At 39.7% G+C, this 230,686-nt stretch carries 162 protein-coding genes and 2 tRNA genes (1 of these 164 cut by a window edge); 93 read left to right on the forward strand and 71 right to left on the reverse strand.

Translation table 11 applies throughout. The features are described 5' to 3' along the window. Positions 1-15, reverse strand: the 5' portion of a protein-coding gene (locus tag IV512_RS08265) for a diphosphomevalonate/mevalonate 3,5-bisphosphate decarboxylase family protein (RefSeq protein WP_209402304.1). It extends 1,068 nt beyond the left edge of the window; 15 of the gene's 1,083 nt are visible here — the first part of the coding sequence; it begins with the start codon at positions 13-15; the stop codon falls past the left edge of the window. Between the two features lie 91 nt (positions 16-106). On the opposite strand from IV512_RS08265, the gene IV512_RS08270 reads away from it, so the two are divergent. Continuing rightward, complete coding sequence (locus IV512_RS08270; protein WP_209402305.1) at positions 107-580, forward strand: TspO/MBR family protein; 474 nt, start codon at positions 107-109, stop codon at positions 578-580. An 18-nt stretch (positions 581-598) separates the two neighbouring features. Here the strand turns inward: IV512_RS08270 and IV512_RS08275 are convergent, their stop codons facing one another. The 7 genes from IV512_RS08275 to IV512_RS08305 form a co-directional block, all read right to left on the reverse strand. Further along, positions 599-1,138 (reverse strand): DUF1697 domain-containing protein, encoded by a 540-nt coding sequence (locus IV512_RS08275; protein ID WP_209402306.1) that lies wholly within the window; start codon positions 1,136-1,138, stop codon positions 599-601. 3 nt (positions 1,139-1,141) lie between these two features. Continuing rightward, positions 1,142-2,425, reverse strand: coding sequence for an NAD(P)/FAD-dependent oxidoreductase (locus tag IV512_RS08280; protein ID WP_209402307.1), 1,284 nt, complete (start codon positions 2,423-2,425; stop codon positions 1,142-1,144). Continuing rightward, the gene (locus IV512_RS08285; RefSeq protein ID WP_209402309.1) at positions 2,425-3,120 is read right to left on the reverse strand and encodes a glycerophosphodiester phosphodiesterase family protein; all 696 of its coding nucleotides are present in this window, start codon (positions 3,118-3,120) and stop codon (positions 2,425-2,427) included. The genes IV512_RS08280 and IV512_RS08285 overlap by 1 nt, the downstream gene beginning before the upstream one ends. 59 nt (positions 3,121-3,179) lie before the next feature. Next, positions 3,180-4,958 carry an alpha-amylase family protein gene (locus IV512_RS08290; RefSeq protein WP_209402311.1) on the reverse strand — a complete coding sequence of 593 codons (1,779 nt, stop codon included), beginning with the start codon at positions 4,956-4,958 and terminating at the stop codon, positions 3,180-3,182. 17 nt (positions 4,959-4,975) lie between these two features. After that, positions 4,976-7,285, reverse strand: a complete 2,310-nt coding sequence (locus IV512_RS08295) for a glycoside hydrolase family 65 protein (RefSeq protein ID WP_209402312.1) — start codon at positions 7,283-7,285, stop codon at positions 4,976-4,978. Positions 7,286-7,367: 82 nt separating this feature from the next. Next, entirely contained in the window at positions 7,368-8,024 is a 657-nt protein-coding gene (gene pgmB, locus IV512_RS08300) for a beta-phosphoglucomutase (RefSeq protein WP_209402313.1), read from the reverse strand. Positions 8,025-8,078: 54 nt separating this feature from the next. Continuing rightward, positions 8,079-9,107: a LacI family DNA-binding transcriptional regulator gene (locus IV512_RS08305; protein ID WP_209402314.1), complete on the reverse strand. Its 1,029-nt coding sequence runs from the start codon at positions 9,105-9,107 to the stop codon at positions 8,079-8,081. Between the two features lie 345 nt (positions 9,108-9,452). Here IV512_RS08305 and IV512_RS08310 point away from each other — a divergent pair, with 345 nt between their 5' ends. The 8 genes from IV512_RS08310 (at position 9,453) to xylA (ending at position 27,612) form a co-directional block, all read left to right on the forward strand. Then, positions 9,453-12,470, forward strand: a complete 3,018-nt coding sequence (locus tag IV512_RS08310; protein WP_209402315.1) for a TonB-dependent receptor domain-containing protein — start codon at positions 9,453-9,455, stop codon at positions 12,468-12,470. 9 nt (positions 12,471-12,479) lie between these two features. Next, positions 12,480-14,072: a RagB/SusD family nutrient uptake outer membrane protein gene (locus IV512_RS08315; protein ID WP_209402316.1), complete on the forward strand. Its 1,593-nt coding sequence runs from the start codon at positions 12,480-12,482 to the stop codon at positions 14,070-14,072. Positions 14,073-14,140: 68 nt separating this feature from the next. After that, the gene (locus IV512_RS08320; RefSeq protein ID WP_209402317.1) at positions 14,141-17,395 is read left to right on the forward strand and encodes a VCBS repeat-containing protein; all 3,255 of its coding nucleotides are present in this window, start codon (positions 14,141-14,143) and stop codon (positions 17,393-17,395) included. Beyond that, positions 17,358-17,966: a hypothetical protein gene (locus IV512_RS08325; RefSeq protein ID WP_209402319.1), complete on the forward strand. Its 609-nt coding sequence runs from the start codon at positions 17,358-17,360 to the stop codon at positions 17,964-17,966. Before IV512_RS08320 ends, IV512_RS08325 begins: the two co-directional genes overlap by 38 nt. Before the next feature lie 74 nt (positions 17,967-18,040). Then, the gene (locus tag IV512_RS08330; protein WP_245224701.1) at positions 18,041-21,244 is read left to right on the forward strand and encodes a VCBS repeat-containing protein; all 3,204 of its coding nucleotides are present in this window, start codon (positions 18,041-18,043) and stop codon (positions 21,242-21,244) included. Between the two features lie 2 nt (positions 21,245-21,246). Further along, positions 21,247-24,489 (forward strand): VCBS repeat-containing protein, encoded by a 3,243-nt coding sequence (locus tag IV512_RS08335; protein ID WP_209402322.1) that lies wholly within the window; start codon positions 21,247-21,249, stop codon positions 24,487-24,489. Positions 24,490-24,716: 227 nt separating this feature from the next. Then, on the forward strand, positions 24,717-26,201 hold the full coding sequence (locus IV512_RS08340) for a xylulokinase (protein ID WP_209402323.1): 1,485 nt from the start codon (positions 24,717-24,719) through the stop codon (positions 26,199-26,201). 85 nt (positions 26,202-26,286) lie between these two features. Then, complete coding sequence (gene xylA / locus IV512_RS08345; protein WP_209402324.1) at positions 26,287-27,612, forward strand: xylose isomerase; 1,326 nt, start codon at positions 26,287-26,289, stop codon at positions 27,610-27,612. A gap of 83 nt (positions 27,613-27,695) precedes the next feature. Here the strand turns inward: xylA and IV512_RS08350 are convergent, their stop codons facing one another. After that, positions 27,696-29,348 carry a solute:sodium symporter family transporter gene (locus IV512_RS08350; RefSeq protein ID WP_209402325.1) on the reverse strand — a complete coding sequence of 551 codons (1,653 nt, stop codon included), beginning with the start codon at positions 29,346-29,348 and terminating at the stop codon, positions 27,696-27,698. 376 nt (positions 29,349-29,724) lie between these two features. Here IV512_RS08350 and IV512_RS08355 point away from each other — a divergent pair, with 376 nt between their 5' ends. Both IV512_RS08355 and IV512_RS08360 read left to right on the forward strand, forming a co-directional pair. Then, entirely contained in the window at positions 29,725-31,086 is a 1,362-nt protein-coding gene (locus tag IV512_RS08355; protein WP_209402326.1) for a vanadium-dependent haloperoxidase, read from the forward strand. Positions 31,087-31,159: 73 nt separating this feature from the next. Beyond that, the gene (locus IV512_RS08360; RefSeq protein ID WP_209402327.1) at positions 31,160-32,014 is read left to right on the forward strand and encodes a hypothetical protein; all 855 of its coding nucleotides are present in this window, start codon (positions 31,160-31,162) and stop codon (positions 32,012-32,014) included. A 12-nt stretch (positions 32,015-32,026) separates the two neighbouring features. Here the strand turns inward: IV512_RS08360 and IV512_RS08365 are convergent, their stop codons facing one another. After that, positions 32,027-35,737, reverse strand: coding sequence for a metallophosphoesterase (locus IV512_RS08365; RefSeq protein WP_209402329.1), 3,711 nt, complete (start codon positions 35,735-35,737; stop codon positions 32,027-32,029). A gap of 52 nt (positions 35,738-35,789) precedes the next feature. Between IV512_RS08365 and IV512_RS08370 the strand changes: the two genes are divergently transcribed. Continuing rightward, positions 35,790-36,992, forward strand: coding sequence for a Pycsar system effector family protein (locus IV512_RS08370; RefSeq protein ID WP_209402330.1), 1,203 nt, complete (start codon positions 35,790-35,792; stop codon positions 36,990-36,992). Positions 36,993-37,069: 77 nt separating this feature from the next. Here the strand turns inward: IV512_RS08370 and trxA are convergent, their stop codons facing one another. Both trxA and dnaE read right to left on the reverse strand, forming a co-directional pair. Further along, the gene (gene trxA, locus IV512_RS08375) at positions 37,070-37,387 is read right to left on the reverse strand and encodes a thioredoxin (RefSeq protein ID WP_100870807.1); all 318 of its coding nucleotides are present in this window, start codon (positions 37,385-37,387) and stop codon (positions 37,070-37,072) included. 139 nt (positions 37,388-37,526) lie between these two features. Continuing rightward, complete coding sequence (gene dnaE, locus IV512_RS08380) at positions 37,527-41,912, reverse strand: DNA polymerase III subunit alpha (RefSeq protein WP_209402331.1); 4,386 nt, start codon at positions 41,910-41,912, stop codon at positions 37,527-37,529. Between the two features lie 197 nt (positions 41,913-42,109). Here dnaE and IV512_RS08385 point away from each other — a divergent pair, with 197 nt between their 5' ends. The 4 genes from IV512_RS08385 (at position 42,110) to IV512_RS08400 (ending at position 47,141) form a co-directional block, all read left to right on the forward strand. Next, on the forward strand, positions 42,110-43,528 hold the full coding sequence (locus tag IV512_RS08385; RefSeq protein ID WP_209402332.1) for a sulfatase: 1,419 nt from the start codon (positions 42,110-42,112) through the stop codon (positions 43,526-43,528). 110 nt (positions 43,529-43,638) lie between these two features. Further along, the gene (locus IV512_RS08390; protein ID WP_209402333.1) at positions 43,639-44,301 is read left to right on the forward strand and encodes a 30S ribosomal protein S16; all 663 of its coding nucleotides are present in this window, start codon (positions 43,639-43,641) and stop codon (positions 44,299-44,301) included. Positions 44,302-44,317: 16 nt separating this feature from the next. Next, positions 44,318-44,848, forward strand: a complete 531-nt coding sequence (gene rimM / locus IV512_RS08395) for a ribosome maturation factor RimM (protein ID WP_209402334.1) — start codon at positions 44,318-44,320, stop codon at positions 44,846-44,848. 79 nt (positions 44,849-44,927) lie between these two features. Continuing rightward, positions 44,928-47,141, forward strand: coding sequence for an FUSC family membrane protein (locus tag IV512_RS08400; RefSeq protein WP_209402335.1), 2,214 nt, complete (start codon positions 44,928-44,930; stop codon positions 47,139-47,141). A gap of 14 nt (positions 47,142-47,155) precedes the next feature. Here the strand turns inward: IV512_RS08400 and IV512_RS08405 are convergent, their stop codons facing one another. Next, positions 47,156-48,193: a sugar phosphate isomerase/epimerase gene (locus tag IV512_RS08405; RefSeq protein WP_209402337.1), complete on the reverse strand. Its 1,038-nt coding sequence runs from the start codon at positions 48,191-48,193 to the stop codon at positions 47,156-47,158. Positions 48,194-48,297: 104 nt separating this feature from the next. Between IV512_RS08405 and IV512_RS08410 the strand changes: the two genes are divergently transcribed. Next, positions 48,298-49,734, forward strand: coding sequence for a sulfatase (locus IV512_RS08410; RefSeq protein WP_209402339.1), 1,437 nt, complete (start codon positions 48,298-48,300; stop codon positions 49,732-49,734). 47 nt (positions 49,735-49,781) lie between these two features. Here IV512_RS08410 and IV512_RS19860 read toward each other — a convergent pair whose 3' ends face one another. After that, complete coding sequence (locus IV512_RS19860) at positions 49,782-51,383, reverse strand: hypothetical protein (protein WP_245224702.1); 1,602 nt, start codon at positions 51,381-51,383, stop codon at positions 49,782-49,784. 119 nt (positions 51,384-51,502) lie between these two features. Here IV512_RS19860 and IV512_RS08420 point away from each other — a divergent pair, with 119 nt between their 5' ends. Both IV512_RS08420 and IV512_RS08425 read left to right on the forward strand, forming a co-directional pair. Next, on the forward strand, positions 51,503-52,216 hold the full coding sequence (locus tag IV512_RS08420) for a tRNA1(Val) (adenine(37)-N6)-methyltransferase (protein ID WP_371743279.1): 714 nt from the start codon (positions 51,503-51,505) through the stop codon (positions 52,214-52,216). A 56-nt stretch (positions 52,217-52,272) separates the two neighbouring features. Further along, positions 52,273-53,451, forward strand: a complete 1,179-nt coding sequence (locus IV512_RS08425; RefSeq protein WP_209402341.1) for an acyl-CoA dehydrogenase family protein — start codon at positions 52,273-52,275, stop codon at positions 53,449-53,451. A gap of 350 nt (positions 53,452-53,801) precedes the next feature. Here the strand turns inward: IV512_RS08425 and IV512_RS08430 are convergent, their stop codons facing one another. Continuing rightward, a complete protein-coding gene (locus tag IV512_RS08430; RefSeq protein ID WP_209402343.1) occupies positions 53,802-55,982 on the reverse strand; it encodes a molybdopterin cofactor-binding domain-containing protein in 2,181 nt (726 codons plus the stop codon). A 3-nt stretch (positions 55,983-55,985) separates the two neighbouring features. After that, on the reverse strand, positions 55,986-56,453 hold the full coding sequence (locus IV512_RS08435) for a (2Fe-2S)-binding protein (protein WP_209402345.1): 468 nt from the start codon (positions 56,451-56,453) through the stop codon (positions 55,986-55,988). A gap of 327 nt (positions 56,454-56,780) precedes the next feature. Here IV512_RS08435 and IV512_RS08440 point away from each other — a divergent pair, with 327 nt between their 5' ends. After that, positions 56,781-57,608 (forward strand): DUF1080 domain-containing protein, encoded by an 828-nt coding sequence (locus tag IV512_RS08440; protein WP_209402347.1) that lies wholly within the window; start codon positions 56,781-56,783, stop codon positions 57,606-57,608. A 219-nt stretch (positions 57,609-57,827) separates the two neighbouring features. On the opposite strand, the gene IV512_RS08445 is transcribed toward IV512_RS08440, so the two are convergent. Continuing rightward, entirely contained in the window at positions 57,828-58,178 is a 351-nt protein-coding gene (locus IV512_RS08445) for a DUF2200 domain-containing protein (RefSeq protein ID WP_209402349.1), read from the reverse strand. Between the two features lie 529 nt (positions 58,179-58,707). Between IV512_RS08445 and IV512_RS08450 the strand changes: the two genes are divergently transcribed. From IV512_RS08450 to IV512_RS08485, 8 genes are all read left to right on the forward strand, one after another. Beyond that, complete coding sequence (locus IV512_RS08450; RefSeq protein WP_209402351.1) at positions 58,708-62,832, forward strand: hybrid sensor histidine kinase/response regulator transcription factor; 4,125 nt, start codon at positions 58,708-58,710, stop codon at positions 62,830-62,832. Between the two features lie 627 nt (positions 62,833-63,459). After that, complete coding sequence (locus IV512_RS08455) at positions 63,460-66,618, forward strand: TonB-dependent receptor (protein ID WP_209402353.1); 3,159 nt, start codon at positions 63,460-63,462, stop codon at positions 66,616-66,618. A gap of 11 nt (positions 66,619-66,629) precedes the next feature. Continuing rightward, positions 66,630-68,438 carry a RagB/SusD family nutrient uptake outer membrane protein gene (locus IV512_RS08460; RefSeq protein WP_209402355.1) on the forward strand — a complete coding sequence of 603 codons (1,809 nt, stop codon included), beginning with the start codon at positions 66,630-66,632 and terminating at the stop codon, positions 68,436-68,438. Positions 68,439-68,476: 38 nt separating this feature from the next. Further along, positions 68,477-71,326: a SusC/RagA family TonB-linked outer membrane protein gene (locus IV512_RS08465; protein ID WP_209402357.1), complete on the forward strand. Its 2,850-nt coding sequence runs from the start codon at positions 68,477-68,479 to the stop codon at positions 71,324-71,326. 19 nt (positions 71,327-71,345) lie between these two features. After that, positions 71,346-73,070, forward strand: a complete 1,725-nt coding sequence (locus IV512_RS08470) for a RagB/SusD family nutrient uptake outer membrane protein (RefSeq protein WP_209402359.1) — start codon at positions 71,346-71,348, stop codon at positions 73,068-73,070. Positions 73,071-73,132: 62 nt separating this feature from the next. Beyond that, complete coding sequence (locus IV512_RS08475) at positions 73,133-74,158, forward strand: DUF5627 domain-containing protein (RefSeq protein ID WP_209402361.1); 1,026 nt, start codon at positions 73,133-73,135, stop codon at positions 74,156-74,158. A gap of 9 nt (positions 74,159-74,167) precedes the next feature. Then, complete coding sequence (locus IV512_RS08480; protein ID WP_209402362.1) at positions 74,168-75,757, forward strand: carbohydrate binding domain-containing protein; 1,590 nt, start codon at positions 74,168-74,170, stop codon at positions 75,755-75,757. A gap of 172 nt (positions 75,758-75,929) precedes the next feature. After that, complete coding sequence (locus IV512_RS08485) at positions 75,930-77,105, forward strand: glycoside hydrolase family 5 protein (protein ID WP_209402363.1); 1,176 nt, start codon at positions 75,930-75,932, stop codon at positions 77,103-77,105. Between the two features lie 45 nt (positions 77,106-77,150). On the opposite strand, the gene IV512_RS08490 is transcribed toward IV512_RS08485, so the two are convergent. Together IV512_RS08490 and dinB are read right to left on the reverse strand one after the other, a co-directional pair. Further along, a complete protein-coding gene (locus IV512_RS08490; protein WP_209402364.1) occupies positions 77,151-80,147 on the reverse strand; it encodes a DNA polymerase III subunit alpha in 2,997 nt (998 codons plus the stop codon). 116 nt (positions 80,148-80,263) lie between these two features. Next, complete coding sequence (dinB, locus tag IV512_RS08495) at positions 80,264-81,478, reverse strand: DNA polymerase IV (protein WP_209402365.1); 1,215 nt, start codon at positions 81,476-81,478, stop codon at positions 80,264-80,266. A 621-nt stretch (positions 81,479-82,099) separates the two neighbouring features. On the opposite strand from dinB, the gene IV512_RS08500 reads away from it, so the two are divergent. From IV512_RS08500 to IV512_RS08510, 3 genes are all read left to right on the forward strand, one after another. Continuing rightward, on the forward strand, positions 82,100-85,153 hold the full coding sequence (locus IV512_RS08500; protein ID WP_209402366.1) for a TonB-dependent receptor: 3,054 nt from the start codon (positions 82,100-82,102) through the stop codon (positions 85,151-85,153). 12 nt (positions 85,154-85,165) lie between these two features. Next, a complete protein-coding gene (locus IV512_RS08505; protein WP_209402368.1) occupies positions 85,166-86,812 on the forward strand; it encodes a RagB/SusD family nutrient uptake outer membrane protein in 1,647 nt (548 codons plus the stop codon). Positions 86,813-86,941: 129 nt separating this feature from the next. Then, positions 86,942-90,316 (forward strand): VCBS repeat-containing protein, encoded by a 3,375-nt coding sequence (locus tag IV512_RS08510; protein WP_209402370.1) that lies wholly within the window; start codon positions 86,942-86,944, stop codon positions 90,314-90,316. A 199-nt stretch (positions 90,317-90,515) separates the two neighbouring features. Here IV512_RS08510 and IV512_RS08515 read toward each other — a convergent pair whose 3' ends face one another. Beyond that, the gene (locus tag IV512_RS08515) at positions 90,516-92,414 is read right to left on the reverse strand and encodes a monovalent cation:proton antiporter-2 (CPA2) family protein (RefSeq protein ID WP_209402372.1); all 1,899 of its coding nucleotides are present in this window, start codon (positions 92,412-92,414) and stop codon (positions 90,516-90,518) included. Between the two features lie 7 nt (positions 92,415-92,421). Then, entirely contained in the window at positions 92,422-93,012 is a 591-nt protein-coding gene (locus IV512_RS08520; RefSeq protein ID WP_209402374.1) for an NAD(P)H-dependent oxidoreductase, read from the reverse strand. A 230-nt stretch (positions 93,013-93,242) separates the two neighbouring features. On the opposite strand from IV512_RS08520, the gene IV512_RS08525 reads away from it, so the two are divergent. Next, entirely contained in the window at positions 93,243-94,598 is a 1,356-nt protein-coding gene (locus IV512_RS08525; protein ID WP_209402376.1) for an undecaprenyl-phosphate glucose phosphotransferase, read from the forward strand. A gap of 76 nt (positions 94,599-94,674) precedes the next feature. On the opposite strand, the gene IV512_RS08530 is transcribed toward IV512_RS08525, so the two are convergent. The 15 genes from IV512_RS08530 to IV512_RS08600 form a co-directional block, all read right to left on the reverse strand. Beyond that, entirely contained in the window at positions 94,675-97,149 is a 2,475-nt protein-coding gene (locus tag IV512_RS08530; RefSeq protein WP_209402377.1) for a polysaccharide biosynthesis tyrosine autokinase, read from the reverse strand. 422 nt (positions 97,150-97,571) lie between these two features. Then, complete coding sequence (locus IV512_RS08535; protein WP_209402379.1) at positions 97,572-98,669, reverse strand: glycosyltransferase family 4 protein; 1,098 nt, start codon at positions 98,667-98,669, stop codon at positions 97,572-97,574. Positions 98,670-98,684: 15 nt separating this feature from the next. Next, the gene (locus tag IV512_RS08540; RefSeq protein WP_209402381.1) at positions 98,685-99,584 is read right to left on the reverse strand and encodes a glycosyltransferase; all 900 of its coding nucleotides are present in this window, start codon (positions 99,582-99,584) and stop codon (positions 98,685-98,687) included. Between the two features lie 14 nt (positions 99,585-99,598). Further along, positions 99,599-100,453 (reverse strand): hypothetical protein, encoded by an 855-nt coding sequence (locus IV512_RS08545; RefSeq protein ID WP_209402383.1) that lies wholly within the window; start codon positions 100,451-100,453, stop codon positions 99,599-99,601. Further along, on the reverse strand, positions 100,444-101,268 hold the full coding sequence (locus IV512_RS08550) for a glycosyltransferase family 2 protein (RefSeq protein ID WP_209402385.1): 825 nt from the start codon (positions 101,266-101,268) through the stop codon (positions 100,444-100,446). Before IV512_RS08550 ends, IV512_RS08545 begins: the two co-directional genes overlap by 10 nt. Beyond that, positions 101,269-101,874, reverse strand: coding sequence for an acyltransferase (locus IV512_RS08555; RefSeq protein ID WP_209402387.1), 606 nt, complete (start codon positions 101,872-101,874; stop codon positions 101,269-101,271). It lies immediately after the preceding gene. Positions 101,875-101,885: 11 nt separating this feature from the next. Further along, positions 101,886-103,127 (reverse strand): hypothetical protein, encoded by a 1,242-nt coding sequence (locus IV512_RS08560; RefSeq protein ID WP_209402389.1) that lies wholly within the window; start codon positions 103,125-103,127, stop codon positions 101,886-101,888. A 30-nt stretch (positions 103,128-103,157) separates the two neighbouring features. Beyond that, positions 103,158-103,847, reverse strand: coding sequence for a CatB-related O-acetyltransferase (locus tag IV512_RS19865; RefSeq protein ID WP_245224703.1), 690 nt, complete (start codon positions 103,845-103,847; stop codon positions 103,158-103,160). Between the two features lie 5 nt (positions 103,848-103,852). Beyond that, positions 103,853-104,827, reverse strand: a complete 975-nt coding sequence (locus IV512_RS08570) for a hypothetical protein (protein WP_209402391.1) — start codon at positions 104,825-104,827, stop codon at positions 103,853-103,855. 84 nt (positions 104,828-104,911) lie between these two features. After that, positions 104,912-105,865 (reverse strand): glycosyltransferase family 2 protein, encoded by a 954-nt coding sequence (locus tag IV512_RS08575; protein ID WP_209402393.1) that lies wholly within the window; start codon positions 105,863-105,865, stop codon positions 104,912-104,914. A 3-nt stretch (positions 105,866-105,868) separates the two neighbouring features. Further along, positions 105,869-106,969, reverse strand: a complete 1,101-nt coding sequence (locus IV512_RS08580) for a polysaccharide pyruvyl transferase family protein (protein ID WP_209402395.1) — start codon at positions 106,967-106,969, stop codon at positions 105,869-105,871. Positions 106,970-107,175: 206 nt separating this feature from the next. Then, positions 107,176-108,711 carry a hypothetical protein gene (locus IV512_RS08585; protein ID WP_209402397.1) on the reverse strand — a complete coding sequence of 512 codons (1,536 nt, stop codon included), beginning with the start codon at positions 108,709-108,711 and terminating at the stop codon, positions 107,176-107,178. Between the two features lie 48 nt (positions 108,712-108,759). Continuing rightward, positions 108,760-109,509: a WecB/TagA/CpsF family glycosyltransferase gene (locus IV512_RS08590; protein WP_209402399.1), complete on the reverse strand. Its 750-nt coding sequence runs from the start codon at positions 109,507-109,509 to the stop codon at positions 108,760-108,762. 247 nt (positions 109,510-109,756) lie between these two features. Beyond that, positions 109,757-110,236, reverse strand: coding sequence for a UpxY family transcription antiterminator (locus IV512_RS08595; RefSeq protein ID WP_245224704.1), 480 nt, complete (start codon positions 110,234-110,236; stop codon positions 109,757-109,759). Further along, positions 110,236-111,585, reverse strand: a complete 1,350-nt coding sequence (locus tag IV512_RS08600) for an exopolysaccharide biosynthesis polyprenyl glycosylphosphotransferase (RefSeq protein WP_209402401.1) — start codon at positions 111,583-111,585, stop codon at positions 110,236-110,238. Before IV512_RS08600 ends, IV512_RS08595 begins: the two co-directional genes overlap by 1 nt. An 811-nt stretch (positions 111,586-112,396) precedes the next feature. Here IV512_RS08600 and IV512_RS08605 point away from each other — a divergent pair. The 6 genes from IV512_RS08605 to IV512_RS20020 all read left to right on the forward strand — a co-directional run bounded on the left by IV512_RS08605 (position 112,397) and on the right by IV512_RS20020 (position 118,458). Beyond that, positions 112,397-113,404 carry an NAD(P)-dependent oxidoreductase gene (locus IV512_RS08605; RefSeq protein ID WP_209402403.1) on the forward strand — a complete coding sequence of 336 codons (1,008 nt, stop codon included), beginning with the start codon at positions 112,397-112,399 and terminating at the stop codon, positions 113,402-113,404. Further along, positions 113,401-114,738 carry an NAD(P)/FAD-dependent oxidoreductase gene (locus IV512_RS08610; protein ID WP_209402405.1) on the forward strand — a complete coding sequence of 446 codons (1,338 nt, stop codon included), beginning with the start codon at positions 113,401-113,403 and terminating at the stop codon, positions 114,736-114,738. The genes IV512_RS08605 and IV512_RS08610 overlap by 4 nt, the downstream gene beginning before the upstream one ends. Next, on the forward strand, positions 114,735-115,694 hold the full coding sequence (locus tag IV512_RS08615) for a polysaccharide deacetylase family protein (RefSeq protein WP_209402407.1): 960 nt from the start codon (positions 114,735-114,737) through the stop codon (positions 115,692-115,694). The genes IV512_RS08610 and IV512_RS08615 overlap by 4 nt, the downstream gene beginning before the upstream one ends. A 78-nt stretch (positions 115,695-115,772) precedes the next feature. Next, complete coding sequence (locus IV512_RS08620; protein WP_209402409.1) at positions 115,773-116,777, forward strand: sulfotransferase; 1,005 nt, start codon at positions 115,773-115,775, stop codon at positions 116,775-116,777. 21 nt (positions 116,778-116,798) lie between these two features. Further along, positions 116,799-118,046: a hypothetical protein gene (locus IV512_RS08625; RefSeq protein WP_209402411.1), complete on the forward strand. Its 1,248-nt coding sequence runs from the start codon at positions 116,799-116,801 to the stop codon at positions 118,044-118,046. A gap of 61 nt (positions 118,047-118,107) precedes the next feature. After that, on the forward strand, positions 118,108-118,458 hold the full coding sequence (locus tag IV512_RS20020) for a GtrA family protein (protein ID WP_371743284.1): 351 nt from the start codon (positions 118,108-118,110) through the stop codon (positions 118,456-118,458). A gap of 44 nt (positions 118,459-118,502) precedes the next feature. On the opposite strand, the gene cysC is transcribed toward IV512_RS20020, so the two are convergent. Then, complete coding sequence (gene cysC / locus IV512_RS08635; protein ID WP_209402415.1) at positions 118,503-119,096, reverse strand: adenylyl-sulfate kinase; 594 nt, start codon at positions 119,094-119,096, stop codon at positions 118,503-118,505. A gap of 564 nt (positions 119,097-119,660) precedes the next feature. On the opposite strand from cysC, the gene IV512_RS08640 reads away from it, so the two are divergent. Then, positions 119,661-120,725 (forward strand): glycosyltransferase family 2 protein, encoded by a 1,065-nt coding sequence (locus IV512_RS08640; RefSeq protein ID WP_209402417.1) that lies wholly within the window; start codon positions 119,661-119,663, stop codon positions 120,723-120,725. Further along, positions 120,709-122,028, forward strand: a complete 1,320-nt coding sequence (locus IV512_RS08645; RefSeq protein ID WP_209402419.1) for a hypothetical protein — start codon at positions 120,709-120,711, stop codon at positions 122,026-122,028. The genes IV512_RS08640 and IV512_RS08645 overlap by 17 nt, the downstream gene beginning before the upstream one ends. 90 nt (positions 122,029-122,118) lie before the next feature. Here the strand turns inward: IV512_RS08645 and IV512_RS08650 are convergent, their stop codons facing one another. From IV512_RS08650 to IV512_RS08725, 16 genes are all read right to left on the reverse strand, one after another. Next, positions 122,119-122,733: a serine acetyltransferase gene (locus IV512_RS08650; RefSeq protein WP_209402421.1), complete on the reverse strand. Its 615-nt coding sequence runs from the start codon at positions 122,731-122,733 to the stop codon at positions 122,119-122,121. A gap of 76 nt (positions 122,734-122,809) precedes the next feature. After that, positions 122,810-126,088: a PKD domain-containing protein gene (locus tag IV512_RS19995; RefSeq protein ID WP_209402423.1), complete on the reverse strand. Its 3,279-nt coding sequence runs from the start codon at positions 126,086-126,088 to the stop codon at positions 122,810-122,812. Between the two features lie 174 nt (positions 126,089-126,262). Next, entirely contained in the window at positions 126,263-127,072 is an 810-nt protein-coding gene (locus IV512_RS08660; protein WP_209402426.1) for a hypothetical protein, read from the reverse strand. Beyond that, complete coding sequence (locus IV512_RS08665) at positions 127,069-128,490, reverse strand: MBOAT family protein (protein ID WP_209402428.1); 1,422 nt, start codon at positions 128,488-128,490, stop codon at positions 127,069-127,071. Before IV512_RS08665 ends, IV512_RS08660 begins: the two co-directional genes overlap by 4 nt. Positions 128,491-128,739: 249 nt before the next feature. Beyond that, a complete protein-coding gene (locus IV512_RS08670) occupies positions 128,740-129,861 on the reverse strand; it encodes a heparin lyase I family protein (RefSeq protein ID WP_209402430.1) in 1,122 nt (373 codons plus the stop codon). Between the two features lie 299 nt (positions 129,862-130,160). Next, complete coding sequence (locus tag IV512_RS08675) at positions 130,161-131,153, reverse strand: heparin lyase I family protein (RefSeq protein WP_209402433.1); 993 nt, start codon at positions 131,151-131,153, stop codon at positions 130,161-130,163. Between the two features lie 42 nt (positions 131,154-131,195). Beyond that, on the reverse strand, positions 131,196-132,314 hold the full coding sequence (locus IV512_RS08680; RefSeq protein WP_209402435.1) for a glycosyltransferase family 4 protein: 1,119 nt from the start codon (positions 132,312-132,314) through the stop codon (positions 131,196-131,198). A 73-nt stretch (positions 132,315-132,387) separates the two neighbouring features. Further along, positions 132,388-133,485 (reverse strand): glycosyltransferase, encoded by a 1,098-nt coding sequence (locus IV512_RS08685; RefSeq protein WP_209402437.1) that lies wholly within the window; start codon positions 133,483-133,485, stop codon positions 132,388-132,390. Between the two features lie 36 nt (positions 133,486-133,521). Continuing rightward, complete coding sequence (locus IV512_RS08690; protein ID WP_209402439.1) at positions 133,522-134,652, reverse strand: glycosyltransferase family 4 protein; 1,131 nt, start codon at positions 134,650-134,652, stop codon at positions 133,522-133,524. A gap of 53 nt (positions 134,653-134,705) precedes the next feature. After that, positions 134,706-135,908, reverse strand: a complete 1,203-nt coding sequence (locus IV512_RS08695; protein WP_209402441.1) for a glycosyltransferase — start codon at positions 135,906-135,908, stop codon at positions 134,706-134,708. Between the two features lie 41 nt (positions 135,909-135,949). Continuing rightward, positions 135,950-137,215, reverse strand: coding sequence for a glycosyltransferase (locus IV512_RS08700; protein ID WP_209402443.1), 1,266 nt, complete (start codon positions 137,213-137,215; stop codon positions 135,950-135,952). Between the two features lie 12 nt (positions 137,216-137,227). Next, the gene (locus tag IV512_RS08705) at positions 137,228-138,601 is read right to left on the reverse strand and encodes a lipopolysaccharide biosynthesis protein (protein WP_209402445.1); all 1,374 of its coding nucleotides are present in this window, start codon (positions 138,599-138,601) and stop codon (positions 137,228-137,230) included. 28 nt (positions 138,602-138,629) lie between these two features. Further along, positions 138,630-139,877, reverse strand: coding sequence for a hypothetical protein (locus IV512_RS08710; RefSeq protein ID WP_209402447.1), 1,248 nt, complete (start codon positions 139,875-139,877; stop codon positions 138,630-138,632). Between the two features lie 124 nt (positions 139,878-140,001). Further along, the gene (locus IV512_RS08715) at positions 140,002-142,458 is read right to left on the reverse strand and encodes a polysaccharide biosynthesis tyrosine autokinase (protein ID WP_209402449.1); all 2,457 of its coding nucleotides are present in this window, start codon (positions 142,456-142,458) and stop codon (positions 140,002-140,004) included. A gap of 65 nt (positions 142,459-142,523) precedes the next feature. After that, on the reverse strand, positions 142,524-143,309 hold the full coding sequence (locus IV512_RS08720; RefSeq protein ID WP_209402451.1) for a polysaccharide biosynthesis/export family protein: 786 nt from the start codon (positions 143,307-143,309) through the stop codon (positions 142,524-142,526). Positions 143,310-143,405: 96 nt separating this feature from the next. After that, positions 143,406-144,797, reverse strand: a complete 1,392-nt coding sequence (locus IV512_RS08725; protein WP_209402454.1) for an exopolysaccharide biosynthesis polyprenyl glycosylphosphotransferase — start codon at positions 144,795-144,797, stop codon at positions 143,406-143,408. 584 nt (positions 144,798-145,381) lie between these two features. Here IV512_RS08725 and IV512_RS08730 point away from each other — a divergent pair. From IV512_RS08730 to IV512_RS08750, 5 genes are all read left to right on the forward strand, one after another. Continuing rightward, positions 145,382-146,767 carry a methylmalonyl-CoA mutase subunit beta gene (locus tag IV512_RS08730; protein WP_209402456.1) on the forward strand — a complete coding sequence of 462 codons (1,386 nt, stop codon included), beginning with the start codon at positions 145,382-145,384 and terminating at the stop codon, positions 146,765-146,767. 38 nt (positions 146,768-146,805) lie between these two features. Beyond that, the gene (gene scpA, locus IV512_RS08735) at positions 146,806-148,878 is read left to right on the forward strand and encodes a methylmalonyl-CoA mutase (RefSeq protein ID WP_371743285.1); all 2,073 of its coding nucleotides are present in this window, start codon (positions 146,806-146,808) and stop codon (positions 148,876-148,878) included. 149 nt (positions 148,879-149,027) lie between these two features. Continuing rightward, a tRNA-Arg gene (locus IV512_RS08740) sits at positions 149,028-149,104 on the forward strand. Between the two features lie 318 nt (positions 149,105-149,422). Then, complete coding sequence (locus IV512_RS08745; protein WP_209402460.1) at positions 149,423-149,713, forward strand: AlpA family transcriptional regulator; 291 nt, start codon at positions 149,423-149,425, stop codon at positions 149,711-149,713. A 16-nt stretch (positions 149,714-149,729) separates the two neighbouring features. After that, entirely contained in the window at positions 149,730-150,182 is a 453-nt protein-coding gene (locus IV512_RS08750; RefSeq protein WP_209402462.1) for a helix-turn-helix domain-containing protein, read from the forward strand. 59 nt (positions 150,183-150,241) lie between these two features. Here IV512_RS08750 and IV512_RS08755 read toward each other — a convergent pair whose 3' ends face one another. Continuing rightward, positions 150,242-150,760: a hypothetical protein gene (locus tag IV512_RS08755; RefSeq protein ID WP_209402464.1), complete on the reverse strand. Its 519-nt coding sequence runs from the start codon at positions 150,758-150,760 to the stop codon at positions 150,242-150,244. Between the two features lie 356 nt (positions 150,761-151,116). Between IV512_RS08755 and IV512_RS19880 the strand changes: the two genes are divergently transcribed. From IV512_RS19880 to IV512_RS08775, 4 genes are all read left to right on the forward strand, one after another. Further along, a complete protein-coding gene (locus IV512_RS19880) occupies positions 151,117-151,695 on the forward strand; it encodes a BfmA/BtgA family mobilization protein (RefSeq protein WP_245224705.1) in 579 nt (192 codons plus the stop codon). Positions 151,696-152,277: 582 nt separating this feature from the next. Next, positions 152,278-153,195, forward strand: coding sequence for a dihydrodipicolinate synthase family protein (locus IV512_RS08765; protein WP_209402466.1), 918 nt, complete (start codon positions 152,278-152,280; stop codon positions 153,193-153,195). 172 nt (positions 153,196-153,367) lie between these two features. After that, entirely contained in the window at positions 153,368-156,730 is a 3,363-nt protein-coding gene (locus tag IV512_RS08770) for a TonB-dependent receptor (RefSeq protein ID WP_209402468.1), read from the forward strand. A 10-nt stretch (positions 156,731-156,740) separates the two neighbouring features. Beyond that, positions 156,741-158,246 (forward strand): RagB/SusD family nutrient uptake outer membrane protein, encoded by a 1,506-nt coding sequence (locus IV512_RS08775; protein ID WP_209402471.1) that lies wholly within the window; start codon positions 156,741-156,743, stop codon positions 158,244-158,246. Positions 158,247-158,308: 62 nt separating this feature from the next. On the opposite strand, the gene IV512_RS08780 is transcribed toward IV512_RS08775, so the two are convergent. Next, on the reverse strand, positions 158,309-159,040 hold the full coding sequence (locus IV512_RS08780) for a FadR/GntR family transcriptional regulator (protein ID WP_209402473.1): 732 nt from the start codon (positions 159,038-159,040) through the stop codon (positions 158,309-158,311). Between the two features lie 186 nt (positions 159,041-159,226). On the opposite strand from IV512_RS08780, the gene IV512_RS08785 reads away from it, so the two are divergent. From IV512_RS08785 to IV512_RS08800, 4 genes are all read left to right on the forward strand, one after another. Then, the gene (locus IV512_RS08785) at positions 159,227-160,387 is read left to right on the forward strand and encodes an AGE family epimerase/isomerase (RefSeq protein WP_209402475.1); all 1,161 of its coding nucleotides are present in this window, start codon (positions 159,227-159,229) and stop codon (positions 160,385-160,387) included. Between the two features lie 11 nt (positions 160,388-160,398). Further along, entirely contained in the window at positions 160,399-161,520 is a 1,122-nt protein-coding gene (locus IV512_RS08790; RefSeq protein ID WP_209402477.1) for an exo-alpha-sialidase, read from the forward strand. A gap of 95 nt (positions 161,521-161,615) precedes the next feature. Next, the gene (locus tag IV512_RS08795) at positions 161,616-164,219 is read left to right on the forward strand and encodes a sodium/solute symporter (RefSeq protein ID WP_209402479.1); all 2,604 of its coding nucleotides are present in this window, start codon (positions 161,616-161,618) and stop codon (positions 164,217-164,219) included. Between the two features lie 101 nt (positions 164,220-164,320). Continuing rightward, the gene (locus tag IV512_RS08800; protein ID WP_209402481.1) at positions 164,321-165,964 is read left to right on the forward strand and encodes a beta-N-acetylhexosaminidase; all 1,644 of its coding nucleotides are present in this window, start codon (positions 164,321-164,323) and stop codon (positions 165,962-165,964) included. Between the two features lie 178 nt (positions 165,965-166,142). Here the strand turns inward: IV512_RS08800 and IV512_RS08805 are convergent, their stop codons facing one another. Together IV512_RS08805 and IV512_RS08810 are read right to left on the reverse strand one after the other, a co-directional pair. Then, the gene (locus IV512_RS08805) at positions 166,143-167,390 is read right to left on the reverse strand and encodes a site-specific integrase (protein ID WP_209402483.1); all 1,248 of its coding nucleotides are present in this window, start codon (positions 167,388-167,390) and stop codon (positions 166,143-166,145) included. Positions 167,391-167,761: 371 nt separating this feature from the next. Beyond that, a tRNA-Leu gene (locus tag IV512_RS08810) sits at positions 167,762-167,842 on the reverse strand. Between the two features lie 151 nt (positions 167,843-167,993). On the opposite strand from IV512_RS08810, the gene IV512_RS08815 reads away from it, so the two are divergent. The 3 genes from IV512_RS08815 to pth all read left to right on the forward strand — a co-directional run bounded on the left by IV512_RS08815 (position 167,994) and on the right by pth (position 170,337). Then, positions 167,994-168,935, forward strand: a complete 942-nt coding sequence (locus tag IV512_RS08815; RefSeq protein ID WP_209402485.1) for a ribose-phosphate pyrophosphokinase — start codon at positions 167,994-167,996, stop codon at positions 168,933-168,935. A gap of 44 nt (positions 168,936-168,979) precedes the next feature. Next, entirely contained in the window at positions 168,980-169,630 is a 651-nt protein-coding gene (locus tag IV512_RS08820; protein ID WP_209402487.1) for a 50S ribosomal protein L25/general stress protein Ctc, read from the forward strand. Between the two features lie 77 nt (positions 169,631-169,707). After that, positions 169,708-170,337 carry an aminoacyl-tRNA hydrolase gene (pth, locus tag IV512_RS08825; protein ID WP_209402489.1) on the forward strand — a complete coding sequence of 210 codons (630 nt, stop codon included), beginning with the start codon at positions 169,708-169,710 and terminating at the stop codon, positions 170,335-170,337. On the opposite strand, the gene IV512_RS08830 is transcribed toward pth, so the two are convergent. Together IV512_RS08830 and IV512_RS08835 are read right to left on the reverse strand one after the other, a co-directional pair. Beyond that, entirely contained in the window at positions 170,324-171,004 is a 681-nt protein-coding gene (locus IV512_RS08830; RefSeq protein ID WP_209402490.1) for a hypothetical protein, read from the reverse strand. The genes pth and IV512_RS08830 overlap by 14 nt on opposite strands. Next, positions 171,001-174,780, reverse strand: coding sequence for a reprolysin-like metallopeptidase (locus IV512_RS08835; RefSeq protein WP_209402492.1), 3,780 nt, complete (start codon positions 174,778-174,780; stop codon positions 171,001-171,003). Before IV512_RS08835 ends, IV512_RS08830 begins: the two co-directional genes overlap by 4 nt. Before the next feature lie 52 nt (positions 174,781-174,832). Between IV512_RS08835 and IV512_RS08840 the strand changes: the two genes are divergently transcribed. Both IV512_RS08840 and IV512_RS08845 read left to right on the forward strand, forming a co-directional pair. Beyond that, positions 174,833-175,759: a bifunctional riboflavin kinase/FAD synthetase gene (locus tag IV512_RS08840; protein WP_209402494.1), complete on the forward strand. Its 927-nt coding sequence runs from the start codon at positions 174,833-174,835 to the stop codon at positions 175,757-175,759. Between the two features lie 96 nt (positions 175,760-175,855). Then, entirely contained in the window at positions 175,856-177,175 is a 1,320-nt protein-coding gene (locus tag IV512_RS08845; RefSeq protein ID WP_209402496.1) for an HTTM domain-containing protein, read from the forward strand. A 25-nt stretch (positions 177,176-177,200) separates the two neighbouring features. On the opposite strand, the gene IV512_RS08850 is transcribed toward IV512_RS08845, so the two are convergent. Continuing rightward, on the reverse strand, positions 177,201-177,581 hold the full coding sequence (locus IV512_RS08850; RefSeq protein ID WP_209402498.1) for a VOC family protein: 381 nt from the start codon (positions 177,579-177,581) through the stop codon (positions 177,201-177,203). A gap of 85 nt (positions 177,582-177,666) precedes the next feature. Between IV512_RS08850 and serS the strand changes: the two genes are divergently transcribed. The 12 genes from serS (at position 177,667) to IV512_RS08910 (ending at position 187,462) form a co-directional block, all read left to right on the forward strand. Continuing rightward, the gene (gene serS, locus IV512_RS08855; RefSeq protein WP_209402500.1) at positions 177,667-178,938 is read left to right on the forward strand and encodes a serine--tRNA ligase; all 1,272 of its coding nucleotides are present in this window, start codon (positions 177,667-177,669) and stop codon (positions 178,936-178,938) included. Between the two features lie 257 nt (positions 178,939-179,195). Then, positions 179,196-180,980 carry a tetratricopeptide repeat protein gene (locus IV512_RS08860; protein WP_209402502.1) on the forward strand — a complete coding sequence of 595 codons (1,785 nt, stop codon included), beginning with the start codon at positions 179,196-179,198 and terminating at the stop codon, positions 180,978-180,980. A 41-nt stretch (positions 180,981-181,021) separates the two neighbouring features. Beyond that, positions 181,022-181,333 carry a DUF4286 family protein gene (locus IV512_RS08865; protein WP_209402504.1) on the forward strand — a complete coding sequence of 104 codons (312 nt, stop codon included), beginning with the start codon at positions 181,022-181,024 and terminating at the stop codon, positions 181,331-181,333. After that, positions 181,333-181,635 carry a gamma-glutamylcyclotransferase family protein gene (locus tag IV512_RS08870; RefSeq protein ID WP_209402506.1) on the forward strand — a complete coding sequence of 101 codons (303 nt, stop codon included), beginning with the start codon at positions 181,333-181,335 and terminating at the stop codon, positions 181,633-181,635. The genes IV512_RS08865 and IV512_RS08870 overlap by 1 nt, the downstream gene beginning before the upstream one ends. A gap of 15 nt (positions 181,636-181,650) precedes the next feature. Next, positions 181,651-182,520, forward strand: a complete 870-nt coding sequence (rsmA, locus tag IV512_RS08875) for a 16S rRNA (adenine(1518)-N(6)/adenine(1519)-N(6))-dimethyltransferase RsmA (RefSeq protein ID WP_209402508.1) — start codon at positions 181,651-181,653, stop codon at positions 182,518-182,520. Between the two features lie 94 nt (positions 182,521-182,614). Then, the gene (mgtE, locus tag IV512_RS08880) at positions 182,615-183,967 is read left to right on the forward strand and encodes a magnesium transporter (protein ID WP_209402510.1); all 1,353 of its coding nucleotides are present in this window, start codon (positions 182,615-182,617) and stop codon (positions 183,965-183,967) included. Positions 183,968-184,073: 106 nt separating this feature from the next. Further along, entirely contained in the window at positions 184,074-185,021 is a 948-nt protein-coding gene (locus IV512_RS08885; protein ID WP_209402512.1) for a 2-hydroxyacid dehydrogenase, read from the forward strand. A gap of 77 nt (positions 185,022-185,098) precedes the next feature. Further along, positions 185,099-185,470, forward strand: coding sequence for a VOC family protein (locus IV512_RS08890; protein ID WP_209402514.1), 372 nt, complete (start codon positions 185,099-185,101; stop codon positions 185,468-185,470). A 2-nt stretch (positions 185,471-185,472) separates the two neighbouring features. After that, complete coding sequence (locus IV512_RS08895; RefSeq protein WP_209402516.1) at positions 185,473-185,931, forward strand: DUF1801 domain-containing protein; 459 nt, start codon at positions 185,473-185,475, stop codon at positions 185,929-185,931. A 27-nt stretch (positions 185,932-185,958) separates the two neighbouring features. Next, a complete protein-coding gene (locus IV512_RS08900; RefSeq protein ID WP_209402518.1) occupies positions 185,959-186,348 on the forward strand; it encodes a VOC family protein in 390 nt (129 codons plus the stop codon). Positions 186,349-186,399: 51 nt separating this feature from the next. Next, complete coding sequence (locus tag IV512_RS19885; protein ID WP_245224706.1) at positions 186,400-186,948, forward strand: YtxH domain-containing protein; 549 nt, start codon at positions 186,400-186,402, stop codon at positions 186,946-186,948. A 22-nt stretch (positions 186,949-186,970) separates the two neighbouring features. After that, positions 186,971-187,462, forward strand: coding sequence for a GNAT family N-acetyltransferase (locus tag IV512_RS08910; RefSeq protein ID WP_209402520.1), 492 nt, complete (start codon positions 186,971-186,973; stop codon positions 187,460-187,462). 14 nt (positions 187,463-187,476) lie between these two features. Here the strand turns inward: IV512_RS08910 and IV512_RS08915 are convergent, their stop codons facing one another. The 3 genes from IV512_RS08915 to IV512_RS08925 form a co-directional block, all read right to left on the reverse strand. Continuing rightward, complete coding sequence (locus IV512_RS08915) at positions 187,477-189,294, reverse strand: lysophospholipid acyltransferase family protein (RefSeq protein ID WP_209402521.1); 1,818 nt, start codon at positions 189,292-189,294, stop codon at positions 187,477-187,479. Positions 189,295-189,380: 86 nt separating this feature from the next. Next, positions 189,381-190,628: an aspartate kinase gene (locus IV512_RS08920; protein ID WP_209402523.1), complete on the reverse strand. Its 1,248-nt coding sequence runs from the start codon at positions 190,626-190,628 to the stop codon at positions 189,381-189,383. 40 nt (positions 190,629-190,668) lie between these two features. Then, positions 190,669-191,154, reverse strand: a complete 486-nt coding sequence (locus IV512_RS08925; protein WP_209402525.1) for a GNAT family N-acetyltransferase — start codon at positions 191,152-191,154, stop codon at positions 190,669-190,671. Positions 191,155-191,268: 114 nt separating this feature from the next. On the opposite strand from IV512_RS08925, the gene fbp reads away from it, so the two are divergent. Beyond that, on the forward strand, positions 191,269-192,276 hold the full coding sequence (fbp, locus tag IV512_RS08930; protein ID WP_100870700.1) for a class 1 fructose-bisphosphatase: 1,008 nt from the start codon (positions 191,269-191,271) through the stop codon (positions 192,274-192,276). A gap of 15 nt (positions 192,277-192,291) precedes the next feature. Here fbp and IV512_RS08935 read toward each other — a convergent pair whose 3' ends face one another. Beyond that, positions 192,292-192,714 carry a TerB family tellurite resistance protein gene (locus IV512_RS08935; protein ID WP_209402527.1) on the reverse strand — a complete coding sequence of 141 codons (423 nt, stop codon included), beginning with the start codon at positions 192,712-192,714 and terminating at the stop codon, positions 192,292-192,294. A 238-nt stretch (positions 192,715-192,952) separates the two neighbouring features. Between IV512_RS08935 and IV512_RS08940 the strand changes: the two genes are divergently transcribed. The 3 genes from IV512_RS08940 (at position 192,953) to IV512_RS08950 (ending at position 198,281) form a co-directional block, all read left to right on the forward strand. Continuing rightward, positions 192,953-193,978, forward strand: coding sequence for a ligase-associated DNA damage response exonuclease (locus tag IV512_RS08940; RefSeq protein WP_209402528.1), 1,026 nt, complete (start codon positions 192,953-192,955; stop codon positions 193,976-193,978). Then, on the forward strand, positions 193,975-195,600 hold the full coding sequence (locus IV512_RS08945; RefSeq protein WP_209402530.1) for an ATP-dependent DNA ligase: 1,626 nt from the start codon (positions 193,975-193,977) through the stop codon (positions 195,598-195,600). The genes IV512_RS08940 and IV512_RS08945 overlap by 4 nt, the downstream gene beginning before the upstream one ends. A gap of 221 nt (positions 195,601-195,821) precedes the next feature. After that, positions 195,822-198,281 carry a ligase-associated DNA damage response DEXH box helicase gene (locus IV512_RS08950; RefSeq protein ID WP_209402884.1) on the forward strand — a complete coding sequence of 820 codons (2,460 nt, stop codon included), beginning with the start codon at positions 195,822-195,824 and terminating at the stop codon, positions 198,279-198,281. Positions 198,282-198,322: 41 nt separating this feature from the next. Here IV512_RS08950 and IV512_RS08955 read toward each other — a convergent pair whose 3' ends face one another. The 3 genes from IV512_RS08955 to IV512_RS08965 form a co-directional block, all read right to left on the reverse strand. Beyond that, a complete protein-coding gene (locus tag IV512_RS08955; RefSeq protein WP_209402532.1) occupies positions 198,323-199,612 on the reverse strand; it encodes a PepSY domain-containing protein in 1,290 nt (429 codons plus the stop codon). A 2-nt stretch (positions 199,613-199,614) separates the two neighbouring features. Then, complete coding sequence (locus IV512_RS08960; RefSeq protein ID WP_209402534.1) at positions 199,615-202,074, reverse strand: TonB-dependent receptor; 2,460 nt, start codon at positions 202,072-202,074, stop codon at positions 199,615-199,617. 291 nt (positions 202,075-202,365) lie between these two features. Further along, positions 202,366-202,797: a lipocalin family protein gene (locus tag IV512_RS08965; protein ID WP_209402536.1), complete on the reverse strand. Its 432-nt coding sequence runs from the start codon at positions 202,795-202,797 to the stop codon at positions 202,366-202,368. A gap of 77 nt (positions 202,798-202,874) precedes the next feature. Here IV512_RS08965 and pdeM point away from each other — a divergent pair, with 77 nt between their 5' ends. Further along, complete coding sequence (pdeM, locus tag IV512_RS08970; protein WP_209402538.1) at positions 202,875-203,507, forward strand: ligase-associated DNA damage response endonuclease PdeM; 633 nt, start codon at positions 202,875-202,877, stop codon at positions 203,505-203,507. 98 nt (positions 203,508-203,605) lie between these two features. After that, complete coding sequence (locus tag IV512_RS08975; RefSeq protein WP_209402540.1) at positions 203,606-204,406, forward strand: tryptophan-rich sensory protein; 801 nt, start codon at positions 203,606-203,608, stop codon at positions 204,404-204,406. 1 nt (position 204,407) lies between these two features. Here IV512_RS08975 and IV512_RS08980 read toward each other — a convergent pair whose 3' ends face one another. Next, positions 204,408-205,757 (reverse strand): NAD(P)/FAD-dependent oxidoreductase, encoded by a 1,350-nt coding sequence (locus IV512_RS08980; protein ID WP_209402543.1) that lies wholly within the window; start codon positions 205,755-205,757, stop codon positions 204,408-204,410. Between the two features lie 161 nt (positions 205,758-205,918). Here IV512_RS08980 and mfd point away from each other — a divergent pair, with 161 nt between their 5' ends. The 9 genes from mfd to IV512_RS09025 all read left to right on the forward strand — a co-directional run bounded on the left by mfd (position 205,919) and on the right by IV512_RS09025 (position 217,180). Further along, positions 205,919-209,299 (forward strand): transcription-repair coupling factor, encoded by a 3,381-nt coding sequence (gene mfd / locus IV512_RS08985; RefSeq protein ID WP_209402544.1) that lies wholly within the window; start codon positions 205,919-205,921, stop codon positions 209,297-209,299. 86 nt (positions 209,300-209,385) lie between these two features. Continuing rightward, complete coding sequence (locus IV512_RS08990) at positions 209,386-209,721, forward strand: TerB family tellurite resistance protein (protein WP_209402546.1); 336 nt, start codon at positions 209,386-209,388, stop codon at positions 209,719-209,721. Positions 209,722-209,732: 11 nt separating this feature from the next. Next, the gene (locus IV512_RS08995; protein WP_209402548.1) at positions 209,733-210,077 is read left to right on the forward strand and encodes a TerB family tellurite resistance protein; all 345 of its coding nucleotides are present in this window, start codon (positions 209,733-209,735) and stop codon (positions 210,075-210,077) included. A gap of 43 nt (positions 210,078-210,120) precedes the next feature. Continuing rightward, a complete protein-coding gene (locus tag IV512_RS09000; protein ID WP_209402550.1) occupies positions 210,121-210,570 on the forward strand; it encodes a DUF4440 domain-containing protein in 450 nt (149 codons plus the stop codon). Between the two features lie 66 nt (positions 210,571-210,636). Beyond that, positions 210,637-211,923, forward strand: a complete 1,287-nt coding sequence (locus IV512_RS09005; protein WP_209402552.1) for an acetylxylan esterase — start codon at positions 210,637-210,639, stop codon at positions 211,921-211,923. Between the two features lies 1 nt (position 211,924). Then, positions 211,925-212,773, forward strand: coding sequence for a DMT family transporter (locus IV512_RS09010; RefSeq protein WP_245224707.1), 849 nt, complete (start codon positions 211,925-211,927; stop codon positions 212,771-212,773). Positions 212,774-212,873: 100 nt separating this feature from the next. Continuing rightward, the gene (yiaK, locus tag IV512_RS09015) at positions 212,874-213,893 is read left to right on the forward strand and encodes a 3-dehydro-L-gulonate 2-dehydrogenase (protein WP_209402555.1); all 1,020 of its coding nucleotides are present in this window, start codon (positions 212,874-212,876) and stop codon (positions 213,891-213,893) included. A gap of 45 nt (positions 213,894-213,938) precedes the next feature. After that, positions 213,939-215,219 carry a serine hydrolase gene (locus IV512_RS09020; RefSeq protein ID WP_245224708.1) on the forward strand — a complete coding sequence of 427 codons (1,281 nt, stop codon included), beginning with the start codon at positions 213,939-213,941 and terminating at the stop codon, positions 215,217-215,219. A 35-nt stretch (positions 215,220-215,254) separates the two neighbouring features. Then, the gene (locus IV512_RS09025; RefSeq protein WP_209402557.1) at positions 215,255-217,180 is read left to right on the forward strand and encodes a CocE/NonD family hydrolase; all 1,926 of its coding nucleotides are present in this window, start codon (positions 215,255-215,257) and stop codon (positions 217,178-217,180) included. Positions 217,181-217,183: 3 nt separating this feature from the next. Here IV512_RS09025 and IV512_RS09030 read toward each other — a convergent pair whose 3' ends face one another. Continuing rightward, positions 217,184-217,843 (reverse strand): aspartate kinase, encoded by a 660-nt coding sequence (locus IV512_RS09030; RefSeq protein WP_209402559.1) that lies wholly within the window; start codon positions 217,841-217,843, stop codon positions 217,184-217,186. A 105-nt stretch (positions 217,844-217,948) separates the two neighbouring features. After that, positions 217,949-218,308 (reverse strand): YraN family protein, encoded by a 360-nt coding sequence (locus IV512_RS09035; protein ID WP_209402561.1) that lies wholly within the window; start codon positions 218,306-218,308, stop codon positions 217,949-217,951. A gap of 195 nt (positions 218,309-218,503) precedes the next feature. Here IV512_RS09035 and IV512_RS09040 point away from each other — a divergent pair, with 195 nt between their 5' ends. From IV512_RS09040 to IV512_RS09060, 5 genes are all read left to right on the forward strand, one after another. After that, positions 218,504-219,997, forward strand: coding sequence for a DUF1800 family protein (locus IV512_RS09040; protein ID WP_209402563.1), 1,494 nt, complete (start codon positions 218,504-218,506; stop codon positions 219,995-219,997). Positions 219,998-220,006: 9 nt separating this feature from the next. After that, entirely contained in the window at positions 220,007-221,716 is a 1,710-nt protein-coding gene (locus IV512_RS09045; protein WP_209402565.1) for a DUF1501 domain-containing protein, read from the forward strand. Between the two features lie 123 nt (positions 221,717-221,839). Continuing rightward, positions 221,840-223,918, forward strand: coding sequence for a methionine--tRNA ligase (metG, locus tag IV512_RS09050; RefSeq protein WP_209402567.1), 2,079 nt, complete (start codon positions 221,840-221,842; stop codon positions 223,916-223,918). 148 nt (positions 223,919-224,066) lie between these two features. Further along, entirely contained in the window at positions 224,067-224,390 is a 324-nt protein-coding gene (locus tag IV512_RS09055; RefSeq protein WP_209402569.1) for a GIY-YIG nuclease family protein, read from the forward strand. A gap of 115 nt (positions 224,391-224,505) precedes the next feature. After that, on the forward strand, positions 224,506-226,638 hold the full coding sequence (locus tag IV512_RS09060) for a Tex family protein (RefSeq protein ID WP_209402571.1): 2,133 nt from the start codon (positions 224,506-224,508) through the stop codon (positions 226,636-226,638). A gap of 11 nt (positions 226,639-226,649) precedes the next feature. Here IV512_RS09060 and IV512_RS09065 read toward each other — a convergent pair whose 3' ends face one another. After that, entirely contained in the window at positions 226,650-227,261 is a 612-nt protein-coding gene (locus IV512_RS09065; protein WP_209402573.1) for an HPP family protein, read from the reverse strand. A gap of 164 nt (positions 227,262-227,425) precedes the next feature. Here IV512_RS09065 and IV512_RS09070 point away from each other — a divergent pair, with 164 nt between their 5' ends. From IV512_RS09070 to IV512_RS09080, 3 genes are all read left to right on the forward strand, one after another. Then, positions 227,426-228,328: a histone deacetylase gene (locus IV512_RS09070; RefSeq protein ID WP_209402576.1), complete on the forward strand. Its 903-nt coding sequence runs from the start codon at positions 227,426-227,428 to the stop codon at positions 228,326-228,328. Between the two features lie 120 nt (positions 228,329-228,448). Then, complete coding sequence (locus IV512_RS09075) at positions 228,449-229,282, forward strand: phosphatase PAP2 family protein (RefSeq protein WP_209402578.1); 834 nt, start codon at positions 228,449-228,451, stop codon at positions 229,280-229,282. Between the two features lie 66 nt (positions 229,283-229,348). Beyond that, a complete protein-coding gene (locus IV512_RS09080) occupies positions 229,349-230,638 on the forward strand; it encodes a serine hydrolase (protein WP_209402580.1) in 1,290 nt (429 codons plus the stop codon). Positions 230,639-230,686: the final 48 nt, after the last annotated feature.

Here is a 230,686-nt window from a genome sequence, read left to right on the forward strand (position 1 = left end):
TTCTACCTCGGTCATATGAATTAATTTTTTGCAAAGATAGTTTTTAGGATGTTCTAATAAAGTCAACCGAATAAATCAGTATTTTAGAACTGAATTAGCCAACACATTGAAAAATAAATTTCTACATATCGCATATGCGGTAGGTATTTGTTTGATTATCGCCCTGTTATCAAGTTTTGTCACTCAAAGCTCGGTCAATGATTGGTATGTTACTCTCAATAAGCCCAATTTCAACCCTCCGAATTGGCTCTTCGCCCCTGTATGGACACTACTTTATATAAGCATGGGCGTTGCAGCAGGAATCGTTTGGAACAAAGGGTTCTATCATCTATGGGTAAAAACCGCCCTTTACCATTTTTGCTTTCAATTATTACTGAATGCTATGTGGAGTATTGTTTTCTTCGGATTAAAAGAGCTCTTCTTATCGGTAATCGTAATCGCATCTTTACTTATTTTGCTCATATTCACAATCCGCTGGTTCAAAGTGGTCAGCAAATTAGCAGCCTGGTTACTGGTGCCTTATTTTTTATGGATCTGTTTTGCCACCGTTCTAACCTATAAGATTTGGGAATTGAACTAGAAAATTAATACGTAACCCCTATTTGGATAACTCTAACAGCTTCAGCATCGTTTTATAGTTGCGGGTAGTGGCCCCAACTTTCAACTTTTGCTCAACCAAATTGTTATTTAATTTCGCCTTACCATAACCTAATTTACAATTAAGATATACGCAGTCTGCAGTTATATAAAAATCTTCGTTGGTATAGATTTCCGACTCAAATTTAATCTTGAGCTCTTCTTCTGGTTGGTTTTTTAGCAAAACGAAATAAAATTGCTTGCTCTCACCTACTTTATTGTTTGTAAGGGGATTATCCTTTAAAATTCGTTCTATATCCTCCCTGGTCTTAATCAAAATCGGAACTTCATACCCAAAAGACTCTAGAATTACCGATTGAACCTTATTTTCTAAAATTTCTTTTTTAGAATTATCGAAAGAGAAAACCACGTTACCACTTTGAATATAGGTGACCACATCTTCAAAACCATTTTTCTCAAGAGAATGGCACAGTTCGGCCATAGGTATTTTTTTCTGACCGCTGACGTTAATCCCCCGCAATAAGGCTATATACTTCTGCATACTTCAAGAATTTGATATGGCCTTTGCTACCATATACCCCCCAGTCCATGCATTTTGAAAATTGAAACCGCCTGTGATGGCATCCACGTTGATTACTTCCCCGGCAAAGTACGTATTCGGCAATATTTTACTTTCAAAGGTCTTAAAATTTATTTCTTTTAAATCAACACCGCCCGCTGTTACGAACTCCTCCTTGAACGTACTTTTACCATCTATCTTTAGCTCGCACTCTGTCAATTCTGCCGCCAATACTTCCAATATTCGGTTATTCATGTCGGCCCATTTATCCGTTTTGGAAATACCCGAAGCAGCCACTAAATTTATCCAAAGTCTTCTAGGTACATCTACCGCTTTGGTTCGCAAAACTGTTTTCTTCGCTTCGACTTCCTTAATTTCCTTTAATAAACTTAAGGCTCCTTCAAAACTGTATTCAGGCAACCAATTTACGCGTATCTTAAAACGATACGACATATCGCTGAGAAGCCTTGCCCCCCAAGCAGATAATCTCAATATTGCGGGGCCGCTCAATCCCCAATGGGTAATCAAAACAGGCCCATCAGAGCTGAGCAGTGGTTTTTTTGATGATTGACTCTTTAAACGCATCGTTATTTTAGAATCTGCGAGCTTATTTTCAAACACTTCGACATCGGCATAAGTACTGACTCCAGGTATTCCAGAAATTCTTTGGTCCTTACAGTTAAATGTAAATAACGAAGGAACCGCCGTTTCAATCTTATGGCCCAGGCCTTCGAGCATTTTCCATATTTTAGGATTGCTGCCCGTTGCAAACACCAATTTCTGGCACTCGTAAGTATGCTTTATCGTCGTAAGTTTCCAACCCTTTGTTTTAGAGTCTTTATTATTAAGAGGGTCAATATTGGTTACGGCACTATGTCGTAAGACCCGTATTCCCAAACGATCGGCTTCATTCAAAAAACAATCAATAATCGTTTGTGAAGAATCACTCACAGGAAACATGCGACCATCCGACTCAATTTTAAGCTTTATACCCCGTTGTTCGAAAAAAGCTACCGTATCACCACTTGCATAAGAATGAAATGGACCTAAAAGTTCTTTTTCGCCCCTAGGGTAGTTCTTAACCAATTCATACGGGTCGAACTCTGCATGGGTGACATTACACCTTCCCCCACCTGACACTTTAACTTTGCCCAAAACTTCTTTACCTCGTTCAAGTATAGCAATCTTAAGTTCTGGTCGTAGTTCTGCTATATGAATAGCCGTAAAAAAGCCTGCAGCCCCGCCACCAATTATAATTACATCGAACATTATTTGGTACGCTCAGGATAATTCGTAATAATACCACTAACCCCAAAGCGTTTCATTCTTAAAATATCATCAGGCTCATTGACCGTCCAAGGGTAAACTTTAAACCCGGCATTTTTAATGGCCAGATTATTTGCTGCCGTAAGATTCTTGAAATTAGGGTTTATAGCCTCTGCTCTCAGCTCTTTGGCTACTGGTATTGCTTCGAGGGGGTCTTGGCCAATTAAAACCGCTATGGGCATCTCAAAATTTTCTTTTCTCATGGTTCGTAGTTCATCCCAGTTAAAACTGGAGATGATAAAATCTGACAGTTGCCATTCGTGGTTCTTTATATACTGTTTCACGATCGTATTTACGTCGACGGCCGTATGGGCTCCTTTTAGCTCTATATTCAAAGCAACCTTGGCATCCATTAAATCTAAAACTTCTTCAAGAGTCGGAATAGTATGCCCCCCTTCTACCTTTAACTTTCTCAATTCGGAGAATGTATAATTTTCAATAGCTCCTGTTCCATCTGTTAGGCGGTTCACCTTATCGTCATGAAATACCACTATTTCTCCCGTTTTGATTTTAAAAACATCGATTTCGATCATATCTACCTCAAAATCGATAGCGCTTTGTATCGAAGCCAGGGTATTTTCAGTTTCATGGCCCATGGCTCCTCTGTGCCCAATTGTAATCGGCTTCTGTCCTTCCATACAACTTGTAAGACTTAAAAATAACAGGGTAAGTACTAATATCTTTCGTTTAAACATAACTAAATCAATTGAAAAATGAATGATTCTAGTGGGTTTACATCTATTCTGACTTTGGCTACCCCATGTTCCACATTTAAAGCTTTCTGGCCGCCGTACAACCTATCTTCAATGGTATGCTCGCCATCGCTCAATCCCCAATTTTGCACGACGTCATTCGGAAGCGTTAAATCAAACCCGAACCAATCAAACGCATGAAAATTACTTATAACTATCAGTTTTTCATCATCTTTCCATCGAACATAAGATAGTACATGATGGTTATAAAATTCGGTGTGCTCTCGGTTATAAAAATGAATGTCTTGATATTCGCCCATCAGAGCTTTACTTGATATCGTAAGGTTGAGCAATCGTTGGTAGAAATCTCTAAGAGCTGCCTCTTTTTCTGATAATTGGCCCCCATCAAACTTTTTATTGTTCACCCATCGTTGAAAATGTGGCACCCCGATATAATCGAATATAGAGGTACGTGTCGGGCTACCGAATCCAGCATGTTCCGCGGCAGGTTCTCCTACCTCTTGACCAAAATAGACCATCAAGGGTGCTGTGGTCATCGTAGCAGAGACCACCATGGCCGGTTTGCCCCGTTCGGCATCGCCAGCAAAATCAGGACTGGCAATTCGCTGTTCATCATGGTTTTCGAGAAAATGTAACAAATGATGCTCGATATCTTCGGTTCCTTTTTTAACAACGGGAATATGATCTGTCCAACCGTGACCTTGCATGATGTGTTTTAGGGAATCATACATCTCTACCTTATCGTAGAGGTAATCCATTTTTCCTTTTTTAATAAAGTTCCGGTATTCATTGGGGTTATATACTTCGGCCATTAAGAAGGCATCGGCATTTTCCATTTTAATATGTGAGTTCATGTAGCTCCAGAACTCTACCGGAACCATTTCTGCCATATCATAGCGAAAGCCATCAACACCCATTTTCAACCAGTACAGGGCAATATCTTTAAATTTAACCCAAGAACTCGGCACAGACTTATTTGCCCAGAAACTGTAGTGCTCCGAATAACTTTTATTCTCGTACTCTACTGGGAGAACATCAAAATCATAAGACCCGTCTGGGCGAACCCCATAATTTATTTTAACGGTTTCATACCAATCATTAAAATCAGGTTTTGCCAATCGAGACCCATTGCCAGTCCACCTGGCAGGGTTTTCAACAAATTTTCCTTCCAAGGCACTTTTTTCACCAGCCAAGGGCAAATACCCATCGCGCCACTCCGGCGTTTGAAATTCTTCACCGGGAATGTAATAGAAATTATTGTCGCGAGCATATTCTACGGAGGTATCGTCAGCAGCACCGAAAGGCTCTAGTCCTTTAGGTGTTGATGAACCTTCATAGTTTCTCGCTACATGATTCGGCACAATATCAATAATTAGTTTTAGACCTGCTTTGTGCGTTCGTTTGATCAATGCCTTGAACTCATTTAACCTTTTATCAGGATTATCGGCCAGATCGGGATTTACGTTGTAATAGTCTTTAACCGCATAGGGTGAGCCCGCCCTGCCTTTGACCACTTCTGGGAAATCGTTCGATATACCATTATCGGTGTAATCATTAATTAGGGCATGGTGGGGTACACCGGTATACCAAATATAGGTTACCCCAAGATTTTTAATCTCCTTTAAGGCTTTCGGAGTAAAATCTGAAAATTTACCTACACCATTCTCTTTTATGGTGCCCCATGGTTTATTCGTAGTATTTACATTACCGAATAATCGAGTGAACACCTGATAAACTACATCTTTGTACATTTCTTCCGCCATTATTAAATCATTCTATCTTAAGATGTGTGTACCGTTTTGCCGGGAAATAACTCTAAAGGTTTATCGTTGAAGAGAATGGAAACCACATCATCGCCGTTCACCTCAAATTCTGTTCGCTCTTTAGTCACAGAAACTTTTACGATACTACCTCTAAAGTTCACCTTAAAAGAATAAGAACTCCACTGCTTCGGAATTTTTGTCTCAAAAGAAAGTTGGTCTTCAACCACTCGCATTCCGCCGAAACCTTCGACAATACTCATCCAAGTGCCAGCCATCGAGGTGATATGAAGCCCCTCTTCTACTTCTTTATTATAATCATCTAAATCTAAGCGAGAAGTTCTCAAGTAAAATTTATAGGCCTGCTCCATACGATCGAGCTTAGCAGCCTGAATACTATGAACGCATGGCGACAAAGAAGATTCGTGAACGGTAAAAGGCTCATAAAAATCAAAATGATTTTCGAGTTCTTCAGTAGAAAAATGATCTTCAAAGAAGTAAAAGCCTTGAAGAACATCGGCCTGTTTAATATAAGGCGAACGTAAAATACGATCCCAGCTCCATTTTTGATTGATTGGCCTTTGGGCCGAAGGCAGTTCGCTTACGGTAATCAATTGTTTGTCTAAAAAACCATCTTGTTGCAAATAGACCCCTTTTTCTTCTGAATAAGGAAAATACATGTTATCGGACACCTTTCTCCACTGAGACACCTCGTTATCGGTCAGCTTGGTCTTACCCAAGATACGTCGGTAGTCATCAGGGAAACCATCTTTGACCTTTTCTAATTGAGCGCTGGCATACTCAATACACCATTTCGCCAAATAGTTCGTATACCAATTATTGTTCACATTATTTTCGTATTCATTTGGGCCGGTCACACCAAGAATGACATACTTATTTTTCAATTCGGAAAAATTAGCTCTCTGATGCCAAAACCGTGCAATACCTATCAAAACTTCCAGACCCATTTCGGGTATATATGAATAGTCGCCCGTAAACCTATAGTAATTGTATATCGCAAAGGCAATAGCACCATTTCTGTGAATTTCCTCGAAGGTGATTTCCCACTCATTATGGCACTCTTCACCGTTCATCGTCACCATCGGATAAAGGGCCGCACCGTTAGAAAAGCCCAATTTCTGGGCATTCTCTATAGCTTTTTCCAAATGATTATAGCGGTACTTCAATAAGTTACGGGCCACTTTTTGGTTTTTAGTAGCCATGTAAAAGGGTATACAATACGCTTCAGTATCCCAATAGGTGCTACCACCATATTTTTCACCTGTAAAACCCTTGGGGCCGATATTTAACCGTGAGTCTTTGCCCAAATAGGTTTGATTGAGCTGAAAAATATTAAAACGGATACCCTGCTGGGCTTTTACATCACCTTCAATGGTGATGTCGCTCATTTCCCAAATTGCGGCCCAGGCCAATTTCTGTTTGTTCAAAAGAGCTTCAAAACCTAAATCGGAAGCTTTCTGTAGCGCCGTTTTGGCAGCCTGTACCAATTCATCTTCTTTATGATTTCTTGAAACGGTGTAGCCCCCAAATTTATGAAGGGACAAGGTTTCACCCTTTTTCACTTTCTGGGAATACTCATGCTCGACCTTTAATTCGTCGATGTTTTCATTAGGCTTTGATTCAACAACATCACCATTAACTAATAATTGAGACTGCATGAAAGTACAAGTTTTAAAATTTGTTTTCATGGTATGCGCCTCAATAAAGCCCTGATTACCTTCGGAAATAACATCTGTAGTATTCCAAAATTTATCGTCCCAATTTGAATCTTCATTGGTTATACCACTATCCAAATAGGGCTGAAATTTTATTTGAAGGTCGGCATCCAGTGCTCTAATTTGGTAATTAATCGCTCCCACTTCATCTAAATCCAAACTCAAAAAGCGAACAATGTTAACCTCTATTTTAGCATTATTGGCAAGTACTGCAGAAAAGCTACGTTTATACCAGCCTTCTTTCATATTCAGTTCACGCCGATAATTATCTACGTTGCGGCAAGTATGCAAATCGAGCGCTTCCCCATTGATAAAAACATTAATACCGATCCAATTAGGAGCATTCAGCACCTTTGCGAAATATTCGGGATAACCATTTTTCCACCAACCCACACGAGTTTTATCGGGATAATATACCCCCGCTATGTAACTACCTTGAAATGTTTCACCAGAATATGACTCTTCAAAATTGGCACGTTGCCCCATAGCACCGTTACCAAGACTGAAAATGCTTTCAGAAGATTTTACCATGTCAGCGTTAAAACCTTCTTCTATTATCGACCAGGCAGATGCCTTTATATAATCTTGATTCATTTATAATTTAGTTAAAGTACCAGAACAATGGACTTGTTATAAAATCGGGAAAGGACCATCCCAAACATCGTAAATTTCAGGTTTATTCTGAAATTAATTGCTTTAAGAAATCGATATTAATCTCAGTGAAGTCACTAAAATTATAATCAGCTTCGGAAAGTATTTTTTTATCTCCGATTCCGATGCTTAACATATGAGCATTATTAGCGGCCTGTATACCCGCAACGGCATCTTCGAATACCACACAGTGTTCGGGCGCAACCCCTAATTGCTTTGCCCCGATTAAGAAAACTTCGGGGTCTGGTTTGGCTTTTGTAACATTATTTCCGTCAACCAATGCATCAAAATAAGGCAACAGCTCTACCTTTTCTAATATAGCTTTAGCGTTTTTACTTGCCGAACCTAACGCGATAGGAATATTTTCATCTCTTAAAAAATCGAGCACTTTAGGCACATCTGGTAGAATTTCAGATTTATCCATCTTTTCAATATAGGCCAAATAATCTATATTTTTTTCGACCATCCATCTGTCGAACTGTTCTTGGGTCGCTGTTATTCCGCCAATATCTAACAAAATCTCAAGGCAACGCTTACGGCTTACACCTTTGAACAATTCATTTTGCTCATGCGTAAATTCGAAACCTAGCTCATTGGCCAAATTCTTCCACGCGAGATAGTGATACTTTGCGGTGTCTACAATAACACCATCGAGATCAAATATGAACCCTCTTATATTCATAGCTAATTGTTTGTTAATAATTAAGGTAGGATAAGGGATGAGTTGAGATAAATATCAATTTTTGGTCGATTCTCGGTCTATTATAGTGGCCTGTACAGTTTCGGTTCGATAAGTCTCATCTTCGTCGCCACTAATTTCACTTTCAACTCTGTCAATTAGCATTTTTGCAGCGATCTCACCCATTTGAACCCCATGCTGTGCGACTACGGTAAGGGTTGGGTTTGAATAACGGGACAAGAGACCATCGGTAAATCCGATAAACGAAATATCTTCCGGAATCTTTAAACCGCGTTTTTTAGCTACTTCCATACATTGAATAGCAAAAATCTCATTAACACTCAATATGGCATCGACTTCTACCTCATCAAAGAACTTATGAATCATTTTTTCTTGAATATCATCATATGGCAAAACCAATATTAAGTTGTCATCAACCTCTATATTATGCTCTTTTAAAGCTTGCTTATAACCTTCGGCTCTCTTCTCACTCACATTAAAATAACTTTCGGTAGTAGCTAAAGCAATTCTCTTTCGGCCCTCGTCAAGAAGTTTAATCGTAGCTTGATACGCAATCTCTTTATCATTGAGAATCACCTTATCACAGTCTAAGTCATCAGTTACCCTGTCGAACAATACAAGAGGTATGCCTTGCTCTACCACCTGTTTTAGATGGGTAATGTCATCTTTTTGTTGTGTTTCAGCGGAGAGGGACATAATGAAGCCGTCTATACTTCCGTTATTTAGCATTTCCATATTGATGACCTCTTTATCGAAAGACTCGTCAGAAACACAAATAATTACATTATAGCCCTGCTCATTCGCATACTTTTCGATACCTCTAAATACGGTAGTGAAAAAGTGGTGAACAATATCGGGTATAACCACCCCAATATTTTTAGTTCTCTTGTTTTTAAGGCTTACCGCAATGTTATTCGGTTTGTAGTTATACAATTTTGCAAATGCCTGAACCTTTTCTTTTGTATCTGCACTTATTTCTTCACTATTCTTGAGAGCCTTCGACACTGTTGATATCGAAACCTCAAGTTCACGAGCAATATGCTTTAAGGTTATCTTTTGTTTCATTACCTCTATTTGTATAAATGAAATTAATGTTAAAATAGGAAAATGATTGAAAATACATGTTTTTTAACAATTAAATACACTCTATGAAGATTGAGACTCTTATTGGAACAATTCCAAAAAAACTTATATTTGGATAAAAATTGCGAATTCACTAATAATAAAGGTGCAATTATTCCATTTAGTAACATTATTTCAATCATAATGTATATTGTGCAGTTAACAAAAAGTTATTAACACGAAACCGTTTTCGTGATACGCATTTTCTAATCAAGCATATTTTTAACTAAATTTTTGCATATTTTTAACTTTTCAACTAAAATTATAACTCAACTAAAATTATTCTTTATGAAAATTACATTTTTAAAGAACCTGTTAATGCTGGGGGCATTTTTATGTCTTGGGCTTGTTCAGGGTCAAGAAATATCGGGAACTGTCTCCGACGCCACCGGCCCCCTACCAGGTGCCAGTGTAGTTGTCAAAGGGACCACCAATGGTACCCAAACAGATTTTGATGGAAACTATAGCCTTTCAGGCGTAGAAGAAGGTGCGGTTTTAGCGTTTAGCTACATCGGCTATAAAGGTCAAGATATAACTGTTGCTGGACAATCTACTATAGATGTAGTGTTGGAAGAAGATGCGCAAGCTCTCGAAGAGGTCGTAATTGTAGGCTATGGTAGCCAACAGAAAAAAGAAATTACAACGGCAGTTACCAGCGTAAGTTCGGAGGATTTTAATCAAGGTACTGTAAATGACCCAACACAATTACTACAAGGTAAGGTAGCCGGTCTAACTATAGTAAATAAAGGTGGTGACCCAAACACAAACGGCACGGTACGTTTGAGAGGTATATCTACGATAGGTGGTAACCAAGAGCCATTAGTTGTAATAGACGGTGTTCTAGGTGGTTCATTAAATAACGTTGACCCTAATGACATTGAAAACATTACAGTTCTAAAAGATGGATCGGCGGCGGCCATATATGGTACAAGAGGCTCTGCCGGTGTTATTTTGGTAACTACCAAATCTGGTAAGGTAGGCCAACCCATGCAACTGACTTATAACGGACAATTTGCTACTTCAAGTATTGCCAACCAAATCGACATTATGAATGCTCAAGAATTCTTGGCAGCAGGAGGTAACGACCTAGGTAGTGATACCGACTGGATCGACGAAGTAACTCAAACAGGTTATTCTCACGTGCATAACATTGCTGCCGTTGGGGGCACCAACGATGTGTCGTATCGAGTTTCAGGTAACTTCAGAAAGTTAGATGGTATTCTTTACAATACAGGTTTCAAGCAATTGAATGCCAGAACCAATGTAACCGCCAGACTTTTTGATGATAAATTGAAAGTCGATTTCAATTCAGCATTAACACGAAGAGACAGTAAATTCGGATTCAATGAAGCTCTTCGATATGCTATAACCTATAACCCAACAGCTCCGGTTTTTGGCAAAGATGCACCTTTTCCATTTGCTTCGAGCCAGTATGGAGGGTTCTTTGAAACTTTAGGTCTTTTTGACAGTTTTAACCCTGCTTCTATTGCAAGACAGAGTGATAATGATGGTACCACAAACACCATCAACTACAGCATGAATTTCAACTACAGACTAACTGATCATTTGGCTGCTAATGTAAATTTCGCAACTCAAAACATCAAAAAGAACAGATCACAATATTTCCCAACCACAGCATTGTACTTAGGTAATGCAGTTAGCCCGACCACAAGAGGTTTGGCAAACTTTTTAACTGAAGAGACCCGATTCGATTTATTTGAAGGTTTTGCCACCTATAATAATACTGTAGGCGATAATATCAGTTTCACGGTTACAGGTGGGTACTCTTTCCAAGAGACCGATTTTAACAACGTATTCTTTCAGTTGGGTGATTTTCCTCCAGGAATTAACTTCGATTTCAGAAATAACATAGAAAGTTCTCAGGATCTTACAGAAGCTGGTAGAATTGTTGCCAATAGTGATAGAAGAGATGGCGATAGAATAGTAGCCTTCTTCGGTAGATTAAACGCTACTTTTGACGATGCTATATATTTAAACGCATCCTTGAGAAGAGAAGGATCGAGCCGTTTTGGAGAAGAAAACCAATGGGGTCTTTTTCCTGCGGTAGCTGTTGGTGCCGACTTGAACAAGTACATTGGTCTTGACAATGTAAATTTACTAAAAGCAAGAATCGGCTATGGTGTTACCGGAGCGATTCCGCCAGAGGTAGGTCTTTTTGCAACCACTTACGCACTTAACCCTGGTACCAGTGGTCAAGATGGCTCAAGTACAGGTCAAGGTAACCGTGCTCCCAACCCAGATTTAAAATGGGAGGAAAAAGGAGAGCTTAACTTCGGTATTGAGTTTGCTACTGACCGCTTGTCGGCAACTCTTGATCTTTACACCAGAAATATTGATGATTTCATTAGTTTGGTGAATGTAGATGCCGCCCTTTATGGTGGTATTAGCCAGCGTTACGAAAATGCTGGTCAGTTAAAAACTAACGGTTTAGAATTTACGGTCAATTATGATGCTGTTAAAAAGGAGAACTTCAACTACAACACAGGTTTGATTTTTTCAACATACAAGACCACTCTAGAAAAGAATCCGCAAGGTGATCAAGTAATTGCCAATTTAGGTGCTCCTGGCCAAAACAATACTAGTGTGATTTTGGTTAGAGAAGGAGAAGAAGTAGGGCAAATATGGGGTCCTGTATTTACAGGTGAGGTTGACGCCAATGGAACTCCGCAATTAGTAGATGTCAATGGTGATGGAGAAGTAATTACAGATCAAGGAAAAGCTTTAGATGACGATGTAGATTTTGCTGTTCTTGGTAAAGGTCTCCCAGATTTTGAAATAGGGTGGACCAATCAGGTAACCTTTGGTAATTGGGATGTTAATGCATTTTTCAGAGGGGCGTTCGGGCATAGTTTAGTAAACACTTTCCGTGCATTTTATGAACCAATCATTGGATCACAGTCTTCATATAACTTTATGAATACCGAGTTTGCCCGTTCAGATATTAAGACTGCACAATTTAGTTCTTACTACGTTGAGAAGGCTGACTTTTTAAGACTTGACAACCTTTCTATAGGTTACAATTGGAATGTTGACAGCGACCACATAAAAGACATACGTTTATCTCTTAGTGGCCAAAATCTCTTTACGATTACTGGGTATTCAGGTACTGATCCCGAGCCGGTATTACAGGATTTCGGAGATAACAATAGCGCCAATGGTGAAATTGTAATTACTGATGGTGCGATAGACACGGGAACCGCTAATCCCCTTGCTCCTGGTATTGATAGAAGAAACAGCTATTTTACACAGAGAACATTTACACTAGGGCTAAACATTAACTTTTAAAAAAATACTATGAAACAATTATTTAAAATAACATGTCTCAGTACCATGCTCATAGCATTTTCTTGTACTGATCTTGAAGATGATTTGGAAGATTCCTTCACCGAAGACCAGCAATTTTCCAATAACGGGGTTTCTCTCGGCGGTGGCGGTGGCGGTGGTGCCTTACTTGCGCCCTTTAGTAGGCTACGCGCAGGTACCGCAGGCAATACCGGGTTCTTTGCAACCAATACGGTAACCGGTGACGATGTTGCCGTAACCCAAAAGGGTGGTGACTGGTTCGATGGCGGTATATGGATTCAGTTGCATCGCCATACCTACGGCTCTACACATGATCGTATTAATGAATTATGGAATGACGGTTATGCAGGCATAGGTGAGTGTAACACCTCTCTTGCCGGTTCATTAAATGCCAATCAAACTGCTCAAATTAGAGCCCTACGTGCATATTTCTATTGGAGGTTAATGGACGGTTTTGGCCGGGTCAAAATTATTACTTCCCCAGGTCAGGATGCACCACAGTCTAGCAGACAAGACGTGTTCAACTTTATTGAAAGTGAATTATTGGATGTTCTTGGTATACCTGCCGTGACAGCAAGCTTGAATCTATCCGGTAGTGACTTAAATACTGATATCAGTAATTATAGAATCAATCAGTACGCTGCTCTAGGTATTCTTGCGAAATTATACTTGAATGCAGAAGTCTATACCGGCACTCCAAGATGGGAAGAGGCACAATGGGCCGCTGAGTATATTCTTGACAATAGCCCATATCAATTATGTGCCGATGGTTGTTCAGTGCCTAATCAGGCGAAAAGACCAAGCGTTGCCAGCGACCCCGAAACCTTAGAGGGTTATGCGGCAGTTTTCGCCCCGAATAATGAGAACAATCCGGAAATTATATGGGCTGCCGAGTATGATGAGACTGGAGCTGGCGGAATGAATTTTAATGTGATGACACTTCATGGTCCAAGTCAATTAACTTGGGGGCTTGATGTTCAACCTTGGAATGGTTTTGTTGTATTGGAAGAGTTCTACAACAGTTTTGAAGATGATGACCTTCGAAAAGAGGCCAACTTCTTGCAAGGTCCTCAGACCGATTTTAACGGAGATCCATTGTTAGATTATGCCGCTGACGATGGTGAACTTGTAATTGACTACAAGCCGAATATTAATGAATTAGAACCAAATGCTTGGAGAGACGGTGGTGTTCGTATGAAGAAATTTAGCTTTGCGCTCTTTCAACGACAGGATATGAACAATGATTACCCGATTGTTCGCTTGGGAGATGTGCACTTAATACGTGCCGAAGCCATGGCGCGAGCTCAAGGAGATTGGAGCATGGCCCTATCAGATGTGAATGCTCTAAGAGACCGCGCAGGTTTGGGAGCTCTCTCATCATTGGATGAAGATGGTTTCTTGGCCGAAAGAGGAAAGGAAATGTTTCAAGAATCTAGTCGAAGAATTGATTTGATTCGTTTTGGCAAATATGAAGATACTTGGTGGGAGAAAACAGATTCTGATCCGGCCAAAAGAATCTTTCCTATACCACAAGCACAAATTGATGCTTCAAACGGTACTTTGACCCAAAACCCTGGCTATTAAAACAGAAGGTTTTATAAATTTGCAAGGGTTGTTCAGATGAACAACCCTTTTTTTATACTATTCAATAAATGAAGTGGTGCTATCTTTTACCTTTAATAGCAATTGTTTCTTGCACTCCTAAAACGGCTGATAAAGAGTCGACTCTTTTCATTTTAAAAGATTCGTCAGAAACTGGCATTTCCTTTGAGAACAATCTAACCTATTCTGAAAATTTCAACCCTTATCTCTATCGTAATTTTTATAATGGCGGTGGCGTTGCCATCGGTGATGTTAACAATGATGGTTTAGAAGATATCTACTTCACTGGAAACATGGTAGACAACAAATTATACTTGAACAAAGGAAATTGGAAATTTGAAGAAATAGCCGAATCAGCTGGCGTAAATTGCCCAAACGTATGGTCTACAGGTGCTACTTTCGTAGATATAAACGGAGACGGGTTTTTAGACCTCTATGTTTGTAAATCAGGAAAACCAGAGGGTGAAAATCGCCACAATGAGCTATTCATAAATAATGGCGACCTTACCTTTACCGAATCGTCAAAATCTTTCGGACTCGATATCAACGGCTTATCAGTTCATTCAGCTTTCTTTGACTATGATAAAGATGGTGACTTAGATGTATATGTTCTGAACAACTCCTTAAAATCAATTGGCGGATTCGATCTTGTCGAAAATCAGCGAAATATACCAGATGAGCAAGGTAACGGAAACAAGTTTCTAAGAAATGACGACGGAAAATTCATTGACATTACCGAAGAAGCAGGCATCTATTCTAGTAAAATAGGTTTTGGACTAGGCATTACATTAGGAGATTTTAATGAAGACGGATGGTACGATATTTTTGTGTCCAATGATTTTTTTGAACGTGATTATCTATACATCAATAATAAAGAAGGAGGTTTTACAGAAGAATTGGAAAATTATTTCAACTCGATATCAATGGGATCTATGGGTGCCGATATTGCAGATTTAAATAACGACTTGCTTCCCGATTTAATCGTTACTGAAATGTTACCGGAAACCAATGAACGACAAAAAACAAAAACAGTTTTCGAATCATGGGACAAACATGACCTAGCCGTCAAACGAGGCTATTATTACCAATACCCAAGAAATGTTTTGCAACGTAATCTAGGAGATAAGTTGTTTTCTGAAATTGGCCGTCAGGCGCAGGTTTCTGCCACCGAATGGAGTTGGGCCGCACTGATTTTCGATATGAATAATGATGGTCTGCGAGATATTTTTATTAGCAATGGTATTTACAAAGATTTACTTGATCGCGATTACCTCAACTTCGAAGCAAATCAAGAAACCGTAAGCAGTAGGTTACAGCGTAACGAGAAAAACGTGATTACTAAATTAATCGACGCTATGCCATCAAAGGCAGTCGCGAATAGTGCTTTTCAAAATTTTGGAAATTTCAATTTTAAAAATAAAAATACGGATTGGGGCTTAGATACGCCCTCATTCAGTAATGGAAGCGCTTATGCAGATCTTGATAATGATGGTGACCTTGACTTGATTATGAACAATGTGAATATGCCATCTTACGTTTATGAAAATACTACGGACACCCTTATACGCAGAAGTATTCAACTAAGTCTTGCTCAAGAAGGCAATAATTCAAAAAGTATAGGTGCCAAAACCACTATATTTTATGATAAAGACCAAAAAAGTTATGCCGATAATTTTGTTTCCAGGGGCTTTCAGAGCAGTGTAACCTCAAAAATACATTTTGGCGTCGGTAAGTTTGAGAAAATAGATTCTCTTCAAATTGAGTGGCCAGATGGCACATTTCAAACCATCAAAGATTTATCAACGAATCAAATTCATCATTTCGTACATCCCAATTCGATAAATACTAGTAAAAGTCCACCAGCTAAAATAGATGATAAAATTATCCAAAAAGTCTCCCCTCTGTTTAATTTTATTCATGAAGAAAACCGCTTTCAAGATTTTAACAACGAGCGTTTATTACCGCAAATGTTCAGTAATGAAGGTCCAGCATTCGCTACAGCAGATTTGAATGGTGATGATATTCCAGATTATTATATAGGGGGGGCTAAAGGTCAAACAGGTCAGCTTTTTCTTTCTCAAATAAATGGTTATCGAACCGTTGAATCTCCATTTGAGGTAGATAAAAATTCTGAAGACACGGCAGCCTCGTTTTTTGATGGAGATGGTGATGGAGATTTAGACCTATATGTCGCACATGGCGGCAGGGCTTTTTCACCCTATTCTACCGACCTTAATGACTCGTACTACGAGAACAAGGGCGGTTCATTCACCAAGTATAAATCTGCTCTTTCATTCCCCAAAACCATCAGCTCATCTACGGTACAAGCTGAAGACTTTGATAATGATGGAGATATCGACCTATTTGTCGGTGAACGTTATTATACCAACACCTATGGACTTCCGGGCTCTGGCTATATATTAGAAAATGATGGCAGCGGTACTTTCGCCGTTAGACAATCCTTAGAAAACATAGGCATGATTACAGGTGCCGTATGGCTTGATGTAAATTCTGATGAACGTAAAGACTTAATTATTTCGGGAGAGTGGATGCCTCTCAAAGTTTTCATAAATTATAAAGAAGAATTTAAAGATGAATCTGAATCTTATGGGTTAAAAAACACCCATGGTTTGTGGAATACATTAGAAATTGCCGATGTCGATGGAGATGGAGATTATGACCTCGTCGCAGGCAACTTTGGCACCAATAATTTCTATGAAAAGAATATGAGAATGTTCGTGCATGATTTTGACGGCAATGGCTTTAAAGAACAGATAATCTGTAAGTTAAACGACGGCTTGTATTACCCCATAGTAGATAAAGACGAGCTTATTTCTCAAATGCCTTCTTTAAAAAAGAAGCTTCTTTACTATAAAGACTACGCCAAGGCCGACATAACCTCACTCTTCTCAAATGAGGTACTTCAAGATGCTCTTAAACTTGACCTAAAGTTGTTAAGAACTTCAATTTTTCTTAATGAGAAGAATAAATTCGTGATTCAAGACTTACCAGACGAAATTCAATATGCACCTGTGTATACAATCACCAAAGAGGATATTGACGAAGACGGGAATATAGACCTTTTTTTCGGTGGTAATCAGTTTTATGTCAAACCACAATTTGGCAGGTATGATGCTTCGACAGGATGGGGTATATTTGGTCCGGTTTTAGAAAACAAGGTAATTCCTTTAAGAATTAAGGGACAAATAAGAAACCTGAAGTGGTCAAAAATTAATAATGAACAAATTTTAGTAGCTACGATTAATAATGATAGTACAACATTTTATAGGTTTAAAAAAGAATAGTGGCATTTTGGTCATATTTGCTTTTCTTATTGCAAGTTGTTCATCTTCAGTTTCTCAATATCAAGAATTGGTTGATAAAGAAATGGCTTCCGAAAAAAGATATGATTCCATTTTGTTCGGAATGAAATTTGGCCAGACCAAAAAGCAGTTTTTCGAACGCTGCTGGAAACTGAACAAAAAAGGCGTCATCAAACAGGGGCCGAACAACAAGTTTGTAGAGTACAGACTTCCATTGAAGAAAGACCAAAACTTGAAAGATGCCATTATCATGCTTTTTTATGGAATTTTCGACCGAAATAATACCATGACGGGTATGGATTTACAGTTTTCATATAATGCCTGGTCATTATGGAATGAAAACTTGCAATCTTCCGAACTGGTGCCTTCGGTAAAAGACTCGCTCATGAAGTGGTATCCTGGCAATGATTTTAAATTGCTGAAAATGCCCAAAGACACTAATTCCGTCTTCGTAAAGGTAGATGGCAATAGGCGCATTTTAATCAAACCTATAGACGATCCGCGAATAGTTAAAGCAAGAATTGACGATTTAAGATATATATCAGAAAAATAACAATGCTCAAAAAACTATCCATATCTATCATTTGCATTTTTCTTCTTGGTTGTAGACAACAAGAAGAAAAAAGAATGGCTGTTAAAGAAACATTTCAATTGCTGAGTGAGAAGGAGACCGGCATCAATTTCTCGAATACGCTTTCCTATGATAATTTGTTCAATGTGTACACTTACCGAAATTATTATAATGGCGGTGGTGTCTCAATTGGTGATATAAACAATGACGGTTTGCCCGATATTTACTTTACCGCGAACCAAGACAAAAACCGATTATACCTGAACAAAGGTAATTTCACGTTTGAAGATATTACCGACAAAAGCGGCACTGCCGGTAACAAACCTTGGTCAACAGGTGTAGCTATGGTCGATATAAATGGCGATGGCAATCTAGATATTTATGTTTGTAATTCTGGTGATCTTAATGGGAAGAACAAACAGAACGAACTTTTCATCAACAATGGTGATCTAACGTTTACCGAGAGGGCTGCCGAATTTAATCTAGACGACAAGGGCTTCTCAACCCATGCCTCTTTCTTCGATTATGACAAAGACGGAGATTTAGATGCTTATATACTTAACAATTCGTACAAGGCGATAGGCGGTTTTGATCTCAAAATAAACGAACGCGATAAAAGAGATGAGCTTGGTGGCGATAAACTTATGGAAAACAGAGATGGCAAATTCGTCGATGTCAGTGAAAAGGCAGGAATTTACGGAAGTGTGGTAGGCTTTGGCCTTGGGGTTACCGTAGGCGATGTAAACAACGATGGGTGGGAAGACATCTACGTCTCTAATGATTTTTTTGAGCGTGATTATCTTTATATCAATCGACAAGACGGTACTTTTAAAGAAGATTTAGAAAAACAGATTACGGCGATCAGCGGCGCATCTATGGGAGCCGACATGGCAGACATCAACAATGATGGCTTTAATGACATATTCGTTACCGAAATGCTTCCTTCCGAATATCAAAGGTTGAAAAGCGTGACCACTTTTGAAGATTGGAATAAATATCAACTTAAATTAAGTACAGGCTATTACCATCAATTCACTCGCAATACACTTCAGTTGAACAACACCAACAATTCTTTCAGTGAAATTGGGCGATTGAGCGGTGTTGAGGCATCAGATTGGAGTTGGGGAGCTCTTATTTTTGATATGGACAATGATGGTCTCAAAGACCTTTTTATTGCAAATGGAGCCTATAAAGACTTGACAGATCAAGATTACCTGCAATATATATCTAACGAAGAAATATTGAAATCTATGATTGCCAATGACACGGTCAATTATGCCAAACTCATTGACATCATCCCTTCAAATAAATTAAAAAATCATGCCTATAAAAATCAGGGTAATCTTCGGTTCGAAACTTATGAAACTTCTGGCCTAAGAACTGAAAGCTTTTCTAACGGTGCAGCATACGGCGACTTAGATAACGATGGCGATCTAGATTTGGTAGTTAACAATTTGAATATGCCGGCCTTTATTTACAAAAATCTTTCTATGGATGAGAAAGACGGCCACTATCTTAAACTGAACCTCAAAGGTGAAGGGCCAAATACCGCTGCAATAGGATCAAAAATTAGTATAGAAGAATTAGGTCTTAGCATTGAGAACCAACCCGTTCGAGGTTTTCAATCAAGTATGGATGTGAGACCCAATATAGGGCTTAAATCGTCTCAACCTATTTCTGCACGAATTGTCTGGCCCACGGGAAAAATAACAGAGTTAAAGAATATTACGGTAGACACCACCCTGACATTATTCGAAAAAGATGCCGTCGAATCAAACGTTAATGATCAATCTAGTCAAAAGCTATTTAAAAGAGCTGAATCAAAAATAGACTTCGTTCATACCGAAAATAGGTTTGTAGATTTTGACCGTGACCGTTTGCTCAGCCATATGTGTAGTACTGAGGGCCCGAGAGGCAATATGGCCGACGTAAATAATGATGGTAATGAAGATTTTTTTCTGGGGGGATCAAAAGGCAACGCCCCAACTTTATTATTGGGTACCGCAAAAGGCTTTTCAATAAAGGACACTGACGAATTTGAAAACAATAAGGGCTCAGAAGATGCTGGCAGTCTTTTCTTCGATGCCGACAATGATGGTGATTTAGATTTGTACGTTTGCAGTGGCGGATCAGAGTTTTCACAACGTTCTCCCGCCTTTATAGATCGTCTATATTTTAATGATGGAAAAGGAAACTTTGAGCTATCGTCTCAAAAGCTACCAACGGGTACCAGTGTTCATAGTACTTCAACCGTAGTGGCATCTGATTTTGACAACGATGGCGACCTTGACCTTTTTGTCGGAGAAAGAGTTGTACCTCTTAAATATGGTACGCCGTGTTCTGGGTTTATGCTAGAAAATGATGGAAAAGGAAACTTCACAGATATCACGAAAAAAATTGCTCCAGCACTACAAGATATCGGTATGATAACCGATGCGGTGTTCGCCGATATCGATAATGATGGTAACGAAGACCTGCTCGTTGTCGGAGAATTCATGGGCATTGAAATTTTCATAAATGACCAAGGCTATTTCACCCATAAGAAAGATGACAAACTTAGTCGAACCAAAGGCTGGTGGAACACCATTGAAAAAGCCGATTTAGATGGCGATGGCGATATAGATTTCATAGTAGGCAATCTTGGCTTAAATAGTCGATTCAAGGCATCAGAAAATCGCCCCGTGTCCTTGTTTTCAAAAGATTTTGATGGAAATGGCTTTATTGATCCCGTATTGGCGTTTAGAGCCGATGACGGTAAAGATTACCCATATGCACTTCGGCATGATTTGACGGCACAGATTAAGGTTCTTACAAAAAAATTTCCTGATTATGAATCTTTTAAAAATGCCGATATCACCGAAATTTTTGAAAAAGAAGAGCTTAAAGATGTAAATCTTTTAGAAGCAAATAACTTTTCTTCTATAATTTTAATAAATGAAGGAAACTCAAACTTCTCCATCAAAGAATTACCGATAGAAGCCCAATACTCCGCCATATATGCTATCGCCTCACATGATTTTGACTCAGACGGTGATTTAGATTTGATTCTCGGCGGCAACCTTTATGGGGTTAAGCCCGAAATGGGTCGCTATGATGCTAGTTATGGCACTTATTTAGAGAATCTGGGCGATATGAATTTTAAAGCGATCAAAGATGGCAATGGCTTTCATTTAAATGGTCAGGTACGTGACATTTTTGTTCATGATAACCAACTGATAGTGGCCCGTAATAATGATTCTCTCGCTCTTTTTAAATTTTAAGAATGAAATTAGCTTTACGCACAATTCTAGCATTCGTAATTCTTTTGGTATCCTGTGGCAAAAAAGTTGCTACGGAAACGAAAGCGTCTGAAAATTATTTCAGACAGGTGCACCCCGATAGTAGCGGAATAAATTTCTCGAATGATCTTTACTATAGCGACGAACTAAACATAATCGAATACCTATACTATTATAATGGTGGTGGAGTGGCCGTCGGAGATATCAACAACGACGGACTTGAAGACCTCTATTTTACGGCCAATCAAAAACCAGATCGACTTTACCTCAACCAAGGAAATTTAAGGTTTAAAGACATCACGGAAGAAGCGGGCCTACAAATTGACTCTACATGGTCTACGGGCGTTACTATGGAAGACATAAATAACGACGGTCTTTTAGATATCTACGTTTCAAAGGTTGGCAAATACAAATCGCTGAACTCACATAACCTACTTTACATCAATAATGGTGATCTTACCTTCACTGAAAAATCGGAAGATTATGGATTGAACTTTTCAGGATTATCTACGCAAGCTTCCTTTTTTGATTATGACAATGATGGTGATATGGATGTATATCTTATGAATCATTCCGTTCACACCCCTAGAAGCTACGGTAATATTGAACAACGGAGCCAAAATGATTCCCTATCGGGCGACCGGCTTTATGAGAACCTTTTGGACGAAGGAAAAGAAACATTTAAAGACGTAACGCAAATCTCTGGCATATATAGTAGTGCCCTTGGGTATGGTCTCGCTTTAATCACTTCTGATGTAAATAGTGATGGTTTAGTTGATATTTATGTCGGTAACGATTTTCACGAAAACGACTACCTGTACCTTAATCAAGGAGATAAGACATTTAAAGAAAGTAGCACTGATTTTCTAGACCATACCACTAGATTTACTATGGGTGTTGATATTGCCGATATGAACGGAGATCAACTGTTTGACATTTTCACTTTGGATATGATGCCTTTCGACCATGAAATTTTTATGAAATCTGGCGGCGAAGACTCTGATAAAGTGAGAAAAATCAAAGAGAATTTTGGGTACGGTGAACAATATGCACGAAACACCTTCCAACTCAATCAAAACAATAACTATTTTACAGACATTGCCCTGCAAACAGAAACCCATGCTACCGATTGGAGCTGGAGCGTGCTGCTACAAGATTATGATAACGATGGTCTAAACGATATTTATGTAACCAACGGAATCTACAAAAGACCGAATGACCTCGACTATATCAATTATTTGAGCAATACTGATTTTGCGCAATTCAACTTGAACCAGCAGAAAGAAACCCAGAAAAAATTAATTGATGAGATGCCAACGGTAAAATTATCGAACGTCTTATTTAAAAACCAAGGTGACTTGAGTTTTGAGCGAATATCTAGCAGTTCAGACTCGGGTCCCTCCTATTCCAACGGGGCCGCATATGCCGATTTAGACAATGACGGTGATTTAGACTTGGTAGTCAACAATATTGACCAGAAGGCCTTTGTGTTGGAAAACACAACTAAGAAGGAAAATCATTTCATTTCATTAGAAATTAAAGGCGATGAAAAATTTAGAAATACTACAGGCACCAAGGTTTTTGTCTATACTGAAGATATGTCTTTTGTAAAAGAATTAACGGTGACCAAAGGCTTTCAGTCATCTTCGACGCGTAGACTTCATTTTGGGCTCGGTGAAATTCAAAAAATAGATTCCATTAAGATTAAATGGCTTGATGGCTACGAGCAGGTTGAAAAAGACATTGCAATTGACCAATTTCAGACTCTGACTAGAACTGACAACCTAAAACCGAGTAAAGCTTCGGTCAAAAAAGAAGTAGAACCCTTAACCACCTTCCCCTTTATTCACTTAGAAAATAGTTTTCTCGATTACGAAAGAGAACCTTTAATGCCAGAGAAATTATCCTCTGAAGGGCCTGCAGTCGTCGAAGCAGATTTCAATGGAGACGGGCTGACCGATTTATTCATAGGAGGGGCAAGATATCAATCTTCGCAACTATTCCTGCAACAAAAAAATGGAGAATTCATTAATTCTGTAAATAGCAACTTGGGCAAAGATCTCATTTATGAAGATGTATCGGCCGCTGCATTTGACCTAGAAAATGACGGAGACCTCGACCTGTACGTAATGAGTGGAGGCAATGATAAGTTCGAAGAAGATATTCAACTAGAAGACAGAATTTATGTGAATGATGGTAATGCCAATTTCACGCGTTTAAAAACGAACCTAATCCGCACCAATGGGGGCAGTGTGTCGTCTAGTGACTTTAACGGCGATGGCTATGACGACCTTTTCATCGGTAATCGCTCCATTCCTGGTGGCTATGGCCTCTCTCCTTTTAGCTATATGCTTACCAACAATGGTAAAGGTGAGTTCATGATGGCTCAAAAGGGAAGGTTAGGTATGGTCACCGACAGTAAATGGGCCGACATCAACAATGATGATTTGTTAGATTTGATTATAGTTGGCGATTGGATGCCGATTACCATACTGCTCAATCAAGGTAACTCTAGTTTTTTAAACAAAACAATCGACTTTGGTCTTGAAAACACCCAAGGTATGTGGAACACCGTTTTGGCCGATGATTTCGATGGTGATGGCAGGGTCGATATAATGGCAGGTAATGCAGGATTAAATTTTAAGTGGAAGGCATCGGTAGAGAAACCCGTGAAGTTGTATTTAGACGATTTCGATGATAATGAGCAACCAGACCCCATTATTTATTACAATTTCTTTGGTGAATATGTGCCGTATGCTTCCAAAGATAAATTGACCGGACAATTGCCTTCTCTAAAAAAGAAATTGCTCAGTTACACCGACTTTTCGAAAACAGGGAACATAGAAGACCTTACAGGGAAAAAAGAAAGTGAAATTCTGGAAATAAAAAAGATATCGGAACTGAGGTCAATGGTTTATTGGAACAAAGAAGGTGGGTTCAAAGCCACTGCCCTTCCACAAGAAGCACAAATGAGCAGTATTGAAGATTTCTATAAAAATGACAACACGATATACTACGTGGGCAACTATTTAGGTTATGCCAACGAACTGGGTCAGAGCACAGCGAATTCAGGTGGTGTTTTAACCATAAACAACGGAGAACTTAAATCATCTGGAAATCTACCCATACCAAAAGGATTAAACAGTCGTAGAATAGTTCGGTTAAATGGCAACGAATACCTAGTAATTTCCAACAACGATAAAGCTTATATCGTCGAACCAGATTAGAGAGTGGTTAAGGGTAATTTTTCACATTCAACTTCATTAATCTGAACGAAAGAGAATCTATATTTTTTTTTGCAATAATTGGGCAATGAAATGGCACAATAGATGCATACAGCTGTAATCGCACAAATTTGCTACATAAATGCTTCATCATTTACACTAAATAACACATCTCTTACTTGTAACAAAGAGCCTAAAACAATATCTTACCACCTCCAAATTTTTGAACCATGTATTCTATAGGATATGATATTGGCAGTTCTTCAATAAAGGCTGCATTAATTGAAACTTCAACCGGCAAAAGTATATCGGTAGTAAACGAACCTCCTGTTGAAATGGGCATGATAGCCCACGAAAACGGATGGGCAGAACAGCACCCGAATGACTGGTGGAAACACGTTTGTACCGCAACAAAAAGACTTGTAAATGAGAATGCGATCGATGCCTCTGACATAACTGGGGTAGGCATATCATATCAAATGCACGGCCTCGTAGTTGTCGACGAAAGTGGCGAGCCATTGCGAAATTCCATTATTTGGTGTGACAGTAGAGCGGTTACAATTGGGCAAAAAGCCTTTGACGAATTAGGCAATGAAAAATGCTCGGAACACTTGTTGAATTCTCCGGCGAATTTTACCGCTTCAAAATTAAAATGGGTCAAGGAAAACGAACCGGAAATCTATGCCAAGATATATAAATTCATGCTTCCCGGTGATTATATCGCCTATAAATTAAGCGGCGATATTCGCTCGACCATTTCCGGACTTTCAGAAGGTATTTTTTGGGATTTTAAAAGCAATTCGATTGCCGATTGGTTTTTAGAACACTATGGTATTGAAGAAAATCTTATTCCCGAGCTGGTCGGCACTTTTTCAGAACAGGGAAAAGTTTCTACCGAAGGGGCATCGGAATCAGGTTTAAACCAGGGAACGTCGATATTATACCGAGCTGGTGATCAACCGAACAACGCTTTGTCGTTGAACGTATTCAACCCTGGTGAGGTTGCGGCTACCGGAGGTACTTCTGGCGTTATGTATGCCATAACCGATAGTCTTTCAGTGAAAGAGAGTGCTCGTGTCAATAATTTCGCTCACGTTAACTATACGACCAAAAACACCAGAATTGGTAAAATGGCCTGTATAAATGGTGCGGGAATTATGTATCGGTGGCTAATGAACAATCTTGATGTTTCTTCATACGAAGAGATGAACGATCTTGCCGCTGGTGTACCGATCGGTTCTGATGGGGTGACCATACATCCATTTGGCAATGGTGCCGAACGTGTACTGAACAATAGAACTTTGGGTACTAAAATGGCCAATATCAACCTAAACAACCATACCAAGGCCCATTTGTGCAGAGCTGCCTTGGAAGGTATTGCCTTTTCTTTTGTGTATGGAATGGAAATCATGAAATCTGACGGAATCGCTCCTCAGGTCATACGAGCAGGTAATGACAATCTGTTCAGATCTGATATTTTCTCCAATACAATTTCGACACTTATTGGTCAAGAAATAGAAATCTATAACACCACAGGGGCTATAGGTGCCGCAAGGGCTTGTGAACTGCACAAAAGAGATTTTGAGACTTTTGGCAAGCGAATTATAGATAACGATTTCGTGATGAAATTTAGGCCTTCCGCAGAAAAAGAAGCATACGGAAAAGCATATCAGAAATGGAAAAACGAACTTGAAAACATGCTACAAACGAACTAGGTTCTTATCATGAAAATTATGCAGTACAACTATTAAAAATAACTGAACTCTAATTAAAAACTTAAACACGTAAATTTTATAAAAAATGGCATTAATAGGAGATAAAGAATATTTTAAAGGAGTCGGAGAGATTAAATTTGAGGGTAAAGATTCCGATAACCCATTAGCGTTTAAATGGTACAACCCAGAACAGGTAGTTGCCGGTAAAACGATGAAAGAACATTTTAAATTCGCTATTGCCTATTGGCATACGTTCTGTGGTCAAGGTGCCGATCCATTTGGCCCGGGCACTCAAAACTTTCCGTGGGATGCACCTAGCGATGCAGTAGAAGCGGCAAAGGCAAAAGCTGATGCTGCGTTTGAATTCATCACTAAAATGGGTGTTGACTACTTCTGTTTTCATGATTTTGATTTGATTCAAGAAGCGGATACATTCGCCGAATCAGAAAAAAGATTGGCAACCATTGTCGACTATATCAAGGGCAAACAAGCCGACTCAGGAGTGAAACTTTTGTGGGGTACCGCAAACTGCTTTTCAAATCCGAGATATATGAACGGGGCCTCTACAAATCCTGATTTTAATGTTCTGGCAAGGGCTGGAGGCCAAATTAAATTGGCTTTGGATGCCACCATGGAACTTAACGGCGAAAACTATGTTTTCTGGGGAGGCCGTGAAGGTTATATGTCGCTTTTAAACACCGACATCAAAAGAGAACTAGATCACATGGGCAAATTCTTGGGTATGGCCCGAGATTATGCCAGAAGTCAAGGTTTCAAAGGAAATTTCTTTATTGAACCCAAGCCGATGGAACCTATGAAACATCAATACGATTTTGATTCGGCGACCGTCGTAGGCTTTTTGCACCAATACGGACTACAAGACGATTTTAAATTAAACCTTGAATTCAACCATGCAACATTGGCTAGTCACACCATGCAACATGAGATGGAAGTTGCCGCTGCCCATGGCATGTTGGGAAGCTTAGATGCCAACCGCGGAGATTATCAAAATGGTTGGGATACGGATCAATTTCCGAACAACATTACCGAGGTTACCGAGGCGATGTTAACCTTCTTGAAAGCTGGTGGATTACAAGGCGGGGGTATCAATTTTGATGCTAAAATCAGAAGAAACTCTACCGATATGGATGATGTATTCCATGCGCATATTGGCGGAATGGACATCTTTGCCAGAGCTTTGGTAACCGCCGATAAAATCATTACTTCCTCACCTTATGAGGAAATGAGAACCAAAAGATACGGTTCTTTTGACTCAGGAAAAGGGAAAGACTTTGAAAACGGAAAACTTGATTTCAAAGACCTTTACGATATCGCCAATGAAAATGGGGAGCTTGATCTACAAAGTGGAAAGCAAGAGCTGTTCGAGAACATCATCAGCCAACATATCTAGAAGGCTGTAGTATTAGAATTAAAAAATCCTGTTATCTCACGATAACAGGATTTTTTTTATTTTTTTTATAATTATACCTATTTCTATTTGGCAAAGTAAATATAAATTCCAATTACGATAATACAAATAACCCCTCCCACTTGCTTCACATACTTATAAGGCTCAATAGAAACCTGCTTCGTATATTCGAGTTCGAAAGGTTCTTTTCTAGGATAAATTTTTCCGATTATCAGCATAATTATCATATTGGCCGCAAAGAGAATAGCCATTACGTGTAGATAATGAGGGTAGGCATCTGCCTCTACCAAGGTTAGTGCATTCGCATCGGTTACTCCCGAAGCCTTTGCTACCTGTACGGCACTCTCTCGAAGCTTAGGGCCTACGAAGAACTCACTGATGATATACAGCACCGATCCAGAAACAATACCAATTTTAGCGGCAATCGCAGGTACTCTCTTGGTCAAATACCCTACTGCAATAATGGTAAATATTGGTATGCTATAAATACCGTTGATTTTCTGTAGGTAATTGAACAAGCTACCCGCATCGGCGATCAAAGGCGCAATGAACATGGCTGCCAAAGCCAAACACACTCCAAATATCTTTCCGTATTTAACTACGGTAATTTCCGAAGCTTCCTTATTAATATGCTGTTTATAAATATCGATACCAAAAAGGGTTACCGAACTGTTCAGCACACTGTTAAATGAACTCAAAATAGCACCGAACAATACCGCGGCAAAAAAGCCGACCAATGTTTTGGGCAATACCGCTCTCACCAATTCGGGGTAGGCCAAGTCACTTGAAGCCAATCCTCCATCGAAATAGTGATAGGCGATCATACCTGGCAACACCAAAATTAATGGACCTAAAATCTTTAAGAACGATGCCAACAAAAGACCTTTTTGTCCTTCAGCTAAGTTTTTGGCACCCAAAGCACGTTGTATTATTTGTTGGTTCGTGCCCCAATAGAAAAGTTGTACCAGCATCATACCTGTAAAAATGGTCGAAAAGGGCACCTCTTGACCGGGCTCACCCGTTGAGTCAAATCGCTCAGGGTTAGCATCGACCAGAATATCTAAACCGTTAAATATACTTCCGTCACCGATAGCCATTAAACCAAATATGGGTATTAATATACCACCGATAATAAGCCCGACCGCATTTATACTATCTGAAACTGCAACTGCTTTCAATCCACCGAAAACCGCATAAATCGAACCTATAATACCTATGCCCCAAATACAGATAACCAGAGCTGCCTGGTCAGAAACACCGAGAAGTGTGGGAATATCGAACATGCCGCTGATGGCCACCGAACCGGAATAAAGGATTACCGGCAAGAGCACAACCACATAACCTGTCAAAAAGAGTATCGATGTGATAGTTTTGGTTGTTACATCGAACCGGGTCGCCAAGAACTGAGGAACGGTAGTCAGGCCTCCCTTTAAATATCTGGGCAGCAAGAATATAGCCGTTACCACCATGGCAATGGCGGCCAATGTTTCCCAAGCCATTACAGAGAGTCCATCTTTATATGCACTACCATTAAGCCCTACAATCTGTTCGGTAGAAAGGTTGGTCAACAATAACGAGCCTGCAATTACACCAGCCGTTAAGCTTCTTCCTCCTAAAAAATAACCATCAGAAGATTGTTCATCTGTCGTTCGAGTCGCAAAATAGGCTATCACAGCTACCAAAATCGTAAAACCTAAAAAAGAAATAATTCCAATCATGTAAATGGCTCGGTTTGATTATAAGGGGTAAATATATCGGATAATTTAATAACAATTCAATAATCAACCCATAAACTGTCAATTCTTGAAATCACATTTACCTCTACTTAATATTAGAACGTTCTATTAGCCCACGCTAGTTTGCATAAGTAGTGTTACATGTGGTAATGCATCTAAACGCCCCTATTGTTGGCTTAAAATTTTCGCGGGTGTTCATCGCTTTACATTCCAAAAATCTATTCTTATATTCACCTCTTTACAGAATTTTAAAATAACGTAATTTTGGATTTTCTTTTGTAAGAAGATTTACCTGTTCAGGTCTTATCTAGACAGGTACATTTGTATCAAATAATAAATAAAATTATTCATAAGTATAATGAAGAAAATTTTGCTTTTAGTGGTAGTACTCATAAGCTTGGCGGCGTGTAAAACAGATCAAAAAAGCCAAGAAACTATTGAAGTTACTGCAGAAGATTTACATGCATCGGTCGACAAGGTAACCGAAATTATGATTCACGATATTTTCTCACCGCCCGTAGCTAGTCGAATTTTCGCTTACCCCAATATTGCCGCTTATGAGATCGTAGCACTATCCAATGATGATTATCAACCTTTGGCGGGGCAAGTAAGAGATTTAAAACCCATACCTCAACCGGATACCACGGCCACCATAAATTATGAGATGGCCGCTTTAGTGGCCCATATGGAGCTGAGCAAAAGATTGATTTTCTCTGAAGATCGCATGGAAGCTCTGCGTGACAGTCTTTACGGAGTATGGCAAAACAAAAACACAGCCGTTTTTACAAGCTCAAAAGAATATGGTTTATTGGTAGCCGATCACATCGGCGAGTGGATGTCTAAAGATAATTATGCTCAAACCCGCACCATGCCGAAGTTTACCGTAGACGCCGATAATCCGGGACGCTGGCAACCTACCCCACCTGCATATATGGACGGGATTGAACCCCATTGGAACAAAATACGACCATTTGTTATCGATTCGGCCGCACAATTTAAGCCTACACCCCCACCTGCCTTTTCTATGGAAGAATCATCCGATTTTTATAAGGAGCTGAAAGAGGTCTATGATATCGGAAAGAAAATAGAAGAGGATGGTGACGAGTCAGAAGAAATTCAAATTGCCAAATTTTGGGACTGCAACCCTTATGTATCGGTAACAAGAGGCCATCTGATGTTCGCAACCAAAAAGATTACGCCTGGGGCCCATTGGATAGGCATAACCAAAATAGCGGCAAGAAAAACGGATAGCGATTTCAAAAAAACTCTTTTTGCCTATACCAAAACCTCTATGGCAATTGCAGATGGGTTTATTAGCTGTTGGGATGAAAAATACCGAAGTAACCTTATCAGACCAGAAACACTTATCAATCAACATATAGATGATGATTGGAAACCCGTTCTTCAAACCCCACCATTTCCAGAATACACGAGTGGACATTCCGTTGTATCGGGTGCAGCATCCACAGCACTAACTAATATTTTTGGTGATAATTTCAGTTTTGATGATGATACCGAAGTGGCTTTCGGCCTACCCATTAGAAGTTTCAATTCATTCAATGAAGCTGCGGATGAAGCTGCAATTAGTAGAATGTACGGTGGCATTCATTATCGGGTCGCCATTGAAGTAGGCCTCGAACAAGGTCGTAACCTAGGAAAATTCTTCATTGAGAATCTTAAAATGAAAACCGACCAGAGAGTAGCGAGCACTCTAAAATAGATACTCGCCATGTGTCATAAAGGTAATTTGCTCGTATGATCGAATTTCGCCAAAACATGAAAATTCAACTGTATTGAAAAATCTGCCCTCTTTATTTTTAGCATCTTTTCTTCTCTATAGCTGTGCCAATCATGGTCAATTGAACTATATCACAAAACTGCCGAACGTACTTGAAGAAAATTCGGGCATTGTATATTATAACAACAATTCGGCGTGGTTTGTCGCGGATAGCGGAAACGAAGACCGAATTTATAAAGTTGATTTCGAAGGAAATTTAGAGAAAGAGTTTGAGGTCAAAAATGCTAAAAACAAAGATTGGGAAGAGTTAACCACTGATAAAGAGGGAAATCTTTATATCGGTGATTTTGGAAACAATCTTAATAATCGAAAAGACTTGACCATCTATATATTACCTAATCCGGAAGAAGAGAAAGGCGATAAAATAGATGCAAAAAAAATAAAATTCAGTTATCCTGAACAAAAAGATTTTCCTGCTAAGAAAAAAGACAGAATGTTCGATGCCGAAGCCTTTTTTCACTTGAACGATTACCTCTATATTTTCACCAAAAACCGTACAGAGCCATTTTCAGGCGACACATCTCTCTATAAAGTGCCAGCCAAAAAGGGAAACTACAAAGCTGAATTTGTCCGTGATTTTAATCTATGCGCTGATTGGAACACTTGCAGAGTAACTTCCGCCGATATTTCAGGTGACGGCAAGACCCTTGTTTTATTGGGTTATGGCAAGCTCTATATTTTTACCGATTTCAAATCGGATAATTTTTTCGATGGAAATCGAAAAGAAGTAGACTTAGGGGTTCGTACTCAACTGGAGTCGGTTTGTTTTTCAGGGCCAAATACCCTTCTACTCTCCGATGAAGAAAAGAAAGATGGGGGTGGCAACCTCTATTCTTACGAACTAAAATAAGAGGTTCTCTTCTTAAAAACCGAAACCTACGCCAAACGAAAATCGTGGGCCGTCTACGCTATAAAATAGTGCAGCGCGCGCTGTAACAATGTCGGCACCGTTTAAAAAGAAACCACCGCCATAGGAGGTGTGCCAATTATCCGAATCCATCTCAGGTATCCATACCCGGCCGTAATCAAAACCCCCATACATACCCAAAGTCACGGGAAGCAGTTCAGTTTTAATCCGTCGTAGGCTATATCTGATATCAGTATTTTGATAATACGACTTCTTACCTGTAAAACGCTGATTTCTAAAACCGCGAAGACCATCGAGTCCACCGATACTGGCAGCTTGGTAAAACTCATAACCGTCGCCAATATTGAATTGCGCCTTCCATTTTGAAGCTAAGACCAGCCTTCCGTTAGGTATTAATTTATAGTCGAAGGATATAGAAGGAACAATATACCCGTAGCCTGTTTCCTCGGTTAAATTATTCTTATACCCCACCTTGAGTGAAGTTGCCATGCCCATAGTCGGAAAAGCATCATTATCTGCATTTGCATAAGAATACTCGGCATCTAAGCCCAAAAAAGACTTTCTATTATCTTCACCGTTTTGAACGTAAAAGGTATTAATAAAACGATCTTCGGTCTCTTCAACATTAATTGATTCATAGGAAATAGCGGTTTGTAACTTTGCACCTAACTTACCTCGCCATACCAGTGATGGGGCTATTTCAAATGTCTGCAATTTCACCCTATTGTAGTCAAGGTCAAGGTCATCATCGTTGTTTATCGATTCGTTGCCGAAACCAAAGAAGTTGATGCTGTAATTCGGACTGGTAAACCGAGTGGAAATGTCAAAATTCCAGTTTTCGAAAATTTCAGCGAATTCTCCTGAATAACCTACTTCAAATCCACTTGTGGCAAAATAAAAAGAGGCATCTAAAGTATGTTTCTGTGTAAACGGGTTTTGCCTAAAACCATTATAGGTATAGGTGTCGTTGAAACCAATTTTTACCCCATCATCAGGATTAAAACCTATGGTCGGTATGATTTGATTGACCGAATTACGAATCTTTAATGGCAAATAAGTATTGACATTATAGTCATCGGTCAATTTTACTTTGGCATTCTTGGTTTCCGTAAGGGTATTATCTTTTGACTTGTAATCGTATATTGCAATATTGCCACCTTGTTTTAATTCGTATATATCATTATTCTGACCGCCGATAAGTCTTACCTTAATACCACTCGCCTGTGAACCGTTTACCTCAAATCGGTCATCATCATCTAGACCGTAGACCCATATTTCTTTAGCGACCTTGGCATTAAAAGTTTTCTGAAAGAACATTTTTTTCTTTTTGCCTTTCAGATTACGATAGACCTTGACCTCTGTCTCGTTTTTATTTAAAATATTAATCTCGAACCAATCATCTTTATCTGTGCCCACCACGACTGCGTACTTGTTCAAAACACGATAATATTTTTCGGCTGTTTCTTCGATATTCGCCAACCTCGATTTCAAGATACTCTTGATTTCATCTACGGTTTCATCACGTACTTCTTTCGGAAATGACAGAAACGCTTTATCTAAAGCTTCATCAGATAAATTATTACGTAGAAAACGGGCTTGTGTCAACCAATCTCCCAATGTAGTTTCAGGTAGTACTGCCACATCGAGAACATAGGTCTTTGGAGAAGAGTTAAACCCTTTTACGTTCCGAATTTCTTCGTTAAAACCTTCCATCAAACTTAGCGCAGGAACGATACGTGTCGCAAGGTTCATAAAAAAACCGTCACCATGTTTAGAATAGACCATATCTCTATCCCTTGGCACAGGCCTGTATAGTACCTTACCACTTTCAGCGTCTTTGAACTCGGCCCATCGCCATTGATCCACATGCCGATCCCAATCACCAATTACCATATCAAAAAGTCGGGCCCGTAAATACAGTTCTAAATCTACCTCATACTTTTCGTCATTCCTCAAATCTTCGAGCATGCTGTCTGTACTTTTCAACTCATCGGAATACCCAAAACTGGCCAAATTGCCATGACCATCACCGGCATGTTCCTCTATCATATAAAGTTCATTACCAAAACTCTCATTAAAATCTTTCAAAGCGGGCTGTTTGGGTATATAGTAAAGTACCGGGTTGGTATGGTATAACCCAACAGCATCGGATAATGCAGCCGTAGTAAATGGACCATAAGGATGAGATCCTGTATAAAAATCAAGTAAAAAGTTCTCGGTATAGGTGTTTTCGAACTCCCCCATCACGTATTGCTCTTGAAAGGCCATAGCCTGTAAATATAATTCGGCGTCTTTTCTAAGGGCACGCATTACATATTCTTTACCGCTCTTATGTCTAAGCCGTAATGATTTCGATTGGTGACCGCCACCTTTGTGAACGGGTTCAAGGCCACCCATTAACGTATCTAAATTGACCGTCGGCGCAGTGACTTTTTTTGCATAATATTTTCGGTAACGTTCACCCCATAAAAATTTGAAAAATGAACTTCTTTCAATTTCATCTTCTGTATAAACCGAAGCCTTTACCGTTTCCGGAAACTTTTCAGGGTAATTTTCTTCAAAAATCTTACGGTCGGGTGGCAAAACTTGGGTGCTGAACAAGAATTCTTCACTTTCTTCCGCTCCCGTACCATAGAAATCAACTTTCGAAGAACCATCTTTATAAACCTCCAATACAGCATAACCCCTTCGCCCGGTAGAAAACAAACTACCGTTCAACAGTCGGGTCGCTCCTTTCTTAGCACCAGAACCACTCACAATTTGCGGAGTATTCTCTTCAACAATATATTGTAAAGTATGCTCATGTCCTGAAGCTAAAATGACTTTTTGAGAATACTGGGCCAATGTCAGCAATCGCTTTTTCAACTCATTATAACGCTTATTGCCCATATCTTCGGTAGAAGCCCCTGAAGTACGTCGCAAAACATTGATAAAACTACCCAATAAGGGCAACGGACCTATTTTACCTTTCGGATAGAAGTTTCTTTTCAAGCTATATTGCCCACCATGGGGGCCATAGCTGAACATAGGATGGTGCATAGCAATAATGGTCGTTTTTTGACGGTTATCTTTTATCTCATCTTCCAATTCTAACCAAAATCCATCTCTGCTTTTAATACCACATTTATCGTTTATATCTGGGCGCTTGTCCCAATTGGTCAAATACCACTCTGTATCAATCGCAATAATGGTCACCTCGTCGTTAACTTCGATGGTTTCTATCGGGCATCCATCTTCAGGAAAAAATACATCTTTGCTATCAAGGGCCTTCTGAATATATTTTTGCTCTCTTTTCAAACCTACTAAGCCTTCGGTGTACCAGTCATGGTTACCAGGAATGAACAGGGGCTTACCCTTAAAGTTTTTCAAAGTTTTTAATTGGGCGTCCAAATCATTTTTAGCCTTTAAGTAAGCGGCAGTAGAATCTTTGGGGTCTGGCAAACCCGCAGGGTATATGTTATCTCCTAAAAAAAGAGCGGTACTGTTTTCATCAGCTTGATCCAAGCGCTTTTTAAAAATTTTAAGCGCTTTGTTCATATCGTTCATAGGCGAAAGGCCAGCATCGCCAATTAAATAGAAGGTATGTGATACCTCTCTGTTCGGCTTAAAATTAGCACCATTACCATCTTTATATTTTGTTTTATAAGTGGCACAAGCTGTGAATAATAGGGCGGCGAGTGCAATAAGCGCAAAATGTTTGGGCATTGGAATACTATTGATTCTTAATTATTTGTACTTTGGGCGCAAAACCTTTTTTATGTCCGACTTACTTTCGAAAGCCGAAAATTTTTCGACCGATTTACTGGTCAACAAATTGGATAGCAATTATTTGTACCACAATTTGAGACACACCCAAAGAGTTGTCAAAAGTAGTAAAGAATTGTTGCAATACTATAACTTGAACGATTCTGATGGTAATGCAATTATCTTAGCTGCCTGGCTACACGATATCGGTTATACCCAAGGTTCGGAAAACCATGAAAGTACTAGTTGTGATATAGCCAAGAAATTTCTAACGGAACAGGGTTGCGATTCTATCTTAATCGATGAGGTATGCAGACTTATTATGGCCACCAAACGAGGACACGAGCCCCAAAATCTGATGGAAGAAATAATAAGAGATGCCGATTCTTCACATCTAGGTCAGACAAGTTATGCAGATACCTCTGAAATGTTACGTGAAGAACTATCTCTCTTGGGTATTGCCAACATTACCACTAAAGAGTGGCGAAAAGCAAATATTAAAATGTTTCAAACGGAACATAGATTCTATACCGACTACGCGAAAGAACACTGGCAAGAAGGTAAGGATGACAACCTAAAAAAACTGGTCAAAAAACTTAAAAAAGACAACAAGACCAGAAAGAAAGAAGAATTAAAAGTAAAATTAAAGAATCAAAGCCCGGAGCGGGGCATACAGACCATGTATCGTGTATCGATGCGAAATCATCTGAAATTAAGTGATATCGCAGATACCAAGGCAAACATTTTATTGTCTGTAAATGCTATCATCATTTCCCTTTTACTAACCAATCTTATACCGAAACTAGATAATCCGTCAAACGACTATCTCATTTATCCTACGGGTATTTTTGTGCTTTTCAGTATCGCCTCGATGATTATGTCAGTTTTGGCCACAAGACCTAATGTGACCAGTGGTGAATTTGACAGGCAGGATGTCGAAAATAAAAAGGTCAATTTACTGTTCTTCGGAAATTTTCATAAAATGAAGCTGCAAGACTACGAATGGGCCATGCAAGAACTTATTAAGGACCAGAACTATGTTTACAATACCCTAACTAAAGACCTTTATTTTCTTGGGGTGGTCTTAGATAAAAAATATAAACTTTTAAGGTGGACGTATACTATATTTATGATAGGGATTATTCTATCTACCATAGCGTTCTTCGTTGCCTTGAAATTTTATGGCCCCGAGCGTATTATTGAGTTACCAACTTGATAGATACAAAGTGAAGCAATAAAAAAAAATCCTGCAAAAGCAGGATTTTTTTTTATTATAAATTGAATCTGATTGTCTTATAAGACTGCATCGATTGCATCGGTGTAAACCTTTTTAGGGGAAACACCAACTTGTCGATTTACGATTTCACCACCTTTAAAAACCAAAACGGTAGGTATGTTACGTACACCATATTTAGCTGCAAACTCTTGGTTAGCATCAACGTCAACTTTACCAACTACGGCTTTGCCTTCGTATTCGTTGCTTACTTCTTCTATAATCGGACCAACCATTCTACAAGGGCCACACCATGCCGCCCAAAAATCTACTACTACAGGTTTATCACTTTTTAAGACTACTTCATCAAAAGTTGCGTCTGTTATTTCTAATGCCATGTTATTTAATTTATTAGATTATGCAAATTTAGTCAAATAATGTTCGCTTTTCTTACGCAAAAAGAATCTATTTTAGTTATAACGCTATCATGAGAATTTATTCTCTAAATAACACCATAGTTTATTCTGTCTAAACGAACTAATTCAGCTTGTAGTGTATCTGTTGCTCTTCTAAGGTAGCCAAAAGCTCACTTGAAATCTGCACTTTTTGCTTTCTACTCGATAAGTTTACCTTAATTTCCTGCTCCATTTCATAGATTACAAAATTTAATGGGTGACTACCTTGATGAGACACCAATGTATCTTTCAATTGATAAACGCCCTCTTCCTTCAAGTCATCAATATTCAATTTTATAGTCAACTTCTTGGCATAGGTCTCCATTACTTCTTGCAGAAGCATAAAACTGTTGAACTGTATTCTCGGCTCGCCTTTTTTACCTGTATCTCGGTTTACCCAACCGTCTCGCACGAATAACTTGACATAGGCAAAAGAGTTGATCATTAAAAAATGGCGGAATTTCAGATACTCCTCCCCAAAAATTCGAAACTCAAAAGAGTCTGAATAATCTTCCATTGTAAAGGCCGCCCAACCTTTGCCGTTTTTAGAGGTGCGGTGTTGCACATCGGTAATTACCCCGGCAAAAGAAAGTTCGCGATTCACATAATTGGGCAAATCATTGGCACATGATACGCTGGCATTACAAAAAGCACTTATTTCCTTTTTAAAATCGTCAAGTGGATGACCCGAGATATAGATACCCACCACTTCTTTTTCACGTCGAAGCTTTTCCATGGTGCCCCAGTCTTCACATGGGGGCACTTCCGGTTCAGGTATTTGCACCTCACTTGCATCACCGAAAAGACTTACCTGTGACGAGTTTTCATTTTCTTGAAACTTGGCCCCGTATTTTATCACTTTTTCCAGAAAGGTTATTCCATCACCTTCATCATGAAAATATTGCGCCCGGTGTGTACCTCCGAACGAATCGAAACCTCCGGCTACTGCCAAATTCTCAAAGGCCTTTTTATTAGCGGCCCTCAAATCGATTCGTTTGGCCATATCGAATACCGATTTAAAGTGCCCTTCTTCTTTACGGTTCGCTACGATAGTTTCAACAGCACCCCTACCCACACCTTTAATTGCACCCATACCAAATCGAACGGCCCCATCTTTGTTAACTGCAAATTTGTAATACGATTCGTTGACATCGGGCCCAAGTACTTCGAGCCCCATTCGTTTACACTCTTCCATAAAGAAGGTCACCTGCTTGATGTCGTTCATATTGTTACTCAAAACCGCAGCCATGTATTCAGCAGGGTAATGGGCTTTTAAATATGCCGTCTGATAGGCTATATATGCATAACAGGTAGAGTGACTTTTATTAAAGGCATAAGATGCGAATGCTTCCCAATCTTTCCATATTTTCTCAAGAACTTCACGTGGGTGGCCTTTCTTCTCTCCCCCGTCAAGAAACTTAGGTTTGAGCTTTTCCAACAGGGCAAATATCTTTTTACCCATTGCCTTACGCAGCATATCGGCTTCACCTTTTGAGAAACCTGCCAATTTTTGTGAGAGCAACATCACCTGCTCTTGATACACCGTTATACCATAGGTTTCTTGTAGATACTCTTCCATATCCGCAAGGTCATAGCTTATCTCTTCATCCCCATGTTTACGGGCAATAAAGCTGGGAATATATTCCATCGGCCCTGGTCGGTACAATGCGTTCATGGCAATGAGATCGTCGAAAACCGTGGGTTTCAAGTCTTTCATATGCTTCTGCATACCGGGCGATTCATATTGAAATATACCTACGGTATCTCCCTTTTGAAACAGCTCATAGGTCTTTTCATCATCCAACGGAAAATCATCGGGCACTAAATCGATGCCATGCTTGGCCTTTACGATTTTCACCGTGTCTTTAATAAGGGTCAAGGTTTTTAGACCCAAGAAATCCATCTTCAACAAGCCTGCACTTTCTACCACCGAGTTATCGAACTGTGTAACGTATAAATCGGAATCTTTCGCCGTAGACACCGGTACGAACTTGGTAATATCATCGGGCGTAATTATCACCCCACAAGCATGTATTCCGGTATTTCTCACCGACCCTTCAAGAACACGGGCCATTTTTAAGGTCTGCCCTTCTAAATCGTCCCCTTCCGCTATATTTAATAACTCATTGATTTTTTCAAGATCATCTGACCGAAATTTCTTTTTCAAAGCATTTTCCGGTACACCGAAAATTTTACCCAGCTTTGACATATTGGGAATCAACTTGGCAATTCGGTCGGCATCACCCAACGGCAAATCGAGCACCCGTGCGGTATCACGAATAGATGATTTAGCGGCCATTGTACCATAGGTAATAATTTGAGCTACCTGATTCGCCCCATATTTATTGATTACATAATCCATCACCCTACCACGGCCTTCATCATCAAAATCAATATCGATATCGGGCATTGACACCCTATCAGGGTTCAAGAACCGCTCAAAAAGCAAATCGTACTTCAGGGGGTCGATATTCGTAATCGTAAGACAGTACGCTACCACGGATCCAGCAGCCGAACCTCGACCGGGCCCCACGGAAACATCCATATTTCGGGCCTCACGAATAAAATCTTCAACTATCAAGAAATAACCAGGGTACCCTGAATTCTTGATGATCATAAGTTCGAAATCTAAACGTTCTTCAATTTCTTTGGTAATCTCGCCGTAGCGTTTTTTTGCACCCTCATAGGTAATGTGCCGCAAATAGGCATTTTCACCCCGTACGCCCCCATCTAATTCATCTTCGGGGTCTTTGAACTCATCGGGTATACCGAACTTGGGCAACAGTACGTCACGTGCCAATTCGAAAGGTTCTATTTTATCTACGATCTCTTGAATATTCAAAATCGCATCGGGCACATCTTTAAAGAGTTCTTTCATCTCATCTTGAGACTTAAAGTAATACTCTTGGTTAGGCAGACCATATCTATACCCCCGACCTCGACCTATTGGCGTAGCCTGCTTCTCACCATCTTTTACACAAAGAAGAATATCATGCGCCTCGGCATCTTCTTTAGCGCAATAATAGGTATTGTTCGTAGCCACGATCTTCACATTATGCCTATCGGCAAATTGAAGCAATACTTGATTCACACGATCTTCATCTTCTTGACCATGCCGCATGAGTTCTATATAAAGGTCGTCGCCAAACTGTTGTTTCCACCAGATCAGGGCTTCTTCCGCTTGGTTTTCACCAACATTCAATATTTTACCGGGTACTTCGCCATAAAGGTTGCCCGTTAGTACGATAACGTCTTCCTTATACTGTTCGATTACACTCTTATCGATTCGGGGCACATAATAAAATCCGTCGGTGTAGGCTATCGAAGACATTTTTGCCAAGTTGTGATACCCCTTTTTATTCTTCGCCAACATGACTATTTGGTAACCATAGTCTTTGACACTTTTATTGGTATGGTCTTCGCAAACAAAAAATTCACACCCCACTATCGGTGTAATTTCTTTTTCGGTAGCAGGTTCACCTTTTTCTTCCGCTTCTTTATTTCTATCTCGCACACCCTTGTTGTGACTACCAATTTCCTTTACAAAATGAAAAGCGCCCATCATGTTGGCATGATCGGTCAGGGCAACTGCCGACATATTGGTGTCGGCAGTCGATTTTACCAAACTTTTTATATTGATGGTAGATTGCAACACCGAAAACTGAGAGTGGTTATGTAAATGCACGAACTGAGCATCTTCAAGAGTCTTGATATTCTCTCTGATTTCCTCTTGAGAAACACCGCCTGTATCTTTTTCCCAAAGCGCATCGGCAATTTTTTTCGATGCCTTTTTAAGGTTGATGTGTTTTAATCCAATAAGCTGAATTTCCTGCGGATTCTGCTCTGAAAAATTACGGAAGTAATCTGGGCCGACATCAAGTTTTTCGGCCGTATACTGTTTTCTGCGGATGAGTTCTAAAAAGCAGCGAGTAGTGGCCTCAACATCGGCTGTTGCGTTATGGGCCTCAGAAAAGGGTTCACCGAACAGGTATTCATGCAGCTCCGTCAAAGTAGGAAGTTTGAACTTGCCTCCCCTACCTCCAGGAATTTGGCATAACATAGCCGTTTCTTCGGTGCAGGTATCTAATACAGGAAGTTCTTGGAGGGGGTTCTCGACGGCCATGCGATGGTATTCGGCCCCCATAATATTCACATCGAAACCGACGTTCTGGCCCACAATAAATTTGGTGCGTGCCATGGCAGCATTGAATTTTCTTAATACTTCACCCAAAGGCATACCCTCTTGCTGGGCCAGTTCGGTAGAAATACCATGTATTTGCTCGGCATCATACGGAATATTGAACCCATCGGGCTTCACCAAATAGTCTTGATGCTCTATTAAATTACCCATGTCGTCGTGCAACTGCCAGGCTATCTGAATACAGCGTGGCCAGTTATCCGTATCGGTAATAGGGGCATCCCATTTTTTAGGGAGACCAGTAGTTTCGGTGTCGAATATCAAGTACATGGTGCGGATGTTTCTAGTTCAAGGTTTCGATATTTAAATCTTGGAGTTCGAAACCAAATAAGAGCCCATAAAATTAGATAAAAGGAGAGGCTTTTTAAAATGGAATTGTGAGTAGTTATTAACTACTTGCCGAACAGAAGCTTTTACAAGGCACCCCCGTTATTTTCACTATATTCATACGCTCAAATCAATTTAAAATGACAACTACCAAAGCCCACCGTAAACTCTATTTTTTTGTTTCAATTCTAAGCTGCCTATTCTTCAACAACACACTTATAAGCCAAGATTCGAAACCCACCAATTTTGTAATCATATTTGCTGATGATTTAGGTTATGGAGACTTGGGCACATTTGGAAACCCGACCATCAAAACACCTAATCTGGACAAAATGGCCCACGAAGGTCAAAAGTGGACGAATTTTTATGCAGGAGCCAGCGTTTGCACCCCAAGTAGAGCCGCAATTCTAACAGGAAGGCTACCTGTACGTAGCGGAATGGCAAGCAACAAGCAACGAGTACTCTTCCCCGATTCAAAATACGGACTGCCCGCCAACGAAATAACTTTGGCCGAACAACTGAAAACGGTAGGGTATAATACGGCATGTATCGGAAAATGGCACTTAGGCCACAAAAAACAATACCTACCTACCAATAACGGATTCGATTATTATTTCGGTATTCCCTATTCGAACGATATGGACCGGATTCAAGGTGAAGAATATAAAAACTATTGGGAGCGGAGCAATGACAGCATCAAGACCGAACACTTCAATGTACCACTGCTACGAAATACAGAAATAATAGAACGCCCCGCCGACCAAAATAGCATTACCACCCGCTATTCCAACGAAGCGGTTTCTTATATCAAGAAACATAAAAACAAACCATTCTTTGTGTATCTGGCCCACAACTTACCTCACGTTCCCCTTTTTGCTTCAAAAGATTTTTTAGGAAAAAGTGAGAGAGGATTGTATGGCGATGTTTTGGAAGAGATCGATAATGGAGTGGGCAAAATTCTGGAGACACTTCAGAAAGAAGGCTTAGCTGAGAATACCATCGTAGTTTTCACTTCAGATAATGGGCCCTGGCTACCATTTAAACTTAACGGAGGAAGCGCAGGCCCTCTAAAGGCCGGAAAAGGAACCACTTGGGAAGGCGGCATGCGTGAACCCACCCTATTTTGGGGACCGGGCCAAATAAAGCCCGGTACCATTATGGACATAGGCTCAACTATGGACCTATTCACCACCTTTAGCAAAATAGCCGGGGTCGAAATACCGAAAGACCGAGTTATTGATGGGGTTGATTTAAGCCCTACTTTATTTAAAAGGGAAGAAAGCCCGAGAAAGAACATGTTCTATTATCGCGGCACGGAAATTTATGCTGTTAGAAGTGAAAACTATAAAGCACATTTCGTAACCCAAGGTGCCTATGGGCAATTTGGCGAACGTGAAGAGCACGATCCACCATTATTATATAATCTTGGTGAAGACCCTTCAGAACAATTCAACATTGCAGAAAAACATCCAGATGTATTGGAATCTATTAACGAATTAATCGACCAGCACCGGTCAAAGCTCATCAAAGGAAAAGACCAACTGGCCGACCGTGAATAATATTATTATCAAACTATTGCAGGTTTCGAGAAATGAATTATATTTGCAGCCCTTTTCAGGGAAACTTAGAATTAATAACAGGGGTCGGGCACCCCACAAATTAATGTGATATGCCAGTAAAAATTAGACTGCAGAGACACGGTAAAAAAGGGAAACCTTTCTATTGGGTAGTTGCTGCCGATATTCGTGCAAAGAGAGATGGTAAATTTCTCGAAAAATTAGGTATTTACAATCCAAACACCAACCCTGCCACGATTGAACTTAACGTAGATAATTCTGTAAAATGGCTTCAGAATGGTGCACAACCAACTGATACCGCTAGAGCTATTCTATCTTATAAAGGTGTTTTACTAAAACATCACTTGTTGGCCGGTCAGCGTAAAGGGGCTCTAACAGAAGAACAAGTTGAAGAAAAATTCAACGCTTGGTTAGAAGAGAAAGAAGGTAAGATTTCTGCGAAAGTTAGTGGTCTTGACCAAGAGAAAGCCAAAATTAAGGCTGAAGCTTTAAAAGCGGAAAAAGAAATCAACGAGAAACGTGCTCAAGAGGCTGCAGCTGCAGAGTTACCTGAAGAAGCCGAAGTTGAAACTGCTGAAGCACCACAACCAGATGCTGAAAATGCCGATACTACTCCAGTTGCTCCGGTAGCTTCTGAAGAAGAAATCAAAGCTGATGATGCTAAAGAAGAAGCGCCTAGCGTTCAAGAAGTAGTTTCTGACGAAGATTTCGAAAAGAAAGACGCAGACAAGCCAAAGCCGGCTGAAGAAGCTTAAATAATTTTAGAAACGAATGCGCAAGGAAGATTGTTTCTACCTCGGTAAAATCGTTTCGAAATATAGCTATAAGGGTGAGGTACTCGTAAAAATCGATACCGACGAGCCCGATTTATACGAAAACATGGAATCAGTTTTTGTCTTGATGAAAGGCAACAATCTGGTTCCATTTTTTATTGATAGATGTAGACTTCACAAGTCTAATCTTCTTCGTATCGATTTTGAGGAAGTTAAAGATGAAGCGGCCGCCGACCGTATAATGAGACATGAGCTTTACCTGCCCTTGTCCTTTCTCCCCAAACTGGAAGGAAACAAGTTCTATTTTCATGAGATTATAGGTTTTACCGTTCTAGATTTTGAATTAGGCAACATAGGCACCATTACCGGAGTTAACGACACTACTTCACAAGCTATTTTGGTCATCGATAACAAGGGCAAAGAAATATTGGTTCCGCTTACCGATGAAATTTTAACCGAAGTAGATCGTAAGAACAAAACCGTAAAGGTAACTACCCCTGACGGACTTGTTGACCTATACTTGTCGTAAGATAGATATTTGAACAACATCCTATTTTAAAATGCTCTTACTTCAACGAGGTAACCACTACCTTTGCAGCCAAAATTATATGGGCTTGTTTTCATTGAAGGAAAAATTATCTGCGTATTCGTTCAGTATCGTTAAGTTTTTTAAAAGCACCGACTTTTCAAAGGCTATACTATTGGGTATTGCTGGCACCTTGCCGATTGTACTTGGCATCAACCTTGACCATTTTGAAATTGGACTTTCCATTTGTTTTGGAGCATTATGGTGTGCCCCTAGTAATACTAACGGGTACTACCGCCATAATAAAATCGGTATTTTATTGGCAACCTTGCTGATAGTTATTGTCAGTTTTATCGGTGGATATTTCGATTTCAAATCATGGTACCTATTACCACTCTTGGGGCTTGTAACATTTGCCATAGCTTATATTTCGGTATTTGGCTTTAGAGCTTCACTCATCAGTTTTTCAGGTTTATTGGCCTTAGTGCTCAGTTTCGCTTATGAAACCAAAGAACTTGAATTGTGGGAACATTGTGCTTGGATAGCGGTCGGAGGTCTTTGGTATCTTTTACTTGTCATAATTTGGCATTACATCAATCCGCGGGCACAAACCGAAGAAATACTCTCAGAGACATATGCACTCACTGCCGATTACCTTCAAACCCGTGGTAAGCTAATCGATCCTAAGAACAATCATAAAAAATTGAGGTCGGTTCTTGCCAAAAAACAGAATGACCTCATCGAACACCACGAAGCCTTACGTGAAATTTTACTTCAATCACGAAAAGATTCCGGTCAATCTAACTATCAAAATAAACGTTTACTCGTATTCATTCAATTGATAGAAATGCTAGAAATTGCTATGGCCAACCCAGTTGAATACGATAAAATGGCGAGTTTCTTTCAACAGAACCCCAAATACGTAGATAGCTTTCAAGCCTTAATCTTTGAGATTGCAGAACAACTACGGGTAATTTCAAGCCTTGAAAAAAAATCTGGAGAAAATTCACATCCCCGTTCGCTTCATTCATTATTAAAGAATGTGCAACGGGAAATAACACTTTTAAAAGAAGAAAAAGAAGAAAGCTTTACCCATTTTTTAATGCTGCAAAATTTATTCGAATACCAAGAGAAGCAGTATGAAAAACTAAAAAAAATCAAATGGTTACTGGGCGACCCTGAATTGAGCGAATCAGATTATATTGATAAGGAAACCGCAAAACAATTTTTGCCGCAACAAGATTATAGTGCTTCTTTATTATTGCGCAATTTCAATTTTGGTTCGCCAATTTTTAAGCATTCACTACGCTTAGCCGTTATTACCATAATCGGTTATGGTTTGGGTTCGTTTTTAGAGTTTCAAAACCCTTACTGGATATTGTTGACCATAATCGTAATCATGAGGCCCAGTTATGGTCTCACCAAGAAACGCACAAAAGAGCGTATTGCGGGTACCCTTATCGGAGCCTTTCTAGCCACCGGTATTGTTTTCTTTATATCACACCCTTATGTCTTCGGTGCTTTGGGCATCACAAGTCTTGTCATGGCATTTTCGTTGGTCCAAAAAAATTATAGAATCTCGGCAGTATTTATTACGCTCAGTGTAATTTTTATTTATGGCATTCTACGACCCGATATTCTTACGGTTATACAATACAGAATATTCGACACCGTTTTCGGCGCAGCTCTTTCTTTTATGGCCATTCTTTGGTTGTGGCCCTCATGGAGTTTTTCTAAAATAGAGGAAAGTGTTATTAAAAGTCTAACGGCCAACAGAGTATTTCTTGAACGAATAATTTCCTTCTACGAAAAGAAAGGTTCGATTCCTATTGAATACAATATGGCAAGAAAGCAGGCTTTTAATGAGACGTCTAACTTAAGTTCTGCTTTTCAAGGCATGGCCCAAGAACCGTCGTCAAAACAAAAAAAATTCGAAAAAACATATGAGCTGGTCGTACTCAGCCATAGATTTCTATCTTCTTTATCATCATTGAGCGGTTATATTCAAAATCATAGTACTACCGAAGCCTCTACCAATTTCAAAAATACAGCTGGTCTTATTGTAGAAAATTTACATCAAGTCATCTTGCAATTACAGGATAAAAATCACCTCACGAACACCTCTAGCAATGATAGAGAAATGACTTTTAAAACACTATTACCACAACTTGACCACGACGACACCAAAAATATGATGACCGAGCGCCACTATCAAGAAGCCCACCTTATTCGTGAGCAATTACAATGGCTTTTTTCTCTAAGTCAAAACATGATAAAGTTGTCTAAGGAGTGGTAAGGTTAATCTCAATGTTACTTCAAAGCTTTCTCGCAATAGGCCAAACATTTTTTTACTTCATCAACTGCATTAGAGCCTTCCGGAATTTTATATTCAAGTTCGATGGTTCCCGGAAATTTATACCCGTTATCACGCATCAACTGTAAGGCAGCCGGAATAGGCGTATCACCTGAACCCCATAAAAGATTGCCTTTTTCGTTCTCCGGAGTTTGACGATCTTTAAGGTGCATACTTTTGATGTGAGAGCTTTTTGCTTTTATAATTTCCAGGGGGTTCTCGTTGCCAGCTGCCACATAATGACCAAGATCTAGATTAAGTGCGTTAAATTTCGACTGTTTTAAAGCTACATCCCATAGGGTCGGGGTTTGCTGTTCGTGCCCGTGATAACCGATATATATTTTGTTTTTCTTGGCAATTTTACCCAAGCGCAAAGTATGGGTGTCGTCACTGGGGTGCTCTACGGTAACGTGACTCGCCCCCAATGCCTTAGCCGCTTGCATACCCCAATTGATTTCGGCATCCGAATTATCTTTGCCAAAAGCTCGGGGTTTAAATGCATATATAGAAACACCCGCATCATTGTACATTTTTCTCAATTTTTTAAAATCTTTCATCGACATGCCTTCCCTCCATTGCGCAACTTGCTTATCGTAAGATTTAGATTGGGCCTGCAGTTCAGCCAATTCCTTAGCCTGATCATTACTAATGTTTCCTTCACGCTTTGCTCGCATAAGGCCATAGAATGCTCTGCGGTCTACAGGGTTTTCTGGCTTACCTGCAAATGCCTCCGCTGGATCCCCCATCAGTTCAATAGCGCTGATACCAGAATCTATAACGTACTGTAGCGTGGCTTCTGCGCTTTGATCGGGCATGCTTCTAAAAGAATAGGTAATCACCCCTATTTGAACCCCACTGATCAAAGAGTTCGGTTTGTTCAACGACTTGATAATTGAAGGGCCTGCGAATAATGATGTGGACCGCAACGCGAGACCAGCTGTACCTAATGCGGCGGCACCTAAAAATTTTCTTCTGTTAAAGTTTTTTGGCTTCATAAAGTTGGGTTTAAGATTATTCAAGATAACCATTTTTGGCAGATGAAAAGTTTTACCTGAGATTACGTATTTTTGAAACTATTATTTACCAAACCTACCCCACCATGACCCATAAATATTTACTGCTCGCACTTCTGGCGTTATCCATTAGCTGTAAAACAGAACAAAAAGAAAAAACACTCCAAAAAGAAATCAAAAAACCCAATGTAGTTTTAATATTCACCGACGACCAAGGTTATCGTGATGTCGGGGTGTTCGGTGCAGATGATATTGCCACTCCAAATTTAGACCGTATGGCCGGCGAAGGGGTCAAATTAACAAGTTTCTATTCAGCACAGGCCGTCTGTTCCGCTTCAAGAGCAGGTATTTTAACCGGTTGCTACCCGAACAGAATTGGCATTCACAATGCAATGATGCCCAATAGCACCATAGGTTTACACCCAACGGAAACCACAATTGCCGAAATGCTAAAAGAAAACGGATATGCAACCGCGATTCATGGGAAATGGCATTTAGGTGATCACCCTGATTTTCTACCGACTAAGAATGGTTTTGACGAATGGTTCGGCATACCTTACTCTAACGACATGTGGCCATTGCACCCACAGCAGGGACCAATATTTAATTTCGGCCCACTTCCATTGTATCAGAACGAGATGGTTATTGACACTTTGACGGATCAGTCACAGCTTACCACCCAAATTACCGAGCATAGTGTCGATTTCATCAACCGCAACAAAGAAAAGCCCTTCTTTCTCTATGTTCCTCATCCACAGCCACACGTTCCTTTATTCGTTTCCGATAAATTCAAAGGAAAATCAAATAGAGGACTTTATGGTGATGTCATCATGGAAATCGACTGGTCGGTCGGGCAAATTATGAATGCCTTGGAAGAAAACGGACTTACCGACAATACCCTGATTATTTTCACTTCAGACAATGGCCCATGGCTTGCCTACGGAAATCACGCCGGCAGTGCCCTACCCTACCGAGAAGGAAAAGGTACGGCATGGGAGGGCGGTCAACGAGAACCTTTTATTGCCAAATATCCCAATGGCCTTAAAGCAGGAAAAACTATCGATACACCGGTCATGGCCATAGATATGCTACCCACCATCGCCGAAATTACCGGATCAGAACTTCCTGATAAAATCATAGATGGTAAAAACGTATGGCATGTTTTAACGGGTGAAGCAAAAGAAAGTCCGCAAGAGGCCTATTTCTTTTATTATCGGGTAAACGAACTATTCGGGGTTCGTTATGACAAATGGAAACTGTATTTTCCGCATAGATATCGAACCATGAGCGGTCAAGAGCCGGGTAAAGATGGTCTACCGGGTGAATATCGCATGGTCGGTTTAGAGGAAATCGAACTGTACGATTTAGAAGCAGATGAGAGCGAAACAAAAAACGTTGCTTCTGAAAACCCTGAAATAGTGGAGAAAATCAAGCAACTTGCAGATGATATGCGCTCTCGCTTGGGCGATTCATTAAATGATGTGGAGGGTACTGAAATACGGGAGTCAGGAAAAGTTTTATAAAAAAACCCCGACCTTTAAGGGTCGGGGTCTTACTTCTCAAGTCTTTTTTAATCAATTATGTTAATGGTACCCGTCATAACAGAATGAAATTGACAGTTATAGAATAATGTATCAGGCGCATCTAGCGGAACAACAAATATTATGGTGCCGTCTTGGGCCCCATTATTGGTCACACCGGTGTCATATGAGTTGGCTTGCGAATTACCTTGAACCGTTTTGATAAAGAAAGGATGGCCTGAGGCATTGACCGCAAAAGTATAGGTTTGCCCCCTGGTCAAGGTTAAATCAGGATTCTCTTCCCCATCTAAATTATCAGAATTGAAAACGTAGGTGGTGACGCCATTATTTGTAACATCGAAGTTTATAGCTTCGCCCATTTCGTCTTCGCCATCATTAGCTCCGATATCGCCCTGTGCAATCAAAGAACCTAAATTATCGGCACTAAGGTGTATATTAATATAGCCATCAACAGTTAAAATATTATCATATCCAAAGACAGTATCGTCATCTAAAGAGGCTATATTGGTCTTACTCATTCCCGTGGCTCCTACAACAGAATTAAAGGTAAATAGAATATCACCACCCTCCGCAGCACTATTGGCATGAATATGACCTGGATGCACGCCACCATCAGCTGTACCGTTTAACATAATTACCGCGAGGGCTTCACCGTTTATTCGCTCAAGAAATGTGACGGTGCCATCGATTTCGGGAAAATCGACACTATCTAAAGCATACTCCTTTGATTCTCCTGAGAGTTCATTTTGTCCGACATCACCTTGAGCAATTAGAACACCTAATTCTTCAGTGCTTAGATGAATATTAATATATCCATCATAATTTAGAACTTCAGCATACCCAAATAAAGTTTCGTCGTCAAGAGCTGCAACATTAGTCTTACTGATACCAGTATCTCCGTTTACAGGATTAAAGGTAAAAGCAATATCACCACCCTCAGCGGCAGTATTTTGATGAATATGACCAGGGTGCATGCCCTCCGCGGGAGTATTATTTAAAGCAATTACCGCAAGAGCTTCGCCATTTACCCTTTCATAAAATGCTGCTGTGCCATCTATATTTTCATCATCAACGCTGTCAAGAGTGTACTCTTTTGAAGTACCCGTTAGCTCATTCTGGCCAATATCACCTTGGGCCACAAGGGTGCCCAAATCAGCTAAACTCAAGTGAACATTGATATAGCCATCATATGCTATGAGCTCTTCATATGTGATGGCCGTACCCTCATTTAAAACAGTAACATGAGTAGAACTTGTTCCATCTGCGCCATCTACGCTTTCTAAATCTACAGCTATATCCCCACCCTCTGCAGCAGTATTAAAATGTATATGGGCCGGATACATATTGCCATCTGCGGTATTCTCTAAATCTAGCTCAACAACAGTAGAATCATTGCTAAATGTTATAAATTTGGCTGTTCCTGAGATTTCGGGATCGTCGACCGAACCCAATTCATAAATTTTGGAAGCTGTTTCAGTTATGGCTTCTTCCATTTCAGGGTCATCCATCGGCTCCTCCGTTTCGGGCTCCATAGTTGGGTCAATGCCCCCGTCATCATTGCCGCAGCTCATAATCAAAAGGGCTCCTGCGAAAAAAGAGATTTTACCTAATGTTTGCAATTTTAATTTCATAGCTTAAATTTTTGTTAAACTTACGTATAAAAAGCAGCAAACAAGTGCTCATATTGAATAATAAATAATTTTTGATGCTAAAATTTGATGATTTTTTAATCTGACTTAATAAAGTGGCAGTGAGAGAACTTTTTCGCTTTAAAGAATTTACGGTCAACCAAGAAGGTTGTGCCATGAAAATTGGAACAGACGGGGTATTGTTAGGGGCGTGGACCACCTTAGAACATCAACCTGAATCTATATTAGACATCGGTGCGGGCACCGGCGTAATCGCCTTAATGCTCGCCCAACGTAGTAATACCGAAACGATTGATGCCATCGAAGTTGACGAAAAAGCCTATGAGCAATGTGTAGAGAACTTTGAAAACTCTTCTTGGGGAGATCGTCTGTTTTGTTACCATGCCGGTTTTGATGAATTTGTTGATGAGATGGATGAGAAGTACGACCTTATCGTCTCGAACCCGCCCTTTTACTCAGAAAATGTTTCTAGTGGAAGTATTACAAGAGACCAAGCCCGACAAAATAGTGCTTTACCGTTTCACGAATTACTCGAAGGGGTAGCTAAATTATTAAGTAATGACGGAGTTTTCTCAACTATCATCCCCCATAAACAAGAATCTTCTTTTATAGAATTAGCTAATAGCCAAGGCTTATACCCTAACCGAATTACTCGCGTAAAAGGCTCCCCCTCTGTAGAAGTGAAAAGAAGTCTGGTCGATTTTAGATTTCATTCTTCACAACCCATTATAAAGGAACTTACTATCGAAATCGAGCGCCATCACTATACACCGGATTATATTGCTCTAACCCAAGATTTTTATATAAAAATGTAACATTCAGGGTTCGAAATGTTGTAATTCATTATTACATTTGATAAAAAGCATATCGTATGAAACCTGACCTTTTTGAAGCTCCCGATTACTATAATATTGACGACCTTCTTTCTGACGAACATAAATTGGTACGTGATGCAGCCCGTCAATGGGTGAAGCGAGATGTATCACCCATAATAGAAGAATATGCCCAAAAGGCAGAGTTTCCGAGACAAATCATACAAGGATTATCGGATATTGGTGCTTTCGGCCCGTATATTCCCGAAGAATATGGCGGAGCAGGTCTAGATCAAATCAGCTACGGACTTATTATGCAAGAAATTGAACGAGGCGATAGCGGCATACGCTCTACGGCCTCGGTACAATCTTCATTGGTTATGTACCCCATATATGCATACGGAAACGAAGAACAGAAGAAAAAGTACCTGCCCCAGTTGGCCTCAGGTGATATGATAGGATGCTTCGGATTAACGGAACCCAATCACGGTTCTAACCCCGGAGGAATGGAAACCAAATTTAAAGAGCAAGGAGACCACTTTTTATTAAATGGAGCCAAGCTCTGGATTTCCAATGCCCCATTTGCCGATATAGCCATCGTCTGGGCTAAGAATGAAGAGGGTAGAATTCATGGCCTAATCGTCGAACGGGGCATGGAAGGTTTTTCTACACCGGAAACCCATAACAAATGGTCTTTACGAGCCTCGGCAACTGGTGAACTTATATTCGATAATGTAAAGGTTCCGAAAGAGAACCTACTTCCGAACAAATCAGGTTTGGGAGCTCCTTTAGGATGCCTAGATTCTGCCCGTTACGGAATTTCTTGGGGAGCCATCGGTGCAGCGATGGACTGCTACGACACCGCTTTGCGTTATGCTAAAGAACGAGTGCAATTCGGAAAACCAATAGCCGCTTTTCAGCTACAGCAAAAAAAATTAGCTGAAATGGTCACTGAAATAACAAAGGCCCAATTGCTTGCTTTTCGCCTGGGGCAATTAAAAAATGAAGGTAGGGCAACATCGGCCCAAATATCGATGGCCAAACGAAACAATGTAGATATGGCACTAAAAATTGCCCGTGAAGCCCGTCAAATACTAGGTGCTATGGGTATTACGGGAGAATATAGTATTATGCGCCATATGATGAATCTCGAAAGTGTAATCACCTATGAAGGCACCCACGATATTCATTTATTGATTACCGGAGCCGATATAACTGGTCTACAAGCATTCAGCTGATGACCCTATAAAATTAATACCAAGAAATACCTTCTAATTTTAAATTTCAAAGAGTCAAAATTTAAACATCGAGAAAGTTGAATTGAAATATCGGTTATCGCTATACCTCAATATTAATCTGTAGAATTCATAAATAAATTTGAACATGATTAGTCTTGAATAACTAAAAAGAAATACTTCACCACATAAATTGATGTCTTCACATCATTTTGTTGTGTCTTTTGGGTCACCCCAGTAAGTTTGTCATGTAATAATTAACCAAAAGTAAATTTTTTCATTTTCATATAGTGTTCTCGTAAAAGAGCTTTGTCGCAAGACAGAGCTCTTTTTAGTTTACGGCATTTTCAACACTAAGACTTTAGAAGTTCTTTAGTTATAGGCAAGCTTCGAATACGAACCCCACACGCCTTATAAACTGCATTAGCTATAGCTGCCGTTGTAGGCGCCATAGAAGCCTCCCCTGCTCCCACAGCCGGTTCTTCGACTCTATCGATAATCTCGACCTCAACTTCAGGAGTATCAGGAAATCTTAATATAGGATAGGTAGCCCAATCAAGACTGGTAATATGTGTGCTGCCAAATTTCACTTCTTCTAAAAGAGCCCAACTTGCCGATTGTATCATTCCTCCCTCTACCTGATTTTTTAGCCCATCGGGGTTAATGGTTTCTCCAGCTTCTACAACTGCCCATAGTTTTTCAACCCTTACCTTTCCATTGGCCCTATTCACATGTACCTTTGCAGCCATTGCACAGTATGAGGTCGCATTTTTATACCGTGAAAATGCAATGCCCAAACCTTCATTATTCTTTAACTTCAGGCCTTCAACTTTTGGCTGCAGTTTCATTATACACTCAATTGCCCTGGGGTCTTCAGAATGTTCCAAACGAAATTGAAAAGGGTCTTTACCGGCCTTTTCGGCTAGTTCATCCATAAAAGATTCTATAGCAAAAATGTTGGTGTATGTTCCAAGACTTCGTAGAGAAGAAATTCTTAACGGGCCCTGAAACATATGGGAGTCCACCTTCAAGTTGGGTATGGTATAATACGGAGCCGCATTTCGCCAAGCTCCACCGCGATACCCAATACCAGGGTGGCCGTAATCCTTTTCCAAAAAAAATGAAGGCAAGAGTGTATTAGGGTTCTCGTTGGGGCGATTGCTATGCCCATCAGACCACACATCACATTTCCAAGCGGCGATCTTTCCATCAGCATTCAAAGAGGCTTGTAGGTCTGCAATCATTGCAGTGCCGAAAGGCTCCCAACGATTTTCATCGTCACGCGACCATTGCAATCGAATATGCCTGCCGGGGTATTCACGTGCCAATAAAGCTGCTTCCGTGGCAACATCGTTCGCACCATTATGACCAAAGCAGCCCGATCCGGGCACTGCTTTTACGTTAACCGAATCCTCAGGCATTTCCATCAATTTCGCTATGGTTCTTCGTAGAGGATATGCTCCTTGACAATGCGACCATATTTGTAGCATGTCATTTTCGAAAAAAGCGACCGCACATGATGGTCCGTTGGCAGCATGCATCAAATAAGGCTTAAAGAAAGAGGCCTCTAATTTATGTTCTGATGTGGCCAAAACAGATTCTGCATTTCCACGATTCTCTTGCACTTTTTCTTCAACAGGAAGTGATTTTAAATAAGATTTCAACTCATTTTGGTCTGGAAGTGCAGAAGGTGCATCCCATGATACCAACGATTTCACTTGTTGTGCCAGTGAGATTGCCTCATACTCCTTTTCCGCGAGCACACCTATAAAACTGTCTTTTCGAACCATTTTAACAAGGCTCGGTAGTTCTTCGATCTCCGCAGCATTCACAGATACTATTTTGGAAGTATAACTTGGCGGGTGTACCACTCGGGCATGTAACATACCCGGAAATCTTAAGTCTTGTACAAAAATCTGATCGCCACGCACCATAGTTTCGATATCTTTTCGAGGTATGGGTTGACCTACATATTTACGTACCGTTTTACCCTTCACAGCTACCGAACTATCAACAGCGCCGTCAATTTGCTTTCCTTCAAGAATCTCATGGAGGTAAGCTTCTTTATTCTGACCAGTTACCCTACCATCTTTCAGGTTCAATTCGGAAGCCGGTAATTCCCATTTTTTAGCTGCGATTTTTAAAATGATTTCTCGAGCCGAAGCTGCCGCCTGCCGCACAGACATGGCACTGGTTTCAATCGACCTACTAGCGGCAGTGAAACCCTCATCGGGGGTTACACCAGTTTCGGCCATATGAACTTCTATAAGATCAAGTGAGGTATCTAATTCTTCTGCCGCCATTTGCATAATCGCCGTTCTAATACCTTGACCTAGCTCCAGTTTACCGGTAAAAATTCGTACTCTCCCATTTTCGAGAACTTCAAGCCATGAATTAATCTCCTCCTTATTGAGTTTATTTTCGGGAGCTTCAACTGAAAAATATTGGCCGATTACGTAAACGGGTTCTGCAATTGCAAATGCTATACTAACACTTCCTATTTTTTTAATGAACTGCCTTCGAGTATTTTCCATATTCTACAGGTCTTGGGCCGCAGTTTTAACCGCTTTGATTACCCGTGAATGAACACCGCATCGGCAAATATTAATGGCCAATTCTTGACGAATTTCAATATCGGAAGGGTTTTTGTTTTTTTCGAGCAAGGCTACTGAAGAAATCACCATTCCGTTTAAACAATACCCACATTGAGCAGCTTGCTCTTTCACAAAGGCCTTCTGTACTGGGTGTAACGCTCCATCATTTCCTATCAAACCTTTTAAAGTTGTAATTTTCGATTTGAGCACGGTACCGACCGGCATTCGACATGAAGGGCGTGCTTCACCATCTATGAGAACCATACATGCACCACACTGTTGTAGTCCACACCCGAATTTGGGTCCGTTCAGTTTCAATTCGTTTCTTAGCACATAAAGTAAAGGCGTACCCGGATCTACATTAATTTCGTGATCTCTGCCATTTATATGAAGTTTGAGATTATTTTTCATAGAAAATCTTTCCGTTGGTGAAGATTCTATGAATCTACGAAAAAAAGCTTTTTCCTTTCTTAAATAACAGATTTGCCTTATTCCACAACAAAATTGCAGGCACTCACATCATTTAATTGTGTTTCAAAAGCTTCCCCCGTATGTTTGACGTGTAATAATTCAGAAGTAAATTTTTTCATTTTCATATAGTGTTCTCGTAAAAGAGCTTTGTCGAAAGACAGGGCTCTTTTTAGTTTAAATACAGTTGATTTACACCAAACTGACCTTCCAATATCTCATCGTGAAGAATAATGCTTATTTTTAAGACGGACAACTCAACTTCAACATATGGCTACTTCACGATATATTATCACCTTGTCATTTACATTTTTACTTACCACATTTATATCTTGTGGAGAGAAAAAAGAAAAGAAACTAGACAGCACCACCTCATCTATAGAAAAAATAGAGAAAGAAAATTGGATTTCCATTTTCAACGGCAAGGACCTTAATGGGTGGACGATGAAAATTAACAGCTATACCTTAGGAGAAAATTTCGGTAATACCTTCAGGGTAGAAGATAGTATTCTAAAAATAAGATATGACGGTTACGGACCCGAATTCAACAGCAGATTCGGGGCACTTTTCTTTGACAAGGAACTAAAAAACTACAGACTAAAGGTAGAATATCGCTTTGTAGGAGAAACGGCACCCGGGGCTCCTGAATGGGGTTACCGTGACAGCGGAGTTCAAATTCACACACAGTCACCTGAATCGGTAAAGTTAGACCAACAATTTCCCATCTGTCTAGAATACAATCTACATGGCGGCAACGGTACTGACGATAGACCTCTTGGGGCAATTTGCGGCATAGGAATGCAAGTAGAAATCGACAATGTGAGAAGTTCTGAATTCTGCAACCCCGCTAGAATCAGCAAAACCTTTCATGGAGACCAATGGGTCACCATTGAAATAGATATCAAAGATGGAAAAATGAAGCATTTTGTCAATCGGGAAGAAATCTTGAGTTATTCAAACCCCATCTACGACGCAGACAACGAGTACGCCCAAGCCTTTTTAAGAGGTGGTGATACGACGGTTACTAAAGGGTATATTTCTTTGCAATCTAACAGTCACCCTATTGATTTTAGAAAAATCGAGCTGCTAGAGTATTAGCTACAGGTACTCTTTTTTGAGGCCCCGATATATGCTTTTATCATGCTATTAGAGGTGTACGCCCCAAGTATTAGAAACAGCAAAAATAATCTATTATTAGAACTATCCTTAAAAAGGTAAGCGGCAACCAGCATTAGTGCTGCCCAAATCAACGAGTTGAAAATTATTGGCTTTCTCATATATTTATGTGTCGTGCAATTTAGAACTATGTTACAATTATTATGTTCTTAGGATTTTTTCCATGGCCTTGCCCTTAGCCAATTCATCTATCAATTTATCTAAATATCTGATTTTTTGCATAAGCTCATCTTTAATCTCTTCTACCCGATGACCACAAATAACACCTTTGATTTTTGAGACGTTAGGGTTAAGTTTCGGTGCCTGATCAAAAAAAGTCTCAAAATCCGTTTTTTGTTCTATATGACTACTCAAAGACTTGGAGTCATACCCCGTCAACCAAAAAATTATTTCATCTACCTCTTGTTTACTACGGCCTTTTCGTTCCGCTTTATGAATATAATGAGGATAAACACTGGCGAAGGAAGTGGAAAAAATTCTATGCCTTTTCATTCTGTTAACAATTTTTGAACATTTCTAAAACCTCTCAAGATTCTTCTTAAAAAACTTGGCGCTTTCCCCAGCGCTCTTCATAAAACTATGGAAAAAGTTTCCAGCCTGTTCTATCTAATAATGGTCATGACCAGATTTGATCGGACCAGGCCATATCTTTGAATAAACGACAGACCTGTTAACCAATTCGTTATAATCACGGGCAACCATGTTTTCGACAGACCATAACGGGCTAATTACAAAAGTACAGCCGCGCGAAGAAAGCCCGAACGCTCCATAAATTTTCTTCAATTCATACGCTTAAATTACATAAAACCAATCACTCTTGCACATACATCATCACTGCCCATCATTATTTAAAACCTAAAAATAAAAGCAAATTTGGCTTTAATTGAGGTTGCGATGTTTATATTGTTACAATTGTAGCAGTAAGATATGTTTTTATTAACTTAACTTTTTTTCGTACCAGTAAATTTAAATACGCTGTCAAATTCATCCATTAAACAAGAACGAAGAAGGCCCCGTTTTTATGAAAAATACATTATTAGCTTGTTTATTCATTTTAAACCTCTTTGGTTGGCCTGTTGCATCTCAAGAAACGAAGCAAGAACTTGATTTCAACCAAATCAAGGACGGCATATCTCAGGTAGGCGTTCACACCATTACTCAAGATAACAATGGTTTTATCTGGATAGGTACCCATGGTTCTGGCATATATCGGTATGATGGTGTGAATTATGTTTCTTACAGACCAAAAGTGCCCTATGACGAACGGCTCAACAGTAGTTTCGTTTACTGCACATACATAGATAGTAACGAAAGACTTTGGGTGGGAACAAATATAGGCCTAGCGCTGTACGATCGAGAAAGAGATCAGTTTCGCCACATCCCCTTAATTTCAAAAACCAATCAAAATCTAGGCAATGTAGGCATCACTAGCTTACAAGGAGATAAAAATGGAAAAATTTACATAGGCACTAATCAACAGGGGGTTTTCTTGATAGATTTAAACGATTTAAGAATTGAGAAATTACCCTTTACCGATTCAGCACAAGATTCCTTTCTTGCGATAAACGATATTAAAATTACAAATCAAGGGGTGTTCTATGCAGCAAGTAGTAGTGGCCTTCTAGAAATAGACCCAAAAGGCAAAAAAGTCGATTTGGCATTGTTCAGAAGTGGAAAAGACGCCGTTACCATAACACCGGCCTTACAGTCTTTGTTAATTGATTCTGACAATACAATTTGGGTGGGGTCTATCTACAACGGAGTCTATAAAATAAAACTTGCCGATATTAAAACGGAACCTCTAGTAGAAAATTTCAATATTTCTTCAAATAGTATATTTTCTCTAATCGAATCACCATATGGTGGTATTCTCTGTGGTACCGAGAACGACGGACTCTATTATCTTGAGGAAAACGGAGCTATTCTCCACCATTACCTTTTTAATAAAAATGACGAAAATAGCATTCTGTCAAACTCAATTTGGTCACTTTATAAAGATACCGACGATAGGGTATGGATGGGTTTTTATAACCGAGGAGTCGTTGTACACGACAAGTTTTTCAATAAGTTTAATCGTATTCAAAGTATATACAACAAACCGAACTCACTACAGACAAGTTCAGTGACTTCAATAGCTAGTGACGACAAAAACAATTTATGGATCGCTATGGATGGTGGAGGCATAGACGTTTTAGACCAGTCGACCAACAAGTTTATACATATAAATACAGAGTCTAATTCAAAATATACCGGTTTAACCAGTGATTATATACAAACACTGTTTATCGATAGCCATCAAAACTTATGGGCAGGCAGTTGGGACAAAGGTTTGTTTCTACTAAAAAAAGGTTCAACTCAATTCATTAATTACCAATTACCCATACTTATAGATCGAAAAGGCTCAAGTGCCGTCATGAGTTTTGCAGAAGATTCAAATGGTAGAATATGGATAGGATCGTTCAATCAGGGGCTATACTCCTACCAACTCAGCGATAAGTCATTCAATAACTTAGACTCCTCATCTTTTCGGTCACATGGCTTAGTTGGTAATTACATTAACAAGATAGTTATTGACGACAATGATATTACTTGGGTGTCAACGACCAATGAGTTATTCAAATTAGAGTATGGTAAAGAAGAAGATGAAAGTCCGGTTTCAATGAACCATTTTTTGGTATCTGATAATGGCAATACCTCAAACTATTATGCTTTTGACATTGTATCACTTTTTGCCGGTGAAAATCATAATTTATGGTTAGGTACTAGAGGTCTTGGTCTGGTTAAATTTAATACTTCAGATAATACGGCTATATGGTATGATGAAAAAAATGGTCTAAATATGCCGAATATTAATGGAATCATTAAAGACTCAAATGGCAATTTGTGGCTAGATGGCACTTCAGGTATAACTATGTTCGACACAGAACAAAAAGAATTTACCAGCTACTCGAAAAACGATGGTCTTATATCTAGTGCCTACAATAAAAATGCAGTTTACAAAGATAATGATGGCAAACTATATTTTGGGGGTACTGAGGGGGTTGACTATTTTGATCCTTCCCATATCGAATTACTTAAAACCCCACCGAACATCTATCTTAAGAACTTAAAAGTTTTTAACGAAGAAATTAAACCTGCCGAAGAAAAATCTCCGCTTACAAAAGTACTTTCCCAAACTGACAGCATTACCTTGACCAGTAAACAATCTGTATTTACGATTGAGTACGCGGGGATCAATTTTACTAGACCTGAAGAAAATCAATATGCGTATTACCTAGATGGGTATGAAGAGGATTGGAATTATGTGGGGGAAGCTCGTAGTGCGACCTATACGAACCTAGATGCAGGCCATTATATCTTTAAAGTAAAAGCAGCCAATAATGATGGTGTCTGGAGCGAAACTCCTGAGATGCTTCATATAGATATATTACCACCATGGTGGCAAACCAATTGGGCAATGCTAATTTATTTTCTCGTAATAGTGGGGCTTCTCAGTTTATTGAGAAGATTCGAAAAAAAGCGCATTTTAGATAAACAGCAGGTTGAAAATGAGCGTCAAAAAAGAATCAGGGAAGAAGAACTACATAAAGAGAGAATACAGTTCTTCACCAATGTGGCTCATGAATTTAGCTCTCCACTTACTCTAATCTTAAATCCGATAAAAGATATTTTAAGTGAAAAGGGTGATGAATATTCAAATCGCCTTAAACTAAAACACTTAACGATATATAAAAATACTGAACGCTTAATTCGTCTTATCAACGAATTACTTGATTTCAGTAAACTAGAATCCGATAAAATAAAGATTCATGCAAGCAGGCTAAATATAGTTTCATTCATTAGGGAGGTAATCAATCACTTTAAAGAAGAAGCACTTTCTAACCATATTGATTTGGAAGTAAATACCGAAGACGAAGTAATTTGGATTTGGGCGGATGAGGGAATGCTCGAAAAAATTGTTTTCAATTTACTATCCAACGCATTTAAGATAACCCCCGATGGAGGAAAAATTTTGGTAGCCATTAAACAAGTTAATAATGGGGTTAAGTTTGAGGTTACCGATACGGGGCCTGGTTTAAAAGATGAAGAAATCGAAAACCTTTTTCAGCGGTTTTACCAAGGTGAACCCTTAAAAAAAGGGTACTACAGCGGCACAGGAATTGGGTTAGAACTGGTAAACAGCTTTGTCAAACTTCATAAGGGTTCGGTAGATGTTAAAAGTAAATTTGGTCATGGTTCAACTTTTAGTGTGGTCTTACCTTCTGGTAATAATCATTTTAAAGCCGCACAAATAATTACTGCAAACGGCAAAATGTCATCTTTTAGGGCGAGCCTAATTAAACCCGAGTTACCGGAAGAATCGGCCTTCACCAATAAACCAGAAAAGAGAGCAAAGACTCTTTTAATTGTAGAGGATGATACAGAACTTCGCAATTACCTAAAGAATGAGTTTAAAAATGAATATAAAGTCGTTGTATCTAAGAATGGCAGTGATGGTTTGAGACTTGCTCAAGAAATGCTCCCAGATGTTATTATTACCGATGTGGTAATGCCTGAAATGAACGGTTACGATTTTTGTGAAGCCATTAGAACGAATATCAAGACAAGTCACATTCCTATAATGATGCTTACTGCCAAATCAAAAATGGACCATAGAATTACGGGTATAGAGAAAGGGGCCGATGTTTATTTGGTAAAACCTTTTGACATGAAATTAGTACGGCATCACTTAAGTCAACTTATTTATAGTCGAGAGGTTATCTATAAAAAGTACTTCAAATCAATGGGCGAGATTCAAAGCGATATTAATATCACATCTTTAGATAAAGCCTTTATAGAAAAAGCGATCAATTATACACACGAAAATATGACCAGTCCAGGTTTAGGTGTAGAGTCGTTGGCTTCTCATTTAAATCTTAGCAGAAGTCAATTATATAGAAAAATGAAGGCCCTTACTAACCAAACGGCGAATGAGTTTATTCGAAATCAACGCTTACAACAAGCAAAGACTCTGATTGAGAATGGTAATACCGATTTGAATAATATTAGTTCGCTGGTTGGCTTTTCATCTACATCTTACTTCACACAGAGATTTAAAGATTATTATGGAGTTTCTCCTGCAGAAATGAAACATGACAATGTTTAAACTATAGAGTGATAATACTATATACATGTCACTTAAAAATCACCGAAACAATACATTGTTTATTTTCATTGACTGGCCAGTTAACAAATGCTCTTTTTTAATTTTTTGTTAATGTTAAGTAAAGACCAGCATCATATATAAGTTTCGAACAAACAAGAGTGAATTTGGCTGGCGTACAAATCTGATACTTTCTAATATGTACGTTTTAAGACTTTGAAACGATGATTATTTAAGAAATGATTTGATTTACATCTTGTTTTTCAAGAAATACCAATGAAAATCTCTCTCTCTGATAATTCCTTAAAAACACAAATGCTGCATAATATTTCACAAATGTTGCAATCCGCTTCAAATGAATAAAACTCGCATCAAATGAGTGTTGCGTGGCATCATTCCTGTTTTTGTTTATTTAATTTTTTTTTAACATTTACAATTCCAAATTCATAATTATTCAAAGCTGAAATTGACATGCTGTGAATTACAGGATGTAACTTGAAATTTCAATTCAAATTTCGCTAACCATTAATTTCTAGCTATTGTGAAATATATGATCAGGAACGGGAGGTGCTTGCGACGCCTCTTATTGTTTATAGCATTTTAAAAAATATCAACCCACACCACCGCGGTATGAAAAAACGGATTCTTTGTACAAAACAGGCTGTATCTTGTTTTGATTTTTTTGTAAAAGTCAGGCTATTGATTACAGTTGTTTTGTTTTTCCCTATTACACTTGCAGCAAGCGATTATCCACAAGACCTTATTACAGTAAAGGGTAATATAACTGAGGCCGATACGGGACTGCCTATTATTGGAGCCAGTATATTATTGCAAGGCTCGACAAAAGGTGTAATGACCGATTTTGATGGCAACTATTCCATCGATGTACCTGAAGACGCAACTTTAATTATAAGTTATATTGGCTATGCCAGGCAAACCGTTAAAGTAAACTCGCGAACAGAAATAGATATCGCAATGGTTGGTGAAGCCTCTGAGTTAGATGAGGTGATTGTAGTCGGTTATGGCACGCAGACCAAAGAGAGTGTTGTTGGTTCTATTGCCCAAGTTTCAGGTGCTGACCTTATGCAGTCTGGTGGTGTATCGACAGTTGGCCAAGCACTTACGGGCAGATTGCCGGGTGTGACAACTGTTTCCTCTACAGGTAGACCGGGTGATGAATCTCCGCAAATATTCATTCGAGGTCAAAGTTCTTGGAATGGAGGCGGGCAACCTTTAATTCTAGTAGACGGTATCGAGCGTAGCATGAATGATATCGACCCGGGCGATATTGAAAGCCTCTCCGTTTTAAAAGATGCTTCGGCTACTGCGGTATATGGAGTAAAAGGAGCCAATGGAGTAATACTTATTACAACAAAAAGAGGTAGAGAAGGTAAGGCCCAACTTTCCCTAACGGCGAGTTCCGCTATTAAAACACTTTCTCGAATTCCTGAAAAATATGATTCTTACAATAGTTTGCTTGTCGCCAATGAGGCTATAGAAAGAACGGTGCCCGTGCGTGAGGAAGCCTGGCGAAATTATACTCCTGTCGACATTATTGAAAAATACCGAAACCCGGCAAATGATTTAGAAAGAAGTATTTATCCAGATATTGATTGGGTAGATGCCATGCAAAAAGATTTTGCGACCGATTACAGATTAAATCTTTCCATTGCAGGTGGCACGAAATCGGTTAAATATTTCGGAGCTCTGTCATATCAACACGTAGGCGATATTTTTGACGCTGGTGGTTTCGATAACGGAAGGGATTATAAGACCAATTTTAATTATAACCGTTTTAATTACAGAAGTAATATTGATTTCGATATAACATCGACAACACGGTTATCGGTAAACCTTTCCGGTTACTACGGTCTACAAAACACGAACCAAGCCGACCCACAATTACTGTATAGCAGTATTTATTCTTTGGCACCGAACTTATATACGCCTATCTACGAAGATGGCACTTACGGCAGAGCCATAACGGAGAACTTTGAACTGAGCAACCCTGCAGTAATATTAACGGCAAAGGGGTTCACAAAAAATCATCGTGTTCAGGTCAACAGCGATTTTGTATTGGATCAAAAGTTAGATTTTCTTTTAAAAGGCCTGAGCTTCACCGGTCGATTATCTTATGATAACAATTTTAGGGGTGAAGGTGGTATTGTAGAAGATAACCCGGGTGGATTGGACAATGTAGTTTATAAAATTTACGATCAAGACGGGTCTGAACAAATAGTTTCCCCGGTCGGCACGAACCAGTTCGATTTTGTTTTGAACCCATGGGAGCAGAACGGTCTCGCTATACAAGATTGGGAGACCAGTAGACGTCTATTCTATCAGCTTTCGTTCAATTACAACAGAAGTTTTGCAGACAAACACAATACTACGGTATTAATGTTAATGAATAGAGAAGAATATGCAATCGGTAGTATGTTCCCTAGATATCGTGAAGATTGGGTAGCACGTGCAACGTACAATTATGATGGTCGTTATTTTATCGATGTAAACGGCGCGTATAACGGGTCAGAAAAATATGGGCCTGGTTATAAATTCGAGTTGTTTCCCTCAGTTGCTTTAGGCTGGATGCTTAGTAACGAATCTTTCATGGAGTCGGCTACATGGCTTGATAAACTTAAAATAAGAGGCTCGTACGGTATCGTCGGCGATGATAGCGCGGGTGAAAGATGGGCCTATTTGTCTCAATGGTCGAGTGGCGGTAGCGCTTTCCTGAACAATGTCAACCCTTATGGTACTCGCTCCCCTTATACTTTTCGAATGGAGAGTATAATCGGTAACCCCAACTTACAATGGGAGACGTCTGAAAAAGCAAATTTAGGTTTTGAATTATCTGTTCTGAAAAATAGTCTTTCGTTAGAGGTCGACTTATTTAAAGAAGATAGGCACGATATTATCGTACCGGCCGATTCTCGAAGTGTACCTAGCTTTTTTGGCTTTCAACCGGCAGATTTCAATATTGGGGAAACCACAGTAGAAGGTATTGAAGTTTCTGTAGACTATAAGAAGCAATTGACCCAATACTGGGATATCTGGTCAAATTTTGCCTATACCAAGGCAAAAGATGAAATTATTTATAAAGAAGACCCCTTATTAAAACCGACGTATCAGAAGGAAGAAGGTTTTGCCATCGGCCAGCCGAGAGTAAATATAAGAGGTGATATTTTAACCTCTTGGGATGATGTATATGGTGCCACCCCTCAAGAAAACAGTCAAGAAACGAGACGGCCCGGGTATTACGATGAAATCGATTTTAATGGAGATGGAGTCGTTAATGCTGATGATGCAGTACCGTTCGGTTACACAGTTCGACCACAGAATACCTATAACTTCTCGTTAGGTACCGGTTACAAGAACCTGTCGTTTATGGTACAATTTTATGGGGTAAGCAATGCTACTAAAAACTTTACCGATAGATCGTTTATGCTTGAAACCCCCTTGTTCTTCGAATACAAGTCTGATTACTGGAGTGTCGATAACCCAAATGGTGAAGAAGTGCTTCCCTCATGGTTGGGTACAGGGGGTGGCACAGATTCGTATCGTAATTGGTACGACGCATCTTTTGTCAGACTCAAGAATATTGAATTGGCTTACACTTTTCAGACCGAAAATGGAAGTAGTTATAAAGTTTACGTCAGTGGCAATGATTTGGCTTACTGGTCAGATTTGCCAGATGATAGACAAGATAACACTGGTGAGACGGCTTCTCAATATCGAGGTGATTATCCGACGTTCAAAAGATATAACATCGGACTAAACATTAACTTTTAATATAATAAACAATGCGTAAAATATTCAAACTAGTATTTGGAATATGTTTTCTGGGAATATTCGCCTCTTGTGAAGATTATCTAGATAAATCATTAGAGACAGAATTAACTGAAGAAGAGGTCTTTAAAAATTTCGATAGTGCTCAAGGCTTTGTAGAAGAAATGTATGCCATGATCGTAGATTACAGTACGGCGGCACATTGGCAGCATTTTCATTGCTATGCTGAAGATGCCGTAGGTATCGATACTTGGCAATTCGACTATGCCATTGACGAAGGTCGTTATTGGGAGTGGCAAAGAGATGGTACGGGGAGTATGTTTGACGGCAACACCAATACCAATGCCGAACTACCCTTTGACAGGGCCAAATTGTGGCCAAGTAGTTGGGCAGGGTTGCGAAAAGCCAACATTGTTATTGCCGATGCAGATAGCTTAATGACCGATGCATCGCAAATTGAAAAAGATGTTGTTCTGGGGCAAGCTCATTTCTTCAGAGCTTTCTTTCATCATGAAATTATGAAATTCTGGGGCAGTATACCCTATATAGATCGTGTTTTAGAAGATGATTGGAGAATTGAAAGACCATCTGAATGGAGTGAAACCGCATTAAGAATAGATGAAGATTTTCAAATAGCCGTTGATTTGCTACCGGTTGATTGGGATGATCCTGATTTTGAACCGGGCCTAAAATCTAGAGGAGAGAATATGTTTAGGCTTACTAAGGGCGCAGCATTATCGCTAAAGGCCAAAAATCTCTTATATGCCGCTAGTCCTTTAATGCAAAATAGCGCTAGCACATACGATTATAATGAGGAGTTGGCCAAACGTGCCGCGGACACCTTTGCCGAAGTGCTAAAAATGTCGAGATACAGTTTGATACCTTGGGATGAATATGAAAATGTATTCTATTCTACACAAGGCAGATACCCCTATTCATCAGAGTATATCTTCAGTCAGGCAGGTTCTGTGGGTTGGTTTCAGAGTTTTCTGTCGACCAACTGGCAATTAGGGGCAATAGGGCAAAATAACCTCGCCTCGTTCCCCACCCATAACTACATTCAAGATAATTTCGGAATGAGTGACGGATTGTCTTGTGAAGACAGCCCACTTTATGACCCCGCCAATCCCTGGGAAAACAGAGACCCTAGGCTTTACAAGTGGCTTGTACTAGATGGGGATCAAATGGTAGAAAACCTTGGAGCAGCTACTGGAGAGAACGAAGTGCATCGTTATGCCCAGTTTTTTAGAGAGGGCGCACACCGCTACCCGAATAAAGGAAATGGGTCTAGAACTGGCTATGTCGCTAAAAAATGGTTTCCTGTTGGGTTCAATAATTTCGATAATCAAGGGGTGTTCGCATGGCGGTTGCATGTTCGGTTGACCGATGTGTATTTAATGTATGCCGAAGCTGCTTTGGTTGCGTATGGGATTAATGGTAAACCAACAGGTTTTGATTTATCCGCGCTTGACGCCATAAATAAAATCAGGGAAAGGGCCGTACCCGATGGAAGCTTAAATGTGCAGCCTCAATATCTGACCAGTGATAATGCTTTTATGGATGAAATTCGTCGTGAACGTGCCGTAGAATTATCATACGAATCACACCGCTGGATGGATGTTAGAAGGTGGAAGCTAGGTACCCAAGAAAAATACAAACTCAAAACAGAAATAATTTTTGACCGTAACGCCGAAGGCAGGCCCATAAACTTTGTTGAAAGGGTTTTGAGAACCAAAGTTTTTGAAGATAAGCACTATTGGTTGCCATTTCCGAAAAACGATACTGAAATATATGAAGGGTTTCCACAAAACCCAGGTTGGTAATTAAAACTGTTTACACCACTAGTCAATAACCATACTTTATGATACAATTGAATACACTTTTTAAACTCCTTTTCAGTGGATGTCTCTGTATGCTTTGGTGCCTAACCGTAACGGCCCAAACTATAGATTCTACCAGTACGGTCGTTATACAAAACCAACCTGAGAATTTAGAATTAAACCTACAAGAGGATATAAATTTAGGTTTCGAGACTGCTACAAAGCACGATATTGTAGGGTCTTCATCAACCGTTAAACCAGGTGATTTTCTAAAATACGATACGACCCAATGGGTTCGTGATGCTTTAAGCGGAAGATTGACCGGTCTACAGGGAGGTAGCAGCATAAGAGGTTTAGGTGATGCCTTGATCGTAGTCGATGGTATTCCGGGGCGTAGTATAGATTTACTCAATATGGAAGAAATCGAAGAGATAACTATTCTCAAAGATGCCAATGTATCTGCCCTTTATGGCGCAATGGCGCGAAATGGTGTTATAGTTGTTACCACAAAACGTGGTTCGACCGAAAAACAATTTAATATTAGTGCCAGTACCGGGGTAAGACTTCCTATTAGCATGCCCAATTATTTAAGTTCTGCAGACTATATGGAGTATTTTAATGAGGCACGCGCCAACGATGGTCTAGGTGAAATATATTCCACTGAACAAATTCAAAATCATAGAAGCGGCGCGAACCCCTACAGATACCCCAATGTAGATTTTTATAATGATGGCAATTTTAACCCACTTACGCCTTATGCCAACGTAACAGCTGATTTTGCGGGCGGTTCTGAAAACACCAAGTTTTATATCAACTTAGGTTTCAAATCAGACGGTAGCTTTCAATCGGTAAGTCAAGAAAATGACAAAGGAGCGAAAAGGTTCAATGTTCGTGGTAACATAGATTTTAAAGTAAACGATTGGATCAAAAGTAGTTTAGATGTAGTCGCCATTATTGATAAAAACAGAACCTCACGTAGTAATATTTATTTATCTGGCAGTACAATAAGGCCCAACCTATACTCCCCTTTATTACCTATCAGTGAGATAGATTTTTCAGCAAATCCTGATTTACGTGGCATCGTTGACGCTGCCAACCAATACGATGGTTTTCTTTTAGGAGGAACGCAAGTCTTTAATGGTGGTGCCATTGCAGATATTTATGCTGGCGGTTACCAAACCAATATGACACGTATCAGCCAGGTGAACAACGCTATTGATTTTGATTTGGGCGCACTTGCCAAAGGCCTTTCGGCAAAAAGTTACGTCAGTTTCGATTTTTATAATGCGTATAACTTAAGTGTGCAAAATGCGTATGCAGTCTACGAACCTACTTGGAACGATGATAACAAAATTATCGATTTGATCAACGTAAGAGATAACGACCTCAAAGACCAAATAGAAACCGTAAACACCAATATATTTACGATCAGATATGGTTTTTACGGATTGTTGAACTATGAAAGACAACTGAACGAAAACCATGCGATCGATGCGTCGCTCATCGGGTTTGCCAACAATACTTATGTGCGTTCTGAACAACAATCGGCTAAAAACAGCCACGTGGCGTTAGGCCTAAACTACAATTACAAGAAAAAAATATACGGTAACTTTAGTGGTGCCTATGTAAACTCTGTTAAACTCGCAGACGGTAATAGGGCAAAGTTCGCTCCTACCCTTGGCTTAGCCTATGTGTTAACTGAAGAGCCTTCTTTAAAAGAATCGTCTTGGCTGAACTACTTTAAATTGAGAACATCAATGGGTGTAGTGTATTCAGACCTTGGTATTCAAGACTATTTCTTATACGATGCTATCTATCAGCAAGAAGGAGGCGGCTACAGCTGGGGCGATACCAATGGAGCTGGGTATAACAATGCATCTACCAAAATTTTAAGGGGTCAAAACCCAAGTTTAGACTTTGAAAAAAGAACGGACTACACCCTAGGTTTTGAAGCGCTTTTATTTAATAAGTTTTGGTTAGAGGCCAATGTTTTTCAATCGATTATCGGTGAACAGGTCATTAGGGCTTCTACTTTGTACCCTGATTACTATAATTCATTTAGGCCATACAGTAATTTTAATAAAGACCAGTATTCCGGATTTGAAATTGGGGTTAACTATCATACAAAGACAAAAAACTCCACTATCGATTTAGGGGCCAGGGCTCTGTATACCACTTCTAAAAGAACGGTAGTAGACGAGGTCTATCAAGATGAATATCAAAATAGAAAAGGTACTCCCGTAGATGCTATATGGGGGCTTGAATCACTGGGCTTATTCGATGTAGACGAATTTAATGATGATGGTTCTTTAAAAGGAAATCTACCTACGCAATATGGTACGGTGAAACCAGGTGATATTAAATATAAAGACCAGAACGGAGATAATATCGTGAACGATCAAGATATCGTTCAAATCGGTCGCTATGCTTCACCATGGAGTTTTGGCTCAGATATTACATGGTCGTACAAAGCTTTTACCTTTTTTGCACTTTTAACTGCAGAGCTCGGGCGTGACGGAATTTTATCGGGGGATTATTATAGACCTCAAGGCGATGCAAAATACTCTGAAGTAGTTGAAGGCAGATGGACGGAGGCTACCGCCGATACGGCAACTTTCCCTAGACTTTCATCTACCGGAAATACCAATAATTTTGAAAAGACATCTACTTATTGGATGTATAGTCATGACAACTTCAGAATACAGAGAGTACAGTTAACATTTGATTTGCCCAATCAGCTGGTAGATAAATTAAAAATGAAGGACATTAACCTCTTCACTTCGGTATCTAATTTGGCAGAATTTTCAAAGAACAAGGATATCAGGCAATTACAGTTAGGTTCCAATCCAATGTTCCGCTATTTCTCCTTCGGGGCAAGAATGAAGTTTTAATGTAAAAAAGATTTTTCTAATGAAGAATATACTTAAAAATATTACCCTTTTCACCTTGTTCTCATCCTTCATGGCTTGTAGTTTGGTCGAACCGGTAGATGAAAATCAATTGGGCGAGGATCGTTTGAATTTTGACCCTGCCTTTGCAGAGGGCGTATTGCTCAATGCGTACGAGAATATGGTAAACCAGCTTTCATTTACCGATGTGGCGACCGATGATGCCGTTCATAATTATTTAAGCGGTTATAGAAGAATGGCTACGGGGGAATGGAATGCACAGATGCCGTTTACCAGCAGATGGGGGCAGTATGAACATGTATTGTACGCCAACAAGTTCATTACTTTAATTGATGAGGTCGTTTGGAAACGAGATGAAGAGACCAACGAACTTTTTAAAGGCCGTTTATATGGTGAAGCAGTGGCGCTTAGAGCGCTTAGACATTTTTGGATTCTTCAAGAACACGGTGGCATTGGTAGGTCGGGTGAACTCTTAGGCATTCCGTATATCACCGAGTTTTACGAATTTGATGCCGATTTCAATACGCCTAGACTGGGCTTTGAAGAAACTGTTACCCATATTATAGCCGATTTTGATGAAGCCCTTGAATATTTACCGATGGATTATGATGGAGATTTGGCAAAGAGACCTTCAAGATATAACGACTCTGATGACGATAAATACCAATTTGTATTCGGAAAAGATCAAGATTTACGAATAAACGGTAGAATTGTAAAAGCCTTTAAGGCAAAATTATATTTGTTGGCTGCAAGCCCTGCCTACATGAACGGTCAAGGTGGTTATTATCAAGATGCCGCGAACATTCTTGCCGAATTATTAAATGATATCGGAGGTGTAGGTGGTCTTGACCCTAACGGACATTTTAATTTTTATGAATTTCCGATTGGCACAAGAAATTTTCCAGAAGTGCTTTGGCGTAGTAATGCCTCCACTTTTCAGACATGGGTAGAAAGCCAGCATTTTCCGCCTTCCTTAAACGGCAGTGGCCAACTTAATCCATCTCAAAATTTAGTGGAGGCTTTTCCTATGTTAGATGGTTTCCCCTTTTCAGAATCACATCCTGATTATAACGCCGATAACCCTTTTGAAAATAGAGACACACGACTTCAGCGATACATACTTTACAACGGTAATGATTTGAACGGAAGAGTGGTCAATATCAATAGTTCAGGTGTTGACGGTATTGATCAGGTTTCTCAACGTTCTACCCGTTCCGGTCATTATTTAAAAAAACTACTTGATCAAAATGTTAATATTAGTGCAGATGGTAGTATTTCCGCTTCCGAAAAAATAAACATTTATGTTCGTTATACCGACTTGTTTTTGATGCTCGCCGAAGCGGCAAATGAAATAGGCGGTCCAGACCAAGCCGTAGAGGGTATGTCTGCCAGAAATATTTTGGGGGCCATAAGAGCACGTGCGGGTATCGGTCTTGAAAATTCAGATGCCTACTTGAGTAGTATTGCCTCGCAAGAAGATATGAGAAACTTAATTCGAAACGAGCGTCGATTAGAACTTTGCTTTGAAGGACATCGCCTGTACGATTTAAGAAGATGGAATATTTTCGATGCAACACCTGATGCTACGGGCTTACAATTCGACGGTGGTGAATACACCGAATTTTTGGTCGAACCACGATTGTATAATGCTAATGCAAACTATGCCCCAATACCTCAAAACGAGATAGTAAGATTTAACCTTATCGAGCAAAATCAGGGCTGGTAAAATATATTATAAAGAGATAAATTTAAGCTTCGGCCAAAATGTTAATTTAATTTTTTCATTTTATGAACACAAGATATTTCATTGCGCTATTAACAGGCCTAGTTTTGGCATCGTGTAGCAATTCAGAAACTGAATTTGATGACTTTGAGATTCAAACTGTATATTTTCCGTATCAAACACCGGCCAGAACCCTAATATTGGGTAATTATGACCAAGGCATCAATGAAAGTGATAATGCGTATCGTTTTGAGATTACGGCTTTAATGACGGGGGTATATTCTAACGACAACGAAAGAAAAGTTCATTTTGAAGTTGACAATGATCTCTTGACAAATGTAGCTAATGTACAGCCTTTACCGGCCGAGTATTACACATTTGAGAGCATAAGCCCGGTCAGTATTTCACCTGGCGATACGAAAGCGCGTATTCAAGTGCAGTTATACGAAGAGTTTTTTAATGATTCGCTGTCTTTTGGAGAAGAGAATACCACAAACTACGTAATACCACTTCGAATCACGCAAGCGGACAACATTGATAGCATACACTCAGGTAGAAGCTTCGAAGGCATTCCTGATCTCGACAGGGCAAATGCTGCACATTGGGACATCCTCCCTAAAGATTATACGTTATTCGGAATAAAATACATGAACCGATTTCATGGAAACTACCTAAGAAGGGGAACGGACATGATTACCTCCGGAACCCCCATATTAGGCAGAGAATACAACGCCGAATTTACTATAGATGACGAAATAGCTTTTGTAGAGACCAGTGGCTTTAATAAAGTTCACCTACAAAATATTATTGGTAGAGGAGAGAATTCTAGCCCTGGCAATGTTGATATGGAACTTTCATTTACCGATGATACCTGTACAATTTCCAGCTATAAAGATGACCCCTACGATATAAGTGGTACGGGTCAGTTTGTTGAAGGAGGAGATACCTGGGGAGGCAAACCTAGAGATGTTATTTATTTAGATTACACCTATACGGATGCCGATAATTCAGAAACCCATGCTGTCAAAGATACTTTAGTGATTCGTGACAGAACAGCTGTTTTTGAGGAGTTTGAAATTGAATTAAACTAAAATTGGAAAATGGAACATATTCTAAATTTTACACATAATAAAGTTACGTTGCTATTAATGGCATTGGTAATTTCAATCTTTTCTTCTTGCGAGAGCGATGATGAAGGTGAGATAGAGAACGCTTCTACAGTACATATGAAAACCTTGCCTAAAGTGGCGTATGTATTGGGAGAGTCGTTAGACTTGTCTGACATAGTAATTTCTATGGATAGGGATGGCGGTATCGTAGACATTCCTTTTACTTCTTTTGGCGCTGAGAATATCACCACAGATCCTACAGATGGTACCGTGCTTGACTTTTCGCATCAACAAATTACTATAAAGGTCGGAGATACAGGAAAGGGATTGATACAAGCTATTAGTGTTACCAATAATGTGGTCGCCCTTGAGGTGAAAACCAAGGCCACTGAAGATTATGTAAACGGTCAAGAACTAGATTTATCGAACATGGTCGTAACCTTGGTAAAAGAAGATGGTACCAAAAACGACGTCGCTTTCAATGATTTTGGCACAGAAATTCAAACATCTCCCGTGAACGGAACTATTCTTTCCATAGAAAACGAAGAGGTCATTGTCACCTACCCATCGACAAAGGCAGAGATAGCCCAGACCATTCAGGTTGTGCCATTTGCACCTTTGAGCGGCACAGTTACAACACCACCAACAAATACGGAGTACGAGGTTGGGGAAAGGCTAAATTTAGAAGGTACGGTGCTAACATTTTCTATCGCGAGCGGACAAGAAGTCATAGTCCCCTTTGAAAATTTTGAAGCTTTTGACCTCATGGCAAACCCGGTAAATGAAGCCAAATTACGCGCTTCGGAGACTGAAATTCTGATTTCACATTCCACCAATGTTTCGGTTGCAATTCCTATTATGGTAAATAGGCCAATAATTGATGTAATGGCCATCGAAACCAAACCTGAAAAAACGTTGTATACCGACGGGGAAACAATTGACCTTAAAGGGTTATCGCTTAGACTTTCTAGATCGGGCAAAGATGACCTCATCGTTTCAAGCGATGATTTTGAAATTTATGAAATTGTAACTACTCCGGCCCAAGGAGAGGTTTATTCTGCCGGCACTAATGAAATTGTAGTATCCTATCCTGATTTTGTAGATACGGTTTCGATATCATTGGGATCAGAAACTATTTATGAATCAGATTTTTCTGGTGGTCTAGATGGTTGGCAGGCCAATCAAAATGGTGGTGGTTCGGTAAACACATTGATCGAAGATGGTAATTTAGTCGCAAAAGATATTGTTGTCGGCGCTAACCCATGGGATGTACAATTATTCAAACCCTCGTTAACCTTAGAGAAAGATGCGAAGTACAAACTTACGACCATCGTGAAAGCTTACCCTGGGCAAGGTGATTTTTGGTTCTCACTATCTGTAGGTGATGGTACCGGTCGAGATGGCTGGCAAGCCTATGATGGTGGTGGCGGTGTTTGGTTGGCCGGTGATACGGAATATCAAACCTATGAGAAAGAATTCGTAATGGGTCAAGAAACTACAGATGGAGCCCGTGTGCTTCTTGATATTGGAAATCAAACGAACGGTGTAATGGTACAATATGTTAAACTCGAAAAACTATAACTAGTTGAGTGTTAGTTGAAGTAGCCTCTAAATTAGTTTTTAACTATTTGTTCTAGTTAGAAACTATATTCTAAAGACCGATTGACAATAGTCATCGATCGGTCTAGAGGTTGCATATTGAACACAGTAAGCGAAAATCTCCTACCTCTAAGACATTCCAAAATCAAATCAAATGAGAAAAGCAGTACTAATTTTCATCATTTTGAGCATCAAGTTTAGTTTTTTTATGGCATGTGCTCAATCTGAAAATAATCAAACGGTCATACCATCCGAAGATATCGATATGCCCGATACCTCAGAAAACCCAGATACCGACCAAACTCCCGAAAGTTCTGACACTCTTAATCTGACTTCAAAAGACTTTGTACTCGACATGGGGGCCGGTTGGAATCTTGGCAACGCCATGGATACCGAAAACACTGACGAAACTGCCTGGGGCAACCCTTTGACCACTAAGGCAATGATCGATGAAATTGCCAAAAAGGGTTTTAAGACCTTGCGACTACCCGTGACCTGGAGGTTTCATATGGGTGCCGCTCCTGATTATACCATTGAAAAAGAATGGTTAGATAAAGTAGAGAACATTGCAAATTTTGCCCTTGACAACCAGATGTATGTGATTATCAATATTCATCATGACGAGGCATGGATCATACCTACCTATGAGAAATCGGAATCGGTAAAAAATCAACTAGCAAAAGTTTGGACTCAAATAGCTGAGCGATTTAAGTCGTATGATTATCATCTCATTTTTGAAACACTTAACGAGCCCCGTCTCGAAGAATCACCTGAAGAATGGCAGGGCGGCACTGCCGAGGGTCGAGAGGTCGTTAACCAATACCATCAAATCAGTTTAGATGCCATAAGGGCAACAGGTGAAAACAACACCAGCCGAAAAATTATGGTTTCGACCTATGCCGCAAGTAGCGACCCTAGAGCATTGAACGATTATAGAATACCGAACGGTGATGAGAATGTAATTGTTTCGGTTCATAGTTATTTCCCTTATTTGTTCGCTCTTGAAGGAACTGACCCTACATGGGGCAATGAAAACGACAGAGCCGAATTGTTACAAGAGTTTGATAAAATCAATAATCAATTGGCTACTGATGGCCGAGCCATTGTAATGGGCGAATGGGGCTCTACATTTAGCGACAACGCAGATGACCGTCTTGCTCATGCCGAATTTTATGCAAAAGCTTGTGCAGAAAGGGGTATTTGCCCTATTTGGTGGGATAATGGAAATTTAGACGAATTCGGTATTTTCAATAGAAGAGAACTGGTTTGGGCCCGACCGGAAATAGCTGATGCCATAGTACAAGCAATAGAAAACGCTCAATCAGAATAGAAAATCAAAAATGTACAATAACCATTTTCAGCGGGCTTTAAATAATCATTTCTTAGAAAAAACCTTCGTACTCGTCTTCATATCGGCATATCGAGGGTCTTGAATATAATCTTGTTTTTGCATCTTGATTACCTCTATGCTCAAAAACCCGAATTCACTTACCACCTTACCGTAAAAACGATAGACCCCTTTGCCCCTAAAACTAAACTTGGCCGCCACTGGCGGAAATAATACTACATCGAACACCTTACCCTGTTGGTCGACCAAAGTTGCAAAATGCATACGCTTACCATCATGGGTACTCGTATTCTTTACGGTGACCAAGTACCCGTAGATATCGATATGGTGGTTTAAAAAACGTTCGAGATCATCGGCACAACGATTATTCTTGAGAGGTTCGGCCAACAATTCAAACGGACTACATAAGCAAAACCCCAACAACTCTAATTCAGTAAAGGCCATTTCTAAATCTGTCGTAGTCAGCTGGGGTATTTTAAAATTCTGATGCTTGGGCGGAAACAGTTTGGGGTGGTCTATTTTGGTATTTTTATTGAGAAATAAATGGGCTTTCCATAACAATTGGTGTTTGTTCACCCCCGTAAACCGAAAGGCATTGATACGAAGAAGAATACTTACCTGCTCTATCGAAATGCTTACCCGATCTAAAAAATCTTCAAGGGAGGCAAATTTGCCGTTCAAAGACCTCTCTTTCAAAATACGTTCCGATATACGGTTCTCAAGTTCACGCAGATAACCAAAGCCTAGATAAATATCATTCCCATAGATTACATTGGCATTCAGGCTTTTATTAATGCATGGCGCGTGTATGTTGCCTCCTAACATTCGTGCCTCATGCACATAAAACTCCGCGTTATAAAATCCGCCACCATTATTAAGTACGGCCACCATATATTCCAACGGAAAATACGCCCGTAAGAAAAGTGTCTGATAACTTTCTACCGCATACGATGCCGAATGGCCTTTGGCAAAAGCATAACCGGCAAAGCTGGCAATCTGTTCCCATACCTCAAAAATCACACTGTCAGGCTCTCCCTTTTTTCGGCAATTATCTATGAACTTCAAACGTACTTTCTCAAACTCTTCACGTGAACGGAACTTTCCGCTCATTCCACGTCTTAGTATATCGGCCTCGCCCAAATCAAGATCGGCAAAGTGGTGGGCCACTTTAATTACATCTTCTTGATACACCATTACTCCATAAGTGTCGGGCATAATATCCAACATAACGGGGTGACCTTTCTCTTTGGCCCTATCTTCATTGCGATGCCGTAAAATATATTCACGCATCATACCGCTTTTTGCCACTCCGGGCCTAATTATTGAACTAGCAGCTACCAAGCCTAAATAATTATCAACTTCCAATTTTCTCAAAAGCATACGCATGGCAGGCGACTCTACATAAAAACAACCCATACATTGAGCGCTCTTGACCAACGCGTTTACCGACCGATCAGTCTTAAACTTACTGATATTATGAATGTCAAAAGTGTCGATTTTATGGGGTTGGTTATAGCTGATAATATCCAGTGTCTGCCGTATTTTGGCGAGTCCGCGTTGACCAAGAATATCGAATTTGAAAAGCCCCACATCTTCTGCAATGACCATATCAAACTGAGTAGTCGGAAAACCTTTCGGGGGCAAATGGCTAGCAGCGAACCAATGTATTGGCTTTTCGCTGATCAAGATGCCGCCGGCATGAATACTCAAATAATTGGGCATACCCATAATCAACCGGCCATATTTTATCACCAACCGAGAAATATCATCTAACTTGTTATAATCGTACCGACCCTCACATAGCACATCTATTTCGTTTTTAGGCAACCCGAACACCTTGCCCAATTCTCGAATTACGCCCCTCTCTTTAAAAGTGACATAAGTGCCCAATAATGCCACATTTTCAAAACGTTCAAAAATGTACTTGGTCATCTCTGGGCGGTCATGATGAGAAAAATCAATATCAAAATCAGGCGGATTGACCCGGTACAAATTGATAAAGCGTTCAAAGTACAGATCGAGTTCTATTGGATCTACATCGGTAATTCGCAATAGATAGGCTATAATACTATTGGCCCCACTACCCCTGCCGACATAGAAAAAACCTCTTCTGCGCGCTTCGGAGACAATATCCCAATTGATAAGAAAGTAGGAAACAAAACCCATTTTCTTAATCATATGCATCTCTTTATTCAATCGCTTCGTAATACCCTCTCCACCGTTTGGGTATCTGTAAGGCAAACCCTCTTCACACAGTTTTTCCAACAAAGCTTCATCCGCTTTATCAGTATCTAAATATCTTTGTAAATTCTGAGAGCGCCTTTTCGAAGTAAAATCGTAATGAATCTCACATGAATTCATCAAACGTTCGGTATTCTCTAAAATATGGGTGTATTCAGAAAAGGCCTTGGCCAAATTAGGTATAGAGAACATTTTTTGGTCTGCGCTAGCTTCTTCAGATCTATCGAGCTTACTGAGCAGCACATTATTGTCTATGGCGCGTAATAGCCGATGGGCATTGAAATCGTTTTTATTTCGAAAAGTAACAGGTTGCTGAACCACCAGCTTATGTTTCAATCCCGCTAATTTTGAAAAGGGCAACTTTCGAAGGTCGGCAATCGATATACCTATGTATTCATTTTCGTTAAGAATAACTATTTCGTTAAGTAATGCTTTTTCAAAAGGATACACTACATAGGCGTGTTCAAATTTGGGGGCCACCGATGGCAATTGTTTTTTTTTATGCAAATGATCGGAAAGAAAATTATTCAACTCAAGATACCCTTCATTATTTTTAGCAATACCTATAAAACACTGTTCTACTCCGTTTCGAAAATCAATTCCTAAAATAGGGCTGATCCCATATTCGGAAGCCAGACGCACAAAATTGAGACAACCTGAGGTATTGTTGATGTCGGTCAACACCAATTTGGTCACTTCATTTTCTTGGGCAAGACATAAGAGTTCTCTTTCGGAAAAAGTTCCGTAACGAAGACTATAATATGTATGACAGTTTAGGTACAAATGTTTACTGTTGGTTAATAGAAATTACAGCGTAATCAGCACTTTTAATTGACAGCAGCTCTACCCTACCGCACAATGAAACATTTACGAAAGCTGATAACCTAACGCTTAACGGGCTACTGTTTTCGGTGTGCAAGTACAATCGGTGGCCGACCATCGAACGGGTTTTGCATTCGGCCGATGGTTCGTGCGCCCATGGCCGAGGCACGAATCACACTCTTATCACCATAGCGTTTTCGAATATGATCCATCGCATGATATAGATTTAAAATCTCTTCGGTATCGTCAAAAAGATTGATTTGATAATTGCCCGACACCAAATGACTGAACCGAATACCTACCAATCGCACCAACAATCTTCGATTGTACAGTGTTTTGAACATTTCCAGAATTTTAGGAATCAATATATGATCGGCACTGGTATAGGGAATACGTAATTGTTTCGAATAAGTATTAAAGTCGGAATATCTGATCTTGACCGCAATGCAGGCCGTTAACTTTTCACCTCGGCGTAGTTGATAAGCCAAATTTTCGGTCATGGCTATAAGAATGCCCTTCAGTTTTACTATATCAATAGTGTCTTTATCAAAGGTACGCTCGGTAGAAATAGACTTACGGTCACAAAACGGAATTACCGGGGTGTGATCAATGCCATTGGCCCTTTTCCAAATGACCCGCCCATTTTTGCCCAACACACGTTGCATCACATCAACGGGCATTTCTTGTATAGTGCGTACCTGTCGCAACCCTAGGTTTCGAAGGGTCTGATACGTTTTATCGCCTACCATGGGTATTTTTTTTATGGATAAAGGCGCAAGAAAAGTTTTTTCGAGTCCGTAATCTATCTTTAGCTGGTTATGGGGTTTAGCTTCGTTGGTTGCTACTTTAGAAACTACCTTATTGACTGAAAGTCCGAAAGAAATTGGTAACCCCGTATTTTTTTCAATACGTTGCCGCAATTCAGAAGCATACTTATAACAACCAAAAAAGCGGTCCATTCCCGTTAGATCGGCGTAAAATTCATCGATACTTGATTTTTCAAAAAGGGGTACCTGTTCTTGTATAATTTCGGTAACCGCATCGGAATACTTGCTATACGTACCGGCGTTGCCTTTAATGGTAAACGCTTCAGGACATAGTTCTTTCGCCATTTTCATGGGCATACCCGAATGTACGCCATAACCACGGGTTTCATAACTACAGGCCGCCACCACGCCCCTATCGCTCAAACCACCAACTAACAAAGGTTTGTTTTTGAGTTTGGTATTGATGAGTCGTTCTACGGATACAAAAAATGTATCAAGATCTAGATGTAAAATGGTCTTCTGCATAACTATCGTAGGAATGGACAGCTAAAATATGGAATAATTCCATTTATTGGGAATAAATCCTAATTTTGAAGTAAAGTTTAACAGAGACTATATAAGGGAGCACATCAGCCGAATAGTCTCTATCAATACATGAGACTTATAACTTAATGAGCTACTTTTTCACCGTCTCGATAAGCTTATAAGCAGTATCAATAATTTTCATGTCTTTAAATCTTCTCCTCCATCAAAATGTACAATGGGCTAAACTTCTTCAAAGATTAGCTGGGCCATATCGTCTACTGGAAGATTTAGTCATCAAGACGCATAGCATCTCCGATAGTCGTCATAAATTAAAATTATAGAAATTCAGGACCTGACCAGCATTCATCAAAAACCATTATCAGTACTGATAGAATCGGTTTATTTACCTAAAAGTTAAGACTATTGAAATGCTTTAAAATGACAAAAATTTAAAATGAAAATCTCTAAATCAGAATGTTAATCAACAAAAGCGTAGGAAGTAAACTACTTTTACAATCAATAAGTGTTAAAATTACACATTTTTAAACCTTTTATTTAATAGCTATAGAAAAAATTCATTATTTAGAGGTGTTTAAACTACACTTAACTAAACTTTTTGTAATGAAAAACCTAAAACTTCTTCTTGTCGCGATAGCGCAGACCAGAATAAAATTCTGGATGCTAGCGATATTTATTCTTTTCACATCCATAACTTGGGCACAAGAAACCCAAGCAGTTAATGGTACTGTAATCGACGTGTTGGGACAACCTCTTGCAGGAGCCAATATTCTTGAAAAAGGCACTTCGAACGGTACTCAAACCGATTTTGATGGAAATTTCACCATTCAAACATCAAACGATGCTGTTCTTGTTGTTTCCTACATTGGTTTTTTGAGTAAAGAAATAATCGTAGACAATCCAGCTAATATGAGCATTACCCTTGAAGAAGATGCCGCATTATTGGATGAAGTAGTTGTTATTGGCTACGGACAACAAAAACGAAGTGACATTTCTGGATCGGTTTCCGAAGTACAACAAGAGGAAATTGCCAGAAACCCGACTCCAAACCTGAGTAATGCTTTAGTTGGCCAAACCACAGGTATAATAGCAACTCAACGTTCAGGTGAACCGGGTAGAGATGGCTCAAATATTCTTATACGGGGTATAGGCACGACCGGCGACGCTTCTCCAATTTATGTAATTGATGGTATTGTACGCTCTGCCCGTGATTTCTCTCAACTCAATTCAAATGAAATAGAATCATTTTCCATTCTAAAAGATGCAGCAAGTGCCGCAGTTTTTGGAGTAAGAGGGGGTAACGGAGTAGTCTTGGTCACCACTAAAAGAGGTAAAGCAGGTAAAATGAGCATACGTGTTTCTTCAAGTCTCGGAGTACAAGAGCGAACAAGAGAACCCGACTTTCTTAATTCTTACGAATATTCTAAACTATATAATGAAGCATTGGTGAATCAAGGTGATGAGCCCATTCATTCAGCCGAAGATTTAGAAAAATTCAGAACCGGTAGTAACCCCGATACACACCCTGATGTCAACTGGTTTTCTGTCTTGAACAACACAGCACTACTGCGTACTAATTCAATCGATGCCAGTGGCGGAAGTGAAAAACTCACATTTGCGACCTCGTTCGGGTATTTGACTCAAGATGGCCTAATACCGTCCGATAATTTTAAGCGATATAACTTTCGTTCCAATATCGATGCCAATGTGACCAATACAACCAAATTGGCTTTTGATATTTCAGGAAGAAATGAAAATATCAGATCCGTGAGAGACCCTGAAGCTATCAGATGGGTCGCCTCTGCCCCACCCAACCAAAGACCTATTCAATGGTCGAACGGTACATATTCTAGCGGGCCTGCCTATTTAACTTTACCTGAAAACGGCTACAGAAACGAAATAAACCAGGTCTTCAAAGGTAGAATTCAGGTAGACCAACAATTGCCTTTTGCCCCTGGGTTATCGATAAAAGGAGTTGCCTCTTATGATAAAACGTTTTCCGATAACAAAAATTGGTCTTATGCTCAAACTCCATTCTATGCAAGACTGGATGATGGCACCTTTGAAGAGCAACCAATTGGGCAAACATCCTTATATGAAGATCATGAAGATTACCAATCTATAACTTTAGAAACACATTTGAATTATGTAAACAGCTTTGGAAAAAATGACCTGTCTGCATTATTGTTATACACCCAGACCAAAGAAAAATGGAATTTTATAAGTGCCTTTAGAGAAGGGTATACCCTTGCTATCGATGAATTGAACTTCGGAGGTGCCGAAAACAGGAACAATGGCGGTTATTCTGGTACAAGTGGTCGACAAGGTGTAGTGGGAAGGTTAAATTGGACCTTTGATGAAAAATACATTCTAGAAGGAAGTTTTAGAGCTGACGGTTCTGAACAGTTTGCATCAAATGAAAGGTGGGGTTTCTTCCCTTCCGGCTCTTTGGCTTACATCGTTTCTAAAGAGTCTTTTTTGAAAAACTCGTCTGCAATCGATTTTTTGAAGTTTAGGGGTTCTTACGGTATTTTAGGAAATGACCGGTTAAGATTGAACAATCAAGACCTACGCTTTCTCTATTTGCAATCTTTCGATGTCTCGGGCAATGCCGTGTTTGGTGACGGCGATGTACAACAGGCTATCGTAGAGGGTCGCTTGTCTAACCCATCGGCCACATGGGAAACCGTAAAAAAGTTGAATGTTGGTATGGATCTGACATTATGGGGCGGTCAACTGAGTTTGTCCACAGACTACTTCTCAGATAAACGTAGTGACATTTTGGGCACCAGAAATTTATCGATCCCCAGTCTGCTGGGCATAGGTCTACCGGTAGAAAATCTGGCTAAGGTCAACAACAAGGGTATTGAAATAAGTCTTGGTCATAAAAACAGTATAGGAGAAGATTTCTATTATACCATGAAAGGAAATTTCACCTATGCCAAAAATAAGATTGTATTCATTGATGAGCCGGAAACCGAAAATCCGAATATAAGAAGAACAGGTTTACCATTGTTCACGCAATTCGGTTATCAGGCATTGGGCCTATTTCAAACGGAAGAAGAAATAAATAATGCTCCTACACACTTCGCAGATACTTCTCCGGGTGATATAAGGTACAAAGATGTAAACGGAGACGGTCAAATAGATGATAATGATCGTGTCGCCATCGGTAGAGCCAATACACCTGAAATCATCTTTGGGTACAGCTCCAATTTTAATTATAAGAATTTTGAGCTATCCTTTTTGTTGCAGGGCGCTACCAACGTAAATCAATATTATAGCGGTGAAGGTGCTTGGCCATTTTTCTTGGGCACTGCCGGGGCATTTCAAAACAATTTAGATCGTTGGACACCTGATAACCCAAATGCATCTGAACCAAGAGTACTGATCAATGCAGATAATAATCACAGGGGTTCATCTTTCTGGTTGAAAGATGCATCTTATGTTCGATTGAAGAATGTAGAATTAAGCTACAACCTTCCATTAGATAAAATAAATCAGAAGTTATTGACCGGAGTTCGGTTATATGTTAATGCCAACAATGTAGCAACTTGGTCAAAAATAGATAATTATGACCCAGAGAATGATAATGGAAGAGGTTGGGGCTATCCTCAACTCAGAATTTGGAACCTAGGCATAGACATTAATTTCTAAAACTGAATGACCATGAAAATTTATAAAAGATATTATACGCAAAAGCTCTTTTTACTGACATTCGGATTAATGACCTTAATCGGCTGTGAAAAAGATATTTTAAATCAAATTCCCAAAGACTCCCTGACCGAAAGTTTGGTTTGGGAAGATGCACAAGGAGCTACTCAGTTCGTAAATTCGATGTATGGCAGTATGCCTTCTGGGTTCGATCGAAATTACGGGGGTTGGGCCAAAGGTTTGTATATACTTGATGGTACAACTGATGATGGTGAAGTAAGCATGGGGTGGACCCATTCCAATCAATTGCAAAGCGCCGACTTTCTTCCTAGCAATGTGCCTTGGGGAGAAACCTGGGCAGATTACTATGGCCTGATCAGAAAAACCAATGTAGCCCTAGAAAACCTTGACAATCTCGAAGATGAAGAAACAAGAAACAGTTTAGTTTCGCAAGTGCATTTTCTAAGGGCATTCATGTATCATGAGTTATTACGATTATACGGTCTAAAATCAGAAGGCTCTGAAGCCACCGGAATACCATTGATTGACAAAAGTCTAAACCCTGATGATGACCTACAAATACCTCGGTCTAGTTATGATGCCGTTGTAGATTTTATAGTTGAAGATTTAGACAAGGCTATTGCTGCCTTACCGAGCAAACAAAATGCCGATGCCGGTAGAGCTACCGTCGGGGCCGCATATGCTCTAAAGAGTAGAGTTTTACTATATGCTGAAAGATGGGCCGATGCTGCGGAAGCGGCACAAGAGGTTACAGGCTACTCCCTTTTTCCAGACTATAGAACGCTGTTTTTGACCAAAAACAACGAGGAAATTGTTTTCGCCAAAAAGTTTCAGTACCCTGATAAGCACCACCAATCGAATGCTGGAGGTACTGCTGGCGCAGGGTGGGACGTTTATAATTCACCGAATACCTTCAAAGGCCCGAGCGATGCTGGGTGGGGCGGTAATTTACCGACCCAAAATTTTGTTGATGCCTACGACGTGATAGATGGTGAACCTCAGGAATCTTCCCCGCTTTTTGACCCCAATAACCCATGGGAAAATTTAGACCCAAGGTTTGAGGCTACGGTTGTGCACGATGGCGCTACCTTCAGAGGTCGTGAAATTGCACTTCATGAAGATGGGGCCGAGGGGCAACCAGATGTCTTTATGAATACCGGATATTTTCTTAGAAAATTTCATAACGAAGATTTAATCATCTACTCTCAGTCGAGTGACCAAGATTGGATTTTCATAAGGTATGCCGAAGTTCTTTTGAATTATGCCGAAGCTCAAAACGAAGCAGTAGGTCCAGATGGATCAGTATACGACGCCATCAATCAAATTAGGCAAAGGGCAGGAATGCCAGCCTTACCCGGCGGACTTTCTAAAGACGATATGCGCGAGAAAATAAGAAATGAGCGAAGAATTGAATTGGCTTTCGAAGAGCATCGCTTTTTTGATATTCGAAGATGGAGAATTGCCGAAAACTTGCTGAACGGCCCTCTTTTAGGAATGAAAATTGAAAAAGATGGGGACAATTATACCTATACCAAATTTGAATTCGAAGAAAGAAATTTTCCCGAAAAATTATATGTTTTGCCTATTCCTCAAGATGAAATAGACAAGAACCCGGCCGCCAAGCAAATTAACGGGTGGTAAACTTAACAGATTACAAACTCTGATAAGAGAGATATAAAGATTGCTAGTTTGAGTTAGTTTTTTTTAGGCAAGGGCATTTCAGTATATTGAAATGCCCTTCTTAAATATCTAAAAACAACAAAAGTCAAAATGAATAAAGCTCCAGCACTTATTCTTGTAATTTGCACACTACTCTTCATGAGTTGTAAAAAAGAAGAGCCTAACACCTTGTTCGAGGCTTTGACCACAGACAAAACTGGAATTTCATTTACGAATACCATTGTCGAAACGGAAGAACTCAACGTAATGCAATACGAGTATATGTATAACGGTGGCGGTGTTTCCATTGGCGATTTTAATGGTGATGGTCTACCCGACCTCTATCTGACCGGCAATTCTGTCGAGAACAGACTCTATCTTAACAAGGGTGATTTTGAATTTGATGACATAACCGTAGCTGCAGGGGTTCAAGGAAGAAAAGGCTGGAAAACAGGAACAAGTGTTGCTGATATCAATGGTGATGGACTGCTCGATATTTATGTCTGCTATTCCGGTTTGGGATCTAATAGTGATCGAGCGAATCAACTTTTTATAAATCAAGGTAATGTTGAGAATGGTGTTCCGATATTCAAAGACGAGGCCAGCACCTATGGTCTTGATGCTGAAGGCAGCTATAGCACACAAGCTGCTTTTTTAGATTACGATCTTGATGGTGATCTAGACATGTTTCTTTTAAACCATTCCAAGACTTTTTATTCCCCGTTTTTTAACAGTACCAAATTGCGTAAAACCAGGCATCCGCTTTTTGGAAATTCCCTATATAAAAATGACAATGGACATTTTGAAAATGTAAGCGAAATTGCGGGTATACATGGTAGCGGTCTAAACTTCGGACTTGGTGTGGCCATCAGTGACTTCAATCAAGATGGCTGGCCCGACATTTATGTATCGAACGATTATGAAGAACAAGATTTTCTATATCTCAATAATAGTGACGGAAAGTTCCAAGACATAACCAAAAATTCATTCGGCCACATCTCAAAATTTTCAATGGGTAACGATGCGGCAGACCTCAACAATGACGGCAATATCGACCTAGTTACCCTCGATATGCTTCCGGAAGATAATTATAGACAAAAATTACTGAAAGGTCCCGATGAATTTGATCGATATCAGATAGCCGTAGATAGCGGCTACCACAAACAGCATATGCGTAATATGTTGCAGCTTGGTCAAGGCCTTTCGAATAAGCACATCCCAAAATTTGCAGAGGTAGGTCAGCTTTCGGGTATCTCTAATACCGATTGGAGCTGGGCACCCCTAATCGCCGATTTCGATAATGATGGTTATAAAGATCTATTTATCACCAATGGCTACCTCAGGGATTATACCAACAAAGATTTCATGAAGTTCGAAATGAACGAAGCTATCGCCAAAGTGCGGGCGAAGGGCGGGGAAATGTTTGACACCAAGGGCAAGAAAGAATATTCAAAGGCCATATACGAGCTGGTACAGAAAATGCCTTCTACAAAAATCCCCAACTACATGTACAAAAACACGGGGCAGCTTTTTGAAAATGTTTCAAGCATTTGGGGTATATCGGAACCAACCGTTTCAACTGGGGCAGCATATGCTGATTTTGATAATGATGGAGACCTTGATTTGGTCGTTAACAATACCAACCAACCCTTGTCGATTTATAAAAATCGCTCTGAGAAAAAGGGTCGAAATTTTATTCGTATTAAACTCAAAGGAGAAGATGGCAACACCCATGCTATCGGTGCAAAGGTTTGGGTATATACCGATTCGACAAATCAATTTTTAGAAAATTATAATGTTAGGGGGTACCAATCGTCCGTAGACCCTATACTTCAATTCGGTTTGGGCAAATCTGATAAGGCAGACTTGAAAATTCAATGGCCAAACGGAAATATCACTACTAAAGAAAATATTGCCATCAATGCTCTACATGAATTTCAACAAGCCAATTCGGCACCTAACTCAGAAAGCCAACTAGAATTAAAAAAAACAATCTTCGAGAACACTTCGGACCTAGGCCTAGATTTCGTTCACAATGAAAATGATTATATCGACTTTAAGGTTAACCGACTGGCCTTAAAACAGAGTTCAAGGTACGGGCCTAAAATGTCGATTTCGGACGTAAATAACGATGGCTTAGAAGATGTATTTATTGGTGGAGCCTTTGAACAAAATGATGCGCTGTTCTTGTCAAGACCTGATGGCACTTATAGGGTTTCTGAAAGTGATTGTTTTGGTGACGGCAAAGCCTTTGAATCTGCTGGTTCGGTTTTTTTCGATGCAGATTTAGATGGGGACATGGATCTTTATGTAGTCAGCGGCGGTGGCGAACCTCGACGAAGTAAGTCAGTACTTGCCGACAGATTATTTCTTAACAAGGGCAATGGAGATTTTGAAATAGCTAGTAAAGATGCATTACCTGAAGCCCATTCGAATGGTAGTGTGGTCGCAGCAGCGGATTACGACGATGATGGCGATATAGATCTGTTCGTGGGAGCCAGCAATGATCCCAGTGGTTATCCGATACCTGGCTTCGGCGGTATTTTAAGAAACGATACCGAGCGCGCTACGGGCAAGGTCAAATTCACTCTGGCTACAAACGAGGTAAACCCTGACCTTAGACAACCTGGTATTATCACCGCTGCCGTCTGGACCGATGTGGATAAAAATTCTCTGCCAGACCTGGTGATCGCTGGAGAATGGATGCCGATTCGAATATTTTTGAACAAGAATGGAAAGTTAGTCGAAAAAACAAAAGAATACGGGCTTTCCGAAAGTAATGGGATGTGGCAAAGTATAGAAAAAGCTGATATGGACGGGGACGGGGATATTGACCTGATAGTCGGTAATCTAGGTCTCAACACACCCTTCAAGGTCTCTAAAGACGAACCTCTTGAAGCCTATGTCGGTGACTTTAGAAATGATGGGGTTTTGACCCCGGTTATCAGTAATTATATTCAAGGTAAGCGATATCCAATAGCATCGTTGAATGAAATTCAAGACGCCTTTCCGCAATTAAAAAAGAAGTTTTTGTATCATAAACAGTATGCATCGGCAACATTGAAAGAAATTTTTTCAGAACAACAATTGGAAGAAGCAATGCATTTTAGTGTTTTCGAATTACGCAGTTTATATTTAGAGAACAAGGGAGGTCATTATCAAGTTCATAGGTTACCATTAAAGGCTCAATTTTCTTCGGTTCAAAGTGTTATTGCCAAAGATTTTACTGGTGACGAAAAAAAAGATCTTTTTTTGGCTGGCAATTTTTTTCCGTTTAAAGTGGAATATGGTCCTAGTGATGCTTCAAAGGGCTTATTATTGGAGGGCGATGGAAAAGGAAGTTTTAAAGAAATCGAAAATAATAAATCGGGCATCTGGCTAGAAGGTGATGTAAGAGATATTAAATTGATTAACCGTGACGACCATTTATTCATAATAGCGACGAAAAACAATGACAGCACTCAAGTAATAAAGTTTTTACCATAAATGATTCATCACGAAAGTAGAAAAACTACAGAACTCAATCTTTTCTAATGAAATAGTACTCCATAGTTTTTTTCTTTCTTACCAATTCATAGTTCTAAAAAAAAATCAAAAATAGACTTACTACATTTTAGAGATTTTACTGATCAGCGCCCAATTTTTGAAGATTTTTCCATTGAAATCTAAATGGAAATTTGAGATACTATGGTTTCTTCTTATGAAGCTTAGAGGCCAAGCGCATCTGTTCCGTATCCCAGTGGTTATCATTTTGATAAATGCCACGGTGCCAATCTTGTTCCATTACTTTTTCTTGCTGGGCAATTTCTTCTTTGGCCTTAAAGATATATTCCTTTTCATCTTTAGGTTTTTGCTCGGCCAACCTGCGCATACTGCGTTCATCCAATTTAATGAAATTCTGCGCCTGACGGTATAAAGTATACTTTCTAAAGCCCATTTTACTCAGCACATCGCTGGCAAGTTTTACCGAGGTATCTAAAGACTCTCTATAGATATGTTCGACCCCCATATTTAATAGGTCATAGGCCTCATACCTATTCTTTGTGCGTACCATAAGTTCTACCTTCGGGTACTTCTTTTTTACGATTCCCACCAATTTTTTAGTAGTATCGGGGTTATCCAATGCACTGATAAGAATATGGGCATCGGCAATTCCTGCAGCCTCTAAAAGGTCTATACGTGTTGCGTCTCCATAGTACACTTCAAAACCCATTTTACGAAGAAAATCTACTCGGTTCGAGTCAAAATCCAAAATGGTCGCCTCAATGCCGTGAGAACGCAAAAAACGACCTACGGTATTACCAAAGTGCCCGAAACCGACCAAGATTATTTTATGCTGTTTGGCAATATGGTCGATGGCCCTTTTTTCCGATTCTTTGGTTCCTATTCGGGGCAATATCAAACGTTCGTTCACCATCCCCAAAATGGGGGTCAGGGTCATGGTCAACGCTGTTACCACCAACATGGTGTCCATCTGCTCACCGCTAAGAATGTTCAACTGAAATGCAAAGGAAAGAAGTACGAAGGCAAATTCCCCAATTTGTGCCAGCCCTACCGAGAGCAGTAAGCGTTGGTCCATTTTCAACTTAAATAGGGCTCCTACCGCAAAAAGCACGATTGCTTTCAACAATATCACGGCTATTAAAAGCCCCCCGATACCCCATGGATTCTCTTTAATCACTATAAAGTTAATGGATGCCCCTACCGCCATAAAAAAGAGTCCTAACAACAAATCTTTAAAGGGTTCGAGCGTACTTTCCAGTTCGTGCTTGAACTCACTGGTCGCCAAAACCACGCCCCCTAAAAAGGCTCCCAATGCAGGGCTGAGGCCCACCAATTCCATCAACAATGAAATACCCAAAACAATCAGCAAGGCAGAGGCGGTCAACAGTTCTCTTACCCGGGTCATGGCCACCCTTCGCAACATCGGAACGAACAAGTACCTGCCGGCTACAACGATCAATACCACTGAAAGTATAATGGCCAAGGTCTGTAGGCCCAAAGGCAAGTTCTCCAAAAGATTGGCATGATCAGTAGATTCTGCGGTTTGAGAAGCAACTTCATTTTCATTGGAGAGCAGCGGAAGTATACCCAACATAAAAATGACGATAATATCTTGAAATAGAAGTATGGAAAAAGAAGAGGCCCCATAGGTAGTTTCAAACAAGCCTTTCTCTTTTAAGGTCTGTAAGGTAATTGCCGTTGAAGAAAGGGCTACGGCCATTGATACGGTTAAGGAAACCTTCCATTCAAAACCCATTAAATGGAACATTAAAAATGAGAGAAGCATACTGCCGATCACCTGTGCCCCGCCCATACCCAAAATGGTCTTTCGCATCTTCCAGAAATTCTTGGGTTCAATTTCGAGACCGATGAGAAAGAGCATCATGACCACACCAAATTCGGCGAAATGTAGAATATCTTGTCCCTCTTCCCCAATAAACTCTAAGAGATAGGGGCCGATAAGCACACCTGCCAACAAGTACCCCAGAACCGAACTTAGCCCCAGCCTTTTGGCCAAGGGTACACATAACAATGCTCCTGCAAGAAATACGATGGCTTCAAAAAGTATGCTTCCGGTCATAAGGTGTTTAGTTGAGTTCTAAAATATCGTTTAGCATGGCACAGTCTTTCATAGCTTGTGGCGAACAGTCTTGTTGTAAAAATTTAAGCATCTGTACATATTGCTCGCTTTTTTCCGTAAGCTGCTCGTCAGAAAGCTGATGGGTACCCATAACCGTAAAGGGGGGCAGGTATTGCATATGGCACAGTCGGGCCGTCTGCTCAAAAGGGCGTAAAAACTCGTTCACCGAATAGTGATTACTGCCCTCTGCGCAGTATAACGCCCGAGAACCCCCGGTAGTTATGACGTTTAAACACTTTTTGTGTTGTAGGGCCTGGCCCTTGGGGCCATAGGCCCAATTGTATTCGAGTACCAGGTCGATCCACTGCTTCATCAGCGGCGGACAGCTGTACCAGTACAACGGGTGGTGCCACACCAAGATATCGTGTTGGGCCAGCAGCTCTTTTTCAAAAGAAATATTGATGTGAAAATCGGGGTAGCTTTCGTAAAGATCGTGAAAGGTAACCCCTTCGAGCGTTTCTAGTTGCTGTACCAAATGCTTGTTGGTACGGCTCTGCTCAAATTTTGGATGGGCAAAAAGAATCAAGATGGAATTCATGCCATGAATTTAGGGTAAAATCACGAATCTATAATTTCTTTTATTTAGAACTATAAGGCCAACATGAATGCCAGTAAGAAAACGGAGTAAAAACTATTAAATTCAAGTTTCGATTAGAAGCATTACTCCTACGGATAAGTCCAAAAACAGAATGCATTACGTACATACCTATGGTTGATGAATACTGAACATTAGTTATAGTAGGCAGAAGCAAATTCCCCGAAAAATTAATGAAAACACTAAAGAATTCTGATTTGATCATACCAATATCTATATTGGTTCATCTCAGCATATTAAATGGTGTTTTGTTTGTATTAACACCAACTACCTACCTCAACCCCTATCACATACTGCACTATAATATTTCGTGGTTGTTGATTACCTACGGACTCAATTTCTACCCTACCGATAGAAATGAAATGTTCATCACCAACGTACACAAAATGCTACAGCTGTACCTTATCTATGCTCTGGCCTACTTTGCCTTGTTTGGCATCACAGGTAAAATATATGAGTCGCTGAGCTCTCAATTTTTGGTATACCTACTACTGTGTGCATCGCTTACCTTATACCGCATCATATTTTACGCACTTCGAAGAAATTATAGAAAATTGGGGGGCAATTCGGTAAAAGTGGTAGTCATCGGTCGTGACAAAAACCTGAAAAAGGTAAGGGCCTTGTTTGATGAACCCGACTTGGGCTATCGGTATATGGGCTATTTTGATGACAAAAAAACAAAGAGTAAAACCTATTTGGGCCCTGTACTTGACTGCTTTCTTTACTTACTCGAAAATGATATCGACGAAGTATACTGCACTGCTTCAAAGTTCAACCATAGAGAATTAAAGAACCTAATCGATTTTGCCGATAATAATCTCATTCGAATAAAAATAATACCGGATAACAAAGATATTTTCTCAAGATCAATGACCATAGAGAATTTTGGATCTGTACCTGTACTCAACCTTCGAAAGGTTCCTCTAGATACTGAATATGGTCGCGTTGTCAAACGTATTTTTGATCTTCTCTTCTCTTCGCTGGTTATAGTTTTGGTATTGTCATGGCTCACCCCGATCCTATACGTACTCATCAACTTTGAATCTCGGGGACCCTTATTTTTTAAACAAAAACGACATGGGTTTAAACGAAGAATATTTTGGTGCTACAAATTTAGATCGATGCATGTTTCGGACAATGCAAATTTAAAAATGGCCACCAAGAATGACCATAGAATTACGAAAGTCGGTAAGTTCATAAGAAAAACAAGCATTGATGAATTGCCTCAATTTATCAATGTTTTTTTAGGAGATATGAGCGTGGTGGGGCCACGGCCCCATATGGTGCTACATACTGAAGATTATGAAACCACCGTAAACAAGTATTTGGTCAGGCATTTCGTAAAACCGGGTATAACCGGTCTCGCTCAAATTAAGGGTTACAGAGGTGAAATAGTACAACTCGCCGATATTCTCAACCGTACAAAGTTGGATATTTTCTATGTAGAAAAATGGTCACTAAGGCTTGATATAAAGATTATCTTTCTTACCATATGTAATGCACTAAGAGGCGAAGAGAAAGCCTATTAGGCAAACCATATCAAGATGGAATCCATGCCCGAATTTAGGGTGAAATCATGAATGCCATTCTATGAAATTGTAAAGGCTAGTTCTTGAATTGATTGAAAATAGATTTGATTCGATCCGAAAAAGCCCCTAAAAATGTAGTATCACTTTGGGCTCCGTATTCATAACCATATTTATACCCGTAACCGGCATCGGCCATATTTACGTCGTTCAACAAGAAAATCGGATTAACTAATTTGCCTTCGGCCTCAGATTCTAATACAAACTCCATTATTTTCTTCTTCGACTTGCCGGCCCTTACCAAGTATAAGGTCAAATCGGCATGGCGACTGATCAAAAAGGTATCGGCCAAAATCATGGAGGGTGCCGTATCGACAATCACATAGTCATAGATTGCCTTCAGCTCCTCGAACATTGTAGCAATTTTTTCATTACGTAATAATTGAATCGGGTTGGGGGGTATGGGTCCCGATGGCAGCACCTTTAAAGACGAGTGTAACGTACTATCGTCGATATAATCAAATATAGATTTGTCATCATAGTTTAAAAAGGTACTTAAGCCCTGCTCGGCAATGCTTGTTTTGTCGTAGCGGTGCAATTGCGGGTTTCTTAGGTCAGCCCCGACCAACAATACTTTTTTACCCAATTCGGCTAAGGTCATCGCCATGTTAACCGCGGTAAAGGTCTTTCCTTCGCCTTGGGCGGAGGAGGTCACATAAATACATTTACCCGATTCCGGATTTTGCCCTTGAGAAATAATATAATTGAGGTTCGCACTGAGAATATTAAAGGATTCTGAAAGTACCGACCGCTCTTCAGCAGAAACCAAGGTCGGTTCTCCCGTCATAATGTGGGGCACCTCCCCTAAAATAGGAATTACCTCCGTACGATCCTTGATGTCATCACGCGTATTGATCTTATCATTTAAAATTCGCTTGCCCGTGATTATCAAGAAGGGCAACATAAAACCACTTAATAAGCCCATACCCAATACCATTTTGGTATTCGGCGAAACAGGGGCACCCAAGTTATAGGCCTCATCTACAATTTTGGCCTTGGGGGCCTTGGCCGCTAAGGAAAGGGAATTTTCTTCCCTTTTCTGTAAAAGGAACAAGTAGAGCGATTCTTTGATGTTCTGTTGGCGTTCAATACCCCTAAACTCCCGTTCTTGAGAAGGTTTTTCTGAGATTCGAGACCCTAATATACCGGCTTGACGGCGAATGTTATCTCGTGTAATACGCAAATTCGAACGGGTACTGACCAAACTTTGGCGAATATTGGCCTTGATTTCGCGCAGCTGGTTCGTCATGTTGACCACCAAGGGGTTGGTTTCCGTGGCCCCTTTTAGCAAGCGGTTGCGCTCCAATACCAATTGGTTGTATTCATCTACGAATAGGCCCAAAGACGATTCCCCTACTCCCATATTGGCTGGCAATAAATTGAGATCATCGTCATTCACATGATCCATCATGGCGTTGGCCACCTCCAATTGGGTGGAAATATCTTGTTGACGATTGTTGTAATCGCTAACATTTTGTACGATGATGGAAGATTCGGTCTGTATATCAGTCAATTTATTGACCGATTTAAATTCTTCCTTCCCACTTTCAACAGAATCTAATTCACTATTGATAATTTTTAAACGCTCATCAATAAAATAGGCCGTATTTCGGGCAATCAAATCTTTATCTTCAATGGCCTCTTGGTTGTACTCAAACACCAATTGATCCAAGACGTCCTTCGCCTTTTCGGCCTCTTGATTATTTATGGCCAAGCTTATCATGGTAGAATTATCATTAGCCAGAGCCGCTTGCAATTGGCTTCTTAAACCATTGGCTACGGCTGCTATTGGAAGTAACTTTACCCTAAAACTAGAATTCTCTTCTTCGTCGGCATTGCTTTTTTCTTTTATATCATCATTGGCTTCAATGATAAACTCGGCAAAGGGCAATTTGACCACTTCCCCTACCTGAAGTGTCTTTTTATAATCACCTTCCACTTGTTGTACGCTCACATTGTTATCCGATAAGGGGGTTACCTCCAGTACGTTTTGCTCTAACTCAATCGCCTCGCTGAGTTGCGCTTCGTCCAATCGAACCAAGCGCAATTTATAGGGCGTTTGTTTGTAGAGTTCTTTTACCGGAAAACTGTTACCTTCTATGCCCAAAATTTCACCTGGGGTATAATATATCAAGTTCAACCCTAAGGCCTTGACCGCATTGGTCATTAACCGGCGTGAACCCAATAAGCCTATTTCGTTTTCAATACTACTGGTACTCAAACCTTCCAGCATTCCTAAATCGGAATAACCATCAGTGGTTCTATTGGTAGTCTTCCCTTTCTCGTCTTCTATAATGATGGAAGCTACGGCCCGGTAAACGGGCTTGTTCACTTTTAAATAAATAAAGGCCGCAAACAATGCCAAACCTATACTCAATAGAAACCAAGGCCAATAACGCAAATAGGCCCACAGTAAATCGGCCACATTAATGGGCTTTTCTTCCAAAAGGTTATAATTGGGTCTTATAGGTTCCTTTGTTCTTTTATCGCTCATAATTTTAAATCGTAAACTACCGAATAGGTACCGTTGTTATAATATTTAAGGCTGCCTTTAACATCCTATGCGTGCATGATATAAGTGGTGATGGGGCACCAAATGGGTTTTAAAAGTGTAAACATAACTTTTTCGAATGAGCCCATGGTAATTGCTCATCAGATTTTAATTTTTTCTAATACTTTCCTATCAAAAAACACAAATTTCAACTAAGTTTCGAAGAATCTTTAACAATTTGACAAGAACTTAAAATAGTAAATATTCACCTATATAACTCTATTTTTCATAAAATAAATGGGGTCTACCATGTCACTAAGCTCTTTTGCAAAACTACAGTAATCCGGGGTATCTCTAGGTTGTATTGGACATTGGGAGTATTCTGGTCTGTTCGTATTGAATCGGTCAATCATATCTTAAAAGTTTTAAAATTTCTCGATAATTTCTACCAACCGTTTTTCAAATTTGTCTATGGTAAAGTTTTGGTCAAAGCGTTTTTTACCCGCATCTCCCATTTTTCTTCTTTTATCTGGGTTTTCTATCATCCATTTCATTCGGTCGGCTAATCCTTGAACTTCCTTCTGTGGCAGGCAAAAACCCGTTTCACCCTCGGTAATCACCGATGGTATAGCCCCATTATCGGTAGAAATACAAGGTAGCCCGTAAGCCATGGCTTCCAACAAAACCAAGGGCAAGCATTCTTGTTGATAGAATGTTGGAAAGATAAAAACATCTGAATTTTGAAAAAAAACTACTTTTTGATCGCCATATTTTGGGCCATGGGACGAAACTTCTTGTTCAAGCCCGTAAGAGCGCACCTTAGTTTTAAAATCCTTTTCCGAAACATCTTTGTATTGGCCTACAAAATCACATTTAAAAGACAGGTTTTGCTCTTTAATTATTTGACAAGCCTGTAAAAGAATATAAACCCCTTTTTCTTCTATCATATTGGACAAAAAAAGAAAGTGAGTGATTGAATTAGTTTTAACTATACTTGCCTTACTTTCTTTTGCAGGAACACCATTAGGCAAAAAATAAACATCTTTTTTGTTGATAAAAGGTACTTTTTCAGCATAAAGCTCCTTCCCTAAAAGGATAATCTTTACATCTTTAAAAAAAGATTTAAGCAAATGTTGATTATACTTTTTATCTAACCAATCTCGCTGTGCCTTATTATGAAAATGCAATAAGACCTTCACTCCCGTTAATTTAATACTCTTTACCAACAGGTAATCTCTATAAAAAGCAATACCCGAAGAACTGGGCGTTAAATAACACACAGCCGGCTGAAAACTTCTTATTAATTTTAGTACTGTAAATAGTTGTAGTAACATATTCCAGAACTTTTTGAAGCTTAATCGACCTATTTCCTTTAAATCTGAGGAAGCGGAAAGATTAACAAACCTAGCATCAAAACTATTGTTTACCAACTCACTATCATGTATGTATTTGCCCATGACAGATGCCCCATGAACGGGTGGTGGTATATGCAAAACGAATAGAACTTTTTTAATAGGTTTCATAAGGGGGAATAGTTTCTAAATACCTAGCGTGTACCTGATTCTGGAATAAATACGAATTGGAATACTGTGGTATTTATAACAAGCTTGTTCAATTTGCGTATTTACTTTAATATTTTTTTCAAATTTAAATTGCCGTTGTTCACCCTCACTCATCTGAGTTTTAAAGCGGGAAAAGGTGTATTTGGTATTGGTACCCTCAACATTAAAGCCTTCATTTTCCACAAAGGATTCAAAAGGCATAAGGGAATATTTCTTCTGTTTAAATTGTGAATAGCAAAAACGTATCGCCCAGGTATTGCCACCGCCTTCCACCACACTTTTGAGCATGCGGAACATATCACTGCCATTGTAATTAAAAGCCTTAACGGCTTTTTTATCGGCCTTAAAAGCTTCCCAATCCTTTACCTCCCAATCGACCGTTTTCCATTGGTGCTGCCATGTAGCCCAACCCCAAGAAGAGGATCGGCCATAGAGATAAAAGTCCGAAGAATAGTCCTTGGGTCTTTTTATTTCAAGACCATACCCACAGATAGAAATAATACGATTATGGTCTTGATAAAAGTCCAAGGCCTGATTCATATAATCTAGAAAATTGGGGGTGGTATAAAGGTCATCTTCCAACACAATCACCCTCCCGTAAGTTTTAACTGTTTGACTTACCCCTTCTATAATTGAAGTTCCCAAACCTTTATTTTGCGGAGCTTCCACTATGGTTACGGACTTAAACCCTTGAACACTTTGTATGTATTGGCGTACGGCGGTCACCTTCTTTTTGGCAGCTTCGTTCTTAGGGCCATCGGAAAAAATAATCAAGTCGCTTTCCGAAGCCAAATAATTCTTTTGCAAGGCCTTAACCGTTTCTTGGGTCACTTTTAAACGATTATAAACGAATAAACAGATAGGTGCTAGCGTCATATCATTCTCTTATGTTACTTTCTACGCTGGTATTTGTCTCGTAATTGCAGATACGTACCTATCAATACTTTCTTAAAACCGATCATTTTGATAGAAAACCAAACGGGTTGCTGTGTTCGTTGGCTTAATTCTTTTAATCTATCATCCGACAGATTAATCACTTTCGGTAAAGCCCGCTTTAAAAAAGGTATCCCATGATGACCGGTCTTAAATTCAATGACCTGAAGGGTATTTAAGTCGCTAACATGTTCCCTTTGCGTAATATCCCAAGGCGAAGCATTTGAATAAAAGTAATAGATGTTTGATTCGGGGTTTATCAGTGGTTTAATATCGTATTGCTTGGCCAAAGCCGTATCCTTATTCCTAAAAAGAATGGGGTCGGTGCTAGGTTTGCTAGTCTTCAAAAGGGAATGTACTTCAAATTGGCCGTTAAACGACACTATTTTTTTGGCCCCCAGCAAAGAACCGAACAGCACGGCCGCAAAGCCTCCAGAAGAACTACCTAACGCAACTATATGACAGCCCTGGGTCTCTTTTCTTAAGAAAGAAGCCACTTTTTCGATGGAATCCAGTTCTTTGTTGATCCCTTTTAAATACCATTGTTTAAAGACATCCCGGATAAAAATATGTTTATAGGCGTTTTTAATACGAGTGCCGTACCATTCAAAGGCATCCTTCTCTACAATCCGTTGTTTAAAAACGAGCTCCTCATTGGGGTAGTAAATATCGTTGCTACTAAAATAGATGGCCACCGTAGAACGCTCCGAAGCATGTTTATCGAATACAATCTTATAATTGTCTCGGTGTTGATACACTTCCTGAACAATTTCCGAATCTACCTGAAATACATAGGGGGTCTTTACATCCATAATTGGGGAAACAATACGCGCAAATGAATGCTTATATAATGTTTTAGGGCCGTTAGCATTCCAAAATGCCGGTTTTCATACTTGAAAAAATATGTAGGGTGGGCATTTCCCAGTGGGGAATACAAGGCCTTGATACGTTCTTTTAAAGGTGTGCTGGCATAGCACCATTTGGGTAATTGGGGATTGTTTTCGCAAGTACCGACATATTTTTTGGTAGAATAACAGGGAAAACCTTTTTTTTGCACCCGCAAGCCGTAGTCGAAATCGCCAATGGCGTGGGGAAAAACGGGATCCAATTGCCCCGCCTCTTTGTAAATTGCCTGAGGCACCAAAACCACATTGCCGTTTACCCGATCTACCAACTGCATTTCTCCGTTAGGATCGAGTAACATATTTTTAAACCGGCCGCCATAGGTCGTTTTTTGGGCATCATTTTCCGAACATAAGAAGCCACAAATTAAGGCTTTATCCTCCTTTTCTTGGGAACACTTCAACAAATGGGTCAAAGTATCGGGGTAGACAAAGGTATCATCATTGAGCCAAAGGTAAAAGTCATAATTCTTGGTTTGGGCGGCGGTTTCCCAGGCCAGGTGCATGCCACGGTTCCAAAACAGGTTGCCTGGGCTTTTAATAATGGTAACCTGGGGAAAGGCAGCGGCCACGGCCTCCGGGGTCCCGTCGGTACAACCGTCGTCTACCAAAAACACCTCCAAACCTACATTTTCCTGTAGCTGTTGGACATACAAGTTTTGTAGCGCATTTAGGGTTTTCTCTTTACGATTAAAGACCGTTAAGAGTACTGCAATACTAATCATCTAAATTTCCTTAATAAATTTAGCGGGGTTTCCCGCCCAAATTTGGTTGTCAGGGATGGATTTGGTGACCACGGAACCAGCCCCCACCACGGAATTTTCACCTATGGTCACCCCCTTTAAAATAATGGAAAAGGCCCCGATAAACGCGTGGTCCTTAATGACTACGGGTGCTTTTACCTTATGTTTAAGGTCTTCTTTACTCGCTCTAATTTTAGGGTCCAAGGAATGGAAATCGGTATCATATATCTTGACACCTCCCCCTATTTTTACGTGGTTGCCTATAGTTATACTTTGATGGCAGATTAAAGCCGATTGGGACATGCCTACCTGTTCCCCGATATGTAATACAGCTCCTTTATCCACAAAAAAGGTACATTTATCATAACAACCTATGGGGTTACCTTTGATGCCGTTATTCATAGAAAAATCATTGGCTAAAGACATTTTACCCCCACGGGCTACCATGATATACGGAACTCCATTAGTAGAGAAATTGGAAAAACTGACATTGTTCCCTTTAAGGATGATAAAAGTCACAATCTTATTCCCTAAGCTCTGAACCGATAATATAATTTTTCGAATTGCCTTATAAATAGTTCCTACCATCTACCGTTTTTTTAACGAAGTGCTAATTTACGTTGCCATAAAATACCCCTTACCCAAGCCCTAAATTCGATATTACTCATCCCCCTAAAAGTAGTAGAATAGCACATCCCGATCATAATCCAAATCAATAAGTAATTCAAATCAAAACTACTAAAATCCTCCACCCAGGCATAGACCCAACGAAAGGCCACAAAGACCCCCAAGACCCGCATGTATTTGTTGTTGGAATGCACAATGGCCTTATAGGAGGCCATATAAAAAATACCAAAGTAGACCAAGACCCCAAAGATGCCGTAATAAGTAAAGATGTTTAGAATGGAAACTTCAGATGAAGGCCTTTCACCCCGACCATACATGTCCACCTCACTAAACAATGCGGATTCATGCCCTCGGGCCAAGGAGTGCCCTTGCCATATATAATTGTGTTTTAGGGCACTTGCTATATTTTCGAAGTATATTTCGGTTCTCGTATCTGCCGTCAATAAACCTTTCTTCGTCTTACCCTCAGCCACAGTCACATTAACATCTGAAAGGCCCGAGGCGTATTTGTCCAATTTAAAAACATTAAAAACCCCTGTCATGCCCAAAATTAAAAGTACGAAAGGGAGGACCATAAGACATCTATGTACTACCCGCAATAGCTCTTTAAAACGGTACACCTCGGTATAAACGCTTAGCCCCAATACCAAGGCCACAGAATACTTGATTAATGCGGAACGGGATGTTAAAGAACTAAGTACTAAAACCGCAACCAATAGCACAACCAGAAAAGCTTTTTGACCATCTGGCAAAGCACTTAAAAACAGCAGCATAAACATCAACGGCACCCAATACATACCTACGGCATGGGCGTTCATTAAAGGCAATAATAAAAAAAAGCCTAGGGTGGCATAGCGGAACCATACATGTAAGGTCTTTCGCAGTAGGAGGGGGGACGAAAATATAAGTATAGTAAGAGGCAGGGAAAATATAAATATATTGCGAACCAATACCTTATAGTCCCAATAGCCCTGCGCCATAAATAGGCCGTGAATAGCCTGTAGAAATGTCATTCCCAGAAAAACCTGAATCAAGAGCGGTAGGGAATTTTCGGTAAAAAAGTACTTTTTATACCGCATTACCATCCATAAAAAAAAAGCAAAGATGGACCACCAAATAATGTTTAAACGCGTAGTATCCAACTGCAAGCTCATCAAAATGGAAGGGATGGAAGCTATGAGCATCAAATATGGGATGACATCGCTTATTTTCATAAAGATTTTTTCAAATTCAACACATTAGAATTAAACTTCTGGAACTTTATATGGTACATCTAGGCCTTCCATACTTTTTAAAGCTGCTCCGGGTGCCTGCTCCCACCATTTGGAACGTAAAAGTGCATCTCTTTTTCCCTCTTTAAAACGGTATTTGATGATTTTGGCCGGTACTCCGCCTACAATGGCGTAGGGCGGTACATTTTTGGTCACCACTGCGGCCGAGGCCACTATGGCCCCCGTACCTACGGTTACCCCATCCATAATAATAGCCCGGGCCCCTACCCAGACATCATGGCCAATTTTTATGGGTGCATATTCCTTAAAGTCCAAATCTTGCTCTACCAAAGAAATATTAAACGTATTATTTTTTCTATAGAACAAAGGCGATGTACCTACCAGATTAATAGGGTGTTGGCCCAAACCCATATTTACTTCGTGCGCGATGGAACAATAATTACCTAAGCTTACATTTTGTATTAGGGAGTTTTTACCTATATAACTGTAACTACCGATACTACTATGATTGATTACACAACCGCTCAGAAGATGAGCCCTTTCACCGATAGCAACATCAGGCGTAAAGGTAACCCCTTTATCTATGATTGCTTTGGGGAAACGTTTACGGTTTTCAATATCTCTGGCATGCCTATTTATAAAATCCATAAGGCCCTCCCAAATTCCGAAAGGAATATATATTATTCTTTTTAAATACCTCATGCTGCTTACCAATAACAGGCCCCTTCAACTTGTTCAGCAGTTTTGGGTTTTTCCATTTCCCCGGGCCGTACCCAATGCTCATTCATCAAAGCCGGGTAAAAGCCTTCAGGAATACCCCATTGGGGTACTCCGTACTGTGGGTCTTCCCATCTTTTTCCTTTAATTCCAAAGAGCAATTGTAACGCTCCCCCTATATGTACGGCCTTTTTGCCCTGACGGTTTACATGGGCTGCCAAAGGAAAGCCATAAGCCCCACAGCCAATTAAACAAACATCATAGTCTTGTTTGTCAATCTCGTCTTTCATCCACTGTAAGGCCTCGAACCAATCAGAAAAGGCATCGTTGCCTTGCCCCAAGGTCTGCACCGCCTTTATCAAAGCTAAAGAAGCAAATTCAGGCAATATATCAGGATGCGCAAACAATTTCTCCCGTTTCCTATATTGTTTGGCAATGGTCTCCGTAAAGGGGTGTACCACCAATACTTTTTTACCTTTTAAGGCCCTTGTCCACGGTTGGGAAGCGTAAAACGGTTCCAACAAGCGCAAATGTACCAATTGGGCCTTCATTTGATCGACTACATACTGTTCATTGGCCACCCAACTGCCCAAAATATCCACTTGCTTCATATCTTGCAACATCAGTTCGCAGAATTGGGCAATCTTTTCCTCCGTAGGCGGAAAAAAACCGCTCCAATCTTGCATTTGCTGCATACGGTTATCCTCGTACCACCAAGGTTGGGTCTTTCCCTGCAAAAACCTCAACAGGTTTTTGTCCCCGTTTTTCACCCCCAAGTGATTCACCAACATACTAAGTTCGGTACTCCCAAAACGGGCAATCATACAAGGAGCATGAGCATTTAAAAGCTGCTCGATGCCGCGAGCGGCCTTCTCAGGGTCTTGTTCGCTTTTGGGCAACTCCATTGTGGACGACCCAAATACTTGCCCATATATTTTTCTAACTCCCTTATAAAAAAGTGACATATCTTTTTGTATTTGCGTTCATAAAAGCAATAGGAATCGGATTTTTTAAAATTTCCATTTATTATAGGCCTGTTTCAACCTATTTCATTCTCCTAAATAGGGGTAGCCTCGTAATCGCCATCGTATCTTAGTCACATAGATGTATAGTATCCCTATTATTCTTAAGGCTTTGTTGGTGTACAATCTCCATTCAAAAGCAGGAAATTTTTGGATGAGATCATCGTTTAATCCCGATTGTAATCGTTTTATAATACTATAATCCCTTTTCTTAAGATAACCCAATAGCATGTGCCTTAATTCGTACCTTAAAAACACCAGATAGGTCTGGTTGGGATTGTGGGCCTGCTGCCAATGGCCATGTACATGGTTGAACCTATTTATTACGTGGGGCAATACTTTTACCATGGAGGTTTGGGTGGCCTGCCCGGCAATATCGCCTACATAGGTGGTTAAAAGGTACCCTATGTATACCACGGGTGTGGCCAAGGCCACCGAAAAAAAACAGGCATAATCTTGATTGCGTTTCATACCTACTGGAAAACCGCCCGATCTGAAAAACTCCTGCTTCCTTACCACGGTGGCACTGGTATGTACAAAAACATGGGGGTTTTCAAAAAAATCGACCTTTCCTATGGTACCACTATATTTTTTTGCCAATCTCCGCATGGTTTCCTTGGCGCTGGTAACCACACCGCCCGTACAGAACATCCCGACCTCAGAAAAGTTGCCAATGGCTTCCCGTACCTTTTCCAAATAAGTGGGCACCCACTCGTCATCCCCATCCAAAAAAGCGATATAATCATACTTGCTTTCTTCTACCCCCCTGTTACGGGCCACACTTACCCCTTTGTTTTCCTGTTCTACAATCCTTATTCGCGGATCGTTGGAAAACTCTTGGATCACCGTTACCCCCTTATCCGTGGAGCCATCGTTTACTACCACCACTTCAAAATTGGTATAAGTTTGATTCAATACCGTTTGCAAGGTACGGGATATGGTATGGGCCTTATTGTATAATGGGATAACTACAGAAAACATGTTTTAATTTAAGCTAAGGTTTAAAAATTGAACACCCTTGGCCCTTTCCTGTTCCAAGGCCTTATCCACCATCTCCCAATCAATGGTGGTATTTATTATGTTTTTAACTATTTCTTTATCAAAATTCATGACAATACGGTCCATTAAGCCTACTGCACTCAACAAGGAGATTATGCGCTCATTTTTATACGGGGTAACCACTATAAAGGGTTTATGGAGTATTAAGGAAAATACCACCGCATGAAAGGAACAGCAAATCATGAACTTACTGTAATAGACATATTGCAACCACTCTTTGGGGGTTACGATGATATTTTGGGCATTGGCCAAACGTACACAGGTATCCGGATTTCTCAAATTGATTAAATCAAGCTCTTTTTCGGAAGCCACCAATTCGACAACGTCACGGAGACTTTGATCAAACCTTGCCGGCACCAAAATATAAGAAGCGATGTATTCTTTACTCCACTTTTCATCATCGCTCAGTATAAAGGGCAAATAAGACTCCTTGGACAATAAAAAAGTAGGGTCCGGTACTTGGTGAACCTGTTTTTCTTCTTTGAACAAACCCTGAATGTAGTTGGCGGCCTTTATTTCTCGAAGGCTTACAAAATCGAAGGGTTTTACCAAGTCGTAAATTTCTTTGTCCATGCTCTGGGGTACATTGCACTGCCCCATACTGGCCGCATAGGATATTCTTTTGGTAGCTGGGGCTCCAAAATCCAAATAAAAAACGCGATTTACCGTGTTGCGGGAAGAGACATTCCATATCTGATCGCTTCCAGCAATGTATACATCATATTTGGGCGGATCTTGCTGTAATTCCCTCAAACTATAGTAGGAGGTATCCCCCCGTTGAATTAAATCCCCAAAATCTCCCATTCTGCGATATCTAGCCTCATTGATCATATCCATCCACTTATACCACATTACCTTTGGGTTTTTAGCGATAAACGAACGAACCGTTTGCTTTTTCTCTCTACGGAAATCTATAAACTCCACTTCATGGCCAATACTTTGCAAATATGTTTGTAAAGCAAAGGCTTGTAACATTGCACCATTATTTAAGGCGTCTTGGGTGGTCATTATCCCTATTCTAGCCATATACTTTTAGTTTCTTTCTTATTCAATTATCTAAACTGATTCATAACTGTATAATGTGAGTCTCTGTCTCTGATAAACCAATTTTAATTTTGGGTCGATTTTTTTCATTCTTACTTTCCAGGCTCCGTAGCTGGTTATACTTTTTCATTTAAAAATCACTTATCTAGAACCGGCTTTTAAGTTTAAATTTCGATAATTCAAATTATTTATCGACGAGGTAATTTCTGCGATACACTTTCAACCAAAGTAGTAACAATTGCTTTTTCTTTTGTGTTAAGGTTGAAAAAATAAAATAAAAGGCAAAAAGAAATTGTATAAGTCAACCCTATAGACACCAATCTCACCACTCCAAAATCCATTCTATAATAAAGAAATACCGGAATAAGAGCAGCTAGAGCGACTATACCAATTTCTTTCATGATTACATCAAGTAAAAATTGCTTTACTGGTAAACCACATAATTTATTCGCAAAATATACCGATATCACAAAACACCTATTGCTAACGTGAACAATATATATTATATATAATAAGTAAGGCTCGTAGCCATAATAGAAAAAAGCATAGGTAGCGACTAATGGTATTATGGCTAACAAGGAAATGATAATCTGATATTGTTTGATATTTCCAGTGGCTGCAATAGAAGTGGATAACGTAATCACCATTTGCTCTATTAAGGTTTTAATGAGTAGCAACCTACAAAATATAATAGCATAATCAGGCACATCCTTTAACCAAATCTTTAATATATAAGGCATTTCAATAATGACTGGAACTGCAAAAAAAGCCAACAAAGCAAAAGAAAACTTACTCCCAGTAATTGCAAGGTTGATCATTTCCAACTGATTTCCACTACCCTCTTTTTTTACAATCACCGGATTTAAAGCCATCAGCATATTACTAGAAAAAACCATGAGCATACCATTTACCTGATTGGCGATACCATGGGCTGCGTTTACTATAGTACCGAAAAAGAAATTTAAAACTACCCCCTGCCCATAAAAAGAAATCATACTGATGGTCGTACCTAAAAAACTCCACCCTGCAAAATTGCTCATTTCTTTCATCAAATCCTTTTCGAAATATTTTCTTGGGGCGATTACACATTCCTCGTACTTTTTATGACAGTAGACCTGCATAATCGTACGGATCACAAAGGGTATTACCGCCATAAGAATACCGTACAACACCAATTTATCTCCGGCATATTTTACTATAATCAAAGCCACGGACAGTTTTAGAAGCGACTCCACCACCCCAACAATGCTGTAATACAGCATGTTTTCATGGGCGTTCAACACCGCTTCGTAGGGTACGCTCAGAACGGTAAAGGCCGTACTTAAAATCAAAGCCCCATAAATAACCTTGGCCGCGAACACTCGATCAGGCGGAATGTTCAGAATACCATTAAAAAAGAAGTAGCCCGCAATCAACAATACCACTATCAATAATATAGCAATGCCAAAATGCAGTACGGTACTGACGTTAAAAATATATTTCTGTTTTTCCGTATCGCCCTTGCCCTCGTAAAAGGACATAAAACGCTGGGTGGCACTCGACATGGCCGCATGTAAAAAACCCAACATGGCTATGGCCCCACCGACCACATTGAAAATACCAAAATCGGAAGCCCCCAACGCATTTAATACCAAACGGGTCGTATAAAGGCTGATAAACATCGTTATCGCCATCTTGGCATAGAGAAAACCAGTATTTTTAATGACCCTTTGGGCTGTAGACATTTATTTCTATTTTGCTTGCTCTACCGCAGCGATTTAATCAACAACAACTTAAGCAGGTTGATTTCTTTTTGGTTTTGACGTTCTATAATTTATCAAACGATAGCCGAAAACAGCCCCGTAATAAATATATCGCTTCCACATACGCTTGGGCTCCTTGAGCAAGCGACCGAGCCATTCCAATCCCATTTTTTGCCATACCTTACTTGGCCGTTCTACGGTACCGGCATAAAAATCGAATACGGCACCAATGGAACAAACGATCCCCCGATCGATCAATTGCTGGTTATCGTATACCCACTTTTCTTGTTTCGGGGCAGTCATGCCCACAAAGACCACATCTGGGCCAAAGCCATTGATGGCATTCACGATTTCGACATTCTCGGCAGGGCTGAACGCTGTTTTATAGGGAGGCGAATAGGTACCCACTTTCACATTGGGGTAGTCGTTGGCAACTCGCTTCTTTATTTTTTCCAACACCTGTACAGAAGACCCCATATAAAAACAACGGCCTTGGGTATGTTGTAAATAACCCAATAAATGTTCGTGCAAATCGGCCCCGGCAATCTTCGTTAATTTTTCACCTTTTAGCCATTTGGCGGCCCATACGATACCTACCCCATCGGGCAACAAAATATCGGAAGCCCTAAGCGCTTTTTTAAAAGCCCCATCTTCTTCGGCGATGCAATAAGAATATTGGTTGATGGTATTGACAATCAACTTTTGCGCAGACCAATCTACCTTATTCAGGTTTCCGCTGAACACTTCATAGCCCATTACATTTGTCTCATCTATTGCCATCTACACTTTTAAAAACATTATTTGTTATCGTAAACGCTATCTATTTTGTCTTTTTTTGATTCAGACGGGGTACGGCTCCGCCGTTGCCTGTCACAAAAGACACACAAACGGCAGGGCAATCTAACTACGGTTTAAACCCCGATTCAGACCAAAAAAAATCGGAAACTTTCCTGAAAAAGAAAATTTCCGTACGCTATCTATTATTAAAACACTGTGGCGATGCCGGTTACATTTTTCACTTCCTTTCTCATACAACATCTTTCAGTTTGGCATTAACAACAATACCCAAATCTTCCAAAACCAACGAAACCCTTGTACGACCCAAATGGCGTACTATGGCATCTTGATCTTTCCATAGCCCCTTGCGAATGGTCGTATGGGCTCCCGGTTGCAACCTAGAACATGCAATGGCATCGACCGTATCATTCTCCATCCAATCTTTGAGCACCCTAATCTCTTCATCACGTACCTTGGCCGGTTTTCCCAACCAAAACAGATACCTCACCACCCCGGGTACCGAAAAAGCGATAGTTCTTTCTTGTTCTTCACACCTGATAAACACATACGATCTGATCAATGGGGTCTCTATCGTTTTTTTACGGTCGCTCCATATTCGCACCTGCTTTAACAGTGGGCAATACACTTCCATTTTTAAGTTCTTCAACTTCTCGGCCACTTTTTTTTCATAGCCCGGTCTTACCTGTAATACATACCATTGTTCCATCATCAATAGGCTTTAGCTTCCCCCGTAAAAACATTATAAATAGTACTATAAATAATTCGCAAATCTAAGGAGAGGGTCCATTTCTCGATATAGAGTACATCAAGCCGAATACGGTTAAGTATATCACTCTTCTTTTCTACTTCGCCCCTATAGCCCCTTATCTGTGCCAAACCGGTAATACCCGGCTTTACAAAATGCCGTACCAAGTACTTGTCAACCGATGCCTGATAGCCTTCGGTATGAAGTTCCATATGCGGTCGCGGCCCGACTACGCTCATTTCACCCAAGAACACATTGATGAACTGAGGCAATTCGTCGATACTTGTTTTTCTGATGAACTTACCTATTTTGGTAATTCGCATATCATTTTTGGTCGCCATCTTAGAATCGGATTCCGAATTTTTGGCCATCGACCTGAACTTATAGCACCAAAACACCCTTTTTTTAAAACCGTGCCTCTTCTGCTTAAAAAACAATGGGCCAGGTGATTCTGCTTTGATAAGCACGAACATCAAGGGCACCAACCAAGAGAGTACACCTACGATAACGATTGAAGAAAAGACCAGATCGAACATACGTTTTACGATTCGGGCATAATCCATATCCAAAGGTACCCTACGAAGGTTCAATACAGGGATCGCATCGAACATCTCGAGGCTCATCGCCCTGGTGAACACGTCTTTATTGTCAGGTATAATTTTAAGTTTGATCAAATTGTTATCGGCAAAATTGATCAATTTTTGAAGTTCATCTTGCGAGAATTTAGAAGCCAGACAATACACCTCATCAATCTGATTTTTAATAATATAGTCGTAGCAGTTTGAAATTTCACCCAAATAGGTCGGGCTATTCGAGGGGCTGTCATCAAAAAAGCCCTTATAGCGATACCCCAAATACGGGTCATCGAAAACCCTTCTTATCTTTTTTAGGTTTTTATCTCGACCAATGGCCAGTACATTAACAAAGTTGCCCCCCCTGAAACGGTATCTTCTAATCGACCAATAAAAGAGTATGCGGTAGATGGTCAAAAGCAAGAAAATAACAAGCAATATCTTTATATGAAATATCACCGAAACCTTGGTCGCACCCAAACCGAAAATGGCAAAATAACTTAGCCCGAACAGCGTATAGAGGTTCAACATCTTATGAATGTTGGTGAAAAAATTCTCTTTTCTTTTGGTAGGGTAGAAATTGAGCGCATTGGTTATCAACAACCAAGAAAAATTGTAGTACAAGGCGTTGAGCCCCTGCAGATAAGTTTCTGGGGTCAATAGCAGCAAGGTGCCATTCACAATCATCAAGTGTATGGCTATTGCTATCGGTATTATTAAAGACGACCCTTTTAACCTCATTACATACATTTTAAGCTGCTCGTACAGCATTAAAAAAAGCCACCTGCGTAGCTCTCTTTCGCAAAGCACCTGAGGAGGGGGAAACTAGGTGCAACATTAATTTCAATCAGTTCTTTGTTTTTCTCTATTGCCTATCGTCGGCTTTCAAATTCAAACCCATAATTCCGTCGAAAAAACTGTCGCTCATAAAGATGCCGACTTTAAAAATCTTCATCTTATAGCGAGCCAAATTTAGCATAATTAAAGTTGACAAACCGAATGCCCATCGGCACATAAATAACTAGAAATTTGAATGTTGAATAAAACATAATTTCACCCCTTAAAGCGATAAGAATATGTTAAACAAAAGGCCTATTATTTCGAAATAATGACGAAAATCAGGAATGGACACTCCTAAAAATTAACTTTTTATTAACAAATGATTTTTCTCTCCGATTTTGAAAAATCAAGTGATTTTCAAGTTTTTTCGTCAAAAAATGCAGATTTATGCGATTTAATTAAATTAATCATAATTTTTGGGCAATTGCGCAATTTCAAGTTCTGTAATTTATCAAATCGGTGATTTTTCTTTTGTTTAGTATTCTCAACTAGATTCCATTTTAATTCTTAACCCAATAAGCTATTTTTGTAGTACAAATGATATTTATGTATTTCGTCTAGTAATTGCTTATTTTAATGAGGTTACCACTACTTTTCACCTTTGAATATCCCCCGATATAAATTTTAAAGCACAATAATTAACCTAATCAATGCTTAAATTTAATTTGCATACTAACCATTAACAATTTGTAATCAAAAAGACCACGACCAAATGATTGCCACGAACAAAAAAATTCTTGTCACCGGTGTTGCCGGTTTTCTAGGCTCAAATTTATTGAGCAAACTGCTAAGTGAAGGACATGAAGTTGTCGGAATAGACAATTTATCAATGGGAAGAATGGAGAACATCCATAAATTCTTGACCCATGAAAGATTTGAATTTATTGAAAAAGACATCTTAGACCATTCTACATTAACAGGTCTCGCCACCGACTTTGATGTTATCGTTCATTTGGCCGCCTTTAAAATACCGAGATATGGCAATGCGGTAGACACCCTTAAAATTAACACCAAGGGCAGCGAGAACATGTTGGAATTTGCCCGTAAGCTTAACTGCAAGTTTGTTTTGGCCTCAACCTCCGATGTCTACGGAATGAACCCAGATTTACCGTTCGTCGAAGACGGCAACTGTGTGATTGGAGACTCGAAAGTACCCCGTTGGGGATATGCAGTATCTAAACTGTACGACGAGCACCTAGCTTTAGCCTATATGGAAGACTACGGTATACCTGTTGTGCTATTACGGTTCTTTGGTTCTTACGGACCTCACCAACACCTATCATGGTGGGGCGGACCTCAATCGGTGTTTATCGACTGTCTATTGAACAATAAAGAAATTCCGATTCACGGGGATGGGCAACAAACCCGAACCTTCACATTTGTTGAAGATACCGTTGCAGGAATTTATGCCGCTACCATGAAGCCCGAGGCAAATGGCGAAATATTCAATATCGGTGCCAACGAAGAAATTACCATTTTAGAACTGGCACAAATGCTTCGTGAAATTGCAGGAAACCCAGAAGATACCGATATTAAGCTAATACCCTATAACGAAATTTCAGCGGGCCGTAAATACCAAGATGTGATGCGCCGCGTACCGGACACCACAAAAGCGGAACGACTGCTGGGCGTAAAAGCTAAAGTTTCAATGAAAGAAGGCCTTAAACGAACCTTTGAATGGCAGAAAAGCGTTACTTCGGCAAAAGTTGAGGCATCATGAAAATAGGCATAGTCGGAGGCGGTTTTATGGGGCTTACCTTGGCCCATGAAATCGCAAAGAACGATGCTACCGTGAAAGTTTTTGAAAGTGACAGCCAAATGGGCGGGCTTTCTACCCATGAAGATTATGGCTCATTTATCTGGGACAAATTCTATCATGTTATACTGCCCACCGATAACCATTTAATCGGCCTGATCGAAGATTTAGGTCTGGCCGATGAATTGTGCTGGAGGCGGTCTTACACGGGATACTACGTTCAAAAGAAATTCTATTCTATAAGTAGCTCTAAAGAGTTTTTGCTTTTTCCTGCTTTAAATTTATGGGATAAGGCGATGTTGGCATTTACCATTTTCTACGGGTCGAAAATCGATGACTGGAAAAAATTGGAAAATATCACGGTCAAAGACTGGCTGATCAAAATGGGTGGAAAACGGACGTATGAAAAGTTCTGGTCTCCCCTACTCTTGGCCAAACTTGGTGACAACCACGAAAAAGCTTCGGCCGTATTTATCTGGACCTATATCAAAAGGCTTTTTCAAGCACGAAGTTCAGCGGCCCAAAAAGAACATATGGGTTATGTTAAAGGGGGATACAAAACCGTTTTTGACGCCCTAGAAAAATCTTTGAGCAACAAGGGTTCGAACATTGCGCTCAATAGCACCGTAGAATCTATAAAACCCAGTGCTGATGGTGGTGTTACCATACGCAATAATGGAGTTGAAGAGCACTTTGATAAAGTAATTGTTACGACACCATTAAATGTTCTCGAAAAAATTGCCGCCGAGAGCTTGTTCGAAGCTTCTAAAAGCAGCACTCCCATTGAATACCTTGGCGTAATTTGCCTGATTTTGGTTACGAAATATTCGATGTCGCCCTATTACGTGCTTAACATTGCCGATAAAGAAATTCCTTTTACCGGGGTTATCGGCATGAGCTCGCTAGTCGACCTGGATCAAACCGCTGACAAGCATTTGACGTATTTTCCCAAATACATCAGTTCGACCGATCCGTATTGGCAGAAATCGGAAGATGAGCTAAAAGCGATATTTCTAGAGGGCGTTTCGAAACTATACCCTGATTTTGATCAGAGCTCCATAGTTTCGTCTCATATACATAAAGCGTTTAAAGTGCAGCCGCTTCAGGTATTGAATTACTCGGAGAACATTCCGAAAATAAAGACCAAACATAAAGATTTCTATGTGCTTAATACCTCGCAATTCGTAAACGACACCCTGAACAACAATTCGGTGGTCAATCACGTGAAGAATTTTGCGCAAGGTTTTACAAAGGAACTGGAAGCACATAAAACCAAAAAAATTGACCAATTAGTATGAGTAAGCCTTATTTAAGTCTCTCGCTGGATATGGACAACCAGTGGTCTTATATGAAAATACATGGGGAAAAGGGTTGGGAAGAATATCCTTCATACCTTGATATCTTTGTACCGCACGTATTAAAAGTATTGGATGAGCTCGATTTAAAAATCACTTTTTTCATTGTCGGCCAAGATGCTGCTTTTGAAAAGAACCACAAATACCTCAAGCAAATTGCCGATGCCGGCCACGATATCGGCAATCATTCGTTTAAACACGAAACTTGGCTTCACCTGTATACCAAAGAAGAGATGAAGACCGAAATAGATACGGCGCACGATATTATCACAGAAGTCACAGGCAAGGCCCCGAACGGGTTTAGAGGTCCGGGCTTCAGTTGGAGCAATACCTTGCTCGAAGTACTGGCCGAAAAGGGCTATGCATACGACGCTTCTACCTTACCCACGGTAATCGGACCGTTGGCCAGACTCTACTACTTTAGTACGAGCAACCTCTCGAAAGAAGAAAAAGAGGACCGTAAGGAAATTTTCGGAAAATTCTCTGACGGATTTAGAAAATTGAAGCCCTATTACTGGAATTTGAAAAAAGGAAGAAAATTATTGGAGCTTCCGGTGACCACCATGCCCGTTTTTAGAATTCCGTTTCATTTGAGTTATCTGCTTTACATCAGTAATATCTCGATTCACTTGATGATGCTCTATTTGAACATTGCTATTTTTCTATGCAAAATGACCAAAACAGAGCCTAGCTTTCTTTTGCATCCACTCGATTTGATCGGGGGTGATCAAATCACCAGTTTGGCATTTTTCCCCGGAATGAATATAAGCAGTGATAGAAAAGTGTTCATTTTCAATAAGGTGATGAAGAAGCTGGCAAAGCATTTTACTTTGGTACCGATGGATGAGCATGTAAACGCAATTCAAAAAATTCATAAATTGACCTTAATCAAGACCTGATTTGACGCCCACGAATAATACATAAATACTAATAAAGTCTAATATATAGAATAGATTTCCAACTAACAATGACCAATCATGAGCTATTCTAATTTTAAAGACCCTATAGGCCTATTAAAGCGAATGCTTCTTTCCGGAAATAAGATTGCTTATTTCGTTCTGCTTAGAGAATTTCTTGCAAAAGTCTTGGTTCCACTGGATTTTTTACTTCAAAATCGTGAAAAAAAAATCATCAAAAGCGCTGAACGCAAAGAAAACCAACCTATAATTCTAGTTTTAGGCGGCTCTCGAAGTGGCACGACCCTTTTGTACCAGACCTTGGCCTACTATCTACCAGTTAGCTATATCAGTAATTTTATCGCTGCTTTCGAGCGTTCACCAATTGCGGCATACAAGACATTCAATAGGTTTATTCCGAAACCAAAGAAAAAATTTAAAAGTTATTATGGCAGTGTTTCAGGTTCAGGAGGGCCCAACGACGCTTTCCATCTTTGGAACCGGTGGTTGGGCGAAGACAGAAACCATATACCCGCTGAGCTTGACCAACATACAAAATTAGATATGCAATCTTTCTTTAATGCATGGTCCGGTATTTCCAAAAAACCTTTTTTGAACAAGAACAACCGTAATTCACTTTGTTCATCAGACCTATACAAGTCTCTTAACAATATATATTTTGTTGAAATTTATCGAAACCCTATATATGTCGCCCAATCATTAATTTTGTCAAGAAGAGAAGTACAGGGCAACCACGAAATCGGTTGGGGTCTGTTGAGCAAAGACCATAAAAAGAACGGTGATCCTTTAGGGTATATTAATGATGTTTGCAATCAAGTAAATGCTGTCAACCAAGCTATTGATAAAGAGCGAAAAAAAATAGACCCCGAAAGGTATTTTAGGGTGTCTTTTGAAAATTTTTGTGAAAATCCTTCTCTCACTGTTCGTCAAGTAAGTATGATGGCCTTAGGAATTGACATTAATTCAGAAAACCTAGATCTTTTAAAGTTTTCTAAAAACCCTAACAAGCAAAGGTTGACCGATGTCGAATTTAATCGGATTTTACATTATTTTAAAAACAGCTAAAGCTATGTAAGTGTCTATATAATGAAAGTTCAAAAAGACCTAATTGCCTATTTACCGTTCTTAATCGTTTACCTTTTTTTGATTTTCATTCGTTCAAGCGAACCTTTCGGAGATGAATTCAGGTACATGGCGTATGCCCAAAATTTATGGGATGGGCACTACACCGACCCAAACAATCCTGATCTTACCAATGGGCCAGGATATCCGATAATTATTTTACCGTTCGTAATATTAAACCTTTCTAGTTGGGCAATCTATTTGAATGCTTTTTTCGCCTTTTTCGCCCTGATTTATTTTCACAGAGCCTTAAGCCTGTACATCAAAGGAAAATATGCTTACTATTTCACCTATTTCTTAGGAATCTACCCTCCGCTTTTAAAAATGATGAGCTTCTTATATTCGGAAGCGTTTAGCATACTATTAATTTGCGGACTTATCTATCATTTTTGCCGTCTAAACGGCAATAAAGACCGTTGGGCAGCGGGAATTTTTTTAGGAGCCTTGATATTAACCAAAATTATCTTTTTTCATATCACCGTGGCGGGTTTGATTGCTTATTTTATATATATAATTTTAAATAAAAAAAGATTAAAACCGAACCTAGTTGTCTTTGCAATAGGTTTCTTGTTTTGCTCACCCTATATATGGTATGCCTATACTGTTACGGAAAAGCCCTTTTATGTCGGAACCAGAGGAGGAGAATTACTCTACCATAGGTCTACGCCTTATGAAAACGAATGGGGTAATTGGGTTTCGGAAACCTTAATCTTAAACCCTGATGAAGCTCAAAAAACGGGCAAAGAACCTTACTTTGCCCTCAATCAACTCAGTAAAAATCATCGTGAATTTTATCTTTCACTGGAAGGATTAAGCAATATTCAAAAAGATAGTGCTTTTAAGGCAAAGGCCCGTTTAAATATGAGAGAACACCCCATAAAATACTTAAAAAACAGCATCTCAAATATAGGCCGCTTACTCTTCAACCACCCCAATTCATATCGTATCGAAAGTATCAATATTTATGGATATGTTTTGCCCAACATGCTTATAGTTTCAATATTGCTTTTACTGGCGTATCCGATATACATTTCCAGAAAACACGTACCTCACGAAATTTGGGCGATTGTACTGTATTTTTTCATCTATACAGGTGCAATTGTCATTTTACATGGGAAACCGCGTTACTTTCTCTTAACGGTTCCTTCTTTGATTTTCTTAATAGCGTATAGTTTTCAAAATATCTTAACCATTAGAATTAAAGGAAACTAAGCGAATTAAGATGCCCAAAAACATTTTTTCAGAAATTGATATGAAACAAATCGCATCTTTTATGGGGGTTGGGGGCATTTGCTACATTATCGGCATCTCACTACTGATTTTGTTCGTAGAAAGCTTGAAGCTTGAAGTAAATCTCGCCAACGTGTTCTCATCATTATTGACCATTGGCATTTGTTATATACTCAACTCAAAATTTGTATTTGAAGGAGGAAGGCACTCTAAACAGAAAGAAATACTCGCCTTTTTTATAGTATCGGGGATTGGTTTTTTTATTAATATTATCCTATTATATCTTTTTACCAAGCATCTACCTATTTGGTATGTAATTTCCAAAACCATGGTAATTATGATTGTAGCGGTCTTTAATTTTTACGCCAGAAAAAGATTTGTGTTCCTCAAATGAAGGACTCCAATGATAGTTCGCCAGTCTGTAGGTCGATTTCAAAATCAGTCTAGCCTCAACCGATATTTAATCGTGTTATATATTAATTCTACCGCTTGCTCTACCGTTTGCCCTTGAGTTATTTCAACATCAGGATTTTCGGGATTTTCATAAGGTGCCGAAATACCGGTCATATTTTTAATCTGACCGGCCCGAGCCATTTTATAAAGCCCCTTGACATCTCTAAGTTCACACTCGGCTAAACTCGTATTTACAAATACCTCAAAAAAATGATAAGGACCGACCGTACGTTTCATATTTTCTCTATCCCTTTTATAAGGGGACACAAATGCTGCCAAAACGACGATTCCGGCATCAATAAACAATTTGGCTATTTCCCCAATACGCCTGTTGTTCTCAGACCGATCTTCAGGGCTAAAACCCAAATTATGATTGATGCCTTTGCGTACATTATCACCGTCTAACACATAGGTGTGCACCTTTTCTTCAAAGAGTTTAGTTTGTAAAGCATTCGCCAAGGTAGATTTACCAGCCCCCGAGAGACCTGTAAAAAGTATCATAAAAGAATTGTGCCCGTTTTTCTGAACTCGTTGAGCTCTACTTACTTTGTATTGAAATTCAGTCAAATTCGCCTCCATAACATACAATTATATTAACACAAAGTTTTCTAAACTAAATGAATATTAACTCATAAAAACTCTTAAAGCTTTAGACTATCTACAACTTTAAAAATTAACAATATCAAAACACGGGGGAGGGTGTGAAGTTATATTATTATCATAGAATGAACAAGTATTCAAATGAATAACTATCGTTTCTCAAAAATAGCAAAAACATAAATAACTAACCAATTACGTAAAAATTAAAAGTTCGCGCAAAGCAGCAGACCACGACCCCAAAAAAAAAGAGAGTTCCTACATTTCAAATAAAAGGTATAAATTCAATACATAGTATATAAGCGCTGTTTTCTCTTTGAGAAAAATGATAGCTGGTTAAAATTTCGCAATTTAACCTAAAAATTTTAAAGTTGACCGATAGTATGCATAACCCCATCTAATTTTTGATATTTTTGAGCTATTATTCCATGCTATCATTTTATGATAAGAATTCTTCTTCTTTTTTCGGGCAAAACACTTAATTTTCTTACGAATACATCCCTCTTTCCCCATAGATTTTAAATGATACTATAAACAAAGTCGACCATGACCTTACCAAAAGACCAAACCAATTTGAATAAGCCCCTTGTTAGCATTATATTGCCGGCCTTTAACGAAGAGGCTATCATTGAGAAAAATGTAGGCCAGTTATACGTCTACCTGAAGACCCTTGACCATTTATACCGATGGCAAGTCATGATCATCAATGACGGTAGCAGTGACGGAACGGCAGCCATTGCCGACCAGCTTGCGGAAACCTATGATGATTTGGAAATTCACCATCACATCGTCAATCGAAATTTGGGCACGGCCTTACGAACCGGATTTGCGCATAGCAAAGGTGATTATGTAGTCGTACTCGATATCGATTTGAGCTATTCGGTGGAACATGTAGGGCAATTATTGGCGGAAATTACGGCCACCCAGTCCGATATGGTTATCGCCTCGCCCTATATGAAAGGCGGAAAAAATACGGCCGTGCCCCGAATGCGCCTTTGGCTCAGCAAAACGGTCAATTTTATGATGAAAACCGCTTCGCGATTGGATATTTGTACGTTCACGGGAATGGTACGAGCCTATAAAGGCGATTTTATTCGCAACCTCAACACCAAATCGAGCACCTTTGATATCAATTCGGAAATTCTGCTCAAGGCCTATATGCTACGCGCAAGAATCATTGAAATACCGGCCCACCTCGATTGGTCGGAACAACAAAAACTAGGAAATACCCGTACTTCGAGCCTACGGATCGTCATGGGCATTTTTAACGGACTGGCGAACAGCTTTATGTTCAGACCCTATATGTTCTTTTGGTTGTTGGGCATTTTTATTCTGATTCCCTCGCTGTACATTATCGCCTATATTTTTGTGGATGCTTTTAGATTGTATCCGGATACTCTGGGAATGGCCGATGATTTCGGACACCGATTCGCTTTGGCCGTATCGGAAGTATTTAGGCAACGCCCCTATTCTTTTATTATTGGGGGAATTAGCCTGATCGTTTCCATTCAATTACTAAGTTTGGGCTTTATTTCCCTGCAAAAAAAGCGTTATTTCGATGAGCTTTTTCATTTGAATTCGAATATTCTGAGAAATGTTAACAAATTCTAAATTGATGTTTTATCTCACGAGCAAAGAGAAAATAGTATTTCCCCTTCTTCTTGTACTATATATTCTAATAATTATTTGTTTTTCGCAAAGCAAATTAACAGGAGATGAAAGTAGGTACTATCGTTACGCTGTTAATATTACGCAAGGGTTTTATGAAGCCAAAGATAATCCCAGTTTAGGAAATGGACCGGGCTATCCATTGCTAATCGCCCCTTTCATAGGTTTAGGAATACCTCTGATTTATACAAAAATATTAAATGCCTTTCTATTATTTTTCTCTTTGATGTTTTTCAAAAAAACAGTTGACCTGTATTCTAAATCTAAGTACACAATCAATTTCATTATTATTCTAGGTTTGTACCCTCCACTTCTTAGATGGTTACCTTATATGTATTCTGAAACCTTTGCATTTTTTAGTATGTGCGGCCTAATCTTTTTTTTATGCAAAGTGTTTCAAAAAGAAAAGTTAGAATTAAAATACGTTTTGGCTTCCACTCTTTTTCTAGGACTACTTGTCATCATAAAAGTCATTTATTTACACGTAGTGCTCGCCGCAATTTTTTTAATCGGTATTGCAATTTTAATTTGGAAAAATAAAAGAAAACCACTGAAAAGTGCTGCCCTTATCTTGATTGGAAGCGTCCTAGTGATTTCTCCTTACCTGTTTTATGCATACAACTTAACCGGAAAGTTATTTTACTTAGGAACCGCAGGAGGTGAAATATTATACCATCGATCTACCCCTTTTGAAAACGAATTTGGCAATTGGTTTGCTATTGAAGATGTGATATACGGAGATGAGGCAACCTATAAAGCAGACGAAGCATACACTAATCTTAGTCAGCTATCAAAAAACCATAAAGAAAAGTTTGTTCCCCTATTAAATTTGACCCATATCGAACAAGATAGTATACTAAAATCGATGGCTATCGATAATATGATAAACCACCCCCTTAAATATGTCAAGAATACAGTTGCCAATATAGGCCGGCTTTTTATTCATTACCCCTTTTCGTATAGAAGTCAAAATTTAAACATGTTTGGATACATGATTCCCAATTCTATCTTGCTCTTTGTATTTTCAGTATTATTTTTTACCAATTTGTATAAAAAAAGACTACTAAATCTACCTTTTGCTATAAAATTAACTCTAATTTTCGCCTTATTATACACCAGTGCACTAATTGTATTAGATGGAAGAGGAAGAAATTTTATTGTAATAGTACCTATAGTATTGCTTTATATTGCATATAATTTGATAGTTCAGTATAAACTATGCTCTCAAAACAAAAATAATGAGTAATCAATAATACATCACCTAACTCTTCACAACCTAGAGAAACACAATTATTTACTAAGACCTTACCGCCGAATAGGCATCTTTACCTTCAAATTAGGCTATAAACTTAGCTCGTAGTTCTTCGATTCTTTTTACCCGTGAGGCATATTTACCGGATTCGCCGTACCACGCAGGCAGTTCCTTTTTAACAGCAGCTGGCATTCCGACCAATAACAAATTCGACCCGGCAAATGATTTATTGACCATTGAATTGGCAGCAATGGATATATTGTTCCCCAATTCCACTTCATTACCCATAATCTGGGCCCCGGAAGACAAATACAACGCATCACCAATTTTTTTACCTTCCCCACCAATACAAGTAGCCGTATGCAAAACACAAAAATTACCGGCCTTTGTGTGTTCGTTAATGACGATGGTGCCGTAATGGGGAATGAGCAAACCGTAGCCAAATACATTATAGCCAATACTAAAGCCCAATCGTACGCCCAGTTTTTTGAACTTCCAATTATGATAGAAATAACCTGGCCCTTTCTTCGAAGTGTTTTTATAATAGGCTACTTTACGCATGGAACGCTGATACCCCAAAATATCATCGGCTTTGAAAAAATCGGTAATATATTCCTTTAGCGCCTTCTTTTCCGCCTTGCCCGCCATGACCCTATCGGCTGTGATGTAGAAATGCAATTCCTTTTTTGATGAAATCATAGGCTAGTCGGCAAACATTATCGTTTTCCAAAAGTAAAGCATACAAGACGATTTCCTTTTGTTTTTAAGGAAAGACTTAAGGTGCCACCGCTGAGTAGGCGTCTTTACCATAATCTGCATCGCCCGGTCTTCTGGTAATCATTCGTAGGGTTCCCATATAGGTTTCCAACGTATGAATGCCCTGGGCAGCAGACTGGTCTACATACGACTTATCTCTCCACGGCCACTTATAAATACCCCACTTTGGATTTCCCCCAACAGGGTTGGAAGCCCTAATCGTACGTTCTTTTTTATCGTGCACCTTATTACCGTTCATCCAAACCTGTAGAAGACCATCATTGTTATCACCCCAAACCACATGCACAACAATATTAACCGTTTGTCCTGCTCGTGGAATAATACCGGTGGGATAATATTTATTTTTAGATTCGGTACTGTTCACTACATGAATTTCTCCGGGTACCTTACTACCGGCTCCACCATCACTGATGACCCAAAATGCCAATAAGGGATTTTGGCCATTGGTACCTTCATGGGTCTGAAAAAACAACCACTGTACTTTTTCATCAATTTTATAGTTGTTTCCGAAAGTATAGCTCCAACCCATCCACTCTTCGGTTCCCTTGGGATGGTTGACCTTCCAAGGCAGGGTACTGATTTCAGCCCTCATGTTGTAATTATTATTACACCAACTGCCAGGGGTAGGTGATTGCGGACTTACTTTAAATTTTATTCTATTACCTTCTTTGGTCACCTGTCTTTCATAGCATTCAGAACTAATCTTTAATTCGTTATTGCTAAAGTTATAACCGTCTGTATTGGAGTAGTTAGGAATACTGACATTGTTCCAACACCAGATTTTTTTCCCTGTGTCATTGGCGTACCCGCCGCCAACACTACATGGAATTTGCGACATAGTAACAGGATCGGTAACCGTGATATCAATTGATTGACTACTGCTGAGTCCCTCTTGATCAATAACCGTTAGCACCACATTATAAGGGCCAGAATTGTTAAACGTATATGAAGTATTGCTACCGGAAAGGTTACGACCATCTATGCTCCAAGAATAATTTACGATACCCTTATCGTCGGTGGATGCACTACCATTGAAATCGACTTTTAGAGGAGCTTCCCCTGTAAGCTTACTGGCAGAAAATTGTGCATTGGGTGCTTCATTGGCAGCAGGGTTTACGACAACACTAACCGTTTTGGTAGATGTAAGTCCGTCTTCATCGGCAACTGTAAGAGCAACGATATAAGTACCAGGAGTCTCAAAAGTATGCGACGGATTTGCTGTATTGGATGTTGACCCATCTTTAAAATCCCAAAAATAAGAGGAGATACCATAATCATCGGTAGAATCTTCTGCATCGAATTGCACTTCAAATGGTGCCGAACCACTGGTCGTATTTACTTTTGGCCGACTGATGGGGGCCTCATTTTCCGGTTCATTTACTTTAATAGTAATAGTTTCAGTATCAGAAAGCCCCTGTTCATCACTTACCTTCAACTCTACAGCAAAGGTCCCAGATTTATCAAAAGTATGAGTAGGGTTGGAAACAGTTGATGTTTGACCATCCTTAAAGTTCCATGCATATGATTTGACACCATTATCATCGGTTGATTCGCTACCTGTGAATTTAATTTCGAGCGGTACTTGTCCTGAACTAACATTGGCACTGATTTTTGCATTTGGAGCCTCATTTTCATGTTCAGTAACGGAAATGGTAACGGTTTCCTTATCCGTCAATCCTTGTTCGTCGGTAACGGTAAGTTCTACCGAATATGACCCCGCTTCTGTAAATGTATGGGTAGGGTTTGAAGTATTGGAAGAATTACCATCTTTAAAGTTCCAAGCATACGACTTTATACTTTTGTCGTCGGTAGAAGCACTACCCGTAAATTTCACTTCTAAAGGCACCAGACCTGAGGAAGTGCTCGTCGATATCTTAGCTATAGGCGCCTCATTGGAAGGGGCAGAAATTATAATGGTAACAGAACCTGAGGATGTAAGGCCCTCAGCATCTTTCACCACTAGTTTTGCCTCATAGCTACCCTCTTCAGAAAACGTATGTTCAGGGTTTTTTGAGGATGACGTTCCTCCATCACCAAATGACCAAGCATATGAAACCACTGCTTTGTCATCGGAAGAATTATCGCCATTAAAGACCACTTTTAACGGTAGCACACCCTTGGTAGGGCTTGCACTGGCAACGGCCGTTGGTGCATCATTCGATGGTGGTAAGGGAGCAGGTTCTTCAGGGGCGGGCTCTTCAATCACTGAGTCCTCTACAACCGGCTCTTCAGGCGCTGGCTCCTCTTGAGAAGGTTCTTCTACTACAGGTTCTTCGGTTATAGGTTCTTCTTGAGCGGGCTCCTCGGTTACAGGTTCCTCTGCCGTTGGTTGCTCTTGAGAAGGCTCTTCGCTGACAGTTTCTTCTTCCTCTGGCTCTTCGGCGACCGGTTCATCGGTCACTGGCTGTTCTTGAGGAGTATCACCTTGAGAAGGTTCTTCGGTAGGTTCTTCAGTCGCGGGCACTTCTTGAGATGGTTGCTCAGCCTTGGGTTCTTCTGGTTCACTAGGTGCCGAAACTTCCTCTTGTGGCTCTTCCACCGCAATTGGGGTGTCAACAGGTTCGGGCAATTCGATCTCTTCAGTACCCACGGGCACTTCATATTGAACGACCAAATGGCTACCTCCCTTAGCACTTTCTTTTGAGGCAAATGCCAAATCATCGCCGCCTTTGTGGTCTAACACCAGTGATGTTTTCGAAGCAGGAATACCCAGGGTATCCAATTCAATTAAAATGGTGTTGTTGATTCTATAATCTTGATTCACTTCACCTAATTGAACACCAGTTTCGGGAGCTGACTCCAGCGATAGGTCAATTTCATTCCAATCGTTGTTCAACCCTTCATATACCAATATTTCTCCATCACCATCATCAGTATTAATAGTGAATTCTAGACTTGCCGCTACGATATTTCCCTCTAAAGAATCGATAGGACTTAAATCAAACATCAAATAACTTGTACGCCTACCTTCTTCTAACCTTACTATCGAATCGTTATGACCTACTCCATTTTGTAAAAAGGCATCATTGACAGGAGGAAAAACCACGGTTCTTATCTCATATTCAATTTGTTTTTCAATGGGCGCCTCATCTTTTGGCGAAATAGTATCTGTTTCTATAGGTTCTTCACTTAAAGAACCATTGATAGAAGGGTTGTTTTCATTCAATACCGCACTCCTTAGGGTATCAACATCTTTACTACATGAAATAATTATCAGAAAGGTTGCAATTACAAAACACGACAATCGGCACCATGTACCATGGGTTAGGTTCTTCATAAATTGTGGGGCTAATTATGAAAGTTAAAAATTCGTTCTCCGCGCTATATACGGGAGCAGGTCTATTTTTAGCCTACGAAATACCAAAAAAATCGATGAAATGCACTAAAATTTTAGTAGACAATGCTAAGAAATTAAAATATGAGTCAAATTAAATTACCTCTACTCTCCAACCTAGCTTTTGTTAATCAAGTTATCAAGGCTTTTTTTATTTTTCATAATATATTTTGGCGCATCTTTATGATGAATACCATCAGAAGAAAGAATTGAATCGTAATACATTATCGAACTGAAATAATCAAGCAAACTTTTTTTCGAATTCATATCAAAACGTTCAACATCCTTTTTCATATTTGAAGGTAAGGGTGGACTTTTAAATACGAACTCAACATTATTAACATTACATAATGAATCCATTTTTTTTATGTACTTCATATTTAATTTTGAAATGGTCAAATTACCTACATCCGTTTGATTGGTCAATGAATCGGGCAATTTAAAATTTGAAAATTTATATGTTAGAATATTCTCTTTAGGATACAATGTATTCAGGTATGACCTATCATTGTGTTCAAGGTGCCCTAACAATGGGGAAAAGGGCTTCATAAAATAATTGTAAGTGTATTTTTGATTTAAGGATGAGGTAAGGGTAACCGGATTAATTAGTAAAACCACCCTTTTTAAATCTGGATTATTCGCGATTTGCCCTTTCAATAAAAGATAATTCCCGGGCACCTCATAACTTTGGTTCTCACAAAGGCAATAGGTATCACTATTCTTGGTTTCGGAATAGAACTGTTTACAAACGGAGTCACCCAGTAAAATTGTTTTTGCCTTAATATCGGTTGATATAGCCTTTGAGACTAAATCATATATTTCTTTAGATTCATTTAGGAACAAGGACCATGGGGTTCTAAAAAAAAGTATTACCACCCCAATCGGAAGTAGATAAAACTTAATTAAATGTGATATAAACTTTTTCAAAACTGGAAGTAAATAAATGATTGTTGGGTGCCGAATTTTGCGAAAATCAACACTAAAAAAACCAAGGTAAGTACCAACCAGACGAATTTATTAACATTTGAAAGGCGCTCATCTTTTCTAAGAAACCATTCGACAATGACAAAAGGCAAAATATAAAAGAACAAATAATCTTTAAAAGATATATGGTATGAAAAGTCAAGAAATATCCTCTTCAAGTAATCCCAGGCCATAACAGTACTTTCACTCCTAAAAAAAACCCATGCTAGGGTAACAAAGAAAAAATTACTTCCCATTTGCCATAATTCACGAACAGACGGAATATTATTCTTCTCAGCAACCACTGAGCTTACAAATCTTCTGTTAGTACTTAAAATAAAAGATGGCACGTACAAAAGGGCATGAATAAGGCCCCAGATAATAAAGGTCCAATTAGCTCCATGCCAAAAACCACTCACCAAAAAAATAACAAAAATGTTTCTTAAGGAAACCCATTTCCCCCCTCGAGACCCCCCTACTGGGATATAAAGATAATCTCTAAACCATGTGGAAAGCGAAATATGCCATCGACGCCAAAATTCGCCAATATCTCTGGAAAAATATGGAAACTTAAAATTGGACATAAGCTCAAATCCAAAAAGCTTAGACACCCCGATAGCAATATCAGAATACCCGCTGAAATCACAATATATTTGAAAAGCAAAAAATATGGCTCCGAAAAACAAGGTTCCGCCATCTAAATCATGATAATTTGAAAAGATATTATCAACTACCGGCGCTAATGAATCGGCAATAACAACCTTCTTGAACATTCCCCATACAATTAATCGCAAACCTTGTATCGCAATGCCGGAATTGAATTGTCTTTTACTTAAAATTTGAGGCAAGAGATTGGTTGCCCTTTCTATAGGACCTGCCACTAATTGTGGAAAGAAGGAAACAAAGGAAGCAAAGGAAATAAAATCTTTTGTTGGTTTGAGATTACGCCTATACACATCTATAGTATATGACATGGTTTGAAAGGTATAAAATGATATACCAACAGGCAAAATGATTTGAAGGGTAAAGGTGTCTTCGACCTTATATCCGAACGAATCTAAAAGTTCAACCCAAGAATCGATAAAGAAGTTGAAATATTTAAAAAAGCCAAGCACCCCCAAATTAAAAATCATACTTACATACAATAGGGAACGCCTAGAAGCTTTGGACTCTGTACTATCAATACTTTGACCGATTATATAGTCGACTATTGTAGATAAAAATATGAGAAGTAAAAACCGATAATCCCACCAGCCATAAAAAACATAAGAACTAACAAGAATAAGAACATTCTGTAAACGAAGACTACCGGCAAAAACGAACCAGTATAGTAAAAAAACTGTAGGTAAAAATAAAAGAAACTCAATGGAATTGAATAACATTCCCTTTTTTTGGTTTGGTTGTTATTTCATCGACAATATACAAGCCCAGCTACTTGGCAGCCTTAACTATTGACGATGTACGAGCAAACAAATGTAACTTTATTTTAGTAACCTAAGGCAATGAGAGAATTGGTTTTAACCATCTACTAATATCGACCCATATCATCTTAAAAATCTTATAAATAGCACTAAAATTTTATACAATCGATAATTGGCATCCTGCTCTTTGAAAAATGACAAAAATTTGATTTAACGTGTTGAAACCAAGTTAAATGAATTTTCAAGATAGTCTTCATCTCCAGGCATTCTAGTAAGGATTCGCAAGGCTCCCATATAGGTTTCCAATTTAGTAACACCTATCTGACTTGAACTTTCAACACTATTGGCGTTTCGCCAGGGCCATTTATAAATTCCGAATTTGGCATTGCCCCCAACTGGGTGAGACGCCCTCACTGTTCTGCCGTTCTCTTCAACAACTTTCGAACCGTTCAGCCATACCTCCAAAAGGCCATTACCCTCATCACCCCAAACGACATGAAGGACAATATCAATGGTATCACCCCCTTTTGGGACTACCCCGGTCGGAAAATAATAATTTCTATCAGACCTGCTATTATTAACCACATGAACTTCACCAGCAACCCCAGAACCTGGACCTCCATCGTTCACACACCAAATGGCCAATAAGGGTGTTTCTCCAGAAGTGCCTTCATGAACTTGAAAGAATGCCCATGGATTTTCGGTATCTGGATAATACCCGTCGCTAAAAGAATAATTCCAGCCATACCATTCTTCAGTTCCAATAGGGTTATTTACCCGCCATGGTTCCGTACTGATTTCAGCCCTCATGTTATAGGAATTAGAGCACCAACTACCCGGTGATGGAAAGGTGGGGTTAATCGAAAATTTGAGGCGATTACCTTCTTTAGACACTTGCTTTTCAAAACATTCAGAACTTATTTTTAATTGGCCGTTGCTAAATGTCGCCCCTACTTTAGCGGTATAATCAGGTAATTGAACATCTCCCCAGCACCATTTTTTAAGACCGCTTTCGGTAGCCATGCCTCCCTCAGTTGCGCATATGACCGAAGGCTCAGATGGCGGATCTGAAGCGTTTTCAGAACCTGTTTCACCATCGTTATCACTGGTACCTTCTTCCTCTGCGGTGTTCTCCTTTTCATCAATCTCTGTTTGTTCCCCAGAATTTTGGTTACCATCATCGTTAATCACTTCTTCGTCTGCGGTATCGGTCAAACTTTTATTTTCAGGTTCTTGAAGAACCGTTTGTGTAAATAAAATGGATTCATCTTTAGCACAGGAAAACAAAAGAACCGTTAAAGATATAAGCCAATATTTTCGATGTAGTTTCATAGCAGTAGGTTTTTTAAGTCGGACCACGATATTTTAGTATCCGAAGTGTTCAACCCAATACATACAAAAACCCTCTACCAATTATTGGCAGTGTTAAGTCAAAAATATAAAATGCCCTTATGGTTCAACCACAGGGTTTTGTAAGATTTGGGTCACTTTAAAACGCTACTACTTAGTATTTAGTATGGAAAAAATTACCGTTCATCGAATTTTAAAATTCTCATAGAGAAAGAATTAGAGTGTTTCTCTTTAATTTAGAATAATGGAAACAAAGAGATAGTTTTAAAGAAGCAGTATGATTATCTAGGATTAACCTCGTTGTAAGAATTTTCAAGGTAAGAAGGATCGTTAGGGTCTCTGGTTATCATTCTCAAAGAGCCCATATAAGTTACAAGGTTCTCTATACCTTGTTTTTGAGAACTATGCACCCCTGTCAAATTACGCCATGGCCACTTATAAATTCCCCATTTGGCATTGCCCCCAACAGGATTTGAAGCCCTGACCGTTCGCAGTTTTTTATCATGCACCAACCTATCATCTATCCAAACTTGAAGAAGTCCCGATTTGTCATCACCCCAAACCACATGTACTACCACATCAAAAGACTGACCCGCCTTAGGAATCAGTCCTGTAGGATAATATTTACTGGCGTTTTCACCTGCCGAGTTCACCAAATGAATTTCTCCAGCTATGCCTGTACCCGGACCTCCTTGGTTCACACTCCAAAGGCTAATTAAAGGAACCTCACCAGATGTTCCTTCATGGATTTGAAAAAACAACCAAGGGTTGGCCCTATCAATAATATAATTTTCTCCGAGGGTATATCGCCAGCCAAACCATTCTTCAGTACCAATGGGGTGCTTAACAAGCCATGGAGATGTACTGATTTCAGCCCTCATATTATAGCTATTGGAACACCATTCACCGGCTTTGGGTTGCATCGGGTTGAGGTCAAACTTTAATCGGTGTCCCTCAATTGAAACTTGACCTTCACTGCATTCAGAAGCTATGGAAAGTTGGTTTTGATAAAGATTAGAATAACTTTTGCCCTTGTAAACCGGTATTTCAATATCGCCCCAGCACCAAACTTTCAAACCTTTTTCATAAGACATACCCCCCTTTGTCTCACAATCATCACCCATAGTCTGATTGGATAAAGCATCGAATATTTCCGCTTGGCTATAATCGATCTTTAGGCTATCGTCTTGATTACCGTAAACGAACGCCCCCCAATAAGCTAAAAAATTTATTATTGAAGAAACTACTAATAAAATTGGGATTCTATACATCATCTTAGCATTTAGGAGTACCCAAGTAGAGCTTATATGAACATTTTAGACAAGTAAATCTTTATATAAATCTTTATAATCTAAGGCGATTCTATCCCATGTATAGTAATCGGACACTTTGGTTTGCGCGTTTAAACCTAAAATATCAAAGTCCTCTCTATTCTCTTCTACCCATTGGATTTTTTGAGCTAAATCCTCAACATTTTTATTTTTAAAATAGAGCACATCGTTATCATCAAATACTTGGGTGTTTTCGGGTATATCACTTGCTATAATCGACTTACCGGAACTCGCAACTTCTAGAAGCATTATTGACATGCCTTCAGTTTCTGAAGGGAAAACAAAGTAATCGCACTTATCTACCATAGACAATAAGGCGGTCAATGGATTGACAAAGCCCAGAAAATGAACATTCAGACCCTTACTTAATTCCTTAATTTCCTTAATGTACGAAGGGAAATTATCAAGTTCGCCAGCAACAAAAATTTCTCCTTTATAATTGACCTTTTTATAAGCTTTCAGCATTGTATGCAGACCTTTGGTACCCATTATTCTTCGTGCTGCAAATAATACAAATAAAACGTCTTTAGCCACATTTTTGGGCCAAAACTTAAATGCCTCATCTTCAGAGCGACCTTCGGACAGGTTGATGCCATTTGGGATAAACGTAACATCAACATTATATGTTTCTTTATAAAAATCACATAGTGGTTTGGAAATGGCCGTTTTCTTACCTTTGAAATTCAAGAATCGTTTTTCACATACCTTAAAAAATTTCTTGGCCACCCTTCCCCATTTATCACGTTTGTAAGGGGCTTCATGGGCCGTTGCAACCACCTTTCCACATTTGCTAAGACCTTTTAGAAAATAAAAGCTATCGATTTTATGCGCGTGTATTATCTCGTAATTACCGAACCATCTAATATGCCAAAAACATAGGGCATAAAACAGAAAGACACCCAAACTGCCCATTTTAATTTCAGGAAATTGAACAACCTCAACTCCTGCTATATGATTTTTTGCCTTGGGATTGCTATAGCAGTAAACCGTGATATGAAAATCATCTTTGAGGTTAAGAATTAGGTTTTCTGCAACTCTACTGGTCCCCCCTCGAGAAGGAAAGTACTTGATTCCGAAAAAGGCAATTTTAGTTTTTTCTTTCATACAGTTTAGATTGTTATTCCATCAATCCTTTTTCTGGATTAAGCGAATGAAAATGCTCAACACTAGACCTTGTTTATACATATCTACGATAAAGGGTAATATACTGCTCGGTCATTCGATCTAACATGAATAGCTTTTCCATTCTATTTTTGGCGGCCTTACCCATTTTGGTACGGAGAATATCATCCGTCAAAACCATGGTTAGTTTTTGTACCAAATCTTCTACGGAATCGGGTGCGACAAGAAACCCTGTTTCCCCATCTGCGATAGCTTCGTTCGTTCCGCCACCTGTGGTGGCCACCGTAGGCTTACCAAGTGCCATGTATTCTAATATCGCATTGGAAATTCCCTCACCATGTACTTTAGTATTGGTTGAAAGTACTCCGACATCAAATATGGAAACTAGAGATTCTACGTCTTTTTGGATACCTGTAAAAATAAATCTCTTTCTATAATTAGATGTCACCAGTTTTTTACATTCTTTCAGTTGAGGGCCATCGCCAATGGCGAGAAAGGTGACATCGTCAAGAGTGGCCATTAGGTTCAAGGCTGCCTTTATATAAGTTTTAAAATCTTTTCTTGGCGAAAAACTACCTACCATGCCCACTACTTTTGCTGTTTGAATTTGAAACTTTAATCGAATATTTTCATTGCTTTCCAAGTTATTTATTCGATTTAGGTCAAATCCGTTATAAATACACCTTTTTTTACTTTCAGGAACATTATAAGCAATTAGGCCAGCATTGGAATTGCCTATAACTACTTTGGAAAAAGGGTATGCCAATTGCGCCCTAAAATAATCTTTGTTAAAAATGGACAAATTCTCCGGTGCATCTACAATACTGCCATTGATCAGTGGTATGCCCAATGCTTGAGTAGTTGGAATGGCCAAAATTGTTGACATAGAACCCCATGAATGTACCACATCTGGTTTCCACTCTTTACAGTATTTGTAAAGTCTGTAAAATACCTTAGGATTTTTTTTGGGAACTCTTTTTAAAATGGTAACCGGGATATCTAGATCATATATCTCTTTATAGTGGATTCTCTCAGAAAAAACAATCAGGCCCAATTCGATGTCAGGATACGATTTACAACCCTTCACCAATTCTATCAGCCTTCTTTCCCTTCCGCCCGAGGTCAGACTTTCTATCAATAACAAAACCTTCATAACCGCTGTATTTAAACGAAGCCTTTAGAGTTCACCCTAACCCTTCTCCAAAACTTTTTTATAAAAACCTATTGTGTTTTCTATTACATTCTTTGGTCGGTATTTTTCACTTCTAACCAAGGCATTGGCCGATACCTTTCTTAATCTTTCTGGATTGCTGAAAATTTCTTCAAGAATTTGTGCCAACTCATTAAAATTTCCTTTTTCAAATAAATATCCGGAATGGCCATGTTCAATCATTTCTGGTATACCACATATATTAGTGGCAACAACCGCCTTACCTTGACTCATCGCCTCAGCAATGCTTAGAGGCAAGGTCTCTTGATAGGATGGCAGCACGAAAACCGGAATTTCTTTGGCATATTCAAGAACTTCCGTTTGGTTTTTCCATCCGCAGAAAAATATTTGATCTTCGACTTTTAATTTCTTTATCAAAGCTTCAATCTCACGCCTATATTCTTGTTCTTTATATCCTCCTATGACATGTACCTTAATTTGTAAGTTTTTAATTTTCAACAAATGAACTGCCTGAATCAATAAATGCAACCCCTTTCTTTTTTTTATTTCACCAACGAAATAAACATCATTCGATGATGTGTAATTTAAAACTGGCTCATTTTCATAAAAAATATCGTTCACAGGATTGGCGATAAGTTCATAATTCACTTCATGAGCTCTTTTATTATTCCGAAGATATATTTGCTTATTATAGTCTGAAATAAAAACAATATTCTTTATTCTTTTCAGATAAAAATTCTCTGTTAGCTCTTTCAATCGAAAAAGCACCTTTCTTTTTTTATTGACCTGAAGTCTTCTTTCTTCCCCTAAGATGGCATGTTGGGTTACCACAAAATTTTGCTCATACTTTCTTCGAAATAACAATACACCTGGCACGACACCCTGTAAATGTATTATATCGGGATTTTCCTTTTCGATAATGAAATCAAAATCTTTTCGGGCCTTAAAAAAGGAACTTCTAAAATTGATTGTGAAAACCGAACACCTGTTTTTGAAATTTTCAAAAGTACAGGCAGGAGTTGTTGACACTAATACCAATTTTATATCGTCACGATTTAAAAAAGCATTGGTCATATTTACCAAAACCCCCTGCACACCACCATAGGTTTTATCACCTTCTGGAAAATCACCTACCAATACAACTTTCATAATTTTATTTTTGAAGCCCTCTAATTCCAAATTGGAGTGAAAAACCATTGGAATCAAAGTTTATTCATAAAATCTTTTAATCTCTTACCGTGCGAGTGGTAATCAAACTCTTCGAAACCCATCTTCTTACCTCTAAGGCCAATTTCGACAGCTCGATGTTCATTCTCTTCTACGAACCTTAGTTTTTGAGCAAACTCATCAATATCGTATGATTCGGCAACCAAAGCATTTAATCCATCTGTAAAATAGGTGTTTATTTCACCCACAGCAGTAGTAACTACGGGGTTACCAGCAGCAAGATATTCTCCTATCTTATGTGGAAATCTCGAAGCATCTTGCAAAGTAGGTCTTAAAGGAATCAATAAGGCCTTTGCATTCACGTACAATTCTACCAATTCACTATACGGTATGTTGGAGAACAATTTAATAGGAGCTTCAGGAAAAGAACTATTGATTTCATCTTGATATCTCAAAACTTCCGATTTGCTTTCACCACTAACTATCATATACAATTTGAAACCCGTATTAGGAGTGAGATGCCGGTAAGATTCTAAAATAAACTCGATAACCTCTTTATAAAAAATACTTCCGCAATAGAGAAAATAGCTTTCAACCGATTCTTTTTTAATCTCAAATTTCTTAAAATCACAGATGATAGGTAGCTTGGAATTGGGCTTTGAAGGCGCCGATTCGGCATAATAATTTTGAAGCTTATCACTTATGGGCAATGCTCCGTCGTAAAACTTTACAACCCACCTATCAAGTAAATAGTCGTTGAGTTTTGTAAAAAGGCCTTTTTTGTGGTTCATGGCCGAAGCCATCTCAACCAAATTTACAGCTATGGGAAAACTAAATATTTTAGAAAAAAAGAGGTACCTGATTACATGAAACAATTTTCTATTGGATAGAATAGCCATGTCGATACCAGACTTTTTTTTAAGTTCTTTCAGAAAAAAATATTCTCCATAAACACCTCTAATTTTTTGAACATTTCTGTTTACAAAACCCTTAGGTTTATGAACTTGCTTTGAGGTGTATATATAATCGATCCCCTCATAAGTGCCACGCCATTCGAAATTAGCATGTGTACCTTGATCCCATGATCCCTTTCGGCATATGATAGTAGGCTTAATTTCTTCATACAAGAATGCTTTGGCCATTAATGTCATACGTTGAACAGAAGCAAAACCATACGGAAATCTTGCTTCTCCTAAAAATACGACCTGCTTTTGTCTTTCTTGCTCTTCTCTTTTCAAACTAATTAATATTTAATTTCAATATTATTGACAATTGCTATCTAACCGTTATTTGGATCAGTCAATTGATGAAATATCTCTAATAAGTCTTTACAAATTTTTTCATTACTGTTTCGTACCAGACCACGTTCCCTAGCTTTTTTACCCATATGTTCAGCTTCAAAAGTATTCGTATGAAATTCATATATTGCTCCAGCGAGTGCATAAGGATCGTTATTTTGTACCAGTTTTCCTTCTAATCCATCTTCTAATAGACTGGGGGTGCCACCAACATTGGTTGCAACAATCGGCATACCCAATAACATCGCTTCTTGAACGCCATTCGGACTATTTTCAATATGTGAGGGATGTACATACATATCGGCATTCAACAATTCGGCGATTAGCTCATCACTAGATTTGTTACCCATTAGAACCACCTCTTTTCTTGACTTATCGAAGTTTGCAATTTTTCTGGCTGTTTTAGCGTAAACCGAGTATTCGGCTATACCCATTATTTTCCAACTAAGTTGCTTTTGAATCCTTTCACTTAAAATATCTGCCGCTCTGAACACTGTTTCCAATCCCTTATATAAATTTCCTCTAATAGTAGTGGTAATGACCAGCTCATTTCTATCTAGTTTTGATTGCCATACATTTTCCCAAAAGGGCGGTCTCATAGCTTCGTCACAATGCCAATATTTTGCCTGCGGAGACATCATACCTACCAATCGTCGATCCCATGAAGTTCTTCCGATAAAATTTTGCGCGTAGGAAAAAATTTTCTTTTCCCTTTCTACTAGCTTCTTAAATCTCAAATAATTATGATACATAGTATCACCTGTTAAAAAATGTTTGAGTTTTTCGAAACCCAACGTTTTATTTATAGAGATTCCACTCTCATACATGAGGTTATAAACAGTGAGGTTTCCTTGAAACCAAATTACTGATGGTATTTTTAGCTCGGGTATTATCAAGGGGAAATCTGATTCCGTACCGAAAAACAAAATTACATCAGGTTGAAACTGATCAACGACTTCAAGGTAACCGCTAAGGGTCTTTTCGGAAGGGGACTGACTCAAAAAGCGCTCCGCCCATCTATCGAATTTACCATAGGGGTCTCTAGGAACCATAAAATATTTTGTATTCGAGTCTTTTGATTGAATTTCAGCTTTTTCGCTGGCAAGTTCATTATAAACTATTCCCAAATCAATATGAGGGTATTTTTTGAATTCTTGCTCTAAAGACTCAATCCAACTACCGCCCACACTTTTTTTAGAATTTAATGCCCCTAGGGGAGGCCTATTTGAAAACCAGAGAAGTCGCATACTTTTATTTTATTATTTGTTCCATAGCCCTGTAGCGGTGCCATTAATGATTTTCTTAAATTGAATAGGTGCTAAAATGGGACCATAGGCAACCGAAATAATACTCGCTAATATCACACCTGCTGACTCTAAACCAAGCGTAGATGCAAAAAAATAGGACAAGGGAATATTTATGACCATACTAACAATACCAATTATCAACTGTAACTGTATTTTGCCTACTCCATTTATAAAAACAACAAAGATATTACCCCAAGTAAGTACATTCACATATATACACATGATAATTGAGAGCAGCACTGGCACCTCAATTTCTGGCACCCAAAATTTATAGAAATAGGAAGAACCTGCTAGCATTAATAGACTTAAAAGTACTAAACCGGCCCATGCTTTAATCAACTTTCTATTGGTTGACAATATCCAATCAACATCTTTCTTAGTGTAAGCTTCTGTATATGCTGACCAAAAAGGCGCCGAAATAATAGCAAAAACCGCAGTTATCAATCCAAAATATTTATGAGCCACCGAATACGCGGGAACTTCTTGAGGTCCTAATAATTGAGTGATTATCAAATTATCGGTTGAATAGATTATTATAAATGAAATTTGCACGATAAAAAATCTACCTCCCAAACCCCATAATTCTGAAAACTGGTCTTTTTTTATATATGCCAAGGAGGGTGCGATAGCACGAAAATCACCTTGAAACATAATTAAGCTTACCACTACAAGAACCAGCATAGGAGCAAGACCTAGGGCCAAGGATAAATACAGTAAGGAGCCTTGGGTGGTTTTTGTCAAAACAAAAACAACGATCAGCGCCAAAATATTACCAAATAAATTAAACAAGCCCTGTAAGGCAGGTTTTTGGTAAGCAAAGAATATTGAATGAATAATTTTCAGCAGAAAATTGATACAAAAAAAGCTGAAAGTCGCTATCGAAACCAATCTCAACTCTTCAGCACCAATCTCTTTAGTGTTTAAAATACCCTGCCAATCTAAAAAAGGTTGTAAGACAAAGAAAATCAGCATAATACCACTAATAATAAAGCTCAAAACTGCATAGGTAGAACTGACATAAGTCTTGGCCCGTTCCATATCATTCTCTGCAAGAGCAACTGCGAGCTTATTTCTTAAACCATTACCTAATCCTATATCGAAAAAACTGAACCAGCCCACCACCGAAGAGAGTGTAAGCCAAACACCATACTGTTCTTTTGCCACATACCCAATGGTCAACGGAACCATATAGAATCCAATAAATATGCTCGTTCCCTTTATCAAAAAAGATGCAAAAATATTCTTTTTGGCCTTTACAGATCTTTGGTGACCCTTCGTGACAAAACCATCAATGTACTTAATTAAACTAGTTAGGGGATTGTTCATTGATAATACTGCTTGCTATTATTATTGGTCAACCTCTAAGGAGCAAACCGTTCTGTTTGATTTCTGTTTTTGATCTTCTAAGAGTTGAGTTTGTTAAGGTATTATCGTTAAGTCTATAGAAAAAGTTGGAAAACAAAATTGCCAACAACAAACCATAGTGAAACAAATCGAACTTAACCAATGTAAGATTAGCAATTGCAAAAGCCAAAAAAGCGAAAAAACCGCCCCAGTAGTTCGATGACGTTCCAATTTTCCACATACGTTTGAACAAGAGAGCTAAAAATGACAAATAAATTATTCCACCTATAAGTCCGTAATAATAGAAAAGTTTCAGGTAACCTACATGAATTTGCGAGCTTCTACCATTTAGCAACCTGATCATTTTCTCGGTATCAACACCCAACGTGCCGTAAATAGGATTATCAGGAAAAACCTTAAAAAAAACTTCAAAGGCCAACAATCTTGTACCTGCACTATCAGCTAAAAGTCGTTCTTGAACGAAGGTATTCAAATTTATACCTGCAAAATTTATACCTGCTATTAAAACCGCAAATAGTATAATTCCAAATAAAGTAAATTTAAGAATAGCTAGAACGACATTATTTTTAAGAAAAAACTTTTGGCTTGCAACCACAAAAAAATTCAACATAATCCATCTTGCACTTGATAAAAAACCCACGGCGGCCGAAGAAAGAATCAGAACTAAAGAATAAAACCTGTTTCGCAATCTTATTGCCAAGAGAATACTGAAAATGGCAATCAAATCGAATCCGACAGAAACTTCATTGATATAGGAAAAAATAGATAAGCGGTAACCGTCGAAAAAACGATCAACGTCACCGGTTTTTTCTGTTGGGTTACTTGAATAATATTCTGTTAATCTATCATAGGATAGACCTTGCACAAAATCGGTTTCCTTTGTAAGAAACAATGGGTCTACAATTTGCTTTATAGACACAACGGAAGCGATTATCAAGGTTAAGCCCAAAGCTATTTGAGCAAACTTGATCCATTTTTTATCTACCTGAATATTTTCGATAACTAAGAGTCCGAAAAAGGTTTGAAGAAACGGGTTTGAATATAAATATTTAACAATACCTTCTTCTCTCAAATCATCTGAGACAAACATATTACCGAAAATGGCGTATAGTGTAAAGAGACCAAAAACAATTAAGTAATTGGGAATAATTAATTTACGATTAAATGCAAACGCAAGAAACAGGATATATACCAAATAAATTACAAATAGAAACCCTAAAACATAATTGGGTTCCATTGAAGTTAATTCAAAAATTAAATAACTTACAATGGGGTAAATAAGCAAAACAAACAATAATATATGCTTAGGAATATCTTTCATGGTATATAAATGCACTTAGTCGTTCCGACTCTCCGTCTTCCTAGATAGACAATTTTTCATCTACCAACTGCTCTTCTTGATTTACGCCATACTTTGACCTATAGCCATACCTATTTCCTTTTTTGAGGGCGCCATTAAAAATAATATAACTCTTTTTCTTTTTTTCGCTTGGAATTAATTGATCCAAATCTTCTAAAAAGTTAACTTTTGAGATATTTCTTCGTACAACGAATAAATTAATATCCATAGAGTCAAGCAACAACAGAAAGTCAGAAACTAACCCCACCGCCGGAGTGTCGAGTATGACGTAGTCATATTCATGTTTCAAACTATCTAACAAACCAGTCATCTTATCACTGGAAAGAAGTTCATGAACGTTCCCCTGCAGCACTGATGTAGGTATGAACTTTAAATTCGATACTTTTTTATGTGAATAAACAATGTTCTTATAATTATCTATCTCACCTGTTAGATAATTAGAAAGACCTTTCGTCTCTGCCTCATTTAAACGTTCTACCAAACTTGGATTTCTTAAGTCTGTATCAACAATAATCGTCTTTTTGCCAGCTTCCGCGAGTGTAATACCTAAATTGATAGCATTGTAGGTTTTACCTTCCTCCGGTAATATTGATGTAATTCCAATAACACCCTTACCTGAAGAATTAATCAATTTAAGATTGGCTCCCAACTCTCTAAAAGATTCTTTTTGCTTCCATAATGCAATCTCAGAATATGTACCAAACACTTTATCGGCATTCCCGTTTGAAATACTCTTTGCTAGTTTAGAGCCTTTGGACTTTGAATCGTAATGTACAATGTTCGCAATTACGGGCATCTCACTATTTGCCAAAATTTGATTAATATTTTCAATTACGGCTTCAGATGGCCACAATATAATTTTTACCAAGGGCAGCAGTAACCCTAGTATAATTGCTAAGGCGAACAACAATGTTTTTTGAGGTTTGATAGGTTCAGTGCCTTCCATTCGTGCCTCATCAAGCACACGAGTATCAGAGGTGTTTTCAGCTCTTGCAATACCTGTTTTAGCCAACTCTTGGCTTAGATAATTAAACAAGTTCTCATAAAGCGTTCTCTGTCTTTGGATATTGAGCAACTCAAATTCTGTAGTTGGCAAAGTACTTATTTGGCTATCGATGCTTGACATACGAGAATTCAAACCGCCCAAAGCAATTCTAGACGATTGAACAGCACTGCGAAGATTATTAAGTAAAACCTCAGTGGCACCCTGAACTTGCTTATTCAAAATCGTCATCTCTTGATTGTTACTCGTAACAAAAAATTTCTTTTTTGAACGTTCATCATACAATTGCTTTAACGCAAGAATGTTTTGATTTATTAATGGATCTTCTATACCTATACCCGAAGGCATTATAAATTCATCACTATTTCTGTTATTTTCAACACTGTTAATGACCGCATTGTAATAACCAATATCCATTTTTAACTTTGCCGACTGCATCTGCAAATCATTGGTTTGACCTAAAGCGTTAGTAGCCGTAGCACTCAGATTTACTGCCTTTTTATCCTTTTTGAACTCTTCAAGTCGTACTTCAAATTTTGAAAGTGAATCTGAAATACCATGAAGTTGATTTCTAATAAACTCTTCTTTACCTGAAGCTATTTTATTTCTTGAACCCAATTCATTATGAATATAATTTTCAGTCAATTTTTCTAAAAATGCCTTTTCTTTAGCAACATTGGCTCCTTCAGAAACTATTTTAAAAATACTGGCCTGTACATCTATATTATTAACGTCAACTTTACCCAGGTATTCATTAGCCACATCGTCAATATACCTTATCGTAAAGCTTAGTTCGCTGTCGGAATATGAGTTAACTGGCACCTCGTAAGAAGACCTTTTAATTATGAAAGAGAAAAAATTGTTTTTTACGGAATCTCCAAAAGAATATTCTTTACTAAAGTTCAATTCTTGTTCAATTTGGCGGGTGGTACCATTTACCGGGTTCGCAACTACGAAATCATCAGCATCAATAAAGAGTTTATATTTATTCTCTGAAATGACTTTCACCTCAAAAGGTACTCCGTAAATCTGTGCCGAACTATCGTTCAAGACCACTTCAAAAGGAAAGTAGCCATACTGTTCTTGATTTTTAAAACCACTTTTGGCAAAATAGGATATACGGAAATCTAAATCTTCTACCGTTTGCTTTATCAAACTATATGACTTGATGATACCTATTTCATTATAAAGATTTTTCTCTATTTCTATTAAACCCACACCCCCTTCTACGTATTCGCTTTCTCCCAGCACTCTATTTCGACCCTTCGAATCAATCAACAATGATGTGGATACCTCATAAACTGGCGTGGCTAACTTGATATAAATTATTGCAAGTACTACACAACCTATGACACTTATCAGAAAAAGATATTTATTTTTGTAAATTCTTCTAAAGAAAGATTTTAAATCCACTTCATTTTGGCCATCTAAAATTTTACCTGAATTATCTTTCATATCTATATTAAAATTCAAAAAGTTTATTCGTTCGATCTACCTATCTTGATGACTACTTTTTATATTTAGTTAGTTGTAAAACTTAAAACCAATATCGTTGTGGTGATTGCCGATAAAATAAGACTGAATACACCAAGGTTTCGTTGAAATATATTGGCCTTCGACGTCTCGACATATAAGACATCGTTTGGATGTAAAAAATAATATGGTGAATTGATTAGGGTTGGGCTAGTCAAATCCAAGTCAACAACAATTGATTTTTCACCTAATTGGCGAATTAATTTGACATTTTTCCTTTTTGCGGAAATGTTCAAGTCACCTGCCGCACTTAGCGCCTCGAAAATAGTTGCCTGAGTATTGTATATGTAGTTCGTACCAGGGTTCTTAACATCTCCCAAAACTGAAACTTTAAAACTTGTTAGTTTCACCGAAACCAAAGCGTTCAAAAGATATTTATCGATTTCGGACTGAACCAAATCCCTGATTTGTTCGACCGATTTATCGGCAACATTTAATTCTCCAATAATTGCCAAATTTATCTCACCTTGCTTATCAACCGTGTAACCGTTCAAGAAAAGTGAGGCCGTATTTGCTTGTAAATTGTTATTTTGAACGGTAGTAATATTAAAAAAAGCCGCCTGATCCGGATCTCTACTTTGAACATTGATACTAAGCACATCGTTAGGTTGAACCAAATATTCTGATTTACTCAGACTCATGAGCATTTCTTGGTTTTCACTTTGTAAATAATCGATATTTTTCGAAGAGTAACAAGATGACAACAACAATATAGAAGCAAGCGACAAACTATAAAGAAATAGTTTCATATCTAAAATAGCTTTCAATTTCATATTATAAATTTTATTCAGAGTATTGTTTATTTTAAAAAGGGAAAAATTTTGCATAATGGACTTCTTCATTCACATATTCTGGAAATGACACGATAGTTAGAAAGCCTTTTTGTGATGATTGCCAAATACGGTTAGAAACACAATCTTCACATCTAGCCAGAAACTCCAGTTTTCGATATACCAAAGGTCATGCTTAATACGCTCAGTCTTCTGTTCTTCAGTTTGAGTGGGACCTCTCCAGCCATTGACCTGAGCCCAACCCGATATTCCTGGTTTAACATAACTTCTCACCATATAATCATTAACGCTCTTTCTTAAATCGTCTTGAAGAGTTATACGATGTGGTCTTGGTCCTATCACACTCATTTCTCCCTTCAAAACATTAAAAAACTGAGGTAGTTCATCCAAGTCAGCCTTTCTAAGAATTTTACCAATACGTGTAATTCTAGGGTCGTTAACAATTGTTGATTTGGTTCCGTTCATAGGATCTTCACAAACAGACATCGTTCTAAACTTATAACACTTAAATGTCTTACCGGCTTCACCTTTTCTAAAAGGAGTATAAAAAACCGGGCCTCTAGTATCGATTACAATCAATAAAGCTAGTATAAGAAAAACCGGAAGTAGTAATAATAGGACCAGTAGAGCAAAACAGAAATCAAACATCCGTTTTAGTATGGTCTTGCTAAAATTATCCAATGGTGACTGTCTTAATTTAAATACAGCTAATTCACCTATCGTCTGCGCCTTGTAATTTTTAGCCAATAAATAAGGGTTCTCCGGAATTAGCTTTACCCTAGTCCCGAAACTATCTGCAACATTGATGGTATCGATGACAACGTCTCTTTTGAAATCACAGGTGTCGATAAAAATTTCGTCTATTGAATGTGAAGACAAGATATCTCGTAATTCATCGATACCTCCTGTAATTGTCAAGTCCATCGGGTTCTTAGGGTTGGACTCCCCCTCTTCCAAATATCCAATAATATTATACCCATACTGGGTCATAGCATTAACGAAACCTTTTATATCGGTACGTTCATGACCCGATCCAATTAATAACGTATTCGAGAAAAGATGGGAAGCTTTTTTTCGTAAATACCTTAAAAGGTATTTATGACTTACCAAATTGAGGTAAGAAAAAATAATGATAGGGACTATAAAAGTTGAGGGTCTAAAAAAATCGATTTTTAACAGAACAATTAAAACAGTAACGAAACCTACAAAGAAGAACGTAGAAATTACTAGACTTTTAAAATATTTACCATTAAAACTAAAATAAAAATCCTCGCCTCGAACATATAAAATAATAAATAACCAACTTAAATTATATATAACGCAAAGAGCCGCAATCTTATTAAGAAGAAAGGTATCTAATATATGAAACTCCGTATGTGTGAAGTAAAGATATAATAGTAATACCAAATTTAATAGAATAAACTCAAAGGCTAGTAAATTGATGAGTATGTATCTACTCTTGGAATTCATTGATCACTGGATTCAAATGGTTCAGTTGGTCTAAAAACAACAAACTATAATCTGATTATCTCGAGAATAATTTAAGCGCAAAACCATAGTTTTAAGCTCGCAAGATAGTCATGAAATGAAAAATATCTTACGCTAATTCTATAAAAAATCATTTATAATTTTACCCATATGTTACTTATTTCAACAATTATTTGACATTTTCTTTATGCCAAAATACATTTATGTAAATACAGTATTTTTCGCTTCGAAACAATGCAATAGAAAATTACTTTTCGTACCTGAATTTAAAATTTAAAATTCGAGAAACTACTGCGAAAACCATCTAGCGACTTTATGTAGTTTTTTTCTTTCAAGACAACATAAAATTCTGATTTACAATTAATTAATTAATAAAGCTATAATCTACTATTTAACGAATCAAATATATACCATTAGAATGCTATCAGTAAATAAGGTTAAACAAATTAGACCAAACCTGTTAATTGTTCGATGGAAAGCACTTTTTGCAAAAGAAACAAGTTTCAGCAAAACATTCATCTCTTCGTTTCACCACATTAATCATACCTTTATTTAAAATTCGAGAAATGCAGAAAGAGCTTTTTAATGACTTTCCAGAAGTTTCCTCAAAAGAATGGAAGCAAAAAATTCAGTATGATCTAAAAGGTGAAGATTACAACGAAAAAATGGTGTGGGAATCACCTGAAGGCATAAAAGTAAAACCATTTTATCATTCCGATGACCTAGACCATGTGTCTTTGGAAAATTACCAACCCAGAAATTGGAAAATTTCCGAAAGTATTCGTGTCGAGGATGAGCAACTATCAAATGCAACAATAAAAAAAGCTTTAAAGTCGGGAGCCGACAGCTTACTTATCACTATTACCAAAGAAAGCATCAACTTCGAGATACTACTTGATGATATCAATTTAGTATCAACTGAACTCCATTTCAATTTTGACTTCCTATCCAAATCATATATTGAAAAACTGTCCAATTTTTTAATCAAAAACAAAATCTCCTTTCACCTGCACATAGACCCCATTACCAAATTGGCAAAAACAGGTAATTGGTTTGACAATCAAAAGGAAGACTTTCATAATTATAATTCCATATTACCTTCTACCAACTTACTAAGTATCGACGCAAGTACCTATCAAAATGCGGGTGCCAACATGATTCAGCAATTGGCCTACGCACTGGCCCAGGCTAATGAATATTTGAACATAACCAATCCCAAAATCATAAAAACGACAACATTCAAAATAGCGGTCGGTGGCAACTACTTTTTTGAAATCGCCAAGATTAAAGCTTTGAGAAAATTGTATGCAATACTTGCCCATGAATACGGTTTGAACATTGATTGCCAAATTATAGCGACTCCTTCCCTCAGAAACAAAACCATATATGCTTACAATACCAACATATCGAGAAACACTACCGAATATATGTCAGCTATAATAGGAGGTTCCGATATTATTTGCACCACCCCACATGACAAGATTTTTCGTAAAGATGACGATTTCGCTAAACGGATTGCACTAAATCAACTGTTGCTGTTGAAAAACGAAAGCCATTTCAATTTTATCGAAGACCCAACTTCTGGAGCTTTCTACATTGAAAATCTTACTCGACAATTATGTCAAAAAGCATTAGACCTTTTTAAACAAGTTGAAGCTTCTGGTGGCTTTTTAAAACAACTCAAAACAGGCATTATCCAAAAGAAAATAAAGGAAAGTGCAGATAAAGAACAAGCAAAGTTTGAGAACGGGGAAAATATTTTAGTAGGAACGAACCGTTTTATAAATTCAGAGGACAAAATGAAAAACCAACTGGAAGTTTTTCCATTTGTTAAAAAGAATAGACAAAAAACTCTGATAGAACCCATTATTGAAAAACGGTTATCAGAGAAAGTAGAGTCTGAAAGGTTACTTAAAGAAGGTTGGAAGCTTACAAATAAGATTTCTCATTGAAAAAGCGCAAAAACATACAACATCTCACCATATCCTCAATAAATGAAGAGAATGAAAGAAGACAGTCTCAGTTCGAGATAGACGACCTGGAACACTTTAACTCCGCGGCGGGGTTTCCGCCATATCTTCGTGGCCCCTACGCTACCATGTATGTTAAACAACCATGGACCATCAGACAGTACGCTGGCTTTTCAACGGCTGAAGAAAGTAATGCATTTTATAGACGTAACTTAGAGGCTGGTCAAAAAGGCCTATCAGTTGCATTTGATCTCGCCACCCATCGCGGTTACGATAGTGACCATGAGCGCGTAACTGGCGATGTGGGCAAAGCTGGGGTGGCTATTGATACCGTCGAAGACATGAAAATTCTTTTTGATGGAATTCCGTTGGACCGAATGTCGGTATCAATGACCATGAACGGTGCTGTGCTACCCATCATGGCCTTTTTTATAGTTGCTGCAGAAGAACAAGGCGTATCGTTAGAAAAGTTGACCGGAACAATTCAAAATGATATTCTAAAGGAGTTTATGGTGCGAAATACCTATATCTACCCCCCTGAACCTTCAATGGAAATTGTTTCCGATATTTTTCGATTCAGTAGCAAGCATATGCCAAAATTCAACAGTATCAGTATTTCTGGTTATCATATGCACGAAGCCGGAGCGACCGCTGAATTGGAACTGGCCTATACTTTGGCCGATGGATTGGAATATATAAGAACAGGTTTAAAGGCAGGTTTAAATATAGATGTTTTTGCTCCAAGATTATCTTTTTTCTGGGGTATAGGTATGGACCATTTTACCGAAATCGCCAAGTTGCGTGCAGGTCGTTTACTTTGGGCCAAATTGGTGAAACAATTTAAACCGAAAAATTCAAAATCGATGGCGCTTCGAGCCCATTGCCAAACCAGCGGATGGAGCCTTACGCAACAAGACCCATTCAATAATGTAGCCAGAACTACGATTGAGGCCGCTGCAGCCATTCTGGGCGGCACACAAAGCCTGCACACCAATGCCTTGGATGAAGCAATGGCCCTACCAACAGACTTCTCGGCACGTATAGCACGTGACACCCAACTATTCTTAAGAGAAGAAACAAAAATCACAAAAACGGTCGACCCCTGGGCCGGCAGTCATTATGTAGAAAGATTGACTCATAATCTTGCACAAAAGGCTTGGGACCTCATCCAAGAGATCGAAGACTTAGGGGGAATGACCAAAGCCATACAAGCCGGTATTCCTAAAAAACGAATTGAAGAGGCCGCTGCCATAAAGCAAGCAAAAATAGATAGTGGCAAGAGCATAGTGGTTGGAGTGAACAAATTCCAGATAGACGATGAAGACGAACTTGAAATATTAGAAGTGGATAACGATGATGTCAGAAAACGTCAAATAAAAAAACTAGAACAAGTAAAATGGAAACGAGATTCAAAAAAAGTTCAGAAAGCTTTGGAAAAATTAACTTTAGCGGCAACGAAAAGAGCGGGCAAAAATGCTGGGCCACCTCCAACGGACAATAATGAAAATTTATTAGCTTTATCTATAGAAGCGGCCAAAGCACGAGCAACTCTTGGTGAAATAAGCAATGCACTCGAAACTGCTTTTGGCAGACATAGAGCGAACACTCAATCAATAATAGGCGTGTATTCAAGAGAAATTAAAGACGATAGCAATTTTAAAAAGGCGCTCGAACTCTCCGATAGTTTTGCTGCTAAAGATGGTCGAAGACCTCGTATTCTCATTGCCAAAATGGGGCAAGACGGGCATGATCGAGGTGCTAGAGTAGTGGCAACGGGCTATGCCGACTTAGGCTTCGATGTAGATATTGCCCCATTATTTCAAACACCAAAAGAAGTAGCCAAACAAGCCGTGGAAAATGATGTGCATATTCTAGGTGTTTCATCTTTGGCAGGAGGTCACAAAACCTTGATCCCTCAAGTAATCGAAGAACTCAAAACCTATGGTAGAGAAGACATTATGGTCGTAGTAGGTGGAGTTATACCCAAAAAAGACTATCCCTTTCTTATGAAAGCTGGCACAGTAGCTGTTTTCGGCCCTGGAACAAAAATTGCAGATGCAGCAATTCATGTTTTAAATATACTATTACATTAATTGAATATTCAAAGTCACACTTCAGCGAGAGAAATTGAAAGTTTGTACTTTTTACCCTTTCCGAATCTATAATTTTTAGTAAGTTTGCACGCACAAATCAAAAAAGGCTCAATTATAAGTCTTTTTGAATGTAAAAAAACAAAATTTTTGGTCGCGTAGCTCAGCTGGATAGAGCATCTGCCTTCTAAGCAGACGGTCGAAGGTTCGAATCCTTCCGCGATCACCAATGTTTACAGGGCTTCCAGTTTTTGGAAGCCCTTTTTTAATAGAAGTGGTACAACATAGGTACAACAAATTGTCTATTCCTTTCGGATGTCTTCATATTTATTGTAGAAAGGACATTTCCCATCCCAATAGCATCTTCCGTAAATTCAGCTGTGCGATACCATCAAATGAAAATCACATATTGCGTAATTCGAACCGATTTTTGAGAATTGCTGAAAATTCGTCAAAAACCACCGTTTTCAAACGTTAAAATTTCCTTGGCTTTCCTTTGTCGCTACCTGTGCTTCTAATTTGGTACGAACCCTAAAAAGGAAATACCATGGAAGAAAACGAAAACGTGGTGGGGCTGCTCTCGGAGATCAGGGGACTGCTCGGCCACCACAAAAAAGTAATGAACGTGGACGATCTTGCCGCCTACACCGGGCTTTCAAAGAGCAAGATCTACAAACTAACGCACCTGAAGCTCATCCCCATGGGGAACAATCCCCATATCCGCCAGAAATTCTTCGACAAGGACACCATCGATGCCTGGCTGTTGGGGGAACCCGACCTTTCCGACGAGACCCTGGAACACAGGTTCAACGAGCAGCTGATGAAGAACCGGAGGTAATCCGAAGTTCATTGGTATGAAACCAACGGAAAGAAATTTTCAGGGCATCTGGATACCGAGATCGATCTATCTGAACACGCAGGTGAACTGGCATGCTAAGATCCTGTTTTTGGAGATACACAGCTTTACCGAGAAAGGAAAGGAATGTTATATGTCCAATAAATACATCGCCTCCTTTCTCCAAATTTCCGAACGACAGGTCACCCGATACATTTCCCTGTTAAAGTCCGTGGGCTGGATAGCCGAGACATCGTTCAACGGAAGAAGGCGCTACCTGAAAAGCCTGTTACGGTTCGAACCCCAAACTGTCGACCCTGCCCCGACAAGGGTTTCAGGGCAGCCTGGACATAAATGTCGGGGCAGCACCGACAAAAGTGTCGAGTATACTAAACAAGTGATAAAAAAAGGAAAAAAACAATTTACATTTTTAAAAGAAGAAAAAGAAAATAGGAATCCAATATTGGAGTAATCGATATGGAAAAGAGATGGTCAAAACAGTTTCGGGAAAAACGAAGGGACCCAAAACCGCTATGTGCCCCTGCGCTTTTTAAAAAAGTTTTTTTCAGGGCGGCACAGGAATATTACGCGCGTAGCGATCTCGATTTCGAAGTGGACGGCGGCAACAAAAATTTCCTCGGGCATTTTTGCAGGTACTGGAACCGGGATCCCGAATTCGAGGTACTGGAAAATATCTCGCTCAGAAAGGGACTGTTCGTTTTCGGTTCGTACGGGACCGGAAAGACCTCGAGCTTTAGGATCGTCCAGAACATGTCCCAAGAGTACGGGTTCAAGGAACTGTGGTTTCCCTCCATTAGTGCCCAGGAAGTAGTTGATAAATATAATTCCGCAAAGAACAAGGACGATATCATCCGATACTATTCCAAGGGCACGTTCCTGTTCGATGACCTCGGGAGCGAAACGGTCGGGAACAATGTATACCAGTACGGAAAGGAGGAAATATTCGTACGGATTCTGCTCGACCGCTATCGGAATTTCGAAAGCCTTGGGACAAAAACACATATCACGACCAATCTGGATTTTTCCCAAATAGAGCATCGGTACGGAAGACAGATCTCGGATCGGTTCGTTAGGATGTTCAACCGTCTAAGATTGGATGGCCCGAGCCGGAGGAAATAGCCAGCGAAAGGGAAAACGAAAAATTTCGGGCATTCATTTGCCAGGACGTTCCAAAAGAAAGAAAACTAAGGGGAATAGCAAGAGGGCAACACGCTGGCGCGGTGTTGCTGTAGATACTCGAATTTTAATATACTTGTAATCAATAAATTACAGTGTTTTCTAAATGAAAGTTGCGGTGATTCTAAGCCGAATTTGCGTCAAATGGCCTTGAAACCCCTGTAAACAGGCGAAAATTTTAGTCAAATTAGAAATTAAACAAAAGGACTTTGGACACATTTCGAACCATTCGGGTAAAAATTGAAACGGCGACCAAGTTTCGGAAGTTTTCCAGAAAGTTTTTTAAAACCCATTCTGAGGCGCTTCAAACGATGCTGGATTTCTTTTTCTATAACGAGATTTCGCCCAAGGAGTCCTTTGGTCCCACGGGCAGGACCTTGGGCAACCTGATCAAGAAAAGGTTCAACGCGATGGCGGCCATGATGAAGGAGATGGAAACGCATGGGGTGCTTCCGACCAAGGCCATGATGGAACTTTTGTTCGAACACTCGCCCCGAAAGAAACGGGGGCAAGCTCCCTTGCCCATGGAGCGCCGAAAAGCCGATCCGGAAAAGGATATATTCTTTAAAAAGGTAGAAGAGGCCATTGCCATTGAAAAGGAAAATACCTACCTAAAACGCGACCTAAGGCAAAAAAAAGTGGAGTTCATCGCCCTGTTAGACAAGGTGCAATTGGTAAAAAGAAGTTTCGGGAAGCCCAGATTACAATTGGACATGGCCCCTGAAGATCTTGAAAAACTTAAAATTAAGTTGGAAAAGGAACTTGATAGGGATAGCATAATTGAATGATTCCGAAAACCGGATCCAGTCCCTGCGGAAGTTGAAAGATTCAGAGGTTTTTCAACCTCCTCGGAACCGCTGATAAAAGCATGGAGCGTAGAAGAAACGCCCCATGCCTTTATCTTTTCCAACGCTGGCCATGTACGCTCAACAAAAAATGAACGCCTGCAAAATCAAATTAAGCAGGTTGCGCCCTATGGAATTTTTGCTTGACGCTTATCTGCCGGAACACTACAAAAATTCCACAGGATCCAGGCGCAAAGTTCAAGGGTAAGATTTGGAATCGAAAAAGTTGAAAATTTAATAAAAATAATCTTTTAACCCATTAGTTCAATAGTGTTAAAATGAAGGTATAACTTAATATTCATTTATAAGGGAGGCCAATATAACGTTCGTTTTAAGAGGCCCAATAAGAATACAGGTCTATAGCAACAGATTTTCTTTGAACAAAATCTCATAGAATTTCATTTGATCTGATTTTACACTATAATGGAATGTTATAGTTTTGGATGCATTGATGAAATTCTGATTGGAAATATTTATTGGAAAGAATTAAATCATATATTTGCATATGTAATACATAATACATTTATGAAAAACTTAATAGCTGCCACCTACGCTCCAATGCACACTGATGGTGCTCTAAATCTGGATATTATCCCTGCCTACGGCGCATTTTTAAAGTCCAATAAAGTCACCGGAGCCTTTGTGAACGGCTCCACCGGGGATTTTGTTTCATTAAGCACGGAAGAGCGCAAACAGCTCATAGAAGCTTGGGGCAAAAGCAGACCTGAAAATTTCTTTATCACAAACCATGTGGGACATACCAACTTGCGGGAAGCCAGGGATTTGGCGGCACATTCGGAAAACTTGGCGGATGCCATTTGCGCCCTCCCTCCGTCCTATTTTAAACCGAAAACTTTAGAAAGCCTGTTGTACTATTGCAGTGAAATAGCGAAGAGTGCACCCAGCATACCCTTTTACTATTACCATATCCCCGTATTAACGGGGGTTGATTTACCAATGATCGATTTTTTGGAAATGGCCTCTAGGTCCATTCCAAACTTTAGGGGAATTAAATATTCCCAATACAACCCGACCGATTTTACCAAATGTCTGAATTTTGACCAAGGTTCGCATAACATTCTTTTCGGTGTAGACGAGATGTTGGTAAAAAGTTTACCGCTTGGCGCTACAGGGTGGGTAGGAAGCACCTATAATCATTTAGCCTCACTCTATTACGAAATCATTTCGCTGTTTAATATGGGTAAGGAGGATGAGGCAAAATTGCTTCAAGCCAAAGCGGTGTTTTTCGTAGAAACCCTTGATAATATAGGAGGTTTCAATGGAGCCGGAAAAAGTTTTATGAGACTCTTTGGGCTTGATATGGGTCCGAGTAGATATCCACATAATACCCTGACCGATCAACAGTTGAATACTGCAATACAAGCCCTAGATCAAAAGGGAGTCCTGTCCTACTTCGGTCCACAATTTACTCCTAAAGCTTAATCAAAACTATTAAACTCCCCCAAGGAAGGTCAAACTTTTTAATCTCCTGTGACTAGAAATACATTAAAAATGTTAAAAAAGAATGTTTTTAATTGCATTATGTATAACATAATACTTTTTATAGTACCTTGTCCCCGATTACAGAATTATTATTAACTCAAACCAATAGGATATGAAATTATCTGAAAAATATTATGAGGTTGGAAAACATCGGTCGATTGGATGGCCTTGTTTTAACCTTGAACCTGCAGCACGTTTGCTCATTTTAACTTTCCTAATTTGCCTTTCTAGCCAAGGTGTCTTTGCACAAGCACAAGAAATAAATGGTACCGTTATGGACGCCGAGGGAGTCCCATTGCCTGGAGCAAGCATCGTTATCAAAAGCACGACCACCGGCACACAAACCGATTTCGATGGCAATTTCACCATCAATGCCAATGTCGGAGATGTATTGGTGTTCAGTTATTTGGGGTTTAATTCGCAAGAAGTGCCTGTTTCCAATAATTCCAGTTACCAGATTGAGCTGGTAGAAAACACTGCAATGCTCGATGAAGTAGTCGTGACAGGTTATGGCAGCCAAACTAGAGCCACTTTGACCACTTCGGTATCGAAACTTGATACCAGAATTCTGGAAACCTCCACTAGGTCCAATGCCGCAACAGCCCTTCAAGGCACCATCGCAGGTTTAAGGGTGACGAACACCACCGGGCAGCCTGGAGCTACACCCCAGATTGTACTACGTGGTGGGACCAATTTTGATGGTACAGGCTCTCCTTTGATATTAATCGATGGTATTCCAGGTTCGTTTTACGCCTTGAATTCCGATGACATCGAGTCAATTGAGGTATTAAAGGATGCCGCCGCAACCGCTATCTATGGCGCAAGATCGGCCAATGGAGTTATTTTGGTGACCACCAAAACGGGTAAAGTCGGAAAATCTTCAATCAACTACAGGTATAAATATAGTATGAACGAGGAACGAAATGACCAAAAGTATCTTCGTGCACCAGATTTTCTGAATTACAATAGACAAGGCCACGCTTATGCAGAACAGGTTATGGATAACCCCAATTTTATCCGTCAGTTTATAAATGGGGACAATTCTTTTGGAATAGGCGGCAACACTACGAATTCCCCCTTCACCACACAATTGCTCACTCCTAGTAATCGATACTTATTAAATCAACCGGGGTGGGGTACTATTCCGGATATTTTGAATCCAAGTCAAGTGATCCTCTTTTTTGACAACAGAACCGTTGAAGACCGGATATATCAAGACAGTGAAACAAAGGATCACTACCTCTCTTTTGATGGAGGCAACGAAAAAGGCACTTACTATTTAGGCCTGGGGCTTTTGGACAATGAAGGCTTAATTCTTGGTTCGGGCTTTAAACGCTATTCAGGTAAGTTTACGGGTTCTTATAAGGTTACCGACAAACTAAAGGTAAACTCTAATATTTTATATTCTCATTCCAACCTAAGCTTAAGTCCTTTGGGCGGGGATGACACGGTGTTTAGAAGGTTTCAAGGTCAAGCACCTACTTCAAGGGATTATGACAATAACCCCGATGGCACGTGGTCTGAGGTATATGCCGTTGGGCAGAATCAAGGTTTTGGCAACCCATTGTATTATCAAGACAAATTTATAAGAAAAAACTTAGAGCAGCGCCTATCGGCTTCCGTGGGCATTGACTGGAATATACTAGATAACTTGATATTTTCGGTAGATGGCAGTCATTTCACAATCAATAATCACAATGAAAGCTTTAATAAGGCCTATAGGGTAGGAAGTACCACTGGTCCTCTACGCACCGCGCGTGAGGCCTCAGTAGGCTTAGATAGAACGTTAAGAAATCAATTGACGGGTACTTTAAATTATATTAAAAGTGTTGGCAATCATAATTTTAACGCGCTGATCGGTGCTGAATATTTTAAGGATAACTTCTTTATGACTGCCGCAGGCACAAGGAATTCGCCAACCGATTTGATCCAAACGCTGAATGCCGGAGCAGAAGCCGATGGTATTCCTTTTAGTTTTGAAACAGAGTACGTTATTACCTCTGCTTTTGGTAGATTGTTATATGATTATGACAACCGGTTTTTATTGGGTTTTACCTTTAGAAATGATGGTTCTTCTAGATTAGGAAATAATAAGACCGACTTTTTCCCTGGTGCATCCTTCGGTTGGAACGTCCACAATGAAGCATTTTTCCGCAATTCATCAATCAACAAGGTTATCAGTAAGTTGAAGCCAAGATTAAGTTACGGTGTCAATGGAAATCAAGATGTATTAGGGGGCACCCAAACGATAGGCGGATTCGATGTACCTATCAATTATAGGGTCTTTGGAGCTTACGGAAGCCAAGGTGTATACAACGGGCAAACCGGTTATGCCAATTCGATACTTCCGACATTGGACCTTCAATGGGAAAAGTCCACTACTTTTAATGTTGGTTTGGATATCTCGTTCTTTAATGACAGGCTTACGTTTATCACTGATGTCTACTCAAGGGATATAAAGGATAAACTCGCGGACCTAACACTGCCCTTTTATACCGGATTTAGCAGTATATTAACAAATAATGGAACCATTAGAAACAAAGGATTCGAACTTCAGGTAAACGGTGATATAATCAGAAATGAAAATATAACCTGGAATGTAGGCGCCACTTTTACTTCCAATAAAAATTATGTACTGAAACTTCCTGAAAACGACAATGATTTAAACAGACAGAACGGGACTTTGATTTGGAACCCAAACACAGGTCAAGAAGAATGGGTCGGTGGTTTTCAAGAAGGACAGCGATCAGGCAATGATCTTATAGTAGCTTTTGAACAAGACGGTATTTATGCCAGTCAGGCCGAGGCTGATGCAGATAATTCCATTACCGATGAATTTATGCCTGCGGCAAGCCGTAATCAGCGTTGGGCCGGTGATGTCAAATGGGTGGACCAAAATAATGATGGTGTTATCAATGGCCTTGATAGAAAAGTGATAGGGCGTACGACACCAGATTTCATTGGAGGTTTAACGACCAACTTAAACTATAAAAACTTCAGCTTATTTGTTAAAACGGATTTTGCCACCGGACACTTGGTGTGGAACCATATTAGGGCCAAAGGCTACGGTCAGACACAGGGTAATTTAAATCAGCCCATAGAAGTATTGGATTCTTGGACTCCCACCAATGCAAATACGGACTGGCCTCGTATGGTTTTTGTCAATGCGGCGAAAAATGTATGGAGAGGCAATGAAGGCAATGACTTTAGAGATTCCAATAGCTTACAAAACGCTGGCAACAGTCAATTTTGGGAAAAAGGGGATTATTTGGCCCTAAGGGAAATCACCCTGAATTATAATGTACCCGCTGAATATTTTAATGAGGTGATCAAAAACCTGAACATTTATGTAACAGGTACAAATTTGCACTACTTCAAAAGCATGTCCGGTGATACCCCGGAAATCGGTGGCGTACAATATGGGGCATTCCCCGTTCCTAGAACGTTTACAATCGGACTTAACGTAACATTTTAAATTTTAAAAAATGAAAAAGTATATATATTTAGTACTGGCCGCAATTACTTTTATCGCTTGCGAGAGCGAGCTTGAGCTGTCTAGTCCCAGTGAATTGACGACAGAAGGTTTCTGGGATACGGAAGAAGGAGTACGGACCGCACATACAGGCTTATATGCCAACTTACGATCATCTGCCGAGGATCTTTGGTTATTGGGTGAAATGAGAAGTGACATCTGGGGCGGAAGAACCTATGAATCGGCTTTCAATATTGACCTGATCGAATCCAATATTTCCGTGGCAACCGCGCCATTTGGGGGTTGGGCAGGGCTATATACCAGAATTCATCGGGTTAACGATTTCTTGAAAAATACGCCCCAGGTGACCTTTGTCAATGAGGATGATAAAGACCACTTATTGGCACAAGCCTACGGCTTAAGGGCATTATATTATTATACCTTATTGAAAACATGGGGAGATGTGCCTATAATTTTAGAACCTATTGGCACTATTGACCCCAACAATTTAAGCAAGCCACGTTCATCGCAACAAGAGGTCATGGATTTGATAAAATCGGACATAGAGGCTTCTTTAGGGGGGTTTGGATCCGATGACAGCTTTTGGGAAGGAAATAGAAATTTTTGGTCAAAGGCCGCGACATTGGCCCTGAAGGGTGACGTTTATATTTGGTCTGGCAATTTGCTTGGCGGTGGCGCAAGCGATTTTACTGTGGCCAAAGCTGCCTTACAACAAATTGGATTGCTAGGGGTAAGTTTGGCCGGTAATATCTCCGATTTATGGGGCGTTGACAATGAAGGGAATACAGAATTCATTTTTGCGATACAATATAAGCAAGACGAAGCCTCTAACTTCTACAATAATTTAACTGGTAGAAGTACGGAAATTAATCCTCAATATGACGATAAGGGCAATTCAATGAACGATTTTGTGATTGCCGGAGCCAACAGATATGGACAGTCTGAAGAAACCATATTCTTGTTGGATGATAATGAAGACAATCGAAAGGATGCTACTTTTATCAGATTGTATATCGATGATAATGGCGGTATAGGATACCCGACATATGTAGAGCCAGCATATTTCGGCTCTGTATTCAACAAGTTCTTAGGTCAGGTTATTGGCACTGAGAGAATCTTTGAAAACGATGTGCCTGTCTATAGATTTGCAGATGTGTTGTTGCTGTTGGCCGAAGCTAAAAATCTATTGGGTGAAGATCCCTCTGGAGAAATAAACCAAATTAGGGCAAGAGCTTATGGAGCTAACTTTGTGGCTGCCATTCACGGCTATACCAATGGTTCGCAAATAGAAAACACCAACGCCATTCTAGACGAACGTTATAAAGAATTTATTGGCGAGGGAAAAAGATGGTGGGATTTGAGAAGAGCCGGGGACAATTATGTAATCGAGAACATCGATTTCCTAAATCCCGGTGATGAATTTAAGCTGTTATTGCCCATTACTACGGATATGATCGGCAGAAACCCATTGTTGGAACAGACGCCCGGTTATGAATAAAGAGTAGTTGTTTGAGTTTGTTGATTAACGAAAAAGGTTCTGGTTATACATCAGGGCCTTTTTTACTTACTATTGCTCTTAAAGGCGTGATCGAAATGAGGCTCTAAATGCCTTCGCATCGCATTACGAAAAGTTTCGGGCGTACCTACTTTTAGGTTTTCAAACAACATGCGATGCGAAATGAACTTACCGCCTGAAAAATGATAACCGTCGAGATCGGTGTTTTTGGTTTCTTTCAAATACACATAGTCAAAAACGGGTAGCAATAGGTTCTGAAATTTTTGCAAGGTACTGTTGTTCGACATTTGGTATAGCTTTCCATGAAAAGCTATCTCCTTGTCCAACGTAAAACGAATTTTACCGGTATCCGTGGCCTCCTCGGCCGCTACTATTTCCTCTAGCTCGTCCATATCTTTTTGTGTTCTGTTCTCAAAAAGAAAATCGGCCATGCCCATTTCAAGTATCAGCCGCAATTCGAACAGCTGCTTCAGGGTGTCTTCGCCTAACAGCGTAGGGTCCATTATCCGTTCGAAATTATTGATGATATCCGGCTGCTTTAATATCATCCCCCGGTGTTTCTTCGATTCCACTAATCCCAGGGTCCTTAGGCGAAGTAATGCTTCACGAACCACCGTTCTACTAACCCCCAACGATTCTGCAAAGTCCAACTCCTTGGGAATAGCATCACCAGGTTTTAAATTATTTTCCTTAAAAAAGGCCAATAAACGTACCTCCACCTTATCCACAAGAGATCCGGTATCCACGGGCTTCATATTCTTTAATTGCTTCGTCATTGGTGTCATGGATTATGCCAGCAATTATTGCTAGTGCAGATTCAAAAATTAGGTTGATAATTCGGTAAAAATAGGGATTGTTATTTTCTTTTATCTAGGCTTATTGCCATTTATACATATATTCCCTTTATACATTACGAAGTTAAGGAAAATTTACCTAGCTTTGTATTATGTTATACATATAAAATGAAGTTTAGCCAATTATACCTAGAAACATTGTTGAATGACATACTCCCCTTTTGGGAGAGATGTTCCTTGGATACTCAATATGGAGGATATTTCAACTGTTTAGACCGACATGGAAAGGTCTACGACACCGACAAGTTCATCTGGCTCCAGGCCAGACAAGTTTGGATGTTCTCCAAATTGTACAATCAGGTCGAGCAGCGGCCTACATGGTTAAAAATCGCCAGATCAGGGGCCGATTTTCTTAGGAAGAACGGAATGGACGCTAATGGGAATTTCTATTTTTCCCTGACCAGAGAAGGTAAACCTTTGGTGCAACCCTATAATATTTTCTCTGATTGTTTTGCGGCTATGGCCTTTAGTGAATACGGCAAGGCTTCAGAAGATGAAGAGTTCAAGTTGCTGGCTAAAAATACATACTTCAACATTTTAAAAAGGAAGGACATTCCTAAAGGGATTTATGAAAAAAGTACCGGAGTAAGAAAACTCAAAAGTTTTGCATTGCCCATGATCCTCTCCAACTTGGTATTGGAGCTAGAGCATGTTCTAAAGACCGAAGAAGTCAAAAAAACTATCGATATAAGTGTGCACGAGGTTATGGAGATCTTTCTCCAAAAAGATTCCGGACTCATCTATGAAAATGTGCAGTTGAATGGTTCGCTGCATGATAGTTTTGAAGGGAGGCTTCTCAATCCCGGTCACGGCATTGAAGCCATGTGGTTCATGATCGATATCGGAGTACGCAGGAATAATCTTGCTCTGATCCAAAAAGCCACGGATACCATAATAAACATTCTGGAACATAGTTGGGACAACGAGTTTGGCGGTATTTTCTATTTTATGGATGCAAAGGGCCATCCAACGCAGCAACTGGAATGGGACCAAAAATTATGGTGGGTGCATTTGGAAACCCTGGTAGCCTTGGCCAAGGCTTACGAACATACCAAAAACGCAAAAATATGGGAATGGTACCAAAGAGTACACGACTATACCTGGACTCGTTTTCCGGATCCTGAAAATGGGGAATGGTTTGGGTATCTCAACCGACAAGGGCAACCTTTATTGACCTTAAAGGGCGGGAAATGGAAAGGCTGTTTCCATGTTCCAAGAGCGATGTATCAATGCTATAGATCCTTTGAAAAAATCGAAACTGAACAATAAAATCCAAAAAAATGAAAAAACAAGCACTATATATCCTATTTGTTCTTACCGCCTTTTCCTTAAAGGCCCAAGACAAAACACCTGCAATGGCCGAAGGATTAAAAACACATCAGGATCTATTTAATACCTCTATGAATGATTCGGTTTCATGCTATCGTATACCCGCGCTCATTACGGCGCCCAACGGAGACCTTATTGCCGCTATTGATGAAAGGATACCTTCGTGTAACGACCTTAGGGGCAGTGACGACATCAACATCGTTATTCGCCGAAGCAGCAATAATGGAAAGACTTGGGGACCGATAGAGACAGTAATGGATTTTCCATTGGGTAAGTCAGCTTCGGATCCTTCTATGATCGTTGATGAAATGACCAAAGAGATTTTCTTGTTCTACAATTTCATGAACTTAAATACCGAAAAAGACATCTATTATTTACATGTCATGAAAAGTTCCGATAATGGAAAAACATGGAGCGAACCGGAAGATATTACTTCGCAAATTGCCAAACCGGAATGGCATAAAGATTTTAAATTTATTACATCTGGCAGGGGAATTCAAACTAGGTCCGGAAAACTATTGCACACTATGGTCAACCTAAATAGTGGACTTCATTTGTTCGGGAGTGACGATCATGGCAAAACCTGGTATTTTCTAAATACTCCCATTCAACCAGCCGATGAATCAAAGGTTATTGAACTTGCAGATGGCACCTTAATGATCAATGCCCGTGTCAATAAAAAAGGAATGCGTTATGTGCATACTTCAAAGGATGATGGAAAGACATGGCGAACCAAACCGGCACCAGAATTAATAGACCCAGGTTGCAATGCAAGTATTGTGCGTTATACCTCGATAGAAGATGGCTACAAAAAAAACCGACTCTTGTTTTCCAATGCTAAAAGCAAACAAGGCCGTACGAATTTGACGGTTCGGGTAAGCTATGACGAGGGGCAAACTTGGACGGACGGCAAAACCATTTATGAAGGTCCATCTGCCTATTCTTCACTAACCGTCTTGAAAAATGGGGATATCGGCGTGTTTTTTGAAAAAGACGAGTACACCAAAAATGTGTATGCCCAATTTTCTTTAGAATGGTTGACGGATAAAAAGGACAAATACAAAAAACCCTAAAAAAAGAAATTGTAATTACCGATACTATTTTAGCTTATGACATAAAGAATTTACATTGATGTTTTATATTCAAAAAGAGCGGGACACCAACATACATGGATAGCACGAGAATTTTAGCAGTAATAGCGGCATTTTGTTTGTTCGTTTCCGCGAGTATCGGACAAGAAATGCCCAAACTGGGCATTACCGAACTGCCCGACCTACCGACTAAAGAAATAGGTAGCCCATCATTAGGGTTCGCCGGCATGATGGGGGGAGCTAATGGCGATGTCGTTATAGCAGCGGGGGGTGCTAATTTTCCTGATGGCCTGCCTTGGCAAGGGGGCAAAAAAGTCTACAGTAATCATATTTACATTCTGAAAGAAGGCCAATGGCAACTGTCGGACCAGAAGTTACCGACGCCATTGGCATATGGCGCTTCCTTGACCCTTCCTGAGGGCGTTTTGATTATGGGTGGGGAAAACGAAACGTCGACCTCCGACAAAGTGTATTTATTGCGTTACAATGTCTCAACCAATACTATTAAGATTAAGGAATATCCTCCCCTACCCGAACCTTTGGCGTATTCCGCAGCGGTCATCGAAAAAGATTTCGCCTATGTTGTAGGCGGGAAGAGTTCGGAAAAAAGTGTTAATTCATTTTACAGGCTGTCCCTATCACAGCAATTGAAATGGGAAAAATTGGACGACTTTCCCGGTGCTGCGCGAGCGTTACATACCACAGCGATTCAGGAAACCAAGGATTCAAGAAAACTTTTCGTAATTGGAGGACGTAATCAAATGGCCGGAAAAAAGTCGGAGCCTTTGACCGACTACCTTTCCTATGATCTAAGAGAAGGCATTTGGAAAAACGAAGGGGAGCTAATGATCAATGGTAAGCCGAGGGTCTTGATGGGCGCTTCGGCTGAAACTATGGGTTCGATGCACTTGATGGTTTATGGGGGGTCGGATGAAGTACTTTTCAACATGCTCGAAGACATTGCCCTTCAAATTGGAAGGGAACAAAACGATTCCATTGTAGCAAAGCTGATTGAAAAAAGAGATACAATTCTAAACACCCATCCCGGCTTTTCGAAAGATATTTTGGCATATAACGCCATTACTAAAAAGTGGTTTGTTTATGAAACTTTGGCCAATAAAATCCCGGTCACTGCACTATCCTTTAAAAAGGATACAGATTTTATGATCATCTCCGGAGAAGTTTCTCCAGGAATTCGAACACCAAAAGTATGGGAATTTAGAATTGCGGAAGCCGTTGAACCATTTGGCGCCATCAACTATACAGTTTTAGCACTCTATCTCTTGATTTCCCTCTGTATTGGAATCTATTTTATGCGCAAACAAAAATCAACTGAAGACTATTTCATTGGAGGTGGCCGTATTCCGTGGTGGGCTTCGGGGCTCAGCGTGTTTGGCACCCTATTGAGCGCCATAACCTTCATGGCGATTCCGGCCAAGGCCTTTATTACGGATTGGTCATTTTTCTTTTTGAACATAACCGCCATTCTGATAACGCCATTGATCGCTTTTATCTTCATTCCTTTTTTCAATAAACTCCAGATTCGTACGGCTTACGAATACCTGGAGGAGCGCTTCAATTATCTAGCGCGCGCCTTTGGCAGTCTGTCTTTTATTTTATTTCAGCTTGGACGAATAGGTATCGTGTTGCTGCTACCTTCTTTGGCCATCTCCATAGTTACGGGAATTCCAGTGGAAACCAGTATTCTGATCATGGGGGTACTGTGTATTCTCTATACCACATTTGGAGGTATAGAGGCGGTCATTTGGACGGATGTCATGCAGGTGCTCGTGCTTTTAGGGGGTAGTATTCTAGCGGTCGTTTGGATCATGTTGCACACCGAAACTTCGCTCGGTGATATGATCTCCTACGCCCAAGAAAGAGATAAGTTCAATATAATGAATATGGATTTTGATTTTACCGAATCCACATTTTGGGTGGTCTTTATCGGCGGGCTCGCTTCCGCCATGGTTACGCAAGGTACTGATCAAACCATTGTTCAGCGTTTTTTGACCAGTTCGAGCGTAAAGAATTCACAAAAAACCCTCTATACCAATGCGGTGTTGACCCTTCCGGCAACAATCATCTTTTTTGGTCTAGGAACCCTGTTGTTTATTTTCTATTCGGAAATGCCCGAGGCATTATCTCCAGCAATTTCAAATAATGATTCTATTTTCCCCTGGTATATTGTTAGGGAATTGCCCGTTGGGGTTTCCGGTTTATTGGTAGCTGGAATTTTTTCAGCGGCTATGTCGAGCATCAGTAGTAGTCTGAATTCTGTATCAACTGCCTATTGCAACGATTTTCATCAACATTTCAAGCCAATGACCGCGGATAGGGAATTATTGAAAATTGCGAGAATCGCGACTGTTCTTACTGGAATACTTGGAGTGCTATTGGCATTATGGATGGCGAATTCAAATATTAAATCCCTTTGGGATGAATTCTATAAATTTCTTGGATTGTTTACCGGGGGATTGGGCGGCATGTTCTTGCTAGGTATGTTGACCAAAAAAGCTAACGCAACAGGCACCTTGTTAGGTCTAGTGGTCAGTGCATTGTTGATATGGTACATCAGCGTTTTTACTGAAATCAACTTTTTGATGTACGCATTCTTCGGGGTAGCCTCATGTTTCATCTTCGGATATCTTTTCAGTTTAATTTTCAAGGATAAAAAATGACCCATGGGGATTTCTTCGGAGGTATTTTTTTTCTTTCTGGAAATCAATTCGATACTTGTCCAACTAAATTTGCCGGCATAAACTTTTAAAATTCACGATAAATGATTGCAAGTACTATGAAAGGCCAAATCACGGCGAACATATTTTTCCTTGGCATAATTACATTGTTGACAGCCGCTTGCAACCCCGAAGTACGTCAGGAAAAGGCAGATGCTACCCTTTCCATTATTCCACAACCCTCCGCGGTTCGGGCTTATGAAGGGTTTTTTGTTCTTGATTCCCTGACGCAGGTTGTATTCCACAGCAAAGAACAACGCAAAGCGACCGATTGGTTTAACAAAGAGCTACAAAGCCTAGCCAGATGGTCTTGTCATACCGGAACTTCAGCGAAAGAGAATAATTCGATATTATTAATTCAAGATGATTCTTTGGCCAATGAGGCTTATCAACTTGACATTGGTGAGGATCGGATAACCATAAAAGCATCTTCTGAATCTGGTTATTTTTATGCTTTTCAAACCATTTTGCAATTAGCTCCAGTTTTGGACGGAAAAGATTCCCCTTCAAAATTAAAAATTCAACAAGCTACCATTTCAGATGAACCAAGGTTTAAGTGGCGAGGAGCTTTGATCGACATTTCGCGGCACTTTTTCGGTCCTCAATCGATAAAACAACTGATCGATCAGATGGCCGCCCATAAAATGAACCGGTTACACCTCCATTTGACCGACGATACCGGTTGGCGAATTGAAATCAAGGAATACCCCAAGCTTATTGAAATTGGGTCTTTGGGAGATAGAACGAACCCTAATGGACCCTCCATGTACATTACGGAAAAGGAAGCCAGGGAGATTACGGCATATGCAAATGAAAGACATGTCATGATAATTCCCGAAGTGGATATTCCCGGTCATTCCGGAGCCATCGAAAGAGCCTATCCTGAATTTAGTGGAGGCAACAATACACTTAATATTGCCAATGAAGATGCCGTTAAAATGATAGAAACCGTAATCCTTCGCCTATCCGACCTTTTCCACACCCGATATGTCCATTTTGGAGGCGATGAAGTAAGGCACCATAATTGGGAGGGACGACCGGAAATGCTGGCCAAAATGAAGCGTTTAAAGCTAAAGGACCAACGTGAATTTGAAGGATGGTTCGACCGTAGAATGGCCGATTTTATCGTAGAGTCTGGATTAAATCCAATAGCTTGGGACGAAGCCTCGGATTTTGGCATAAACAAGGGTACCACCTTGCAATGGTGGCGAGGGGAATATCCAGAAGTCCTATATTCTGCCGCAAAGGAAGGTTATGATATTATTTTATCCCCGGTAGATTTTCTCTATTTAGATTATCCAAGTAATCTGGAAGAAGCTGGTGCCAACTGGGAGGGGTTGCACAATGGCCCGAATTCAATGGAAGCCATTTATAAGTGGAACCCAATTCCGGAAACTTTCAGCGACATTATGGCCGCCCGTATTTTAGGCGTTGAGGCGGGTATCTGGACTGAATTTATAGACAATCAAAAGCGTTTGGAATATATGACCTACCCAAGGCTATTTGCAGTCGCTGAAAAAGGATGGACCGCAAAAAATAATATTGATTGGGAATCGTTTCAAGAGCGATTGCTTAAGCAATATGAAAAATTACAAATACAAGGCATTAATTTTCGTATCCCTGACATTGGAACTGAAGAACGAAAAAAAAGACAACCAGAGGCATTTGATGGGCCAATAGCAGAGTGATTACATATATTAGTAAGTACATAATAAAAAGAGTGACGAACTAATGATACATAACGTTCTTTAAATGGTCGTTTTAGGGAAGGTTATAAGAAGGGAAAAGTTTATTTTAGGCAGTCCCCTTTCTAGTATTCTCGTTTGTTAACCTAATGAGACACTTTTATAATTCGAACATTATACGTCAGCAAATTCGTAAATGAGGATGGGAGGTAGGTTGTGGGGGTAACAGTAGCTCAGAAGCTTTGTCCAATATCGAACTATCCAATTCTTTTAGATAGGCTTGGGTCACTTCCAAATTTTGATGTCCCAATGATTCACTAATAATATCTGTGGCTATTCCCTTTTGTTTAAGGCAATTGGCAAAACTATGTCGTGCTACATAACTAGTTAGAGTTTTTTCAATTTGGCAATGACATGCGATTTCTTTAAGGTTCATATTGAATATCTTAAGTGTTTGCTTTTTTGCCCGTTCGATTTCAATAGGAGTAAGGTCGTCACTTTTAAGCAAAGGGAAAACATAGCTTGTTCCTGTAGGCTGTACACGATAATAATCCAATATTTCCTCAACAGGAGACAATATCTTTATTTTAAAATTTCCTTTGGTTTTCGAACGCGTATATTGAATAAAACCATCCTTAATATTACTCCATTTCAACTTCATTATATCTGCAAAATTCATCCCTCTAGTATAGAAACTGAACAAGAAATAGTTTCTGCTATCCACCAATTCCGGATGCTTCGAGGTGTCCATGTTCAGAATTTTGTAGACCTCTCCAATTTCCAAAGCCCTTTTGGCACTCTTACTTTTGAGCTTTGATATTTTATACTTTTTAAAAGGGTAATTGTCGGCAGAAGTAATGTCCCTTTCAATCGCAATATTGAATACTGTTCGTATACAGCGCATTCGAACACTGATACCGCCGTCACTACCTCCACGAAAACGAAGAAACCCTTCAAACTTTGATAGAAACGCTAAATTGACGTTTTCAAAATTCAATATTGTACTGCCATGAAATTTTTGGAGCGTGGAAAACGCGTCTTTATGACATCTGGCACTACCCGTCCTTCCAGCGGTCAACATTTCGGATATCAAATCGTCCCAGAAGTAAAAGATATTGTTTCCATTGGGATTTGATTTTACCCTGAACGCATGTTCGAAGTCGGAAAGGGTGAAACGTTCCTTTTCCGTCTTAAGATTTAAGTAAACTCGGTAAGCTTTGTCCTTAATATTAGAAAGCAGTCTATTTTTTTGAATATAGTTGGAGTTCTTTTTTGTGAATATTTCAGCGTTGGCATCCCACTCATCTGGAAAGGCATTGAATATGGTTTTAAAAAACTTTGTTTTTCTATCCTTGGTCACACGCAGGTATATCGGAAAGGATCCATCGATACGCCTTTTTTTTCTGAGAACGATTTTTATACTTGCCATAAATTTGAAAAAAGTGGTACAACATAGGTACAACAAATTGCCTACTAAAGGTACTTTAACTGAAAAACAAAGAAAAATTAAAATTCATAAAATATTGATTATCAATATATAAGAAAATAAATAGTGCTAGATGAAATTTATTTTTCGCTTTCTTCTAAGCAGACGGTCGAAGGTTCGAATCCTTCCGCGATCACTTGAATCCCCTTCTTGTTCTTCAAGTTGGGGATTTTTAGTTTATATAAATTACCTTATCTTCTTTATCTCCTTCGCTTCGCAACCACTGTTGATAATAAATTAACGGAGAAGTATGCGATGGCCTAATTACCTAAAAACAGAAGCACCTGCCAAATAATTGACAGGTGCTTCTAACGTACTCGAGGTGGGAATCGAACCCACACTCCAAAGGAACTGGATTTTGAATCCAGCGCGTCTACCAGTTCCGCCACTCGAGCAAACTAAAATAGGACTGCAAAACTATAAAATATTTTCATTTCCATCCTAAAAAATAACAACATTTATACTTTAGCAACACAAATAAATTTCTAAATTTGCACCTCCCAAGAAATTGGGGTGGTCAATAAACTAGTTCACAACACCTTATACATGCCATACCAAGTTCCCGAACCCAAGATTTTTGCCTGTAACCAAAGCACCGCTTTAGCAGAGAAAATTGCTAAATCTTACGGTACTGATCTAGGTAAGGTAAAGTTCTCTCGATACAGTGACGGCGAGTTTCAACCGTCATTTGAAGAATCTGTACGGGGGGCACGTATTTTTATTATCGGGTCGACCAACCCGAGTTCTGAAAATTTAATGGAAATGTTGTTGATGCTAGACGCCGCCAAACGGGCGTCGGCAAGGCATATCACAGCAGTAATGCCCTATTTTGGCTGGGCAAGACAAGACAGAAAAGACAAGCCCAGGGTTCCTATCGCGGCAAAATTGATTGCAAAAATGTTAGAGGCCGCAGGTGCTACTAGAATCATAACGATGGATCTTCATGCGGATCAAATTCAAGGTTTTTTCGAAAAACCCGTCGACCACCTGTTCGCTTCAACTCTATTTCTGCCCTATCTCAAAGAACTGAACTTGAACAACCTCACTATTGCATCTCCTGATATGGGAGGTTCTAAAAGAGCTTATGCCTATTCGAAAGCACTGGGGTGCGATGTTGTTATCTGTTATAAGCAAAGGGCCAAAGCGAACGTTATCTCGCATATGGAGCTTATCGGAGATGTACAGGGCAAGAATGTAGTTTTGGTCGATGATATGGTCGATACGGCGGGCACACTCGCCAAAGCTGCAGATTTGATGATGGAACGTGGCGCGCTAAGCGTAAGAGCTATTACCACACATGGTCTGTTATCTGGTCAAGCATATGAGAAAATCGAAAATTCACAATTGTCAGAATTGATTATCACGGATTCGATACCGACCAAGAAAGATTGTGACAAGGTGAAAGTACTGTCTTGTGCCAACCTCTTTGCAGACGTTATGCATCGGGTACACCACAACACATCGATTGCTTCTAAATTCTTGATGTAGAAAAGAGGCATCTAAATAAAGAGTATTAATTATTAAACTATATAATGAAGTCAATTAAAATTAAAGGATCAGAAAGAGAAAGCGTGGGCAAGAAGGCAACGAAGGCCCTACGTAATGCTGGAAAGGTTCCTTGCGTAGTTTACGGAGGGGAGAAACCATTGCACTTTTCAGCAGATGAACTATCGTTCAGAGATTTAGTGTATACCCCAGCAGCGCATACTGCGAAAATTGACCTGGGTGGCACTAAAATCAGAGCCATCATGCAAGACATTCAGTTTCACCCTGTTACTGACAACATTTTGCACATCGACTTTTATCAATTGTTCGATGACAAAGAGGTAACGTTGAACATTCCTGTTCGCCTTCAAGGTAATTCTCCTGGAGTTAGAAACGGTGGGCGTCTATTGTTCAGAAAAAGAAAACTTGCTATCAAAGCTTTACCTGACAAATTACCGGATTTCTTTGACATCGATATTTCTAAATTGAAAATCGGTGATAATATCACTGTAGAATCTTTGCTTAATGATGATTTTGAAATTCTTCACCCAGATACAACAGTAGTTGTACAGGTTAAAACTCAACGTGCAGCAGTAGTTGTTGATGATGAGGATGAAGAAGGAGAAGAAGGAGAAGTTACAGCTGAAGGAGGAGATGCTCCAGAAGCAGCAAGCGAAGGCGGAGAAAGCCAAGAATAAATTTCTACCGAACCGTTTACTAAGCATCCCGATGTTACATTGGGATGCTTTTGTATTTTTATACAAACCTTATTTGGATGTTTAAGTTTATAAAATCGATACTTCAACCCAACAAACCAATTTTAGAGGAAAGCGATAACATGAAAAAGTTTTTAATCGTAGGCTTAGGAAATATAGGCGAAAAATATAGCGAAACGCGCCATAACATCGGTTTCAAAATATTGGATGCATTGGCCGAAAAGGAATCCTTTACTTTTGAGACCCAAAAATTAGGCGATGTCGCTACCTTTAAATACAAAGGAAAAAGTGCTCTTTGCCTAAAACCATCTACTTATATGAATCTTAGCGGCAAGGCTTTGAAATATTGGATGGATAAAGAAAATATACCTCTTGAAAATATTCTGGTCGTAACCGATGATATCAACCTTACCTTTGGCACCATTCGTCTAAAGACCAAAGGCAGTGCCGGTGGCCACAATGGTTTGAAAGACATTCAAAATGTATTACAAAACACCAACTACAACAGATTTCGTTTTGGTGTCGGGGCTGATTTCGGAAAAGGGAGACAGGTAGAGTATGTATTGGGAGAATGGAGTGAAGAAGAAAGAAAAATACTTTCCGAACGACTTGAAAAATCGGGCGAATTAATAAAGTCTTTTATTTTTGCAGGGGTTAAAAACACCATGAATACCTTTAATGGCACCTAAAATCAACTACTCCCGAATCTGAAGTATTTCCCTCGAGGTCTGTAGTAACCACTTTCCAGTAATATACCGCATCAGCATCAACCGTTATATTTCTAGAGCTTATATCACTGTTTAAAGTAACAATTTTTTCATCCGGAGGGTTTTCTTCCGAGAGATACACATCGTACTTTAAAATATCATCATCAAGATCGGCTGCAGACCAATTTAAGGTAATCTCATTATTGATATCCCTGAAAATAGTTGAACCTGGTTTTGGTGTAATTATTTCTGCAGGAAAAGGGGCATAAGAAGTTTGTGTACCAGGGTTATAAAAAGACCACGATTCACTACTTGGTGCATTATCTGTTTTTGAGTTTCGTGACACAACTGTCCAAGAAAAAGGCATACCCTTACTTAATGACAAAGTCTCGACAGTGCCACTGGTAGTTTTAGTCTGAACGGTGCCTGTTTCAAGATTCGTAACCCTAAGTTCATATGTTTCGGTGTGGTCGGAGGTCATCCAATTAAAACGAACCACGCTACTAGTGCCATTCGTACTTTGTACAGGTGTACATTCAGAATTTCTGGCAGGCGCAATTAGGGTAGCCACTTCAGGTGCTTTAGGTGGGTCTTTTTTACACCCGCCGACCAACAGCAATCCTAAAATAAACAAGACAACTATTCTCATTGCTTAACCACTTTAATCGTTTCTTGTACCGAACTACCGTTTAACTTAACTATATAAATACCTTGGGGCAAACCGGTGAAATCTAAATCTAACGCTCTACCGTTCGGCTTATAATTACTTGATTTAAGTAATTGACCATTACTCGCAAAGATACTGACATCAACATTCTCTTCAGCTTCGGCCAATAACACTTTGGTATGGGCCCTAAATGGATTTGGGAATATCTTGGGTGAGCTACTTATAAAAAACTCATCTTCAAAAACCCCTTGACAAGACTTAAGAGTCGATACCGCTAACGTATTTTTGCCACTGTTAAGTTTCAATGTAACTTCTGATTTATCGGTTTGAAACAACTGCCCGTTGAACTCAATATTATATAGGTCAGATCCCCTCAAAGTAACCGACAGTTGCTCTCCATCATCAACAATCTTCGAAGTTACTCCCAAGGCTTCGGGCTGCACAACTACTACTTCGAAACAGTAAGGTTCGTAATCAATTTCACCGGAACTCGAAATACAGAATTCGTAGGTACCAGAACTTAGCCCCTCTAAAGAAAAACTATCGGTAAAGGTATCGGTTATACTTACATTACTCGTTACCGTTACACTGTAGTCTAAATTAAGTATGGGCTCAATTATAATAAGTCCGTCATCATTATTTCTACAAGATTCGCTTTGTACCGAAACTGAAAAATTATCAGTTGGAAACCGGAATACCTGACAGCCCGAGGTATCAACTTTTGCACCTTCAGGAGTGCCGAGACATAAATCATCGCCATCATCAAAAACCCCGTCTTTATCTACATCTGGTCTAAACTCGCCCTCTATGCACACATCCATAGAAAAATCAACTAAAATACCGCCATCTGATGTGGCATTATCTGAAACTTCTAAAATCCATTCCCCGAAAATCGATTCTCCATTAAAAGAGCTAAGTGCTCCCAGAGGTTTTACTGTACCGGTTATGGCCGTATCAGCATTTTCACCGCATTCGAAAGCATCACCATCATCATCGAAAGTAGCATCGATATTTTGCAAATCACCGCAAGAATTAGAAACAAGGGTTACCGAAGTACCTTGGGGTGAAGTAAGGCGAACAACCAAATCTGCCAAAAAACTATGTTCGATATTTAGATTTACATTTATATCGGAAACAGGTAAATCTTCGAAAAATGAAATCTTGGAGGTTATTCTGGGTGTTCCCAAGGCGGATATGGTATTTGGCAACTCCCCACCATCTTTAGTATCGCAACTTACCTGTACCGTAGTGAAATTAAAGGAAGGATTAAAACTTCCCTCACCACAAATGTTCTGCGGTTTAACCCTCCAATAGTAAGTTGTTTGGTTTTGAAGGTCGGTCGGCGTAAATGAAATACCCTTTACCGTTGCCTCCTCTACAATATTGGAGAAACCAACGTCGGTCGCAATTTGAACCTCGTACGAACTGTGTGATGGGTTATCTTCCCACTGCAACAATGTCTTGACCGAGGCATCGACCAATCCGTTTTTAGGTGTTGTCATCACCACTTCAGGGTAATCGGTGTCGAATACATTCAGTGTTAAGGTCACATCTCTGACAATACTGGTCGAAGTCGCCACAATTCGAATAGGGTAACTGCCCTCAGGTACATTTTCGGTATTTTCAAATCGCACTTCGATATTGGCGTCACCGGTAATTACTGTATCAGGAACTATCGTTACCATTAGATTTTCCGGCACGTCTTCCGCAGTTAACACTACTTCTTCACTAAAACCGAGGTAAGTCTCATAATCGAAAGGAATAGTTAAATCGGCAAAGTGGCATACATCAAATTCTAAATTGGAAAAATTCAAAACTATTTCTGAAACTTCAATAGAGAAATCGGAAGAATTTACGGCATAATAAATATTATCAACGGGCCTAATCATAATTCTGGCCTCACTCGTGGGCAACGCCGGAACTACAATATCATGTGAACCATCGTTTTCTACCCCTGAAGCTAAAACCGTACTAAAAGAAGCCCCTCCGTCATTGGAAAGCAAGATATCTACCAATTCAGTATTTATAGGTGACACGTTGGTGTTTGAAACATTCCACTCAATGGTTTCTACATCTCCGGCAACCAATGTTGTAGCCGATGCCTGTGAGGTCACTGAGAACGGACCGCTATTATTTGTCACCAGAATATTGACCAATTCAGACACAACTTGACCACCGCTCTCGGCATTATCTCTTACCGTTAGGGCAAAATTCAGTTCACGTTCTACATCTGATACCGTTTCCCAGGCAGAACCCTGTGTTGGACCCGATTGCGTCAGGTTTCCATTCAGCACCCTTGACAATAATGGAAAGTATCGCGTACCATCTGTACTCGGAGGCCGAGACCTAAAGTTAGCTCCACTAGGGTTGGTCGGGCCGAAGGTCGCGCTTGTAACCACTCCGTTATCAATCTGCTCCCAAGTGTATGTCAACACATCTTCCTCATCTGGATCAGTTGCTACACCAGCAAGTACAAATGCCGTAGATTTTGGAATAATATAATCTTCTACAGCTTCAACTACCGGTGGGTTATTCGACAATGATAATAACTCTCCGCAGCTTTTAGACTTTAGATTCGTAATAATCTGTTCAATACTTACATAGTGAAAATAATCATCACCATTAGGCAGCACATTATCACTTTCAGTAATGCCCGCATAGCCCATTATGGTAGAGCCGCTTCCGGGTTCAACTTGAACCAACGTGCCTTCTAGTTCATGTGACCATGTGTGGTTGGCGCCCAATTGATGCCCCATTTCATGAGCTACAAAATCAAGATCATAAACATCGCCTTCAGGCTGTTGGCCTGAAGAATAGGCACTCCCTTTTTGACCATTTACGCAAATACCACCTATAAAACCAGCATTACCCCCATTTTCACCCTTATGTAATACGTGACCCAAGTCATAGTTAGAAACACCTATTTCTTCATCTAAAGTTCTTTGCGCCTGATTACCCAAAGCACCTAAACTACCTGTATAAGGGTCCGTTGCCGCATTGGTATAAATAACATCGTCATTATCTGGCACCAATTCTAAAGTAACTGCCAAATCTGTTTCAAAAACTTCGTTCACTCTTGTTAAAGTCGAGTTGATAGCTGCCAAAGCATCGGCTACAGTGCCTCCATGATGCTGGGTATATTCGGCGGTCGCTGAAATGGCCACACGATACTTTCGTAGCATTTGATCATTCACGGGTTTGGCAGAGATGTTTGACGAATTCAGGGCAACTTTTTCTTGAGTCGCACATACAAAGTCGATATCTTCACTGTCTTTCTCAGTTCTTGAGTAAAATACATATCGATTATCTCCCGTTTTTTGCAAAAAACTATTCGGACTACCATCACTATGTACAACCATCGCCTGTACATCTTTATGGGAAATACTAAGTCTAATCTTATCTTTACGGTTGTTGAGCGAGTACCCTTTATAAGATTTTATCTCAGGATATTTTCGGGATAGTTCACTCGAAAGTACAGACGATTCGTGAATTTTATATGCTATCGATTTACCCGTCTCATCTGGAACATAAACTATTTTAGAAGACCCTTTAGAGGTTGAAATAGAATGTAGGTCTTGCTTGAAAAGTTTTTCTTGAAATGAGAAGACTTGACCTTTCTCGACCTTTACTTCTTTAAGGGCTTTTTTGCCCAAATTGCTTTGCGCTGAAAGTTTTTCCCAGTATTTACCTTGCCCTGAAGCGTAAAAGGAGAAAAATACTATGGTAATTGAAAAAACAAGACGTAATTTTGTAACCATTCAGGGGTTTTAACGCAATCTCAAATATAAGCCTTTTTATTATTTTTAGTACGTGGTAACAGTCCAAAGCCTTTCCAAATACGATGAACCGCATCCCACGGCAATCACTATAGGTACTTTTGACGGTGTGCATATTGGGCACCGTAAAATACTCGAAAGACTTATCAAAAATGCTGCCACACTGAATTTAAAATCAACGGTGCTTACCTTTTTTCCGCATCCGAGAATGGTATTGCAGAAAGACACAGATATTAAACTTCTCAACACTATAGATGAGAAAACGCAAATTCTCAAGAACCTTGGTCTTGACCAACTTATCATACACCCTTTTACAAGAGAGTTCTCACGCTTGACGGCCACCGAGTTTGTTCGAGACATTTTGGTCAACGATTTAAAAACCAAAAAGATTATTATTGGATATGACCATCGGTTCGGCAGAAATAGAAATGCAAACATCACCGATTTAAAAGCCTTTGGCAATACCTTAGATTTTGAAGTAGAGGAAATACCGGCACAGGAAGTTGAAGAAGTATCCGTTAGTTCTACCAAAATTAGAAAAGCGCTCGAAGATGGTGACATTACTACGGCCAATTCTTATTTAGGCTATTCTTACATGCTTACCGGTACCATTAAAAAAGGAAAGGGACTTGGCAGAAAACTTAATTTTCCGACGGCAAACCTTCACATTGAAGAAAACTATAAGCTTGTACCTAAAAATGGAGTATATGTAGTTAAAAGCTTATTACTGGGCGATACGGTACATGGCATGATGAACATCGGCTATAATCCGACCGTAGCTGGAAAAGAAAAAAGTACCGAAATCAATTTCTTCGACTTCGACCAAGATTTATACGGAAAGAAAATTCAAATTGAAATACTTCATCGAATTCGTGATGAGCATAAGTTTGATTCTGTAGAAGAACTGAAACTACAGCTGCAAAAAGACAAGGAAACTTCTCTGAAACTTCTTTCAACCTAGATTTGTTCAAAAAGTTATGTACAACGCATAAATCTAAAAAAACTTACACCCTCTCTTAAAATCTTGATACCTTTGAGAAAGCACTTTTAATCACATATGAAGCGGTTTCTCTTTACTAAAATCGACAATTCGCCCTTAATTATATTCCGTATATTTTTTGGTGTTTTGGTCGCTTTAGAATGTTATGGTGCCATTCTTACCGGTTGGGTAAGGCGAACTCTTGTAGAGCCCCTTTTTACATTCAATTTTATCGGTTTTGATTGGCTACAGCCACTTCCCGGTTATGGTATGTATTTCTATTTTTTTGTCATGGGCACCCTTGGCATATGTATCGCGTTAGGTTATAAATATCGACTTAGCATTATTTCTTTTACCATATTGTGGGCATCGGTTTACCTGATGCAAAAAACATCATATAACAATCATTACTATCTTCTGATATTAATTTCTGGCTTCATGTGTTTTTTTCCGGCACATAGAAGCCATTCGCTAGATGTTCGGCACAACCCCTCTCTAAGGGAAGATAGTATGCATTCTTATGTAAAATGGGTCGTTATATTACAGTTGTTAATTGTTTATGTATACGCCTCGGTCGCCAAAATTTATGCTGATTGGCTCGATTTCGGTATCATCAAAATACTCATGCAGGGCAAAGCCAATTATCCATTTGTCGGCGCTTTTCTTCAAGAACCATGGATTCATAAGATTATTGGGGTCTTCGGTATTCTATTCGATTTACTGATTGTACCGGCCCTACTTTTTAAGCCCACTCGAAAAATTGCTTTTTTCGCTTCAATTTTCTTTCATCTTTTCAATTCGATCATTTTTCAAATAGGAATATTTCCATATCTATCATTGGCTTTTACGGTATTCTTTTTTGAGCCGGAAACTATTCGAAAGATTTTCTTCAAACGGAAGCCTCCCTACCAAATTAACAAGACCGAAGTACCGATCAACCAGCCATTCATTTACGCCATTGCCAGCACCTATTTTATCATTCAATTTCTGCTTCCTGTTCGGCATCATTTTATAAAAGACGAGGTACTCTGGACCGAAGAAGGCCATCGTCTAAGCTGGCGCATGATGCTTAGAAGTCGTGGCGGCACTATTAAATTTAAAATTGTAAATCAAGACACGCACGAATCAAAAATTGCCGATTTAGACCAATACCTTTCGAAAAAACAAAAGAGAAGAATAGCTTCTTATCCAGATTTTATCTGGCAGTTCGCTCAAAGACTTAAAAAAGAACACGCAGAAAAAGGTGAAAATATTTCAGTTTATGCACTAAACTCAAAAGTTAGCGTTAATGGCAAAGCATATCGCGCCTTTATCGACCCCACCGTTGATCTGGCCAATGCCGAATGGAATTACTTCTGGCATAACGAATGGATTTTACCCAGCAAAGGCAGCGATTAGCTTTCCTATACCAAACTAATATTTTCTAAAACTTATCGGTTCTCTGGCAGAGTTGCAAAGGCATTCCCCATGGATCACGCAACATTACAAGATGGCTTCCGTCTTGTTTCTTCACCTCTTCTACAAAAGAGGCACCTACATCTATAAGTCGCATTTTGTCTGCTTCGGCATTTTCAGAAACCATCGCCAAATGAAAGGTCAGAAAATGTTGTTTTGTAAAATCGGTGATAGCTTCGTCTGGCCTGTGATATAGTTCTACAAAAACACGCCCTGCGGAATCGGCCAAAAATGTCATAAACGGAGGTTCTTGTTGAGCGCTAGCCACCTGCACTTTAAGATTTGTCGTATACCACTCTACTACAGCGTCGACATCGGCTACATTAATTGCAAAATGTTCAAAAATCATTCTAATTCTGTTTTATAATATAGGCTCTAAAAGTATCCATTTTAAACCTAAGAAAACTTAAATTTGCCATCAAAACCGAATACACATGTTACAATTACAGACCATTCGAGAAAAAAAGGATGAAATCATCAACGCCTTGACAAAAAGGAATATTGATGCATCGCCCTTGGTGAATGGTGTTTTAGAGCTGGATGAAAAAAGGCGGGCAACACAAACACAACTTGATAATATTTTAGCAGAAAGCAATAAGCTATCTAAAGAAATAGGCATGCTTTTCAAAAGCGGAAAACCTCAGGAAGCCAACGAATTAAAAGAGAAAACCGGTACTCTAAAGGAAGAATCAAAAAACTTGAGCGAACAACTGAATTCTGTTGCTGAAGAGCTACAGGCCATGTTGTATCAGATACCCAATGCCCCTCACGATTCTGTACCTGCGGGAAACTCTGAAGATGACAACGAAGAGATTTATAATGAAGGTGAAATTCCTACCTTGGCCACCGATGCTTTACCCCATTGGGAACTTGCCAAGAAATATGATATCATCGATTTCGAGCTCGGGGTAAAGATAACCGGCGCGGGTTTTCCCGTCTACAAAGGCAAAGGCGCTCGTCTGCAACGGGCCCTTATCTCATATTTTTTGGATAAAAACACTGAAGCAGGTTATACCGAAATGCAAGTACCACATTTGGTCAATGAGCTATCTGGCTACGGCACAGGTCAGCTGCCCGACAAAGAGGGGCAAATGTACCATGTAACCGAAGACGATCTGTATTTGATCCCCACAGGAGAGGTTCCGGTAACCAATATTCTACGTAATGAAATCGTTTCTGAGGGTGATTTCCCGATAAGATATACAGCCTACACCCCTTGTTTCAGAAGAGAGGCCGGTAGTTATGGGGCGCATGTTCGTGGCCTGAACAGGCTTCACCAGTTCGATAAGGTAGAGATTGTACGTGTTGAGCATCCTTCAAAATCATATGAGGCTTTAGACAGCATGGTCGAGCATATAAAGAATATTCTACGAGAACTAAAATTACCTTATCGCATACTTCGGCTATGCGGGGGTGATCTGGGCTTTACCGCAGCCCTAACCTACGATTTTGAGGTGTTCTCAACAGCACAAGACCGCTGGTTAGAAATCAGTTCCGCTTCTAATTTTGAGACCTATCAAGCCAATAGATTAAAACTTCGCTACAAAGATGAAAACGGCAAGAGCCAATTGGCCCATACCCTTAATGGAAGTTCGTTGGCCCTTCCACGGGTTCTCGCGGGAATATTGGAGAACTACCAAACGGCAGAGGGTATAAAAATTCCTGAAGTGTTGGTCCCTTATTGTGGTTTCGATATCATAGACTAAAAAACTAACGGACCCGAATCGCTGGGTAATTTAAAGGTTCTGCGATTCGGGTTTTTAGCTTACATCTCGGCCTCAGTAACTTCTACTCTTAAAAATATGCTTAGGTAATCTTCTACATTTCCATCCATCGTATTCGGGTTACCCAATTTATACACACTAAAAGCGAACGTTCTTGGTTACAACATCTCAAACTAAATTATATACCCCTTAACAGCTTTTTTCTCGGGGCTACCGTAAATTTGCTATATTTCATACTAATGAAGCAACTTTCGTTCATCATTGTTTTGCTATTTTGTATAGTTAGCTACGCACAAGAAGATTTTTTGGCGAAGCAGTATTTTAATGATGGTGATTTTGAAAAAGCCGTAGTCTACTACGAAAAATTGGTCGATAAAAATCCGAGGCGGACCGATTACGCAGAAGGTCTTATCGCCACCTACCAACAATTAGAGCGTTACGACGAAGCCGAAAAATTTCTTTTAGAGAAAATTGAAGAAGGTAACGTATACCCTACTCTATTTATTGAGCTAGGTTTTAATCACACTCTAAAAAACGAACCTCAGAAAGCTGAAAAATATTACAATAAGGCAATTTCAAAGATAGACGAAAACCCCAATTTTGGTTATGGTATCGGCTTCCGTTTTCAAAAATACGCCTTACTTAACTGGGCTTTACAGGCCTACTCGAGGTCTATGGAACTCAACCCAAAATTAGACTACAACTACCAAATGGCCCGGGTTTACGGCGAACAAGGCAATGTTGAAAAGATGTACGAGTCGTATCTCAGACTGATCAGCGAGGGTAGAACCTCAAAATCTAATGTGCTTCGCAATATCGATGCTTTTATTTCTTCGGATGCTGAAAGCGAGAACAACATCCTGTTAAAAAAAATATTATTACAAAACGCCCAAAAGAACCCCAATATACTTTGGAACGAACTGCTCAGTTGGCTCTTTGTTCAGCAAAAACAATATGGGAGTGCTTTTCGACAAGAAAAAGCCATTTATAAGCGTATGGATGGTAGCACTGTGCAGCGCCTAGAAAGTCTTGGCGAAGTTACATTGGAGGATAATGACATAGAAACAGCACAAGAGATATTCGAGTATATTTCAGAGAATAGTAATGATGACATTACAAAACTGAACGCAAGATTAAATCTTATTGACATCAAGCTTCTAAGCATAGATGATAAAAATATTGTTGAAATCGAGAAAGAGTTTAATGATTTAATGAACATTTATGGGTATCGAAACCAGACGCTTCAATTGCAGGTAGCGTACTCCAATTTTCTAACATTCAGAAAAAATGACCCTACACAGTCGGTAGACATACTCAAAAAGTGCCTTGAGCTTCCGTTGAACGCAAGAGGCACAGCATTTATCAAGTTGGCCTTGGGCGATATTTTAGTATATGATCAAAAATTCAATGAAGCCCTTATTTATTTTTCACAGATTCAGAAAAACCTAAAGAACGATGTTCTAGGGCAAAACGCCCGTTTCAAGGTAGCACAGACCAGTTTTTACAAAGGTGATTTTGATTGGGCACTTACCCAACTCAAAGTATTGCGAAGCTCTACCTCTCAGCTCATAGCCAATGATGCCATGCAACTTAGTTTATTGATTTCAGATAATTCGTTAGAAGATTCTACACAAACCGCATTGAAGAGGTACGCCCGTGCCGACCTTTTAGCTTATCAGAATAAGACCAATGAGGCCATAACCGAACTTAATGAGATTTTAGAAAACCATAAAGGTGAAAAAATTGAAGACGAGGCCCTATTGAAGCAAGGGGAACTTTTAGAAAACCAAAAAGACTATACCGCGGCAGAGTTCAATTACAAAAAAATAATTGAATTTTACAATAACGGAATTCTAGCCGATGATGCCCATTTTGCCTTGGGAGAGCTCTATAGAAACGTTCTTGACCAACCTGAAAAAGCCAAGTCTCACTACGAAAAAATCATATTGAACTATCAAGACAGTTACTATTCACCTCAGGCTAGAAAGCACTTTAGAAGGCTTAGGGGTGATGCAATTAATTAAATTTTAATTACAATTTTAAAATCCTAATCAAACCAAAACCAATGTACATATATAATATAACTACTAATATCGAAGAAGCCGTACATGAACAATGGCTTCAATGGATGCGTAAAGAACATATACCCGAAGTTTTGGCAACGGGAAAATTCTTAAGTGCCAAACTGACCCAAGTTATAGTTGAAGAAGAAATGGGGGGCATCACCTATTCCGTGCAATACACTACGGTTGACAAAGAAACTTTAAATAAGTATTATAAAGACGATGCAGATAGATTACGTAATGAGGCACAAAAACGGTTTCCTAATAAATTTGTGTCTTTTCGCACCGAACTCAAAGTCATAAGTGAGTACTAATGCCTTATATATTCAGTTACGGAACACTAAGACAAATCGATATTCAAGAGCAATTGTTCGGAAGAATACTAGAAGGAGAAACCGATGAACTTTTGGGCTTTGAACTATCGTTGCAAAAAGCCTATGGGCAATACCCGGTTATAGTCAAAACAGAAAACCAGCATTCAAAAATAGGTGGCGTGGCCTTTCAACTTTCTGATGATGAATTGTTACAAGCCGATATTTATGAAGGGTCTGAATATTCGCGAATTCAAGTGCCATTAAAATCAGGTAAGCAAGCTTGGGTCTATGTGGCCAAATAGCCTTAAATTTCCCCTATGTCGAAAAAGAAAAAACGTGGAAAACCTAAATACGACCGACCTTCAAAAGAAAGAGGACCTGTAAAAGCAAAGAAGCACCTAGGCCAACACTTTCTTAAAGATGAGTCTATTGCGCGTCAAATTGCAGAAACCCTTTCACTAAAGGGCTATACCAATGTAATTGAAATAGGCCCTGGAACCGGAGTGCTTACCAAATATTTACTTTCAGAGGAGATTCGTTTGGTCGCCATGGACCTTGATGCAGATTCGATTATATATCTCAATCATAGTTTTCCGCTAGAGCATCCTCAAGTTTTAAAAGGAAAAGCAACTTTAGAGGTGGTCGAAGCTGATTTTTTGAATTATGACCTCAACACTCTTTTTGGCAAAGAACAGTTCGCCATAACAGGAAATTTTCCTTATAACATTTCTTCTCAAATTGTTTTTAAAATGCTTGAGATAAAAAGTCAAGTTCCCGAATTTTCGGGAATGTTCCAAAAAGAGGTAGCACAACGTATCTGTGAAAAAGAGGGCAACAAAACCTACGGTATTCTATCGGTGCTCGTACAAGCATTTTACGATGCCGAATATCTTTTTACCGTACCCGCTCAAGTTTTCGATCCTCCGCCAAAAGTACAATCTGGGGTGCTAAGGCTGGTTCGAAAACCAAATTTCGAGTTGGAATGTGACGAGAAGCTTTTCTTTAAAGTCGTTAAATCAGCTTTCAACCAGAGAAGAAAGACCATTCGTAACAGCTTGAAGACCTTTGAACTTTCTGAAGAATTACGAAGTGAAGAGGTTTTTGACAAAAGACCGGAGCAACTTAGCGTACCAGACTTTATCAATTTGACAAAAAAAATAGAATCAGATTTAAAAGAACATCAATAAACTCATTTAGAGCACTAAGAAACCGTAATCTTGACAGCCCTTTAAAGCTTTTTCTTTAGATTTGCCGCGGTCATCATTAAACCCCGCGGAAACAATGACACCCTTTAAGCTCACAGACGAACTGGTTGCTGAAATAGAGCAGCTCATCGAAAGCCAAAGAAATACCGAGCTGGTGTCTTTGATGGATGATGTGCACTATGCCGATGTTGCTGAAATCATCAATGAGCTTAATGAAGATGAGGCAACCTACCTGATCAAACTTCTCGAAAGCGACAAAACTTCAGATGTACTTACCGAACTTGATGAAGATGTAAGGGAATCAATTCTCAACAACCTCTCGGCCAAAGAAATTGCCGAAGAGCTCGACGAACTTGATACCGATGATGCCGCCGATATTATTGGAGAACTTCCGAACGACATTGTTCAAGAAGTAATCTCTGAAATAGAAGACCGTGACCATGCCAAAGACATCGTTGATCTATTACGTTACGATGAGAACTCTGCCGGTGGCCTTATGGCCAAAGAACTGGTAAAGGTGAGGGAGAATTGGGATGTTTTGAAATGTGTTAAAGAGATGCGGTCCCAAGCCGAAAATGTCACGCGCGTGCACTCTATTTACGTAGTCGACAAAGAGGATAAACTGATAGGCCGGCTTTCATTAAAAGATTTATTGACCACCTCTACCAGAACACATATTGCCGATGTCTATATACCAAAAGTAGATTCGGTAAATGTGAACGAGAAACCCGAAGAAGTGGCTAAAATAATGTCAAAATACGATTTAGAAGCTATTCCGGTGGTCGATGAAATCGGCCGATTGGTTGGCCGTATTACTATCGACGATATCGTAGATGTAATTCGTGAAGAGGCCGATAAAGATTACCAAATGGCTGCAGGTATATCTCAAGATGTCGAGGCAGATGACAGTATTTGGCAGCTGACCCGTGCCCGATTACCTTGGCTCTTTTTGGGTCTGATAGGCGGTGTAGGTGCCGCCGCCATAATGGGCGGTTTTGAAGAGATGATCAGTAAACATGCGATTCTCTTTTTCTTTACTCCCTTAATCGCTGCTATGGCAGGCAACGTTGGTGTGCAATCAAGTGCAATTATCGTACAAGGTTTAGCAAATGATGATCTAAAAGGCAGCGTAGGTAGCAGATTAATTAAAGAAATGCTTTTGGCTCTGTTGAACGGAGTTATTCTTGCTGTTATTTTACTTTTATTCACTTGGTTTTGGAAAGGCGATTTTTTGACAGCCCTTGCCATTTCCATTTCCCTGGTTGCTGTTATCTTGGTAGCTGGTTTTATTGGCACATTTATACCTTTATTTTTACATAAGCGAGGCATAGACCCCGCAATTGCTACCGGCCCGTTCATTACTACAAGTAATGACATTTTCGGTATCTTGATTTATTTTTGGATTGCGAAAGTAGTTTTAGGAATCTAAAATGATAACATCTCAAATTTTTGCCCTTATAATTTATACCAAATAAGAGATTGTCATTCGTAGAAAAGTTAGACGAAATGGTCAAATCTCCACAAACCAGCGATTGATGAAAATACTACATGTTGACGTAAATCACCCACTACTAATTGAACAATTCACAGAACTTGGTTTTGAAAATCATGAAGACTATACTTCATCCAAAGAAGCTATTGAAGCTAAAATTCATGAATATGACGGACTTATCATACGCAGCCGATTCACCATCGATAGTCAATTTGTTCAGAAAGCAAGCAAGCTCAAATTTATAGGAAGGCTCGGTGCAGGGCTAGAAAATATTGACGTGCAGTATGCCGAAGCCAATGATATTTACTTGGCCGCAGCCCCAGAAGGCAATAGAAATGCCGTAGGGGAGCACGCCTTGGGCATGTTGCTCTCGCTCTTCAATAATTTGAACAAAGCCGATCGAGAAGTACGATCCGGTGTTTGGGATCGTGAAGGCAATAGAGGTGTAGAACTAGAGGGTAAGACCGTTGGTATTATTGGCTATGGTAATATGGGCAAGGCTTTTGCCAAAAAACTGAAAGGTTTCGATGTCGAAGATGTTATTTGCTATGATATTGTTGGTGGTGTAGGTGACGAAAATGCGAGACAGGTGGGCATTCTTGAATTACAACAACGTAGCCAAATAATAAGTCTGCACGTTCCGCAAACGGAAAGCACCATAGGTATGATCAATACCGAATTTACAGAAAAATTTCATCACCCATTTTGGTTATTGAATACAGCCCGAGGTAAATGTGTAATTACCGAAGACTTAGTAGCTGCATTAAAATCAGGCAAGATTTTGGGTGCCGGTCTCGATGTACTCGAATACGAAAAAAATTCATTTGAGAATATGTTCAAAGACAAGGATAATAATCTACCGGAAGCTTTTCAATACCTGGTGCAAGCTCAAAATGTTATCTTATCGCCACATGTAGCGGGATGGACGGTCGAAAGTTTAGAAAAATTGGCGCAAACTATCGTTGACAAAGTGAAAGCGAAATTTTGCTAACTTTAAGTACTCTGAAAAGCTAGATATCAATTTGAGTGTTTTTCGTAGAAACAAAAGTTCATCAAAAAACAACAGCCATGCAACTCGGAAATTTTTCAGTAAGCTTAAATGTAAAAGACATCAAAGCCTCTAAAACTTTTTATGAAAATTTAGGATTCACCGTTTTCGCTGGGGAACTGGAGCAAAATTGGCTTATCTTAAAAAATGGAAATTCTACTATCGGACTTTTTCAAGGCATGTTCGAAAAAAACATTCTCACCTTTAATCCTGGTTGGGACGATAACGCCAACACCTTGAAAAACTTTACCGATGTTCGTGATCTTCAAAAAGAACTCCAATCAAAGAACATCGAAATACAGACCCCTGCCGACGAAAACACCACAGGGCCCGCTAGTCTAATTTTACAGGACCCTGACGGCAACCCCATACTCATCGATCAACACGTATAAAGATGCAGTACAAAGCAAATTCGGCCGAACATTATATAGAGCAGCTACCCGAAGAAAGGCAGAAAATCATTTCAAGAATTAGAAAAATTTTTCTTGATAAATTACCAAGTGGTTTCGAAGAACAAATGAGCTATGGTATGTTGGGGTATGTGGTGCCTCATTCGATCTACCCAGATGGTTATCACTGTAACCCTAAATTACCCTTACCGTTTATCAATCTTGCCTCGCAAAAAAACTATGTCGCTCTTTACCACTCCGGCATATATGCCGATAAAAATTTATACAATTGGTTTGTGAGCGAGTATCCCAAACATTCTAAACGCAAACTTGATATGGGCAAGAGTTGCATCCGCTTTAAAAAAATGGACGATATTCCATACGAGTTAATCAAAGAACTTTGCACAAAAATGACTGTTGATGATTGGGTAAATCTCTATGAGAAAAACATAAAAAAGAAATAGAACCTCAAACCTATTAAGACTAAGAGAATGAAAAAAAGAGTTACAGGCTTGGGTGGTTTCTTTTATAAAACTAAAAACCCTGATCAAATCAAAGATTGGTACAAAAATCATTTGGGGCTGAATACCGATAAATATGGGTGTACATTTTGGTGGAAAGACGAAAATGGTAATGACTGCTCTACCCAATGGAGCCCAATGAACGAAAACACCAAGTATTATGAGCCTAGCAAATCATCTTTCATGATGAACTTTAGGGTAGAAAATCTAGAAGAACTGTTAAAAGTTTTAAAGAATGAAGGTGTTACGGTTGTCGGTGACATTGAGGAGTTTGAATACGGAAAATTCGGATGGATTCTTGACCCCGACGGAAACAAAGTTGAACTCTGGGAACCCGTAGACAAAGCTTTTCTAGAATAGATAATTATTAGCTACATTTAAGACTAAAACCACCAGCGAAATAAACAAACAATGTCAGACGATAAGAAATTTGGAAAAGGGGAAGGTGAAGACGCTATCAACCCTCTTAACCCACAAAAAGGAGATTTAAAAAGCGATGCCTCCGAGGCGGTCAATGAAGGTAACGATACTGCGAAGGACCTTGAAGACAAAGCCAAAGAAAAATTTGAGGAGGCTAAAGAAACTGCAGACGATTTTGCTGAAAAAGCTAAGAAAACAGCTAACGAATTTAAGGAAGAAGCAAAACAAACCTTTGATAACAGCGGGCCAGACAGTGGCAAAATGGTAGCAATTATAGCGCATATAACCGCTATTGGCTGGATTGTCGCCCTAATCATGAACTCACAGAACAAAACTGAGCTTGGCAGTTACTACATTCGTCAAACTCTTGGTATTTGGCTTCTTACTATCGTTTTAGGCTTAATACCCATCATAGGATGTTTTGCAGCCCTCATAGGTCTTGTTTTAATTGTCATGAGTCTTATTAACGCAGCGAACGATAAAATGGTACCTACGGTTGGTCTTGGTCATTACTTTCAAGATTGGTTCAAAGGTTTATAGAATGATGTAAGCAGCGTTGTATATGGAGGTTGTTCCAATGAAACCTGAGCACTGGAAAATGGTCTCTACCATTTATGCCGAAGGTATTGCAACTGGCTTTGCCACTTTCGAGACTCACATACCCACGTTCGACAGTTGGGATGCCGGTCACCTTGAACAATGCAGATTCGTGGCTATAGAAAATAATAATATTCTGGGGTGGTCTGCTCTATCTCCCGTTTCTGGTCGATGTGTATACGGCGGTGTTGCCGAAGTAAGTGTGTATGTCAGTTCATCGGCCCGTAAAAAGGGAGTAGGCAAAAAACTAATGAAAGCCTTGATCGAGGCAAGCGAAAAAGCAGGTATTTGGTCACTGCAATCCGGTATCTTTCCCGAAAACCAAGCCAGCGTTGAACTGCACAAGAAAATGGGGTTTCGCCATATAGGTAAACGTGAACGTATCGGCAAATTACATGGAGTTTGGAAAGACAATCTTCTTTACGAAAGAAGAAGTAAAGTGGTAGGTGCAGACTAGACTAAAACAATAGACTATTGCAAGTTGGTTGGCTGGCCCTCACTAAGTTTTCGTTCAAGCTCTGCCTGAAATTCTTCCATTACCGGTTTCACGGTACTTTCGGGCAAATCTGCAATTCGAATGTACATCAACCCATCAATCGCATTATTGAATAATGGATCTACGTTGAAAGCCACTACTTTAGCATTTTGTTTAATGTATTTTTTGATCAGTACGGGCAACCTTAGATTCCCAGGTTCTACTTCATCGATCAATCGGTCAAATTTATTTAAATCGGCCTGGGTTTCGTCGAACACAAATTCTTTATCCGCATCTTTCAATTTCACTTTAAATTCCTTTTTGGGCCTTACATATTGCGCCACGTAAGGGTCCCAATAATTACTTTTCATAAACTCGATCATCAACGATTTAGAAAAGTTAGAGAATTGGTTGCTTATACTTACCCCACCTATTAAGTATTTATGCTCAGGATACCTAAGAGTGGTATGCACAATGCCTTTCCAAAGTAAAAACAAGGGCATGGGTTTTTGTTGGTATTCTTTCATAATATAAGCCCGACCCATTTCTATCGATTGGCTCATCATTCCGAAAAGTTCAGAGTCAAACCTGAAAAGATCTTGAAGGTAAAAACCATCTATACCGTACTTTGAAAAAATTTGGTTACCGAGACCCATTCGGTAAGCTCCGGCAATTACTTTGGCCTCATTATCCCATAAAAACATATGGTGATAATAGGCATCAAACTGATCAATATCAATTGAATTGTTGGTTCCCTCCCCTATCTCTCGAAAGGTAATTTCTCGCTGTCGACCTATTTCTTGTAAAGTAAAGGGCATTTCTTTCGCAGGAGCCAAAAATACTTCGTAATTCTTGCTTTGAAGTAAACGCCTATCTTTTTCTACAAGCTTCACGATTTCCGCCTGTATGAGCTCAGAACGTACGGGCCGTGCAATTTTGCGAGGTTGTTTGGGCAATTTTAAGCTAGTGGGCAACTGATCGAACAAACGCTCTTTCTCGTAGGCATTGGCAAGTATATATGTCTTTCTACGAAGAAGAGCGGTATACTCCTCCAAGGTAAGCTGCTCTTTTTGGGTTGCCACTGAAATGGGTTGACCAATGCGTATCTTGATGGGTCTTCTGTATTGTGAATACACCTCGGAAGGTAGTTTTGCCGTTCGGAACACATCACTTATTTTCGACAGTCGATAAAAAAGTTTGCTATTACGTGCATGAAAATAAATAGGTACAACGGGCACCTCGGCCTTACGTATTAATTTAATAGCCGTTTCTTCCCAAGCTTTATCAATAACGAGCTTGCCTTCTTTTTGGGTCGACACCTCCCCTGCCGGGAATATCCCTAAAGGGTAACCGCCACGCACATGCAACATAGCATTCTTGAAGCCTGCCATGCTGCTCTTGGCTTCTTTATGGTTTTCAAAGGGGTTTACAGGAAATATATACTGAGCCAACGGCTCAAACCTTTGCAACAAAAAGTTGGCCATTACTTTATAATCTGATCGATGCTGAAGCATTATCTTCAAGAGAACGATACCATCCATACCCCCCAAGGGATGATTACTGACCGTGATGAACGGCCCAGCTTTTGGTATACGCTTTAAATCTTCTTCGGGAATTTCGTAGTCGATTTCATATTGTTCTAAAACCGCATTAAGAAACTTCTCACCATCAAGATGACTCATCTTATCGTACCGCCGGTTCATGTTAGTTATTTTGGTGACCTTCATTAAGATCCACGCCATAAACGTTCCCAAAAACCCAAACCTATCAAGATTGGTCGCCGTAGCCACCTCTTTTGCGGTCACTAATCCCATACATTTATTAATTTGCAGACCTCTAATATAGGAAAAACGTTACAGGTACCTGTCGTTTTAACAAATATGAAACAAAGCTGAGCGAACTACTTTACCACTAATTGCACGGTTTCTTTTCCACGCTGCTCCAATAAAATTTCATGTCCGTTTTGAAGTGATTCGATAGCTTTTTCATCAAAGTGCCGAATGGTGTATAGCGACACTCCTTCGTGATGAACCACCTTGAAGCGGCTTTTCAATAAGTTGAGCAATTCTTGCAGTCTACCAAATCGATTGTCTACACAGACCGAAAAACTGATAGCTGAATTTTGAATAAGATCGACCTTCATCTTATGGTCGTGCAACAGCTTGAACAGCTCACTAATACTATCTTCTACGATAAAGCTAAAATCAAGAGAAGAGAGTTTCATCAACACTTGATTTTTCTTAACTATAAAACACGGCACCTTCGGTTCTATACCCACTCCTTTACCGACGGTAGTACCTTGATCCTTCGGATTCAGAAATGATTTAACATGTAAGGGAATTTCTTTTTGCTGAAGCGGCTGCAATGTTTTGGGGTGAATCACCGAAGCCCCATAAAAAGCGAGTTCTATCGCCTCACGGTACGAAATATTGTTCAGAAGCTGGGTCTCTTTAAAATATCTCGGGTCTGCGTTCAATACGCCAGGTACGTCCTTCCAGATGGTTACAGAGTCGGCGTTGAGGCAGTACGCCAAAATAGCGGCGGTATAATCTGAACCTTCTCGCCCCAATGTGGTCGTAAAGTTGTTTTCATCACTGCCTAAAAACCCTTGGGTAATATTCAGCATACTTCTATCTATCGCCTTAACGCGTTCTTGGGTTTGTTCCCAATCTACGGAAACATCTCTATAACTATCATCCGTTTTAATAAAATCACGTACATCAAGCCAATTGCATTTAATGCCTATCTCATTAAAGTATTGACTAATTATGGTGGTTGATATCAATTCACCATAACCTACTATTTGATCATAGACAAAATTGTATTTCGGTGATTTGTTCCAAGCTAAAAAACCTTTGACTTCGTCGAACAGTTGTTTAACTTTATCGAATACGTTATGATTAGAATTCTCAAAAAGATCATGAAGAATAGCCTCGTGGTAATCAATACTCTCTTGAATGGCGGCAGGTAAAACCGCTTTTTCATTAAAATAAGAATTGACGATTGCCTCCATGGCATTGGTCGTCTTGCCCATGGCCGAAACGACCAACAAGGTATTATCGTGTCCGGTTTCTTGAAGAACCTTAACTACATTTTTAATACCGGCCGCATCTTTCACCGATGCCCCACCGAATTTAAATACACGCATAAACAGCTTTATTTTTTAATGGTCTTAAAAAGACCTTTCTTTAGTTTTCAATTTGGTTCAAAAAATTCTGTATTCCCGCTTCATCGAGTTGAACCACATCCCAATCGCGCATTACATTGGCCCCCTTACTTTCGTAGAACTTAATAGCGGGTTCGTTCCAATCGAGAACTTCCCAACTGATACGCTTTACACCCAAACCATGGGCATATTTCACTACTTCTGAAAGTAATGCACTGCCCAATCCGCTTCCACGCATCTTCTCTGAAACCATCAAGTCTTCTAGGTGCACTACAGGCCCCTTCCAAGTTGAGTATCGATTATATACTAACGCCATACCCACTACAGAACCCTCTTTTTCACCAACAAAGCAATGAAAGAGCTTAGGCTCTCTAAAGCCATCGGTCACTAAATCTTCAATAGTTACTTCGACCGCATGTTTTTCCTTTTCAAAAACGGCCAACTCTTTTATGAGCTTATGCACCGCTATCATATCTCGCTCTTGGGCTACTCGAATATTAAAATCCATATAATGTTACAAATAAAACACAAAGTTATAAATTTAAAAAAGTATTATAAAATGGCAATAGGCTTCTTTCACAAAAAAGTCGATATTTGTGGTTGAACCAACAGTCTTCTTCGCATGACCACACGAAATCGCACCTTAGGTGAATTCATTATAGAAAATCAAGATTCTTTTCAATATTCTTCTGGCGAACTCTCAAAATTGATCAATGCCATAAGATTGGCGGCAAAAGTAGTAAACCACGAGGTAAACAAGGCCGGACTGGTAGATATTTTAGGAGCAGCTGGGGAAACCAACATTCAAGGCGAAGACCAACAAAAGCTAGATGTCCTCGCAAATGAAAAGTTTATTCAAACATTGACCAACCGTGAGATAGTTTGCGGTATCGCCTCTGAAGAAGAAGACGATTTTATTTCTATAAATAGTAATGATAACCAGCACCAGAACAAGTATGTTGTGCTCATCGATCCATTAGACGGCTCATCGAACATCGACGTAAACGTATCGGTAGGTACTATTTTCTCTGTTTATAGAAGGGTAACCCCTGTTGGTACCCCTGTGACTCTTGAAGATTTTCTGCAGCCCGGAAAAAAACAGGTCGCGGCAGGCTATGTGGTCTATGGTACCTCAACGATGTTGGTCTACACAACAGGTGACGGAGTAAATGGCTTTACGCTAAACCCGGCGATAGGCACCTTTTACCTCTCGCACCCCAATATGCAATTTCCCGAAGACGGAAAAATATATTCGGTTAACGAGGGCAACTACATTCACTTTCACCAAGGGGTTAAAGATTACATCAAGTACTGCCAACAAGAAGAGGGAGACAGACCTTACACCTCACGCTATATCGGATCTTTGGTTTCAGATTTTCACCGCAATATGATTAAAGGTGGTATTTACATGTACCCGAAAAGCAGTGTGACCGCCGAAGGAAAGTTGCGATTATTGTACGAGTGTAACCCTATGGCGTTTCTTGCCGAACAGGCCAACGGCTTGGCAATTGGCGGTAAAAATAGAATAATGGATATTCAGCCCACAGAATTGCACCAACGTGTTCCCTTCTTCTGCGGAAGCAAAAATATGGTCAAAAAACTACAAGAATTTTTAGAGAAATATCACTAAAGACATTTGTTAAACCTAATATTTCAACAAATAAATATAGTCGTCAAAATCGATTCTACCACTGAATATGGCGACAGATTTTTCAATCACCGTATCGGCCTGCTTTCCAGAAAAACCAAGACCAATAGCGTATTTTTTTAGCAATACCATTTCCTCGTCATCGATTAAGTGGTCTGAAAAGATAATACGAAAAAGATCGTACAATCTTTCAAGGCGCTTTTCAGAATCATGAGGTGGGGCAATAGGGTATTTGTTCTCCGATTTCATAACCTCCTTATATTCCGAATCGGTTATATCCAACTTGGTCGCAAAGCGATCTAACATATTTTTCTCTTCCGAGCTTAACTCTCCATCAATCGAAGCCAACGTAGCCAAGGCCGCAAAATGAGCTAAATTCCGTCTATGTTCCCCACTGGTGTATAAATCTGCAATTGCCATAATTTCAATTTTATTGGCAGCAAATATAATTTTTTTAGAGGTCTTAACTCATAAGCTTCGTGATTATTTTAGCGTTACCCTCGCCCATAATTCTTATGGCGCGGGGTCGCGCTATACGTTGCTAATACTCATGCCACAAAAATTGGCACTGCGGGTTATTCACTGCTATCGCTAACGCGTACGTCATTTAAACTATATGTCTGACTAAAACCCATACATAAGTAACTTTCTGTTTACCATGAAAAAACCCTTATTAGAATTTACGGATCAAGGTATTTACTGCCATCCTGCCAAGGTATATCTTGATCCTTGGAAACCTGTGAACAAGGCTATAATATCTCATGGCCATGCAGACCACAGCAGATGGGGCCACAAACAATATATAACCCACGATAGCAATGTTCCTATTATAAAGCACCGGTTAGGCGACATTTCGGTAATAGGTAAAAAGTGGGGAGAAACGTTCACCATAAACGGAGTTAAGTTCACCCTTTACCCTGCCGGTCATATAATTGGCTCGTCTCAAATAAAAGTAGAATACAAAGGTGAAATCTGGGTGTTTACCGGTGATTACAAACTAGAAGATGACGGAGTCGCCACACCCTATGAACTTATAAAGTGTCATACGTTTATCACCGAATGTACTTTTGGTCTGCCCGCATTTTTATGGCGGCCACAAAAAGAGGTCTTTACCGACATTAATGAATGGTGGTCACAGAATAAAGCAAATGGGCAGACATCGGTACTTTTCGGTTATTCTTTAGGTAAGGCCCAGCGCCTATTAAAACACCTAGACCCCAATATCGGAAAGATTTTTACCCACGGAGCCATTGAAAACATGACCAATGTACTTCGACCCTTGCTAGATTTTCCTGAAACCGAACGAATTACTCGCGACACTAAAAAGGAAGAAATTAGAGGGAACATGGTACTTGCGCCACCTTCTGCTCACGGTAGCACTTGGATTCGTAAAATGGTACCTTATGTTACTGCATCGGCCAGCGGATGGATGGCTTTCAGGGGTGCCCGACGTAGGCGAGCCATTGACAAGGGTTTTGTCTTGAGCGATCATTGCGATTGGCCCTCCCTGCTTACGGCAATAAAAAACACCGGTGCCGAAAAAGTGATTTGCACTCATGGCTATACCGATATATTTTCCCAGTACTTACGCGATTTGGGTTATGATGCCCGTACCGAAGCTACCCAATTCGAAGGAGAATCTGCAGAACTGAATGTCGAACCTGAAACTTCAGAATCGGCATGAAACAATTCTCTCAGCTTATAAAGACTCTCGACGGCACGAACAAGACCAATCTAAAAGTGGCGGCACTGGCCGATTATTTTTCAATGGCTTCTGACCCTGACAAGGTATGGACTATAGCTATTTTATCTCACCGCCGACCACCCCGGCCGGTGAATACAACGCTATTGCGCGAGTGGGCTTCAGAATTGGCCCATATACCACTTTGGCTTTTCGAAGAAAGTTATCATATCGTGGGAGACCTCGCAGAAACCATTGCCCTTGTAGTTCCATCAGATGAACATTCGACTGAAAAATCGCTGACACAGTTTTTAGAAGAAATGATTTGGTTGAAATCGCAAAGCGATACCGATAAAAAAAGCTACTTATTCCAAAATTGGAAAAACCTGGATTATTATGGAAGATTTGTTTTTACCAAACTCATTACCGGTAGCTTTCGAATCGGGGTCAGCCAAAAACTGATGACCCGTGCCTTGGCCAAAGCGACCGAAATTGACGAAGACATTCTTGCTTATAAATTGATGGGAAATTGGGATCCGAACAGCATTACTTTTCAAGAACTGATTTTAGAGGAAAATGAGAGTGATTACCTCTCTAAACCTTATCCATTTTACCTTGCTTATGCCATTGAAGGAGAAGCTGAAGATTTAGGCGACGTAAAAAACTGGACCTTCGAGCATAAATGGGATGGTATTCGCTCTCAAATTATTTTGAGAAACGATGAAATCTTTGTTTGGAGCCGTGGCGAAGAACTGGTCACCGATAAATATCCTGAGTTCGAAAATTTTGTTGGAACCATTCCCAATGGAACGGTCATAGATGGTGAAATACTTCCATATCCGAACGGGAAAATCGGCACATTCAACGATTTACAGACACGTATCGGCAGAAAAACGGTATCTAAGGCACTGCTCAAAAAAACTCCCGTAATCGTTAAGGCATACGACCTGTTAGAGTGGCAAGGCGTTGACATTCGTCAAAAAAATTATTCGGAGCGAAGAGAGTTGCTCGAACAACTTTACGAAACGACCACAAATGAAATGCCCCTGCTTCTTTCAGAACGGATGCAATTCAATTCATGGGAAGAAGTTGCCGAAGAAAGAGATTTATCAAGAGAAAAAAGAAGTGAAGGGCTGATGCTCAAAAGAAATGATTCGCCCTATCTAGTCGGAAGAAAAAAAGGCGACTGGTGGAAATGGAAAATCGACCCGTTGACCATTGATGCAGTGCTCACTTATGCCATGCGTGGCCACGGAAGGCGCAGCAACCTGTTCACCGATTATACTTTTGCTTTGTGGGGTACTAATGAAGTAGGTGAAAAAGAATTGGTCACTTTTGCCAAGGCATATTCCGGGTTAACCGATGCTGAATTTAGAAAAGTCGATGCTTGGATCAAAAGAAATACCTTAGAACGCTTTGGCCCCGTACGTAGTGTGACTCCGCATCATGTATTCGAAATTGCCTTTGAAGGCATAGCCCTTTCGAAAAGACATAAAAGTGGGGTAGCGACCCGTTTCCCAAGAATTTTACGGTGGAGAAAAGACAAAAAAATTGATGAGGCGAATTCTTTGGAAGATTTAAAGGCATTGATTCCGAACACAGTGAAGGAATCTCTCGGCAAGTAAACTGAAATTTGGTAAGGTCACTGACTTAATTAAACAGAAACGTATAACTTAGTTAAGAGCTTCAATTACCGAATAATTTTATGACCGAAGGATACTGCTACATCTTAACAAATAAAAACGAAAAATAGATTTAATAAATTCGATTAACCCTGAGCGGAACGACTTAGCTATAGCTTGGATGAATGATTAAAAATGCTTCGTCGCTTCGCTTCCCGCAATTAATGACCCAAAAAGAATTATTCCATATCGCCCAAAATTGGTTCGAACAACAAAACTGGAAACCTTTTAAGTTTCAAAAAGACACTTGGACGGCTTTTCTACAGGGCAAACATGGCCTATTAAATGCACCAACGGGTAGCGGCAAAACCTATGCACTTTGGTTTCCTATAGTTTTAAACTACATCAAACAAAACCCTCACTACAAGACCAAGCATAAAAAGGGGTTAAAGGCGATTTGGATTACTCCCTTACGCGCTTTATCCCAAGAAATAAAACAATCTGCAGAACGAATCACCGAAGACCTGGGCACTCAAATGACGGTGGGTATACGTACAGGAGACACGACTACCAAAGAGCGTTCGAAACAACGAACGGCAATGCCAGATCTGCTCATAACCACCCCCGAAAGCCTTCAGTTATTGTTATCTTCTAAAAATTATGATAAGACCTTCAAAGACTGCTCGGCCATTGTCGTAGATGAATGGCATGAATTGTTGGGCACCAAACGCGGCGTACAAATGGAATTGGGCCTGAGCCGACTAAAAACCGTTTGTAAAGATTTGCGCGTCTGGGGTATCTCGGCAACCATTGGCAACTTAGAGCAAGCCAGAGAGGTTCTTTTAGGGCCCACCTCACCCGAATTAAAAAATTCGGTCATGATCAAGGCCAATCTCAAAAAGAAAATTACGGTTAAAAGTATCATTCCCAAGACTATGGAGACTTTTCCGTGGCGTGGGCATTTAGGATTACATTTATTGGACGAAGTGGTACCGATTATCAATAATAGCAAGACAACCTTGCTCTTTACCAATACCCGCAGTCAGTGTGAAATTTGGTTTCAAAAAATATTGGCCAAATATCCCGAGTACGCAGGTGAAATCGCCATGCACCACGGCAGCATCAATAAAGAAACGCGGCTGTGGGTCGAGCAGGCGATTCGAAATGAAAGTTTGAAAGCTGTAGTCTGTACGTCTAGTCTCGATTTGGGAGTAGATTTTGCCCCTGTGGAAACGGTGATTCAGATCGGGGGGCCTAAAGGGGTAGCTCGCTTTTTGCAACGGGCCGGTCGCAGCGGTCACAGGCCGGGAAAGGAAAGTGTTATTCATTTTTTACCCACCCACGCGATGGAACTCATTGAAGCTTCAGCTCTGCAAGTTGCGGTAAAAGACAATGCCGTGGAAGACCGTCTGCCCTACCTTAATAGTTTTGATGTGTTGCTGCAATATCTGACGACTTTGGCGGTTTCTGATGGGTTTTATCCGAAGGAAATTTTCCCAGAGATAAAACAGACTTTCTGTTATCAAGGTATTACCGAAGACCAATGGCAATGGCTTCTTAATTTTTTGGTGATGGGAAGCCAAAGCCTGAATAGCTATGACGAATACAAAAAAATAGAAGTTGAACCTGACGGAAAGTTCAAAGTCAACAATCGTGGTATCGCTATGCGACATCGTTTTCAAATCGGGACTATCGTGGGCGATGCCACCATTACCGTGAAATATCAGACCGGCGGTTACATCGGATCGATTGAAGAGTATTTCATCTCGAAATTAACTCGAGGCGATGTATTCACATTTGCAGGTAGAAATCTAGAATTTATTCGAATTAAGGGGATGCAGGCCCATGTTCGAAACTCTACCAAAAGAACCAACAAAGTTCCTAGTTGGATGGGCGGCCGACTTAGCTTTTCCGCCCAAATGTCTGAATTGCTACGTCAAGAACTTTATAAAGCAGCTGCCAACGAATTGCAGGGTCCGGAGTTAAAATCGCTAAAGCATATTTTCGATAAACAACGACAAGAAAGCATCGTACCTACAACTCAAGAATTTCTAATTGAAACCTTTAAGACACGTGACGGTTACCATCATATTTTCTATCCATTTGAAGGTAGGGCGGTACACGAAGCCATGAGCAGTCTGCTTTCGTATCGCATCAGTTTGTTGCAACCGATAACGGCCTCTTTGGCATTTAACGATTACGGATTTGAAATGCTATCGGACAAGCCCATCGATATTCAAGCCACACTGGACAATAATTTATTTTCTACGGACTTCATGCTTGCAGATTTACAGAAAAGTCTCAATTCGAATGAAATGGCACGTAGAAAATTTCGTGATATTGCGGTGATTAGCGGTATGGTCTTTACAGGCTACCCGAACAAAGGGGTAAAGATGAAACACCTACAAAGCAGCTCTCAATTGTTGTTCGATGTTTTTCGTGACTACGAGGCCGACAACTTACTTTTTCAACAGGCCTTTACCGAAACTTTCGAGCACCAATTGGAAGAAGGCCGTTTACGAAAGGCCCTTGAGCGTATAGAACACCAAGATATAATCTGGAAAGAATGTTCAAAAGCCACTCCCTTTTCATTCCCAATAATTACAGATAGGCTGCGAGAAAAATTAAGTAGCGAAAAACTAGCAGACCGTATTAAGCGTATGACCAAAATTTTGATGAAATAGGCAGCTTTATACCACCAATAACCTTTAACCTCAACTAAATTTTACAATTTGTTTACCACTCTATTCAACCTGTAAACAAAAATATAGTATCCTAAAGCAACAAGAGCTATGCAGCCGACGCTTATAATGATTACCACCTTTGCTTCAGCAGCATAACGCTTAATGATATTTCCATACATAAAAAATAGAATAGCTGCTGAGATTATCCAATTAAAGTAGCGCCATTTACCCATCACCGGATTATTATTTTTTTTCTCTTTGATTTTTTTTCTCTTCAAGGTGATCCATATTCCTGTAAGTACCAAAGCACAAATACCTGCCCCGGCAAAAAACCAAATTACCTTGGTAAGCAAACCTCCCCAATAACCAAAATGCAGAGGGTCGGCAATATCATTGAACCACATAAGTGTACTGATATTTTGCGCCTTCTGCACTCCGGTTACTTCATATGTAACGGGGTTTATGTAAACCCTATTGGCCCGTTGCCTTACCAAGGGAGCATTACTTGTTCCTCGTAGGTAAATATTACCATCAGGGCTGTTGGGCGGGGTGATACTACCGACAATCAACTCTGGTATTTCCCGTTCCGCCAGGGCAACCGCTTGATTATAATCTAACTCGGCATTCGTTTTTGAAATTTCACTTTGGGCATTTAGTTTATTGACCGGTTGATTCGGGTTAACCTTGACACCTACATCGGCAATATTGGTTCGCTCTATAAAATACCATATACCTGTAATGGAAAATAGAAGTGCAAAGGGAATAGACCATAAACCAACCAGTCTATGTAGACTTCTAAAGACCACCAATGTATTTTTTGATTTTTTGAAAGTGAAGAATTTCTTCCACCATTTTTTATAGAAATACAATGCACTTATCAAAGAAGTCAGTAATAAAAAAGCAAATGCCAGTACCATCAAGTAACCAATTTGGTAAAAGGGAATGAACAAAAAGTAATGTAAATCACGAAAAAAACGCTGTATGGTCAAAGCCGCCTCTCCTTGTATTTCGCCTGTATAGGGGTTGGCAAAAACGTACCGCTGCTGTCCATTTTCTTTTTTATAGATGATATCGCATAGATAAGGCTCATCCGTTCGCATCCAATAGGTCATATTGGCATGTGGATAAGATTTCCTGAAATTTTCTATAATGGTATTCCTATCGATTAAATCCGTTTGCGGTTCCGCCCGAATTTCCTTAATAAAAAGCCAATCGAGCTCATGGCTAAGGGTAGCCACAGTGCCAGAAAAGCATACTATAAAAAATAGTATACTTAGCTTAACTCCGATCCAACTATGTATATTAAAGAATAGTTTTTTGTTCAGGGCCATACTTAAAAAGTATACGATACAGTGGCCATAATATTTCTTGGCTTGCCCGGGAAAGCTCTTAAAAAGTCATACCCCCCAACCCAATGCGTTTTATCAAAAATATTATTGGCGTTCAACTGTATCTGAAATTTATCGACGTTGTAATAAATGGCAGCGTTTACCAATCCATAACTAGGAAAGACCGGTATTAACTCAGGGTTTCTAACAATAGAGCCATTGCGTTCGCTAACATAATCATATCCCAGACCAAAGCCCAAGCCGCTAAAACTACCTTCATTGATTACATATTTGCTCCAAACATTAAAGGTATTTCTAGGAGCGTTGGGTTTTTGGTCACCAAAAATAGCCAAGGTGCCTTCATCTGCTGTGGTGAAAAAAGCATCGTTGTAAGCATAGTTCAAAATAACACTCCAATTACTGGCCAATTTACCATAAACATCTATTTCGACACCTCTGGACTTCTCTTCACCGATTTGCTCTAACCTATCAGAATTGCCGGAGTCGTTGGCATTGTATAAAGCCCCTTTTTGGGTAAGGTCATAAAAGGCTACGGTTGCACTAAGTCTCTTATTGAACCATTCAGACTTTGCGCCGACTTCAAAAAGCTCACTGTTCAAAGGATCAAAAGGTCCGCCTGCTTCAGGGTTGTTGATGGTTGTTGCGGTTTGCGGCTGGTAGCCTTTAACCCAAGTACCGTAAACATTAATATTAGGTGTTGCTTTATATACAGCTCCGACCCTTGGAATCAAAGCATCTTGCTTAACTTTCTCTTCGTCGGTGGTGTTATAATTTAGATAATCATAAAAAGTATCATAACGAAGGCCAAGCAAAAGGTCAAATTTCTTATAACTAAATTGGTTCTGCAGGTATGCTCCATGATTTACCTGTTTATAAGGCGTGTAATTACTAACACTGAACACATAGTTGCTCATATCCCTCATGGCATTACCATTAGGCGAGGTCAAATCGAACGGCTTTACATTCGCCACAGGGTTGCCATCGTCATCAAGCACATAATTATCGATATTGACAAGGTTGAAGGAATTGGTGGCCGTACCATTTTTCAAGAGGTAGGCCGCGGCTTCCAGTTGAGAACCTCCTGGTCCCAACTCCTGTTGAAAATAATCGTATCCTACTAAAAGCTTATTTTTTACTTCCCCAAGATCAAGGTCGTAATTGATATAATTACTTATATTTTGATTGTTCCACGAACGCTTTCTTTCAAAAGTTCGCATGGCGACTCTGGTAATATCCTCTGTACCGTCTCCCAATGCCCAAAATGCGTTCGCAGTACGGTGTTCCCTTAGGTCTTCGTCATATGCTGAATTCAAATAGGTACTGTTAAAACTTAGCTCATCGGTAAATTTGTGCTGAAATGAAATGGTTACATTGAGATTTTGTTCATTTAGGTAATCGTTAATGGCACTTAAAGAAGTTGTAATAGGAGTAGAAAATAAGTCTCCATCACCAAATACAGCTTGTCCACGATCTAACCTACCCTTAGAGTCTTGAAAAACAATATCAAAATTCAAACTGGTTTTATCACTGGGGATAAAAGAAAAAGAGGGGGCAATTACTAGATTTTTTGAAAACTGAAGGTCCCTGAAACCATCTGAGTTCTCATACCCTACGTTTAACCGGTACAATAGCTTTTTATTTGGGGTCATAGGTCCTGTGAAATCGGCCAACAACCGAAAAGTATTAAAACTTCCCATACTGGTGCTTATAGATTGTTTTTGCTCGTAAAGTGGTTTTTTAGTTACGCTGTTGATGGTACCGCCCGGTGAAGAATTACCAAATAACGCCGAAGCGGGGCCTTTAATGACCTCTACACGTTCTATATGCGGAATTAATTGCTGTCTCCAAAAGCTGGTCATCATTCTAGACCCATTGATTAAGATACTAGAGTTTTGTTGACCTTGCACTCGAAACCCCCTAATTGTCAGGTCATTATAAAATGAAAATTGATTAACGCCGCTCACGTTTTTCACCACCTCATTGACTGTATAGGCTGCCTGATCTAAAATCACTTCCTTAGTTACGTAAGAGACCGATTGAGGAACATCTACCAATTTGGTAGCTGATTTAGTAGCCACAAAAGAGTTGGTATTCTTGTATCCTTGCTCTAACCTACCGATTATTTCAACCTCTTGCAACTGTTCTGCTGATGGAACTAAAGTAAAATTGAAGGTTGAGCTTGCGTTCGAAAGGGATACTTGGCTAGCTTGCGTTTCATACCCAATATAGCTTACCGAAATACTATATTCCCCAGTGGAAAGGTTTTCAAAATAAAAATAACCATCAAAATTGGTGGTAACCCCGTTCTTATTATCAAGAACTACATTGGCCCCTGCCAATGGTGCTCCCTTATCGTCGGTTACTTTTCCTTTTAAAGTAGTCTGTGCCACTATATTGCTTAGGCTTACAAGAAACAATCCCATCGCGAGAATTGCATTTTTCATAATTTGGTGTGTTAAAATTTTTGGCAAAAGTACATTACAAAATGGTTTATTTAGACTAAATATAAATAATTTTTCAATCCTTAGCGTTTGAAGAGAGAGAAAAACTACCTAACAATCTCGTACAGTGAAAAATAGTAGCCAAAAAAAAATAACTGGAAAAAAATAGCCGATCAAACTAAGCAAATGACCAAGATTTTAATGAAGAAACAAATAAAAACCTGCTAAAGCTCAAAAGCCCTAGCAGGTTGTATACTTACTATAGAACTGATCAAGTCTCGCTTGACCATCTGATTATTTCTTTTTATAAACACTTTTAGACGTCCACGTCTCTCCATCATATTCCTCTTCAAAAGTAATGGTCAGTTGATTGCCAGAAATCGAGTAATCGGTAACGATCACAATACTTCCCTCAGAAATCGACAATTTACCCGACGAAGGAATCGACCAAGTACCTGTAGAAGAATCATCATCTACTACGCATTCATTCTCATTACCCTCGGCAGGGTCGTAGTCCACAAATTCATATACTCCATCAGATTTAAAAATAATGGTTTCTTCCAATTCGCAGTTGTCAAGCTCATAAGGTTCTCCATTATCATATTCAGCGGTAAGTTGCCAAGAACCCATTAATGAACTTTCTGCACTATCTGCACTATCATCATCGCTGCATGACGAAAATAGACCAAGGACAATCGCGCTTAATAAAATGAAACTTTTTTTCATAAGGTAATAGTTTGGGGTTTTTATTTTTTGATTTTTAACAAAACGGACCATTTCTTGTTTTATTACTTTTGCGCCTTATGGTGCAATCTTTGAAAATAAACGATCAGCGCTTTACCCTGCACTATTCAGGCTCGGTGTTTTGGGAAGAGAAATCAACACTTTTGATTAGCGACGTTCATTTGGGCAAGGTTTCACATTTCAGGAAATTCGGTGCTGCGGTGCCAAAGTATGCGGTATACAAAAACTTTCGGTTACTTGATGAGCTCGTTGATGTATATCAACCTTTCAATATTTGTTTTTTAGGAGATTTATTTCACTCATCGTTAAACAAAGAATGGGTGCTTTTTGAAAATTGGGTTTCTAAAACTCCAGCCAAAATCACATTAATAACTGGTAATCATGATATTATCGCACCTGAAAAGTTTGAATCTCTAGAAATAGACCAATTTGAAGAATTAGAGGTCGATAATTTTTTATTGACCCATCATCCTGAAGAAAGAAACGGCCTTTTTAACTTTTGCGGCCATATTCACCCTGCAATCAAAATGAAGGGTTTTGGGCGGCAGCACCTTCGACTACCCTGCTTCTATAAAACGGAAACCCAATTAATTTTGCCTGCCTTCGGCGAATTTACCGGTACTTACGTTTTACAGCCCAATGAAAAAGACGAAATATTTGTAATAGCCGATCAACAGGTAATCAAAGTGTAAAAAAGAGGTTCCCCTATTTCTAAAAGGCTCCTTTTTTTACGGGATGCCATTCAAAAGAATCGATTTCTCAAATTACATTTGATGTAATTCAATCTACAATGGTAAAAAAACTATCTATCATCAACCTCTGTTCGGTAATTCTAGTTGTTCTAGTAAATTACCTTTCTCAAGCCTTACGTCTTAATGACACTACTATAGGGGAAATGAGCGCGAGATATGATAACCTTTTCACCCCCGCAGGTTATGCTTTCGCTATCTGGGGGCTCATTTATATAGGTTTGTTCGCTTTCGCTATTTTTCAAATTAAACGTGCTCATCAAGAAGATAAGGAGACCAATTTTATAGTGCAGACCGGTTATTGGTTCGCAACTGTAAATTTATTGAATACAGCTTGGGTTTTTGCTTTTCTATATGACTATATAGGAATTTCCGTATTGATTATGCTCGGTATTCTATACGCATTGATTCAAATAATCTTGAAAACCAACATGGAACGTTGGGATGCGCCCATAGGAATCATTGCTTTCGTTTGGTGGCCCATTTGTATCTATTCCGGTTGGATAAGCGTCGCAACCATAGCCAATGTTTCTGCCTATTTAACCAAACTTGGTTGGAACGGCGGGCCACTTTCCGAAGAAACTTGGACCATCATTATGATATTGGCTGCCGTAGTCATTAATTTACTCATCATTCTAAAGAGAAATATGCGGGAGTTTGCGCTAGTGGGCGTTTGGGCATTGACGGCTATTTTCATACGTCATGAAACCAACATTCCCAGTATTGCCTTCACCGCACTTGGCGGGGCTATTCTTCTATTTATTGCCTCAGGAATCCACGCTTTTAAAAACCGTGCTACAAGTCCGGTTGAAAAATGTAAAGAGCGTTGGGGACTAAAATAAACTACACCATACTTTTTACGTCGTTGACCCAAGAGGGGTAAGTGAAGACTGTGCCCTGTAGTTCATCGGCAGTCATACCTTGATTAATGGCCATCGCAAAAATGTTTATGGTTTCCCCAGCTTCAGGGCTCAAAATATGTGCCCCCACAATTTCTTCCGTACGTTCGTTCAAAATTATTTTGTAGCGATAACACGGGGCATTAATTCGTTTGGCATTAAACCAGTTTTTAGCATTGCCTTCCTTGATCAAAATATTCTTGTACCGTTTTTTAGCTTCCTCTTCGCTGTAACCCACCGAAGCCAAATTGGGCAATGTAAAGACTACTGATGGAATAACCGGAGTCTTTAGCTTTTTTTGATTTCCATTAATGATATTTTTAGAGACCACATAACCTTCCCGACCTGAAAGAGGTGTTAACGGGAGTCCGTTATCTGATACATCGCCGCAGGCATATACATTCTTATTGGTCTTACTCTGCAAGTAACTGTTCACAGCTATGCCATTATCATTAAATTCAACACTTCCTTTTTCTAAATCTAACTCAGAGATTGCCGGCACCCTACCTGCCGTATTGAAAACCATGCGTGCCTTTAATGAATTGCTTTTTCCGTCTTTTTCATAGGCGACCTTAAAGTTCTTTCGCAGTTTCTTGACCGATTGCAACTGTGCGCCAAAAACAAAATCAATGCCGATTTTTTTCGAGTATTTCGTAAGCTCTTCCACCAAATCAGGATCAAAAGCCGTTAATGGTCTTTTTTCTACATCGATTATGGTCACATCGACACCCGCTCGGGCTGCCATATGTGCGAATTCCATACCGATATAGCCCGCACCTATAAAAACTATTTTCTTGGGCAGCTTTTTTAGATTTAAAAAATCATCGCTTGTTTTGAAGTGTTTACCGCCTTTTACCGCCAATTTTCGCGGCACAAGACCTGTGGCAACTACTATTTTATTCGCTTTAATGGTCTTACCCTCAACGAAAAGCATGTCTTTGTCTAAAAATTTAGGCGACTGGTGGTAAAGTTTAATTCCGGCATCTCTTAATTTCTCTTCTGTAGACGCAGGCACCGCCTTGGTGAAATTCTGTTTGTATTTTTGAAGTTCGGCCCAATCAATTTTGAGCTCTTTTCGAATGCCTTTGCCTTTAAGGTTTTGAGCAGCTTCTAACACCTCTGTGGCGCCCAAAAGCACTTTCTTCGGATCACACCCTCTATTAGCACAGACACCACCAAACTCACGAATGTCGGCAATTGCCACTTTAAGCCCTGCCTTCGAACTGTTCATCGCTACGGTTTGCCCTGCAATTCCGCTGCCTATTACAAACACATCATATTCCTTGTTTTTCATATCGGTCGTTCTTAAAACCAGGCTTCGCCCATTTTTTTTAAATATACACCTGCTTTGGGCAAGTTGCAGCTTTTTCGAGGCACTTTGTAACCCGATTTCATTAAAAATGAATGGCATCGATTTAACAGGTATGCTTATCTTTGCAATTCAAAATTTTACGGTTGACCCAAATTACTATCCAACAACTGTTCGCGCAGTCTCCGAAAACACGGAAACTAGGGGAAGCTATTTCCCAAGGTCAAGGAACGACCGTAATAAACGGGCTTACAGGATCTTCGCTCTCGTTCACACTTTCCGAAACCTTCAAGCAGTCGAACAGACCCTTTCTTCTTATTTTTAATGATAAGGAAGAAGCGGCCTATTACCTTAACGACCTAGAGCAGCTAGTTGGTGATGAAGATGTTTTATTCTACCCGGGAAGCTACCGTAGACCCTACCAAATAGAAGAAACCGACAATGCCAACGTTCTTTTAAGGGCCGAAGTACTCAATCGTATCAATTCTAGAAAAAAGCCCGCGATAATCGTCACCTACCCAGATGCTCTTTTCGAAAAAGTGGTCACAAGAAAAGAACTTCAGAAAAACACCCTGCAAATAAAACTTGATGACACCCTTTCATTAGATTTTTTTAATGAAGTACTGTTCGAATACAAATTTAAAAGGGTCGATTTCGTTACTGAACCCGGTGAGTTTTCGGTGCGGGGTGGTATAGTCGATGTCTTTTCGTTTTCGCATGATGAACCATACCGAATTGAATTTTTCGGCGATGAGGTAGATAGCATCAGAACTTTTGATCTAGAAACTCAACTTTCTACTGATAAAGTGAAAAAAATTAGCATCATACCCAATGTAGCAAATAAATTTCTTGAAGAAAAAAGAGAAGGTTTTCTTAAATATATAGCACCGGAAACTACTATTTTCATCAAGAATGTCGATTTTATTTTTGATCGACTCAGTGATTTATTCAGAAAGGCTGGAGAAGCGTTCGCCAAACTTTCAAGCGACATAAAGCATGCCGTACCTGAAGAACTTTTCATGAATGCCGAGGGTTTTAAAAAACAACTTGAAGGGTTCGGATTGCTTACTATGGATGCTTCCGCAGAATTCGTCAAGCAGAGCATAACGAATACAATAGTATTTCAGACCAAGCCTCAACCTTCTTTCAATAAAAAGTTCAATCTGCTTATTGAAAATCTTAATGATCTTAAGGCACAAGGTTATACCAACTATATTTTTTGTGCCAGTGAGCAGCAGGCCAAACGGTTTCATGCCATATTTGAAGATATTAGCAGTAAGGTTCACTATGAAACCCAAGTGCTTCCCTTATTTCAAGGGTTTATCGACGATGACCTAAAAATAGTCTGTTATACCGATCATCAAATCTTTGAACGCTATCATAAATTCCATCTAAAAAATGGTTACGCCAAAAAGCAAGCCATTACGCTGAAGGAACTGAACAAGCTTGAAATCGGAGATTATGTTACCCATATCGACCATGGTATCGGCAAGTTTGGCGGACTTCAAAAAATAGATGTTGAAGGCAAAAAACAAGAAGCCATTAAATTAATGTACGGTGAGCGTGATATTCTGTATGTTAGTATTCATTCGCTACATAAAATTTCAAAGTTCAACGGAAAAGATGGCGCGGCCCCAAAAATCTTCAAACTAGGCTCTTCCGCTTGGAAAAAGCTGAAGCAAAAGACCAAGACCCGCGTCAAGAAAATAGCCTTTGACCTTATCAAAATTTATGCTAAAAGAAGACTTGAAAAAGGTTTTCAATACGACCCCGACAGCTACCTTCAAAACGAACTTGAAGCTTCGTTTATTTATGAAGATACGCCCGATCAAGGTAAGGCGACAGAAGATGTAAAAAGAGACATGGAAAGTGAACGCCCGATGGATAGGCTTATCTGTGGCGATGTAGGCTTTGGTAAAACCGAGGTAGCCATTCGTGCGGCCTTTAAGGCGGTTGATAATGGCAAACAGGTGGCAGTACTTGTGCCCACCACTATTCTAGCCTTTCAACACCACCGAACTTTTTCGGAGCGTCTTAAGGAGATGCCGGTTACCGTAGATTATCTAAACAGGTTCAGAACGGCTAAAGAACGAAGGGAAACCCTTGAAAATTTGGCTTCGGGCAAAGTTGATATCATCATTGGCACGCATCAATTGGTAAACAAAAATGTTCAATTCAAAGACCTCGGCTTGTTGATTGTTGATGAAGAACAAAAATTCGGGGTTGCTGTTAAAGACAAATTGAAGTCTATAAAAGAAAATGTCGACGTGCTCACACTTACGGCTACACCTATACCGCGTACCCTGCAATTTAGCCTTATGGCGGCCAGAGACTTATCGGTTATCAATACTGCACCACCCAACCGCTACCCTATCGAAAGCAGGGTCATTCGATTTAGTGAAGAAATTATGCGCGATGCCATCAGTTACGAAATTGAACGTGGCGGGCAAGTATTCTTTATTCATAATCGAATTGAGAATATTAAAGAAGTGGCCGGTATGATTCAACGCTTGGTACCCGACGCAAAAGTAGGCATTGGGCATGGGCAAATGGATGGTAAAAAACTTGAAGCCCTCATGCTAGGCTTTATTAACGGGGAGTTCGATGTCCTAGTTTCGACAACCATAGTTGAAAGCGGACTTGACGTTACCAATGCAAATACCATTTTTATAAACAATGCCAATAATTTTGGTCTGAGCGACCTGCATCAAATGCGTGGTCGTGTAGGTCGAAGCAATAAGAAGGCTTTTTGCTTTTTTATTACTCCACCATACGAGGTAATGACCCCAGATGCCAGAAAACGGATCGAAGCCCTAGAACAGTTTACAGAATTGGGCAGCGGTTTTAATATTGCCATGAAAGATTTAGAGATTCGTGGCGCGGGTGACCTACTAGGGGGCGAGCAAAGTGGATTCATCAACGAAATCGGTTTTGAAACCTACCAAAAAATTCTGGCCGAGGCCATTGACGAACTGAAGGAAAACGAATTTAAAGACCTATATGAAGAAGTTGAAGGACATCATGAAAAGGTCTTCGTAAAGGAAACGCAAATCGATACCGATTTCGAGTTATTATTTCCTGATGATTATATCAACAACATTACCGAACGTCTCAATCTCTATACAGAACTCAATCAGGTTAAAGACGAAGGAGGACTTAAAAAGTATGAGACCGAACTAATCGACCGTTTTGGCGAACTACCTTCAGAAGCGGAAGATTTACTGAATTCAGTTCGAATCAAATGGATCGCCACCCAAATTGGTTTAGAGCGTATTATAATGAAAAAGGGGAAGTTGGTGGGCTACTTCATTGCCGATCAGCAATCTGAATTCTACCAAAGCTCAATTTTCACCAAAGTGCTTCAATTTGTTCAGAGCCATCCGCAGCAATGTAAAATGAAGGAAAAACAAACTCGTAATGGTTTACGCTTGTTATTGGTGTTCGATAATATTTCATCAATTGAAAAGGCGCTAAAGGCATTGAACCCTTTTGAGCAATTTGCAACGACGGAGAAAATCGCTCAGTAACTCAGTTCATTTTACATATTAAGAATAGGCCACAATTTCGCACAATTTGCTATCTTACCCCCACTAACACAAACCATTAACATATTATGCAAACTCAAACGGCAGCTTTTACCTTGGCCGAAAAACTGGCTATGGTACATGCTGTGAATGCCGTTATTCTTGCCGACGGTCACGTTCATGAAGGGGAAATCAATGCTTTGACCCAGCTCATGCAGTATATCGATTTTGACAGTAATTTTATTATGCAGGCAAGAAATATAGATAGCGAACAAGCTATTTTGATTCTAAAAAAAATGTCGCAAGAGAAGAAAGACAATTTGGAATCAATTCTAGAAATGACGGCTATTTCCGATGGATTTAAGCACACTTCGGAAATCGATTTAATGACCTATATTTTCAGGTCGATGAACAGTAGCAACTGACCACAAAGAGCATGAAAACTACAGAATGTAATAAAGTACATTTTGAAGAGAATGAAAAGAAAGCTATAATCGCCTTATGTTATGAGGTTATTTTAGCCGATGGTCTGGTTCACCCCAACGAAATAAAGACTTTGCATAATCTTAAAGACAAATTAGGCATTAACGGTCTTATCGTCAAGGAAGCTCAAAAAACAACTGTTCAAGAGGCAGAATCGATTTTACGAAATATGTCAACAACAAATAAAAATTCTTTGGCCAGAACGCTGCATGAGATAGCTATAGCAGATTTTCATGTTCACAAAAAGGAAGTTCGTTTAATTATTCAAACTTTTAAAAATATCGGAATCGGCATTTAAAGCGACCAAGAGCCAAATCCTTTTTGAACAGTAAAATTTATTTATGAAATCAATTCTTTTCAAATCACTAATTCTACTGTTCACGGCTGCTTGCACTTATGCCCAAGATAGCCCCTCTAAAAAAGAGAAGCCACTTTACACTCTAATTGACCAATATGCCCAAGCGCGCGAAGTAAAAGACACCATTTTATTGAACAAGATCCTAACAGAGGATATCGATCAATTGGTATCTACCGGTGAATGGCGACGGGGTTATAAAACCGCTAAAGAAGGCATGCTTAGAAGCTCTGCAACCAACCCTGGAGATAGAGTCTTAACGGTAGAGCACACCCGATTTCTAAATGATAAAACCGCAATTATCGATGCTCGCTATGAAATAAGGAATAGCGATGGCTCCATAAGAAAAATGTGGAGCACCTTTATAGCTATCAAAGAGCAAAAAACCTGGAAAATTAGTGCCATCAGAAATATGCTGCCTAGAGGGCAAAACTAGTATCGTTACCTGCTTCTCAATTCGTATCTTAGTCGTACATTTTTTTGAACCAAACCAACCTGACCGATGAAAATCAAATGCTACGCTTTCTTATTTTTCATATTACTCTCTTGTTTTAATCTTTCCGCCCAACCCAGTAAACAATTGGTTGAGGTAATTATAAGCCCTGATGAATCGGATTGGACGTATAATCTGGGTGAACAAGCAGAGTTTACCATAATGGTGCTCAAAAACAAGGTGCCTCTAAAAAACATTGATATAAAATATGCCATCGGGCCAGATTTTGGATATCGTGAACTACCCCTTTGGGAAGAAGGTACCTTGACGGCAAAGAAAAACACGATAAAAGCAAAAAAGTTCGACCACCCGGGTTTTCTTCGTTGTACAGCAACCGTAACCGTAGATGGCAAAGAATATAGTTCATATACCACAGTTGGTTTTGAACCCGATAGAATCAAACCCACCACCACACTACCCAAAGACTTTGAAAATTTTTGGAAACAGGGCAAAGATGAATTGTCTCAAATACCAATAGAACCGGTACTGACATTGATGCCCGAACGCTGTACCGACAAGGTCGATGTATATCACGTGAGCATCAACAATATTCAAGGGAAAATTTATGGCATTCTTGCCATGCCAAAGAAAGATGGCAAATACCCTGCAATTTTACATGTTCCCGGGGCAGGTGTCCGCCCCTATTACGGTAAGGTAAGCGAAGCCGCTGAAGGGTTTGTTTCATTCACCATTGGCATTCATGGTATTCCGGTAAATTTAGACGAAGGAGTTTATAGAGATTTAAGGGCAGGAGCGTTAAATGGTTATCAAACATTCAACTTAGATGATAAAGATCAGATGTATTTTCGTCGGGTTTATTTGGGGTGCATTCGTTCCGTCGATTTTATTGAAAGCCTTGATAAATTTAATGGAGAGGATATCGGCGTTACCGGTGGCAGCCAAGGTGGCGCGCTTTCGATAGTTACCGCTGGCCTTGACGACCGAATCGATTATTTGGCCGCCTTTTACCCGGCGCTTTCCGACATGACGGGTTTTCTCCACGGTCGAGCAGGTGGCTGGCCACAAATATTTGTAGATGAATTTACCAATAAGCCAGAAAAAATTGAAGTTTCGAAATACTACGACGTAGCCAATTTTGCACGCTTTGTTAAGGCTGAAGGTTGGTACAGTTGGGGCTATAACGATAATGTCTGTTCACCGGCCTCTACCTATGCCGCCTACAATACAATTCCCGGTAAAAAAGAACTTCATCTTTTTCAAGAAACCCAGCATTGGACGTTTCCCGAACAACGTGAATTGCGAAATGAATGGTTGTACACCAAATTAAAAAAATAGCTTGAAAAAGGCTCTCTACGCCATTATTCTTTGTGCCATAATCGCTGGCAGCAACGGAGTTCTCATCAAACACATGAACTCGTTATCGGCAGGTGCCATCGGTTTTTTCCGTACGATGATTCCGGTATTGATTCTTTCCCCGGTCTTGTTCAGCAAATCAAGACCGTTATTTACGGGCAATTACAAAAAAATGCTACTGGCTTCAGCCGTGAACGTTGTACGCCTCTATTTTTATCTACTGGCGTTCATTTATACATCTATTGGCAATGCAATAGTATTGGCTTACACATGGCCTATTTTTGTATTTCTTATCGAAACGAGGTATTATCGCAAACCCCTCAATAAACAACAGATCCTTTTACTATTATTGGCATTTACCGGAATGGTCATCACCTATACGAACAAGTCTTTCAGCTTTGGTAATGATGACCTTATCGGCATGGTATCCGCAGTTTTATGTGCTATTGGCTACGCCATCACCGTGGTAATGTTCAAATCGGAATCGGCAAATTATACATCGGAGCAGCTTATCGTCTATCAAAACCTTATAAGTGCTATTTTCTTTCTGCCCTTTATGTTCTTTCTTCCAGAAATTCAATGGAATCAAATAGGCATAGGTTTATTCTATGGGGTTTGGGTCGGAATCGTGATTTTTAAACTGTTCTTTTACGGACTCAAATTTTTGCCGGCATCAACAGCCTCTGGCCTTATGTATATAGAAATCGTCAGTGCAATCACCCTGGGGTATTTTGTGCTAGAGGAAACCTTGAATATAAATACATTGATAGGCGGCACTTTAATTTTAATTAGTAGTTTTCTCATTACCCGGGCAAACACAAAAAAAGATTAACTTACTACCCATTTGGCAAACTCTACTTTCTCATCGTATTTTATTCGAATGAGTAACCCGTTTTCCAAACACTATATCTTAACAACAATTGAACTAAAGAATGGCTTCAAACCTTAGACAAATTTCTTACGAACAAATGCAACAGGTGTTGCAAAAACTATTTCGCAAATACGGTTTCACGGATACCAAGGCTGATCTGATAGCCAGAATATATACCGAAAGCACCTTAGATGGCGTTAACTCGCATGGTATCAATCGGGTTCCTCTTTTTATCACCTATATTGAAAAGGGCTATGTTGACGTTCATGCAGAAGCTGAAAAGGCAGAAGCTTTTGGTAGTATAGAACGATGGGACGGTAAATTAGGCCCTGGCATTATCAACGCTCACAAATGCACCAACAGGGCGATAGAATTGGCAAAAACCAATGGCATGGGCCTTGTGGCCCTAAGAAACACAAATCATTGGATGCGTGGCGGCACCTACGGAAGAATGGCTGCCGATAACAATTGCATATCTATATTATTTACGAACACCCAACCCAATATGCCACCATGGGGCGGTAAAGAAAGTCGACTGGGCAATAACCCTTTGATTGTCTCTATACCCAGAGAAGAAGGTCATGTGGTTCTTGATATGGCTATTTCACAGTTCGCTTTCGGAAAAATTCATGATTATCGCTTGAAGGGCCAAAAATTGCCATTCCCGGGTGGATGGGATGATGATGATAAACTCTCCAACGACCCTGAAAAAATATTGAACAAAGAGAGAGGTTTACCTATAGGTTATTGGAAAGGCTCAGCACTTTCGATGATATTAGATATGTTGGCCACCTTATTGTCCGCCGGAAATTCTACTTCTAAAATTTCAGGAAAAGATTGCGAAGTGGGTATTTCACAGGTCTATCTTTGCATCTCTCAAGATTTATTTCACGATAAAGACCTTCAAGAAAGGTTACTGCAAGAAATAATCGATTTCACCCACGATGTAGAACCCATAAACAAAGGCGACAAAATCTACTACCCTGGTGAACGAACCTTAGAAACTCGAGCCAAGAACGAAAAAGAAGGAATGCCGGTAAGCAATGAAGTATGGGCTAAAATCTTAGAACTTTCTTCGTAAGAAATGCTGTAAAACGGATCAATTTATCTGCAAATACCAAAATCTATGAAAACAAATGTTATGGCGCTGGCCTTGATTTCAGTACTGCTTCTGCAATCTTGTAAAGAGAATACATCTTCGAATGCCAAAACTGAGAGTGACTCATCGTTGGTGATTACCGAAAACGCAACGCAACGCATAGATTCGACCTTAAAAAGTTTTGTAGATGCCAAGAACATCGCAGGAGTTTCAGCCCTAGTTTTCGAAAAGAACAAAGAGGTATATTTCAATGCTTTTGGCCATGCCGATATCGAGTCACAAAAACCAATGGCCCGTAATACTATCGTTCAAATTTACTCGATGACCAAACCGGTCACGGGTACGGCTTTGATGACGCTATACGAAGAAGGAAAATTTGAATTAGATGACCCTTTGGAAAAATATGCCCCTGAATTTGCCGATATGAAAGTCTATGCAGGTGAAGATGCTTCCGGAAAGCCCATTTTGGAGGATGCCAACCGCCCGATCACCATACGCGATATTACCCGACACACCGCCGGGTTTGCAGGGGCGGGTGATTCACCCTTAGGTAAAATGGTGGCAGAGGCCGATGCCATGAACCGCAATAATACCTTAACGCAAATGGCCGAAAAAATGGGCAAACTTCCCCTACAATTTCACCCTGGTGAAGAATGGTTGTATGGCCCTTGTGTCGATGTACAAGCCTTCTTGGTCGAACGAATCTCCGGAGTACCCTACCAAGAATATGTACGTAAACATATACTCGATAAATTGGGAATGAACGAAACACGTTATTTTATTCCTGAAGAAGACCGTGCACGCTTTGCAAGCTTATATCGAAGAAAGGGTGAAGGTGTTTTAGAGCGAGATACGGTAACTTACAGTAATTATCTTGAAAAATGGCCATTGACTCGTGGTGGTTCGGGTCTTACCTCAACATTAGATGACTATATGAGGTTCGCTCAAATGCTAGTTAAAAAAGGTAGTTTAGATTCTGTGAGAATTTTAAAGCCGGAGACCGTGAAGTTAATGGCGACCAATCAATTGGCCGACAGCGTAACCGAAAGGCATTTCTTGCCCAGTAAAGGCCAAGTAGGGTTTGGTATTGACTTTGCCGTTCGAACAGACCCTCCTGCAAACGCGGATGAAAATAACGGGGCCGTCGGTGAATTTTTCTGGGATGGGGCTGCAAGCACCCTCTTTTGGGTCGATCCCGTCAATGAATTAACTGCCGTACTTTTTGTTCAATTGTTTCCATACGATCAAGTTGGTCTACATAAAGGTTTTCGCGATGCTGTTTACGGGCCATTTAAAAATGGTAATTGATTATATTTGGGCCAGCTAATTCAAACTAACTTCTCATGCATTTTCGTAGAATCACCCTTTTACTGTTTTTATTCGTTGCTACTATTTCGTGCGGACAGGAAATAGACACGCTTTACCTTGAAAAAAATTATGATTTAAAAGAGTATCGCATACCAATGCGAGATGGCGTGGAGCTTTTTACGGTGGTTTACACGCCGAAAAACACATCTGAAAAACATCCGATTCTATTAAACCGAACGTGTTATAATGCCTCAAAGCATACTGATTATCAATATGGCGGTTATCCTTCGCAATATTTGGTCGAAGATGGCTACATATTGGTGTTTCAAGATGTTAGGGGGCGATATATGTCAGGTGGCACGTTTGATAACATGCGACCGAACATCCCTGGTAACAAACCAAGAAACAAAAAAGATATCGATGAGAGCTCTGACACCTATGATACCATCGATTGGCTTATAAAAAATATAGACGGTAATAATGGAAAAGTGGGTATGTATGGTATTTCGTATCCGGGGCATTACACCGCAGCGGGCATGATCGATGCACACCCTGCCCTAAAGGCCTCGTCACCACAGGCACCCATTGCCGATTTCTTCTTTGACGACTTTCACCATCAAGGGGCTTTTCTTGAAAGTTATACCGCTGCATTTGCTGTTTTTGGTTATCAGAAAGACACTTTGACCAGAGAACCTTGGTATCGTGATGAACTTATGCGACTTTATGGTAACCCAGCGCCCGATGCCTACGATTTCTTTTTAAAAACAGGTCCGCTGAAGAATATCACAGAAAAATACCATCACGATAATTTCTTTTGGAAACAAATTGTTGAGCACCCTAATTATGATGAATTCTGGCAAAAAAGAAGTATTCTTCCCCACTTAAATGGTATTGACCATGCAGTTATGACCGTAGGCGGATGGTTCGATGCAGAAGACCTATATGGGCCATTAAATATTTACAAAACGGTTGAAGCAACTAGTCCGAAAGCCCAAAATACAATTGTAATGGGACCTTGGGACCATGGAGGCTGGGCCCGAGAAAAGGGAAAGACCGTGCATAACCATATTTATTTTGGGGATAGTATTTCCACCTTTTTCTTGAAAGATATTGAACGTAATTTCTTTGCACATTATTTAAAGAGCAAGAATATTCATAAGCTTCCCGAAGCTTATATGTTCGATACAGGGGCAAAGAAATGGGAAAAATTCAACGAATGGCCTCCACAAGATATAGAACCGATAAGTTTGCACTTTGGTGAAAACGGAAAACTTTTCGTTAACCAACCATCTGACGAGAACACTGTTTTTGAGTATACGAGCGACCCCAACAAACCGGTACCCTATACATCACAAACTGAAGGGTTGACCTTTACACCGAGAAGATACATGTCAGACGATCAGCGGCATGCTTCAAGAAGACCTGACGTATTGACTTTTGAGACAGACGCCCTAAAAGAGCCCCGCGTTCTGGCCGGTGAAATTATGGTCAAACTTAAAGTTGCCATGACAGGTACCGATGCCGATTTTATAGTGAAATTGATAGATGTGTACCCCTCTGACCATGAGAACTATGAGCACAACCCCGATAATATTGTTATGGGCAATTACCAACAATTAGTTCGCGCCGAGGTATTTCGTGGTAGGTTCAGAAACAGTTTTGAGAAACCGGATTCATTTGTACCAGATGAAATTAGCGATGTCAATTTCAAGTTACAAGATGTGTTACATACTTTCAAAAAGGGGCACCGTATAATGATACAGATACACAGCACATGGTTCCCGTATATCGATAGAAATCCACAGAAATATGTAGAGAACATCTACAAGGCCGACATCGAAGATTTTATAAAATCTAATATCAAGGTATACGGCTCATCATCTATAGAGATAGGCGGCACTCAAGAATGTTGTCTACCTGCACCATTTCAAGCAAGAACAGAACAGTTTATTAAAGACTGATTTCTATAAGGTTTTAAGGTCTTTGATAGTCTTGAAAGCTACATCTACCTGGCTATCATCGACCAAAATCGTAAACTCGTTCGTAGTAGAGATTACTTCATAAAGCACAATACCCTCCCAAGCCAATCGCTGAAATATAAAGTAATAAATACCTGGTACAGAAACATTCTCCGCTGGTAACTTTACCGTAATCGAGGATAGATTTTCAGCTTTTTGCGTACACTTTTCTTCATGAAAAAGTGTTTCTACGGTTTGGTCAAGACTATTACTGACCACAATATTAAGTTCGTTAACACCTCGAGAAGACGTATAGAAAACATCTTTATTTCTATTTACCTCTTCCAACAACTGCGCTTGTACCTCGAGTATCGACTCGGAAACAAAAAAGGTAAAATCGGTTAATGAAGAACGTACCGTTATCTCACCTATATTCTTAAGAACTTTTATAATTTTATGGGTCGCCCGAAATTCAAGATCATCAGATAGACGTTTCAACGCCATCACAATCGCGCCGTTTCGAATATCTTTACCTAATTCATCTTCGATTTCAGGCTTTACAATGCGTGAAAGTGAGGTCAAGTTAATAATACCTTGAGCCAATGCACTCTGTAGAAATGGTTTCTTTTTAATATACTGTTCTACGACCGATGAAATTGTTTTCATGTCTTCTAGGGTTGGTTTCGGAGCAAAAATAACAGATTGTTACAAATAAAACAAATTGTTTGTAAACTAAAATCGCACAATTTTAAATTAAGGTCTCAATCTTCTCTAAAAATGGTAAAATGCACTCTTTAAATGCTCTACCTTGAAGATTTTTCTATTTTTAAGAATCGTGATTACATCAAACCGAACCTCGACCTCCAACTCATTTTCAGTAACGTAGTTGTTGGCTGCGGCCACCAAAAGCTTTATTTTCTTTGAGGTAACGGTTTCTGCAATGGGTATTATTTGGTCATTGCTGCGGGCACGAACCTCGACCACTGCAAGAATATCTTGTTTTTGGGCAATAATATCGACTTCTGCTTTCAGATAGCGATAATTTCTTTCCACAATTTCATAACCCTCTTTGACCAAAAAATCTACGGCAATTTTCTCTCCTTCCTTTCCAAATTCATTATGTTTTCCCATCTGAACCTGTATTAAACCTTCAAAAATTAAGTATTTCATCGAAAAGTAGGGTATTAGAACGCGCAAAGTTGATTCAAATCACGTAAATACTTATGCCATATATCGAAAATAAAGCAATTACCATACTATAGACTACCATTGTACGTTAAGAATTGACCCCAAACACATAAACGGTTCTTAAAGCCTACTAAAAACATGGAATACTTTATCAACTGTAATACGGCTTCGCTAATGCCGTATAACACACCCCTTGACAGGTCTAGGGCCGCACATCTGTATAGAAGACTGGGTTTTAGCGCATCTGCCGAGACTATCGATCAAGCGGAAGGTCAAAATGCCGGGGCCCTAGTAGATACCCTTATTAATCAAGCTTTGAACGCCCAATCTATTCCAGCACCTGAATGGGCCGATTGGAATAGCAGCAACTACCCTGAAGATGACCAATTGCGCAATGCGATGATTCGTACACAAAGGGCTGAATTCGGTGTCACCTATGGCAATCAAATGCTAAACAACAACCTTAAAGAACGGCTGAGCTTTTTTTGGAGCAATCACTTTGTTACCGAACTCAAGGTTTATGAATGTAACTCTTTTCTTTATCATTATATAGATTGTCTTCAACGCAACTCGTTGGGCAATTTCAAAACTTTTGTGAGCGAAATCGGACTCACTAGTGCAATGTTATATTATTTGGATGGCGTTTATAACAATGGGCATAACCCAAACGAAAACTACGCACGAGAGCTTTATGAGCTATTCACATTAGGAGAAGGCAATGCGTATACCGAAGATGACATTATCGAAACCGCCAAAGCCCTTACCGGCTACGTGGAAAGGGGAGAATTGGGCTGTGAAGCCGTACAATATAATGCTGAACGCCATGATCCAGGCAGTAAGACCATTCTTGGTCAAACCGGTAATTGGGGGTATGACGATGTAATCGATATTCTTTTTGAGCAAAGGCCGAATGAAATTGCAGAGTTTATTTGTAGAAAACTATATGAGTTCTTTGTTCATCCTGACTCTAGAGATGAGGCCGGTAATGCCCAAAGTATAATTTCAGCAATGGCTTCGACCTTTACGAACAACAATTTTGAAATAGCGCCAGTGTTATCCGAACTTTTTAAAAGCCAACATTTCTTTGACGATGAGGCGATCGGCGTAATTATTAAGAGTCCGTTCGACTTTTACTTCAATTTTATTAAAGAAACCAACTTTTCCTATAACGATACCACGGTTGCCAGTATGATCAATTATAGCGGTATGATTAGTCAAGAACTTTTCAATCCTTTCGACGTAGCAGGTTGGCAGCGCGATCGATCTTGGATAAACACCAATTTTATGATTGGCCGATGGTTGACTATCGAGAGTATCTTAGAAGATTTGTTCGCTGCCGATGAGGAACAATTTAGAACCTTTGGTCTTTCTCTCACTGGAATGGACGGAATGACCAGCAACAACCCCGATGTCATAGCTAAACCTATTATAGATTTTATACTGCCAAAAGGTCTGCTCAATGACTCGGAATATGATAAGGCCTATACCGTTTTCAGAAGTGATGTTCAAGATCAATATTATGAAGGTGGTGCCACCCCAACTTGGACGTTGCAGACCTCAATGGAAGGCCCATCACAAGTATATCTACTGATTCAATATTTGGCCAGACAACCAGAATTTCAACTAAAATAACCTACTGCTATGTGCGACACCCATAATAAATCACCATATAAAGGCCTTCAGCACGATGGCCATGACCAAGAACATAAAACATGGAGCCGCCGCTCCTTTTTACAGGCATTAGGTATTACCGGATCTGGATCGATGATGCTCGGCAGTAATTTTTTAACAGCCTCGGCACCATCACCGTTAACTTCTGCCATTGCCAATGCAGAAACCGATAACATCTTAATTCTTATACGCCTTTCAGGGGGTAACGACGGACTGAGTACCGTTATTCCTATCGAACAATATGATGCCTATGCCAATGCGCGTCCGAATATATACATACCAGAAAGTAAAGTTTTAAAACTCTCTGATGAGTTCGGTGTGCCCTCGTACATGAAATCTTTAGAACCGCTCTGGGAAGAAGGGCAATTTAAAGCCGTACACGGTGTAGGTTATGAAGGTCAAAGTCTTTCCCATTTTACGGGATCTGACATTTTCGCCAATACCGATTTGACCTCAACAGGCTTTAGTGGTTTGAATACCGGTTGGATGGGTAGACATTTCGAAGAACAATACCCTGATTATTTAATAGCTCCGCCGCCGGCACCGGCTGCCATTCAAATTGGGCAATTCGGCAGTTTGGTCTTTCAAGGGGATGAAACCAATTATGCCTTCGTCACCTCGAACGTGGATCAGCTTGAAGAAATAGCCGAATCTGGCGTTCGCTATGGTCTAGATGAAGAATTGTTCAATGACTGTATGTACGGTGACCAATTAAGATTTTTAAGAGGAGTCGCCAATACAACCTACGAATATTCAGGTGTTATACATGATGCTTGGTCTCGTGGTCAAAATCAAGTTGAATACCAAGACAATGGCTTTGCTCGGCAATTAGCATTATTGGCTCGATTGATCAAAGGAAATTTAGGTACAAAAGTATATATGATTTCTATGGGAGGTTTTGACACCCACGGAAACCAGCCTTTGGCCCATGAAAGGTTAATGAGCAACTTATCAATAGCCATAAATAACTTCTACGAAGATTTGGCCTTTACCGAGCAAGATGAAAAAGTGTTGAGCATGACCTTCTCCGAATTTGGTCGACGAATTTTCGAGAACGGTTCAAATGGTACCGACCACGGTAAAGCCGCCCCTACTCTTTTCTTCGGAAAAGGCCTTAACGGTAGTGCCTTTGTCGGGGAACATCCGACACTTGAAAACCCTGATGGTCGTGGCAATTTAGAATACACCATGGATTTCAGGGACCTCTACGCGACCGTTCTTGCCGAATGGCTCTGTGTACCCATTCCCTTGGTACAAAAACATTTGTTAGATCACCCTTACACTCCGGTAAATTTAGGTTTCAATTGTAGTGGTACTGATTTTCCTGAAATAGCCTACAGTGACGGAGAGCCTACAATACCGACCTCTCCAGATAGTCAAGCGGAAGAACCGGTAGTGCCCAACAACGAGCAATTGAACGCTATTGTTCATAAACCGTTTTATCCAACAGAAAATTCTCCTCATATATATTTAGAAATGCCGGTAACGGCACATGTAGACATACAATTATTCAATATCGTGGGGCAAAATGTAGGTACGATCCGTAATGCAATTATGAGAGAGGGCGCCAATGAAATTAGCATAAAAGATAGTATGCCCGGCTATCTTGCCGCAGGCAAATACATCTATCGCATACAGGTACAAGACCATAAAATGAGTAAATCGGTCATGGTCGCCTAAACCCAACCTTCAATTTCAGTATAGAAACCCTTGTCGACTTACAGTTTGCAAGGGTTTTGATTTTTAAGTTTCCTTGGTGCTCTGCCTCTAAAAACACTATTTTTGTGCCCAAATTGAAATTTGATGGCCGAGACTCTAAACAATCCTTCACGTTATACTATTACCGCTGCATTGCCTTATACCAACGGACCCATACATATAGGCCACTTGGCAGGTGTTTACGTGCCAGCGGATATTTACGCTCGATACCTAAGATTGACCGGAAAAGATGTGGCCTTTGTTTGTGGAAGTGACGAGCATGGGGTCGCTATATCTATGAAGGCCAAAAAGGAGGGTGTAACTCCCCAAGAAATTATAGATAAGTATCACACCATCATAAAAAAATCGTTTCAAGACTTCGGAATTACTTTCGATAATTATTCGAGAACCTCTGCGGAAGTCCACCATGAAACAGCTTCCGATTTTTTCAAAAAATTATATGAGCAAGGTGACTTCATTGAAGAGACTACTGCTCAATTATATGACGAGGAAGCCAAACAGTTTTTGGCCGACCGTTTTGTTATCGGCACATGTCCAAAATGTGGCCATGAGGAAGCCTACGGTGATCAATGTGAAAATTGCGGTTCTTCCTTGAACGCAACGGATTTGATCAATCCAAAATCGACCATTACCGGAAGTACGCCTACCACCAAGGAAACCAAACATTGGTTTTTACCCCTGGACAGGTACGAAGGCTTTTTAAGGGAATGGATTCTAGAAGGTCATAAAAACGACTGGAAGCCCAATGTTTATGGACAATGCAAGAGCTGGATAGATGGCGGACTAGAGCCTAGGGCCGTTACCAGAGATTTAGATTGGGGTATTCCCGTACCTGTGGAAGGCGGTGAAGGCAAAGTTCTTTATGTTTGGTTCGATGCTCCTATCGGCTATATTTCTTCTACTAAAGAATGGGCAAAAAGAGAAGGCAAAGATTGGGAATCCTACTGGAAAGACGAAAATACCAAATTGGTACATTTCATAGGTAAGGACAATATTGTTTTTCACTGCATCATTTTCCCCGCCATTCTAAAATCGCATGGAGGCTATATTCTACCTGAAAACGTTCCGGCCAACGAATTTTTAAACTTGGAAGGAAACAAACTTTCCACCTCCAAAAACTGGGCAGTTTGGTTGCACGAGTATTTAGAGGAATTCCCTGATATGCAAGATGTGTTGCGATATACGCTAACGGCCAACGCCCCTGAAACAAAGGATAATGATTTTACGTGGAAGGACTTTCAGGCCCGTAACAACAATGAACTAGTGGCAATTTTGGGTAATTTCATTAATCGGGTGGTAGTTCTTACCAACAAATATTACGACGGAGTAGTTCCGGAACCTTCCAACTTTACGGATGTGGACCAGGAAACTTTGGATGCCCTTAAAAAATACCCGGAAGTAATTTCCAGTTCTTTGGAAAGATACCGTTTTAGGGAAGCCGCCCAAGAGTTTATGAACCTAGCCCGTTTAGGAAATAAATACCTAGCGGACGAAGAACCTTGGAAAGTTGTTAAACAAGATGAGCAAAGGGTAAAAACAATCATGTTCGTGGCGCTGCAAATAGCTACGGGGCTTGCGGTTTTGGGCGAGCCATTTTTACCGTTTACTTCTTCAAAATTAAAAGAGATATTGGCTGTCCGGTCGAGCGCAGTCGAGACCTCATGGAACGATGTTTCAGAAAAAGAAACCCTATTGGAGGCCGATCATAAAATAAATCAATCACAGCTATTGTTTCGAAAAATAGAGGACAGCGAAATTCAAACGCAATTGGACAAATTGGAAGCTACCAAGAAAGCGAACGAAAACGAAAATAAGGCCGTAACACCCCAAAAAGACACCATCACCTTTGATGATTTCACCAAATTGGATATGCGAGTAGGTACCATCATTGAAGCCGAAAAAATGCCCAAGACCAAAAAATTATTGGTGTTAAAGGTAGATACGGGCATTGATACCAGAACCATTGTTTCCGGTATTGCCGAAAGTTTTAAACCTGAAGAGATTATCGGTAAAAAAGTAACCGTTTTGGTCAATTTGGCCCCAAGACCTTTACGTGGCGTTGAAAGTCAAGGCATGATATTAATGACCGAAAGCAAAGAGGGTAAATTGGTATTTGTTAACCCCGATGAGGAAGGTGTTGATAATGGTGAAGGGATAAGTTGATCTCCCCAGTTAAGTGTCAGGTCGAGCGTAGTGTAGAGCCTAAGAGTGGGAATTAGCCATCTTTCTAGTCCATTTTGAACAAATAGGTCTCGACTGCGCTCGACCAGACAAATTCGACGGACTCCATCTAATTGCTAATTTTGTATATATGAAGTTATACTATGTATACATACTAATTTGTTCCGACGGTTTAACTTATACAGGTTTTACAAATAATATTTCTAGAAGATTCGAAGAGCATCAAATCGGACATAATAAAACTTGCTTCACGTATGAAAGAAGACCGGTGAAGTTAATTTTTAATCAAGAATTTAATGATGTAAATCAGGCCATTTTCTTTGAGAAAAAAATTAAAAGATGGAGCAGCAAGAAAAAATTAGCTCTTGCCAATGGTGATTTTGATTTGTTACAAATATTATCGGAATGCAGAAATGCTACACATTCAAATTTCAAGCCTTCTAAAGAGGAATAAAATTACATTAGTGTCAGGTCGAGCGCAGTCGAGACCTAAAATCTCTAAATTTGAAATTTAGCAACCTTGACTTGACTTACTAAAAAATAGTTCAGTCTCAACCATAAGAATTTACATGAACCTCTTAGCCTATCTACTAAAATATACACAACTTCCCGAAAAAGGTATTAAAAACACGGTCACCTTACTAGAAGAAGATTGCACCATCCCCTTTATCGCCCGTTACCGGAAAGAAAAAACCGGTAATTTGGACGAAGTGCAAATCGAACAAATTGTAAAGTTTAAAACCCAGTTTGAAAATCTTGAAAAGCGCAAGGAAACCATTCTAAAGGCCATTGAAGAACAAGATTTCCTTACCGACGAGCTCAAAAACAAGATTAACCAAACGGAAGATTTGGTGAGCCTGGAAGACCTTTACCTACCTTTCAAAAAGAAACGAAAAACAAAGGCCGAAACGGCTCGGAAAAACGGTTTGGAGCCCTTGGCCAAAATCATCATGGCCCAAAACCATGCAGATATTGAATCGGCAGCCCAACAATACACCAATTCTGAAGTACCTGATACGGATGACGCCTTTGAGGGAGCGCGACACATCATCTCCGAATGGCTGAATGAGCGAATCTCCATTAGAAACCTCATCCGCTCGCAACTGGAAAGGTCTGCCATGCTGACAACAAAGGTGGTTTCTACCAAAAAAGAGGAAGAGGCGGCCCAAAAGTTCAGGGATTATTTTGATTGGAGCGAATCGCTCAACCGTTGCCCTTCGCATCGGTTATTGGCCATTCTTAGAGCTGAAAACGAAGGCTTTATAAGAGTGAAATTAGAATTGGATACTGATTTTATCCTTTCTAAAATCGAACAACGTACCATTAAATCGAACAATTCGTGTACGCCACAAATTCAAATAGCAATAGAAGATACTTACAAAAGGTTATTGTTTCCCTCTTTATCCAACGAACTTTTAAAAAAGGCGAAAGAAGAAGCCGATGATGATGCCATTAAAGTATTCGCCAAGAACTTACAGCAATTACTATTGGGTTCCCCGGTAGGTGAAAAACGAATTCTGGCCATTGACCCAGGTTTTAGAACTGGCTGTAAGGTGGTCTGTTTGAGTGCCACCGGAGATTTGGAGCACAATGAAACCATTTTTCCACATGCACCACAAAATGATACCAAAGGCGCCCTAAAAAAATTAAGTACGCTGGCAGACGCCTATAAAATTGAGGCTATTGCTATTGGTAACGGTACAGCATCTCGCGAAACGGAACGCCTTGTAAAACGGGTACACTTTAAAAATTCGGTAGAAGTCTATGTCGTTAGTGAGGCCGGAGCCTCTATTTATTCAGCTTCCAAAATTGCCCGGGAAGAGTTTCCCACTTACGATGTTACCGTTCGTGGTGCGGTTTCTATCGGCAGGCGATTGGCGGATCCTTTGGCGGAGCTGGTAAAAATAGACCCTAAATCCATAGGGGTGGGACAATACCAACACGATGTGGACCAAGGTAAATTACAGACTTCATTGGACAGAACCGTGGAAAGTTGTGTGAACTCCGTTGGTGTAAATATCAATACGGCCAGTGTTCCACTTTTAAGTTATGTTTCAGGAATTGGCCCCAAGCTGGCTGAAAATATTGTGGCACACCGAAACGAAAACGGTTCTTTTGGTAAGCGCTCCGATATTAAAAAAGTGGCTAGGTTGGGGGAAAAGGCCTTTGAACAGGGTGCCGCTTTTCTCCGGATCAAAAATGCTAAAAATCCTTTAGATGACTCTGCCGTTCACCCAGAAAGCTATGGTATTGTAGAGCAGATGGCCAAGGACCAAAAAATGTCCTTATCCGAAATCATCGGAAACAAAGAAATTTTAAAAAATATTCAGCTCAAGAACTACTGTACAGATGAAATTGGACTACCCACCCTGCAGGATATTGTAAAGGAACTGGAAAAACCGGGATTGGACCAAAGGGAAAAAGCCAAGGTATTCACTTTTGACCAAAACATCAGGTCTATCGACGACCTGCGAGAAGGCCAATTGTTGCCGGGCATTGTGAACAACATTACCAATTTTGGCTGTTTTGTAGATATCGGTATCAAAGAAAGTGGATTAATACATGTTTCCAACCTAGCCGATGCCTTTGTAAAAGACGTGAACGAACATGTTCATCTACATCAGCAAATTATCGTGAAAGTGCTGCAGGTGGATATTCCCAGAAAACGAATTCAATTAAAGTTGCACAAAGGCGATCTTTAAACTCCTATTTCTTACCTGTAATTTCTGGCGATCTTACCTTTTACATATTTGGTCAGTCTGCTATTGGTGGGATACCTCCGATTACGGGTCATATTGTTAAAAACCAAACCTGTTACGAATAGAATCAAGGTACCCGTCAAAACTGGGGAAAGAATATAAAAAAAGCCTAGCGACTTAATGTTCTCTGTACCAATAACCGCTATCAAGGCACTTGCTCCACCAGGAGGATGCAAAGTTTTCGTGACCTGCATGACCACTATGGAAGTTGCTACGGCCATTGGGGCTGCTACCCAAATAAGGTCGGGCACCAATTTATAGACCGTAACGCCAATGATGGCCGAAATGACCTGACCTCCAATCAAATTTCGAGGTTGTGCCAATGGACTTTGAACTGCCCCATAAATAAGAACGCTAGAAGCACCAAAAGAACCTATTAAAAGTACATTTTCAAGGTCGGGCAAATAATGCGATTGTATAAACGCAATAAGACCTATACCCACAAAAGCACCGAGAAAAGACCAAAATTGCTCTTTAAAGTCAATAAGGGTCTCTTTGTACAGAATATATCTGGAAATTCGAGCTTTTCGGTTAATTGATTTCCCTAATCGATTGGTTGATTTCATAAACTAACAGTACTGAGTGTTTATTGGTCGCTTATTAAGCCGTAAAATCAATGCAAAGATAAAGGAATCTGCAGAAAAACATATTAAATCTATCTATTTAGTAGATTTTTAAGATTTTTCTGTTGAAAATGAATAACCAAAGGGCTAGATCGTATCTTTAGCACATGTTGAAAATTGCCTATCACCCTATATACAACCACCCATTACCGGAAGGTCACCGCTTTCCCATGATTAAGTATGAATTGCTGCCTAAGCAACTGTTGCATGAAGGCACTTGCACCCAAGAAAATTTCTTTGAACCGGAAATACCTAACGATAAATATATTGTAGCCGTTCACGACCCCGAATATTTCTATGACCTGTTGAACATAAAAATTTCGACACGAGAGGCTCGGAAAATAGGCTTCCCGCTAAATGAAGTACTTGTTGAGCGGGAACGTATAATTGCAGATGGCACGATGAAAGCTTGTGAATTTGCAATACAAAATGGCGTAGCCATGAACATAGCCGGCGGCACCCATCACGCATACACTGGCCACGGAGAAGCCTTTTGCATGCTGAACGACCAAGCCATTGGTGCTCGTTATCTTCAGGCACAAAACTTGGCCAAAAAAATACTCATAATCGACCTCGATGTTCACCAAGGCAATGGCACGACGGAAATTTTTCAAAACGACGATTCCGTGTTCACCTTCTCCATGCACGGGGAAGGCAATTACCCTTTTAAAAAGGAACAATCCGATCTGGATATCGCACTAAAAAAAGGAACTGGTGATGAGGAATACCTCAACATCCTCAAGAGAACATTACCACAGTTAATAGATACGGTACAACCTGATTTCATCTTTTATTTGAGTGGTGTAGATGTAATCGATAGCGATAAATTGGGCACCCTATCCCTAACATTAAACGGGGCAAAAAAAAGAGACGAAATTGTATTGAACACTTGTTACAAGCTTCGAATTCCGGTGCAGTGCAGTATGGGTGGCGGCTATTCCCCCGACATAAAAACCATAGTCGAGGCACACGCAAACACCTATCGGCTGGCGCAAGATATTTTCTTTTAAAAAACCTGTCAATAATTTTCTCTCAACATCTAAGGCCTGTAGTATCAATAAACTAAATGAGTTATTTTTATTGTGAACCCATTCTTTTTGAGCAAAATAAATGCATTATTTTTGCCCACTATGAAGAAGATACTGCTTTTATCCCTCCTGATTACCGCCCAAACAACATTTGCTCAAGACTCAATAAACGTGCCCAGCGATACCCGTTGGGACATGCTCAAATATGATTTTGTGAATATGTTCAAAGGCGTGGGGTATTCCTATGCACGACCATTCAAATGGCAGGGGAAACAATGGGCACAATTTGGTGGTGTAGTAGCCGGTACCGGAGCCGTTTATCTTTTAGATGATGATACCTCACGATTCATTAGGGCACAGCAAGAAAGTGTACCCCAGTTTATTCGATCGTATGGTGAAATTTATGGCAGCCCCGAAAACAATTACCTTATTACTTCAGGTGTTTACCTAACGGGATTAATTACCAAGAATGAAAAGTTGAGGCGAACAGGCGTACTTCTTATCTCTTCGGCCACATCGGCCGGTTTGCTTCAACAAGTTCTAAAATCTGCGGTCGGCCGTGCCCGTCCTATAGCTAGATTGGGCAAGGATACTTTCGATCCTTTTAATTCGAGTCGAAACTTTCATTCATTTCCTTCTGGTCATGCCCTTTTGGCCTTCACAAATGCCTACGCTATCGGAAAACAATTTAAAAGTCCGTGGGCAAAGGCAGGAATTTATACTGTTGGAGCTATTCCCGGTTTATCTAGAATTTGGGACGGACAACATTGGCTGAGCGATTTTGTATTTGCGATTGCCATTAGTGTCGCAACCGTCGAGTCGATTGACCGTTATCTTGATAGAAAATACAACGAAAAGTACAACAATCAAGATAAGCGAATGAGCTGGAACTTAAACTTTGGGCCTGGTACATTGGGGGTAACTTTGAATTTTTAGCCTTTCGAATAGATTTAGCTACCTGATTTTCAAAAATTACATACCTTTTAGGTCTAATTCTTTGAAATGAAAAAACCAACTACCCTTCTTCTACTTTTTTTCTATCTAATTTCATTTGCTCAAACCCCTTCATCGCAGAAATCACCCCCATTGGAGGTTTCAGAAGCTTCTGAAGTCGGCATGTCACAAGCTAGACTTGACAAAATAGGTATAATGCTAGAAAATGCGGTGACGGAGAAACAAATTCCCGGTGTGGTAGCCTTAATTGCCAAAGATGGCAAAATAGTATTTCATGAAGCCTTCGGCATGGCCGACAACAAGTCTAAAACGGCGATGGAAAAAAACACCATTTTTCGTATCGCCTCGCAGACCAAGGCTATTACTTCTACAGCGGTCATGATGCTTTGGGAAGAAGGTAAGTTCAAACTCGACGACCCAATTTCAAAATATATTCCGGAATTTAAAGATCCGCAAATTTTGGATTCCTACAGTATTCTTAACGATACTTACACCACGCGACCTGCAAAGAACGAAATTACCATTCGCCATCTTTTGACCCATACCTCGGGTCTAGGATATGGTGTTATCGATGGTGATGAGCGTTTTAAAAAAATTTATAAGAAGGCTGGTATTACCGATCTTTTCACCACAAAAGATATTTCAATAGAAAGTAGTGTTAAAAAACTAGCGAAATTACCATTGCACCACAACCCAGGTGATGCCTATGTTTATAGCGAAGGATTGGATGTGCTGGGATACTTTATAGAAGTGGTATCCGGTATGCCGTTCGATAAATTTTTAAGAACCCGAATATTTGACCCCTTGGGTATGGATGACACTTGGTTCTACCTTCCGAAAGAAAAACAAGATAGACTGGTGAGCGTACAGCAAATAACCGATGGAAAATGGAACCAATATCCAGTCACATTCTACGATACCGATTACCCAAAAAAAGGAGCAAAAAGGTTTTTCTCGGGCGGTGCAGGACTTTCGAGCACGGCTAAGGACTACGCTACGTTTTTACAGATGTACTTGAACAACGGAGAACTCAACGGAACCCGAATTCTAAGTAGAACCACGATTGAAAGTATTATGAAAAATCAGACCTTAGACTTGTTCGGAGACCCGAATAGAGATTACGGTCTGGCTTTCGGCCTTGTCAATGCTACAGGAGTGGCTACCGCAGGTTGGGGCAGCAAAGGCACATTTGATTGGGGAGGCTATTTCAACACACAATATTTCGCCGACCCTGAAGAACAAGTTATCGGAATTTTAATGAAGCAAACGCAAGGTGAAGTTACCGATGAAACCCGATGGAAATTTCGACAGATGGTTTTTGCAGCAATTGACGATTAACCACTAAAACTTATTTACTGTTAACCTATAGGTATTATATCACATTAA

Origin of the sequence: Pseudozobellia sp. WGM2 (assembly GCF_017810075.1) — a bacterium.
Taxonomy (GTDB): domain Bacteria; phylum Bacteroidota; class Bacteroidia; order Flavobacteriales; family Flavobacteriaceae; genus JADNYK01.

Bases quoted from the DNA above. Each gene is read 5' to 3' on its own strand.
- IV512_RS08275 (WP_209402306.1), bottom strand. From the start codon at position 1,138: ATGCAGAAGTATATAGCCTTATTGCGGGGGATTAACGTCAGCGGTCAG.
- IV512_RS08280 (WP_209402307.1), bottom strand. From the start codon at position 2,425: ATGTTCGATGTAATTATAATTGGTGGCGGGGCTGCAGGCTTTTTTACG.
- IV512_RS08285 (WP_209402309.1), bottom strand. From the start codon at position 3,120: ATGGAAGGACAGAAGCCGATTACAATTGGGCACAGAGGAGCCATGGGC.
- IV512_RS08290 (WP_209402311.1), bottom strand. From the start codon at position 4,958: ATGGCGGAAGAAATGTACAAAGATGTAGTTTATCAGGTGTTCACTCGA.
- IV512_RS08295 (WP_209402312.1), bottom strand. From the start codon at position 7,285: ATGAATCAAGATTATATAAAGGCATCTGCCTGGTCGATAATAGAAGAA.
- pgmB (WP_209402313.1), bottom strand. From the start codon at position 8,024: ATGAATATAAGAGGGTTCATATTTGATCTCGATGGTGTTATTGTAGAC.
- IV512_RS08305 (WP_209402314.1), bottom strand. From the start codon at position 9,107: ATGAAACAAAAGATAACCTTAAAGCATATTGCTCGTGAACTTGAGGTT.
- IV512_RS08310 (WP_209402315.1), top strand. From the start codon at position 9,453: ATGAAAATTACATTTTTAAAGAACCTGTTAATGCTGGGGGCATTTTTA.
- IV512_RS08315 (WP_209402316.1), top strand. From the start codon at position 12,480: ATGAAACAATTATTTAAAATAACATGTCTCAGTACCATGCTCATAGCA.
- IV512_RS08320 (WP_209402317.1), top strand. From the start codon at position 14,141: ATGAAGTGGTGCTATCTTTTACCTTTAATAGCAATTGTTTCTTGCACT.
- IV512_RS08325 (WP_209402319.1), top strand. From the start codon at position 17,358: ATGATAGTACAACATTTTATAGGTTTAAAAAAGAATAGTGGCATTTTG.
- IV512_RS08330 (WP_245224701.1), top strand. From the start codon at position 18,041: ATGGCTGTTAAAGAAACATTTCAATTGCTGAGTGAGAAGGAGACCGGC.
- IV512_RS08335 (WP_209402322.1), top strand. From the start codon at position 21,247: ATGAAATTAGCTTTACGCACAATTCTAGCATTCGTAATTCTTTTGGTA.
- IV512_RS08340 (WP_209402323.1), top strand. From the start codon at position 24,717: ATGTATTCTATAGGATATGATATTGGCAGTTCTTCAATAAAGGCTGCA.
- xylA (WP_209402324.1), top strand. From the start codon at position 26,287: ATGGCATTAATAGGAGATAAAGAATATTTTAAAGGAGTCGGAGAGATT.
- IV512_RS08350 (WP_209402325.1), bottom strand. From the start codon at position 29,348: ATGATTGGAATTATTTCTTTTTTAGGTTTTACGATTTTGGTAGCTGTG.
- IV512_RS08355 (WP_209402326.1), top strand. From the start codon at position 29,725: ATGAAGAAAATTTTGCTTTTAGTGGTAGTACTCATAAGCTTGGCGGCG.
- IV512_RS08365 (WP_209402329.1), bottom strand. From the start codon at position 35,737: ATGCCCAAACATTTTGCGCTTATTGCACTCGCCGCCCTATTATTCACA.
- IV512_RS08370 (WP_209402330.1), top strand. From the start codon at position 35,790: ATGTCCGACTTACTTTCGAAAGCCGAAAATTTTTCGACCGATTTACTG.
- trxA (WP_100870807.1), bottom strand. From the start codon at position 37,387: ATGGCATTAGAAATAACAGACGCAACTTTTGATGAAGTAGTCTTAAAA.
- dnaE (WP_209402331.1), bottom strand. From the start codon at position 41,912: ATGTACTTGATATTCGACACCGAAACTACTGGTCTCCCTAAAAAATGG.
- IV512_RS08385 (WP_209402332.1), top strand. From the start codon at position 42,110: ATGACAACTACCAAAGCCCACCGTAAACTCTATTTTTTTGTTTCAATT.
- IV512_RS08390 (WP_209402333.1), top strand. From the start codon at position 43,639: ATGCCAGTAAAAATTAGACTGCAGAGACACGGTAAAAAAGGGAAACCT.
- rimM (WP_209402334.1), top strand. From the start codon at position 44,318: ATGCGCAAGGAAGATTGTTTCTACCTCGGTAAAATCGTTTCGAAATAT.
- IV512_RS08400 (WP_209402335.1), top strand. From the start codon at position 44,928: ATGGGCTTGTTTTCATTGAAGGAAAAATTATCTGCGTATTCGTTCAGT.
- IV512_RS08405 (WP_209402337.1), bottom strand. From the start codon at position 48,193: ATGAAGCCAAAAAACTTTAACAGAAGAAAATTTTTAGGTGCCGCCGCA.
- IV512_RS08410 (WP_209402339.1), top strand. From the start codon at position 48,298: ATGACCCATAAATATTTACTGCTCGCACTTCTGGCGTTATCCATTAGC.
- IV512_RS19860 (WP_245224702.1), bottom strand. From the start codon at position 51,383: ATGAAATTAAAATTGCAAACATTAGGTAAAATCTCTTTTTTCGCAGGA.
- IV512_RS08425 (WP_209402341.1), top strand. From the start codon at position 52,273: ATGAAACCTGACCTTTTTGAAGCTCCCGATTACTATAATATTGACGAC.
- IV512_RS08430 (WP_209402343.1), bottom strand. From the start codon at position 55,982: ATGGAAAATACTCGAAGGCAGTTCATTAAAAAAATAGGAAGTGTTAGT.
- IV512_RS08435 (WP_209402345.1), bottom strand. From the start codon at position 56,453: ATGAAAAATAATCTCAAACTTCATATAAATGGCAGAGATCACGAAATT.
- IV512_RS08440 (WP_209402347.1), top strand. From the start codon at position 56,781: ATGGCTACTTCACGATATATTATCACCTTGTCATTTACATTTTTACTT.
- IV512_RS08445 (WP_209402349.1), bottom strand. From the start codon at position 58,178: ATGAAAAGGCATAGAATTTTTTCCACTTCCTTCGCCAGTGTTTATCCT.
- IV512_RS08450 (WP_209402351.1), top strand. From the start codon at position 58,708: ATGAAAAATACATTATTAGCTTGTTTATTCATTTTAAACCTCTTTGGT.
- IV512_RS08455 (WP_209402353.1), top strand. From the start codon at position 63,460: ATGAAAAAACGGATTCTTTGTACAAAACAGGCTGTATCTTGTTTTGAT.
- IV512_RS08460 (WP_209402355.1), top strand. From the start codon at position 66,630: ATGCGTAAAATATTCAAACTAGTATTTGGAATATGTTTTCTGGGAATA.
- IV512_RS08465 (WP_209402357.1), top strand. From the start codon at position 68,477: ATGATACAATTGAATACACTTTTTAAACTCCTTTTCAGTGGATGTCTC.
- IV512_RS08470 (WP_209402359.1), top strand. From the start codon at position 71,346: ATGAAGAATATACTTAAAAATATTACCCTTTTCACCTTGTTCTCATCC.
- IV512_RS08475 (WP_209402361.1), top strand. From the start codon at position 73,133: ATGAACACAAGATATTTCATTGCGCTATTAACAGGCCTAGTTTTGGCA.
- IV512_RS08480 (WP_209402362.1), top strand. From the start codon at position 74,168: ATGGAACATATTCTAAATTTTACACATAATAAAGTTACGTTGCTATTA.
- IV512_RS08485 (WP_209402363.1), top strand. From the start codon at position 75,930: ATGAGAAAAGCAGTACTAATTTTCATCATTTTGAGCATCAAGTTTAGT.
- dinB (WP_209402365.1), bottom strand. From the start codon at position 81,478: ATGCAGAAGACCATTTTACATCTAGATCTTGATACATTTTTTGTATCC.
- IV512_RS08500 (WP_209402366.1), top strand. From the start codon at position 82,100: ATGAAAAACCTAAAACTTCTTCTTGTCGCGATAGCGCAGACCAGAATA.
- IV512_RS08505 (WP_209402368.1), top strand. From the start codon at position 85,166: ATGAAAATTTATAAAAGATATTATACGCAAAAGCTCTTTTTACTGACA.
- IV512_RS08510 (WP_209402370.1), top strand. From the start codon at position 86,942: ATGAATAAAGCTCCAGCACTTATTCTTGTAATTTGCACACTACTCTTC.
- IV512_RS08515 (WP_209402372.1), bottom strand. From the start codon at position 92,414: ATGACCGGAAGCATACTTTTTGAAGCCATCGTATTTCTTGCAGGAGCA.
- IV512_RS08520 (WP_209402374.1), bottom strand. From the start codon at position 93,012: ATGAATTCCATCTTGATTCTTTTTGCCCATCCAAAATTTGAGCAGAGC.
- IV512_RS08525 (WP_209402376.1), top strand. From the start codon at position 93,243: ATGAAAACACTAAAGAATTCTGATTTGATCATACCAATATCTATATTG.
- IV512_RS08530 (WP_209402377.1), bottom strand. From the start codon at position 97,149: ATGAGCGATAAAAGAACAAAGGAACCTATAAGACCCAATTATAACCTT.
- IV512_RS08535 (WP_209402379.1), bottom strand. From the start codon at position 98,669: ATGAAACCTATTAAAAAAGTTCTATTCGTTTTGCATATACCACCACCC.
- IV512_RS08540 (WP_209402381.1), bottom strand. From the start codon at position 99,584: ATGACGCTAGCACCTATCTGTTTATTCGTTTATAATCGTTTAAAAGTG.
- IV512_RS08545 (WP_209402383.1), bottom strand. From the start codon at position 100,453: ATGGATGTAAAGACCCCCTATGTATTTCAGGTAGATTCGGAAATTGTT.
- IV512_RS08550 (WP_209402385.1), bottom strand. From the start codon at position 101,268: ATGATTAGTATTGCAGTACTCTTAACGGTCTTTAATCGTAAAGAGAAA.
- IV512_RS08555 (WP_209402387.1), bottom strand. From the start codon at position 101,874: ATGGTAGGAACTATTTATAAGGCAATTCGAAAAATTATATTATCGGTT.
- IV512_RS08560 (WP_209402389.1), bottom strand. From the start codon at position 103,127: ATGAAAATAAGCGATGTCATCCCATATTTGATGCTCATAGCTTCCATC.
- IV512_RS19865 (WP_245224703.1), bottom strand. From the start codon at position 103,847: ATGAGGTATTTAAAAAGAATAATATATATTCCTTTCGGAATTTGGGAG.
- IV512_RS08570 (WP_209402391.1), bottom strand. From the start codon at position 104,827: ATGTCACTTTTTTATAAGGGAGTTAGAAAAATATATGGGCAAGTATTT.
- IV512_RS08575 (WP_209402393.1), bottom strand. From the start codon at position 105,865: ATGTTTTCTGTAGTTATCCCATTATACAATAAGGCCCATACCATATCC.
- IV512_RS08580 (WP_209402395.1), bottom strand. From the start codon at position 106,969: ATGGCTAGAATAGGGATAATGACCACCCAAGACGCCTTAAATAATGGT.
- IV512_RS08585 (WP_209402397.1), bottom strand. From the start codon at position 108,711: ATGTCTACAGCCCAAAGGGTCATTAAAAATACTGGTTTTCTCTATGCC.
- IV512_RS08590 (WP_209402399.1), bottom strand. From the start codon at position 109,509: ATGGCAATAGATGAGACAAATGTAATGGGCTATGAAGTGTTCAGCGGA.
- IV512_RS08595 (WP_245224704.1), bottom strand. From the start codon at position 110,236: ATGATGGAACAATGGTATGTATTACAGGTAAGACCGGGCTATGAAAAA.
- IV512_RS08600 (WP_209402401.1), bottom strand. From the start codon at position 111,585: ATGAGGTTAAAAGGGTCGTCTTTAATAATACCGATAGCAATAGCCATA.
- IV512_RS08605 (WP_209402403.1), top strand. From the start codon at position 112,397: ATGATTGCCACGAACAAAAAAATTCTTGTCACCGGTGTTGCCGGTTTT.
- IV512_RS08610 (WP_209402405.1), top strand. From the start codon at position 113,401: ATGAAAATAGGCATAGTCGGAGGCGGTTTTATGGGGCTTACCTTGGCC.
- IV512_RS08615 (WP_209402407.1), top strand. From the start codon at position 114,735: ATGAGTAAGCCTTATTTAAGTCTCTCGCTGGATATGGACAACCAGTGG.
- IV512_RS08620 (WP_209402409.1), top strand. From the start codon at position 115,773: ATGAGCTATTCTAATTTTAAAGACCCTATAGGCCTATTAAAGCGAATG.
- IV512_RS08625 (WP_209402411.1), top strand. From the start codon at position 116,799: ATGAAAGTTCAAAAAGACCTAATTGCCTATTTACCGTTCTTAATCGTT.
- IV512_RS20020 (WP_371743284.1), top strand. From the start codon at position 118,108: ATGGGGGTTGGGGGCATTTGCTACATTATCGGCATCTCACTACTGATT.
- cysC (WP_209402415.1), bottom strand. From the start codon at position 119,096: ATGGAGGCGAATTTGACTGAATTTCAATACAAAGTAAGTAGAGCTCAA.
- IV512_RS08640 (WP_209402417.1), top strand. From the start codon at position 119,661: ATGACCTTACCAAAAGACCAAACCAATTTGAATAAGCCCCTTGTTAGC.
- IV512_RS08645 (WP_209402419.1), top strand. From the start codon at position 120,709: ATGTTAACAAATTCTAAATTGATGTTTTATCTCACGAGCAAAGAGAAA.
- IV512_RS08650 (WP_209402421.1), bottom strand. From the start codon at position 122,733: ATGATTTCATCAAAAAAGGAATTGCATTTCTACATCACAGCCGATAGG.
- IV512_RS19995 (WP_209402423.1), bottom strand. From the start codon at position 126,088: ATGAAGAACCTAACCCATGGTACATGGTGCCGATTGTCGTGTTTTGTA.
- IV512_RS08665 (WP_209402428.1), bottom strand. From the start codon at position 128,490: ATGTTATTCAATTCCATTGAGTTTCTTTTATTTTTACCTACAGTTTTT.
- IV512_RS08670 (WP_209402430.1), bottom strand. From the start codon at position 129,861: ATGAAACTACATCGAAAATATTGGCTTATATCTTTAACGGTTCTTTTG.
- IV512_RS08675 (WP_209402433.1), bottom strand. From the start codon at position 131,153: ATGATGTATAGAATCCCAATTTTATTAGTAGTTTCTTCAATAATAAAT.
- IV512_RS08680 (WP_209402435.1), bottom strand. From the start codon at position 132,314: ATGAAAGAAAAAACTAAAATTGCCTTTTTCGGAATCAAGTACTTTCCT.
- IV512_RS08685 (WP_209402437.1), bottom strand. From the start codon at position 133,485: ATGAAGGTTTTGTTATTGATAGAAAGTCTGACCTCGGGCGGAAGGGAA.
- IV512_RS08690 (WP_209402439.1), bottom strand. From the start codon at position 134,652: ATGAAAGTTGTATTGGTAGGTGATTTTCCAGAAGGTGATAAAACCTAT.
- IV512_RS08700 (WP_209402443.1), bottom strand. From the start codon at position 137,215: ATGCGACTTCTCTGGTTTTCAAATAGGCCTCCCCTAGGGGCATTAAAT.
- IV512_RS08705 (WP_209402445.1), bottom strand. From the start codon at position 138,601: ATGAACAATCCCCTAACTAGTTTAATTAAGTACATTGATGGTTTTGTC.
- IV512_RS08710 (WP_209402447.1), bottom strand. From the start codon at position 139,877: ATGGAACCCAATTATGTTTTAGGGTTTCTATTTGTAATTTATTTGGTA.
- IV512_RS08715 (WP_209402449.1), bottom strand. From the start codon at position 142,458: ATGAAAGATAATTCAGGTAAAATTTTAGATGGCCAAAATGAAGTGGAT.
- IV512_RS08720 (WP_209402451.1), bottom strand. From the start codon at position 143,309: ATGAAATTGAAAGCTATTTTAGATATGAAACTATTTCTTTATAGTTTG.
- IV512_RS08725 (WP_209402454.1), bottom strand. From the start codon at position 144,797: ATGAATTCCAAGAGTAGATACATACTCATCAATTTACTAGCCTTTGAG.
- IV512_RS08730 (WP_209402456.1), top strand. From the start codon at position 145,382: ATGCAGAAAGAGCTTTTTAATGACTTTCCAGAAGTTTCCTCAAAAGAA.
- IV512_RS08745 (WP_209402460.1), top strand. From the start codon at position 149,423: ATGGAAGAAAACGAAAACGTGGTGGGGCTGCTCTCGGAGATCAGGGGA.
- IV512_RS08750 (WP_209402462.1), top strand. From the start codon at position 149,730: ATGAAACCAACGGAAAGAAATTTTCAGGGCATCTGGATACCGAGATCG.
- IV512_RS08765 (WP_209402466.1), top strand. From the start codon at position 152,278: ATGAAAAACTTAATAGCTGCCACCTACGCTCCAATGCACACTGATGGT.
- IV512_RS08770 (WP_209402468.1), top strand. From the start codon at position 153,368: ATGAAATTATCTGAAAAATATTATGAGGTTGGAAAACATCGGTCGATT.
- IV512_RS08775 (WP_209402471.1), top strand. From the start codon at position 156,741: ATGAAAAAGTATATATATTTAGTACTGGCCGCAATTACTTTTATCGCT.
- IV512_RS08780 (WP_209402473.1), bottom strand. From the start codon at position 159,040: ATGACGAAGCAATTAAAGAATATGAAGCCCGTGGATACCGGATCTCTT.
- IV512_RS08785 (WP_209402475.1), top strand. From the start codon at position 159,227: ATGAAGTTTAGCCAATTATACCTAGAAACATTGTTGAATGACATACTC.
- IV512_RS08790 (WP_209402477.1), top strand. From the start codon at position 160,399: ATGAAAAAACAAGCACTATATATCCTATTTGTTCTTACCGCCTTTTCC.
- IV512_RS08795 (WP_209402479.1), top strand. From the start codon at position 161,616: ATGGATAGCACGAGAATTTTAGCAGTAATAGCGGCATTTTGTTTGTTC.
- IV512_RS08800 (WP_209402481.1), top strand. From the start codon at position 164,321: ATGATTGCAAGTACTATGAAAGGCCAAATCACGGCGAACATATTTTTC.
- IV512_RS08805 (WP_209402483.1), bottom strand. From the start codon at position 167,390: ATGGCAAGTATAAAAATCGTTCTCAGAAAAAAAAGGCGTATCGATGGA.
- IV512_RS08815 (WP_209402485.1), top strand. From the start codon at position 167,994: ATGCCATACCAAGTTCCCGAACCCAAGATTTTTGCCTGTAACCAAAGC.
- IV512_RS08820 (WP_209402487.1), top strand. From the start codon at position 168,980: ATGAAGTCAATTAAAATTAAAGGATCAGAAAGAGAAAGCGTGGGCAAG.
- pth (WP_209402489.1), top strand. From the start codon at position 169,708: ATGTTTAAGTTTATAAAATCGATACTTCAACCCAACAAACCAATTTTA.
- IV512_RS08830 (WP_209402490.1), bottom strand. From the start codon at position 171,004: ATGAGAATAGTTGTCTTGTTTATTTTAGGATTGCTGTTGGTCGGCGGG.
- IV512_RS08835 (WP_209402492.1), bottom strand. From the start codon at position 174,780: ATGGTTACAAAATTACGTCTTGTTTTTTCAATTACCATAGTATTTTTC.
- IV512_RS08845 (WP_209402496.1), top strand. From the start codon at position 175,856: ATGAAGCGGTTTCTCTTTACTAAAATCGACAATTCGCCCTTAATTATA.
- IV512_RS08850 (WP_209402498.1), bottom strand. From the start codon at position 177,581: ATGATTTTTGAACATTTTGCAATTAATGTAGCCGATGTCGACGCTGTA.
- serS (WP_209402500.1), top strand. From the start codon at position 177,667: ATGTTACAATTACAGACCATTCGAGAAAAAAAGGATGAAATCATCAAC.
- IV512_RS08860 (WP_209402502.1), top strand. From the start codon at position 179,196: ATGAAGCAACTTTCGTTCATCATTGTTTTGCTATTTTGTATAGTTAGC.
- IV512_RS08865 (WP_209402504.1), top strand. From the start codon at position 181,022: ATGTACATATATAATATAACTACTAATATCGAAGAAGCCGTACATGAA.
- IV512_RS08870 (WP_209402506.1), top strand. From the start codon at position 181,333: ATGCCTTATATATTCAGTTACGGAACACTAAGACAAATCGATATTCAA.
- rsmA (WP_209402508.1), top strand. From the start codon at position 181,651: ATGTCGAAAAAGAAAAAACGTGGAAAACCTAAATACGACCGACCTTCA.
- mgtE (WP_209402510.1), top strand. From the start codon at position 182,615: ATGACACCCTTTAAGCTCACAGACGAACTGGTTGCTGAAATAGAGCAG.
- IV512_RS08885 (WP_209402512.1), top strand. From the start codon at position 184,074: ATGAAAATACTACATGTTGACGTAAATCACCCACTACTAATTGAACAA.
- IV512_RS08890 (WP_209402514.1), top strand. From the start codon at position 185,099: ATGCAACTCGGAAATTTTTCAGTAAGCTTAAATGTAAAAGACATCAAA.
- IV512_RS08895 (WP_209402516.1), top strand. From the start codon at position 185,473: ATGCAGTACAAAGCAAATTCGGCCGAACATTATATAGAGCAGCTACCC.
- IV512_RS08900 (WP_209402518.1), top strand. From the start codon at position 185,959: ATGAAAAAAAGAGTTACAGGCTTGGGTGGTTTCTTTTATAAAACTAAA.
- IV512_RS19885 (WP_245224706.1), top strand. From the start codon at position 186,400: ATGTCAGACGATAAGAAATTTGGAAAAGGGGAAGGTGAAGACGCTATC.
- IV512_RS08910 (WP_209402520.1), top strand. From the start codon at position 186,971: ATGGAGGTTGTTCCAATGAAACCTGAGCACTGGAAAATGGTCTCTACC.
- IV512_RS08915 (WP_209402521.1), bottom strand. From the start codon at position 189,294: ATGGGATTAGTGACCGCAAAAGAGGTGGCTACGGCGACCAATCTTGAT.
- IV512_RS08920 (WP_209402523.1), bottom strand. From the start codon at position 190,628: ATGCGTGTATTTAAATTCGGTGGGGCATCGGTGAAAGATGCGGCCGGT.
- IV512_RS08925 (WP_209402525.1), bottom strand. From the start codon at position 191,154: ATGGATTTTAATATTCGAGTAGCCCAAGAGCGAGATATGATAGCGGTG.
- fbp (WP_100870700.1), top strand. From the start codon at position 191,269: ATGACCACACGAAATCGCACCTTAGGTGAATTCATTATAGAAAATCAA.
- IV512_RS08935 (WP_209402527.1), bottom strand. From the start codon at position 192,714: ATGGCAATTGCAGATTTATACACCAGTGGGGAACATAGACGGAATTTA.
- IV512_RS08940 (WP_209402528.1), top strand. From the start codon at position 192,953: ATGAAAAAACCCTTATTAGAATTTACGGATCAAGGTATTTACTGCCAT.
- IV512_RS08945 (WP_209402530.1), top strand. From the start codon at position 193,975: ATGAAACAATTCTCTCAGCTTATAAAGACTCTCGACGGCACGAACAAG.
- IV512_RS08950 (WP_209402884.1), top strand. From the start codon at position 195,822: ATGACCCAAAAAGAATTATTCCATATCGCCCAAAATTGGTTCGAACAA.
- IV512_RS08955 (WP_209402532.1), bottom strand. From the start codon at position 199,612: ATGGCCCTGAACAAAAAACTATTCTTTAATATACATAGTTGGATCGGA.
- IV512_RS08960 (WP_209402534.1), bottom strand. From the start codon at position 202,074: ATGAAAAATGCAATTCTCGCGATGGGATTGTTTCTTGTAAGCCTAAGC.
- IV512_RS08965 (WP_209402536.1), bottom strand. From the start codon at position 202,797: ATGAAAAAAAGTTTCATTTTATTAAGCGCGATTGTCCTTGGTCTATTT.
- pdeM (WP_209402538.1), top strand. From the start codon at position 202,875: ATGGTGCAATCTTTGAAAATAAACGATCAGCGCTTTACCCTGCACTAT.
- IV512_RS08975 (WP_209402540.1), top strand. From the start codon at position 203,606: ATGGTAAAAAAACTATCTATCATCAACCTCTGTTCGGTAATTCTAGTT.
- IV512_RS08980 (WP_209402543.1), bottom strand. From the start codon at position 205,757: ATGAAAAACAAGGAATATGATGTGTTTGTAATAGGCAGCGGAATTGCA.
- IV512_RS08990 (WP_209402546.1), top strand. From the start codon at position 209,386: ATGCAAACTCAAACGGCAGCTTTTACCTTGGCCGAAAAACTGGCTATG.
- IV512_RS08995 (WP_209402548.1), top strand. From the start codon at position 209,733: ATGAAAACTACAGAATGTAATAAAGTACATTTTGAAGAGAATGAAAAG.
- IV512_RS09000 (WP_209402550.1), top strand. From the start codon at position 210,121: ATGAAATCAATTCTTTTCAAATCACTAATTCTACTGTTCACGGCTGCT.
- IV512_RS09005 (WP_209402552.1), top strand. From the start codon at position 210,637: ATGAAAATCAAATGCTACGCTTTCTTATTTTTCATATTACTCTCTTGT.
- yiaK (WP_209402555.1), top strand. From the start codon at position 212,874: ATGGCTTCAAACCTTAGACAAATTTCTTACGAACAAATGCAACAGGTG.
- IV512_RS09020 (WP_245224708.1), top strand. From the start codon at position 213,939: ATGAAAACAAATGTTATGGCGCTGGCCTTGATTTCAGTACTGCTTCTG.
- IV512_RS09025 (WP_209402557.1), top strand. From the start codon at position 215,255: ATGCATTTTCGTAGAATCACCCTTTTACTGTTTTTATTCGTTGCTACT.
- IV512_RS09030 (WP_209402559.1), bottom strand. From the start codon at position 217,843: ATGAAAACAATTTCATCGGTCGTAGAACAGTATATTAAAAAGAAACCA.
- IV512_RS09035 (WP_209402561.1), bottom strand. From the start codon at position 218,308: ATGGGAAAACATAATGAATTTGGAAAGGAAGGAGAGAAAATTGCCGTA.
- IV512_RS09040 (WP_209402563.1), top strand. From the start codon at position 218,504: ATGGAATACTTTATCAACTGTAATACGGCTTCGCTAATGCCGTATAAC.
- IV512_RS09045 (WP_209402565.1), top strand. From the start codon at position 220,007: ATGTGCGACACCCATAATAAATCACCATATAAAGGCCTTCAGCACGAT.
- metG (WP_209402567.1), top strand. From the start codon at position 221,840: ATGGCCGAGACTCTAAACAATCCTTCACGTTATACTATTACCGCTGCA.
- IV512_RS09055 (WP_209402569.1), top strand. From the start codon at position 224,067: ATGAAGTTATACTATGTATACATACTAATTTGTTCCGACGGTTTAACT.
- IV512_RS09060 (WP_209402571.1), top strand. From the start codon at position 224,506: ATGAACCTCTTAGCCTATCTACTAAAATATACACAACTTCCCGAAAAA.
- IV512_RS09065 (WP_209402573.1), bottom strand. From the start codon at position 227,261: ATGAAATCAACCAATCGATTAGGGAAATCAATTAACCGAAAAGCTCGA.
- IV512_RS09070 (WP_209402576.1), top strand. From the start codon at position 227,426: ATGTTGAAAATTGCCTATCACCCTATATACAACCACCCATTACCGGAA.
- IV512_RS09075 (WP_209402578.1), top strand. From the start codon at position 228,449: ATGAAGAAGATACTGCTTTTATCCCTCCTGATTACCGCCCAAACAACA.
- IV512_RS09080 (WP_209402580.1), top strand. From the start codon at position 229,349: ATGAAAAAACCAACTACCCTTCTTCTACTTTTTTTCTATCTAATTTCA.